Source organism: Type-A symbiont of Plautia stali (genome assembly GCF_059731155.1).
In genome coordinates this window covers 172688-403373 of sequence record NZ_AP035891.1, presented here as the reverse complement: position 1 = coordinate 403373, position 230686 = coordinate 172688, and the positions used below count along the sequence as shown (strand labels likewise).

Sequence of the window (230686 nt, the reverse complement as noted above, 5' to 3'; positions counted from 1 at the left end):
GCAGCAGGCGCTGCATCAGCGTGGTCATCACATCCTGCTGATCGGTCAGGCGATCGATGCTCTGCGCCGGGGTATTCGGCCAGTGCACCACCAGTGGCACCTGCAGCGTCGCGCGGTTGCCCGGATTATCGCTGTTGTCGAAGGTGATGGCGCGCTGCGCCGTGATCACCACCACGGTATTCTTCAGCGCATCATTCTGCTGCAGCGTATGCAGCACCGCCGCGATTTGCTCATCTACGCTTGCCGCCTGGCGCATATAGCTGCGCTGGCGCGCTTTGGTGCTGTCGCCGGTTACCGTCACGCCGTTGAGCGCAATCCATGAGAACCAGGGCGCACCGCCTTTCTGACCATTGAGCCAGTTCTGCCACTGCGTCACCGTGGTGCTGTTGGGCTGTGTGTCGGCCTGCGGCAGGCTGTAATCCACCAGCAGCGCCTGACGGTACAGCGGCTGGCTAAAGCCATCGGAAGAGAACAGGCCGAACTGATAACCCTGGCTGTTCAGCGCGCCGAGCAGGGCAGAGGGCATGCGCGCCGCCAGTACGCCGTCCATGTAGCTGGAGGAGATACCGTAGAACAGGCCGAACAAGCCTTTTTCCGGCTGCAGTCCGGCGCTGTAATGCTGGGTAAAGCGCACGTTTTCACTGGCGAACTGATTAAGCGACGGCAGCGCTTTATCCACTGTGGCATTGTTCAGGCCGTCCACCGTCAGAATCAGCAGGTTGTGGCGCGTTCCGCCATCGCGGAAAGTAATATCGCTGAGCGGATACTGCACCGACAGCGCTTCCGAATCGCCCTGTTGCACCAGAAGGTGCTGATACTCCTGCGCATCCAGCAGGCCGTGTCGCTCCAGAAAACGCCGTGCGGTCATCGGATAGGAGAGCGGCAGGTTGGCACGCTGCATGGTAATCGGCCGGTAGAAGTTGGCATCGGCCCAGATATACAGCAGATGACTGGCAAAGAAGGCGCTGATAAACAGCGCGGCCAGCGGCTTGCCAAACGAACGCCGGTTCAGGCTGCGCAGCTTTTGCCAGCTCCAAGTGGCAAACGGCATCTCAACGAGGAAAATCAGCGGTACGCTGATAAACATCAGCTGCCAGTCGCGCGCCATCTCGCTTTGATCGGGGTTGACCACCAGTTCCCAGACCACCGGATTGAGGTGCAGATGGAATCGGTTGAACACCGCGCTGTCGACCATAATCAGCGTCAGCCCGGCCGTGGCGACCACGGCGGAGAGCACGCGCAGCAACCGCTGCGACATGGCGACAAACGTCAGCGGGAAGATGATCAGCAGATAAGCGGCAAACACGATAAAGCTGAAATGGCCAATCCAGCTGGTAAACGCATAAATACGGCCGGCGAGGAAAGAGGGCCAGTCGGCGACCAACAGGTAGCGGCTGCCTAGAATAAGCGCAAACAGAATATTAAACAGGGCAAACCAGTGCCCCCAGCTGATCATCTGGGAGACTTTTTCACGATAGCGCTGCCGGTTGGTTACCATATTTATGAGGTCAAATCTGCAATTTAGTGGGCGTTGTCATCGCGCACGGAAGACTGCATCGCTTCCGCAAACGAGCGGGCGAGGCTGCGGCGCTGGGCCGGTGCGATGTCGGTGTTGATCAAATTGGTCACCATGTTCCCCAACACCATCAGGGAAAGATCGGTTGGCGCTTTGTCTTTTTCAAGAACCTGCGCCAGCTGCGCGAGAAGCTGTTCGACGCGCGCGTCGCTGTAACGGGATGATTGTGGCATATCGTCGACTAATCAAGTGTGAAAACGCGGTATATTACCGTAACAACGCACTTTTTTCCGCAATTTTATCGCAAGCAGAACGATCAGTTTGTGCGCGCAGTTGAAAGCGGCTGCGGGCGGTGTTTGAATACGCGCCTGAGCCAAAAGGAGAGTCTACCATGAGTCTGGATATCGACCAGATTGCCCTGCATCAGTTAGTCAAACGTGATGAAAACCAGCTGGAACTGGTCCTGCGCGATACGCTGTTACCTGCCACGCAGGCGGTGGAAGAGATGGCGGAAGAGTTACACTGCGTCTATAGCGCCAAAAGCAAGGCTTACGGCCTGTTTAATGAAGACAGCGAGCTGGCGGAAGCGCTGCGCAACTGCCGCAAAGGGCAGGATGACTTCCTAGCGTTCAGCCGTGCGGCTACCGGACGCCTGCGCGACGAGCTGAGTAAATACCCGTTCGCTGAAGGCGGCGTGGTGCTGTTTCTGCACTATCGCTATCTGGCGGTGGAGTATCTGCTGGTGGCGGTGCTGAACAGCCAGTCGAGCATGCGTGTCAATGAGCAGCTCGACATCAGCAGCACGCACTATCTGGATATCAACCATGCCGATATCGTGGCGCGTATCGATCTCACCGAGTGGGAAACCAACCCGGAATCCACGCGCTACCTGACCTTCCTGCGCGGACGCGTGGGGCGCAAAGTGGCCGATTTCTTCATGGATTTCCTCGGGGCCAGCGTCGGTCTGGATACCAAAGCACAGAACCGCGGGCTGCTGCAAGCGGTAGATGATTACTGTGCCGAGTCCAGCCTGGATAAAAATGAGCGCCAGAACTATCGGCAACAGGTCTACAGCTACTGCAATAAACAGCTGCAGGCGGGCGAGGAGATTGCGCTGGAAGATCTCTCAAGCGAACTGCCGCCGCTGGGCGAAAAAACCTTTCAGGCGTTTACCCAGGAGCAGGGTTATGAGCTGGAAGAGCATTTCCCGGCCGACCGCAGCACCCTGCGTCAGCTGACGAAATTTGCCGGTAGCGGCGGGGGATTAACGCTTAACTTTGATGCCATGCTGCTGGGCGAGCGCATTTTCTGGGATCCGGCCACCGATACGCTGACCATCAAAGGCACGCCGCCGAATCTGCGCGATCAGCTGCAGCGTCGCACCGGCGGTCAGTAATAGCCCGATTTGCGCCATAAAAAAACGCCGCAGATGCGGCGTTTTTTCGTCAACCCGTTAGCGATTAAGCGCGAACGAAGTCGATGTGGTGCAGTTTTGGCTTGAACGGGTGACGCTGAACAGCCTGAACTTTAACTTTGGTTTCTTTACCGTCAACAACCAGAGTCAACACGTCGCTGTAGAACTCAGGCTTAGCCTGCATGTTCATCACAGCGTCGTGGTCCAGTTCGATAGAAACCGCAGCGTCTTTACCGCCATAGATGATGGCCGGGAATTTGTTCGCTGCGCGCAGGCGGCGGCTCGCACCCTTACCCTGCTCTTTACGTACTTCTGCATTAATAGTGAACATCTTAAGATCTCTTCTATAGTTCCTGCTACAGGCGACCCAGCAACAGGACGGTTATTCAATACGCTTTTACGGATGCAAAAGCGGGCGGCATTATAGCCGGATTGCCACAGCGGGGCAAATGATTCCGCCGCTTAGCGCCGCTCGTTGGCGCGGCGATAGCGTCCCTGATAATCGAACATTTTTTCCCGCACCGGCCAGAAGTGGCCTTTGGCGCGCGCCACCACATCGGCAGCGGTCTGCCAGCCGAGCTCCACGCCAGGCGCACGCTGATGCGGCCGCATAAACAGCTGCTCAAAGGCGGTGCGCTGCGCCGGGGTGCGCAGGCGAAAGCGCTCGCTGACGCTGGTGCCATCCTCATCAAAATAGGTGGCTTGCAGCCACTCGCCTTTATCATCGCGTCCGTGCGCCAGCGTCATACCACTGCAGCACAGTACGCGCGCGTCTTTCAGCTTCAGCGCCGCTTTCAGCATATCATCGGGGTCGACCAGCACCTTGTCGCACTGCTGGCAGCGGCGCGCGGCGATATCATTTTCTGCACCGCAGTCCGGGCAGCTTTTAAAGCGGAAACGGTAGTCGCACTGCGCGCGATTGCCCTCGTCATCGTCGAGCACGCCCTGACAGCGGCGGCCAAAGTGCTCAATGACGTGGCCATCTTCGGTCGCCTTGCCCCAGAAGGTGTTAGCAAAGCCGCAGGCCGGACAAAACACCTGCACCGGCTGGCTATCGCTGGCGCCTTTCGGTGCGCCGACTTCGGGCGTAAAGAGATCGTGCGGGTTTCCGGCGTAATCGAGGATCAGGCAGTCGGTTTTGCCCGGCGCCAGCCGCAACCCGCGACCGACAATTTGCTGATACAGGCTGACCGATTCGGTCGGGCGCAGAATAGCGATCAAATCGACGTGCGGCGCGTCGAAGCCGGTGGTCAGCACTGCCATGTTAACCAGAAACTTAAGCTGCTGCGCTTTGAACTGCTGAATCAGCCGGTCACGCTCCTTCACCGGGGTTTCCGCCGACACCAGCGCACTGTTTTCCGGCAGCAGACTGAGAATTTCCCGCGCGTGTTCAACTGTCGCGGCAAACACCATCACGCCGCGTCGCGTCTCAGCGAACTCGATGATCTGTCCCATGATCTGCGGCGTGACGCGCTGCTGCTGTTTCAGTTCGCGGTTAAGATCGGCCTCACTGAACAGGCCATTATTCTGCGGGATCAGCCGACTGAAATCGTACTGCACCACCGGCATATCCAGCCGCTCGGGCGGCACCAGAAAGCCATGTTTGATCATATAGCGCAGCGGCAATTCGTAGATGCAGTCGCGGAACAGCGCGTTATCATCGCCGCGCACCATGCCGTGATAGTGGTACGGTAAATCCAGCCTTTGCCCAGGCGGAATGGCGTGGCGGTCAGCCCCAGCAGACGCAGCTGCGGATTGTGCTGGCGCAGATGGGCGAACAGCTGCTGATACTGGCTCTCCTCCTTGTCGCTGATGCGATGGCACTCATCGACGATCACCAGCGAAAAGGCACTGTCAAAACTGGCCAGATTGCGTGCCACCGATTGCACGCTGCCGAATACCACTTTACCTTCGCTCTGCTTGCGCTGCAGGCCCGCGGCGAAGATGTCCGCCTGCAGGCCATACGCCTGATATTTACTGTGGTTCTGCTCCACCAGTTCTTTGACGTGAGCCAGCACCAGCACGCGACCGCGCGCCAGCCGCGCCAGTTCGGCGATCACCAGGCTTTTGCCGGCGCCGATTGGCAGCACAATCACCGCTGGCGTGGCGGCGAAAATGGGCAACGGTGGCATCAACGGCTTCTTGCTGATAGGGGCGCAGGGTAAACGACATGGGAGCCGGCTTTTTCTGGAAGGGACGCGCATTATGCCATGAAAGTGGCTGAAACGCAGGATCGGCACTATTAGCAGGCGAAGGTTCAGGCTATACGGCCCACACTTTTTCAACGGTTAACCCTGCTCTCTATTATGCCGTGGCCGCCGCGCTGCGCTGTAAATGATTTACCGGGCAAACGCCGTTTCAGTTCCCCTCCGCAGTAACGGGCAAAAAAGCGAATTCATGCGACTCGACAAATTCATATCTCAGCAACTGGAAGTTAGCCGTGCCATCGCCGGCCGTGAAATACGTGGCAGAAAGATCACCATCAATGGCGAAGTGGTGCGCGACACCGCTTATAAAGTCCTGCCGGACGATGCCGTAGAGTACGACGGCAATCCGCTGACGGTGCAGCAGGGTCCGCGCTATTTCATGCTGAATAAACCGCAGGGCTATGTCTGCTCCACCGACGATCCGGATCATCCCACCATTCTCTATTTCATTGAGGAGCCGGCGGCGTTCAAACTGCACGCGGCAGGGCGGCTGGATATTGATACCACCGGGCTGGTACTGCTGACCGATGATGGTCAGTGGTCGCATCGCATTACCTCTCCGCGCCATCACCTGGAGAAAACCTACCTGGTGGAACTGGAGCAGCCGCTTGACGCGGGTTTGATCGAAAAATTTGCTGCCGGCATTCAGCTGCACAACGAGAAAGATCTGACCAAACTGGCGCAGCTGGAAATCCTCGATGAGAAAGCCGCACGTCTCACCCTCAGTGAAGGGCGTTATCACTAGGTGAAACGCATGTTTGCGGCGATGGGCAACCACGTCACGGCGCTGCATCGCGAAAGCATCGGTGAGATTGTACTAGATGACGAGCTCGGTGAAGGCGAATACCGTGAACTGACCGAGGCGGAAATCAACAGCATCGGCCTGCCGGACGAACTGAAACAGTGCAAATAGCGGGAGACAGCGGTGCGTAAGGAAAAAAATTCACCGGTGGGATTAGTGGTGATTCTGGGATTGCTGGCCATGCTGATGCCGCTCTCCATTGATATGTCTCTGCCGGCAATGCCGCAAATTGCCCGTGAATTCGCGGTGTCGGCCGGCAGCGTACAGCTACGGACGTAAACCGGTGATCGTGCTCGGCACGCTGATTTTTGCCTGCGCGGCGGCAGCCTGTGCGCTGTCGCAATCCATAGACCAGCTGATTCTGATGCGTTTCCTGCACGGGCTCTCCGCCGCTGCTGGCACCGATCATCGGCGGCTGGCTGCTGCTGCTGTGGAACTGGCACGCCATCTTCTGGACGCTGGCATTGGCCGCACTGATTACCACCGTGCTGGTGGTAACGCAGATCCGCGAAACGCTTAAGCCCGAGCAGCGGCAGCGTTTTCACCTGCGTACCACGCTGAGCAATTTTGTCGCGCTGGTGCGGCACAAACGCGCCTTCAGCTATATGCTGGCAAGCGGCTTCTCGTTTGCCGGGCTGTTTACCTTCCTTAACGCCGGGCCGTTTGTTTACATTGAGGTGAACCATGTGTCGCCGCAGAATTTCGGCTACTACTTTGGCCTCAACGTGGTGTTCCTGTTTGTCATGACGCTGATTAACAGCCGCGCGGTGCGCCGTTTCGGGCCGCTGGCGATGTTCCGCCTCGGTCTGCTGATTCAGTTTGCCATGGGTATCTGGCTGCTGATCGTCAGCGCGCTCAACCTCGGTTTCCTGCCGCTGGTGTTTGGCGTGGCAATGTTTATTGGCTGCGTATCGACCATCTCCTCCAATGCGATGGCGGTGATCCTCGACGAATTTCCCCACATGGCCGGCACCGCATCCTCACTGGCCGGTACGCTGCGCTTTGGCGTCGGTGCGCTGGTTGGCGCGCTGCTGTCGCTGGTCAGCGTCAACAGCGCCTGGCCAATGGTCGCCACCATCGCGCTGTGCGCTACCGTCTCAATCGTGCTGTTCAGCTACGCCGCCCGTCCGCGCCACACCGCGTGATGGCGGCGGATCGATGCTTCGCCCGCTGTTATTTCACATCCTGATTTGCCCCTCTCCGCACTCTCGCTATGCTTAATGTTTCCATATTGTGAAAATTAATTGATAAAAAAGTAACGACATTGCGTCTAAAATGATTGTTAAGCGCCGCGTAACGCGGTAAACATAGGCATAAATGCGAGAAAGCTCGCAAATAATAAAGTTGCATCACGCTTTGTGCCTAAAACGAGAAGGCTATCCTTGACGTCCGTATGCTGAGCTTGCCAAGTGGGGATTCACCGCGATGAAGCCGTCCGTTGTGAATAACGTTACTGTCTCTGGGAATCGAAACACTATGCTGCAACTCTCGGTTGTGCATCGTTTACCACAACTTTACCGCTGGTCGCTGGAACATGCCGGTGCCATTGAACGCCAGGAAGCAGCGAACGGCGCGCATGACGGGGATCTGGTCGCGCTGCGCCTGCTGAGCCATGACGGCCATCCTGCGATGGAGATCCTGCAGCAGCTACAGGAAACGCTGGCGCAGATTCAGGTCGAGTGCAAAATTGCTGAATGTGAAGGGCAGCCGTGTTTGCTGATTCAGCGTGGCGACGAGAGCGCCACTAACTGCTGTCTGAAAAATCAGGGCGTGGCGATTGCCGAAACCTTTGACGGTCACTGAAGCCCGGTCTCTCCCTGCGCGGAGACCAGCAGCTGACGCGTATACTCTGCTGCGGGAGCGTTGAACAGCGCGCGCACCACCTGCAAATCGTGACTGATAAACAGATACGCCAGCTGATGCTGCTGCTGTAAACGGCGCAGCAGGGTGAGGATCTGCTTTTGCACCGAGCGGTCCAGCGACGAGGTGGGTTCATCCAGCACGATCAGCTGCGGCTGCAGGATCAGGGCGCGAGCAATGGCGATACGCTGGCGCTGACCGCCAGAGAATTCCGCCGGGTAGCGGCTGCGGCTCGCTGCGTCCAGGCCAACCTCTTCCATCACCGCAATGACTCTGGCTTCCTGTTCGGCAGCGCTGAGCTGCGGCTGGTGCACCGCCAGCCCTTCGGCAATCACCTGCTGTACCGTCATGCGCGGATTGAGTGAAGAGTTGGGATCCTGAAACACTACCTGAATGCGCTGGCGCAGCGGCAGTAGCTGCTTCGCGCTCAGCTGATGCCAGCGGCTGGCCGTCGAACCAGATCTCGCCGCGCGCAGCAATCAGGCGCAGCAGCGCTAGGCCAGTGGTGCTTTTGCCTGATCCGGATTCGCCGACTAACCCGAGGCTTTCGCCGCGCCGCAGGGTAAAACTGAGATTGTGTTGCGCGGTTTTTTCTGCCACGGTGCGCTTCAGCAGCCCGCGGCGAAGGGGGAAACCCACCTGCAAATTATTCACCTGCAACAGCGGTGGCGCGTCGATCAGCGGCACCGGCGCGCCGTCCGGCTCGGCGGCCAGCAGTTCGCGGGTGTAAGGCTGCTGTGGCTGGCGAAATAGCGCGTCACAGCGGTTGTGTTCCACCTCGCGCCCGTTGCGCATCACCGTCACGCTGTGGGCCAGCTGACGCACAATGTTCAGGTTATGGGTAATGAACAGCATGCCCATGTTCAGTTCGCGCTGCAGTTCGCGCAGCAGCTATAAAATCTGTGCCTGTACCGTGACATCCAGCGCCGTGGTGGGCTCATCGGCAATCAGCAGTTTGGGCTGCGTCAGCAATGCCATGGCGATCATCACGCGCTGGCGCTCGCCGCCGGACAACTGGTGCGGAAAATCCTGCAGGCGCGTCGCGGCCTGGCGAATGCCCACGCGATCGAGGCAGCTGAGAATCTCAGCGCGCGCCGCTTCACGCCGCATGCCACGGTGCAGCGACAGCACTTCATACAGCTGCTTTTCCACGCAGTGCAGCGGATTGAGTGACACCATCGGCTCCTGAAAAATCATCGCCATCTGGTTGCCGCGCAGCCCGCGCATCTCACGTTCGCTAGCCTGTAACACATCGCGCCCGTCAAACAGGATCTCGCCCTGCGGATAACTCACCGGTGGCTGCGGCAGCAGACGCATAATCGACAGCGCCGTCACGCTCTTGCCAGATCCCGACTCGCCCACCAGCGCCAGCGTTTCGCCGGCGTCGATGCGCAGCGAGATATCTTCTACCACGCGGCGCTGCCCGAACGCCACCGCCAGATGATTCACCGTTAACAAACTCATTTAGCGCCCCCGGCTCGGATCAAAGGCATCGCGCACCGCTTCGCCGATAAAAATCAGCAGCGACAGCAGCAGGGCGAGGGCGAAGAAGCCAGAAAGGCCAAGCCACGGTGCCTGTAAATTGTTTTTTCCCTGCAGCAGCAGTTCGCCCAGCGACGGCGAGCCCACCGGCAGGCCGAAGCCGAGAAAATCCAGCGAGGTTAACGTGGTGATCAAACCGCACAGGATAAACGGCAGAAAAGTTAGCGTGGCGACCATGGCGGTGGGCAACATGTGGCGCAGCATGATGCGGCTATCGCTCACGCCCAGCGCGCGCGCGGCGCGGATATAGTCAAAGTTACGCGTGCGCAGGAACTCGGCGCGCACTACGCTCACTAGGCTCATCCAGCCGAAGATCACCTTCAGCAGCAACAGCCACCAGAAATTGGGCTGAATCACGCTGGAGAGCAGAATCAGCATGAACAGCGTCGGCATGCCGGACCACACCTCAATCAATCGCTGGCCGATGAGGTCAACGCGGCCGCCAAAGTAGCCCTGCAGGGCACCAACCACAATACCAATCACGCTGGAGAACAGCGTTAACAGCAAACCGAACAGCAGCGAGATGCGCGTGCCGTACAGCAGACGCGCCAGTACATCGCCACCGTTAGCATCGGTACCCAGCCAGTTTTGCGCGGACGGCGGTGACGGGAAGGGCACGTCGGTGGCGAAATGAATGGTGCTGTCGCTGAAGCGGATGGGGGCCCACAGCGCCCAGCCCTGCTGGTCAATGCGTTGCTTCAGCCACGGATCCTGATAATCCGCCGGCGTGGCAAACTGGCCGCCAAAATCGCTCTCGCTGTAGTTGAACAGCAGCGGTGCCGTACCAGCGCTGCTGATAGTGCACCAGCAGCGGTTTGTCATTGGCTAATAATTCCGCGCCCAGCGACAGCACAAAGATGAGCAGAAACAGCCACAGCGACCAGTCGCCGCGACGGTTGTGACGAAAGCGCTGCCAGCGCTGCTGGTTAACGGGAGATAAACGCATCAGCGGCCCTCAAAATCAATGCGTGGATCGACCAGCGTATAGGTTAGATCGCTGATAATATTCATCAGCAGGCCAATCAGCGTAAAGATATACAGCGTGCCGAACATCACCGGATAGTCGCACTGAATAGTGGCATCATAGCCGAGCAGCCCCATGCCGTTGAGTGAGAACATCACCTCAATCAGCACCGAGCTGGTGAAAAACATACTGATAAAGGTGGCGGGAAACCCGGCGATCACCAGCAGCATGGCGTTGCGAAACACGTGGCCGTACAGGATACGCTTCTCATCCAGACCCTTAGCGCGCGCTGTGACGACGTACTGTTTGCGCACCTCATCAAGGAACGAATTTTTCGTCAGCATGGTCAGGGTGGCAAAACCGCCAATCACCGTAGCCAGCACCGGCAGCGTGATATGCCACAGATAATCGCTGATTTTGCTGTACCACGGCAGCGTGTCAAACTGCGGCGAAGTGAGGCCGCGTAGCGGGAACCAGTCGAGATAGCTGCCGCCGGCAAACAGCACAATCAGCATGATGGCAAACAAAAACGCCGGAATAGAGTAGCCGATGAATGATAAAGATGCTACTCCAGATATCAAACGCGCTGCCGTTGCGCACTGCTTTTTTGATGCCCAGCGGAATCGACACCAGATAGATGATCAGCGTGCTCCACAACCCGAGGCTGATCGACACCGGCAGGCTCTCTTTGATCAGCTGCAGCACCGAGGCGTTACGAAACAGGCTGTCGCCAAAGTCAAAACGCAGGTAATTCCACAGCATTTCGCCATAGCGCTGCAGCAGTGGCTTATCGAAGCCGTAGCGATGGGTTATTTCTGCCACCACTTCCGGATCCAGCCCGCGCGCGCCGCTGTCACTGCCGCCGCTAGGCAGACCGGTGCTATGGACCAAACTGGATGTTGGCCAGCGCCTGATCGGCCGGTAAACGACCGGCTTTGTTCACATCGTACCACCAGTTTTCCAGCCCGGTGGCAAACGCCGGTTTAATCTGCGGATGGGAAAACTTGTCCCACCAGGCCAGCCGCTGCTCGGCGTTGTACCACATCGGAATCATGTAGGCGTTCCACAGCAGCAGGCGATCCAGCGCCTGACCCAGCGGCAGCAGCGCTTTTTCATCGCCCTGATGCGCCACGATCTGCTGCACGAAATGGTCGACCAGCGGATCTTTTACCCGCGCGGTGTTCCACGATGAGCTGATGTAATCCGACTGCCACACATACTGCAGGCTGGTGGAGGGCCACGGCATCGCCTGATAAAGCGACGGAATCATGTCGTAATCGCCTTCGCGCAGCCGGCGCAGATATTGGGAACTGTCCACCTGACGCAGCGTCATCGTAATGCCAAGCCGTGCCAGGCTGTGCTGGAACGGTAGCGCCCAGTCGTTCAGAGAACCGCTGCGCAGCAGCAGTTCAAACTGAAACGGCTGGCCGGTTTTCACGTTCACCAGCTGCTGATTTTTGATCTGCCAGCCGGCCTGCTTCAGCAATGCCATCGCCCGCAGCAAATTGTTGCGGTCAAAGCCGCTACCGTCAGAGTGCGGCGGCGCGTAGGCGTTGTTAAATACCTCGGCAGGCAGCTGCGCCTTGTAGGGCGCGAGCAGGACCAGCTGATCGGCGTCAGATAGCCTTTGGCGGCATAAGCGGTGTTCTGGAAGTAGCTGTCGGTCCGCTTGTAAGCGCCGTAGAACAGCGCTTTGTTCATCCACTCAAAATCAAACGCCAGCGTCAGCGCCTCGCGCACGCGGCGGTCGGCAAACAGCGCTTTCTCGTTATTGAACGCCAGCCAGCGCGTGTCGGTGGCGACGTCATTCGGCGTGGTGGCTTTTTTCACAATTGCGTGGCTGGTAAAGTTGCGCCCGCGATATTGTGTGGCCCATTTCTTCGCCGAATTATCCTCGCGCAGGTCATAGGCACCGGCCTTAAAAGCTTCAAAAGCCACGTTGTCATCGAGATAGTAGTCGTAGCGCAGGGTATCAATATTAAAGCGACCGCGGTTCACCGGCAGATCGGCCGCCCAGTAGTTCTTCACCCGGCTATATTGAATGAACTGGCCGGATTTGTACGAGGTGACGCGATAAGGCCCGCTGGCGAGCGGCGGATAGCCAATCGGCTCATTAAATTTTTTGTTCTGCCAGAATTTTTCTGGCAGCACCGGCAGCGTGATCCAGCTCAGCACCAGGTCTTTATCCGGTTTGGGCATCTCAATGCGCACCGTCAGCCGGTTCAGCGCTTTCACCTGCACGCCGCGAAACGCCACGCGAAACTGCGGCACGCCTTCGGTCATGAATTTCCCGAAGGTGAAGGCGACATCCTGCGCGGTGATCGGCGTACCGTCCTGAAACTGCGCGTGCGGATTGATCGACACCTCCATCCAGTGATAATCGCTGGGATAGCGTGCTGATTCGGCGATCAGCTGATAGTAGCTGCCGGGCTCATCGTCTGAGGTGGTAAACAGGCCGTCGTACAGCGTGTCAGTGCCGATACCGGGATTGCCGCGCGACGCATAGCGGTTGAAGTTGTCGTAAGTGCCCACCACGGCGAGGGTGATCTTGCCACCTTTTGGCGCCGCCGGATTGACGTAATCATAATGGCTGAAGTTGACCGCGTATTTCGGTTCGCCCAGCTTCGCAAAGGCATAGCTTTCATAGATAGTGACCGCGTGCACCGGCGCAATGGCGCTGCACATCAGTAGTGCTGTGGCAAGACGAAGCAGCATAAGTGGGGCGCTCTCCTGTGGTAATCCGCACTGTATGGTAGCAGTTTCATGCGCGGTACGTGACGTTAACCCAAACTGGCCTAGCTCTGATCGTAGCTGATCAGCTTTTCCGGGCGCAGCGGGCGGCTAAACAGATCCCCCTGCAGATGCGTGACGCCCCGGTTAACCAGCCTGGCCGCCTAGTCGCCGGTTTCCCCCTCTTCCGCCACGGTTTTCAGGTTGAGTTTCTTTGCCAGCAGTAACACGGTGTCAAGCACCGGCGAGGTTACGGTTTCGGTGCCGATACTCTGCACAAAGCCGCGATCGATTTTCAGGTAGTCGAACGGATATTTTTCCAGATAGATCAGCGCGCTATGGCCGGTGCCGAAATCATCAATGGCAATCTTGAAATTGTGTTCATGCAGCTAGGCGAAGATTTCGCCGGCGTTCTTCTCCCGCACCATGGTGCGCTCGGTGATTTCAAATACATAGTTAAAATGATCGGCGGGCATACTGGCGATCCACGCCTGCACGTCGCGGCGAAAACTGAGCGATGCCAGATGCTGCGGTGACATATTCAGACTGAGACGGGTGCCGCGCGGCAGTTGCTGACAGAGAAAACGCGCGTCGCGCGCTACCAGGCTGAATAGATGTTGGGTCAGAGGAATAATCAGGTTTTGCGCTTCGGCGTGGCTGATAAATACATCGGGCGGGATCATACCTTCAACCGGGTGAGTCCAGCGCAGCAGCGCTTCAACGCCATAGGGTTTGCCGTTGTGTGCCGTTACCAGCGGCTGATACTCAACGTGAAACTGACCGCGCCGGATGCCGAGCAGGATTTCACACCCCGGTCGCTGATGCAGCGACAGCAGCAACCAGCAGCGCCAGCAGCAGGCCGGTCAGCAATGCCAGCGTGTAATCGCATGAGGCCAGCGTGCTGCCGTAAAGCACAAAGCGCATGCTGCGGTCATCAAGCGTCAGGTCGGTGAGGGCGGGCGGCAGATCGCGGCTGCGCACCACTTGGCTGGTGCCGCTGAGCAGCGCGCTGTCGCCTGCCACCAGCGCCATCCGCGTGATTTCAGGATGGTAAGAGGCCAGCAGCTGGTAAGGCGTCATGCTGAGGTTCATGGTGGCGAGGATGCCGGTTTCGTTCGCTCCCGGACTTTTCAGCCACAGCGCCAGCGCCGGTTTGGCGGGTTGCAGCGGTGTGCCGGGCAGCAGGCGGACGTCACGGTCGCGCTCCAGCTCTGAATCGGGTGAAATGGCGCTGGCGGCCAGCAGAAATGCGCCGGTGGCCGAAGAGCAGTAAGCGTTGCCGTCGCGTACCAGTAATATCGCGCGAATGTTGCCGGCAAAGGCGGCGCGAGAGGTCAGCTCACGGTTGACGCTGTTGCAGCTGAGTTGAGTGTATTGCTGCAGCGGATAAAGGCTCTCGACCAGGGTCGACATCACCTGTTGCAGATCGTCACGGCTGTGTGCCAGCAGCTGCTGGTGTTGCTGGACGCGTTTTTGCTAGGTCAGCGTGAGCAGGACGGTGACAAACAAGATAAAAAACGCGACCCCAATAATTACGCTACTCTAGGCGATGCGCCGCGAGTAGCTGGCATGACGATTTAACGTCCCCGACAGTGGCATGGAGTTTGTTCCCCTGATCTTGCCCTTTTTATTATAAAAACGCATACAACTGTGCTGGTTCAAGGCAACGAGAATATAACGAGGCTGCGCGAAAAGTCTCGTTATGTTTTTGATTCAAAATTACTTTTTCCGCCATGGATTTGGCTTAAGCAACCGCAGACGAAAAAAAAACGCTGCCGGGGCAGCGTTTTCAGATTCTCTGGCTGAGAACATCAGGAAGGATGGGGGTTAACTGGGGTTTTTTGCCAGCACCCGACGCGCTTCGCGGTAGCGGTTTTTCCAGTAACTGTCGTTAAGGCTGGAAATTATCACGCCGCTGCTGGTAGACGCGTGTACAAAATTGTCGTTGCCGAGATAGATGCCGACATGGCGACCGGTGGAACCGGCGCGGAACAGCACTAAATCACCCGGACGCAGTTTACTGCGTAAAATCTCTTTACCGCTGTCCTGCTGTTCTGAAGTGGAACGCGGCAACTCTAAACCAAACTGTTCGCGAAAGGTGCGCTGAACAAAAGCAGAACAGTCAATGCCGCGTTTGGTGTCGCCGCCTAAGCGATAACGCACACCTTTCCAGTCACTGTACTGCTCCATGATGCGGGACTTAACGTCCACGTTCTGCACCATTTGTTCAAATTCGTCCTGAGACGCCTGAAGTAAAAAACCATTCTGGTTGTTAACTTCATGATTCTCGTTATTCGCGTTCTGACCGTTATGGGTACTGCTACATGCCGATAAGAGGGTTGCTAATGCTACTGCGGGAATAATCCGCCTGAGGTATCTCAGAATTGGTTGAGACTTGACCATTGTACGTGTTTTCCTTCGATGTCCTTACGACAGAATGTCGCCAGCCAGATGACAAAACGGGTTGAGATTAATAAGTGCGACCCTCTAAGACAATTCCTTAATTACTAAAATGTGTTAATGCACTCATTTTTGTTGCTTAAGGTACCGAATTTTATTCTGCACGGTAGTAATCGGAGTTGAGGTTAACCGATTACAGACCGCGTGGCGAGTGCTTTTATATAAATTTTTATAGGTTTTTTTGATGTGAAATCAATCTGTAACACAACGGTTACTTTATCAACAACTGGTAGCGATTTAAGCGTCAATTAGCGGCATGAACAGCGGCTAATTCTGGCGCTAAGGGAGATTTTAAGAGGGTTCGACTGGACAGGCTAGGAATAACGCCATTGTCAGACGATTTGACGCATAGGTTTTTCTTTTATCAGAAAAAAAATTAGCCCGCTAATAATTTATTTCAGGATTAAATAAGCGCGGGCGATCTTAAAAACAGTGAATAATCGCCCGCGCTAAACAATTACGCCTGGGGTTTATATTTCCCCGGCAGCGAACGATAGAGCCAGTTCACCAGTTTGTCGCTGGCCGGTGTTAACAACCACCAGCTCAGGCCCACCAGCACCACCGACAGCGAACCGACTGCGATATCGGTAAACCAGTGTGCGCCTGCCATTACGCGCGGCAGGGAAAAGACCACCATAATCAGAAGGCCCATCAGGAAGGCCCGGAAGCCGAAATAGCGCCACATAAAGCAGGCAAAGATAATCAGCATCATGCCGTGGTCGCCGGGGAAGCTGTCTCTGGACGCATCTTTTGCCGGAATGCCGGTCAGTTCGCTGACGCGATGCACGTTATCAAAGAACAGCGTCGGGCTGGCATGCTTAACCGGCAGCAGGTGGCCCAGCTGGTTAAGAATCACCGCCGTCAGCAGCATGGTGATACCAATCGCCAGCATACGACGTCGGCCCTGCGGCGTTTCGCGGCGCCAGAACCACAGATAGAGCAGGCCCATCGCCAGCAGTGACACCGCATCAAAACCGCGGAAATTGGTGATCGCCACCAGCAGCGCAAAGCCGTGATGGTCGACCATCTGGTCGTTAAAGCCAAAAAAGATGCCTTTGTCGAGAGCGAACCAGAACCTGTGCTCCGGCGGCAGATACCACGACATAAATAGCATCACACCCAGCGCATTCAGCAGCAGGATGGTGATCAAACGAGTAGTGCGCATAAAAGTAACTCAAAAAGAAAAAAATAACGGGCAAACCTACCGCAGCTAATTTAAACGAATCTTCAACAGGGCAGTCTGCAAGGCGTTCCAGTCGGCGGCCTGATGGTGGATCAATTCGATACGGCTATCCGGCGGCGTGACCGGGCGCGTTTCAATGAACAGGTCTTGGCCCTGACGGTTAATGCTGACCAGACCCTCAGCCGTACGCAGCACGCCTTTCACGCGATCCACCGGCGCAAGCCGCGCCCACTCTAAAGCCGGAATGGTATCGAACACCGTGTCACCATCGAAAATCCAGCCACAGGAAGCATAGCCCTGACCTTCATTTAACGCACGACGCCAGCGCGCTTCGCCTTCCAGTTTCAGCGCCGCCAGCCCCTGCGGGCATGACGAATGATGATGATGCGCGGCATCGGGTACCGCACGATCCGCCAAAGCCGGCTGACTCAGCAACGCCGGATCAATGTTGCCCCAGCTGGCTTCCACCAGTTGACGGTCGCCCAAATGCTGCTGCTGCCAGCTCGCCAGCCGCTGGCGATCTTCCGCATCCCACTTGTCGCTCTTGTTGGCGATGATAATGTCTGCGGCGATCAGCTGGTCGCAAAAGTTTTCATTCTCCGTGACGCGCGTATCGGCTAACTGACGCGGATCGAGCAGCGTCAGCGTGGCGTCCACGCGGATCCACGGCTGATAGACCGCAGCGCGCAGCATATTCAGTAACTGTTTGGGATGGCCAAGGCCGGTGGGTTCGATGATCAGGCGGTCCGGCTGGGTCTGCTTCAGCAGCATATTCAGCCCGACCTGCAGCGGCAGGCCGTTAACACAGCACATGCAGCCGCTGGGGATCTCTTTCAGCGTGGCGCCGCGGTCGGCGAGCAGGGCGCCGTCAATGCCGATCTCGCCAAACTCGTTGACCAGAATGGCCCACTTTTCATTGGCCGGTTTGTGCGCCAGCAGATGTAACAGGGTGGTGGTTTTACCGCTACCGAGAAAACCGGTAATCAGGTTCACGCGCGTCATGATTTACTCCGTTAAAATAGCCGCGCCGGACAACCGCATCCGGCGCGCAGGCTGTTGTTATACTATAATAATCAACCGCCGCCGGAGAAAATCGTGCGCTTAGTCGGCGCGTCCCATATAACGACGCTCGGCAATATGGATACGAATGCGATCGCCATTGCTCAGGTACTCCGGCACCTGAATCGACAGGCCGGTACTCATGCCCGCCGGTTTGGTGCGCGCACTGGCGGATGCCCCTTTGATGCCGGGTGAGGTATCAACGATCTCCATGTCTACCGTCTGCGGCAGTTCCTGCGCCAGCACCTGGCCATCCAGGGTGAGCACCTGGATACCGGGAATGCCGCCTTCCGGAATAAACAGCAGCTCTTCTTCGATCTGATCTTTTTTAAAGTTGTACGGCGTGTAATCTTCGTCATCCATAAACACGTATTCGTCGCCGTCGATATACGAGAAAGTTACCGCGCGGCGGCTGAGCTGGATGGCATCAATGATGTCGTCACCCTTGAAGCGCTTTTCAACTTTCAGGCTGGTGCGCACATCGGTGAAACGCATCTTGTACAGCGTGGCGGCACCGCGCGCGCTTGGGCTCTGTACATCGATATCCTTCACCAGCAACAGTTTACCATTCCAGGTGACGGCCATTCCTTTTTTGATTTCGTTTGCCTTTGGCATAATGCTTGACTCGCTATAACCAGGTAGATGCGCGCCAACTTACTCGCGCGGTGAAAAACAGGCAAGTGAGGCCGGTGAAAATTGTTGGTCGCGCATAGAATTCCGCCGTGCAGACTGCTATTGTCGGCCGCTAATCTTTGCAGGAGCGCATGATGTTGTGTCGAGACCAGTGCGGTGCCTGTTGCACAGCCCCCTCTATCTCATCTCCCATTCCGGGTATGCCTGACGGCAAACCGGCCAATACCCGCTGCGTTCAGCTCGACGAACAGCAGCGCTGCAAAATCTTTGGTTCGCCGCTGCGTCCGGCGGTGTGTGCCGGTTTACAGCCAAAGGCGGAGATGTGCGGCAACAGCCGCGCCGACGCCATGATCTACCTGCTGCAGCTGGAAGCCGATACCGCGCCCTGAGTTTAAGCTGACGCGAGCTGAACAGAACGATCGTCGCAGGCGCCGCGTTACAGCAACGCGTCAGCGCGCCCGCGGTGAAAAATCCTAAATCCGCCGCGAAGTGTGCGGAGCATCAAAAATCTGCTACGCCGATTGCGCATTTTCTTGCCTGTAATCGGGTGCTGTACCATATTCCTTGAAACGTTTCAGCGTTGTCCTCCCGGCTAAGTCCGTGTCGCACAGCGTATTTTTTCGCCATCAGGCTGAAACGATTCACTTTCAGCAAGCGAGGAGAAATATGTTCCAGCTCGAAGTTCAGGCCATTCACACCGGCGCCAGCGCGTCCGATAAAGAACAGGCCATTCGTCAGGTTGCCGCTGCGCTTACCGCGACCGGAAATGTGGCCGAAGGCTACGTCGACGGCATGCTGGCGCGCGAACAGCAAACCACCACCTTTCTCGGCAACGGCATCGCCATTCCGCACGGCACCACCGATACCCGCGATCTGGTGCTGAAAACCGGCGTGCAGGTTTATCAGTTCCCGCAGGGCGTGGACTGGGGTGATGGCCAGACAGCGTACGTCGCCATCGGCATTGCCGCTAAATCTGACGAGCACCTCACGCTGCTGCGCCAGCTGACCCACGTATTAAGCGATGACAACATCGCGGAGCAGCTGAAATCTGCCTCTGCTGAAGAGCTGCGCGCGCTGCTGATGGGTGAAAAGCAGGCCGCTGAATTCCAGTTCGATACGTCGCTGATCGCCACCGACGTGGCCGCCAGCGATCTGATGACGCTGCAGGCGCTGAACGCCGGTCGTCTGCAGGCGGCCTGTGCCGTTGACGCCAGCTTTGTCGCGGACGTTGTCTCGCACGCGCCGCTCAGCCTCGGTCAGGGCATCTGGCTGAGCGACAGCACGCACGGCAATCTCAACAGCGCGGTGGCAGTGAGCCGCAGCGCGACGCCGCTGGCGCATCAGGGCGAACCGGTAGCGCTGCTACTGACGGTAGCCGCAACCGATCAGCGCCCGCTTGAGGTGCTGGGCTACCTCAGCAATCTGCTGCTGAACAATCAGGCTGAACGCCTGCTGAAGGCGGACGCGGCAGGCATTCTCGCGCTGCTGACCAGCGAAGTTGATGAAGCTGCGGACGTATTAACCGCGGAATTCACCATCCGCAATGAGCACGGTCTGCATGCGCGTCCGGGCACCGCGCTGGTGAGCGTGATCAAGCAGTTCAACAGCGATATCACCGTGACCAATCTCGACGGCAGCGGTAAGTCGGCTAACGGGCGCAGCCTGATGAAGGTGGTCGCGCTGGGCGTGAAAAAAGGCCATCGTCTGCGTTTCACCGCCAGCGGTGACGATGCGCAGCAGGCACTGCACGCTATCGAAGAAGCCATTAATAGCGGTCTGGGCGAGGGGGCAGCATGAGTCGTCGCGTTGCCACTATCACCCTGAACCCTGCTTACGATCTGGTGGGCTACACGCCGGAAATCGAGCGCGGCGAAATTAACCTGGTCAAAACCACCGGGCTGCACGCTGCGGGTAAAGGCATCAATGTCGCCAAAGTGCTGAAAGATCTCTGCATCGACGTCACCGTCGGCGGCTTCCTCGGCAAAGAGAATCAGGACGGCTTTCAACAGCTGTTCAGCGAACTCGGCATCGCTAACCGTTTTCAGGTGGTGCAGGGCCGTACCCGCATTAACGTCAAGCTGACGGAAAAAGACGGCGACGTCACCGACCTCAACTTCTCGGGCTTTGACGTCACGCCACAGGACTGGGACCGCTTCACCGCCGACTCGCTGACCTGGCTGGGCCAGTTCGATATGGTGTGCGTCAGCGGCAGCCTGCCAGCGGGCGTTGCGCCGGACGCCTTCACCAAATGGATTAGCGATCTGCGCACCCACTGCCCATGCATCATTTTTGACAGCAGCCGTGAAGCGCTGGTGGCCGGTCTGAAAGCGGCACCGTGGCTGGTAAAACCCAATCGCCGCGAGCTGGAGATTTGGGCCGGCCGCAAGCTGCCGACGCTGCAGGATGTGATTGACGCCGCGCACCAGCTGCGCGAGCAGGGCATTGCCCACGTAGTGATCTCTCTCGGTGCGGAAGGCGCGCTGTGGGTCAATGCCTCTGGCGAATGGATCGCCAAACCGCCTGCGTGTGAAGTGGTCAGCACCGTAGGCGCCGGAGATTCGATGGTTGGCGGTCTGATATACGGCCTGCTGATGCGGGAATCCAGTGAACACACGCTGCGTCTGGCGACGGCGGTGGCGGCCATGGCCGTCAGCCAGAGCAACGTCGGCGTGACCGATCGTACCCAGTTGGCCGCGATGATGGCGCGCGTCGACTTACAACCCGTTAACTAACAGCAGGAGAGCGATAATGAAAACGCTGCTGATAAAAGATTCTTCACTCTGCCTGGCATCAGGCCATTTAGCCTCGGAACGTCTGCAAGCGGCGGCAGGGCAGGCGGGACTGACGCTGGTCGACAGCGCCGCGGACGCCGAACTGGTGCTGGTGATTGGCCAGCAGGTTACCGACAACGCGCAGCTCGCCGGCAAGTCCGTTGCCCTGGTGGATGTGCAGCAGGCGCTGCGCGATCCGCAGGCCGCGCTGGCACTGGCCAGAAATGCGGCGCAACCTTGGCAGCCCGCTGCGGCGACACCGGCGGCAAGTGCACCGGCGCAGAGCACCGGGCAGAAACGTATTGTGGCCGTCACCGCCTGTCCGACCGGCGTGGCGCACACCTTCATGGCAGCCGAGGCGATTGAGGCGGAAGCCAGCAAGCGCGGCTGGTGGGTGAAAGTGGAAACCCGCGGCTCAGTCGGCGCCGGCAACCCGATCACCCCGGAAGAAGTGGCTGCGGCCGATCTGGTGATCGTTGCGGCGGATATCGACGTTGATCTGGCGAAATTTGCCGGCAAGCCGATGTACCGCACCTCCACCAGTCTGGCGCTGAAGAAAACCGCACAGGAGCTGGATAAAGCGCAGGCGGAAGCCAAAGTCTGGCAGCCTTCCGGCAACCAGGCGGCAGCCAGCCAGAGCGACAGCAAAGAGAAAGCCGGTGCCTATCGGCATCTGCTGACCGGCGTATCTTATATGCTGCCGATGGTGGTCGCGGGCGGTCTGAGCATTGCGCTGTCATTCGCCTTTGGGATTACCGCGTTTAAAGAGCAGGGCACCTTAGCCGCGGCGCTGATGCAGATCGGTGGCGGCAGCGCCTTTGCGCTGATGGTGCCGGTGCTGGCGGGCTTTATCGCCTTCTCGATTGCTGACCGTCCGGGCCTGACGCCGGGTCTGATTGGCGGCATGATCGCCACCAGCATCAACGCCGGTTTCCTTGGCGGCATCATCGCCGGTTTCATCGCCGGTTACGCCGCAAAACTGCTGAGCAGCAAAGTGAAGCTGCCGCAAAGTATGGAAGCGCTGGAGCCGATTCTGATCATTCCGCTGGTGGCCAGTCTGATTACCGGCCTGCTGATGATTTACGTGGTAGGCAAACCGGTTGCCGGCATCATGAGCGGCCTGACCAGCTGGCTGGCGAACATGGGCACCGCTAACGCGGTCCTGCTGGGCGCGATTCTGGGCGGCATGATGTGTACCGACATGGGCGGTCCGGTGAACAAAGTGGCTTACGCGTTTGGTGTCGGTCTGCTGAGTTCGCAAACTTACGCGCCGATGGCCGCGATCATGGCGGCCGGTATGGTGCCACCGCTGGCGATGGGGCTGGCAACGCTGGTGGCGCGTCGTAAGTTCAATAAAGGTCAGCAGGAGGGCGGTAAAGCAGCGCTGGTACTCGGCCTGTGCTTTATCTCCGAAGGTGCCATTCCGTTTGCGGCGCGTGATCCGATGCGCGTGCTGCCATGCTGTATCGTGGGTGGCGCAGTGACTGGTGCTATCTCCATGGCGATGGGTGCCAAACTGATGGCGCCGCACGGCGGGCTGTTCGTACTGCTGATTCCAGGCGCCATTACGCCGGTACTGGGTTACCTGCTGGCGATTGTGATTGGTACGCTGATTGCAGGTCTGGGCTATGCGATTCTGAAACGTCCGGAAGAGGAACTGGCCAAAGCCGCGTAACGGCAGCCAGGGACAACAAAGGGAGCTGCGGCTCCCTTTTTTATTGGCGACAGGCTCGCTAAAACCTGCTGGATCCTCACTGAGTCGCCCTTCACAGCGACAGGCCCCGGTTAAACCCGTTACGCCTGCTGCTCTGCCTTCAGCCAGGCAATTTCATCCTTCCAGATATCCGGATTAATGGTTTCAAGAATCATTGGGATACCGTCAAAACGCGGATCCTTCATCAGCCAGCTAAACGCGGTCTTGCCAATGTTGCCCTCGCCGAGGCTGTGATGGCGATCCACGCGGCTGCCGAGCGTGCTTTTGGCATCGTTGAGGTGCATACCGCGCAGATACTGAAAGCCCACCACGCGCTCAAACTCGGCAAAGGTGGCTTCACAGGCGGCTTCGCTACGTAAATCATATCCGCCAGCGAAGGCGTGGCAGGTGTCGATGCATACGCCGACGCGCGATTTATCCTCGACGTGGTCAATAATCGCCGCGAGGTGTTCAAAGCGGAAACCGAGGTTACTGCCCTGGCCGGCGGTATTCTCAATCACCGCCACCACGTTATGGGTTTTATCCAGCGCAATGTTGATCGACTCGGCGATGCGCTTCAGGCAGGCATCCTCATCAATCTGCTGCAGGTGGCTGCCGGGATGGAAGTTGAGCAGCGTCAGGCCAAGCTGTTCGGCGCGCTGCATCTCATCGATAAACGCCTCGCGCGATTTCTCCAGCGCGTCCATCACCGGATGGCCGAGGTTAATCAGATAGCTGTCGTGCGGCAGGATTTGCGCGGCGCTAAAGTTGTATTGATCGCAGGCGGTTTTAAAAGCGTCGATCACCTGCGCAGAGAGCGGCGCGGCTTTCCACTGGCGCTGATTTTTAGTGAACAGCGCAAAGGCTGTGGCTTCGATTTCATGGGCCCGGATTACTGCCTGGTCTACGCCGCCGGATGCGCTAACGTGTGCGCCGATATATTTCATGCCGCTCTCCTGAATGGGCGATTGCTAATGCAAACGCCCATGATAGCGGATGCGCTTACGCCATGAAATGTTGCACCAGCACATTCAGTGCGCCGCCGCCGAGAATCAGCCAGATAAACATCAGCAGACCGAGCAGCAGCGGTTTGACGCCCGCCTGCTTCAGCGCGCCAAAACGGGTGGTTAATCCCAGCGCTGCCATCGCCAGCAGCAGATTCGCCAGCTCATTCAGTCCCGCCACCACCGGCTGTGGCAGCAGATGCAGTGAGTTAACCAGCGCCACTGCAATAAACAGCAGCGCAAACCACGGAAAGCTGATCGGCTGCTGTGCCTGACGCTGGTGGCTGCGCTGGCGCTGCAGCCAGCTGCCGAGGATCAGCAGAAACGGTGCCAGCATCATCACCCGCAGCATCTTGGCGATCACCGCCGTGTTCTCCGTTTCCGCGCCCATTGCATGGCCGGCCGCCACCACCTGCGCCACTTCGTGCAGCGTCGAGCCGGTAAAGACGCCAAAGTGCTGCGCGCTGACCTGCGGCAGCAGCGTCCAGAGAAACGGGTACAGCACAATGCCGACGGTGCCAAACAGCACCACGGTGGCCACCGCTACCGCCACTTTCGACGGTGCGGCTTTTATCACCGGTTCACTCGCCAGCACCGCTGCCGCACCGCAAATGCTGCTGCCGGCACCAATCAGCCACACGGTTTCGCGATCCATTTTCAGTAAACGGATGCCGATCAGGCAGGTGATCAGAAAGGTTGAGCTCAGCACCAGCACATCAATCAGCACGCCGCTGACGCCGACATCGGCGATCTGCTGCACGGTGATGCGGAAGCCGTAAAGAATGATGCCCAGGCGCAGCAGACGCTGTTTGGCCAGCAACACCCCACTGTCGCACGGGTTAGCAACGCGGGGATACAGGCTATTACCCAGCACGATGCCGATAATGATGACCAGCGTCAGCGCGCCGAATCCCGCGCCAGCCAGCCACGGCTGATTGGCCAGCCACGCGGCGCCTGTGGCGATTGAAGGCGGTCAGCAGCAGTCCCGGCAGCCAGCGATGAATATGAAAAGGGGTTTTGTTGACGCTTAGTTCAGCCATAATACGCTTCTCCTCAGTGAGGCTTTAGCGTGCGCCTGGCTGGCTTAAAAGTGAAACTTATAATATATTTATAATCAACCGGAATAAGTGATAAGGAAGGGTATCAATGTTCATGCGCTTACGCCGCTGGACGAAGCTCATCAAACGGGACGTGCTGACGCTGTGGTTTGCCTGTCGCGATCCGCGTACGCCGTGGTGGTTTAAGCTGCTGGCGTTCGGCATCGTCGCTTATGCGCTCAGCCCCATCGATCTGATTCCGGACTTCATCCCGATTATTGGCCTGCTGGATGACGCGATTATCATCCCGCTTGGCGTGATGATCCTGCTTCGTCTGCTGCCGCGCGACGTGCGCATCAGCAGCGCCGAACGCGCCGAGGTCCAGCGAGCGCGCGGCAAAAAGATCGTCAGCTGGAGCGGCTTGATTCTGATGCTGCTGATCTGGCTGGCGGTGATGATCTATCTGGTGAAGCGGTACGCCATGTAAGGAGCACGCATGCACATTACGCTGCGTCAGATTGAAGTGTTTACCGAGGTGCTGAAAAGCGGCTCCACGACTCAGGCCTCGCAGGTGCTGGCGCTGTCGCAGTCGGCGGTCAGCGCAGCCTTGGCCGATCTGGAAAGTCAGCTCGGCGTGCAGTTGTTTGACCGCGTCGGCAAACGGCTGGTGCTCAACGAGCACGGCCGGCTGCTCTATCCGCGTGCGGTCGGGCTGCTGGAGCAGGCGATTGAGATCGAACAGCTGTTTAAAGAGGACAACGGAGCGATTCGCCTGTTTGCCAGCAGCACCATCGGCAACTATCTGCTGCCGGGGATGATCGCCGCGTATCGCCGCGATTTTCCCACGCTGCCGCTGGAGCTGAGCGTCGGCAACAGCCAGGACGCCATCAATGCGGTGGCCGATTTTCGCGTCGACATCGGCCTGATTGAAGGGCCGTGCCATGAGCCGGATATCATCAGCGAACCGTGGCTGGAAGATGAACTGGTGGTGTTCGCCGCGCCGGATGCGCCGCTGTTACAGCAGCCGGTGACGCTGGAGACGCTGGCCGCTGCGCCGTGGATTCTGCGCGAGCGCGGTTCCGGTACGCGTGAGATTGTCGATTACCTGCTGCTGTCGCACCTGCCGCAGTTTCAGCTGGGGATGGAGTTAGGCAATTCGGAGGCGATTAAACACGCGGTGCGCCACGGCATGGGCATCAGCTGCTTATCGCGCCGGGTGATTGCCGATCTGCTGGAGGCGGGCACGCTGACGGAAGTACCGGTGCCCCTGCCGCGCCTGACGCGCACCCTGTATCGCATCCATCACCGGCAGAAACATCTGTCGAAAGCGCTGAGCCGCTTCCTCGCCTATTGCCGGGAATAGACGCGGTCTGCCCTGTGCTGTGGCTAATAATTCCCGGCCGATTATGAAGGTAACTAATAACCCGAGCCGAATGCTATACAGTGCAGGATTTGCTGCTACAATCGCGCCTTATTTTTATCCAGCATAGCGTTTACACATGCATAATGACTCAAAAACAACACAACAACCTAGGCTGCGCCGTGAATTAAAAGCGCGCCATCTCACCATGATCGCCATTGGCGGTTCCATCGGCACCGGCCTGTTTGTCGCCTCGGGTGCAACTATCTCTCAGGCGGGTCCTGGCGGTGCGTTACTCTCCTACGCGCTGATCGGCCTGATGGTCTACTTCCTGATGACCAGCCTCGGCGAACTGGCGGCGTTTATGCCGGTCTCCGGTTCCTTTGCCACCTACGGCGCCAAATATGTCGAAGAGGGCTTTGGCTTCGCGCTGGGCTGGAACTACTGGTACAACTGGGCGTTGACCATCGCCGTTGACCTCGTCGCCTTGCAGCTGTTGATGAACTACTGGTTCCCGGACACGCCAGGCTGGATCTGGAGCGCGCTGTTCCTCGGTCTGATGTTCCTGCTCAACTACATTTCGGTCAAAGGCTTCGGCGAGGCGGAATACTGGTTCTCGCTGATCAAAATCGCCACCGTTATCATCTTTATTGTGGTCGGTGTGCTGATGATTACCGGCATCCTGCGCGGCGCGGAAAATGCTGGCTGGCACAACTGGACGGTGGGAGATGCGCCGTTTGCCGGTGGGTTTGCGGCGATGATTGGCGTGGCGATGATTGTCGGCTTCTCCTTTCAGGGCACCGAACTGATCGGGATTGCCGCCGGTGAATCAGAAGACCCGGCGAAGAATATCCCGCGCGCGGTGCGCCAAGTGTTCTGGCGAATTCTGCTGTTCTATGTGTTCGCGATCCTGATCATCAGCCTGATTCTGCCGTATACCGATCCGCAGCTGTTGCATAACGATGTCACCGATATCAGCGTCAGCCCGTTCACGCTGGTATTCCAGAATGCCGGTCTGCTGTCAGCGGCGGCGGTGATGAACGCGGTGATCCTGACGGCGGTGCTGTCGGCGGGTAACTCCGGCATGTACGCCTCAACGCGTATGCTGTTTAACCTGGCGCAGGAAGGCAAGGCACCGCGCATTTTTGCGAAGCTGTCGAAAGGCGGCGTACCGCGCAATGCCCTGCTGGCGACCACGGTGGTCGCAGCGCTATGCTTCCTGACCTCGAAATTTGGCAATCAGGAAGTGTACCTGTGGCTGCTGAATACTTCAGGGATGACCGGCTTTATCGCCTGGCTCGGCATTGCTATCAGCCATTATCGCTTCCGCCGCGGCTATGTGGCGCAGGGGCTTAATCTGGCCGATCTGCCTTACCGCTCCGGCTTCTTCCCGCTGGGTCCGATGTTTGCGTTCGCGCTGTGTCTGATCATTACGCTGGGGCAGAATTATCAGGCATTCCTCGCCGATCGCATCGACTGGTACGGCGTAGCCGCAACCTATATCGGCATTCCGCTGTTCCTGATGATCTGGCTGGGCTATAAGCTGACGCGCGGCACCCGCTTCGTGAAATACAGCGAGATGGAATTCCCTTCCTTTAAGCAGTAATGCCTAACAACGCTACCTAGACGAGTTTTTGCGCGATGAATCGCGCCGCTACAAATCGGTGCAACCCTCTGTAGCGGCGCAATTTATTGCGCTAGCAAACAAGCAGCAATGCATGACAAAGCGGCCCCGGCCGCGTTTTTTTTGCGATTTATTACGCTATGCAAACCTGGCGCAAACCATTCGGGCTTTGTTACAGAAACAGCATTGATAATTATTATCACCTGCTCTATTGTGGCAGCCGTTATAAGGCGACAGGAAACAGGTAGAACAATGCGTAGTACGGACTCCGCGCTGGTGGCGGAACATGGCACCGAAGCCGATACCCTGACCCGTTATCGTCAGGTTCTGCGTCAGCGACTGCTGCTGATTGGTGTGCTGGTGCTGGCGATCCTCGCTTCAGTTATCCTCGATTTCACCCTTGGCCCGGCCGGCCTGACGCTCAATACGCTGTGGCAAACGCTGCTCCATCCCGCAGCGGTGGACGCCGGTACGCGCGTGATCGTCTGGGACATCCGTCTGCCGTATGCGCTGATGGCGGTGGTGGTCGGCTTTTCACTCGGCCTGGCCGGTGCTGAAATGCAGACCATCCTTAATAACCCGCTGGCCAGCCCGTTTACGCTGGGCGTCTCGTCGGCAGCGGCGTTTGGTGCCGCGCTGGCAATCATTCTCGGCATCGGTATTCCCGGCGTGCCGGATCAGTGGCTGATCTCCGCCAATGCCTTTGTCTTCGCCTTGTTTGCCGCGCTGATGCTGGATGGCATCACGCGCTGGAGCAAAGTCTCAACCTCCGGCGTGGTGCTGTTTGGCATCGCGCTGGTGTTCACCTTTAACGCCTTGGTTTCGATGATGCAGTTCATCGCCAGCGAAGATACGCTGCAGGGCTTGGTGTTCTGGACCATGGGCAGTCTGGCGCGCGCCTCATGGGAAAAACTGGGCGTGCTGAGCGCCGCCTTTGCCATCCTGCTGCCGTTCTCCATGCTCAGCAGCTGGAAACTCACGGCGCTGCGCCTTGGTGAAGATCGCGCGGTGAGCTTCGGCATTGATGTCCGGCGTCTGCGGCTGGCGACGCTGTTGCGCATCAGCATTCTCTCGGCGCTGGCAGTGGCATTCGTCGGCCCGATCGGCTTTATCGGCCTAGTCGCGCCGCACATTGCGCGCATGATGTTTGGTGAAGATCACTGCTACTATCTGCCGGCCAGTGCGCTGACCGGCGCGCTGGTGCTGTCGCTGGCGTCGGTGGCCTCGAAAAACCTCATTCCCGGCGTCATCATTCCGGTCGGCATCGTCACCTCGCTGGTGGGCGTGCCGTTCTTTCTCAGCATTATTCTGCGTCATCGGGGGACAGTGTGATGGAGCAGGGCTTACGCATCAGCCACTTTTATGCCGGTTACCCGAAGCGTAATGTCATTGACGATCTCAATGTCACGCAGCTGCCGCGCGGCAAAATCACCGTGCTGCTGGGGCCCAACGGCTGCGGCAAATCGACGCTGCTACGCGCGCTGGCCGGTCTGAGCAAAGGGCAGGGCGAGCTGTGGCTCAACGGTGAAGAGCTGATGAGCCAGCCGTTTGCCCGGCGCGCGCAGCGCGTGGTCTATCTGCCGCAGACGCTGCCAGCCGGTGTACATCTGCACGTGCTGGAGTCGATCATCGTGGCGCAGCGTGCCTCCGGCGGATTACACAGTGCGGCCAGTGAAGCGGAGATCATGCACCTGCTGGAGCAGCTTGGCATTGCCCATCTGGCGATGCGTTATCTTGATCAGCTGTCCAGCGGCCAGAAGCAGCTGGTCGGTCTGGCGCAGTCGCTGATTCGCCGTCCGGAACTGCTGCTGCTGGATGAACCGCTCAGCGCGCTGGATTTGAATTATCAGTTCCACGTGATGGATTTGGTGCGGCGCGAAACCCGGCTGCGCAATATGGTGACGGTGGTGGTGGTGCATGATATCAACATCGCGCTGCGTCATGCCTATCACGCGCTGATGCTGAAGCAGGGACAACTGCTGGCCGACGGTGTGCCGTCGCAGGTGATTACGCCGGAGACGCTGGCGCAGGTGTATGGCGTGCGCGGCCGCATTGAGCACTGCTCACAGGGCATGCCGCAGGTAATGATCGATGGGCTGGTGGCGGAATCGCTAGCCTGACGCCAGACACCTCCTGCCCCTCAGCATCAGCGGGGCAGAGAAGTGCACTACGCCAGTAAATGCTGCGCGTGGAAGCGCAGATGGTCCTCCACGAAGCTGGCGATAAAGAAGTAGCTGTGGTCATAACCCGGCTGGATACGTAGCTCCAGCGGGAAGTTCTGCTCGCGCGCCACCGCTTCCAGCCGCTCCGGGCGTAGCTGATCGGCGAGGAACTGATCGCTATCGCCCTGATCGATCAGCACAGGCAGGCGATGTTCGGCGTTCTGCATCAGCAGGTAGCTATCCCACTCGCGCCACGTCTGGCGATCGTCGCCGAGATAGGCGGCAAAGGCTTTCTGCCCCCACGGCACTTCGGTCGGGTTGACGATTGGCGCAAAGCGCCCGCCGAGGCGCAGCGCCAGCGCGCCGTGGCCGCCCATCGAATGCCCCATTACCGACTGGCGATCGCTCAGCTTGAAGTTATCCGCCACCAGCGCCGGCAGCTCCTCGCTGAGATAATCGAACATGCGATAATGTGCTGCCCACGGTTGCTGCGTGGCGTTGAGATAAAACCCGGCGCCCTGGCCCAGATCGTACCCGCTGTCATTTGCCACTGCATCGCCGCGCGGGCTGGTGTCCGGCATAATCAGCACCAGACCGAGTTCGGCCGCCACGCGCTGCGCACCGGCTTTCGTGGTGAAGTTCTCATCGTTGCAGGTCAGCCCGGCGAGAAACCACACCACCGGCGGTGGCGCGTCGTCGCGCGGAGGCGGCAGAAAAATGCTGAACGTCATCGGGCAGTTGAGCACGGCGGACTGATGACGCCAGCGCTGCTGCCAGCCGCCAAAAATACGGTGTTCTTCCAGCAGCTCCAGAGTGGATGCCATATCGCCTCCTGCTTACTTATTAAAATGCACCACGGAACGGATCGATTAGCCTTCATGCATCAGCTCAAATGCTTCATTGATCTCTTCCAGCGGCATGGTGTGGGTGATGAAATCATTCAGCGCAAACTTACCGTCGAGGTAATCCTGCACGATGCCCGGCAGCTGAGTACGTCCCTTCACGCCGCCAAACGCCGACCCGCGCCATACGCGTCCGGTGACCAGCTGGAACGGCCGGGTAGAAATCTCTTCGCCGGCACCGGCGACGCCGATAATTACCGACTCGCCCCAGCCCTTATGGCAGCACTCCAGCGCTGAACGCATCACGTTGACGTTACCGATACACTCAAACGAGAAGTCCACGCCGCCGTCGGTCATCTCGACGATCACGTCCTGAATCGGTTTGGCAAAATCTTTCGGATTGACCAGATCGGTCGCGCCCAGTTTGCGTGCCAGGTCAAACTTGCTGGTGTTGATATCAATACCGATGATGCGACCGGCCTTCGCCATTTTCGCCCCAATGATCGCCGACAGGCCAATACCGCCGAGGCCGAAAATCGCCACGGTGTCGCCTTCTTTCACTTTGGCGGTATTCATCACCGCGCCCATGCCGGTGGTCACGCCACTGCCGAGCAGGCACACTTCTTCCAGCGGCGCTTCTTTGCTGATTTTCGCTAGGGAGATTTCCGGTACGACGGTGTACTCAGAGAAGGTCGAGGTGCCCATGTAATGGAAGATCGGCTTGCCGTCTTTAAAGAAGCGGGTGGTGCCGTCGGGCATCAGCCCTTTACCCTGCGTGGTGCGGATTGCCTGACACAGGTTGTGTTTTGCCGGAGAGACAGAATTTACATTTGCCGCACTCTGGCGTGTACAGCGGGATCACGTGATCGCCGACCGCCACGCTGGTAACACCTTCGCCCACCGCTTCAACCACGCCGCCACCTTCGTGACCGAGGATCGCCGGGAATACGCCTTCCGGATCTTTACCTGACAGGGTGTAAGCATCGGTATGGCAGACGCCGGTGGCAACGATGCGCACCAGCACTTCCCCTTTCTGTGGCGGCATCAGATCCACTTCTTCAATCTTCAGCGGTTCGCCAGCAGCCCAAGCCACGGCCGCGCGGGTTTTAATCATGTTCATGCAATCCCTCTTCCTGTGATGTCGTGATTGGATAAAAAATAACGCTTACTCAGCGGCCTGCAGCGGATGCAGCAGTTCATCGTTGAGCGGGCGGTCATCAAACATTTCAATAATCAGATACTTCAGCGCCTCAACGTTGGGCGTAAAGGCGTCGCGGCGCCACATCAGCCAGGTGGCCGTATCGCGCCATGTCGGCGGCAGGCTGTGCTGCTGCACGCACGCGCGGGCCGGCATCTGCGCCAGCACCGAGGCCGGAATCATCGCCACGCCGCCGCCAGCGTGCCGGCGCGTACTTTATCGATAATATCGCCTGAGGTGCCGGTCACCAGCGACAGCGCGACGTTGGGGAAGCGCTGATGATAGGCGGCCAGCAATCCCGGCAGGCGGGTGGCGGCGGTGCCGCGGTGATCGGCATCGTGCTGGGGATCGTGACGCGCCACTGGGGCAGTAGCCATCGGCGGCTGGCGCTGGTGCTGTGGGCGCAGGCGCTGCGCGTGATCGCTGCCATCGTACTGCCCGGCATTAACTGTCTGCTGCTGGCGGCGCTGCTGATTGGCGGCGGCTTTCTCTGCGTGGTGCAGCTGTCGCTGCAGTACAGCCGGGAGCTGGCGCCGCACCATGCGCGCTATCTCGCAGGCCTGCTCACTACCGGTTATGCCATCGGACAGCTCGGTGGGCCGCTGCTGTCATGGATTTCCAGCCTGCTGTGGCACCGGCTCGATCCGGCGCTGTGGGTGGCCGGAGGCGGTTTGCTGCTGGCGGGGGCGCTGGTGATGCGGCGATCGCCCACCTGAAACGCTTTCATCTCCAATCGGATTGATTGCTGGATTAAGCGCGCGTTGTGTTTCACAATACGCGCTCAGAATTTCCCCCGCAGGCGCAGACCTGCGGGCGCATCACCTGCCGGAGAAGAGTACGATGAGCACCTTAAGTCAGAAAGCCGCCTTGGTTCACGAAGCACTGCTGGCGCGTGGCCTGGAAACGCCATTACGCGCCCCGGTGCGCGACATGGACGACGCGTCGCGCAAGCGCGAGATCGCCGGCCACATGACCCAGATTATGCAGCTGCTGAATCTGGACCTGGAAGACGACAGCCTGATGGAGACGCCGCACCGCATCGCGAAGATGTTCGTCGACGAAATCTTTTCAGGTCTGGATTACGCCAACTTCCCGAAAATCACCGTCATTGAAAACAAGATGAAGGTGGACGAAATGGTCACCGTGCGTGATATCACCCTGACCAGCACCTGTGAACACCACTTCGTGATCATCGACGGCAAAGTCACCGTGGCCTATATCCCCAAAGACAAGGTGATTGGCCTGTCGAAGATCAACCGTATCGTACAGTTCTTCGCCCAGCGTCCGCAGGTGCAGGAGCGTTTAACCCAGCAGGTGCTGGTGGCGCTGCAAACCCTGCTGGGCACAAATAACGTGGCGGTGTCGATTGATGCGGTGCACTACTGCGTGAAAGCGCGCGGCGTCAAAGATGCGACCAGCGCGACCACCACCACTTCACTCGGCGGATTGTTCAAATCGAGCCAGAACACGCGTCAGGAGTTTCTGCGCGCGGTACGCCACAGCTAAGCAGCGCGGGCGGCGTCGTTGTCGCCCGTGTTCCTCTCACCGTCAGGGCACTCTATGCAACGCTATCTCGCGCTGGATTTCATTCGTGGTTGCGCCATTCTCGGCATATTGCTGCTGAATATCGTCGGCTTTGGTCTGCCCTCGGCGGCCTATCTCAATCCGGCCTGGCAGGGTGAAGCCTCCGTTTCTGATGCCTGGACCTGGGCAATCATGGATGGCCTGGCGCAGCTAAAATTCCTGACGCTGTTTGCGCTGCTGTTTGGTGCCGGGCTGGCACTGCAGGTGCCGCGCGGCAGTCGCTGGATCTCCTCGCGCTTAACGCTGCTGGTCTTCATCGGGTTCATCCACTCGGTGTTCCTGTAGGAAGGCGACATCCTGCTGGATTATGGCCTGATTGGGTTGATTGTCTGGCGCATGTTGCGTGACGTGCCGTCAGAGCGGGCGCTATTACATACCGGCGTGCTGCTCTATCTGGTGGGCTGTGCCGTGCTGCTGGTGTTTGGCGTCATCTCCAGTCCGCAGCCGACGCGTTCGTGGCTGCCGGGCGCGGCAGATCTGGAGTATGAGAGCTACTGGAAACTGGTCGGCGGCTGGAAAGCGGTGCAGAATCGCCTCGAACACCTGTCATCCGGCCTGATGGCGCTGGCTTCGCAGTATGGCTGGCAAGCTGGCCGGGCTGATGCTGATCGGTGCCGCGCTGATGCACAGCGGCTGGCTGAGCGGCCAGTTTAGTCTGCAACACTACCGACGCGCGGCGGCGCTGTTACTGACCATCGGCTGGCGATTGCCATACCCGCGTGCTGGCGCAGTGGCTGCTACAGTGGGAATTTCGCTGGAGCGGCTTTTTCCTGCAGGTGCCACGCGATCTCGCCAGTCCGTTTATCAGCCTTGGCTACGCCGCACTCTGTCTCGGTTACTGGCCGGCCATCGCCGCCACGCGTATCAGTTACGCCATTCAGTGCGTCGGGCGCATGGCGCTGAGCAATTATCTGCTGCAGACGCTGATCTGCACCACGCTGTTCTACCGATTCGATCTGTTCCTCAAATTTGACCACCTGCAGCTACTGGCCTTTGTGCCGGCTATCTGGCTGGTCAATATTCTGTTCTCCGTGCTGTGGCTGCGTGTCTTCCCGCAGGGACCGATGGAGTGGATCTGGCGCCGGCTGACGCAGCTCGCCGCCGGAAAAGCGGACAACGCGTCCGCCGGCAGATAATGATGTTCATCACAAAGGTTGCATAATTGTATGTAACCGTTTTTATCCGTGTGACGTAATTCACGCAGCTGTTTCCGATGCCCTTACAGAATAGCGCCGTTACGCGCCAGTCGCGCATTTTCTCCTCTGTGGAACAACTGCATGATAACGATTCGTGATGTCGCCCGTCAGGCCGGGGTTTCCGTTGCCACCGTGTCGCGGGTGCTCAATAACAGCAGTGCAGTCACCTCTGATACCCGCGAAGCCGTGCTGCAGGCGATTGAATCGCTCGGCTACCGGCCCAATGCCAACGCGCAGGCGCTGGCTACCCAAGTGAGCGATACCATCGGCGTGGTGGTCATGGACGTTTCCGATCCCTTCTTTGGTGCGCTGGTTAAAGCCGTGGATACCGTGGCGCAGCGCATGCACAAGCACGTGCTCATCAGTAACTCTTGGCACCAGGAAGAGAAAGAGCGCCATGCCATTGAGGTGCTGATCCGCCAGCGCTGCAACGCGCTGGTGGTGCACGCGAAAACGCTTACAGACGCGGAGCTGGCCCGGTTTATGGACCAGGTTCCCGGTATGGTCATGATTAATCGTACTATTCCGGGACACGAGCACCGCTGCGTCTGCCTCGATAATGTCACCGGGGCGCAGGTTGCGACGCGCCTGCTGTTACAGCAGGGCCACCAGCGCATCGGTTACCTCAGCTCCAGCCATCCGATTAAGGACGTGGCGCAGCGCCGCGACGGATGGCTACAGGCGCTGGCGGAGCAGGGCATCCGCCCCCCGGAGGGCTGGATTGCGCATGCCGAACCGGACATGCAGGGCGGTGAAGCCGCGATGGTGGAGCTGCTGGGGCGCAATCTGCACCTCACTGCCGTGTTCTCCTATAACGATGGCATGGCAGCCGGTGCGCTCACTGCGCTGAAAGATAACGGTATTCAGGTGCCGCAGCATTTTTCTGTCATCGGCTTCGATGACATCCCCATTTCCCGTTACACCGACCCGCAACTGACCACGGTGCGCTATCCCATTGTTTCTATGGCGAAACTGGCGACCAAGCTGGCCCTGCCGGGCGCAGCAGGCACGCTCGATCCGCATGCCGCGCACTGCTTCATGCCTACGCTGGTGCGGCGCCATTCGGTGGCGCAGCGGCAAATTGTGGAGTCGGTCACTAATTCAGGCGATAGCGCCGTGTAACCGTTTCCAATCTGTGATTGTATTCACAGTTAATTAACATGGCGCTCACTATGATGGCAGCGTCTTACCGGACTGAAACATTATGTAACGCCGGGCTTTCCTTCTCCGGTCTGGTTTCAGTAGCCGATTGAAATGGTTCACAACACACTTCAGGAAGCGTTTACCTACAGGGAAGTCAGGATAGCGATGGTGGTCCGGCTTGGTAGCAGCGCCTGCCCCATAAAAAATAGCGTTTCAACCGACTGCGCTGTCTGCCCGCAGGCAATACGGCGCGATGAAATACCCTGCATAAAAAAACCGGAGATACCATGAATAAGAAGGTTTTCACGCTCACAGCACTGGTTGCCAGCATGATGTTCGGTGCAACTGCGCACGCCGCCGATACCCGCATTGGCGTGACAATTTATAAATATGACGACAACTTCATGTCGATGGTGCGCAAGGACATCGAAAAAGAGGCGAAAAGCGTAGGCGGCATTCAGCTGCTGATGAACGACTCACAGAACGACCAATCCAAACAGAATGACCAGATTGACGTGCTGATGGCGAAAGGCGTGAAAGCGCTGGCCATCAACTTGGTGGATCCGGCTGCTGCGGCAGTGGTGATCGACAAAGCGCGCGCGAACGACGTGCCGGTGGTGTTCTTCAACAAAGAGCCTAACGCGAAAGTGCTGGCCAGCTACGACAAAGCTTACTATGTCGGTACCGACTCCAAAGAGTCCGGCATCAAGCAGGGTGAGCTGATCGAGAAACACTGGAAAGCCACGCCAGCCTGGGATCTGAACAAAGACGGTCAGATTCAGTTCGTGCTGCTGAAAGGTGAACCGGGCCATCCGGACGCCGAAGCGCGTACCAAATACGTCATCGAAACCCTGAACAAAGACGGCATCAAAACCCAGCAGCTGGCGATGGATACTGCGATGTGGGATACCGCGCAGGCGAAAGACAAAGTGGACGCCTGGCTGTCTGGCCCGAACGCCAACAAAATTGAAGTAATCATTGCTAACAACGATGCGATGGCGATGGGTGCGGTTGAAGCGCTGAAGGCGCACAACAAAACCAGCATTCCGGTATTTGGTGTTGACGCCCTGCCAGAAGCGCTGGCGCTGGTGAAATCCGGTGCGATGGCCGGTACCGTGCTGAACGATGCGGAAAACCAGGCGAAAGCCACGCTGGACATTGCTAACAACCTGGCCAATGGCAAAGAGCCAACCGCGGGTACCAACTTCAAGATGGATGGCAAAGTAGTACGCGTACCATACGTACCGGTTGATAAATAAAACCTGTCGCAGTTTGTGAAGTAATTCGTCCCGGGCGCGGCTTTCCTGCCGCGCCTTATTGCATCTGACCAACGCTTTTTTTAGCCAGGTAAATTATGGCCAGTGAGAATCCGACCACACAGCGAGAATATCTGCTGGAGATGACGAATGTCTCGAAATCATTTCCAGGGGTGAAAGCCTTAGATAATGTGAATTTAAAAGTGCGGCCGCACTCCGTCCATGCCTTAATGGGTGAAAACGGCGCCGGTAAATCCACTTTATTAAAATGCCTGTTTGGGATTTATAAAAAGGATACGGGGAGCATCCTGTTTCAGGGTGAGGAAATAGATTACAAATCATCTAAAGAGGCGCTGGAGAATGGCGTTTCAATGGTGCATCAGGAATTAAACCTGGTGCTGCAGCGCAACGTGATGGACAACATGTGGCTGGGGCGCTATCCGCGCAAAGGGCCGTTTGTCGATCAGGATAAAATGTATCGTGATACCAAAGCGATCTTTGATGAATTAGATATTGATATCGATCCGCGCGATAAAGTCGCGACGCTTTCGGTATCGCAAATGCAGATGATTGAAATCGCCAAGGCGTTTTCCTATGACGCGAAAATCGTCATTATGGATGAGCCCACGTCATCGCTGACCGAAAAAGAAGTTAACCACCTGTTTACCATTATCCGTAAGCTGAAAGATCGCGGCTGCGGTATTGTTTATATTTCGCATAAAATGGAAGAGATTTTCCAGCTGTGCGATGAGATCACCATTTTGCGTGATGGCCAGTGGATTGCCACTCAGCCGCTGGAAGGGCTGGACATGGACAAGATCATCGCCATGATGGTCGGTCGTTCGCTCAACCAGCGCTTCCCGGACAAAACTAACGTGCCGGGTGAAGTGATTCTGGAGGTGCGTAATCTGACCTCGCTGCGCCAGCCATCGATCCGTGATATCTCGTTTGACCTGCACAAAGGCGAAATTCTGGGGATTGCCGGCCTGGTGGGAGCCAAGCGTACTGACATTGTGGAAACCTTATTTGGTATCCGTGAGAAGTCGGGCGGCACCATTAAACTGCACGGTAAAGCGATTAATAATCACAGCGCCAACGAAGCCATCAACCATGGTTTTGCGCTGGTTACGGAAGAGCGGCGTTCCACCGGGATTTATGCCTACCTGGATATTGGTTTTAACTCGCTCATTTCTAATATCAAGAAATATAAATCCAGTATGGGTCTGCTGGATAATAAACGCATGAAAAGCGATACCCAGTTGCTCATTGATGCCATGCGGGTGAAAACGCCCGGCCATCATACACAAATTGGATCGCTCTCCGGCGGTAACCAGCAAAAAGTAATTATTGGTCGCTGGTTATTGACGCAGCCGGAAATATTGATGCTTGATGAACCGACGCGCGGTATTGACGTCGGCGCTAAATTCGAGATTTATCAGCTAATCTCTGAGCTGGCGAAAAAAGAAAAGGGCATCATTATTATCTCTTCTGAAATGCCAGAGCTGCTGGGCATTACCGACCGTATTTTGGTAATGAGTAATGGTCAGGTAGCGGGCATTGTCGATACTAAAACGACCTCGCAGAATGAAATCCTGCGTTTAGCGTCATTACACCTTTAATGAAGCAAGGGCTTTAACATGAAAGCGACTACTAAAAAGAATGCGCTAACCTGGTTAAAAGAGGGCGGCATTTATGTTGTCCTGTTGGTACTGCTGGCGATTATTATTTTCCAGGATCCGACCTTTTTAAGCCTGATGAACCTGAGTAACATTCTGACTCAGTCATCGGTCCGTATTATTATCGCACTCGGCGTAGCCGGTCTGATCGTGACCCAGGGCACCGACCTGTCGGCAGGGCGCCAGGTGGGTCTGGCGGCGGTGGTGGCAGCAACGCTGCTGCAGTCGATGGATAACGCCAACAAGGTGTTCCCGCATCTGGAAACCGTGCCGATTCCGCTGGTGATTCTGACCATGTGCATCATCGGTGGCGTGATTGGTCTGGTTAACGGTGTGATCATCGCTTACCTGAAGGTGACGCCGTTTATCACCACGCTGGGTACCATGATCATCGTTTACGGCATCAACTCGCTGTATTACGACTTCGTTGGCGCTTCACCGATTGCCGGTTTTGACGCTGGCTTCTCGAAGTTTGCCCAGGGCTTCCTGCGCTTCGGCGACTTTAAGCTGTCGTTTATCACCTTCTACGCGATTATCGCCATTGTGTTCGTCTGGATCCTGTGGAATAAAACCCGCTTCGGCAAAAACATTTTTGCTATCGGCGGTAACCCGGAAGCAGCGAAAGTCTCTGGCGTTAACGTTCCGCTTAACCTGATCCTGGTGTATGCGCTGTCCGGCGTGTTCTATGCCTTCGGCGGGATGCTGGAAGCGGGCCGTATCGGCAGCGCCACCAACAACCTCGGCTTTATGTATGAGCTGGATGCGATTGCGGCCTGCGTGGTGGGCGGCGTGTCGTTCGCCGGCGGGGTAGGTACCGTCGCGGGTGTGGTGACCGGAGTGATCATCTTCACCGTCATCAACTACGGTCTGACCTACATCGGCGTGAACCCGTACTGGCAGTACATCATCAAGGGCGGCATCATTATCTTCGCCGTGGCGCTTGATTCGCTGAAATACGCACGCAAGAAATAGCAGAGAATAAGGTTAACCATCAGGGCTGCGGCAACGCGGCCCTTTTTGTTTTTGTTGCACAATAAGGATAGCGGTGAGATTTGCAAGATAATGGCCGGTGTTAGGGGGCGCATTGATGCGCATCGCCAGCATCAGCTCGATCCTGCTTAACTCTGCGCCGTCAGATCCGGCTGCTGGCCTCTCGCCGATTATTTCCGCAGCTTCTCTTCCAGCTCGAGCAACTGTTCCGGTGTGACCGCCGGGTAGCTCTGCGCATCTTCCGGCACTTCATGTACCGCCGGAATCGGCACCAGCGGGCCGAGGAAACGCGGCTCGCGCTTCATCAGATAGAGATCCGCCAGCGCATCGAGGCGCGCACCCACCTCGCGGAACCGCACCGACAGCATATTCTTTGGCGACGGCACGGCGTAGCACTGCGCCTGAATGCCAAGATGCTGGGCGATATACAGCGCGCGTTCGCAGTGGAAGCGCTGGGTAATGATGATGAAGTCGTTGGTATCGAAGACTTTGCGCGTGCGCACAATCGAATCCAGCGTACGGAAACCGGCATAATCCAGCACGATGTCCGAGGGATCGACGCCGGCTTTAATCAAAGCGCGTCGCATGGTCATCGGCTCGTTGTAGCTCTGCAGCGCATTATCGCCGCTCAGCAGCAGATAATTCACCTTGCCGCTGTTGTAAGCGTTGAGCGCGCCCTGAATGCGATACAGGTAATACTGATTGATGACGCCGGTGCGGTAATACTTGGCGGTGCCCAACACCACGCCGACCTGGCGATGCGGCAGCGAAGCAACATCTTCATAAATAAACGGCGCGGTTCGCCAGCTAATCCAGCGATCGAGGCCGAGCGCGGTCGCCATCACTAGTAAGATGATGATAAACAGACCAAAGAAAACGCGTTTAAGTATGCGCACGGGCACTCGGTTGACGAAAATTCAGATGGGTCAAGGCTACTTGAGGCGGCACGGCTAAGCAAGTTTGTGCCGGTCGGCTGGCGTTTTTTTAAGCGCTGCCGCACCTGAAGCGTGCGGCAGCGTCGGTCTGCAATTAAATCGAGGTACGGCGGTAGTGACGATACTGCGGCAGCCAGAAGTTGCTGTTGATGGCTTTCGACAGCACGTCCTCGGAGGTGACCACCGCCACGCCCGCCAGCTGCGCCGCTTTGCCCATTTCCATCGCGATCACTTTGGAGACGCCCTGGATGTCCTTAATCTCTGGCAGCACCGGACCTTCACCGTCGTTAACCAGCGGTGAGCAGTCAGCCAGCGCGCGGCTGGCGGTCATCAGCATCGAATCCGTTACGCGAGTCGCACCGGCAGCGATCACACCGAGACCGATGCCCGGGAAGATATAGGAGTTGTTGCACTGGGCAATCGGGTAGGTTTTGCCTTTCCAGGTAACCGGTGCAAACGGGCTGCCGGTGGCAACCAGCGCGTCGCCGTCGGTCCAGGCGATGATATCTGCCGGGGTCGCTTCCACACGTGAGGTCGGATTCGAGAGCGGCATCACGATTGGACGTTTGCAGTGCTTGTGCATCTCGCGAATGATCTCTTCGGTGAACAGTCCCGGCTGGCCGGAAACGCCGATCAGGATATCCGGCTGGGCATTACGCACCACGTCGAGCAGTGAAATCGAATCGCTGGTGACGTCCCGGTCTTTCAGATTGTCGCTCTTCTGCACCAGCTTGCTCTGGAAATCGAGCAGGTTAGGCAATTTGTCAGTGAGCAGGCCAAAACGGTCCACCATCATCACGCGCGCGCGCGCTTCATCATCACTCAGGCCTTCGGATTTCATCTGTGCGACGATCTGCTCGGCAATACCGCAGCCGGCGGAACCGGCACCGAGGAACACCACTTTCTGCTCGCACAGACGGCTGCCTGCGGCGCGGCTGGCGGCGATCAGCGTGCCCACCGTGACTGCGGCCGTGCCCTGAATATCGTCATTGAAGCAGCAGATCTCATCGCGGTAACGCTCCAGCAGCGGCATGGCGTTTTTCTGCGCGAAATCTTCAAACTGCAGCAGCACGTTTGGCCAGCGGCGCTTCACCGCCTGAATGAATTCATCAACGAAGGCTTCGTACTCTTCGCCGGTGATGCGCGGATGGCGCCAGCCCATGTAGAGCGGATCGTTCAGCAGTTGCTGATTATTAGTGCCGACATCCAGCACCACCGGCAGGGTGTAGGCCGGGCTGATGCCACCACACGCGGTGTACAGCGACAGCTTGCCGATAGGAATGCCCATGCCGCCAATGCCCAGGTCGCCGAGGCCGAGAATACGCTCGCCGTCGGTGACCACGATGACTTTGACATTCTGCTTGGTGGCGTTTTGCAGCATGTCTTCAATGCGGTCGCGGTTGTTGTAGGAGATAAACACACCGCGCGCGCGACGGTAAATTTCTGAGAAGTGCTCGCAGGCCGCGCCAACCGTTGGGGTGTAGATGATCGGCATCATCTCTTCCAGGTGGTTGTCCAGCAGGCGATAGAATAGCGTTTCGTTGGTGTCCTGGATGTTGCGCAGGTAGACGTGCTTGTCGTTATTGTTTTTGAAGTCCAGGAACTGACGCCAGGCGCGCTCGGCCTGCTCTTCGATGGTTTCTACGGCGTCTGGCAGCAGGCCATTGAGGTTAAATTCGTTACGTTCTTCCAGCGAGAAGGCGCTGCCTTTGTTCAACAGCGGAAATTCCAGCAGGATCGGACCCGCGTAAGGAATATACAGCGGACGTTTACTTTCGTACTCGAGTTCCATGCAGTGTTTGCTCCGGTTTTAGTGTTTTCTGACGTGTCGCCAGCAAGAAGGTAACGCCAGACCCGTTTATTGTGAAGTTCTGGCGCCCGATCCTATGAAAATTCCTGCAGATGTACAGCTTTTGTTAATAGAAGGTCACAAAAGCGGTAAAAGGATCACTAAACTGTTGGTTTCGAAACTAAAGTAACTAAGAAATCGCTGCAGCCGAGCGCGGCGAGGGTGGTGCGCGTGGCATCAAACTGGCTCAGCGTGGCGTCGGCGCTTTCTGCCAGCACCGCCTGCTGAATCTCCTCCAGCGCTTCGTTGTGCATATTCATCAGAATTAGCGCGGCCTGTAATGGCGGCAGGCTCGGGTTGAAGGCGGCATTTTCGGCATAGCGCCCGGTGTAAATCTGGCCGCTGCGGCTCTGCAACGCCACGCCGCTATAACTCTGGCTGTAAGGTGCATGGCTGCGGCTGGCGGCATCAATCGCGGCCTGCTGCAGCGCATCGCCCCGCGGCAGGAAACCGTGGTCGACCGGCGTCAGCAGCCGTTCGCTGATATTGAGATCGACCGGGCCAAAGGCGTCCGGTAAATAGTCGGCCAGCGTGCTAACCGCGCGGCCCGGCAGGCTGATGCGAATCGTCGTACCGCTATTCAGTTCATTCATAAACTGGCGGCAGTGCCCGCACGGCGTGTAGTTGACGGTAATGGTCGCCAGCTGCGCTTCGCCCCGTAGCCAGGCATGCGTGACTACGCTCTGCTCGGCGTGGACCGTTTGCTGCAGCGGCGCCTGTAAAAACTCCATGTTGGCACCGAAGTACCAGTGGCCACTGATGCCGCGCGCAATAGCGCCCACGTAAAAGTGCGAAACCGGTGCCACGGCACAACAGGCGGCAATCGGCAGCAGTGCAAGTGCCAGCGCATCATCATCCAGACCGGTTGCCTGCTGCAGCTGAGCCACCTCCTGCGGTCGCAGCATGCCGTGAAAATCAGCGGCGTCCAGCAGCGGCTGGAGCGCGCTCTGCAACGCAGCGGGCAGGGCAGAGAAAGCGGAAGTGAATCGTGCATGCATAATGTTATGGCCTCATTAACTCGTCAGCGGCGAAGCGCTGCCTCAAGGTTTATATGTGATCCATGTCGCTATGACAATGCAAGCTGATTGGCTTGTTTCAACTTTGCGAGATCTCTCGCAAGTTTTATCCCAGCCAGCGCATCAGCAAAGGAAAAATGAAAGGCGCCAGTAACGAGGTGATGATGCCGCAGATTACCAGCGCCAGTGAACTGTGAAGGCGCCTTCCTGATAGTCAATCTCCGCGGCGCGTGCGGTGCCGAGCGCATGTGACGCGTTGCCAATCGCCAGCCCGCGTGAGGACTTGCTGCGCACTTTAAACAGATTGAGCAGCATGTGACCAAACACCGCGCCCAGTACGCCAGCAATCAACACGCAAATGGCGCTGATGGCCGGAATACCGTGTAGCGAGCCCGACACTGCCATGGCGATGGGCGTGGTCACCGACTTCGGCAGGATGGTAGCCGCGATTTCCGGCGTCGCCCCCATCCAAAGCGCGATCGCCGTGCCTGACACCATGGCGGTAATGCTGCCGATAAAACAGACGCTAATGATGGTTTTCCAGCGCGCGCGAATCTGGTGCATCTGCTCATACAGCGCCAGCGCCACCACGGCGGGCTGCAGCAGCTGATTGAGCAGCGCGCTGCCGGCAAAATAGCGCGCGTAGGGTAGGTGCGTCAGCAACAGCAGTGGAATAATGATCGCCATGGCCACCAACAGCGGATTGACGATGGATAGGTTGATTTTGGCTGCCAGACGGCGTGCCAGCAGATACGCCACCACGGTAAGTGGCAGTGACCACCAGGCGTCACTCATGGCCGGACTCCTTCGGACGCTGCAGGCGCTCGGCGCTCAGGCCGACAATTAGCAACACCAGCAGGGTGCTGACCATGCAGGAGACGACAATCGGACCAAACTGTGCGCTGAGAATATCGGTGTAGCCCATCACGCCAACGCTGATCGGCACAAACAGCAGCACCATGTAGCGGATCAACAGCTGACAGCCGGGTTTCACCCACGTCACCGGGATAATCTGCAGCGCCAGCAGGGCAAACAGCAACAGCATGCCAAGGATGCTGCCGGGAATGGTAAATGGCAGCAGGGCTGCAAGGCCGTTGCCGGCATACAGCGCGGCATAGACGATGGCAAAGGCGCGCAGATAGCGCCAGCAGGCAGATAGCACGGTGGGCATGTCAGGCTCCTGTTTTCGTGGCGCTTCATCATACGCATTAAGCGCTTAGCGTGCTAGCGATCACACTGGAATGCAGATTCAGGATTTCAACACCGGTGCTTTGAAGCTGAGCAAAGCGGCGTAAGCTGGTGCGTAGAGCGAAGGAGCAGCGATGAACCACACCGTGCAACCGCAGCGCGCGCTGCGAAAGGCGATGCCGCAAGCCGAGCAAAAACTATGGAGTTATTTACGCAACACGAAATGTGTGTAGCGCGAAGTTTCGCCGCCAGCATCCAGTTGGAGGGTATATCGTTGATTTTGCCTGTGTTGAGCGATCGCTGATCGTGGAACTGGATGGTGGACAGCACAATACGCCGGAAGCTCAGGCTTACGATGCCCGGCGCACGGCGTATTTACAGCGCTGCGGCTGGCGCGTGATTCGCTTCTGGAATCATCAGGTGATTAATGAGTTTGAGGCGGTTATGGCGGAGATTTATCGCTGTGTGATGTTAGTGCGATAAGCGCGGTGCGGTTTTCCCCTCACCCCAGCCCTCTCCCGCAGGCGGGAGAGGGGGTATCCTTGTGCGGTGTTTCATTATGTGCAGGCCTGCTCTGAACCCAAACCTCGCACTCAGCGGTTCCCTCTCCCGTAAGCGGGAGAGGGTTAGGGTGAGGGGCAGAGCGCACTAACCCTTACTTCACCGGCATACCCGGCTGCGCGCTGCTATCCACTGACAGCACAAACAGATCTTTGCCGCCAGGTCCGGCAGACAGCACCATGCCCTCGGACACGCCGAAACGCATTTTGCGCGGCGCCAGGTTGGCGACGATGATGATCATCTTACCCACCAGCACCGACGGATCCGGATAAGCGGCGCGAATGCCGGAGAAAATCTGGCGCTTCTCGCCACCCAGATCCAGCTGCAGACGCAGCAGCTTATCGGAGCCTTCCACCAGCTCAGCCTGCTCGATCAGCGCCACGCGCATGTCGACTTTGGCGAAGTCATCAATGGTAATGGTCTCGCCAATCGGTGCATCGGCCAGCGGACCGCTTGCCGCCGGCTTGTTCGCCGCTGCTGCGTCCTCTTTCGAAGCCGCAATCAGCGCCTCCAATTTTGCCATCTCAATACGACCATACAGCGCTTTAAACGGCGCCACGCTGTGGTTGAGCAGCGGCTGCGCAATGCCATCCCAGCTCAGTGCGCTTTGCATGAAGGCTTCTGCGCGCTCGCTCAGCGACGGCAGCACCGGCTTCAGCCAGGTCATCAGCACGCGGAACAGGTTGATACCCATGGAGCAAATCGCCTGCAGGTCGGCATCGCGGCCTTCCTGTTTCGCCACCACCCACGGTGCCTGCTCGTCAACGTAGCGGTTGGCTAGGTCGGCCAGCGCCATGATCTCGCGGATCGCACGGTTGTATTCGCGGCTGGCCCAGGCTTCACCGATCTTCTCTGACGCATCAACAAAGGTCTGATACAGCGCCTGATCCGCCAGTTCGCTTGCCAGCTGGCCGTTAAAGCGTTTGGTGATAAAGCCGGCGTTGCGCGAGGCGAGGTTCACCACTTTATTGACGATGTCAGCATTCACGCGCTGGACGAAATCTTCCAGATTGAGGTCAATATCGTCGATGCGCGAAGAGAGCTTGGCCGCGTAGTAGTAGCGCAGGCTGTCGGCATCGAGATGCTGCAGCCAGGTGCTGGCTTTGATGAAGGTGCCGCGCGATTTCGACATTTTCGCGCCGTTCACCGTGACATAACCATGCACAAACAGGTTGGTCGGCTTGCGGAAATTGCTGCCTTCCAGCATCGCTGGCCAGAACAGGCTGTGGAAATAGACGATGTCTTTGCCGATGAAGTGATACAGCTCGGTGCTGGAATTTTTCTTCCAGAACTCGTCGAAATCGATGTCGCCGCGTTTGTCGCACAGGTTCTTAAACGACCCCATGTAGCCGATTGGCGCATCCAGCCAGACGTATAAGTATTTGCCCGGCGCGCCAAGGATTTCGAAGCCGAAGTACGGCGCATCGCGGGAGATATCCCACTGTTGCAGACCGGCTTCAAACCACTCCTGCATCTTATTCGCCACCTGCTCCTGCAGCGCGCCGGAGCGCGTCCACGCCTGCAGCATCGCGCTGAAGGACGGCAGATCGAAGAAGAAGTGTTCAGAATCGCGCATTACCGGCGTCGCACCTGACACCACCGATTTCGGCTCAATTAGCTCAGTCGGGCTGTAGGTCGCGCCGCACACTTCGCAGTTATCGCCGTACTGATCGGGAGATTTACATTTCGGACAGGTGCCTTTGACGAAGCGATCAGGCAGGAACATGCCTTTTTCCGGATCGTACAGCTGCGAAATAGTGCGGTTTTTAATGAAACCGTTCTCCTTCAGGCGCGTGTAAATCAGCTCAGACAGCTGGCGGTTTTCGTCGCCGTGCGTGGAATGGTAATTGTCGTAACTGATGTTGAAACCCGCGAAATCGGTCTCATGCTCCTGCTTCATTTCCGCAATCATCTGCTCCGGCGCGATACCCAGCTGCTGGGCTTTCAGCATGATCGGCGTGCCGTGGGCGTCGTCCGCACAAATGAAGAACACCTGATTGCCACGCATTCGCTGGTAACGGACCCACACGTCAGCCTGAATGTGTTCAAGCATGTGACCTAAGTGGATAGAGCCGTTTGCGTACGGCAGGGCGCACGTTACCAGTAGTTTTTTAGCGACTTGAGTCATAATTTGCGTAGCATTCCGTGAATAAAAAATCGGGCTTAAATGTTAACCGAAGCACCCTCTGGCGTAAACACAGCAGCTCGGCCACGTCACTTTTAACGCCTATCTGATATGATTGATGGCACACCGCCATCGTCTGGCGTCATGACTAAATAAGGAGTTGGGATGACCGCACAATCCCGGGACCATCATTCACCTGAAGCGTTGCGCGCCGTGGTTATCGGCGTGCTGAGCGAGTTTGAGCATCCGACGCTGCAACACAATCTGACTACCCTCAAAGCGCTTCGCCACGTGGCGCTGCTCGACGACAAGCTGCACATTGAACTAGTGATGCCATTTGCCTGGGCCAGCGCGTTTGAGGCGCTGAAAGCCCAGACCAGCGCGGAACTGCTGCGCCTGACCAATACGCGCGCCATCGACTGGCGGCTGCGGCATGACATTGCCACCCTGAAACGCGTGAAAAATCAGCCGAGCGTCAACGGCGTGAAAAACATCGTCGCCGTCAGCTCCGGTAAAGGTGGCGTGGGCAAATCCAGCACCGCTGTGAATATGGCGCTGGCGCTGGCGGCCGAAGGGGCGCGCGTCGGTATTCTCGATGCGGATATTTACGGCCCGTCGATCCCGGACATGCTCGGCACCGAAAAGCAGCGACCCACCTCGCCGGATGGCACGCACATGGCACCGATCATGGCGCACGGCCTGGCAACCAACTCTATCGGCTATCTGGTGACCGACGATAACGCCATGGTGTGGCGCGGACCGATGGCCAGCAAGGCGCTGATGCAACTGCTGAACGAAACGCTGTGGCCGGATCTCGATTACCTGATTCTGGACATGCCGCCGGGCACCGGTGACATTCAGCTGACGCTGGCGCAGAACGTGCCGGTGACCGGCGCGCTGGTGGTGACCACGCCGCAGGACATTGCGCTGATTGATGCGCGTAAAGGCATGGTGATGTTCGAAAAAGTTAGCGTGCCGGTGCTGGGCGTGGTGGAAAACATGAGCATCCACATCTGCAGCGAATGCGGCCATCACGAGCCAATCTTTGGCACCAGCGGTGCGCAAAAGCTGGCAGAGGATTATCACACCCGTCTGCTGGCTCAGCTGCCGCTGCACATTAATCTGCGGGAAGATCTCGACGACGGTGAACCGACCGTGATTCGCCGTCCGGAGAGTGAATTCACTGCGCTGTATCGCCAGCTGGCGGGCCGGGTTGCCGCCCAGCTTTACTGGCAGGGCGAAGTGATTCCGGGCGACATCGCCTTCCGCGCGGTTTAAGCCTTAGCTGCCGCTGGTGCGTGACGCCAGCGCAGATGCATCAACACGTACTGGCCCTGTTCGCTCTCTCCCAGCGCTTCGCGCTGCCAGCCGTGCTGCTGATAAAACTGCAGCGCCGCTTCGTTCTGTAGTAGACATTTCAGCGCGCCGGTGGAGGTAAAACGCTGCTGCACCGCGTTCAGCAGCGCACTGCCGACGCCCTGGCCCTGAAAGGCCGGATCGACATACAAACTGTGCAAAAAATTATCGTTGTCCATCACGCCGGCAAAGCCTGCGCGGTGGCCGGCGATCTCCGCCACCAGTACCGTTTCACCGAGAATAATCGCGTCGAAATCTTCCAGCTGCCAGTCGTCGCCGGCCAGCCATGTCCAGTTATGACGGCGCGCCGCGAGAAACAGCGTGCGTAAAAAAGGGCGGTCAGCTTCCTCAAATAAACGAATTTTCAAACGTGGGCTCCATCTGAACACGTGCAACGTTACGCAAGGTCACCCTGAATGGCGACCCTGCAGCGCCAGAAATCTTATCCGGAGGGGGCGCGTTTATGCGCACCAAGCATCAACAAAAGTAGCAGTTGCCGCGCGTAAAGATAAAGCCTGTTAACTCTGCGGCTTTTCTGTGTAGAATGCCGCGGCAAGCCGCATCAAATCTGGCGTCGGCACTTTGATAGCTTTTGATTATCTGATTGATAACGTCTGCATATTAGAAGTTGGCCCGAAAATTATGTAGCCTGCATCACATCTTTTTAACGGAGGTCACCCATGTCTATCATCAATACCAAAATCAAACCGTTCAAAAACGCTGCATTCAAAAACGGCGAATTCATCGACGTAACCGAGAAAGACGTTGAAGGTAAATGGAGTGTTTTCTTCTTCTACCCGGCTGACTTCACCTTTGTATGCCCGACTGAACTGGGTGACGTGGCAGACCACTACGAAGAGTTCCAGAAACTGGGTGTAGACATCTACTCCGTTTCAACTGACACGCACTTTACCCACAAAGCCTGGCACGGTTCTTCAGACACCATCGCGAAAATCCAGTACGCGATGATCGGCGACCCGACCGGTGCTCTGACCCGTAACTTCGAAATCATGCGTGAAGCAGAAGGTCTGGCTGACCGCGGTACCTTCATCGTTGACCCAGAAGGCATCATCCAGGCCATCGAAATCACTGCAGAAGGCATCGGCCGTGACGCGTCTGATCTGCTGCGTAAAGTGAAAGCGGCTCAGTATGTGGCTTCTCACCCAGGTGAAGTTTGCCCGGCTAAATGGAAAGAAGGCGACGCAACGCTGGCTCCATCACTGGACCTGGTTGGCAAAATCTAAGTCACCTACGCCCTTTGATCTTTCTTCCATCGGGTGCTGCGGCACCCGATTTTCTTCACAGGAACTCACTATGCTCGACACCAATTTAAAAACCCAGCTCAAGGCCTACCTTGAGAAACTAACGAAACCGGTTGAGTTGATTGCCACACTGGACGATGGCGCAAAATCCGCAGAGATCCGTACTCTGCTGACCGATATCGCGAGTCTGTCTGATAAAGTCAGCTTCCGTGAAGAGAACGATCAACCGGTACGTAAGCCATCATTCCTGATTACTAGGCTGTGTCCTTTAATTACATAACCTTTTGTAAAACAGCCGGATGCATCCCAGTTTCACCATCGCCAGATAATTCCTCGCCGTTTTGTCATAACGTGTGGCAATGCGGCGGTATTCTTTTGTCCGGAGTAGGCTTTGTCAGCCAGCACTGCATGGCCACGACGCTTCATGCTGCCGTTCCGGCGCTGAACACCAATACCGTCCAGAAGACGTTGTGCAAACTGGCTTTCGTGAGCCTGACCGGGACTCAGTACGATATTTAACGGCAGACCGCTTCCGTCTGTCGCCAGATGGATTTTGGTGCCAAAACCACCGCGAGAGCGACCCAGCCCATTATCTCCGGCGATATCGGAATGTTTTTTTGCGCCCCGGCGGCGCACCTGAGTGCCCGGATATTGCTGCCATCCAGCGCAGTTGCGGACCAGTCAGCGAGACCATGAGCATCAAGAGAAGAAAGTAACCTGTTGAAAATAATGTTAATCACTCCCGATTTAGACCATCGATTAAAACGGTTATAAACGGTCTTCCATGGGCCATATCGCTCAGGCAAATAGCGCCATGGTGCGCCTGAACACAGCACCCAGAACATGCCGTTGATGATCATACGATGTTCAGCCCATGGACGTCCGGCCCGTGGTGTTGCTGGTTCAGCAGGTAATAAGGGCTGGATGATAGTCCATGCTTCATCGGGATGGTCGTAGCGAGCCATAGTTCAATGTGTTGTGGAAACAGGTAGTTACTATATCTCAGGTGATTAAGGGACACAGCCTAGCGTGGTGCTGCTGGTTAACCTGCTGATTGCCGCCCTAGCGCTGCGCCATCTGCCCGCCACCAGCGACAGCGAACGCAGTGAACAGCCGCATCATGGCGGCTTTCTGGCCTAGGTTGGACGTGAACTGCGTGACCGCCAGTTGCTGGTGCTCGGCGTGGTGATTCTGGCGCTGGCGGAAGGCTCGGCTAACGACTGGCTGCCGTTACTGATGATCGACGGCCATAATCTCAATCATACACAAAGCACGCTGGTCTACGCGGGCTTCACCGCCGGCATGACGCTGGGGCGCTTCCTCGGTGGGCTTGGTGGTTGATCGTCTTGGCCGTGTCTGGGTACTGCGCGCCGGCGCATTCTCGGCGGCACAGGGGCTGACGCTGGTGATTTTCTCCGATAACGCATGGCTGGCTGCGGCGGCCGTGCTGTTCTGGGGCGTCGGCGCGTAACTCGGCTTCCCGCTAACGGTCTCGGCTGCGGGCGATGGCCATAACAGCGCGGTGCGCGTCACGATTGCGGCTACGCTGGGTTATCTGGCGTTTCTGGTCGGCCCGCCCGGACTTGGCTTTATCGGCGAACATGCCGGATTGCGCATGGCGATGCTGCCGGTACTGATCATGGTGCTGCTGGCGCTGGTGTGCGCCGGTGCGGCTGGCCGCCCGCGTCAGGCAAAAACACCGGCGGAACAATAAACCTCAGGGCACGCGCCAGCTGCCCTGCCAGCCATCCGCAGTGGCCTCGAATCGCGCGCGCTGATGGGGCTCGCGGCTGACATCCAGCCACTCCACGCTGTGCAAGGTGATCTGTACCAGCGCGAAGTGCTCGTCGGGCCCGTTGCCCACCTTTTGCGCGCTGGCAGGCAGTGCTTCATCAGGATGGGCAATCACGCTGCCCGGCCTGACGGGTGACTGAAACAACGCGTGTGAATGCGGGCGCAATGTATGCCAAGCTGCGGCACGCTGTTGTACATCGTCAACGCGCTGAGCCGTGCCCGCCAGCCTGAGCTGAACGCTATTGGCGGCGTCATAAGCCAGTAACGCCACGTGCAGCTGGGCTGCAATATCCTGCATTTTGGAGCTGCGCCGATCGGCGGTAAAACGCAGGGCCGGCAGCGCGGGCAAAAACTGCCGTATCACCACGGAGCGCAGGCTGGGCTGGCCGTCAGCTGCATCAGGGTGAAAGCCGAACGCGAAGTGGTGGCAGTGCTAAGCAGCTGCCAGATGGCTTGCAGGCGGTCGTCGAGCGAGATCATGATTCCCTTCCTTAGCGGGCGTGAAGCGGGTTGCTGCCCGCACGTTTCAGCGCCGACAGCGCCAGCGCGCTGAGCAGTAACCCAATGACGATCAGCAGCGCGTAGCTTAGCCACTGCAGCAGCAGAATGCCCAGCACGCCGCCAGCGAGAAACGCCAGCACGGTGTAGCAATGCAGTTTTAGCCGTTCAATGTACAGCGGCGCGTCTTTCGGTGACTCTTTGCGACGCAGCACGTCGAACAGCATCGCCAGCTCAATGCCGATATCGGTTGACGTGCCGGAGACGTGCGTCGTGCGCACGCGAGCATTGGAGATGCGCGTTACCACCGCATTTTGCAGGCCCATCAGAAAGCTCAGGCTGAGAATCAGTAACACGCCGCCCTCGCTGAAATGAAAGCCGCTTTCGACAATCCCCAGCACCAGCAACGCAATGCCCTCCAGCAGAATATTGATGGCGTAGATCCCGCGTATCTGCCGCCTGCGGCCGGAATTGATGATCAGCGTGGAGACCGATGAACCGGCGATGAACAACAGCACAATCAGCAGGAAAAACAGTCCGATATGCAGATTGGCTTTCGCCAGATGATCGGACAGTGACGAGACGTTACCGGTCATGTTGGCGGAGAAGAAACCAACCGTTTCGAACGCCGCAGTATTCAGTGCGCCCGCCACGGCGGCCAGCGTCGCCGCCAGGCGAATGTCGGTGTTGAAAGTGCGCGTATCCTCAGTGGAGATCAGCATGAAAAGGTCCCGGCCCGGCAAAAGGTTTATCATCCTTCGGCGGTCAAAAATTCTCAACTATCAGGGCTGAACATTAACGCGGTTCGCTGTCGATTATCATCTACCGCGCTATGCGTTTGTGCAGGATTTGACCCTGTCATCGATAAGCCGGATAATTTGGAAACGATTCATTCTAAATAGCCCGCTTTATGACCAGTAAACCCAATCCGGCGCCGGCTGCCAGAGAGCGCGGCAGACCGCGCAATTTTAATATCGACGAAGCGCTCGACAGCGCCATGATCGTGTTCCGCCAGAAGGGTTTTCATGCGGCCTCGATTGCCGATTTAGGTGAAGCGATGAACCTGACGGCGGGCAGTATCTATAAAGCGTTTCAGGATAAACGTTCCCTGTTTCTGCGGGTGTTTGAGCGCTACATCCTGCTGCGCAATGTGGACCTGCGCGCCCGTTTGCAACAGTACCCGACCGGCCGGGCGCGCATTGCTGAGCTGCTGCAGTTTTATCTCGACTCAGCCAGCGAGATCGAGGGCAGACGCGGCTGCCTGGTGGTTGGCAGTACAGTGGAGCTGCAAACGCTGGACGAAGAGTTATCCCAGCTGGTACGTGAAGCGGTATTGCGCAACCGCAACTTCCTGACTTCGCTGGTTGAGCAGGGACAAGAGGACGGCTCGATTTCGCCACGACTGGATGCCGACACCGCTGCCGGACTGCTGCTTTGCGTCGCATTTGGCATGCGCGTGGTAGGCAAAATTCAGGATGTGACTAATGGCAAAGAAACCATTAATATGGTGCTCAGCATTCTGGACTGATTCGGCTGGCCTATTAGGAAGTAGGCGTTTCCTAATTAATATTCGCCGCGATAACTTTTTGAACCCTGGAATAGCGCGCTTAATAATATTTATCAGTCAGTAACATATTACTTAGATTTATGTTTATTTGTTCCGGGGGTTGAGTGAAGCACGATGAATTAGAAGATGCCGATGAGATCTATCTTTTATTGGGCAAAGTCGTCACACAGATTGTAAAACCGGGTGAAACCTTATCTGTTCAGCAAATAATTGGCGCGCTGTATCGCACGGGCTTGCGCTCGGAGAATCCGGCCATCCAGCAGGCCTGCGATAATGCGATCAGGCTGCTGGCCAAAAAGCTGAATTAACGCACTGCTATCAGGGTAATGATGATGCGATACGATCCTTTTCATAATAATTCTGAAGATGCATTACCATGGACTGGTGGATCGCTGCAGGTAAAGCAGCATGAGTTACTTGGCACGCTGATGCAGGAAATTTTGTGTAGCGGCAAGTTGCTGAACCGAAAAAACCTGTTTGTCACGCTAATAGCACGTATCGACCAGTGCGACGATATGATATTGAAAACGCATTACAAGGCTATTTTTTCTCTGCTGCTTGGCCGGCCTGGCCGCTGAGTAATATCGCAATGCTATCTTGCATCCCAATATACGCGGCGAAACACATTAGCCGCGCCTGGTAATTTCCTCCTCATCAATTGCACGCTAAACCGCATTAATTGTGCAAAGAAAGCGAGTCAGGTCAGACCAGAATCCGGATTTTGTTCTACGCTTATAGCTGGACTTCAGACCAATCAGGGAAATTACTATGAAGAAACTGACTGTAGCGGCTGTGTTATTGACGTCGATTTTTGCCATCGCCGGCTGATTCATCGAATCAGGCGATTAAAACCACCGACGGACGCACTATCGTCACCGATGGTAAGCCACAGGTGGATAGTGATACTGGCCTGGTCTCTTATAAAGATGCGCAAACCGGTAAAACAGAACAGATTAACCGTGACCAGATCACCAATATGAGTGAACTGAACAACTGATCTACTCGATAGGGAGAGCGACATGAAAAAAGTGATTTTGTTACCACTGGCAGCCATTGTGGCACTGAGCGCCCTAACCGGCTGTACCCGTACCAGCTACGCCATTCATACCAATGATGGCCGTACCATTGTCAGCGATGGTAAACCGCAGGAAGTGGAAAGCGGACTGCTGGGCTACGTTGATGCCAATGGTGTCAAACAGCAGATCAACAAAGCGGATGTCAAAGAGGTCTCTGAGATTCCGCATTAATCAGTTCTTATCAAGCCCGCGCAGCGGGCTTTTTTATTGCCTGCCATTGCCCTCCGCGCATGAGCCCTTTGCAAAATTCCACCCCACCGCTTAACCTATATATGTATCATATACGTTTCATATAAAGGCCAGCCATGGGTATCGTCAAAATTTCGGATTTAATGCATGAGAACCTGCGCATCGCCAGCACGGCGCTCAGTCGTTCGATCAATGCGCAGGCGGAGCACTGGATGAAAATCGGCATGCTGGCCGAACTTTATCCGCAGCTGAGCCATCAGGAACTGACGCGCCTGCTGATGCGGGTCGAACGTGATGGCGGCGCTGAACTGGCGCAGCTGCTTGACCAACCTTCCTTTATTCCGCAGGGAATCGCGCAATGAGTATTAAACTGCATACCGCTGAAGAGATTGAACGGGCGCGCGCCGCCGGTCACGACGCCGCCAAAGTATTGGAGATGATCGCGCCCTGGGTGAAACCCGGCGTTACCACCGATGAACTGGATCGCCGCTGTCACGACTATATTGTCAATGAGCTAAAGGTCATTCCGGCTAACATTGGCTATCAGGGTTATACCCGTACCGTATGCACCTCGGTCAATCACGTGGTGTGCCACGGTATTCCGGGCGAGAAAAAGCTCAAAGACGGTGACATCGTAAATATCGATGTGGCGATCATCAAAGATGGCTGGTACGGCGACACCAGCCGCATGTATTTCGTCGGTCAGCCTTCGGTACGCGCTAAGCGCCTGGTTGACGTGACGTATGAATCAATGGTGGCAGGCATTCGGGTGGTGAAACCCGGTGCAACGCTGGGCGATATCGGTGCGGCTATTCAGCAGGTCGCCGAAAAGGCCGGTTTTTCCGTGGTACGCGAGTATTGCGGTCACGGCGTTGGCGAGATCTACCACGGCGATCCACAAATCCTGCATTACGGCACGCCGGGCCAGGGGCTGGCGCTGCAGGCTGGCATGATTTTTACCATTGAGCCCATGATTAACGCCGGCAAAGCGGGCACTAGCGTGCTGTCTGATGGCTGGACGGTGGTGACCAAAGATCGCTCCCTGTCCGCGCAGTGGGAGCACACTGTCGCCGTCACGGATACCGGCTTCGACCTGCTCACGCCATGGCCGGAGGGCACCGGTGATTACGCCGCGATCGTTTAACGCCAGCCAATCTGTGACCTCTATTGTAGCACAACCAAAATAGATTGTACTACAATGCTAGCTCATGACGATTTACATCGCTCATGTGCAATATCACTATCGGCATAGTTAATGCTGCTGCATGGCCGAAATAAAATAATTTTTATTTTCGGCTGCACTTCATTTATTGCTTAGCAAGCGAAACAGATCATTCATGACATCGCTGCCCTTGCGCCCGTCTGCCGGCGCGGAGTGGCGTAATGCTGCGTGACGAGGTGGATATGATAAGTTCCGATGTTTCTGGTTCTACGTTGAGTCAATTAAATAAGCGCATCATCCCGTTTATCGTGATCTGTTATTTTGTCGCTAATCTCGATAAAACCAATATCTCTATCGCTGCGCTGCAGATGAATGCCGATCTCGGGCTTACCACCAGCATGTACGGCCTCGGTGTCGGCATGTTCTATATTTCCTACATTCTGTTTGAAATTCCCAGCAATGTCATTATGACCAAAGTCGGCGCCCGGCGCTGGATAGCACGTATTATGATTACCTGGGGCATTGTCAGTACCGGCATGGCGCTGGTTCATAGCGCCAATCAGTTATATGTGATGCGTTTTTTACTCGGTATGGCCGAAGTCGGTTTTGCGCCGGGTATTATCTATTATATTTCCTGCTGGTTCCCCAAAAGTAACCGCGCACGCGCGATGTCTTTCTTTTATATGGGATCGGTGGGCGCGTCGATTATTGGTCTGCCCATTTCCGGTGCCATTCTCAATATGCATGGCATTGCGGATATCGCAGGCTGGCGCTAGCTTTTCGCGCTGGAAGGCATTCCCGCAGTGCTGCTCGGTTGTCTGGTGCTGTGGCGCTTACCCGATAAGCCCGACGATGCTGTCTGGTTAACTACACAGCAAAAACACTGGCTGCGTCAGCGCCTCGAACAGGACAATTCAGGCGTTACCCTGAATAAGAACCACTCCTGGCTGCAGGCATTAAAAGATCGCACGGTGTTATTGCTCAGTCTGGTGTGGTTTTTACAGGCGTTCGGCTCCATCGGCATTACGTTGTTCATGCCATTGATTATTAAAACATGGCCTCAGAGCAGAGTAATTTTATTATCAGCCTGTTATCCGCCCTGCCTTTTGTGATGGCCTGCGTATTTATGTATTTAAACGGACGCCATTCCGATCGCAGCGGTGAACGCGCCTGGCATATGGGTTTGCCATTAATTTTATCGTGCCTCGCATTAACCGGCGCAATTTATTCGGGCAGCCTGCTGCTCGCCTATATTCTGCTGGTCTTCACCGTCGGGCTTAAATTTGCCCTGACGCCAATATTCTGGGTCGTGACCACAGAAAAATTAGCTGGCGTAGCCGCTGCGGCATCGATTGCCTTTATCAATACGGTGGCAAACTTTGTCGGACTGAGTTTACCGCCGCTGCTGGGAAAAATGAAAGATGCGACGCAGAGTTATCACTCGGGATTGCTGATTGTGGCGATGGCGCTGATTGCCGGCGGTATTCTCGGTATTATTATCGCCCGTCCTTCGGGCGGTGCCGGTGCCACAAAAACCCGTGCGCCGCATGCCGAAACTGGGCACTGAGCGTGATTACGGCCCGCCTGCGGGCCTTACGATGGCCATCGCCTTAATCACCTCGGTCATGCGCTGAATCACCATCTGCGCCGCCCGCGACAGCTGGCGCGACGGCGCAGTACACAGCGCCAGGGTCAGCGGTCGCATCACGCTGTGCCTGAGCGGTACAAAGCAGAGCTGGTTCTCCTGCACCTCGGTCATCACGTCCAGCAGGCTCAGCACGCTGATGCCGGTGCCCTGAGCGATCAGGCTGCGAATCAGGCGGATGTCGTTACAGGCGATAATGTTTTCCGGCGCCAGCCCCTGCTTGCGGTACAGCGCATCGACACGTTCATGGACCATCAGCGCGGCGCCAAGCACAATATGTCGCTCATGACTGAGTTCGCTGAGCGACAGCACCGGCCTCATGCTGAGCGGATGGTCGGCGGCTATCACCACGCCCATCTCCAGTTCGGCAAACGCCAGCACTTCCAGTCCGCTCTGCCCGGCGGGATCGAGAATCAGGCCAAAATCGATTCCCGACTGGCGAATCATCTGGCTGATGCGGTGGCTGTTGTCCACCGTCAGCTCCAGCCGCAGCCACTGATGCTGGCGTGCGATATCGGCGATGGCGTCTGCCACGCTGCCTTTGGTCAGCGGCTGCACCAGCCCGGCCGTTACGTTACCGCGTTTCAGTCCCTGAATATCATCAAAGCACTGCCGCGTGACGCGAAACTCACGCTGCCAGCGCATCACATCGTCATACAGTAATTCTCCGGCGGTGGTCATGCGCAGCCCTTCCGGCAAACGTTCGAACAGCGGCGTACCAAAAACTCTCTTCCGCCTGCAGAATCTTCCGGTTAATAGCGGAAGCGGAAACGTGCAGTTGCTCAGCGGCTTTGCGCAAACTGCCGCTGCGCGCCACTTCGGCAAAATAGACGGCAAAGCGGGCTCATTTCTCACCTGTACGGTTTTTTGCAACACCTAGCTGCATTCTTGCTGATGGATTTGCACAGGCAAGCATATTAACAATGTCCTGACAAAAATGAAGCCTTCTATTTCGCCTTGTGTGAGCACCTGACAGGACAACAACATGAATAACATTACGCCTCCCGCACACTGCACGTTTGAACCTGATGACTGGCTGCGTCTGGCGCGACAGTGGCACCCGGTTGCCCGTTCCTGCGATATCGCTGGCGCACCGACCAAAGCGGTGCTGCTTGACGAGCAACTGGTGCTGTATCGTCTGCAGGGTAAGGTGGTAGCGGCACGCGACGTTTGCCCACATCGTGGCGTCCCGCTGACGCTGGGTTTTCATGATGAAGAGGGTATCGTCTGCCCTTATCACGGCTTGCGCTTCGGTGCCGATGGCCGCTGCAATCGCATCCCGTCCAGCCCCGATCAGCCGATTCCGGCCAAGCTTAATCTGATCAGTTATGCGGTTGAAGAGCGCTTTGGTCTGATTTGGGTGTGCCTCGCGCCGGATGCTGACCAGCCCGCGCTGCTGCCCACCATGCCGCACTGGGATGATGCAGGTTTTCAACAGATCAACTGCCCCGGTTTTGACGTCAACGGCTTTGCCGGACGCCAGGTGGAAGGTTTTCTGGATGTGGCGCACTTCGCCTGGGTGCACACGGAAACCTTCGCCGATCCCAACAACCAGGTGGTGCCTGCTATAATCCGGTCGAGACCGAGACCGGTTTTGCCGTGGATTACTGGAGCTCAGTGAGTAACTTTGCCGCTGACAGTCCGCAGCAGGCGCCTGAAGGATTTAGCTGGCTGCGTCATTTCGAAATGCATCTGCCGTTTACCGCCACGCTGACCATTCATTTCCCCGGCGAATCGCACCTGGTGATCATGAATGCCGCGTTGCCGGTGTCGGCGCGCAAAACGCGCATGTTTGCGCCCATCGCGCGTAATTTTGACCTGCACATCCCGGTGCGAAGAGGTGCACGCCTTCAATCAGCGCGTGTTCGAGGAGGATCGCCTGATGGTGGAAACCCAGCAGCCGGAGCGTTTGCCGCTCGACCTGGCTCTGGAAGCGCATATTCCGGCCGATCGCAGCTCAATTACTTATCGTCGCGGCCTAAAGCGCATGGGCTTCGGCGAATTTTTCCTGGTGTGAGGAGGCAACGATGAGTGATCTGCTGAATGTGGTGGTGGATGACCTTTATCGTCAGGGACGTCACAATCTCAGTGTCACGCTGGTGGCGGAAAACGGCCAGCCGCTGCCGGACTGGCAACCGGGTGCGCACATTGATGTCCACCTGCGTGATGGCCTGATACGTCAGTACTCACTGACCGGACGCTGCGATGACGCGCGCGGCTACCAAATCTTGTATTGCCCGCGACGGGCAATCGCGCGGTGGATCGCGCTACGTGCACGACACGCTGCGCCCCGGCCAGACGATTGCGATTTCGCCACCGCGCAACCTGTTTCCTCTGCAACCGGCCGCTAAAGTCATTTTGCTGGCGGCCGGAATTGGCATTACGCCGCTGTACGCCATGGCGCTGGCGCTGGAGGCCGCCGCCGTGCCTTTTGTGCTGCATTACTTTGTCCGCCAGCGCGGTGATGAAGCTTTTGCCGACGAACTGGCGCAGCGTTTTCAGCATGGATTTTGTGAAATCTGGTACAGCAGCGAAGGCCGCAGCGCACGTGATTATCCACCGGCTGAACTGCTTGGTGCTGCCGCCGACACACATCTGTACCTGTGCGGGCCGGAAGGGTTTATGACGCACATGCAGCAGCAGGCGCTGGCGCGCGGCTGGGACAGCGCCAACATTCACGCTGAAGCGTTCAAACCCGTCGCCCGCACGGCTGGCGCGGAAGAAGGCTTTACCGTGACGCTGGCACGCAGTGGGCAGCAATGTACCATTCCGCCTGACAAAACCATTGCCACGGTGCTGCTGGAGAATGGCGTCGACGTTCCGCTCTCCTGCGAGATGGGCATGTGCGGCGCCTGCCTGACGCGGGTCACCGCCGGAGAGGTCGATCACCGCGATACCGTGCAGTCTGACAGCGAAAAAAGCGCCCCGGAGCAGTACATCGCCTTGTGCTGCTCGCGCAGCAAATCGGCGGAACTGGTGATTAATCTCTAGGGCGCGCCGCAGGATGACTTAATCTGTACCGGAAAGCTCAGGTTCCGTGCGCAGCACAATGGCTTCCTCTGCCGCCTGTGGCAACAGTTGCAGCAGCCTGCTGGCCATCTGGCTTTCCTGCTGCAGGATGCGCCGCACGATCCTGACATCCTCCCCCTCTTCCGCCTGCTCTGCAGCCACCAGCAACGTCGAGTAGGTGGCTATTTTATAGTTACAGAACACGTAGCTGCTGACGGCCACACGGATGCCCTCTTCATCCTGCAGCATATCGCTGGCGGCCTGACCGACCGCCGACATCCGGCCTAACGACTCCTTCAGCACCGACCAGCTGCTGTCATACTGGCGCAGCAGCGTTTTCACCTGCTGCTGCTGTTCACGACTTTGCTCAAGATACTGCTCAAGGCGCGTCTGCAACGCGGGATGCTCCGTCAGGCGCAACACCGCCGCTTTCAACAAGCTTTCCGCGTGTTTTTCCATAGCATGCGCATCGCGCAGCCAGTCCAGATACACAGATTCCTTCGTCATGTTTTGCTCCAAAGTAAAGTGACACCGGCCAGGCACATCAGCCGCGTTGGATGCTCGTCACTGAGCCGGCAGCACGCTCTTACCTCATCGCTTTCAGGCTGTTTATCTGAAAATAAGCGAAGCGCTAATTAAGTCCAAGCGAACAACTTAATTAAACGTAGCAAGTAAGCGCAGCTGTGCAAGAAAGGTTTTTAAGAATTGCGACAGCGGTTAATTGTCAGAACGTCATCGATTCACATTAGCGATGCTAAAAGAATGCTTCCCTTTATGAAAGTAAAATATTAACAATTTCCCCCCAGATGATTTGCTGGAATAAATCAGCCGGAATTGACTCATCGTTAAAAAACCAACTTGCTGTAAATTAAAAGTTAAGATTATTCCTGGCTTAATTATGGTAAAAACATCGCTACATTTATTTTTGCTTCATGCGGGTATGAACAGAGAGGAAAAAAATGAAGGATCCAAAGAAGAAACCTGAAGAGGAAGAAAAAGTGACGCAACGTCGTGGGGGTTCAGGCAACTTCGCAGCCGATAAGGAGCGCGCGGCTGAAGCAGGCCGCAAGGGTGGTCAGGTCAGTGGCGGTAACTTTAAGAACGATCCACAGCGTGCCATCGAAGCCGGCAGAAAGGGGGGAAAGATCAGTCGTCGTAAATAAGACTTTCCCCTCTTAATACTGATTTAATCTCGATAACCTTTGGCACCACACTCTCCTGACATTGTGTTTACGCTTCGCTTAAATGCGTGATAAACCTTGTCAGGAGAGTAATTTTCTTGCCGGAAAACAATTAATCGATCAAATCTTCAGCGATCCGGCAGCATTTACCGCTTCGCTTATAATGCCTTAATTGCATCGTTTATTTACCACGAATTTAAACTATTGCTTATTTAACTAACAAATCCGCAGCGGCTATATTTGTACAAGCCACACAGAGTCGTACACTTTTATTTAGGCGGTTTTTATTACCCGCGCTGATATATACAAAAGCTTACAATTAGCTAACTCCGCATTATTAAAGGGATAATTGCATCTGCGATGCACCTTACAGGTGTTAATCCCCCGCTATCCACTTGATATCACCTCTGTTTTAGCTAAATTCTCCCTTCAGGCTCACACATGCGTCGTTTTACCCTGACGCTAAGGAAACCCATGAACGCTGAATTCAATGACTGTATCGCGCTGTGCTATCGCTGCGCGACCGCCTGCGACCACTGTGCGGCGGCTTGTCTGCTGGACGCTGACGCCAGTGAGATGAGCGTCTGCATTAGCCTGAATCAGCAGTGCGCGGCGCTGTGTCGCGTAACCGCCCAACTGCTGGCTGCCCAGAGTGAACTGAGCGAGCAGCTCTGTACCATCACGTCGATGGCCTGTCAGCTGGCCGATTGGGAGTGCCAGAAGCACCAGCATCCGCACTGTCAGACCTGTGCTGAAATCTGCCTGCAATGCGCAGATAGCTGCATGACGGTGGGCATGGCGGAATAACGGATAGAGGTACCGGGATGGCGGTGGCAGGTCGCCAGTGCGGCGACTGGCGACCTAGCTTAATGGTCCTGCATCACCAACCCGCCATCGACATACAGCGTCTGGCCGGTGACAAATTCGCTCCACGCTGATGCCAGAAACAGCACCGGCCCGGCGATATACGCGGCGCGCGGCCAGTCGTCCGAGCGGCGTTTGCGCCGTCAGCGCGTGGCGTACCGCTTCTGGCGTATGCTGACTGGCATCGGTGGGATACACCAGTCCCGGCGCCACGCAGTTCACCCGAATGCCCAGCGCCCCCAGTTCGGCCGCCAGCGTCCGGCTAAAGCCCGTCAGCGCGGCTTTTGCGGTGATATAGTCGTGATAAGCCACCGCCGGCCGGGCGATCAAATCACTTACCAGATTGATGATACTGCCGCGCGCCCGGCGGCGCATCAGCGGCAAGGCCGCCTGACACACGTTGTAGCAGGCGTTCACTGCGCCATCAAACTGCGTATGGTAAGCGGACCAGGACGTTTCCCAGAAGCGCTGGCGCTGGTCCGGATCGAAGCGATAAGGCGCGAAGACATTGTTCACCACCACATCCAGTCGCCCGGTAGCGGCGTCGATCTGCTGCATCATATCGGCTACCTGTCCGGCGCAGGTCACATCGGCGGCAATCGCCAGTGCACCCCCGCCCTGTGCTTCACAGGCCGCCACCACCTGCGCAGCGGCGTCGCGATTACGTAAATAGTTGACAACGACAAACGCGCCTTCGGCGGCAAAGGCCTAGGCAATGGCAGCGCCAATACCGCGGCTGGCGCCGGTCACCAGCACGGTGTGATTGCTGAATTTCATTACGTTTCTCCACGCCCGCTCAGTCAAGATAGGGCGCATAGTGTTCAGCGGCGGTTTCCGCCGCCTGTTCGATTTCGCACAGGGTAACCAGATCCAGCAGGCTAAAGCGGCCATCGTGATGCCAGCCCGCCTCCGGCGAAGTCATGTTACCCAGCGCCGTGATGCGCGTGACGCCCGCCGCACCGAGCTGCGCCGCCAGTCGAAACAGCGTCTGGGGCGCGGCCGCGAGGCCAACGCCTTGCAAATACGCGCGCTGCGCTGCCACCCAGCTAACCGTCTCCTCCAGCGTATCCACAGCAATTACCTTCAGCGTGCGCCCCAGCGCGCCCGGTTGTAACGGCTCCGGCTTATCGACGTACACCACCGCCTAGGCATCGTTCTCATCGCCGTACAGCGTGCGGTCACCGCTCAGCGCACGCATTTCCTCCGCGTTGCGCCACGCTGCCACAGCTTGACTTTCACCCAGCGTCAGGGTCGCGCGCGGATAGCGCTGTGCCAGCGCGGCAAGTTCATGGGCGAGGTAAGCAGCAAACTCCTGCGGCGACACCCGGCCGCCGCGCTCAACAAACAGCGCCTGCGGCGAGTAACAGCCGGCCTGGTCGTAGCGCATCACATCGTAGGCCACCTGACGCGCCAGCGCCGTTCGGCGCCGGACGTCCAGCGCCGAACGCGCCACCATGCCAAAACTGATTTTATGGCCGTGCGGCAGAAAGCGCGTGTCTGGCGGCAGACGCCGCTGCATCGCCGTCAGCGCGGCCTCTCCGCCATAAGCCATCACCACATCTGCCTAGCGGAACCATTGCTGCTCAGTGCTTTCATCACCGCCCTGCCACCATACGACGGCCAGACAGTCGCCCAGCTGCGGATCGATCTCCGCCAGCAGCTGGGCGAACCAGCCCGCCATCAGCGGCTCAGCACTCGCCACTTTGCCCACGCTTCCCGCCTTCACCAGCAGGCCGGCAATCAGGCTCCACAGCGGCAAACCCGGCACATTGCCGGCCCAGACCTGCAGCAACAGCTGCGGACCAAACGCGCGGGCAAAGCCGCCTTTTAGCCGCGGCTGAAAATCGTCCAGCATCTGCACGTTGCCGAAATCCTCCGCCAGAAAACGCCGCAGCTGCGGTTCACGGAAGGTTTTGAGATAGCCGGTTAAACCGAGCCGCAGCATATCGGCGTCATAGCCGGTAACCAGCGGCAGCACCCGCTCCGCCTGCAGGCGCACCGGGTGCGAACGGTCAAGCAGGCGCGCGATGGCTTCATCAATCAACGCGGTGATGCGCGCTACACTCAGGGTGTGCAGGTAGCGGCGCGCGTTATCGCGTACGCTGGCCGCCAGCGTGGCAATCTGCGCCTCTGACAGCACCGGCACACACACTTCCAGCGCGCTGCCCTGCCGGCTGAAGTGCAGGCTGTGCCATGCCACCTCGCTGTGGCGGATGCCCGGCATACACTTTCATGCCCGCGCCTGCACGGCAGCAAGAAACGATTCCATCGCCAGCGAGCAGCCTTTGGCATCCGCGCCCGCGACGCGGCCCAGCAGCTGAAACCCGCCGGGCACCATCACGCCGGCATCTTCGGTCAGAATGGCGGAAACAGAATTGAAATGGGCGAGATCGTGATACACCAGTACGCCCGTCTCTCCTTCCGGCACGTCCGCACCGATCAGCGGATTGACCACGCGCGTGCGGATACAGTGCGGTCCGGATTTCACCGGCGGGCAGATTTCATTGCCAGAATCGTAAAACTGGGTGCTGAGTTCAGTCATGCCGTACATATTGATGCAGTGCGAACGCGGCACGCCGAGCGTCTGCTGCAGCGCGCTATAAAACACCTCCGCCGCGACTTCACGCGACTGGCCCTTAAAACCACCGGTGTCGAGGATGCGGCTGCCCGGTGGCAGTCTGAAACGCCGCTGCTGGCGCGCCAGTTCGTCCAGCAGATGGAAAAAACTGTAGCTGGCACCCAGCAGGGCATAGGGTTGGCCGCTGGCCTGCGTCCGCTCCAGCACGGCAATCAGACGCGGCAGTTTCAGGCCCTGCGCATCCACCATCACTTCGCTGTCTGGCGTGCCGCATTCGTGCATCGCCAACGTCAGATAGTGGGCCAGCGAAGAGTGCGGCAGCGCGCTGCTGGGCGGAAACAGGATCGCCATCGGCAGGCGCGGATGTCCGGCCATAAAGCGCTGGCGGAAATTGATCAGCATCGAGCGATCGTAAACCGTCAGCGTCGGGTGATAGCTGCGCCCCCGGCCGGTACCCGTGGTGCCGCTGGTCATAAAGATGTGGGGAATATCCGCCACCGGACGGCAGCTCAGCGTCAGATCTTTAAACGCGGTGATCGGCACCGCCGGGATCTGCCGCCACTGTTTGACCGTCAGCGGCGTGCGGCCGCGCTGGCGGGCGAAACGGGCGTAAGGGAGATTGTGTTCGAATTGCCACGCGAACAGCTGCAGCGCCAGCTGGTTGAAATCCGCTTCCGTGGTTTCTTCGCGCTGCATAAACGCCAGCAGCGCGGCGATGATTGACGCTTCGGTCATGAAAGTGCCCTCTTTGGACTGCGGCATAACGGCCAGCCAGGGCCTGAGTTACGCGCAGGATTCGCAGAAAGGCGCAAAGAGGGAATGAGGGCGTGCAGTGACCCCGGTTCCACATCCCTACGCCGGTATTAGCCGGATCAGGTTCAGAGGGTCACTACGTTGCTGGCCTTGACAGTCGCGCGGGTAGAATCTCAGCCCTCTAACAGGGCACCCCTTGGAACAAGCTGCATTCTGGGGTCGGAACGAAGGGCGTGTCAAGGCAGGAAGGCGGAGAACCACCCGCTTCAATAACGCGATTATTAACGCACAATATCACTCACAGGAGCGCGATCAGGACGGCTGACGCAGGAAAAGCGATCGCTGAGCAGCGGATAGTTTTGCGCATCCGGCAATTCAAAGTGCCACCATTCGGTGGGCATTCCGACAAAACCGCCGCCGAGCATGATCGCGTTCAGCAACAGACGATGGCGCTGCGCTTGGTGCGGCACGTTGGGATGGAACGGGTGCGACTCAGCAGACATGTCGTCAAACCCGGTACCCATCTCCAGAATGTTGCCCGCCTCATCCACCAGCGTCACATCGATCGCCACGCCGCGGCTGTGATTCGAGCCCAGCGCCGGTGGCACCACATAATCCGCGTCCGGACAGGCATCCCACAAGTGCCACTGCGCCTGCGCGTCGCGATAAATGGCATACCCGGCGATGTTATCGGCAGTGGCGTATTTCAGATCAAACATCAGGCCCAGCAAGGTGGCAGCCAAATCGATTAATTCAACGTCCTGCACTGTACATCATCCTGTTAATTGTTAGCCGGCAGCGTAAAGGGCTGGCGCGGCAGCGTGGTGAGTCGCTCTGCGCCCTGTGCCGTGACGCGCACGGTTTCACTGAAGGCGAGGCCCTGCGCTGAAATATACATGTGAAACACCATGTTTTCCTCCAGTAACCACGGCGCCTGGGGATGAAAACAGCAGCTGAAATCGCTCGGGCGCGGGGTGCGCGTATACAGACCCAGCGCATAACCGGTGATGTTGCTGTAATCCTCACGCAGCCCGGCGCTGAGCACCGCCTCGCGCGCGACGGCATCCACCGTGCAGGCCGCAACGCCCGGCTTCATCGCCCGCAGCTGGCGATCCTGAATGGCGATCAGCTGTTGTGCCAGCGCTGCGCGCGCCGCAGAGATTTCACCAACAATCAGCGGACGCATCAGGCGCGCGCTGTAGTGCCGCACTTTTGGGATCAGCTCAACGTGCAGCACATCGCCCGGTTGCAGACACTGCTCATGGCCGCTGGCATGCAAAAATCCGCTGTCGCCGCTGGCGATGACAATCGGTCCGGTTTCACCGCTGTCAGCACCGAGCCGCAGAAATTGTGCCGCCGCCAGCGCGGCGACATCACGCACGCGCCAGTCGCCCTGCACCTGCGCACTCAGCTGAGCCAGCGTGGCATCGGCAATGCCGGCGGCCTGGCGTAAGCTGGCGATTTCAGCCTGAAATTTGACGCTGCGCAGCCGGTCACTGAGACCGCTGACATCACACCAGCGCACCTCGGGCAGATGGTGCGCCAGCTGCTGCCAGCTATGTACCGTCATGCCGTAGGATGCATAATCCGCGCCCAGCCGCTCCCGCTGATAGCCGCACCGTGTCAGGCTTTGCGCCACCGCCAGCTAGGGATCGTCTTCATCACGGTAAGCGTCAATCGCCAGCTGCGGTGACTGCGCGCGGCACGGCGCGGCATCCAGCTGGCGCAGCACCATCCACGGTTCCTCCTGCAGCGGCACCAGACAGGCGCGATAGCGCGTTTCCGATACGGTATATCCGGTTAACCATGCCAGCAGTTCGCCATGATCGATCAGCATCACCTCGATGTCGGCGGCGCGCATGGCGCTGCGCAGCCGTGACAGCGCGTCGGCGATCATGACGCCTGTTCAACCGGCTGGCAGATGTCGAGGATCGCCAGCAAATAAATGCGTACCATATCGAGAAATTCACTGATCTCGACGCGCTCGTCCGGCATGGTGTTGTACTTGCCGCCGGGCCCGCACACGATGCCCTCCATGCCCGCATGTTGATACCAGTGGACCGCATCGGTACCGTAGAAGGCGGGCGGCGTGATCACCCCAGTGGGCTGCGGCGTGCCGCGCACGGTCTGCCAGCCGCGATTGACCGCTTTAACGATCGGCGATTCCGACGACACCTCAAACGGCAGCATGGTGGGTTTATCGCGCAGGCCGTCATCGAACAGCTGCGCCTGCAGGCCCGGATAGCGCTGGCACAGCGCATCCAGCAGGGCCTGCAGGTCGGTCAGCACGCCGTCCACCGTTTGCCCCGGCGCAAAGCGGGCGGAGCCTTTCAGGCGGACAAAATCCGCGACCTGCGGCGGCCGCCACTCCTGCAAATCATGCCCCAGCGCACCGTGTACGATGCCAATATGGTCACGGTTAATTTTGCGGTGTTCTGCGCTTTTCGCTCCGCTGAAGGTGATGTTATTGATCTGCGGAATCAGTTCAACCGCCGCCGCAATCGCGTCGACCGCCTCCTCACGCTTAGACAAATGGCGCGTATCGCCGGTCAGTTCAATGGTGAACATCAGCGAGCTGGCATGCATGGTCAGCGCCTGTAAATCCGTTGGTTCGGCATTGATGAAATAGTCGGCGCGTACGCCCTGCTCAATGGCGGCCAGCGTGCCGATGCCGCCCTGCAGTTCGCCGACCACATAAGTCAGGATCACGTCACCTTTTAGCTTCACGCCGGCATCAATCAACGTTTTCAGGGCGCAGAAATAGGCAGCATCGCCCGCTTTCATGTAGAAACGCCGATACCGTAAATAAACTGCTCATCGATTTTTCCCGCCCAGGGATCGACGGTCCAGCCTTCGGTGACCGGGTTAGTATCAAGATGACCGTTGAACAGCAGGCTGTGGCCGCCCCCGCTGCCGGCCAGCCGGCCAATGGCGTTCAGCCGATCGCCGCCACCGGCTGCAGCTAGGTATCCAGCCCCAGCTGCGTCATCTGCGCGGCCATGTAGCACGCTAACTCGCGTTCACCCTCGGTGACCTGTAGCTTTTGTGATGCACCATTTTTGCCAGAAAAGTGAGGCAATATTCACTCGATGTGATGAATTAACTCTTCAGGGTTCATGCGCTTCTCGTTATGCCACGGATTGGGTCAGATCAGGGATGTTGCACAGCATCAAGCAGTGCACGGGTGTAAGGATGCTGTGCCTGCGCCCGCATATTCTCGCCGGGCAGCACTTCCAACACATCGCCGCGATACATCACCGCCACGCGATGGGCGATCTGGCGGATGAGATTGAGATCGTGGGTGATGAACAGATACGCCGTGCCGTAGCGACGGCGCAGCTCCAGCAGCAGCTCGATAATGGTGGCCTGCACCGAAACATCCAGCGCCGCCGTGATTTCATCGCAAATCACCAGGTCCGGCGGGTTAGCGAAGGCGCGCGCAATCGCCACGCGCTGTTTTTGCCCACCCGACAGCGCGTGCGGATAGCGGCTGGCAAACTCCGCGGGCAGCCGCACTTCCTGCAGCAGACGCGCCACCGCCTGCGCCTCGCTTTCTCCCGGTGGCAGTCCATACAGCCGTAGCGGACGCGCGATGATTTCGCCGACGGTCATGCGCGGATTGAGTGACGCGTCCGGATGCTGAAAAATCATCTGCACGCGACGGCGATACGGCGGGTCCATCTGCGCGCGGCCATATAACGTCGCACCGCAGAAGTCGATGCTGCCACTGAACGGCACTAGGCCGGTTATCGCCTTACCGAGTGAAGATTTATCCGAACCGGACTCGCCCACCACGCCGAGAATTTAGCCCTGATGCACCGTCAGCGAAACCGCATTGGCGGCACGCGTCGTATTCGCCTCTCGTTTCAGCAGCCGATCGAGCAATCCGTGCTGGCCATAATCAATCGTCATCGCCTGCAGGCTAAGCAGCGGCTGACTGCCCGCCACATCCGCGACCAGCCGATGCTGCGGATCCGGCACCGCGGCAATCAGTTTGCGCGTATACGGATGCGCGGGTGCGCTGAACAGCGTGCGCGTCGCGGCCTGCTCGACGATGCGGCCCTGCTCCAGCACGCACACGCGGTCGGCCACTTTCGCCACCAGCGCCAGATCGTGAGAGATATACAGCGACGCGACGCCGGTCTCTGCGCGCAGTCGCTCGTAGAGATCGAGGATTTGCGCCGAGCTGATGACGTCCAGCGCCGTGGTCGACTCATCAAAAATCAGGCAGTCCGGCTGGCAGGCGAAGGCGGTAGCGATCAGGATGCGCTGCTTCTCACCGCCGGAAACCTGATGCGGATAGCGCTGCATCATGCGCGCCGGGTGCTTCAGCTCGACATCGCGCAGCAGCGATTCCCCCAAGCTGCTGCGCCTCGCGCGCTGACAGCCCACGATGACGGCGCAGCACTTCGGTGACCTGTTCACCCAGCGTCAGCGTCGGGTTCAGCGACGCGCTGGGATCCTGAAAAATCATGCCAAGCTTTTTACCGCGCAGCGCCATCAGTTTGTTCGCTGGCAGCTGCAGCAGGCTTTCGCCGTTCAGCCGGATATCACCCGCCTGCTCTCGTGCGTTATTGGCCAGCCAGCGCATGATCGCCCAGCCGAGGGTGGTCTTGCCGGAGCCGGACTCCCCTACCAGCCCCAGCACTTCGCCCGGCATCACCTGCAGGTTGATATCGCGCAGTGCCGGCAGCGAATGGCCGCGCGCTAACGCATAATCGAGGCTGTAATTGTCCACCGACAGCACCGGGTTGTGCGGACTCTTCATTTGTGGCTCCCTGGATTTAACACATCACGCAGGCCATCGCCCAGCAGGTTGAAGCCAATCGCCACCAGCGCGATGGCAAGACCGGGGATCATCATCATCCACGGTGCTTTAAAGAAGTAGCTGCGCGCCTCGGACACCATCAGCCCCCACTCCGGCTCGGGCGGCTGCGCGCCGAGGCCGAGAAAGCTCAGCGTGGCAAACAGCATGATGGCGAATGCCACGCGAATGGTGGCTTCCACGATGATCGGCGCGAGAATGTTCGGCAGCATTTCGCGCAGAATGATGTAGTAACCCGCTTCGCCGCGCGCGATGGCGGCGCTGATGTAGTCCTGCTGACGCGCTGCCAGCGCCACGCTGCGCGCAATGCGCACCATGCCCGGCACGAAGGCGATGGTGATAGCCAGCACGGCGTTCATGCTGCTCTGCCCCAGGGTGCTGACAATCAGCAGCGCAAACAGCAGGCTGGGAATCGCCATCACCGCATCCATGGTGCGCATCAGGAATTCATCCACTTTGCCGCCAAGGTAGGCGCTGGCGGTGCCCAGCAACGAGCCAATAACCATCGCCAGCGCGGTAGCCAGCAGCGACAGCAAAATGGTGGATCGCGCGCCGACCAGCACCCGGCTGAAAATGTCGCGCCCCAGTTGATCGGTGCCGAACCAGTGCTCTGCGCTGGGCGGGCGGTAACGCGTCAGGATCGAGATCGCTTCCGGATCAAACGGTGCTACGTGCGCGCTGCCCGCCACCATCAGCAGCGCCAGCAGCAGAATCAGCATACCCGCCGCACCCTGCGGCGAGCGCAGTAATCGTTTCAGTATTTCAGGCATAGGAAATCCGCTTATCGAGCATGACGTAGGCCAAATCCGTGAGGAAATTCACGACGGCATAGGTTGCTGCGAGGATCATCACGCCGGCCTAAATGGTGGGCAAATCGCGCGCCTGCACCGCGACGATCGGCTCCCGGCCAATACCGGGAATGGCAAAAATCTCCTCCACCACCACAATACCGCCCAGCAGATAGCCGACGTCGAGCGCCACAATGGTGATGGTGGGCAGCAGGCCATTGCGCAGCGCATGGCGCCACAGGATGCGCCGGCGCGACAGGCCTTTCAGCCACGCGGCGCGAACGTAGTCGGTGTGGAGCACGTCAACCATTTCCGAGCGCACCATGCGTGAAACGTGTGCCACCAGAATCAGCGCAACGGTGATCGACGGCAGAATCAGATGCTGAATACCGCTGATAAAATTTTCGCTGAGCGGCACGTAACCGGTAGCGGGCAGAATCTGCCAGACATCGGCAAACAGCAGCAGCACCAGCGTGGCGGTGACGAATTCCGGAAACGAGATGCTCATGTACGAGATCATGCTGACCAGCACATCGGCGGTCTTACCGCGCCGCACGGCCGCCCAGATGCCGAGCGGAATGGCGATCACCAGCATCAGCAACAGGGCGCACAGCGCCAGCAGCAGCGAGCGCGACAGCGCGGTCAGCAGCGTTGGCCCGACGGCCAGGCCATTGCGCATCGACACGCCAAAGTTGCCTTGCAGGGCCTGCGTCAGCCAGTGCCAGTATTGCAGCCAGGCGGGCGCATCCAGTCCAAGCCGCGCCCGCACCGCCGCCAGTGCGTCCGGCGTGGCGTTTTGCCCCAGCAGTGTGACCGCGGCATCGGCGGGCAGCAACTGAGTGATGCCGAACACCAGCAGCGACACTACCAGCAGCGTGTAAATCATCAGCAGCAGGCGTTTAAGCAGGTAACTTGCTGTCACGGTCGCTCCTTACAGGCTGCGCTTTGGCGCGTTAGCGGTCAGCCAGACATGATCGAGGCGGAAAACCGCACCACGCAGATGCAGATGATAGCCCGCCACGTGCTCACGACTCTGGCGGCCAGCAAATCAAAGAAGGTCGGGATTAACGAGGGCACCTCGTCATGCATCAGCTGCTGGGCTTTGCCGTACAGCTGGGTGCGCAGCGTTTCGCCATTGGTTTCACGCGCCGCCATCACCGCACCGTCGAAGGCCGCATTGTTCCAGCGCGTTTCGTTCCACGCCGCTGTTAAGGTATAGAGCAGAGAAAACACCGCATCTGGCGTCGGCTGCATATTGTAAAAGCCGACGTAGAAATTGCCCTTCTTCCACACCTGATCGAGATAGGTGCTGTGCGCCATGGTTTGCACATTGATACGGAAACCGCCCGGTTTCGCCATCTCCCGCAGGGCAATCCCCAGCTGGGTGCGGGTTGACGGCTTGTCTGAGGCGATGAGCGTTAAATCCAGACCGTTGGGATAACCGGCCTCCGCCAGCAGCGCTTTGGCTTTGCTGTAGTCCAGCGCTTTTTGCGTCAGCTGCGCGTAATACGGATAAGCGGCGTTGATCGGCGTGTCGTTACCCGGCGATCCCAGCCCGTCTGCGACAAAATCCACCTATGCCTGGCGATCCACGCATAATGCCAGCGCCTGGCGGACGCGCACATCATTAAACGGCTTTTGATCGCAGCTCATGTTGACGTTAAGAAACTGGCCGGACGCTACACGCAGCGGCAACACGCCCGCCGATTTGGCTAAGCGGGCAAACTCGCTCGACTGCGCACTCAGCATCAGATCGGTATCGCCGGCGATCAGCGCGGAGCTTTCAGCGATAGCGTCGGGATACACCACCACTTCCACGCCATCCAGATACGGCCGCGTGGCGTCGTAATAGTGCGGGTTGCGTTTCACCACGATTTTGCGTTCCGGATCGGAAGACACCAGCTGGAACGGTCCGGCCCCCAGCGAGGCGCTACTCAGCTTGTCGTACTGCCCCTGCGCGATATGCGCCGGGATGATTTTGGCATCCGGATAGGCCAGCATCACCGGCAGATCGGCATAAGGCGCCTCGGTCTCAATCAGGATGGTGTTGTTGTCTTTGGCGCTTACCGTTTTAATCGGGCCGATGTTGTGCAGCGCCGGTGAGGCGTTTTTCGGGTCCAGCAGCGCCTGCAGGCTGGCGACCACATCCGCTGCGGTGAGCGGCGAACCGTCGCTGAAGCGCAGATCGGGCCGCAGGGTGAAGGTCCACTGGGTTAAGTCGTCGCTCGGCTGCCAGGACTGCGCCAGATCGGCTTCCGCTTTCATCGCGTGCGTCAGGCGGGTTAAGCCGCTATACAGCAGCTCTGCCACCAGATATTCCGGATTAACCCGCACCTGATGGGGATTGAGCAAGCTGACCGCCTGGTCAACGCTGATGCGCAATACGCCACCTTATACGCGGCGTGCCGCCCGGGGTCGCGCTGGCAACGGCGGCAGCCGAGCCACTGAATGACCAAGGCAGCAGCGCCACTCCGGTCAGGGCGGTTGAACTGGCGATAAACTGTCTGCGGTTTAACCCTTTCATGGCGCACATCTTCTGTTCCTCGTTGGTTTATTAATTACCCTGGGTTGGCTGAAAATCATCGGCGAGATACGCCAGAATCGACTGCGAAAGTGCAATAACATCTGCCATCGTGGTGTATTCATCGGCGGCATGAATGCGGTTATCGGGACGGGCAAGTCCGCCCAGCAGAATTTCCTGAATGCCGGCCTGCTGTACCCAGCCCATATCCGAGCTGGTGGCGGATCCCCAGGCTTTGAATTCTGCTGGCGGGAAGCCGAAGCCCTGGCTGAGCGCCGCCTGCCAGCGCGGCCAGTGCGGACCGGTGGGATCGGCGACCGGCGCCAGATGGCCAATGAGTTGCAGCGTGACGTCACTGGCGGCGCTGTCCTGCATCGCCTTATCCACGCACTGCGTCAGCTCCTGCCACACCGCAGAAAATGGCTCTTCCGGCGCATAACGGCGATTAACCAGCAGCTCGAAGCGTTCCGGAATGGTGGAGCCTTTACTGCCACCGTGCGCGGCGGCCAGCGTCAGTAAGGCGGTGAGCGGTTGGCCCTGATAGTGCGGCGGCGCGGGCATAGCCGAAACCCGCTGTTCCACCTCGCCTTTCAGCTGATACAGCGCATTCATCAGCGGAAGCGCGGCCTCAATGGCGTTAATACCCTGCAGCGGATCGCCGGAGTGCGCCGAGCGGCCGCTGACGGTAATTTTGATATCGATACTGCCAAAACAGCCGGCCCAGATACGCGGCACCGCGCCGCCGTTGAAGCTGAGCAGGTGACCGTGGAATAACTGCTGCTCCGCCAGATAACGAATACCGGGATAGAGGTCGCCCTCTTCATCGGTACAGAGTAGAAACACCGGGTTATAGCGCAGGCTGAGCTGATAGCGCTGCGCGGCCCGCACCGCAGCCAGCGCGGCCACGATGGTGCCTTTCATGTCCGCGGCGCCGCGTCCAAACAGCTTGTTTTCCGCCACGCTGAGCGCCAGCGGCGGAAAGCGCCAGCCATCGCCGGCCGGAACCGTATCGGTGTGAAAGTAGAGGTTACAGTTTTCAGCCGCGCCGGCATCCAGCGCGGCGAGCAGATTCACCCGCTCGCCCTGCGCGCTGCCGTCCGGCGTCTGCCACAGCGCGTCGGGCACCGAAACGCGCTGCAGGCTAAAATGCAGCGGCTGCAGCATCGTGCTCAGCAGGTCGGCGAATTCTGCGTAACCCTGTCCGGGCGGGAAGCAGGTATCCACCGCCAGCATGCGTTGCAGATCGTCAAGAATCTGCGCCTGATCGTCGGCGATATGGGTCAGAGCGCGTTGTAGTGATGAATTTTCCTGCGTAAACTTTTCACTTATTTTATTTCTATATAGTTTATATATAATGCAAATGAACAGCTGGGGTCAATCGGTAATCGGAAACATGCAAAAAAACTATGACGCGCACGACGTTCCTCAATTCAGGCGCCTGAACGAAGGCGAAGGAGCTCCGCTGTACGAAGTAGTGAAGCGCCACATCAGTGAATCAATCCTGCAGGGCGAACTGCCGGCGGGCACCATTTTGCCAAGTGAAAACAGCCTAGCGGCGAAGTTCGGTGTCTCGGTCGGTACGGTGCGCAAAGCGCTGGCGGCGCTCACGACGGAAGGTATGCTGATGCGCCGGCGCAAAACCGGCACGGTGGTTACCGGCTGGGCGCCGCTGCATAACCTCAGCCATTTCTTTCACTATTTTCGTCTGCATGACAAATCGGGCGGTTTGCTGCAGTCGGAAACGCGACTGCTGGATTATCAGCACAGCCGCGCCAGCGCCGACGAGGCCGATAAGCTGCAGATCGCGGCGGGTAAAGCAGTGATTCGCCTGAAACGCCTGCGCCGGGTGAAGGGCATTGCGGCCATGCATGAAACGCTGGTGCTGCCCGCCGCGCGTCTGCCTGACTTTCCGCCGGCGGAACAGCTACCGCAGTTGCTGTATCGTTACCTGTTTGAGCATTACGATGTGCGTGTTGCGGCGGTACGCGAGCAAATCAGCGCCACACTGGCCACGGAAGAAGATGCCGCCCTGCTGGAACTCGCACTACCGCACGCGGTGATGGTGATCGATGAGGTCTCATTTGATCAAAGCGCCACGCCGGTGATTCTTGCGCATCACCGTTTCAGCACTGAACATTTCATGTATGTCAATGAGATACGCTGATTACGTTAACATTTTACTGTAAGGTGTTTCAGATGGCATCTACGCGCATCTGATTAATTAGAACGAAAACGCAGCGAACGTTGTGAATAACAGCTGCTGAGGTGACCTCACTAAACAGGACATTTCCCATGGCAGCACGGCAGCACCATTACCAGATTCACCTTCGCTGGAGCGGCAATCGCGGCGACGGCACAGCTTCTTATACTGCTTACGATCGTGACGGCGAATTACAGGCACCCGGTAAACCGCCCATTTTGCTGAGTGCCAATCCGGCATTTCGTGGGGATAAAACGCGCTGGAATCCTGAGGAATTGCTGCTGGCGTCTGCGGCGGCCTGCCATAAGCTGTGGTATTTACACCTGTGCGCCGATGCCGGCATTGTGGTGGAGGAGTATGAAGATGCTGCCGAAGGGAACATGGTCGAGGGGGCGCGTGGACGCTTTACCGATATCACGCTCAAGCCGCGCATCAAACTGCGCGACCCAGCGGATGCCGATCGCGCGCGGGCATTGCATCATCAGGCACACGAAGCCTGCTTCATCGCCAATTCGCTGAATTTTCCGGTAAACTGCGATCCTGAATTTTTCTGATTATGATGCGCGGGCCAGCGGCGTTTGCCACAGCTGCACGCCGTTGCGCCCGGCGCGCTTCACTTCATACAGCGCTTCATCAGCATGGCTCAGCCAGTCGCTTAACGATTCGGCGCTGACCGCAGGCGCAATACCGATACTGACCGAGCAGCGAAACTCTGCCGAGGCCGGTAAGCGCAGCTGGGAAATCTTCTCTTTTAGCCTTTCGGCCAGTTCCACCACCGATTCATCGCTGGCCTGATGCACGATGACGCCCAGCTCATCGCCGCCAAAGCGCGCCGGAATGTCCTGCAGCCCGACATAGTTGCGCAGCAGCGCCGAGATCTCGGCCAGCAGAAAATCGCCCGCCTCATGGCCCCAGCTATCATTGACCACTTTGAAGTGATCGACATCCAGCAACAGCAGATAGCCGCTGCTATCGCCGCGCCGCGTGCTGAGAAACTCACTCTCCAGTCGCCGCGCAAACAGGCGCCGGTTAGGTATTTTCAGGCCGGGATCCATCAGCGCAATGCGCTCCAGTTCACGGTTGCGGGTGCGTAAATGCCAGGTTAGATTGTAGGAAGCCACGCTGAGTACCAGCATGTAACAGGTGGCCAGCGGCAGCGTCAGCCAGACGGTTTGCGTGCTGAACGCAAGATGTACGCTGGTGCCATCCAGCAGCCACACCATAATAAACCCGCACAAAAATGCCTGTATGGCGGCAATCAGCTGCGCGCCGCCGCCGGCGGCATAGCGATCCGATGCCAGCACCGCCATGATGACAAAAGAGGGCATCGGGCTTAGCGCCATCAGCGCCACCCAAATTCCGCCAAAGGCGGCATCCAGCGTCAGATTCTGGCGTTCGGTACCGGTTGAGTCTTCGGCACGAAGCGCACGCTGATACGCCAGCCATGGCCAGAAGAAGGCGTTAACAAACAGCAGCGCGCTGAATGCCAGTCCGCGCTGCATTTCCAGCAACACCGAGAGAATCGGAAAGAAACAGAGGATCGTGCCGAGCTGACGCATGATGAACATACGACGGACGAAGCGTTTTGACCGTCGCTTCAAATGGTTTTCATCAGGCGAGTAGTAATTCATTCACGGGAAAATTCAGGTCGACAAAAATGGCAGTGTATCGGGAAAAATTCGCCCTGCGGCGACTTTTTTTAAGAATTTTCGCCTTGCACATTGGCGGTCACGTAAATAACAGCGCTTTGCCGCTATCAGCAGCAGCGGCCAGCGGGTGAAGTTCGCTGCCGCTGCGCGTGTTTTTAGCTTACAGCCCCTTGCAAGCAGAACTGGCTGACCAGCCGCTGCAGCATGAATGCCTGCTCTTCCAGCGCATGTGCTGAATGGGATGACGCGCTGACCAGCGACGCATTTTGCTGGGTGGTGCCGTCCAGCTCACCTACCGCGCGCGCGATTTGCTCGATGCCGCGGCTCTGCTCATCAGAAGCAGCCGAGATCTCCGCAATGATTTCATTCACGCGTGCGATGCTACTGACAATCTGCTCCATAGTTTCACCCGCCCGCGCCACCTGCTGATGCCCGTTGCTGATACGCCCCACCGATTCGTCAATCAGTCGTTCAATATCTTTCGCGGCTCCGGCACTGCGCTGTGCCAGATTACGCACTTCGCTGGCGACCACGGCAAAGCCTCGCCCCTGCTCGCCGGCGCGGGCGGCGTCAACCGCCGCGTTGAGTGCCAGGATGTTGGTCTGGAAGGCGATGCTGTTGATCACCGCAGTAATCTCGGCAATTTTCTTAAAACTATCAGAAATCTCGCCCATGGTGCTGACGACATTGTGCACCGCGATACCGCACTGACTGGCGTTATGCGTCGCTTCCGCAGCGATCTGGCTGGCGAGACGCGCATTGCTGGCATTATTTTTCACCGTGGCGGTCAGCTGCTCCATGCTGGTGGCGGTTTCCACCACCGCAGCCGATTGCTGGGCGGTGCGCGACGACAACTCCAGGTTGCCCTGATGTATCGTGCTGGCAGCCTGCGACACATTGCTAACGCTGTGCAGCACCTCGCCAATCATGCCGCGCATTCATGCGTCCCATGGCAGAGGTGAGCTGGCCCAGCTCGTCCTGGCGATTGGTGACAAATTGCGAACTGAGGTCGCCGCTAGCAATACGTTCCGCCAGCGCGAGGTTGTGGAACACCGGGCGCGTAATCTGCCGGATGATGAACCAGGCCACCAGCACGCCCAGCAATATCGCCAAGTTGCCAATCAGCAGCGATAGCGCCGCTGACCCGTTAGCCAGTTCATCGTTACGCGCCTTAACAAGAGCGATGATCTGTTTAATTGCCGCGCTGCTGTTATCGCCCGCCACTTTGACGGTGTTTTCCGCGACGCGCAGCTGGCCGTAAATCGATGCCGCCTGTAAGCTCAGATCTTTAAAACGTTCGGTATCCTGCCATAGCGCGTTAAATCCGCCCTGCTGCTTCCGCCGGCAGCTGGGTCAGTAACGCGTTCATGTCCTGCCCGGCGCGCTGAAAATCATGTTCCAGTTTATTGCGCAGTGCCTCGCTGACGTTGAAGCGCAGCGCCCAGGCCTCTTCGCGCACATTACTGATGGCAAACAGCAGCTGATAAATCTGGTTCGTGAGTTCGGGTGTGCTGACGGGTATCCGGATTAGCCCGGTATAGCGCGACGTCATGTCCTGCTGGCTCAGCGCATCCAGCTGGCTGCGCAGATCGTTGAACTGTCGGGTTGCCTGTGTCATGGCGGTGATGCTGTGCTGAAAACGGGCAAGATGGGTAGCGACATCGTTGAGCAAACCTTTGGCGTCCGCCGTCCACGGCAGCTGCTGGGCCTGCTGCGTTAGCTGTTGAGCGTGTAAGACGTAATCGCTCATGGTGCCGCCCGCCTTGTCCTCGCCGTACAGGTATTTAAGACGATTGATTTTGGCCTGAAAGACTTCAATGTTGATGTCATAAATCAGATTAGTTTTCTGATAGATGTCGTGAATCTGATTGAAACGTTGCACGCTGAGCGCCGTGGCCAGCGCCAGCAGCAGCAGGAGGATGCCGAAGCCCGCCGCCAGCTTGCGCGTAATGCGTACATTCCGTAATCGGGAGACCAGTCCCATGTCTCGCTCCTGTCATTGTTGTTTTTGTTGAGTCTGCAGAAGGGGTTATCGGACCGTAACGGGAATTGTTTACTGTTGCGGGGAGAAAATGTGCTGTGTCATAAAATCGGTACTGCCAGAGTAGCCTATTCATAGAAAAGCCGGCGATTTCAGGCTAAAATCGCCGGCCATCGCTGGGCAATTACCAGCGAGTCGCCAGCATATCAATGAAGAAACGGTACTTCACCTCGCCCTTCAGCATACGCGCGAAGGCCGTTTCGATCTCTTCACCGGCAATCAACTCGATATCTGCGGTAATGTTGTGCTCGCCGCAAAAATCCAGCATCTCCTGGGTCTCTTTGATGCTACCGATGGATGAACCGCTGATGCTCAGACGGCGAAACACCAGCGGCGTGACGTTCGGCGACTGATGCGGTTGGTCAGGAATGCCGACCAGCACGAGACGGCCAGTGGTCTTCAGCGTCGCGAGGTAAGGAGCAAGATCGTGCGGTGCCACCACGCAGTCAATGATGAAATCAAGCGAGGTCTGGCATGCCGCCATCTGCGCGGCATCACGCGACACCACCACGCGCGTAGCACCAAGACGACGTGCGTCAGCGCCTTTTTCCGGCGAGGTAGTAAACAGGGTAACCTTAGCGCCCAGCGCGCTGGCCAGTTTTACTGCCATGTGGCCCAAACCACCAAGACCCACCACCCCGACGTTATCGCCAGCTTTGACGCCGAAATGGCGCAGCGGTGACCACACCGTCACGCCCGCACACAGCAGCGGTGCCACGCCCGCCAGTGCCAGATTTTGCGGGATCGACACGACAAAATGCTGATCGACCACCACATTCTGCGCGTAGCCGCCCCAGGTACTGTCGCCGGTGTATTTATCGATGCCGTTGTAAGTAGCGGTGAAGCCCGCTTCGCAGTACTGCTCTTCCTGCTACTGGCAGAAGTGGCAGGCACGGCAGGAATCCACCATCACGCCCACACCGACCACATCACCGGCTTTGAAGCGCGTAACCTGAGTTCCGGTCTCCAGCACGCGTCCAACGATCTCGTGGCCCGGCACCAGCGGATAACGACTGACCGCCCACTCATTGCGCGCCATGTGCAAATCGGAGTGGCATACACCTCAGTAAAGAATTTCAATTTTTACGTCCTGCTGCTGCAGCGGACGCAATGTAATCTGGCCGGCAGCGAGCGGTTGCGCTGCATCCTGCGCCACCAGTGCGTTAATTTTCATGATGCCTTCCTTAAGTCTGATGTGGGCTGAATGAAGGCGGCAGACTATAATCAACGCGGTGCAGAATTGATAGTAGTCACCATTTGGTCACCATAAAGGAGAGTGCGATGCCAGCCTGGGTTGATGGCAAACTGTTTTTCTATGCGGATTCGCCACCGCGCCGTCTGATTGAAGTGGAGCACGATGGTGCTGCACGCGTTGTATCACTGGCCGGGACAGCGCGCCCGTACCGGTGAACTGCAGCGTAACCTGCAGGGGATTTCGAAAAAAATGCTGTTTCAGACACTGAAAGAGCTGGAGCAGCGCGGCTTAATTGCGCGTCAGGTTTACGAAGTCATTCCACCGAAAGTGGATTACCGGCTGACCGCGCTGGAAATGACCTTAGCCCGGCCGATTGAGCAAATGTATCAGTGGAGATTAGAAAACCAAGCGGCACTGGATGAGATGGAAGCTAATCTTCGCGCGGCAAGCGGCACGCCAGCGGAAAACGCCCGCCCTGCAGCGTCATCAGCCAGCGAATAAACACGCGCGGTTTGCACACTGTTCGTCGCGGCGCGATTTATCCCACACTAAATGGCGCCGCGGTTCGAGGATCGATCCGGTGCCCGTTAACCAAACGGCGTTTCGCGTGCCAGCAGGCGGGCGATGACGTTGAGAGCGCCTTCGTCGTTATTACTTTCCGTACGATAACGCGCGACGGCTGCCACCGGTGCAGCGGCGTTGGCCATGGCAAAGCTGTAACAGGCCTGGCGCAGCATTTCGATGTCGTTGGCGCTGTCGCCAATCGCTAATACTTCACAATCGTCAATGCCCCACATCTCCTGTAACAGCGCAATGCCGTGCGCCTTATGGCAGCCGGGAATGATCAAATCGACAAAGCCAAATCCGCTGGAGACCGGATGCATGATGTTTTCAATCGCGTTCAGTTCGCTGTGCAGACGCGCCAGCAGCGCCTCGACACCTTCGTGTGCCAGATTCAGCGAAAACTTGAAAATGGTATCGTCAATATCGTACAGGCTGTCGCGTTTCTCCAACCGGCGATAGTGATTGGCCAGCATGGCGACCACCTCATCCGGCATTGAATTGTGCACATAAGCCCCGTTGCGACCGCACACCACGGTGCTGAGCTCCGGCTCTTTGGCGAGGATATCCAGCACCTGATGAACACGTTCCGGCGCCAGTTCGCCGCAGAAAATTTCTTCGTTGCTGTCGGACACCCAGGCACCGTTTTCAGCCACGAACGCGATCTCATCTTTGATAGAGGGAAAATAGTGCTGCAACTGATAATACTGATTGCCGCTGGCGACCACGAAACGGATGCCTTTCTCCTTCAGCAGCGCGTACTGGCGCGCAAAACGCTGTGCGTTGTACTGCTTATTGTCATCGAGAAATGTCCCATCCATATCCACCGCAATCATTTTTACTGCCATCATGCTCTCCCGTCTCTGTGTGCCGTCAATCCATCCGGCTTTACCAAGGTTTTATCAAGCTTACTCGCGGTGTGGATTAATGAGAATGTGAATAATGAGTTTGTTAACCGCTTTCAGAGATTTCCAGCCCATTTTTTACTGCAATTTGGCCCCTTTTTCTCTGATCTAGGCACAAAACATGTCTGCCATATCACGTGCGTAAGCCTGAATTTCTGCTGCGCTGCGCGGCGATTCGGAAAAATGCTTGCCGACGTTACCCAGCGTACTGTTGATTAAATCCGCCGCCCGCGCCACCTGCACTTCCGGCGCATCCCGGTAAAGCGGCGCGGCATCATTCAGTGCGGTGCGCATCGCCGCCTCCTCACACTCTGAGTGCAGGAACGCCCAGGTCAGCTGATGCAAGCGCTGACGCGGCGTGGATTCGCTGTCGCGCAGAATCGAACCCAGCAGATCGCCGGTTCGCTGCCACTCTTCGCTCTGCAGACGGAAAAGGATAGCGGCCTTGTTGGGAAAATACTGGTACAGCGATCCAATACTGACGCCCGCCCGTTCGGCCACGCGGGCAGTGGTAAAGCGCGTGGCACCTTCCTGCTCCAAAACCTGAGTCACCGCCTGCAAAATGGCTGCCACCAGCTCACTGGATCGCGCCTGCTGCGGCTTTTTTCTTTCAGAAATCTTAGCGTTACGTTGTGCGGCCATGGTCTGCTCCTGAACGCGAATAGTGAAATGCGAGTAATTCATCGTATTCTGTTACTACCGCAAAATCCACTCTCTGATGCAGGAACCCCGATGATGAACACCCTGACTTCCGCGCCGCTGGCACCACTGCTTAACTATCTGTTTGAGCTGGCCGATAACATGGTGCATCCCACCAATGAAGCGTTTCGCGTAATGTCCGATGAGGAGCAAACGCGTCTGCTGCAGAGCAAAACTGATTACCGCGAACTCTACGGTCATTTAAAAGATGTGCCGCTGGCGGTCTCGCGGGAAACCGGCAAACTGCTGTACATGCTGGCGCGCAGCAGCCGGGCGCAGCATATCGTTGAGTTTGGTACCTCGTTTGGTCTTTCCACCCTGCACCTGGCTGCGGCGGTGCGCGATAACGGCGGCGGCCGCATCATCACCAGCGAGTTTGATCCGGGCAAAGTGGCGCTGGCGTGCAATCATTTTGCCGATGCTGGCGTCAGTGATCTGATTGAAATTCGCGTGGGCGATGCGCTGGACACGCTGAGTCAGGACCTGCCAGCCAGCATTGATATGCTGGTGCTGGATGGCGCGAAGGCGATCTATCCGGAGATTTTGCAGCTGGTGCAGCCCTGGTTGCGTCCGGGTGCCCTGATTGTGGCCGATGATGCCGATTTCAGCCCGGAGTATCTGGAAATGGTCCACGGCAGCCGCCTCTATACATCGCTGCCGTTTGCTGATGGCGTCGAAGTTTCAATGTGACTGGGATCGCAACATAAAGGCGCTTAACAGCGCCACATTTATGTTATATCGTTACAATCCCGTGCTCTGATTGAGATTGCTGCGATGAAGGTTACCGTTCCACTGTTAGTGATTGCTTTTGCTTCGGCGAAAGCGGGAGCATTTCAGGCGAAAATCGATCCGTTAAAGCTGGCGCTGAAACCCGCTAACGCGCTCGCCAGCACCGATCAGGCGCAACCGCTGGCGATTGCCGAAGCGCATGCGCGCCTGCCGGCGGCGGTGAGCGGCTGTCAGTGCCCGTTCTGCACCCAGATGCGGCTGGTGAATACCCGGTTATGATTATGGGTTCGTCGCCGCACAGCCCGCTGCGCGGCGACGGATTAGTCAAACCATGGCTGGAACGGATCCGGCAACTGTGCCCAGCTGTCTGGCCCCAGCGCCATCTTCTCTTCGGTCAGTAAGGCATGGTGCAGCTGCTGACGCAGCGCGGTCTCATCCATGTCGATACCGATGATCACCATCTCCTACCGCGCATCCCCCGTGCCTTCATGCCAGTTTTCGCGGATGTAATGCAGCGTGTCTGCGTCCTGCGGCCAGCGATCTTCAGGCACGCACGCCCACCACATCCCGGCCAGCCCCTGCCGCGTGACGCCGCCGGCCTGCGACCAAGATCCGGCGTGACGCGGGCGGGTTGCCAGCCAGAAATACCCTTTCGAACGCACCACACCCTGCATGTGCTGCGTAATCACCTGATAAAAACGCTGCGGATGGAAGGGACGACGCGCGCGGAAAACAAAGCTGCGGATGCCGTACTCTTCAGTTTCAGGCGTGTGCTCGCCGCGCAACTCTTTTAGCCAGCCGGGGGCCTGTGCCGCAGCATCGAAGTCAAACAGGCCGGTATTCAGCACCTGATCAAGCGCCACCTGACCAAACTGCGCGCAAATAATCCGCGCACGGGGATTGAGCGAGTGCAGAATCGCGGTTAGCCGTGCCTGCTCCGCCGCATCAATCAGGTCAGTTTTGTTAAGAATCAGCACATCGCAGAATTCAATCTGATCGATCAGCAAATCGACCACCGTGCGCTCATCCTCCTCGCCGAGCGATTCGCCGCGCGAGCGTACGCTTTCGCTGGAATCATAGTCACGCAGGAAATTGTAGCCATCCACCACTGTCACCATGGTATCCAGCGCCGCCACGGCGGACAGGCTTTGCCCTTCTTCATCGGCAAACGTAAAGGTTTCCGCCACCGGCAGCGGCTCAGAGATGCCGGTAGATTCAATCACCAGATGATCAAAACGCCCCTCTTTTGCCAGCCGGTTGACCTCTAGCAGCAAATCTTCGCGTAGCGTGCAGCAGATGCAGCCGTTGCTCATTTCCACCAGCTTCTCGTCGGTACGTGACAACGCCGCGCCGCCTTCGCGCACCAGCGCGGCATCAATATTCACTTCCGACATATCGTTAACGATCACCGCCACGCGGCGGCCTTCGCGGTTGTTGAGAATATGGTTAAGCAAGGTGGTTTTTCCGGCGCCAAGAAAGCCAGAGAGTACGGTGACCGGCAGCCGCCTAAAGCCGCCGTTTGAGGATAAAGCTGACATAATCACTCCTGAATAATGACATCACGCGCACCTGAAGGGGTGCTGATGTTAATATGCTATAACATAACAATATGCAGTGTCATGATCGTAGTGGACTTTTCGTGTGGTTTTTGTTTTGGGAAGGATGAGAACAGCGGGCCGGGCGCCCGCTGGGGCAATTACTGGTTGTCCGGATAGCTCAGTTCGATGGCATCGTCCGGCAGTTGAGTGAAGGTTTTCACGAGGGTATGGAAATCCGCCACCGGTTTGAGATCGGCAAACTGCTGCGGATAGAGATCCTTCGCGAGGATTTCCATGCCGATAATGTTGTACGGATGATTGTAGAAGTGATGATACACCCCATACACGCGCCCCTGCTTCACCGGCGCGATTTGTGCCAGCCCGGTGCGCTGCAATAACGTCTGGAACGTGGCACGCACTTCCTGCGGCTGCACGCCGTAACCAAACGGCAGCACGTTGCTGTTTGGCCGCTTTGAACCGGTCATGATGTAAACGTCCGGTTTCATCGCGATGATTTTTTCCAGCGCGACAAAGCCGGCATTCCCTGGCAGCAGTGCCGAACCAATATTTTTGCCGCCGACCGCTTCTACCAGACCACCCCAGCCATTATGGCTGTGGGTAAAGCAGCAGTTATCGCTGTTACCGGCAATGGGTTCGATAAATACCGTGGGTTTGTTTTTGACCTTCGCAACGGCTTGCGTGATGCGGTCGAAGCGCTGCTGGTAAAAATCGGTGTAGGCTTTGGCTTCGCTTTCGCGGTTCAGCACTTTGCCCAGCAGCGTGACGCTCGGGGCGGTATTTTGTGCCGGATGCAGTTCATAATCGACGAACAGCACCGGGATATGCAGGTTGTTCAGCGTGCTTAACACACCGGATTGTTCCAGCGCCGGCTTAGCGCGCAGCTGCGCAATCATCAGATCCGGTTTCTGCGCCAGCACGCTTTCCAGATTAACCTGGCCCTGATCGCTAAAGCCCATATCGACAATTTTTGTCGCTTCAGGCCAGCGGCGCTTCAGCATATCCCAGGTTTGCGTATCCTGCTTTTTCGGCAGGTTGTTCCAGGTCACGACGCGTTTAAACGGATTGTCGCGATCGAGCAGCGCCAGAGTCAACACATCGCGGCCATCCTGCAGAATGATGTGCTGCGGTTCTTTGCTGATTGTTTGTGTGTGACCATCCATGTCGGTGACGGTGAGCGGATAGTCAGTCGCGCAGGCTGCGGTTGAGACCAGAATCCCCATTGCCAGTAACAGGCGCGTTTTCATGCCAAAACTCCGTGGTAAAAGAAATAGTTATTATTATCAATTACCTTAACACAACCTTAATCACGGCAAAATAAACCCAACGGTACGCGATTGTAAGCGAATAATACGGCGCCGGGAGCCCGCCGCATTACGCTGTAGCGAAGCAACGATTCAGGTGAAATCAGACAATTTCTGCCCTGACGCGATCAGTTCCTGCAGCAGCATCTGTCGGCGTTCCGCAGGGGTATCACGGCTGACCATAAAGCAGATCGCTGCGACCGCCTGGCCGCTGCGCGAGCGAATCGGTGCAGCCATACAGCAGGTAAAGCTTTCGGACAGACCTTCGGTCATGCAATAGCCCAGCTGCCCGGCACGGTGAATCTCTTCGAGGAAGGTCTGCTTATCGAGAATCTGGCCGCTGGCCAGCCGATAATCCTCCTCCGGAATCAGGTCGAGAATGGCGCTGTCCGACCAGTTACTCAGCAGCAAACGACCGGTCGCCGTCCAGGTGATCGGCACGCGTACGCCGATATCAGAGGTGATCTTAAACGGATGGGCGTTGCTCTCCGACAGTACCACGGTGTATTTGTTACCTTCCAGCATACACAGCTGAACGGTTTCGCCATGACGCGCCACGATCTCAACCATAAGCTGATGTGCACGACGGATCAGATCGTTGTGGGCCATGTAATCCGCACCGTAATAGTGCATTTCACGACCGAAAAACACGGCACCTTCCGCATCAAGCTCAACCAGACCCGCTTCACTCAGCAAACTGACCAGCTCATAAATACTGGAGCGCGGTGCACCGGTCGCTTCGATTAAATCCCGCATCGCCATAGGCTGACGCGCGATATGCAGCTGGCGAAAAATATCAATAACCCGGTCAACACCGCGTGCCCGGGACGTTTTTTCATCCGGCATACGCTCACTCCCCTGTCGTTATGGTGCTACTCATCTGCGTTTAAAAAGAGCTGCATGATACACCCGGCAAACGAAATTACCCATCCCCGCAATAATAAAAATCTTTCAGGCGACTTTATTTATCATGCGCTATTTTCGCGCCCCATTGTGGCGCATAAAAAGGATGAGCTTCGCTGTTAAATTCGATAGCGGTCACATTTCCATTCAAAACACTCAAGCATTGGATTTTATTTTGCGATCGCACCAGCACGGCCAAAAATTAATTGCCGATTGCCATATTGCAAAAAAGCAACAGCTGTGCAAATCTCGCCACGTCCAGTATTGCAGATATAAGTCTGACATATCAGACAGAAACAGTAGTGTGCAAAGGAGCAGAAAGACATGACGATCAAACGTTATGGCATTGAGGGCGGTACCGGTACCGGCGGGCAAAAATTGCCGTTCACCCGCGCCGTTGAGGCCGATGGCTGGCTGTATATCTCAAGCCAGACGCCGATGCGCGACGGCGAAGTGGTAGAGGGCAGCATCATCGAACAGACACAATTAGCGTTCGACAACTGTCTCACCATCATGCGCGAAGCGGGTTATCGCGTGGAGGATGTGGTCCATGTGACGGCGGTGTTGACCGACGCGCGTTATTTCAGTTCTTTCAACAAAGTATTCAGTGAGATATTCAGTGGTCATCCACCGGCGCGTATTTGTAGCGTGCAGGATTCAATGGTCGACTGCAAAGTCGAAGTGGACATGAAATGTTTCCGCGCCGACCGTAAATAATTAATACCGTTCAACCAAGCTGCGACGTTCATTTTCTTCGCCAACACCAGGCCAGCCTGATATTAATCAATGCATTTGCTTTTTCAATAAAATAACCCGAAATACGCGGTGCGGCCGCTGCGCTGGCGATCGTCTATTAAACGGGTGATGCGGAATAACGCCGTCTCGTCAAACATTTAAAGAGAGCATAAAGATGAATGCAACATCGCTGAAATTAAGTGCCAAAACCGTGGCCGGTGCGCTGGTCTTGCTGGCAATAGCAGGCTGTACGCCCACCGAAGAGAAAAAAGAGGCCGGCGCAGCGCCACAGTCGGCGCTGCAAACCGTGCTGCAGCGCGGCACATTGCGCGTCGGTGACTGCTTGGGCTTCGCACCGTTCGGTTTTTATGACAAAGACGGCAACCCGGATGGTTACGACGTTGACCTAGCGAAAGCGCTGGCCAAAGAGATGGGCGTGAAGCTGGAAATGGTGAACACCACCAGCGCTAACCGCATCCCTAACCTGCAAACCAACAAAGTCGATGTAGTGTTTTGTAACTTTACCCGCAATCTGGAACGCGCCAAAGAGATTGGCTTCACCAATCCGTACGTAGTGGCCAGTGAGGCAATGCTGGTACGCAAAAACAGCGGCATTCAGTCTGCGCATGACATGGCCGGCAAAACCATTGTCACGGTGAAAGGCTCGACCAATGGCGACGAAGTGCGCAATCTCGGCATCGACGTGAAAATTCAGGAGTACGACTAATCCCAGGCCGCGATTCTGGCCGTCAAACAGGGCTAGGCCGATGCGATGATCGAGGATAACAACTTCCTCGCTTACCAGGCGAAGCTCGATCCATCACTGGCCGTGACCAACGAAGCGCTGGTACCGCTGGAGTACAACGCCTTTGGGGTGAAACAGGGCGACCAGGTATGGACCAATTACCTCAACAAATTCCTGTTTGAAATCAACGCATCCGGTGAGAACGCCCAGCGGTATGAGAAATGGTTCGGCAGCAAACCGCGTTATCCGCTGAATCCGCAATACTGATTGTCCGCCCACGGCGCAGTCGCACAGGCTGCGCCGCCTGAAGGAGTCATACCATGAGTTATCAATGGCTAACCCTGTGGCGTTACGCCGACACCTTTCTGGAGGCCGCGTGGCTCACGCTGCAGGTTACCCTGCTGGCGTTCGCGCTGGCGGTGGCGCTCGGTCTGCTGGCCGCGCTGGCGAAATCTTCACCGCTGGCGCCGCTGCGCTGGATCAGCCACTGTTATGTTGAATTCATCCGCAATACGCCGGTGCTGCTGCAAATTTTTATCATCTTTTTTGGCCTGCCGTCGCTCGGTATCACCATGAGCGCCTTTACCGCCGGGGTGCTGGCACTGGGGATTAACGTTGGTGCCTATTTGTCGGAAACCTTCCGCGCCGGTATTCAGTCCGTGGCGAAGGGCCAGCTGGAAGCGGCGTATATTCTGGGCATTCCGCGCCACCAGATTTTCCTCAGCGTGGTGCTGCCCCAGGCTGCTCGCGCCGTCTGGCCGGCGATCATCAATAACCTAATTCAGCTGCTGCTCGGTACGTCGCTGCTCTCGGCGATCGCACTGCCGGAGCTGACCGGCACCGCCACGGTGATTAACGCGCGCACCCTGCTTTATATCCAGACCTTCAGCGTCGTTGCCCTGGTGTATCTGGTGCTGAGCAACCTGTTTTCATGGCTTGGCACCGTGGCCGGACGCAGGCTGTTCCACCCGCCGCTAGTGACGCCGGTAAAAAAGTCCGGCTGGCGGTGGGCAAAAAAATGGCTGATTAATCCAGTGAAACGGGAGAATGCGCTACGAGCGAACTCATCATCAGCTCGCTGCCAATCCTGCTGAAAGGGCTGTGGTCATCACGTTACTGCTGTCCATCGCCGCTATCGCCGGCAGCACACTGCTCGGTTTACTGGCCGCGGTGCTTCGCACCAGCCGTCTGCCGATCGCCAGAGAAATTGCCGTGCTTTACACCTAGCTGTTTCGCGGCACGCCGGTGCTGATCACCCTGATGTTCATTTACTTCGGCGTGGCCTATTTTGGTTATGAAATCAATTTGTTCGCCGCTGGCATTCTGGGCCTGAGCATTTATCAGGGCGCTTACATTGCTGAAGTGTTCCGGGCCGGCATTGAAGCCGTGCCGAAAGGGCAGTGGGAAGTGTCGTGGATCCTGGGATTATCAAAACGCCAGACGTTTCTCAGCGTAGTGCTGCCACAAACGCGCGGCATCGTGCTGCCGCCGCTGGTGGGCCAGTATCTTTCGCTGATCAAAGATACGTCGATTGTCAGCATGATCGGCATGTCGGAGCTGATGCACCAGGGGCAGGCGATTGTCGATCGCATCGGCCAGCCGGTGGTGGTTTACGGCCTGGTCGCCCTGCTCTACTTCGCTGTCTGCTTTCCGCTTTCCCGTTGGGTTCAACATCATCAAACCAGGAGCCAGTTATCATGAGCAAATCCGCCATTACGCTGAGCCGTATTACCAAATCCTTTGGCGCAACCCAGGTACTGAAAGAGATCAGCCTGGACGTGTCGCCGGGCGAAGTGCTGGTGCTGATTGGCGCCTCCGGCTCGGGAAAAAGTACCGCGCTGCGCATTATGAGTGGTCTGGAAACCGCCGACGGCGGCGAAATCTGGGTCAATGAAGTACCGCTGCACGACCGTAAACGCAGCAGTGAAATTTGCGGCCACGTCGGCATGTTGTTTCAGCAGTTCAACCTGTTCCCGCATAAAACCGCACTCGGCAACGTGACGCTGGCGCTGATCAAAGCGCAGAAGCTGTTCGAAGCGGAAGCGAACAAACGCGGCATGGCGGCGCTGACGCGCGTTGGCCTGGCTGAGCGCGCGCATCACTATCCGGCTCAGCTGTCCGGCGGGCAGCAACAGCGTGTGGCGATTGCCCGCGCGCTGGCCGTCGAGCCGAAAATCATGTTCTTCGATGAAGCCACCTCCGCGCTCGATCCCGAACTGGTTGGTGAAGTGATGGAAGTGATGCGCAGTCTGGCACGAGAAGGCATGACCATGGTGGTGGTGACGCATGAGATGGGCTTTGCGCGTAAAACGGCCGATTGCGTGGTGTTTATGGACCAGGGGGTGATCGCCGAACAGGGTTCGCCGGAGCAGATTTTTGTTAATCCGCAGAATCCGCGTACCCAGCAGTTTTTGTCGCGCGTGCTTGAACACTAACAGGAGGCAGGATGTCGATTCACTTCCCTTTGCAGGCCGACGGCGCGCTGGATGCGCTGCAACCCGCACTGCGTTTTAAATCGGTGGCCGGAACGGGCAATCAGCCGCTGGCTAACGGCACGCCGGTGTTTAATAGTCCTGAAGTTTTTTCACCGCTGATGCTGATGAAACAATCGGCGCTGGAGAATAACCTGCGGCAACTGGCGGCGTTCTGCCAGGAGAACGGCGTGATGCTGGCTGCACACTGCAAAACCTCGATGTCGCCGGCGATTCTGCGCCGTGCCGTCAGTGAAGGCGGCGCATGGGGCCTGAGCGCAGCGACGCCGGCCCAGGTGTGCGCGCTGCGCCAGTTTGGCATCCGCAACGTGTTTCTCGCCAATGAATTGGTGGATCCCGCCGGGATTCGCTGGATTGACCAGTGGCAACAGCAGCATCCCGATCACGGCTTTCTCTGTTATGTGGATTCGCTGCAGGGCGTAAAACTGCTTGAGCAGCATCTCGGCGGCGCGCAGATTGCCGTGCTGCTGGAGATGTCGGTCAGCGGCGGCCGCACCGGCTGTCGCTCGCCGCAGGCCGCGCTGGAAATCGCCTAGGCAATCCATGACAGCCGCTCACTGCAGCTGGTGGGGGTGGCCGGTTATGAAGGCGCACTGGGGGCCGGTCGCGATGCCGCAGGCGTGCAGCGCGTGAAGGATTACTGCGAGATGATGATCGCGACCGCCGCGCTGCTGGCTGAACACCAGCTGTTTGCCAGCGAGGCGATTATTCTCAGCGCCGGTGGTGGCGCGTGGTTCGATGTGATCTCGGCCTGTTTCAGCGCGGCACAGTTGCCGCTGCCGGTCACGCCGCTGATTCGATCCGGTGCGTACATGGCACACGACAGCGGCTTGTATGCACGCATTGACCCCTTTGCGCAGCCGGGTGCAACGCACCATTTCAGCGCCGCACTGGAGATTTGGGGGCGGGTATTGTCGCGTCCGGAGCCGGGGCTGGCCTTTGTCGATTTTGGCCGGCGCGATGTGCCGTTCGATCAGGATCTGCCCAATCCGCTGTGGATTCGTCAGGCGGACGGCAGCGCACCGCGCGCGGCCACGCATTTGCGCATCACTGACGTCAACGATCAGCACGCTTATTTGCAGTTACCGGCGGACGATCCGCTGCAACCGGGCGACTGGATTGGCTGCGGCATTTCCCATCCCTGTACCCCATTTGATAAGTGGCGCTATTTACCGTTAGTGGATGATGAATATTACGTCACCGATTCACTGGAAACAGCGTTCTGACGCTTTTTCAGCCACAAAAAAGGCTGCCAATACTGGAAGCCAGTTCTGGCACATCCCTGTGCGACCATGCGGGTCGGCGTTGTGCCTTCAATGAACACATAATAACACAGCTTATAATTAAGCATGCTAGTTATTTCTTACCAGCGCCAGCTTCGCCGCGTCCTGCGCATGGATTAATGTAGTATCGAACAGCGGCACTGCCGCATCCTCCGCTTTTACCAGCAGCGTGATTTCGGTACAGCCAAGGATAATGGCTTCAGCCCCTTGTGCCACCAGCTGAGCGATGATGTCACGGTACTGCGCGCGTGATTCTTCACGGATCACGCCGAGGCAAAGCTCCTGATAAATAATGTCGTGCACCGTTTTACGTCCGGTGGCGTCCGGTACCAGCACCTCGATGTCATATTGCTGCTCAAGGCGGCCTTTATAGAATTCCTGCTCCATGGTGAACGCGGTGGCCAGCAGGCCAACGCGTTTCACGCCGGCCTGACGAATACGTTGTGCCGTGGCGTCGGCGATATGCAGCAGCGGAATGCGGGTAGCCGCGGTGATGTGATCGGCGACTTTGTGCATGGTGTTGGTGCACAGCACAATGAAATCCGCCCCGCCCTTCTCCAGGCTACGGCCAAGATTTCACCAGCCTGCTGCCATTCACCGGCGACCTGCAATTTCTCAATCTGCTGAAAATCGACGCTGTACATCAGGCTGCGCGCCGAGTGCAATCCGCCCAGCTGCTGCTTTACCTGTTCATTGATGATGCGGTAATAGAGCGCGGTGGATTCCCAGCTCATGCCGCCAATCAGGCCAATCATTTTCATCAGTTACCGTTCCCCGGGGAAATTAGCTCGTCTGGCACTGTACGTTATTCGACACCGGCTTGAAAGCGTGGCGGCGCTGAACCGCATCGCAGGCACAAAAAAGCCCGGGATAACCCGGGCTAAGCACGTTAACGGAGAAAGGGATTGTTATTATTTGTACAGCTCAGCAGTCATGTCCACGCCGTTGTCTGCGCGGGCGCTGGTGATTTTGTAGCTGTCTGCACCACTCGCTTTAGCCTGAGCGGCAACCTGGGCTTCAGCGCTATCTAGGGTGCTGCCGTGAACGGAGATGCTTTCAGCGGCGAAGCTACCGAAAGAGATCATAGAAAGAGCAGCAACAGCAGCGATGGTCAGAGTTTTTACGTTTTTCATGGTCATATTCCTTCAATGTTTGGGTCAGAGCTGAATGCTCAGCACGGGAGTTATAGTAACCATTGTTATTATTACCGACATAACAAAAATTGCGATCTTAATCACACTATGTGCGGTTTTGCGGTGCCAGCGGCTGGGGCCAGCGCGCGCCAAGATAGAGCGACAGACGGATATTAAACAAATGAAACAGCGGCGCAAACAGCGCATTTTCCTGCTGCGCCGCCGCCTCCAGCCGCAGCAGCAACACATCAAGCTCATGCAGCAGCGCAGGCGACGGCGTGCTGTCCAGCGTTTTCAGCCGCTGCTTAAGAAACTGGCTCAGCTCGTGAAACATGGCCGCGCTTTCTATCTGGTTCGCCAGCAGCAGGTGCCGATGACGGGTGTAATAGTCATAGCAGTTAGCACCGAGCCAGGCCTCCGCAATCAGGTTACCGCCCGCCACCAGCTCCGGTGCCGGATCGACGCGTTTACGCGGCAGAATCACGTTTACTCTGTCCAGCGTGCGTGCGACAAATTGCTGCCGCGCCGTCAGCGTGGCGGTGTTCATGCGCAGCGCGGTAATTAACTGCAGCAGATCGCGAATGCCTTTGCGCAGCGCACGCGTGGCCGTCCACGCCGGGCGTTTGTTGCGAATCAGCAGCGTCAGCACCAGCGCAACGGCAATTCCCACCAGCGTGGAGATCATGGCATTCACTATAAGCTGCAAATCGGGTTTGAAATGGTGGCTCATGCCAATCAAACCGGGGATCTGCGTAGCGACGATGAGACCGATCAGGTTGGTGGATGGATTGGCAATCACCAGCCCTAAATCAAACAATCCCGGCGCGAGGCAAATCACCAGCGCTTCAAACGTCACCGCCTGCGGAATCAGCAGCGTGACGTAAATCAGGCTGATCGCCATGGAGATCAGTACGCCCTTCAGAAACAGCTTCATCGGCGCGGTTGAACCATCACGCCAGCCGCTGCCAATCCAGAACAGGCAGGTGGCAAAGGTGGCAATAAAGGCAGTAAAGCAAGACAGCAGCAGCAGGCCTTTATCGACATGTTTATGCGCGCGTGACGCTTTGCCCGGTTTCACTGCTGGCGTCCAGTCACTGACGCGCTCGCTGACACTATGGTAAGCATCGGCAATACGGACAAAGTTGAGTAACCGTTCCAGCAGGCCGATGAGCAAAATGCTCTCTTCACTGTTAAGTCGCCCTTTGCGCCAGGCCTGCTGCAGTTGCTCCTGAGCGCCGGTGAGGCGATCGCGCACCGGCTGCTGCGCATCGCCGTTCAGCCATTGTAAAAATTGCTGAAAGGCCGTCGCGACATAATCGGGAAAACGGATCTGCTGCTGCGCCAGCAGATTCAGGCGCGATTCAATGGCGGTGAGCGTCGGGATCAGGTACGACAGATGCTGATACTGCACGCTGACCAGCCGCACCAGCCGCCGCGCAGCATCCCCTTCATAGACGCAGTGGGTAATCAGCGTTTCGACGTTAAGCGGATAGTTGGCCATCTGCACCAGAATATCCTCGCGCTCCAGCGATTTTGCTGCTGGCATCGCCGTCATCAGCTCGCTATGTAGCGGCGCAATTTATTGCGCAAACAATATGGCGCATTTCATTGCGCGCGCTCTGCGCCGGCAATTCATCAATGCGCGTCATACCCTAAATTCGGTGCCAGCCAGCGCTCCACGTCGCTGACGCTCATGCCTTTACGCGCCGCGTAATCTTCCACCTAGTCGCGCTGAATCTGCGCCACGGCGAAATATTTACTCTCCGGATGACTAAAATACCAGCCGGACACCGCGGCACCGGGCCACATGGCAAAGGATTCGGTCAGCTTCATGCCAGTGTGATGCTCCACATCCAGCAGCTGCCAGATTTGTGCCTTCTCGGTGTGTTCAGGACAGGCCGGATAGCCCGGAGCCGGACGAATGCCCTGATAATTTTCGCGAATCAGCTCATCGTTGCTGAGATTTTCATGGGCGGCATAGCCCCAGATCACCTTACGCACGCGCTCATGCAGATATTCGGCAAACGCCTCCGCTAGGCGATCCGCCACCGCTTTCACCATGATTTTGTTGTAATCATCGTGCTGCTGGTCGAACGCCGCCGCCAGCGCATCCTTCTCCAGCCCGCCGGTGACGGCAAACGCGCCGAGATAATCCGCTTTACCACTGGATTTCGGCGCCACGAAGTCCGCCAGACAGTAATTGGCAAAGTCGTTTTTTTTCCGTTTGCTGACGCAAATGATGGCTGACGCACAGCACGTCGCGCCGGGTCTCGTCACGGTAGATTTCAATGTCGTCGCCAACCCGGTTAGCCGGGAAAATACCGACCACGCCGCGCGGCCTGAGCGAACCCTGCGCGCTGAGGTTGTCCAGCATCGCATTGGCATCGGCAAACAGCCGTGTGGCTTCTTCGCCCACCACCTCATCTTCCAGGATGCGCGGATATTTGCCGGCCAGCGACTAGGTCATAAAAAACGGCGTCCAGTCGATGTAGTTGCGCAGCGTATCGATACTGGCCTCCACTGCGCTGACGCCGGTACGATGCGCCACCGGTGGCGTGTAACGTTGCCAGTCAATGACGTAATGATTATCGCGCGCGGCCTGCAGCGTGACCGGCGGCGTGCGCGGCTTTTTACGCGCGTGCTGAATCCGCACGGTTTCGTACTCCTTACGCGTGCGCGTCACGAACGCCTCTTTTAGCGTGGGCGACAGCAGCGAAGAGACCACGCCGACGGTGCGCGAGGCGTTCTGCACATAAACCGTCGGGCCGCTGTAATTCTGCTCAATCTTCACCGCCGTGTGCGCTTTCGAGGTGGTGGCCCCGCCAATCAGCAGCGGCAGCGTAAAGCCCTGGCGCTCCATCTCTTTCGCCACGTTCACCATCTCGTCGAGCGACGGGGTAATCAGGCCGGAAAGCCCGATAATGTCGGCGTTTTCCTCACGCGCGGTTTTCAGGATTTTGTCGCCCGGCACCATCACGCCCAGGTCGATGATTTCGTAGTTGTTACACTGCAGCACCACGCCAACAATATTTTTGCCGATGTCGTGCACGTCGCCTTTTACCGTCGCCAGCACGATTTTACCGTTGCTGCGGCCGGCCTCTTTGCTCGCCTGGATAAAGGGTTCGAGGTAAGCCACCGCCTGCTTCATCACGCGCGCCGATTTCACCACCTGCGGCAGGAACATTTTGCCCTCGCCAAACAGATCGCCGACCACATTCATGCCGGACATCAGCGGCCCTTCAATGACTTCAATCGGCCGTGCCGCAGCCTGGCGCGCCTCTTCGGTGTCCTGCTCGATAAACTCCGTGATGCCTTTCACCAGCGAATATTCCAGCCGCTTCACCACGACCCAGCTGCGTCATTCGGCCTGCTGCTTGTCCTGCTCACCCTCGCCTTTGTTGCCGCGATACTTCTCCGCCAGCGCCAGCAGTCACTCGGTGCCATCGTCGCGCCGGTTAAGGATCACGTCCTCGACCGCATCGCGCAGCTCCGCCGGCAGATCGTCATAAATCGCCAGCTGACCGGCGTTGACGATGCCCATGTCCATGCCGTTGCGGATGGCGTAGTAGAGGAACACCGCGTGAATTGCCTCACGCACCGGTTCGTTACCGCGGAACGAGAACGACACGTTGGAGACGCCGCCGGAGATCATCGCATGCGGCAATTCGCGTTTGATGTCTTCACAGGCACCGATGAAATCCATCGCGTAGTTGTTGTTCTCTTCGATGCCGGTGGCGACGGCAAAGATATTGGGGTCGAAAATGATGTCTTCCGGCGTGAAACCGACCTCTTCGGTGAGGATGCAGTAGGCGCGGCGGCAGATATCAATTTTGCGCGCGCGGGTGTCCGCCTAGCCCACTTCGTCAAATGCCATCACCACCACCGCCGCGCCGTAGCGCCGCACTTCGCGCGCGTGCGCAATAAACGGCTCGACGCCCTCTTTCATCGAGATGGAGTTGACGATGCCTTTGCCCTGAATGCACTGCAGGCCTTTTTCAATTACCTCCCATTTCGAGGAGTCGATCATGATCGGCACGCGCGCAATATCCGGCTCACCGGCAATCAGGTTGAGAAAGCGCACCATGGCCGCTTCCGCGTCCAGCATGCCTTCATCCATATTGATATCGATAATCTGCGCGCCGTTTTCCACCTGCTGGCGCGCCACGTCCAGCGCTTCGTTGTACTTCTCTTCTTTAATCAGGCGCTTAAATTTGCGCCGAGCCGGTCACGTTAGTGCGCTCACCAACGTTGACGAACAGTGAATCGGCCTGAATATTGAGCGGTTCGAGGCCAGACAAACGGCAGGCGACGGCTATTTCCGGTAGCGGCCGCGGTGCGACGCCCTCGACCGCTGCCGCCATCGCCGCAATGTGCTGCGGCGTGGTGCCACAGCAGCCACCGATAATGTTGAGGAAGCCGGCGCGCGCCCACTCGCCAATCTGCGCCGCCATCGTCGCCGCATCAAGGTCATATTCGCCGAAGGCATTTGGCAGACCGGCGTTGGGGTGTGCGCTGACATAGCCTTCCGCAATGCGCGACAGCTCCTGCACATACTGGCGCAGTTCGTCCGGGCCAAGCGCGCAGTTGAGGCCGAACGACAGCGGCTGCGCGTGGCGCAGTGAGTTGTAGAATCCTTCCGTGGTCTGGCCGGAGAGCGTACGGCCTGACGCATCGGTAATGATGCCGGAGATCATCAGCGGCAGCGTCACGCCCATCGCTTCCATCTAACTCTGTACCGCATAGATCGCCGCTTTGGCATTCAGGGTATCGAACACCGTTTCGATCATGATGATATCGGCACCGCCGCTAATCAGCGCATGGGTCGATTCGCGGTACGCGTCCACCAGCTGATTGAAGGTGATGTTACGGAACGCGGGATCGTTGACGTCTGGCGAGATTGAGCAGGTGCGGTTGGTCGGGCCGAGCACGCCAGTCACTTTGCCCAATGGAAGCGGTTTCCGAATTGAAATCTGGCAACGCCCCCTGATCGTAGCGCTGCTGACGCGCTTTCAGCAGACGCTCGCGCTCGGGTGCAAAGCGCACGACCAGCGAGTGCAGGAAATCAATGGCTTCGGGCGTGAGCAGCTGCTTCTCCGCGTGGGTAAAGGGCTGGCTAAAGGTCAGTGTCGGGCTGATAACCGTGTCTGTCATGCGGGCTGCCTCTTGGTTTGATCCTTTCTCTAACGACAGGATCGGGCTTTAGGGTGTTTTTTAACCGGCAAGATCAGAGCATAATCATTTTTATTTAAAAAACTATTTCCATTTTTATATTTAATTTATCTGATTTAACTGTAATTTAATCTCGCGAAATAAAGGCAATACGTTCCATCATAAAAAGACAAAAAAAGCCGCGACAACACGCGGCTGTCACGGCAGGTTTAAACGCGCTTTTAGCAGGCGTTTTACTCGAGCGTTGGATTCATGTGGCGCAGATCGAATGGCGTAATCTGGTAGACGTAGTAGTTTAGCCAGTTGGAGAACAGCAGGTTGCCGTGGCTACGCCAGGTGGCGCGCGGAGGCAATTCCGGGTTGTCCTGCGGGAAGTAGTTGAACGGCACCTCAGGGTGCAGGCCAGCCTCGTCGTCCCGACGGTACTCACCCGACAGCGTGAGTGCGTCATATTCCGGATGGCCAGTGACAAAGGCCAGTCGTTTGTCTTTACTCGCCATCAGATAGGCGCCGGTGCTTTCCGATTCGGCAAACAGCTCGAGATCGGTGTAGTCACGAATCAGCTGGCTGGGAAAATCAGCATAGCGTGAATGCGGCGCCAAGAAGTTATCATCAAAACCGCGCGTCAGCAGCGCGTGCGGATGAAGGATCTGATGCTCATAGACGCCAGACAGCTTGTTCTGTCGCGTCTGTTTGGGAATGCCATACAGAATGTTAAGCGCAGCCTGCACCGCCCAGCAAACAAACAGGGTAGAAGTGACGTGCTCTTTCGCCCAGTGCAGCACCCGCTGAATCTGTGGCCAGTAGGCAACATCATTGAAATCAACCAGCCCCAGCGGCGCACCGGTGACAATCAGGCCGTCAAAGTTATCGTTAGCGATATCGTCGAAGTTGCAGTAAAAGTTGTTCAGATGCTCGCTTGGCGTGTTGCGCGACTCACGGCTGTCGATGCGTAACAGCTGAACATCGATCTGCAGCGGCGAGTTAGAGAGCAGGCGCAGAAACTGGTTTTCAGTTTCAATTTTTTTTGGCATCAGGTTAAGAATCAAGACTTTAAGCGGACGAATCTCCTGAACACTGGCGCGCGATGAGGTCATGACAAAGACATTCTCATTACGCAAAAAATTAACTGCCGGTAATTCGTCGGGGATCCTGATTGGCATAACCTGCTGACCTCTTGTGCTGATAACCATATAAACGTTTAGACATCCAGATGCCCGAGATTAGCCTGGCTGCCGCTGGATGTCGAGTCTTCATGCTGTTTATGAAAATGTTTCAGCATTGAACGGCAATAGCCGTGAGCGCCGCGCGGTGATCAGCAGCAATAAGGTCGAGAAAAAAGCGCGTTAGAATTTTTTCAGGGTTAAATAAGTCGTTATGGAGAGGTTTTTGGCGATCGCCAGACGTAAAAAAGCCCCGAACGAAGGTTCGGGGCTTCTTTACTTGTTTGATGCCTGGCAGTTCCCTACTCTCGCATGGGGAGGCCCCACACTACCATCGGCGCTACGGCGTTTCACTTCTGAGTTCGGCATGGGGTCAGGTGGGACCACCGCGCTGTTGCCGCCAGGCAAATTCTGGTGCTCGAAACGAATATTTTTCACTGATGCTGCGTTGCCTCAGCGCAAAATCTTTCGTTTCCGCTAATTTTATCCGTCACAAACTGAAAATTCTTTCTGTCTCTCAGCTTAAAACGCCTCTGGCGTTGTAAGGTTAAGCCTCACGGGTCATTAGTACCGGTTAGCTCAACGCATCGCTGCGCTTACACACCCGGCCTATCAACGTCGTCGTCTTCAACGTCCCTTCAGGACCCTCAAGGGGTCAGGGAGAACTCATCTCGGGGCAAGTTTCGTGCTTAGATGCTTTCAGCACTTATCTCTTCCGCACTTAGCTACCGGGCAGTGCCATTGGCATGACAACCCGAACACCAGCGGTGCGTTCACTCCGGTCCTCTCGTACTAGGAGCAACCCCCCTCAATTCTCCAGCGCCCACGGCAGATAGGGACCGAACTGTCTCACGACGTTCTAAACCCAGCTCGCGTACCACTTTAAACGGCGAACAGCTGTACCCTTGGGACCTACTTCAGCCCCAGGATGTGATGAGCCGACATCGAGGTGCCAAACACCGCCGTCGATATGAACTCTTGGGCGGTATCAGCCTGTTATCCCCGGAGTACCTTTTATCCGTTGAGCGATGGCCCTTCCATTCAGAACCACCGGATCACTATGACCTGCTTTCGCACCTGCTCGAGCCGTCACTCTCGCAGTCAAGCTGGCTTATGCCATTGCACTAACCTCCTGATGTCCGACCAGGATTAGCCAACCTTCGTGCTCCTCCGTTACGCTTTGGGAGGAGACCGCCCCAGTCAAACTACCCACCAGACACTGTCCGCAGCCCGGATTACGGGCCTACGTTAGAACATCAAACATTAAAGGGTGGTATTTCAAGGTTGGCTCCACGCAGACTGGCGTCCGCGCTTCAAAGCCTCCCACCTATCCTACACATCAAGGCTCAATGTTCAGTGTCAAGCTATAGTAAAGGTTCACGGGGTCTTTCCGTCTTGCCGCGGGTACACTGCATCTTCACAGCGATTTCAATTTCACTGAGTCTCGGGTGGAGACAGCCTGGCCATCATTACGCCATTCGTGCAGGTCGGAACTTACCCGACAAGGAATTTCGCTACCTTAGGACCGTTATAGTTACGGCCGCCGTTTACCGGGGCTTCGATCAAGAGCTTCTCCTTGCGGATAACCCCATCAATTAACCTTCCGGCACCGGGCAGGCGTCACACCGTATACGTCCACTTTCGTGTTTGCACAGTGCTGTGTTTTTAATAAACAGTTGCAGCCAGCTGGTATCTTCGACTGGCCTCGGCTCCGGGAGCAAGTCCCTTCACCTACGCGCCAGCGTGCCTTCTCCCGAAGTTACGGCACCATTTTGCCTAGTTCCTTCACCCGAGTTCTCTCAAGCGCCTTGGTATTCTCTACCTGACCACCTGTGTCGGTTTGGGGTACGATTTCGTGTTACCTGGAGCTTAGAGGCTTTTCCTGGAAGCAGGGCATCAGTTACTTCACCGCCGTAGCGGCTTGTCGTCACGCCTCAGTGTTAAAGAAGACCGGATTTGCCTGGTCTTCACACCTGCCCGCTTAAACCGGGACAACCGTCGCCCGGATAACCTAGCCTTCTCCGTCCCCCCTTCGCAGTAACACCAAGTACAGGAATATTAACCTGTTTCCCATCAACTACGCTTTTCAGCCTCGCCTTAGGGGTCGACTCACCCTGCCCCGATTAACGTTGGACAGGAACCCTTGGTCTTCCGGCGAGCGGGCTTTTCACCCGCTTTATCGTTACTTATGTCAGCATTCGCACTTCTGATACCTCCAGCGTGCCTCACAGCACACCTTCAGCGGCTTACAGAACGCTCCCCTACCCAACAACGCATAAGCGTCGCTGCCGCAGCTTCGGTGCATGGTTTAGCCCCGTTACATCTTCCGCGCAGGCCGACTCGACCAGTGAGCTATTACGCTTTCTTTAAATGATGGCTGCTTCTAAGCCAACATCCTGGCTGTCTTTGCCTTCCCACATCGTTTCCCACTTAACCATGACTTTGGGACCTTAGCTGGCGGTCTGGGTTGTTTCCCTCTTCACGACGGACGTTAGCACCCGCCGTGTGTCTCCCGTGATAACATTCTCCGGTATTCGCAGTTTGCATCGGCTTGGTAAGCCGGGATGGCCCCCTAGCCGAAACAGTGCTCTACCCCCGGAGATGAGTTCACGAGGCGCTACCTAAATAGCTTTCGGGGAGAACCAGCTATCTCCCGGTTTGATTGGCCTTTCACCCCCAGCCACAAGTCATCCGCTAATTTTTCAACATTAGTCGGTTCGGTCCTCCAGTTAGTGTTACCCAACCTTCAACCTGCCCATGGCTAGATCACCGGGTTTCGGGTCTATACCCTGCAACTTAACGCCCAATTAAGACTCGGTTTCCCTTCGGCTCCCCTATGCGGTTAACCTTGCTACAGAATATAAGTCGCTGACCCATTATACAAAAGGTACGCAGTCACCTAACAAGTAGGCTTCCACTGCTTGTACGTACACGGTTTCAGGTTCTGTTTCACTCCCCTCGCCGGGGTTCTTTTCGCCTTTCCCTCACGGTACTTGTTCACTATCGGTCAGTCAGGAGTATTTAGCCTTGGAGGATGGTCCCCCCATGTTCAGACAGGATACCACGTGTCCCGCCCTACTCGTCGGACTCACAACTTATGCATCTTCGTGTACGGGGCTGTCACCCGGTATCGCGCGACTTTCCAGACGCTTCCACTGATGCACAAGCTGATTCAGGTCCTGGGCTGCTCCCCGTTCGCTCGCCGCTACTGGGGGAATCTCGGTTGATTTTTTTTCCTCGGGGTACTTAGATGTTTCAGTTCCCCCGGTTCGCCTCGTTAACCTATGTATTCAGTTAACGATAATGCACAAGTGCATTGGGTTTCCCCATTCGGACATCGACGGCTGTAGCGGTTCATAATCACCTTACCGTCGCTTTTCGCAGATTAGCACGTCCTTCATCGCCTCTGACTGCCAGGGCATCCACCGTGTACGCTTAGTCGCTTAACCTCACAACCCACAGGCGTTTATCTGTCTGCCATAACGGCATCACAGTTGCTTGTAAGCTGTAAGCTTTTGAGAGACTCGAACGCATCGCCACTTCATTCTTATTACGGAGAATGAACGCGACGCGTCGTTTCAAATTTTCAGCTTGTTCCTGATTGTTAAAGAGCAAATACTTCGCAGCACACCGTCGCCGGTATACTCTGAATTAAGTTTCAGTACTGTAATAGTGGAGCTAAGCGGGATCGAACCGCTGACCTCCTGCGTGCAAGGCAGGCGCTCTCCCAGCTGAGCTATAGCCCCATACAGTCACTGCAGAGACCATCTACATCCACTCACCAGGAGTCACGTTTCTAGCACGGGAAATGTGATTTCATCTCAGGCAAGGCATGTTTTCGCGAAGCATAGTGAACTATGCGAGCCGGAAACATAACGCAGAATGAGAAGAAATCTGGTAGGCCTGAGTGGACTTGAACCACCGACCTCACCCTTATCAGGGGTGCGCTCTAACCACCTGAGCTACAAGCCTGTAGAGGTTTTTTCTGCTCGTTACTTTTCTATCAGACAATCTGTGTGAGCACTTCGCGGGAGGGTATCTTCAGGTAAGGAGGTGATCCAACCGCAGGTTCCCCTACGGTTACCTTGTTACGACTTCACCCCAGTCATGAATCACAAAGTGGTAAGCGCCCTCCCAAGGTTAAGCTACCTACTTCTTTTGCAACCCACTCCCATGGTGTGACGGGCGGTGTGTACAAGGCCCGGGAACGTATTCACCGTAGCATTCTGATCTACGATTACTAGCGATTCCGACTTCATGGAGTCGAGTTGCAGACTCCAATCCGGACTACGACGCACTTTATGAGGTCCGCTTGCTCTCGCGAGGTCGCTTCTCTTTGTATGCACCATTGTAGCACGTGTGTAGCCCTGGCCGTAAGGGCCATGATGACTTGACGTCATCCCCACCTTCCTCCGGTTTATCACCGGCAGTCTCCTTTGAGTTCCCGGCCGAGCCGCTGGCAACAAAGGATAAGGGTTGCGCTCGTTGCGGGACTTAACCCAACATTTCACAACACGAGCTGACGACAGCCATGCAGCACCTGTCTCAGAGTTCCCGAAGGCACCAAAGCATCTCTGCTAAGTTCTCTGGATGTCAAGGCCAGGTAAGGTTCTTCGCGTTGCATCGAATTAAACCACATGCTCCACCGCTTGTGCGGGCCCCCGTCAATTCATTTGAGTTTTAACCTTGCGGCCGTACTCCCCAGGCGGTCGACTTAACGCGTTAGCTCCGGAAGTTACGCCTCAAGGGCACAACCTCCAAGTCGACATCGTTTACGGCGTGGACTACCAGGGTATCTAATCCTGTTTGCTCCCCACGCTTTCGCACCTGAGCGTCAGTCTTCGTCCAGGGGGCCGCCTTCGCCACCGGTATTCCTCCAGATCTCTACGCATTTCACCGCTACACCTGGAATTCTACCCCCCTCTACGAGACTCAAGCCTGCCAGTTTCAAATGCAGTTCCCAGGTTAAGCCCGGGGATTTCACATCTGACTTAACAGACCGCCTGCGTGCGCTTTACGCCCAGTAATTCCGATTAACGCTTGCACCCTCCGTATTACCGCGGCTGCTGGCACGGAGTTAGCCGGTGCTTCTTCTGCGGGTAACGTCAATCGGCGAGGTTATTAACCTCACCGCCTTCCTCCCCGCTGAAAGTACTTTACAACCCGAAAGCCTTCTTCATACACGCGGCATGGCTGCATCAGGCTTGCGCCCATTGTGCAATATTCCTCACTGCTGCCTCCCGTAGGAGTCTGGACCGTGTCTCAGTTCCAGTGTGGCTGGTCATCCTCTCAGACCAGCTAGGGATCGTCGCCTAGGTGAGCCATTACCCCACCTACTAGCTAATCCCATCTGGGCACATCCGATGGTGTGAGGCCCGAAGGTCCCCCACTTTGGTCTCGCGACGTTATGCGGTATTAGCTACCGTTTCCAGTAGTTATCCCCCTCCATCGGGCAGTTTCCCAGACATTACTCACCCGTCCGCCACTCGCCACCTAAAGAGCAAGCTCTTCTGTGCTGCCGTTCGACTTGCATGTGTTAGGCCTGCCGCCAGCGTTCAATCTGAGCCATGATCAAACTCTTCAATTTAAAGTTTGATTTGCTGCAACCAGTGCAGCGATGCTCTGTGAATTAAACTTCGTAATGAATTACGTGTTCACTCAGCAAAGACTTGATATTTTTTAAAGCCCGCAGGCTTGCGATATCAATCCTGCGAGTGCCCACACAGATTGTCTGATAAATTGTTAAAGAGCGGTGCGACGCGGCGTTCGGCCTGTTGTCGCAAGGTCGCGTATATTACGCTTTCCTCCTTCAGAGTCAAACACTTTTTTCAGCGTTTTTCTCCGGCGGGGTGAATCGCTTCACGCCCTGCTGAGCCGCCTGCGTTGCCGCTTTGCCGTCTCAGTGGTGGCGCATTATAGGGACTTCGTTTCGCCTGACAAGCGCTAATTTGCAGTTTTTGCGCGACCGCTCACTTTCTAGGCAACACGTTGCAAAAACCAGCTGATTCTTGCGAAACAGCATAAAAAAACGGGCCCTGAGGCCCGTTTTTGTCACGTTGCGTTATTGATGCGCGACGATGGCATCGTCCTGAACATCCATTTCGATGGTTTTTCCCGGAACCAGCGCGCCAGACAAAATCTTCTGCGCCAGCGGGTTTTCAATCTGCTGCTGGATGGCCCGTTTCAATGGCCGCGCACCATAAACCGGATCGTAACCATTTTCGCCCAGCAGTTTCAGCGCCGCGTCGCAGATGTGCAGCTGGTAACCGCGCTCTTCCAGACGCTGATATAGCCGCTGCAGCTGAATCTGCGCAATCGAGGCAATATGTTTTTCACCCAGCGGATGGAATACCACCACCTCATCAATACGGTTGATAAACTCCGGACGGAAATGGTGTCCGACAACCGTAATCACCACATCTTTCATTTCCGCGTAATCAAGCGCGCCGAAACGTTCCTGAATCAGATCCGAACCGAGGTTAGATGTCATGATCACCACGGTATTGCGGAAGTCCACGGTGCGCCCCTGACCATCGGTCAGACGCCCGTCGTCCAGCACCTGCAGCAGAATGTTGAACACATCCGCATGCGCTTTTTCCACCTCATCCAGCAAAATCACCGAATAAGGGCGACGACGCACCGCCTCTGTCAGGTAACCGCCCTCTTCATAACCGATGTAGCCTGGAGGTGCACCGACCAGACGCGACACCGAATGTTTCTCCATGAATTCCGACATATCGATACGCACCATCGCATCGTCACTGTCGAACAGGAAATTAGCCAGCGCCTTGCACAGTTCGGTTTTACCGACACCGGTCGGTCCAAGGAACAGGAACGATCCGATTGGCCGGTTCGGGTCAGACAAACCAGCGCGGCTACGGCGAATGGCGTTCGATACCGCTTCAACCGCTTCGTCCTGGCCGATGACCCGGGCATGCAGCTCCTGCTCCATCCGCAACAGTTTATCGCGCTCACCTTCCATCATGCGGGCCACCGGAATACCGGTCCAGCGCGCCAGCACATCGGCGATCTCGACATCCGTTACGCGGTTGCGTAACAGCTTCATGGTTTTACCTTCAGCCTGCGTGGCGCTTGCCAGCTGTTTTTCCAGCTCCGGAATCTTGCCGTACTGCAGTTCCGACATCTGGCCAAGGTCACCCACCCGCCGTGCCTGCTCCATGGCCAGACGCGCCTGCTCCAGCTCAGCTTTAATGTTTTGCGTGCCGGTCAGCGAGGCTTTTTCCGCTTTCCACTCTTCTTCGAGCTCAGCATATTCGCGCTCTTTCTGAGCCAGCTCGCTTTCCAGCATCTCCAGACGCTTAACGCTGGCGTCATCCGATTCTTTCTTCAGCGCCTGCTGCTCCAGTTTGAGCTGGATGATGCGCCGTTCGAGACGATCGAGCGGTTCCGGCTTGGAGTCAATCTGCAAACGAATACTCGACGCCGCCTCATCAATCAGATCGATGGCTTTGTCCGGCAACTGGCGATCGGCAATATAGCGGTGCGACAACGTTGCCGCAGCTACAATCGCCGGATCGGTAATTTGCACATGGTGATGCAGCTCATAACGCTCTTTCAGGCCACGCAGAATGGCGATGGTGTCTTCCACGCTCGGTTCGGCGACGAACACTTTCTGGAAACGGCGCTCCAGCGCGGCATCTTTCTCAATGTACTGGCGATATTCATCCAGCGTGGTGGCACCCACACAGTGCAGTTCACCGCGCGCCAGCGCTGGCTTCAGCATGTTGCCGGCATCCATCGCGCCGTCGGCTTTACCGGCGCCAACCATAGTATGCAGCTCATCGATAAACAGAATGACGTTGCCTTCCTGTTTGGCGAGGTCGTTCAGTACGCCTTTCAGGCGCTCTTCAAACTCGCCGCGATATTTCGCGCCAGCCACCAGCGCGCCCATATCCAGCGCCAGTACGCGCCGGCCTTTCAGCCCTTCCGGCACTTCGCCGTTAATGATGCGCTGCGCCAGCCCTTCAACGATGGCGGTTTTACCGACGCCCGGTTCACCGATGAGCACCGGGTTGTTTTTGGTACGACGCTGCAATACCTGAATGGTACGGCGAATCTCTTCGTCACGCCCGATAACCGGATCTAACTTGCCGAGCTCAGCGCGCTCCGTCAGATCGATGGTGTATTTTTTCAAAGCTTGGCGCTGATCTTCAGCCCCCTGATCGTTCACGTTTTCCCCTCCCCGCAGTTGCTCGATGGCCTTAGCGAGTTTGTCCGCCGTGGCACCGGCAGACTTCAGTAAGTCCGCCAGCGAGCCGCGCGATTCGAGGGCCGCTAGAACAAATAATTCAGATGAAATAAAGTTGTCGCCGTGCTTTTGCGCCAGCTTGTCGCACAGATTCAGTACCCGGACCAAATCCGCTGATGGCTGAACGTCGCCGTCGGTCCCTTCGACCTGCGGCAAACGATTGATGGCTTGTTCGATGCTGGTACGCAGGTTAGCGACATCCGCTCCCCCCGCGCTAAGCAGCGGACGTACCGATCCACCCTCTTGGTTGAGCAGCGCGCTCATCAGGTGCAGGGGTTCGATGAATTGATTATCGTGTCCCAGAGCAAGGGACTGTGCATCGGCCAGGGCCAACTGGAATTTGTTGGTAAGACGATCCAGACGCATGATTCCTCCCATTACAGGTCAAAATGCTACTGGAGATTAAAATGAGGTCATCCCTCAAATTTTCAAGGTTAATGACCTGAGTTGTGAGCAAAAAATACGCTTACTGGATCGTCTTGCGGCGTAAGGTTATCTCAGCCAAATCAAAGTTGCCATACGCCCGGTGATTCCGTCGCGTCGGAAGGAGAAAAAATCGGCGCTTTCCTGATAGGTACAGCGCGCGTCAGCCGTGACAGATCGCACGCCAGCGGCCTGCAGGCGTTGGGTTGCCAGCAGCCAGATATCGGCAAAATATTTCTCACCGACCGGGCGAAAAGCCGCATCGGCAGCGGCATCCTGCGCCAGGAACGCACTGCGCACCTCGGCCCCCACTTCAAATGCCTGCGGACCAATCGCCGGACCGAGCCAAGCATGAATCTCGCTCGCCGGGCAGTAAAACTGTGCCAGCGTTTGCTCCAGCACCCCATGACACAACCCGCGCCAGCCGGCATGTGCCGCGGCAAATTCGCTGCCATCGTCGCTGCAAAACAGCACCGGCAGGCAGTCGGCGGTCATCACTGCACAGACTACGCCGCTTTCCCGCGTTATCGCCGCATCGGCACGCGGCAGGGACGCTGCCGCCGGCAGACGCGCCACCGTCTGGCCGTGCACCTGCTCCAGCCACTGCGGCATCGCCGGTAGCGCCAGCTGCTCGACCACGCGCTGACGATTGTGAATCACGCGATCCGCCTCGTCTCCGACGTGCGCGCCGAGGTTGAGGGAATCCCATGGCGCAGCGCTAACGCCGCCGTGCCGCGTGGTCGAATAAGCCTGCACGCGCGCCGGCGCCGGCCACTGCGGCACGATCCAGTCACTCATAGCCAGTCCAGCTGATCACGGAACTCGTCGGTATCGGCTTTCAGTGCATCAATCAGATCAACCATGTCCTGCGGCAATGGCGCGTGCCACTCCATCTCAATCCCGGTGATCGGATGATAGAGACGCAGCATAGTGGCATGTAGCGCCTGACGGTCAAAACCGCGCAGCGTACTGATGAAAGCCTCAGAAGCGCCCTTTGGCGGACGCGGACGACCACCGTACAGCGGATCGCACACCAGCGGATGTTTAATGTGCGCCATGTGCACGCGAATCTGGTGAGTACGGCCGGTTTCCAGGCGCAAGCGTAAGCGCGTATGGGCGCGGAAATGCTCCATGATGCGATAGTGGGTTGTCGCCGGTTTACCCATCGGATGCACCGCCATATGGGTACGCTTGGTAGAGTGACGCGCCATTGGCTCGTTCACCGTCCCGCCGGCGGTCATGGTGCCAATCGCCACCGCTTCATATTCGCGGGTGATTTCACGCAGCTGCAGCGTTTCAACCAGATGCGTCTGCGCCGGTACCGTTTTGGCCACCACCATCAGTCCGGTGGTGTCTTTATCCAGACGGTGCACGATGCCGGCGCGCGGCACGTCGGCAATCGCCGGATAGTGATAAAGCAGCACATTCAGTACCGTGCCGTCCGGATTACCGGCGCCAGGGTGGACCACTAAGTCGCGCGGTTTATTGATCACCAGAATGTGGTCATCTTCATAAACGATATCCAGCGGAATATTTTGCGCTTCCCAGCGCTGCTCCTCTTCGATCTCGGCATCAATCGCCACCCGCTCACCGCCGAGTACTTTCTCTTTCGGTTTATCGATGATGGTGCCGTTGACGCTGACCCGACGCTCAAGGATCCACTCTTTTATGCGGGAACGTGAATAATCAGGGAACAATTCCGCCAAAGTCTGATCTAAGCGTTGTCCAAGCTGTGCTTTGGACACCGTTGCGGTGGGTTGAACTTGTTGTGCCATATACAGCTTCTTCGTTAACGTTGGGTTTTCACGGCGATGCCGTTTAATATAATGTGCTATCGTACTGGTCATTACCGGGAGCTATACGGACAGCTTCCGCCATAACACTTTGAGGATAATCATTTCGTCATGACGCGTATGAAACATCTGGTGGCTGCTGCCACACTGAGCCTGAGCCTAGCACTGGTGGGCTGTTCCGGCTCATCGGACCCGGTCCCGGACAGCCCGCCGTCTGAAATTTACGCCACAGCGCAGCAAAAGCTGCAGGACGGTAACTTTAAAGCGGCGATTAAGCAACTGGAAGCGCTGGATAACCGTTATCCGTTTGGTCCTTACTCGCAGCAAGTGCAGCTGGATTTGATCTACGCGTACTACAAAAATACCGATCTGCCACTGGCGCAAGCCGCCATTTCCCGCTTTATGCGCCTGAACCCGACGCACCCTAACATTGATTACGTGATCTATATGAAGGGCCTGACGGACATGGCACTGGATGATTCCGCGCTGCAGGACTTCTTCGGGATCGATCGTTCCGACCGCGATCCTACCCATGCGCGTGATGCATTCCGTGACTTCTCTCAGCTACTGCGCGGCTATCCGAACTGCCAGTACGCGGCAGATGCGCAGAAACGTCTGACGTTCCTGAAAGATAGCCTGGCGAAGTATGAGCTCTCCGTGGCGCAATTCTATACCAAGCGCGGTGCCTATGTCGCCGTTGTTAATCGGGTTGAAGGTATGATGCGCGATTATCCGGACACCCAGGCCACGCGTGACGCGCTGCCGCTGATGGAAAATGCCTATCGCCAGCTGCAGCTGACGACGGAAGCCGACAAAGTCGCGAAAATCATTGCGGCGAATACAGCGTCCTGATTTTCGTGCTATTAAAAAAAGCAGCCGCTGTGGCTGCTTTTTTTGGTCAGAAAACCGTCTGATACGGGTTTTTCCGCTACGGTTAACTCATCAATCTTGCCCCTATCCCCGCTGTGCATCAAGCTTTTTTCTCCCTTTTCCCGGCCTTTCTCACAATTCGCTGGCATTGACAAAAAGTGACATTCCAATGTGATACAGATGACACATTTTCCTGATTTGCGCGGTATGCTGGTCCTACCCAGACGGAAATGACAGAGAGGTTTACTATGATTCTGAACATTACCAGCAAACAAATGGAAATCACTGCGGCTATCCGCAACCATGTCGAAGACCGTCTCGCCAAGCTGGAAAAATGGCAAACCCACCTGATAAATCCGCACATTGTGTTATCGAAAGAGCCGAAAGAATTTGTGGCCGATGCCACCATTAACACGCCAAACGGCACGCTGGTCGCCAGCGCGAAACACGATGATATGTATACGGCCATCAATGACTGGAGCGCCAGCTAAATAAAGCACAGCACAAGCCTGAAGCACGGCGCGCCACCAGCAGTGTTAAAGATTTCACCCCTGCCGGGTAATTTATCGCTTTTCAGCAACGCGCCTGCGGGCGCGTTTTTTATTGACAGCTTTTAAGCTGTGCGGTTACTCTCAGTTCACTTTATTGCCGGAATTGATCATGAAACTGCTGCCGTTCTTCTTCGCATTCTTTTTTACCTTCCCCTGATTGGGAGGCAATTCGTCGTGTGAAAATGAATGCGAAGACGAACAACAAAGCCTCCCAACCGGGAGGCTTTTTTATTGGACATTTTACAGGTGAGCCCTATGAATCCCGAGAATCCGCTGCTGGCGTTACGCGATAAGATCAGCGCCGTCGATGCCAAGCTGTTAACGCTGCTGGCTGAACGGCGCGCGCTGGCCGTTGAGGTAGCGCAGGCCAAGCTGGCCACCCATCGCCCGATTCGTGACGTCGAGCGCGAACGCGCCCTGCTGGAAAATCTCATCGCGCTGGGTAAAAAACATCAGCTGGATGCGCACTACATTACGCGCCTGTTCCAGTTAGTGATTGAGGATTCGGTGCTGACCCAGCAGGCGCTGCTGCAGAAAAACCTGAATCATCCACACGCGCACGCGCCGCGCATCGCCTTCCTCGGCCCAAAAGGCTCCTATTCGCACCTTGCCGCCCGTAAATACGCCACGCGCCACTTCGATTCGATGGTGGAGATGGGGTGTCTGAAATTCCACGACATCATTCAGCAGGTTGAAAGCGGCCAAGCGGATTACGCGGTGATGCCGATTGAGAACACCAGTTCCGGCTCGATCAATGACGTATACGATCTGCTGCAGCAAACGTCGCTGTCGATCGTCGGCGAGCTGACGATTCCTATCGAACACTGCGTGCTGGTTAGCGGTAATACCGATTTGCAGCAGATTGAAACCGTGTATAGCCATCCGCAGCCGTTCCAGCAGTGCAGCCAGTTCATCAACCGCTTCCCGCAGTGGAAAATCGAATACACCGAAAGCACGGCGGCGGCGATGGAGAAAGTAGCCGCGATGAACTCGCCGCGCGTGGCCGCGCTGGGCAGCGAAGCCGGCGGTGAGCTGTATGGTCTGCAGGTGCTGGAGCGCAACCTGGCGAATCAGCAGCAGAACCATACCCGCTTCATTGTGCTCGCGCGTAAACCGATTGAAGTCTCCAGCCAGGTGCCGGCCAAAACCACGCTGATTATGGCGACTGGCCAACAGGCCGGCGCGCTGGTTGAAGCACTGCTGGTGTTGCGTAATCACAATCTGATCATGAGCAAGCTGGAAAACCGACCAATCAACGGTAACCCATGGGAAGAGATGTTTTACATTGATGTACAGGGCAATCTGCAGTCGGAGAACATGCAGCAGGCGCTGGAAGAACTGTGCGCGCTCACGCGTTCACTGAAGGTGCTGGGCTGTTATCCCGGTGAGAACGTGGTAACGGTAGAACCGCGTCTGTAAAATAAAAAGGCATCCTCGCGGATGCCTTAATGATTACTGGCGACTGTCGTTGGCGGAGCGCAGCATGCTGCGGCTCTCAACGAGGAAGCGTTTCGCGTAGTCGCCAAACCAGTGTTCCACGCGCTCAAAGCTGTTGATGAACGCCTGTTTATCGCCCTGCTCCAGCAGCGTGATGGCTTCACCAAAACGCTGATAGTAGCGTTTAATCAGCGCCAGATTACTTTCCGACGACATGATGATGTCGGCGTACAGCTGCGGGTCCTGCGCAAACAGCCGCCCCACCATCGCCAGTTCGAGACGATAGATAGGCGAGGACAGCGCCAGCAGTTGATCCAGATTGACGTTCTCTTCCGCAAGATGCAAACCGTAAGCAAACGTGGCGAAGTGGCGCAGCGCCTGAATGAACGCCATGTTCTGATCGTGCTCAACAGCACTGATGCGGTGTAAGCGCGCGCCCCACACCTGAATCTGCTCCAGGAACCACTGATAGGCTTCCGGCTGACGGCCATCGCACCATACCACCACCTGCTTCGCCAGGCTGCCGCCATCCGGACCGAACATCGGATGCAGTCCCAGTACCGGACCACTGTGCGCCGCCAGCATCGCCTGCAGCGGACGGTTCTTCACCGACGCCAGATCCACCAGAATGCAGTCATCAGGCAGCGTTGGCAGATCGGCAATGATCTGTTCGGTCAGATGGATTGGCACGCTGATGATCACCATGCCCGCATCGTGCAGCAGTTCATCCGCGCGCGGCCAATCATCTTTATCCAGAATACGCACCTGATAGCCGGAGAGCGTCAGCATCTTCTCGAACAGACGTCCCATCTGACCGCCGCCGCCCACAATCACCACCGGACGCAGTTCAGGACACAGCGTTTTGAAGCCTTTGTCATTTTCATGCGCATAGGATTCACGCATCAGACGGCGCAGCACATCTTCGATCAGGTCCGGCGACACGCCGAGCGCTTCCGCTTCCTGACGACGTGAAGCCAGCATACTGGCCTCGCGCTCAGGTACGTAAATCGGTAAACCGTAGCGGCTTTTGACTTCGCCGACTTCGGCCACCAGCGCCAGTCGTTTCGCCAGTAGCCCCAGCAGAGCTTTATCTACTTTATCAATTTGATCGCGCAGCGCGGTCAGTTCAGCCACCATGACTCATTACACCTCGTGTGACAGACGCGCCGACAGCACTCCCCGCAGATCCCGATGGATTTCACGCAGCAAGGTTTCGGTGGTTTCCCAGTTGATGCAGGCATCAGTGACGGAAACCCCGTACTTCATCTCGCTACGCGGTTGCTCAGAGGACTGGTTGCCTTCGTGAATATTACTTTCCAGCATCAGGCCAATGATGGAGCGGTTTCCATCTTTAATCTGCGCGATAGCCGATTCGGCTACGCCAAGCTGACGGTGATAGTCTTTGTTAGAATTGCCATGGCTGCAATCTATCATTAAGGCCGGACGCAGTCCCGCTTTCAGCATCTCTTTTTCGCACTGAGCGACATCATCCGGACCGTAGTTTGGCGCTTTGCCACCGCGCAGAATCACGTGACCATCGGGGTTGCCCTGGGTTTGCAGCAGGCACACCTGACCGGCCTGGTTAATGCCGACAAAGCGGTGCGGCATCGCGGCGGCTCGCATGGCGTTGATTGCGGTGCCGAGGCTGCCATCGGTGCCGTTTTTGAAACCCACCGGCATCGAGAGGCCAGACGCCATTTCACGGTGCGTCTGCGACTCCGTGGTACGCGCCCCAATCGCCGACCAGCTAAACAGATCGCCGAGGTATTGCGGGCTATTTGGATCGAGCGCTTCGGTGGCCAGCGGCAGGCCCATCTCCACAAGATTGACCAGCAGCTGACGCGCAATGTGCAGTCCGGCTTCCATATCAAACGAGTTGTTCATGTAAGGATCGTTGATTAACCCTTTCCAGCCGACGGTGGTACGGGGTTTCTCAAAATAGACGCGCATAACGATATACAGCTGATCCTTCAACTGTGCAGAGAGTGTTTGTAACTGACGAGCGTAATCCAGTGCGGCTTCGGTATCGTGGATCGAGCAGGGACCGCACACCACCAGCAGACGCGGATCGCGACCCGCGATGATATCCGCGATGGTCTGGCGGGAAGCGGCAATTTGCGTTTCCTGCGCCGTAGTCAGCGGAAACTTCGCTTTCAGTTCCTGTGGCGTAATTAAAATCTGTTCGTCGACGATATGCACATTGTTCAGCGCGTCTTTTTGCATGATGGCGATCCTTTTTCACTCGTTATGCGGTTTTACGATCCTCACTGAGGATGTCGCTTACTTTACCACAGTGTGTAAATCATGCAATCTATGCATGTACACTTTTATTACCACCACCTTTTTTACTACACAATAAAAATCAATTTAAATATATAAATCATACATTTAATAAAATTAAACCTTGTAAACCTTACTCATCATTACTGTAAAGTTATTATTACATCCGTCTGACCAGACCAGATGTTTTTTCCTTACAATACCGCTAACATGCTGTTATCCATTTAATTAATTCAGGATCGCTTTATGTCCATCCCTGAAGTCGCGCTGCGTCCATTTATTCTGCAGGATGCCGAAGCGTTTACGCATGCCGTTAATCAGTCTCTGGGCAGCCTGCTACCGTGGATGGTATGGGCACACAAAGATTACAGCGTCGATGAAGCCGTGAACTGGATCAATTTCACCCATCTGAGCGTCAAAAAGGTGAAGCTGAAGAGTTCGCGATTGTCGATGGCAACGATCGGTTGCTGGGCGGTGCCGGCTTACGTTATGCGCGCCAGCCCGGCGAGTTCAGCGCGCTGGGCTACTGGGTTCGCAGCGAGGCGCAGCAACAGGGTGTTGCCCGCCGGGCGGTGACACAGCTGGTGAATCTGGCGTTCGCCCAGCCACACATTACTGTGCTGGAGATTCTTGCAGCAGAAGAGAATCACGCCAGCCGCGCCGTGGCCCTGCGCAGCGGCTTCTCGTTTGTGGATTACCGCTACGGGTTGATTGTGCTGGAGAGCGGTCCGGTCAACACGGCGATCTATCACCTCAGACGCCCATAAAAAAAGGGGCTGGCCTTATGGCCAACCCCTTGTTTGCTATTAACTTTGGGATGTCGCTTACGCGCCAAGACGCTCTTTAATACGAGCTGACTTACCGGTACGCTCACGCAGGTAGTACAGTTTGGCTTTACGCACAGCACCACGACGTTTGACAGTAATGCTGTCAATTACCGGAGAATAAGTCTGGAAGACACGCTCAACGCCTTCGCCGTTAGAAATCTTGCGAACAGTGAATGCAGAGTGCAGACCGCGGTTACGAATAGCGATAACCACGCCCTCGAATGCCTGCAGACGTTTCTTAGAACCTTCAACGACCCATACTTTCACTTCCACGGAATCACCCGGACGGAAGGAAGGTACGTCCTGTTTCATCTGCTCTTGTTCAAGTTGCTTGATAATGTTGCTCATAATTAAATCTCTTATCCTGGGTAAACTGATAGTCAGGGAAGATTACTCTTCCACCTCATCGTTTTGTTGCTGCTGATGTTCCCGCTGGAACTCACTTAGCAACCTTGCTTGCTCTCCAGTCAGAGCCAGGTTTTCCAGAAGTTCAGGTCTTCTTAGCCAAGTACGGCCCAGCGACTGTTTCAGGCGCCAGCGGCGAATATCGGCATGGTTGCCCGACAGCAGAACTGGCGGAACCGCCATCCCTTCGAACACTTCAGGTCGGGTATAGTGCGGGCAATCCAGCAAACCTTCCGAGAACGAATCCTCATCGGCTGACGCCTGTTTCCCCAGCACGCCAGGAATAAACCGGGCGACCGAGTCAATTAACGTCATCGCTGGCAGCTCACCGCCACTGAGCACGTAATCACCGATTGACCATTCTTCATCAATCTCAGTGTGAATCACACGCTCATCTATCCCTTCATAACGACCGCAAACCAGAATTAACTTCTGACTGGTCGCCAGTTCGCAAACGCCTTGCTGGTCAAGTTCGCGACCCTGAGGTGAAAGATAAATCACCTTAGCGCCTTCTCCCGCCGCCGCTTTCGCTGCGTGGATAGCATCCCGTAAGGGTTGCACCATCATCAACATCCCCGGTCCGCCGCCGTAAGGACGATCGTCCACGGTACGGTGCCAGTCGTGCGTGAAGTCACGTGGACTCCAGCTCTCTATGTTGAGCAGGCCATTTTTTACTGCCCGGCCAGTTACCCCGTACTCGGTAATAGCGCGAAACATCTCTGGAAACAGGCTAATAACACCAATCCACATCGCGTTCGCCGTTACGTTACCGGATCGTCCGGAGATCAAAAACCAAGATCCCAGTCTACTTCAATGGTGCCAGTAGCGAGATCGACTTTCTTGATAACCTGTTCATCAAGAAACGGTATTAACCGCTCCTGTACACCGAATGCATCTTTCAGGTTTGCCTTTACGACGAGAACGTCGTTTGAGCCGGTCTCCATCAAATCAATGACTTTACCCATCTCGTAGCCGTCGAGGTTTACCACTTTGCAACCCATCAGGTCTTTCCAGTAGTAATCACCCTCTTCCAGCGCCGGCAGCTGCGTGGAGTCAACCGTAATTTCGCAATTGGTCAACTGTGCTGCAGCGTCCCGATCGTCAATGCCTTTGACTTTGATGATCAGGTCCTGATTGTGGTGCTTCCAACCCTCAAGCTCTACCTGCTGCCATTGACCGGCGCGCTGGATAAACCAGGGTTGATAGTCGAAGATGCTTTCAGCGTGTTCAGTGGAGGAAAACACTTTGAGCCAACCCCGAATTCCGTAAGCGGCACCCATTTTGCCCAGAATGATTGGGTTAACGGGAGGCTGTGCGGCAGGTTTACTGCTCATGCTCACCACCGTGACAGATTAAGCTGCTTTTTTTGCTTCTTTGATCAGCGCGTTAACGCGATCAGAAAGCGTTGCGCCCTGGCCAACCCAGTGCTCAATACGGCCCAGATCCAGACGCAGACCTTTAGCCTGACCAGAAGCGATCGGGTTGAAGAAACCTACGCGCTCGATGAAACGACCGTTGCGAGCATTGCGGCTGTCAGTGACGACGACCTGATAGAACGGACGCTTTTTAGCGCCGTGACGTGCCAAACGAATGGTTACCATAACATCCTCTTTTCTTTAGTTAATAAAACAACCGGGCCCCATCGAGGAACGGGGCCCGGGTGCAATATAAAAAGCCCGAAAGTTTTACTCATTTTGGCGCAAAAAGCAACCTGAGTGTCTCACTTTTCTGGTTCGGGCTGTGTCGCCTTAGCGGCCGGGGAATCCTGGCGGCATCATGCCTTTCATGCCACGCATCATTTTGGCCATGCCGCCCTTCTTCATTTTCTTCATCATGCGCTGCATATCATCAAACTGCTTCAGCAGCCGGTTGACGTCCTGCACCTGCATACCGGAACCGGTGGCGATACGGCGCTTGCGCGAACCTTTGATGATCTCTGGCTTCTCACGCTCTTTACACGTCATCGAATTGATGATAGCTTCCATGCGCACCAGCACTTTGTCATCCATCTGCGATTTAACGTTATCCGGCAGCTGGCCCATGCCCGTCAGTTTGCCCATCAGGCTGGCCATGCCGCCCATGTTGCGCATCTGCTTAAGCTGCTCCAGGAAGTCGTTGAGATCAAAGCCGTCGCCGGTTTTCAGCTTCTTCGCCAGCTTTTCCGCCTGCTCGCGGTCAACTTTGCTCTCGATATATTCAATCAGCGACAGCACGTCGCCCATGCCGAGAATGCGCGATGCGATACGGTCCGGATAGAACGCTTCCAGCGCATCGGTCTTCTCGCTCATCCCCATAAATTTGATCGGTTTGCCGGTGATGTGACGAATCGACAGCGCCGCACCGCCGCGCGCATCGCCGTCGACCTTGGTCAGGATCACACCGGTGAGCGGCAGCGCTTCGTTGAATGCTTTCGCGGTATTGGCGGCATCCTGACCGGTCATGGCATCGACGACAAACAGCGTTTCAACCGGATTGATCGCGGCATGCACCTGCTTGATCTCATCCATCATCGCTTCGTCAACGTGCAGACGGCCGGCGGTATCCACAAGCAGCACATCGTAGAACTGCAGTCGGGCTTCTTTCAGCGCATGGTTAACGATATCAACCGGTTTCTGGCTGGGATCGGATGGACAGAAATCCACGCCGACCTGCTGCGCCAGGGTTTCCAGCTGTTTGATCGCTGCCGGGCGATAGACGTCCGCAGACACGACCAGCACCTTTTTCTTGTGCTTTTCGCGCAGGAATTTACCGAGCTTACCTACGCTGGTGGTTTTACCTGCACCCTGCAGGCCCGCCATCAGCACCACGGCCGGCGGCTGAGCATTAAGGTTCAGCGCGTTATTTTCGGCCCCCATCGCCGCAACAAGTTCGTTGCGCACGATTTTGATGAACTCCTGACCCGGCGTCAAGCTTCTGTTTACATCCTGACCCACCGCGGCTTCTTTCACGCGGTTGATGAAATCGCGCACTACCGGCAGCGCAACGTCGGCCTCCAGCAGCGCCATACGCACTTCGCGCAGCGTATCTTTGATGTTGTCTTCGGTCAGCCTTCCGCGGCCACTGATATTGCGCAGGGTTTGCGACAAACGATCGGTTAAATTATCAAACATGCTCTCTCACTTATATAGTGTAGCGAGGTCGCCAGGGCGACACAATGCGGCGGATTATAACACGAAGCCAGGCCGATCTCTGCAATTGACCGTGAGATCGTTTGGAGCCTGCTGCCGCTGGCGCTATACTGCTTTTTTCCTTATCTGACCGACACCTGAAAGGATCTATGTTCGTTTTCGCGATCGTGGCGCTGTTCGCCTACTCTCTCAGTCTTGCATTGATCATTCCCAGCCTGCTGAAACGCAACAGCGGCTGGCGGCGTTTTGCCGTGTTATCAGCCTGCGTGGCGCTGATTGCCCATGCGGTAGCGCTGCAGCAACGCATATTTGCCGTCGATAATGGACAAAACCTTAGCCTGCTGAATATTGGTTCGCTGGTCAGTTTGCTCATCTGCGCCATCATGACTATCGTCGCGTCGCGCAATCGCGGCTGGCTGCTGCTGCCGATTGTTTACAGTTTTGCGCTGATCAATCTGGCTTTTGCCACCTTTGTGCCAAACGCCTTTATCACCCATCTTGAGACCACGCCTGGCATGATGGTGCACATCGGTCTGTCGCTGTTTGCCTATGCCACACTGATCATCGCGGCGCTGTATGCGCTGCAGCTGGCGTGGATCGACTATCAGTTAAAGAACAAAAAGCTGACGTTCACCCAGGATATGCCGCCGCTGCTCAGCATCGAGCGTAAGATGTTCCACATCACGCAGATCGGCGTGGTACTGCTGACGCTGGTGTTGTGCACCGGCCTGTTCTTTATGAATAACCTGTTTAGCCCGGAAAACATTGATAAGGCGGTGCTGTCGATTATCGCCTGGTTTGTCTATATCGTGCTGCTGTGGGGCCACTATCATGAAGGCTGGCGCGGTCGCCGTGTGGTGTGGTTCAACTGCGGCGGTGCGCTGCTGCTGACCATGGCCTATTTCGGCAGCCGCGTTCTGCAGCACCTGCTCACCTCTCACTAAAGTAATTTTTGCGTTGGAACATGTTTCAACCACCACGCTCATTGTCACGCTGATCATTATGGTGCTGGTCTCAGCCTACTTCTCTGGTTCAGAGACCGGCATGATGACGCTCAACCGCTACAAACTGCGCCACAAAGCCAAAAGCGGCAACCGCAGCGCGCGCCGCGTTGAGAAACTGCTGCGCCGCCCCGACCGGCTAATCAGCCTGGTGCTGATTGGCAACAACCTCGTGAATATCCTCGCCTCAGCGCTCGGCACCATTGTGGGTATGCGCCTGTACGGCGATGCCGGCGTGGCCATCGCCACTGGCGTGCTGACCTTCGTGGTGCTGGTGTTTGCCGAAGTGCTGCCTAAAACCATCGCGGCGCTTTATCCGGAAAAAGTCGCGTATCCCAGCAGCTTTCTGCTGACGCCGCTGCAGTACGTGATGCTGCCGCTGGTGTGGCTGCTCAATACCATTACCCGCATTCTGATGCGCATGGTGGGCATCAAGACCGAAGGATCGATTAACTCCGCACTCAGCAAAGAAGAGCTGCGCACCATCGTGTATGAGTCCCGCTCTCTGATGTCGCGCCGCAACCAGGACATGCTGCTGTCGGTGCTGGACCTTGAGAAGGTCAACGTTGACGACATCATGGTGCCGCGCAATGAGATCGTCGGCATCAATATCAACGATGAGTGGAAGTCGATCGAGCGTCAGCTCAGCAACTCACCGCATAGCCGTATTGTGCTGTTCCGCGACTCACTGGACGATAGCGTCGGGATGCTGCGCGTGCGTGAAGCGTGGCGCATGATGACCGAGAAAAAAGAGTTCAATAAAGAGCGACTGCTGCGCGCTGCCGATGAAATCTACTACGTGTCGGAAGGTACGCCTCTTAACGTGCAACTGGTAAAATTCCAGCGCAATAAGAAGAAAGTGGGGCTGGTGATCGATAAGTACGGCGATATCAAAGGACTGGTTACCATCGAAGATATTCTGGAAGAGATCGTTGGCGACTTTACCACCTCAATGTCACCGTCACTGGCCGAAGAAGTGATGCCGCAAAACGACGGTTCGGTGCTGATTGAAGGCAGCGCCAACGTGCGGGAAATCAATAAGGCGTTCAACTGGACGCTGCCGGAAGAGGAAGCGCGCACCATCAACGGTATGCTGCTGGAAGCGCTGGAAGAGATCCCCCTGATGGACACGCAAGTACAGGTTGGCCATTACGACATTGATATTCTTGATGTGCAGGACAACATGGTGAAGCAGGTGCGCATTACGCCGCATCAGCCGCTGAAAGCGGCCATCGGTTCCTGAGACGATAAAAACAAAACGCCGCGATAATCGCGGCGTTTTTTATGGCTGAAGCGGCAACTAGAGTTGCAGCTCTTTCAGCTTTTCAGCCGGCAGCTTCAGATCTTCGTTACGGTTGACGCCAATGTCGTGCGCCAGCACGTTACGCGCAATCTGCTGCGCTTCGTCCAGCGAGTGCAGCTTGTAGCTGCCGCACTGGTATTCGTTCAGTTCCGGAATCTGGTTCTGATCTTTTACCTTCAGCACATCTTCCATCGCGCCTTTCCACGCTTTTGCCACGCGCTGCTCGTCTGGCGTACCAATCAGGCTCATATAGAAGCCGGTGCGGCAGCCCATCGGTGAGATATCGACGATTTCAACGCCGTCGCCGTTGAGGTGGTTACGCATGAAGCCCGCGAACAGGTGCTCCAGCGTGTGGATGCCGCGCTCGGTCAGGATGTCGATATTCGGACGGCAGAAACGCAGATCGAAAACGGTGATGGTATCGCCATGCGGAGTGTTCATGGTCTTCGCCACGCGTACCGCTGGCGCGCCCATGATGGTGTGATCAACAGTAAAACTATCCAGTAGTGGCATACGTCACCTCCTGTTTTGAGATTTTTTTTAAAACGATGAAACTTTTCTGTTCGCCCAACGTCTGAATATATGAAAGACACGCATTTGTTATCATCATCCCTGACAACAAAGATGTTAATTTAGGCCACAGTGATGTGGCCATTTTCTTTTCTAGCCTTCGCGACCTGCCAGATAGCTGGCAAAATCCAGTGTATCACTCTGCTCCAACTGCTGCTGTTTCAGCACCGATTCCTGCGCCTGACGGCTAAAATCGGCTTCGGTGAGAATTTCCAGCGGCTCTTCGCACAGCAGATGACGATACTGCTCGGCCAGCGCCACGCCGGCTCCGGTCAAACCCTGCTCTTTAATGGCTTGCAGAATGCGCGCCGAATAGGTTAGCTCAGGATCGTCAAACGACGCTACCAGTTGATCGCAAACCTGTTGATATTGCGTGCTGCCGTCGTTGCTATTCAGCACTTCAGCCACCCGGCGCAGGTCGGCAAACAGCGCTTTACCGACATCAACCAGCAGATGTTCCGTATCACTGCAGCCCACGCCGATCACCTGACCAAGCTTGCGCCCTTCCAGCACCACGCGGTTCCAGTTTTTCCGGCTGCACAGCAGCTCATGCGCGCTCATCTCCGGCGCATCGGCCAGCGTACACCAAATCAGGAACAGATCGAGGAAACGCGCCTGATCGGCATCCACACCGATGGCAGAGAACGGGTTGATGTCCAGTGAACGCACTTCAATGTACTCAATGCCGCCGCGCAGCAGCGCATCAGACGGCGCCTCACCAGAACGGGTAACGCGTTTCGGACGAATCGGCGCGTACAGTTCGTTTTCAATCTGCAGCACGTTGGTATTGAGCTGCAGCCAGTTACCTTCGGCATCTTTGGTGCCCATCGCCGCATATTCGGCAGACGGCGTTTTGATAGCCGCTTTCAGCGCAGCGACATACCCTTCCAGCGAGTTGAAGGTAATGCCCAGCCCGCTTTGGGATTTATTGGTGTAACCCAGATCGCTCAGGCGCAGCGAAGTGGCGTACGGCAGCCACAGGGTGCCATCACCGTTGGTTTCGAACGGCAGCTTGCTTTCCCGCCCCTGCAGGAACGAGGAGCAGATGGCCGGCGAGGCGCCAAACAGGTAAGGAATCACCCAGCCGTAGCGATAGTAGTTGCGAATCAGGCGCAGATAGCCCGCCGAAATGGTCTCTTTGCCGCTTTCAGCATCTTTGACATCAGCCCACTCCTGCCAGAACGACAGCGGCAGCGAGAAGTTGTAGTGCACGCCAGAAATAATCTGCATCAGCGCGCTATAGCGGTTTTTCAGCCCCTGACGATACAGAGTTTTCATTTTGCCGATATTGGAGCTGCCGTACTGCGCCAGCTCAATGTTGGCCACATCCTCAACATAGCCCGGCATACTGAACGGCCACATGCGCTCTTCGCCCAGCTCGCGCGCCACGTGACGGTGGATGTCGCGCAGAAACGCCAGGGAGCGATCGATGTTTTGATCCACCGGGGTGATGAACTCCAGCAGCGTTTCAGCAAAATCGGTGGTAATCCAATCGTGCTTCAGCGCTGAACCCAGCGATTCAGGGTGGCCAGTGGTAGCCAGATGACCGTTCGGCTGGACGCGTAGTGTTTCACGTTCAATGCCACGGCCGATACCCTTTAACGCGTCGGGATGCGCTTCCAGCCAAGAGAGCGCTTTTGATACGTCCGGGATCACATTAACCTCCCGCTGTGTGAATAATTTATTTTTGTTCAGCATAATGTTAACCGTAGCCTCGAATCTGTGCGAATCAATGCCACCATTGCATACCTTGTAAAGTGGCGGTCGCGATAACGATATAACGCAGCGTTTTACCCAGGGCGAGAAACAGCACGTAGGGCAGCCAAGAGAAGCGAAACCACCCTGCGAGCACGCAGAGTAAATCGCCCACCACTGGCAGCCAGCTAAACAGCAGCGCTGCGGGTCCCCATCGTTGTAGCCACGTCATTGCTGTATCATGCCATCGCCCCTGCCCTGTTGCTGGCATCAGGCGACCAAGAAGAATGTTGGTCAGGCCGCCCAGCGTGTTTCCCACTCTTTCTGGGCGATCAATAACGCAATCAGCACCGCTTCTGAGCTGCCCGGAAGCAGCGTTGCACTCAGAAAGCTACTGCCGAATAACGATCCATACGTCAGAAATTCATTCACAGTAAACGGACATCAACCACATCCATGCCCGCCGCTTTAGCCGCCTGCACGCCAAAGTCAGCATCCTCGAATACCACGCAGCGCGCAGGCGCAACGCCCATCAGCTCTGCACAGCGTAAGAAGGTATCAGGCTGCGGCTTATGACGCTGGACATCGTCCGCGCCGACTACCGCATCAAACAGATGATAAACGTTGAGCGCTTCCAGCAGCGCTTTGGCTAAGCTGTGTTCGCTGCCGGTGCCAACCGCCATCGGACGGCGACCGTGATAGGCTTTGACCACCTGCATCAGCGGCAGCGGACGTACGTCTTCCAGCAGCATCGCTTTCAGCGCCGCTGTTTTCTCTGCCGCCAGCTGATGCGGATCGTGCTGCGCCTGATTCTGTTCCAGAATGTAGCGGGCCAGTTGCCAGGTGGGTGCCCCGTTGAATGCCAACATCTTTGCTTCGTCCATGGTGAAACCATAGCGGCTCAGCACCTGCTGCCAGGCTTTTCGATGTGTCGGCTCGGTATCAAGAATGGTGCCGTCCATATCGAAAATCAGGGCGTCATAGTGGTCGTACATTGTGTACTCCATTAACACCACAAAATGAGACATTTGAGTGTTCAACTAAAACTGGCCACCGCTTTAGAGTTTTTCCAGTATCGGTTTTCCGATTCGTTTGGGGGTAACCCACCGTTATAGTCATGCGGCCTTAGCGAGCTGTAATATCCGACGATATAGTCTGTGATCGCATGTGCAGCTTCGCTAAAGTTTATATAACCTGTCACTGGCACCCACTCGTTTTTCAGACTTCTGAAGAAGCGTTCCATCGGGCTGTTGTCCCAACAGTTTCCACGTCGGATCATACTCTGCCTGATCCGGCAACGCCACAGTAACTGCCTGCTTGTATAGTGGCTACCCTGGTCACTGTGGAACATCGCTCCGGCTGGTTTACCGCGAGTTTCCCACGCCATTTCCTGCGCTTTGATGGTCAGCCTGCTGTCCGGTGAGAATGACATTGCCCAGCCTACCGGTTTCCTTGCCAACAGATCGAGAACAACAGCGAGGTAAGCCCAACGCCTGCCTGTCCAGATGTACGTCACATCGCCGCACCACACCTGATTAGGCTCTGTCACTGCGAACTGTCGCTCAAGGCGATTCGGGATAACGATGTGTTCATGACCACCACGTTTATACCGGTGGGTAGCCTTTTTTAATATGTCGTTTTCCATTTCAATACGTTGTAGCTTTTTCTTCAGCTCGCGTATTTCAATCTGTTCCGGGGTTATAGGGGAGGCTTTAGGTATTTTGCCCTGTCGTTCATCCCGCAACTGTTTTCCCCATCGCGTCATGGTAGAAAGACCCACATCCATAGCATTGGCCGCAGCTGCAACGGTGTAGTTCTGATCAAGGACCAGTTGAGCGGCTTCGCGTTTAAACTCTGCGCTGAAATTTCTTTTTTTCATTATGGCACCTGTGTTGTTCTGAGGTAAGCATATCACCTCTGTTCAGGTGGCCAAATTTAGTGTGCCACTTCAGTGGATCAATGTCTTTCTGAGTTTACGCGCATCAGAAAGTGAGACGGCAGGGTAAGCACCGAAGCTTTGTTTGGTTCGCTGCCTAGTCAAAGGCCGATAGTAACGGAATTGCCAGAGTTTACTACCGCTGGACTTGATTAGCAGAGTCAGCCCGTCTCCGTCATACAACTGATAATCGGCATCCTTAGGTTTAGCGGCTTTGATTTCCGTATCGGTTAACGGCTTGGTTTTTCTTGCCATGGGGAGTCTCCATGCGTTTAGGCCCAACGAAAACAATAGAGCTTTTCGTTGGGCCTATCAATGGGCCGAAAAGGTTCGGATTTAATTAGTTGGCATCAGACTTCGCGGGACAAATTGAGGGCCCAAAAAAGCCTGCAGGGCTTGTGCCATACGGGCTCTTAGGACTTCATCGGATGACTCTGGTAATCACCGATGGGGGCTGGCGGAAGCGGATTCCAACCTGCCGCAGGCGCTGCGCGCGCACTTTGCTTTTGTCGAGGACCGGCTCAACCAGCCGGACAATGCGGAGCGCGATACCTGGTTTCGCCGCTTTGTTGATGGCGAGCTGGTGGGCAGCGGCTGGACGGAGATCGGCAACGTCAGGCTGGGCGACGTGATCACCCGCGTTACGCCTGCCGCCAATGGCTGGACGCTGAATGGTGAGAAGTTTTACAGCACCGGTGCGCTGTTCGCCGACTGGATAGATGCTTACGCGCGCCGCGATGACAATCAGGGTGACGTGATCGCGCTGGTGAATACGCATCAGCCGGGCGTCACGCGCGAAGATGACTGGGACGGATTTGGCCAGCGCCTGACCGGCAGCGGCACGACGCGCTTCGAGCACGCGCATGTGGAGACGCAGCACGTGTATGATTTTGCCACGCGCTTCCGCTATCAAACCGCGTATTACCAGCATGTGTTGCTGGCGACGCTGGCGGGCATTGCGCGCGCGGTCGCGCGAGACGGCGCGGCAGCCGTTGCCGCACGCAACCGCGTTTACAGTCACGGCAACGGGGCTGCCTCGCGGCAGGATGCGCAGGTGCTGCAGGTGGTGGGCGAGATCACCAGTCTGGCATTTGCCGTCGAAGCCACGGTGATTCGCGCTACCCATTCACTGCAATCAGCGTATGAAGCGCACGTCAGTGCCGATGAAGCGGCCATTGCAGCCATCAACAACCTGGCAGAAGCCGAGGCCGGACAGGCGCAGGTGATCGCCAGCGAGCTGGTGCCGCGTGCCACCACCGAATTGTTCAATGCGCTTGGCGCGTCGGATAGGCGCGTCAGCAAAGCGCTGGATCGTCACTGGCGCAATGCGCGCACCGTCTCGTCGCATAATCCGGTGATCTACAAAGCGCGTGACATTGGTGACTGGAAAGTCAACGGCACGCCGCCAACCGGCATCTGGCAAATCGGCAGGGGAGAGGGGTAACCAGCCTTGATGAGCAAACGGCGCCGTTATCGGGCGCCGTTTAATGGCGGAGAATCCGGCTGCGTCATGGAATTGGCACGTCATAAGCCGCAACCCGGCGGCTTAATATCTGTATTCGATAATATCGAAACCTTCATCAGCCGCCGGCGCTGAGAAATAACGGCTTATGATTTCAAACTGTTCATCTGAAGCGGCAAAATCGTGAGTGCATGCTGCATTGCGGGCACGTAATCGGCTTTTACACACCTCATCAGGGACTCTAAGAAAATGCAGGTGGTTAGCAGCACCTGATTCTTTAATGATACTCATCATCCATTCACGACTGGCGGGTGTACTAGCCGGAAAATCCAGTACTACCGACATCCCCGCATTAAGTAATGACACCAGATGCGGTTTCATGGCATTTCTGAGCTTAGAGGAATACTGCACGTAATCCGCGACCGAGTGCATTTCATCGGCATAGAGTGCCGCAAGCCAGCGATCCTCACTGATAATGATAGTGTGCGGCGCAGCGCCTGATTTTGCGGATAACGTGGATTTACCTGACGCAATTTTTCCACATAACAGGTGAAGCGTGGGATTTTCAGATGATGCGGCATCGGTGGTGTTCATGGCTGACCTCACAGGTTGATTACCGGTAAGGCCCGCCTTACCGGCGGGAAAATGGCAAACGTTATCCCACCTGAGCGTGCAAGGTGATAATAATGATTGCGGAAGGCAGGGCTGAGCAAGTTTTCATCGTTTTAAACTAACAGGTTAAGTCTCAATAATCACCTAGTGTTTTGCTTTAGCTATGATGTCAGCGTGTTGCAAATAGCGGACATCGCAGGGGGTAAGTCCGCTTTGTGCCAGGATCGGAAATTGTTAACATCAATATGCATCAATCTGTGGGGAGCAGGTCATAACTGTGAAGTGGCACACTAAATTTGGCCACCTGAACAGAGGTGATATGCTCACCTCAGAACAACACAGGTGCCATAATGAAAAAAAGAAATTTCAGCGCAGAGTTTAAACGCGAAGCCGCTCAACTGGTCCTTGATCAGAACTACACCGTTGCAGCTGCGGCCAATGCTATGGATGTGGGTCTTTCTACCATGACGCGATGGGGAAAACAGTTGCGGGATGAACGACAGGGCAAAATACCTAAAGCCTCCCCTATAACCCCGGAACAGATTGAAATACGCGAGCTGAAGAAAAAGCTACAACGTATTGAAATGGAAAACGACATATTAAAAAAGGCTACCCACCGGTATAAACGTGGTGGTCATGAACACATCGTTATCCCGAATCGCCTTGAGCGACAGTTCGCAGTGACAGAGCCTAATCAGGTGTGGTGCGGCGATGTGACGTACATCTGGACAGGCAGGCGTTGGGCTTACCTCGCTGTTGTTCTCGATCTGTTGGCAAGGAAACCGGTAGGCTGGGCAATGTCATTCTCACCGGACAGCAGGCTGACCATCAAAGCGCAGGAAATGGCGTGGGAAACTCGCGGTAAACCAGCCGGAGCGATGTTCCACAGTGACCAGGGTAGCCACTATACAAGCAGGCAGTTACTGTGGCGTTGCCGGATCAGGCAGAGTATGATCCGACGTGGAAACTGTTGGGACAACAGCCCGATGGAACGCTTCTTCAGAAGTCTGAAAAACGAGTGGGTGCCAGTGACAGGTTATATAAACTTTAGCGAAGCTGCACATGCGATCACAGACTATATCGTCGGATATTACAGCTCGCTAAGGCCGCATGACTATAACGGTGGGTTACCCCCAAACGAATCGGAAAACCGATACTGGAAAAACTCTAAAGCGGTGGCCAGTTTTAGTTGAACACTTTACTTCCAGCTCTTTAATGCTGTGACTGACAGCCGACTGGCTCAGCCCAATCGCCTGCCCTGCCTGGCTGAAACTGCCGTGCTGCGCCACAGCGCACAAAGGTGCGCAGCTGTCGTAAGTTGTAATTCATCGATTGCTCTCATAGATTAATGCAATAAATCAATTTTATTTCTAAACGCGACTGACGCACAATCAGCAGCATCATTTATTACATTTAACCGGATTGTAACAATGGGCTTTTTACGACTTGACCCCATGATAGTTAAACTCATCATCACCGTGCTGCTGGCCAGCTTCTTCCCGGCCAAAGGCGGGTTTGTCGATTTCTTCGAATTCCTGACCACCGCGGCCATCGCCCTGCTGTTCTTCATGCACGGTGCCAAACTGTCGCGCGAGAAGATCATCGCTGGCAGCAGCCACTGGCGGCTGCATCTATGGATTATGTGCAGTACCTTCGTTATTTTCCCGCTTCTTGGCCTGCTGCTGGTGTGGTGGCATCCGGTCAACGTCGGCGCGGAGATTTACACCGGTTTCCTGTACCTGTGTATCCTGCCGGCGACGGTGCAGTCCGCGATTGCTTTCACCTCCATGACGGGCGGTAACGTTGCCGCGGCGGTGTGTGCTGCCTCCGCCTCCAGTCTGCTGGGCGTATTTATTTCGCCGCTGCTGGTTAACCTAGTGATGAATGTGCACAGCGATGCGCCGGGTAACGGCCTCGAGCAGATTGGTAAAATCATGCTGCAGCTGCTGGTGCCCTTTATGCTGGGCCACCTGTCACGCCGCTGGATTGGTGGCTGGGTGGAGAAGCATCGCAGCCTGATTGGCAAAACCGATCAAACCTCGATTCTGCTGGTGGTCTATTCGGCGTTCAGTGAAGCGGTGGTTAACGGCATCTGGCATCGCGTCGGCGTTGATACCCTGCTGTGGATTCTGGCTGGCAGCCTGCTGATTCTGTTCGTCGCACTGGCGATCAACCTTGGCGCTTCCCGGCTGTTTGGCTTTAGCCGTGCGGATGAGATTGTGGTGCTGTTTTGCGGCTCGAAAAAAAGCCTGGCAAACGGCGTGCCGATGGCCAACATTCTGTTCCCGGCCAGCGCAGTGGGGATTATTGTCCTGCCGCTGATGATCTTCCATCAGGTCCAGCTCATGGTGTGCTCGTTCATTGCCCAGCGCTATAAAGCCGACAATGAGAAGAAGCTGGCTAAGCAACAGATTGAAGCGCAGAAGTCATAAAAACATCAGGCCCGCAATCGCGGGCCTGTCACTTATTCACTACGCTTTAGCGGTTTAACTAAGCCCTGTAAGCCTTCGATTTTGATCGCCAGCGTCAGCTGCATCAGCTCACCCAGTTTGCCGGCGGGAAACTCATTCTTACGCGCAAACCACAGCAGATACTCTTCCTGCACATCGATCAGCATCCGTCCTTTATATTTGCCAAACGGCATTGCGGTATTGGCAATTTCAACCAGCTGCTGCTTATCCATCTCAGGCGCCCAGTAACCGAATCATCTCGGCTTCATCGATCACCTCAATCCCCAGCTCCTGCGCTTTTGCCAGCTTGGAACCGGCGGCCTCACCGGCGATCAGCAAATCGGTTTTTTTCGATACGCTACCGCTGACTTTGGCCCCCAGCGCCGTCAGCCGCGCTTTGGCATCGTCACGGTTCATCTGCGACAGCGAGCCCGTCAGTACCACAGTTTTACCGGCGAACGGGCTGTCAATCTCTTCGGCTTTGACCACCACCACCGCCGGCCAGTGCACGCCCACCTCATCCGTCAGCTGGCGGATCACTTCGCGGTTGCTCTCCTCTTCCATGAAGTTGCGCACGTGCGCTGCCACTACTTTGCCGACGTCCTGTACCGCGATCAGCGCATCGAGATCGGCGTTCATGACCTTTTCCAGCTCGCCAAAATGGTTCGCCAGGTTGGCCGCCGTTGCCTCGCCCACTTCGCGGATGCCGAGCGCATACAGGAAGCGCGGCAGCGTGGTGAGTTTGGCTTTTTCCAGCGCGTCCACCACGTTTTGCGCCGATTTGGGCCCCATGCGATCCAGTCCGGTCAGCTTGCCAGCGGTGAGACGGAACAGGTCGGCCGGGGTTTTGACGTACTCTTTTTCCACCAGCTGATCGATAATTTTATCGCCCATGCCGTCCACGTCCATCGCACGGTGTGAGACAAAGTGCTTTAGCGCCTCTTTACGCTGCGCTCCGCAAATCAGCCCGCCGGTACAGCGCGTTACGGCTTCGCCTTCCACACTCTCTACGTCAGAACCGCAAACCGGACAGTGGCTGGGGAACACAATCTCGCGCGCATCCGCCGGACGCTCGGATTCCACCACGTTGACCACCTGCGGAATCACGTCACCGGCGCGACGAATCACCACTTTGTCGCCGATACGCAGCCCCAGCCGGGCGATTTCATCGGCGTTATGCAGCGTCGCATTACTGACTATTACGCCCGCGACCTGCACTGGTTCGAGGCGCGCCACCGGCGTAATCGCCCCGGTACGTCCGACCTGAAACTCAACGTCGCGCACCACCGTCATCTGCTCCTGCGCCGGGAACTTGAATGCCACCGCCCAGCGCGGTGCGCGGGCTACAAAGCCCAGCTGCTCCTGCAGCGCCTGCGAGTCGACTTTGATCACCACGCCGTCAATATCAAAGCCGAGTGACGGACGGTCCTGCTCAACCTGACGATAAAATGCCAGTACTTCATCCGCGGTGTGCACCAAGCGAATCCGGTCGCTGACCGGTAATCCCCAGGCCTTAAACTGTTGCAGACGCTGCCAGTGGCTGGCAGGCATTTCGCCGCCCTCTAGCAGGCCAAAGCCGTAGCAGAAGAAGGTCAGCGGACGTTTCGCGGTGATACGCGGATCGAGCTGGCGCAGCGAGCCGGCCGCCGCATTACGCGGGTTGGCAAACACTTTGCCGCCGGTACGTCGCGCTTCCTCATTCAGCTTCTCAAAGCCACTTTCGGTCATAAATACTTCGCCGCGCACTTCTACCCGCGCCGGAATATTGTCGCCGTGCAGGCGCAGCGGAATGGCGTGAATGGTGCGCACGTTTGCCGTGATGTTTTCGCCGGTGGTGCCATCGCCGCGCGTGGCGGCACGCACCAGCAGGCCGTTTTCATACAGTAAACTTACCGCCAGACCATCCAGCTTCAGCTCGCAGCAATAGGTGAGATTGTCAGTGCTTTTTAGGCGATCCTGCATGCGCTTATTGAAGGCAAGAAATCCGGCTTCATCAAAGGTGTTATCGAGCGACAGCATCGGCACTTCATGGCGCACCTGTTCAAAGGTGGCAAGCGGTGCCGCGCCCACGCGCTGAGTGGGAGAATCCGGGGTGATTAAATCGGGATGCGCGCTCTCCAGCTCACGCAGTTCGCGCATCAATCGGTCATATTCTGCATCCGGGATTTCCGGCGTATCCATCACGTGATAGAGGTATTCGTGGTGGCGTAACGTGGTGCGCAGCGCGGTGATCTGCTCCTGAACCGATGTCATATTCTCTCGTCCGATAAAAAACCCCCGGCAAGCGGGGGTTATTTAGTTAAAGGGTGATACTGCTGGCGGCGCTTAGCCAATAACCTCGCGGATGCGTGCTTTGTAGGTTTCCAGCTTTTGTGGTGTCATCATGCGATGCTCATCATCCAGCACCACTCCACCGACATCATCGGCGATGCGCTGTGCCGATTGCAGCATCAGCTTAAAGTTCTGATTGGCGTCACCGTACGACGGCACCATCATAAAGATCGAGACGCCCGGCGTGGTGAAATCGCCCATTTCATCCGGATTGAACGAACCCGGTTTGACCATGTTCGCTAGGCTGAACAGCACCGGACCGCTGCCGGCCGGGCTGAGATGGCGATGGAAAATGTTCATTTCACCAAACTGGAAGCCGGCCTGCAGAATGCCCTGCAGCAGCGCTTCACCGTTCAGTGCGCCACCGGCATGCGCGGCAACGTGCAACACCAGCACCGCTTCTTTTTTACTGCCCGGCGCAGCGGGCTGCGGTGCAGCTTCCTGCACAGGCGCAGGATCAGGTTGTTTAACCTCAGGTTTGGCGGCGCTGAACTCCGGTGCCGGCTGGGTGGCGGACAGCGGTTCATTATCCAGCAACGGATCGGCCTGAATCGGTTGTGGCTGTGGCTGCGCCACCGGCGCCTGCGGTTGTGGCGCAGGTGCAGGCTGACGTACCGGCTCATCGTCCAGCAGCGGATCGCCGCTTAACGGCGTTTCCTGGCGTGGGAACGACTGGCGCACCGGTTCCGGCGCACGCGGAGCAGCAGGTTTGGTGACCGGCGCATCGAACTGCGGCTCGTCTTCGGCATCACGCTGACGACGCACGCGTACTTCGCCGACGCCATCGTCTTCGCTGTTCAGCAGATCATCGTCATCCTCTTCTTCACGCTGTTTCAGACGTTTGTGCGGGCGATCGCGAAACACGGAAGAGCGCTCTTTACGGCTGGTCCACAGTCCGTGAAGAAGCAACGCTATTATGGCGATCGCGCCAACAACGATTAATATCAGACGCAAATCCTGCATCATTGTATTCTCTGTTGTTCCAATACCTTGCCACCACGGCAAACTTTATCCTCTAACTGTATTTGCCCAGCTACACAAGTGCAAGTCTGTGCAGTATTTTCTGACAAATGAGATAGCTGCCCCACGCTTTTTTGGTGTTTTTTCGCGCAAAGTGCGCCTGTCACCGATAAAAAGCTAGGTTATGATGTTGGCGCCGCTACATAAAGGAGAAAGGCTCGCTATGCCCGCTGAGAATTCGGTCTCATCCATGAATGGTATTCATTATTTTGCCCAAGGCTGGAAACTGGTGCGTCTGCCCGGTATCCGCCGCTACGTCATCATCCCGCTGCTGGTGAACATTGTGCTGCTGGGCGGTGCGTTTATCTGGCTGTTTCAGCGCCTCGGCCAGTGGATTCCCCAGCTGATGTCACACGTGCCGGACTGGCTGCAGTGGCTGAGCTATCTGCTGTGGCCACTGTCGGTGATTTCGATTGTGCTGGTATTCAGCTATTTCTTCTCCACCATCGCCAACTGGATTGCCGCGCCGTTTTGCGGCCTGCTGGCGGAGCAGCTGGAAGGGCGTCTGACCGGAAAACCCCTGCCGGACAGTGGCTGGCTCGGAATGATGAAAGACATCCCGCGCATCATGAAGCGCGAGTTACAGAAGCTCGGCTACTATTTGCCGCGCGCGCTGGGCCTGCTGCTGCTCTATTTTATCCCCGGCTTTGGCCAGACCGTGGCGCCGGTGTTGTGGTTTCTGTTTAGCGCCTGGATGCTATCGATACAGTATTGCGACTATCCGTTCGACAACCACAAAGTTAGTTTTCCTCAGATGCGTAACGCGCTGCGTCAGCATAAAACCGCCAATATGCAGTTTAGCGCGCTGGTCAGTCTGTTCACTATGATCCCGATCCTCAATCTCGCCATCATGCCGGTCGCGGTATGCGGCGCGACCTCTATGTGGGTCGATCGCTACCGCAGCCAGCATGCGCGTCATCTATAATGCATCAAAAAGCCTTATGCATTTTTGCATCAGGCTTATGGTCGCAGGCTATATAGATATACGATTTCTTTCCTTCCGCCGGGGGTCAGAACAGGTATGCTCTGAGGGTTCCCAATATTTCATACAGTTAAGGACGGGCTATGAGTAAGATCTATGAAGACAACTCTCTGACAATTGGTCATACGCCGCTGGTTCGACTGAACCGCATCGGTAATAGACGCATTCTGGCGAAGGTCGAGTCGCGTAACCCGAGCTTCAGCGTTAAATGCCGTATCGGTGCCAATATGATTTGGGACGCAGAAAAACGCGGTATTCTGAAACCGGGCGTTGAGCTGGTAGAGCCAACCAGCGGCAACACCGGTATTGCGCTGGCCTGTGTCGCCGCTGCGCGCGGCTACAAGCTGACGCTGACCATGCCTGAGACCATGTCGATTGAACGTCGCAAGCTGCTGAAAGCGCTGGGCGCCAATCTGGTGCTGACCAAAGGGCCAAAAGGCATGAAGGGCGCCATCGCCAAAGCGGAAGAGATTGTTGCCAGCGATCCGGACAAATATGTGCTGCTGCAGCAGTTCAGCAACCCGGCCAACCCGGAAATTCACGAAAAGACTACCGGCCCGGAAATCTGGGAAGACACTGACGGCGCCGTAGACGTCTTCATTGCCGGCGTGGGCACCGGCGGTACGCTGACCGGCGTGAGCCGCTACATCAAAAACACCAAAGGCAAGCAGGATTTGATCACCGTGGCCGTTGAGCCTACGGATTCCCCGGTCATCGCACAGGCGCTGGCGGGCGAAGAGATCAAACCGGGTCCACACAAGATTCAGGGCATCGGTGCCGGTTTTATTCCGGGCAACCTTGACCTGAAACTGATTGACCGCGTGGTAGCCATCACCAATGAAGAAGCGATCAGCACCGCGCGTCAGCTGATGGAAGAGGAAGGCATTCTGGCCGGTATCTCTTCCGGTGCAGCGGTGGCGGCTGCCCTTAAGCTGCAGGAAGATGAAGCCTTCGCCAATAAAAATATCGTGGTGATTCTGCCCTCTTCCGGCGAACGCTATCTCAGTACCGCACTGTTTGCCGATCTGTTCACCGAAAAAGAGCTGCAACAGTAAACGCCAGAGTCTGAAAATGATGAAAAAAGCACCCAAATGGGTGCTTTTTTGTGGCGCAGATCTCACTTTTACCACCGGGCAGATTGATTTTAGTGATGCGGCTCTGGTATTTAAGCAGCCAATTATTTCGGTGCCTGAAATTAATCTGCCTTTGAAGTGGATCAAGCTGAATCGATTTACTGATTTGGTGAAACGGCGAATCACGGAATAATCAGCAGAGTGACGTATTCCAGCAGTTTTGATCCGTCATCGAAAAAATGACTTTTTCATTCAAGCGCATTTTTTGGTCAGCGTGATGCCGTACCAGCGCACCTACACAGGCTAAAGTTACGGCTCCAGGCTAGACTTTAGATCCATAACACCAAACCTGATAAAGTTGGGGAAATAGAATGTTCCAGCAAGAAGTTACCATTACCGCACCTAACGGCCTCCATACCCGTCCTGCAGCTCAGTTCGTGAAAGAAGCGAAGGCTTTCCAGTCTGAAATCACCGTTACCTCTAACGGCAAATCTGCCAGCGCGAAAAGCCTGTTCAAACTGCAGACTCTGGGTCTGACTCAGGGTACGGTTGTTACGCTTTCTGCAGAAGGTGAAGACGAACAGCAGGCGGTTGAGCATCTGGTCAAACTGATGGCTGAACTGGAGTAATTCCGCTCCGGCAAGCCATTAAACCGACTCCTTTGCCCCATTGAGTGCAATTATGTTGATCGCGGACAATCTGTCCGCGTTATTGCTTCCTTAGAGTACTGCTCCGCGACAGTGGCAACGCATTGGGTCAATGAGCCATCGTGATTAAAAGGTAGGGTTATGATTTCAGGCATTTTAGCATCACCGGGTATCGCTTTCGGCAAAGCACTGCTGCTGAAGGAAGACGAGATCGTCATCAGCCGTAAAAAGATTACTGACGACCAGGTTGAGCAGGAAGTTCAGCGCTTCCTCGACGGTCGCAGCAAAGCAGCCGGGCAGCTTGAAGCCATCCGTGTGAAAGCCGGTGAAATCTTCGGTGAAGAGAAAGCGGCGATCTTTGAAGGTCACATCATGCTGCTCGAAGACGAAGAGCTTGAGCAGGAAATCATCGACCTGATTAAAAAAGATCACGTAACCGCTGACGCCGCCGCCCACTCTGTGGTTGAAGGCCAGGCGAAAGCGCTGGAAGAGCTCGACGACGAATATCTGAAAGAGCGCGCGGCTGACGTACGTGACATCGGCAAGCGTCTGCTGCAGAACATTCTGGGTCTGCATATCGTTGACCTGAGCGCCATTGCTGACGGATCCATTCTGGTGGCGAAAGATCTGACGCCATCCGAAACCGCACAGCTGAACCTGAAAAAGGTGCTGGGCTTTATTACCGATCTGGGTGGCCGTACTTCACACACCTTGATCATGGCGCGTTCGCTGGAGCTGCCTGCGATTGTCGGCACCGGCAACGTGACCGCTACCGTGAAAAACGGTGATTTCCTGATTATCGATGGCGTGAACAACAAGATTTACGTCAATCCGACCGACGACGTGCAGGAAGAGCTGAAAGCGATTCAGGCGCAGTATCTGTCTGAGAAGCACGAGCTGGCGAAACTGAAAGATCTGCCAGCGATTACGCTGGACGGCCACCAGGTTGAAGTGTGCGCCAACATCGGTACCCTGCGTGATGTCGCCGGTGCTGAGCGCAACGGCGCAGAAGGTGTGGGTCTGTACCGTACTGAATTCCTGTTCATGGACCGCGATTCGCTGCCAAGCGAAGAAGAGCAGTTCCAGGCTTACAAAGCCGTGGCGGAAGCGATGGGTTCCCAGGCCGTGATCGTGCGCACCATGGACATCGGCGGCGACAAAGATCTGCCGTACATGAACCTGCCAAAAGAAGAGAACCCGTTCCTCGGCTGGCGTGCAATTCGTATCGCCATGGACCGTAAAGAGATTCTGCATGCCCAGCTGCGCGCCATTCTGCGTGCGTCTTCCTTCGGCAAACTGCGCATCATGTTCCCGATGATCATCTCGGTTGAAGAAGTGCGCTTCCTGAAGGCTGAGCTGGAGATGCTGAAGGCACAGCTGCGTGAAGAAGGTAAAGCCTTTGATGAGTCCATTGAAGTGGGCATCATGGTAGAAACCCCGGCTTCAGCAGTGATTGCCCGCCATCTGGCGAAAGAAGTCGACTTCTTTAGTATTGGGACAAATGACCTGACGCAGTATACTCTGGCGGTCGATCGTGGTAATGATTTGATTTCACACCTCTATAACCCAATGACGCCATCTGTACTGGGCCTCATTAAGCAAGTGATCGACGCATCACATGCCGAAGGGAAATGGACAGGCATGTGTGGTGAGCTGGCTGGTGATGAACGTGCTACACTACTGTTACTGGGAATGGGGCTGGACGAATTCAGCATGAATGCCATTTCAATCCCAAGCATCAAGAAGATCATTCGCAATACCAATTTCGAAGATGCGAAGGCACTGGCAGAGCAGGCTCTGGCTCAACCCACAGCGGAAGATTTGATGAACTTGGTGAACAAGTTCATCAAAGAAAAAACGCTCTGCTGATCCACGAGACGCTGGCCCCAAATTACTGCTTAGGAGAAGATCATGGGTTTGTTTTCTAAACTTTTTGGCGATAAATCAGAGAGCGCGTCAGGGACTATCGATATCGTTGCGCCTCTGTCAGGCGAAATCGTGAATATCGAAGACGTACCTGATGTGGTATTCGCAGAGAAAATCGTCGGTGATGGTATCGCCATCAAACCTACTGGCAACAAAATGGTTGCACCAGTGGATGGTACTATCGGCAAGATTTTCGAAACCAACCACGCGTTTTCTATCGAGTCTGATAACGGCATCGAACTGTTCGTGCACTTCGGTATCGACACGGTAGAACTGAAAGGTGAAGGCTTCAAACGCATCGCTGAAGAAGGCCAGAAAGTGAAAAAAGGCGATGTGGTGATCGAGTTCGATCTGCCGCTGCTGGAAGAGAAAGCCAAATCCACGCTGACCCCGGTCGTGATCTCGAATATGGATGAGATCAAAGACTTGGTGAAACTCTCCGGTCAGGTTACCGTGGGCGAAACGCCGGTTATCCGCATCAGGAAGTAAACCGTGCTGATTGCCGTGAAAACGGCACCCAATGGGTGCCGTTTTTGTTTGTTTCATACGTTGATGAATGATTTGCAGGCGAGCGCTTCTGGCAAAGCGCACCGTGCCTGTTTGAGGGCAGGACGACCGGGCAGAGGAGCAAAGCGTCCCGCGTCATGGATGGCGCGGGCCGTGGCCTAGGGACGGTTTATGCCGTCTTTGCGATCTGTCCGGTCGTCCTGACCGCCTGCGCCTGGCGTGATTATTTACGCCTGCTTCCAGCGCGGCAGCCGCAGCGTCACTTCCAGCCCGCCTTCCGGACGGTTCACCGCCTGAACTTCGCCGTGATGTGCCAGAACCACTTTGCGCACGATCGACAGCCCCAGCCCGTAGCCTTTGCCCATCAGCGGTGAATTCACCTGAACGAAAGGATCGAAGATACTCGACAGCTTCTCATCATCCACGCCTGGCCCCTGATCGCGCACGCGTATCGCCTGCAACTGCACGCTGATATGCTGCCCCTGATGAGAGAAACGCAGCGCGTTGCGCAGCACATTCTCCACGCCGCGGCGGATCAGCTCAGCATTACCGCGCACGGTGTAATCCGCGTTCTCATCCACCAGAAAATCCACCTTTACACCGGGGATCTGTGCTTCGTAGCGCACATCGGTTACCACCGCATGCAGCAGGCCGGTCAGGTCAAAATACTGCTCGCCAGGCATGCTCTCATGCTCAGCGCGCGATAGCGTCAGCAGTTCACCGATCATCTTATCCAGACGGCGCGCCTCCTCGTCGATGCGATTTAGTGAGGACGCTACCGACTCCGGCGTCTGGCGCGCCAGACCGGTGGCTAACTGCAGGCGCGCCAGCGGGGAGCGCAACTCGTGGGAGATATCATGCAGCAACTCCTCACGCGCTTTCACCAGCGTATCCAGCCGCTCCACCATCGCATCAAAATCCTGGGCCACAATCGACAGCTCATCATGGCGGCGGCGCATCACCGGATAAAGTCGCACCGACAAATCACTGCGCGATACGCGGGCAAACCCCTCCCGCAGCTGACGCATTGGCCGTGTCAGGTTCCACGCCAGCAGCAGACTGAACAGCAGCCCCAGCGCGCCGGCAAAGGTAAACATCGACTCGGGGATATTCAGAATACGACGTGGGCCTCCGCCGCCCATTGAACTGTCTTCACGCAGCCCTTTTACGTTATAGCGCAGTTCGTACTCTTTACCGTCAGCGCCCTTCACCCAGCGCACAATAACCTGCGGAAACGGCCCGTGAAACGGCTGATTAAAGGTCTCCGGAGGCGCATTGTCCGGCGTAGTGGCCGGTCTGGCGTGCTGAATCACCGAGAAAAACTGGCGATCGTTTGGCTCCCAGTAGGCCATCATATCGTCGAGCGAGCTGGGGCCACCGCGCTCCAGTACCGATACCGCCGAAGCCATTTGCAGATTGACGATACGGCGCACCGCCACAATCTCCGGCGGCTCATGATGGTTTCCTGACAAGGTAAAGCCCAGCCACAGCAGCTGGCTGATAATCACAAACACAATCCAGAAGCCCGGCAGGATCTTCCAGAACATGCGGTCACGATAGCTGTGTTTCATCGAATGCGATAACCAATGCTGCGCACGGTTTCAATATTCACGCTGTCTGCGGTCAGCGCAGCCAGCTTCTGGCGGATATTGCTGATGTGCACATCCACGCTGCGATCGTAAGCTTCACGCGGGCGGCCCAGCCCCTTCTCCGACAGTTCATCTTTGGACACCACGCGGTCCGGTGCGCGCAGCAGCAGATCCAGCAGATTTAACTCAGAGGCGGTGAGATCAAAAGCTTTGCCCTGCCACTCCGTAATACGCGTGGCCGGGTTCAGGCTGAGATCGCCCCAGCGCAGGACCTCCTTCTTGTCCGGCACCGGTGCCTGATCTTCGAAGCGACGCAGCACCGCGCGCAGACGCGCCACCAGTTCGCGCGGATAGCAGGGTTTGGGAACATAGTCGTCCGCCCCCATTTCAAGACCGATAACGCGATCGATATTGTCGCCCTTCGCCGTCAGCATAATCACCGGCAGGCGGCTGTTCTGCCGCACCTGACGCAGCACATCAATACCGCTCATATCCGGCAGCATGATGTCGAGAATCATCGCTGGTGTAGTGTCCGGATAACGCCCCTTCAATCCCGGCGCTGCCGGTCAGCACCAGCTGGGTTTCAAAACCTTCGGCAATCAGGTACTGGCTCAGCATGGTGCCAAGTTCAACATCGTCATCAACAAGCAGGATTTTCATCTTTTTCTCTCGTACAAAATTGCCGCTATTTTGTCCTGAGTGCCGAGGGAAAGCAGCCGGTTTTACGCGGTCCTTACAGTGACCGCGTCAGAACATGCTTAGGGAGACTATAGCCAAAAATGGCCCGTACGCCGCGTCACAGGGCGCACGAAGCCAGAAACAGGCGGGGGGAACTAGCGGTGAAAAACGCCGGTGGAGAGATAGCGATCGCCGCGATCGCAGACAATGGCGACAACCACACTGCCCGGCTGCGCTGTCGCGATGCGCAATACGCCAGCCACTGCCCCACCTGAACTGACGCCGCAGAAAATGCCTTCGCGCTGCGCCTGCGCGCGCATGGTCTCCTCCGCCTCCTGCTGCGCCATATCTATCACTTCATCCACCAGCTCCGGGCGAAAAATCCCCGGCAGGTAGGCAGCCGGCCAGCGACGAATACCAAGAATACTGCTGCCCTCCTGCGGCTGCAAACCAATCACTTTCACCGCCGAGGCAAACTCTTTCAGATAGCGCCCGACGCCGCTGATGGTGCCGGTGGTGCCCATACTGGAGAAAAAATGCGTCATACGACCGTGGCTTTGCTGCCAGATCTCCGGACCGGTGGTGAGATAATGACCGAGTGGGTTGTCGGGATTATTAAACTGATCCAGTACCTTACCTTCGCCGCGCTGTGCCATGGCCTGCGCCAGATCGCGCGCGCCCTCCATGCCCTGCTCGCGTGTCACCAAAACCAGCTCAGCCCCGTAGGCGCGCATCGCATCCTGACGCTCCTGACTCATGTTCTCCGGCATCAGCAGGCGTAACCGGTAGCCTTTCAGCGCGGCAATCATCGCCAGCGCAATGCCGGTATTGCCGCTGGTGGCCTCAATCAGTGTGTCGCCGGGCTGGATTTCACCCCGCAACTCAGCCTAGTGGATCATCGACCAGGCCGCGCGATCTTTCACCGAACCTGCCGGATTGTTGCCTTCCAGCTTGAGCCAGATTTCGCTGCCGTTATCCGGCGTCAGGCGCTGCAACTTAATCAGCGGCGTATTGCTGATGGTGTTTTCCAGAGTGGTCACGGTGTCATTCCAGCCGAAAGGAGCACAAATAAATCGGGCGGGAAAATCCCGCCGAAGGAGTGACAAAAATATCAGGCGCTTTCGGCAAAGGCAACCGGGCGCAGCGGCGTGGTGCCTTGGTAGATACGTGCCTGTTGCAGACCAACAAACAGCCGTTCGCCGTGGATCGGCGCCGTCTGTTCACCGGCAAACACCACCGAGATTGGCTCGCTTTGCCAGCCGACGGGCTGAACCACCAGCTGCCAGAAGTGGCCACGCGGACTGATCTCCAGCACCTGCACCGGCAACGGCGTCTCTAGGCTACTCTGGCGTGACACGTCCACTTCCCACGGACGCAGGAACAACTCCACGTCGCCCTGATGCGCTGGCGTATAGCCCAGCGGCCAGCGATGCGCGCCCACATGGAACTGCGAGCCGTGCACTTCGCCGCCAAAGCGGTTCACTTCGCCGAGGAACTCCAGCACGAAGCGGGTCGCGGGTTCGCGCCACACGTCATCCGGTGCGCCCACCTGCTCAATATTGCCCTGACTCATTACCACCACGCTGTCCGCCACTTCCATCGCTTCTTCCTGGTCGTGGGTCACAAACACGCTGGTAAATTTCAGCTCTTCATGCAGTTGACGCAGCCAGCGGCGCAGCTCTTTACGCACCTGGGCATCCAGCGCGCCAAACGGTTCATCCAGCAGCAGAATCTGCGGCTCAACGGCCAGCGCACGCGCCAGCGCCACGCGCTGTTTCTGCCCACCGGAGAGCTGTGCCGGGTAGCGGTTGGCCAGATGTGCCAGCTGCACCATCTCCAGCAGACGGGTAACGCGCTGCTTAATTTCGGCGCTGTTCGGACGCTCGCGGCGCGGCAGCACCGTCAGACCAAAGGCAATGTTGTCGAGCACCGTCATATGGCGGAACAGCGCATAGTGCTGAAACACAAAGCCGACCTGACGATCGCGTGCGTGCGTGCGGCTGACGTCTTTGCCATGAAAATGGATCTGACCGCTGTTCTGATGCTCCAGCCCGGCGATAATGCGCAGCAGCGTGGTTTTACCTGAACCGGACGGTCCGAGCAGCGCCACCATCTTGCCGGAAGGAATATCCAGAGAGATATCGTTCAGCACCGGCGTACGGCCAAATGCTTTATTAATGTGTTTAATCTCAATGCTCATGATTTTCCTCCTGTTGGCGCTTCTGCTGATGCTCTAATCGCCACTGCACCACGCTTTTCAGAAACAGCGTTACAATTGCCATCAGGGTCAGCAGCGCGGCGGCGGTAAAAGCGCCCACGGTGTTGTAATCCTGATGCAGTAATTCAACCTGTAAAGGTAAGGTATAGGTTTCGCCGCGAATGGAGCCGGACACTACCGATACCGCACCAAATTCGCCGATGGCGCGCGCGTTGGTCAGCACCACGCCGTACAGCAGCGCCCAGCGGATGTTTGGCAGCGTTACGCGGCGGAACATCTGCCAGCCAGACGCGCCCAGCAGCACGGCGACTTCATCTTCGTGGCTGCCCTGGCTCAGCATCACCGGCACCAGCTCGCGCACCACAAACGGACAGGTGACGAAAATCGTCGCCAGCACCATACCCGGCCAGGCAAACATCACCTGGATGTTGTGCGCATCAAGCCAGCCGCCAGCCGGGCCGTTCACACCCCAGAACAACAGATACATCAGACCGGCCACCACCGGCGACACGGCAAACGGAATATCGAACAGCGTTAGCAGCAGCTGGCGACCGTGGAAAGTGAAGCGCGTCACCAGCCAAGCCAGCAGCGTGCCGAACACCAGGTTAACCGGCACGGTAATCAGCGCCACCAGCACCGTCAGCCAGATAGCATGCAGCATGTCACCATCCTGCAAGTTGCTAAAGGCCTTGCCGATGCCCTGCCCCAGCGCCTCCCAGAAGATGGAGACCATCGGCACCACCAGCAGCCCAATCGATACCAGCACGCCAATGCCGATCAGCAGCCATTTGCCCCAGTTCACCGGCTGACGCTCGGCATGATTGATCTGTGAAATCTCAGCCATCAGTGACCTCCCAGACGGCGCCCAAAGCGGCTCTGCAGGGTGTTAATCGCAAACAGCAGCAGCAACGACGCCGCGAGGATCACCGAAGCGATGGCGCTGGCGGCCGGATAATCAAACTCCTGCAGGCGAACAAAAATCATCAGCGAGGTCACTTCGGTTTTCCAGGCGATGTTGCCAGCGATAAAGATCACCGCGCCAAATTCACCGAGGCTGCGGGTAAACGACAGCGCGGTCCCGGCCAGCAGCGCCGGCGCGACTTCCGGCAGCACCACGCGCCGGAAACTTTGCCACGGCGTGGCGCCGAGGGTTTCTGCCGCTTCCTCATACTCCGGGCCTAACTCTTCCAGCACTGGCTGCACGGTACGCACCACAAACGGAATGCTGGTGAAAGCCATCGCCACGGCGATACCGAGCCAGGTGTAAGACACTTTGATATCAAAATGTGCCAGCCACTGACCGTACCAGCCGTTGACCGAAAACAGCCCGGCCAGCGTCAGGCCGGCGACCGCCGTCGGCAGCGCAAACGGCAGGTCCATCAGGCCATCCAGCAGTGTATGGCCGGGAAAGCGATAGCGGGTCAGGATCCACGCCATCAGCATGCCAAACACTGCGTTAAACAACGAGGCCACGCCCGCTGACAGCAGCGTGACTTTATACGCCGCCACCAGCTGCGGATTGCTGATCACCTGCCAGTACTGCGCCAGCGTCATCTGCGACAGCTGCATGAGCAGCGCGCTGATCGGCAGCAGCAGAATCAGGCAGGTAAACAGCAGGCTGGTGCCGAGAATGAGACCAAATCCGGGCAGAACGCGTTTCTGTGCAGAAGCCAACATCAGCCGCGCCCCGCTGCCAGTAATTTATCCAGCTCACCGCCGCTGGCGAAGTGGGTTTTCATCACCTGCGGCCAGCCGCCAAACGCATCATTGACGTTAAACAGCGCAGTCTGTGGGAAGCGATCTTTCTGCTCCGCCATCAGCTGCGGGTTATTAACGCGATAGTAAAAGCTGGTGATGATTTTCTGTGCCTGCGGCGTATAGAGGTAGTTAAGATAGGCTTTCGCCGCTTCCGCCGTCCCGTTATGTTCGACGTTCTTATCGACCCACGCGACCGGGAATTCAGCGAGAATGTTGGTTTTCGGCACAATCACTTCGTATTGGTCTTTACCGTACTGGTTACGGATATTGTTCACTTCCGATTCAAAGCTGATCAGCACATCCCCCAAGCCGCGCTCGGCAAAGGTGGTGGTGGCGCCACGGCCGCCAGTATCAAACACTTCAACGTTTTTCAGGAACTTCGTCATAAACGCTTCGGTTTTGGCTTTATCTTTGCCGTCCGCCTGATCGGCGGCGCCCCACGCGGCCAGATAGGTGTAACGGCCGTTACCGGAGGTTTTCGGATTCGGGAAAATCAGCTTCACGTTATCGCTCGCCAGATCGGCCCAATCGTGAATCTGCTTTGGATTCCCCTTGCGCACCAGGAACGCCATGGTGGAGTAGAACGGTGAGCTGCTGTTGGGCAGACGACTCTGCCAGTCGGCCGGGATCAGGTTACCTTTGTCGTGCAGCATCTGTACATCGGTCACCTGATTATAGGTCACGACATCGGCACGCAGCCCCTGCAGAATGGCCAGCGCCTGTTTTGAGGATCCGGCATGTGACTGTTTAATGGTCAGCTTGTCGTCAGGGTGCGCCGCGTCCCACTGCTGTTCAAACGGCGCATTCAGGGCAACAAACAGTTCACGCGACACATCGTAAGAGCTGTTAAGCAGCTCTGTTGCCTGTGCCGCGCCCGCTAAACTCAGCGACAGCGCTATACCGCCAAGCCATTTTTTCGAAACCGAACGTGTCATGCTGCACCCTGAGAAATGGAGTTCGAGCCTATGCCATTAGATGCTGTCAGTGTATTTATAACTCTGGCGAAAGCTGTAACGGTTTTATATATCTTTTAGGGATTTTAAAGTCTAAAAAGACATAAGCCAGCGGCAGAGTTTATGTGCAGGGCAGGATTAAAAATTTTGCGTTAACCGGGGATGAGGTGCGCACGGCGGCGCACCGGTAAAACGCTGTGGATTAACGTGACAGCGCCTGCAGTGCCGTCAGCGAAGGGGCAAAGAAATAGCTACCGCTCACCGGTTTGGTGAACCGTAACATGGCATCCATCTTGCCGTCGCGCTCGCCAAACATGCTCAGCAGCTGCTGCTCGATGTTATACAGGCGATGACAGTACGCGATAAAATAGAGACCGTAGCGACCGCTGGCGGTGCCGTACGGCAGGCTCTGGCGCAGAATCTTCAGGCCTTTGCCCTCTTCTTTCAAATCCACGCGGCTCAGGTGTGACGTTGCCGGCCGCTGATCGCCCGGCAGCTCTTCATTGTCCTGTTTGGTGCGGCCAATAATCGCTTCCTGCTTATCAATCGCCAGCCGGTTGAACTGCGGCAGGTTGTGCTCCCAGCGCTGGGTTAACGCATAGCTGCCGCCGGCATCCGGGCCGTCAGCAATGATCGCCACCTGCTGGCGCGCCTCGCCCTGCGGGTTTTCGGTGCCATCAACAAAACCGGAAAGATCGCGATCCTCGACCCAGCGGAAACCGTGCGTCTCTTCTTCAATGGCGACCGCGCCGGCAAACGCCGTGAGCGCCGCCTGCGCCAGCGAAAAGTTCACGTCGTGACGCAGCGACTGAATATGGATCAACAGATCGCGCTGGGTCGCCGGTGCCGCACCTTTGCCAAGCGGCGTGAAAGCTTTGAGTTCGGGAGCTGAGTCGGTGCCCTGCAGATCGCGCCACAGCGCATCGCCAAAGGCGATGACCGCGCCGAGACCGGCGTCCGGGAATTGCTGCTGTAGCGCAGCCAGCTGCTGCAGAAAGGCGTGGCAACCCTGACGCAGCGCAGCGAGGTCGCCTGTGGCGCGGGCTTCCAGCCAAATGGCGAAACGGCGGTGCTCCAGCAGGATCCCGCTCTGAAACTGAGACATGACAATGCTCTCCGGCATAAAAGTTAACGGCGTTTTTTCGCCGGTATCATACCGGAAAGCCCTGCGCAGAAGATGCGTTAACGCAAATTTTTTGCCAGTTAACGCTGCCAGACGATCTTACTGATTTTCCAGCTTTTTAACGTATCATCTGACGGCATTAACCCGGCCGGACCGTGCCACTCGCCGCTGTAGATATAGGCGATATGCTGACTACCCGGCGCGCGGCACTCAACATCGCGCACATCCAGCCCGGCAACCATTTTGCAGTTATCAAAGGCTTTGCTGAATTTGTCACTGAATGCATCACCGATTTTACTGCCGTCGGCGCTGCGCGCCTCGCTATCGAGCACTTCAATGCGCTCGACGCTGCGCTGGCCATTTATCACCAGCTTGACCTTACCGTCATCCAGCGCCTGCCAGAAATCCACTACCTGCCCGTTCTGCGTGCGCATGCCCTGACGCAGCCGGTAATCATTGTTCAGCGCGGCGCTAATGGCGGACTCCGACATTGCCGTGTTGCTGTTCAGCCCGGCGACGCCCTGCTCGGTGACAGTGAGCGAACTGCCAAACCAGCTGAACGGATTGAGCGCCGACCAGTGATAGCTGAGCGGATTGTACCAGTGACTTTCGCTGGTGCTGGCAGGGGAAGAGGAACCGGAACTGGCGCAACCGGCCAGCACCAGGGCGCTGACCAGCAGGGCGGGACGAACAACTTTCATGCAAACTCCTTTCTTTTGTGCCGACTGGCGTGCCTGTTGGAGTCGCAAACCGGCAAAAAGTTTATTCGCTGTGCTGCATGGCGGGCAGAAACCCGGCCGCGCGACGCGTGGAATCAGTATTCGCGGTCTTCAATCAGGCGTTTGCCCAGCAGCAGCGAGTCGACCGGCTCGTAATCCAGCTTCTCGTAAAAAGCCACCACCTGATCGTTCTCTTCGCGCACCATCAGATGGATTTTCGGGCAGCCGCGCGCAATCAGCTTTTTCTCCAGCCGGTTCATCAGCGCATTGGCAAATCCCCGGCCCTGATAATCAGGATGCACCGCCAGGATAGTAGGCGGAGCCGCGATGGCCGTCGTAGCCGCCCATCAGCGTGCCCACGACCTCGCCGCCCACCTCAGCCACCAGAAACAGCTCCGGGTCATGGTTCATTTTGCGTTCGATGTCGAGTTCCGGATCGTTCCACGGCCGTAACAGATCGCAACGCTCCCAGAGCGTAATGACTTCTTCAAAATCTTCCTGGCGGAAGGAACGGATTTCCATCGGCGTTACCCTGCAATGAGGCACCATTCGCTGATTATCACGCATTCTTTGCCAGGCGCAACCCTCGCAGGGCGCAACGGCTGAAAAAAACGGCTAAATAGCGATTCGCGGCCTGAAATACAAAGTAATGTCCTGAAATGGTTCGGCAGTCGCCGCCGGACGGCGCTTAGGCTATAACACGGGGCAGGTTTACTCTCAGGGACATGTTAATGAACAAGATTTCACTGCTGCGGCGCCTGACCAATCGCCGCCAGCTGATCCTTTCCGGCCTGGCGCTGGCGGTGCTGTCGCCGCGCGCGGTCCAGGCGCAGGAAACGCGCGCGGCAGTGCCCGTCAGCGCACGCCATACACCGCCCAAACCGGCCACCAGCGGCAAGCGCATTGTGATGATCGATCCCGGTCACGGCGGCATAGATTCTGGCGCGGTGGGTCAGGAAGGCTCAGAAGAGAAGCACATCGTACTGGAGATCGCCAATACCGTGCGTACGCTGCTGCAGAACCACCCGAAGGTGGAAGTGCGGTTGACGCGCGACAGCGACCACTTTATTCCGCTCTACCAGCGCGTGGAGATTGCGCATTAGCACGGGGCCAACCTGTTTATGTCGATTCACGCCGACGGCTACACCAGCCCGGAAGCTAACGGTGCATCGGTGTTTGCCCTCTCCAATCGTGGCGCCAGCAGCGCCATGGCGCGCTATATGTCGCAGCGCGAAAACGACGTCGATAACGTGGGCGGCGCGGCGGTGCAGGAAAAAGATAATTACCTTAACCAGATCCTGTTCGACCTGGTGCAGACCGATACCATTCGCAACAGCCTGACGCTGGGTAAACACGTGCTGGACCAGATTCGCCCGGTGCACCACCTGCACAGCCAGCACACCGAGCAGGCGGCGTTCGCGGTGCTAAAATCCCCGTCCATTCCGTCGGTGCTGGTGGAAACCTCGTTTATCACCAACCCGCGTGAAGAACAGCTGTTGGGCACCACGGCGTTTCGCCAGAAAATTGCCCGGGCGATTGCTGACGGTATCGTCAATTACTTTGATAAGTACGATCGTCGCAAAGCCTGATAGCGTTTTGTGCTAGAATCGCGGCAAATTTTTGCAATGAGTGAGCCATGAGCAATCCCGATATTTCGCGTGTCAAAGCCTATCTGCTGGCGCTGCAGGATGACATTTGCGCCGGTCTGGCGGCGGAAGACGGCAGCGCCAGCTTTGCCGGAGACACTTGGCAACGCCCCGGCGGCGGCGGCGGACGCAGCCGCGTGCTGCGGAATGGCAAGGTGTTCGAGCAGGCTGGAGTTAATTTCTCCCATGTGTATGGCGAGCAGATGCCCGCGTCAGCCACCGCGCAACGCCCGGAGCTGGCGGGCCGCAGCTTCAAAGCGATGGGCGTGTCGCTGGTGGTACACCCGGAAAATCCGTATGTGCCAACCAGCCACGCCAACGTGCGCTTTTTCATTGCCGAAAAGCCGGGCGCCGATCCGGTCTGGTGGTTTGGTGGCGGTTTCGATCTCACCCCTTACTACGGTTTCACAGAGGATGCCCGGCACTGGCATCAGACCGCGTTCGATCTGTGCCAGCCGTTTGGCGACGACGTCTATGCGCGCTACAAAAAGTGGTGTGACGACTACTTCTACCTGAAACACCGCAACGAGCAGCGCGGCATTGGCGGACTGTTTTTTGATGATTTGAATACGCCGGATTTTGACCACTGCTTTGATTTCATGCAGGCGGTCGGCAACGGCTTCATGCAGGCCTATCAGCCAATTGTGGCAAAGCGTAAACCGGTGGCTTGGAGCGAACGCGAGCGTCAGTTCCAGCTATATCGCCGTGGCCGCTACGTTGAGTTTAATCTGGTGTGGGATCGCGGCACGCTGTTCGGTCTGCAGACCGGCGGTCGCACCGAATCCATTCTGATGTCGATGCCGCCGCTGGTGCGCTGGGAATATGATTATCAACCCGCCGACGATTCCCCGGAAGCCGCGCTGACCCGCGATTACCTGCCGGTGCAGGATTGGCTGGGGCTGGAAAAATAAGCCAGGTGCGCATTCATGCGCACCCTGCAGAATAACCCGATAAAACGCGCCCCCGTAGGGTCGCCCTTCAGGGCGACCGGGTAAAATGCGCTCAACCATTGGGCCGACCTGCCGGTCACAACGGCTCGGTCTGCGCTTCCACCACCGCCAGCGCCACCATGTTAACAATGCGCCGCACCGAGGCGATACGCGTCAGCACATGCACCGGCTTGCGGATGCCCATCAGCACCGGCCCCACCGTCACCCCTTCCGAACAGGATACGCGCAGCAGGTTGTAGCTGATGCGTGCGGCCTCAACGTTCGGCATGATCAGCAGATTGGCTGTGCCTTTCAACGGGCTGTCCGGCATCAGCTCGCGACGAATACTCTCCACCAGCGCTGCATCGCCGTGCATCTCGCCGTCAATCTCCAATTCCGGCGCACGCTGCTGAATCAGCGCCAGCGCCTCGCGCATCTTCCGCGCGCCGGGTGCGTTCGAAGTGCCGAAACTGGAGTGCGACAGCAGCGCCACGCGCGGCTCGATGCCGAAACGCCGCACGGTTTCTGCCGCCAGCAGCGTGATATCCGCCAGCTGCTCAGCGCTGGGATCCTCATTAACATCGGTATCGGCAATAAACGTGTTGCCGCTCGGCAGCAGCAGCGCGTTCATCGCCCCGGCGACCTTGACGTCATCGCGGAAGCCAAACACCTTCTCCACCACGTCGTAATGTTCACGGTAGTCGCCGATGGTACCGCAAATCATCGCGTCCGCTTCGCCGCGATGCACCATGATGGCGCCGATCAGCGTGGGATTGCCAATCACCGCGCGCTGGGCGGTTTCCGGCGTAACGCCGCGCCGCTTCATCAGCTGATAATATTCATTCCAGTACTCCTTAAAGCGCGGGTCGGACTCGTTGTTCACGATCTCAAAATCATGCCCGGCCTCGATTTTCAGCCCCTGCTTCTGCAAACGCATGGCAATCACGTTGGGACGACCAATCAGGATCGGCTTCGCCAGCCCGAGCGACACCAGCTCCTGAGTGGCGTGCAGCACCCGCACCTCTTCGCCTTCCGCCAGTACCACGCGCTGCGGCGCTTTGCGCGCCTGCGAGAAGATCGGCTTCATGAACAGATTGGTTTTATATACGAACTCGGTGAGCTGCTCGCGGTAGGCGTCAAAGTCAGCAATCGGCCGCGTCGCCACGCCGGAATCCATCGCCGCTCTGGCGACGGCCGGGGCTATCTGCACAATCAAACGCGGATCGAACGGTTTGGGAATCAGGTATTCCGGGCCAAAGCTCAGATCCTGATCGTCGTAAGCAGACGCCACCACGTCGCTCTGTTCCGCCTGTGCCAAGGCGGCAATCGCATGCACCGCCGCCAGCTTCATCTCTTCGTTGATGGCGGTGGCACCGACGTCCAGCGCGCCGCGGAAGATGAACGGGAAGCACAGCACGTTATTCACCTGATTAGGGAAATCCGAGCGCCCGGTACAGATAATCGCATCCGGTCGTACCTGCTTCGCCAGCGGCGGCATGATCTCCGGCTCCGGATTGGCCAGCGCCAGAATCAGCGGATTCGGCGCCATCTTCTGCACCATCTCTGGCGTCAGCGCTTTCGGACCGGAGCAGCCGAGGAAAATATCCGCGCCGCCAATCACCTGATCCAGCGTACGTGCACCGTTGTCTTCCACGGCATAGGCGGCTTTGGTCGGCGTCATGTCCGCTTCGCGATCGCGGTAAATCACCCCTTTTGAATCACACACCACGATATTTTTCTGCTGCATGCCAAGCGCCACCAGCAGGTTGAGGCAGGCAATTGCTGACGCGCCGGCGCCCGACACCACCAGCCGCACGTCGGCAATCGCCTTATTCACGATGGTTAGGCCGTTAAGCACTGCCGCGGTACAGATGATGGCGGTGCCGTGCTGATCGTCATGAAACACCGGAATCTGCATGCGCTGCCGCAGCTGCTGCTCAATGTAAAAACACTCCGGCGCTTTGATGTCCTCCAGGTTGATGCCGCCGAACGTCGGCTCCAGCGCGGCGATCACCTCAATCAGCTTGTCCGGGTCGTGCTCATCAATTTCGATGTCGAACACATCAATGCCGGCAAACTTTTTGAACAGCACGCCCTTGCCTTCCATCACTGGCTTGCCGGCCAGCGCGCCGATATTGCCGAGCCCCAGCACCGCCGTGCCGTTGGAGATCACCGCCACCAGATTGCCGCGCGCGGTGTATTTGTGCGCTGCCAGCGGGTCGGCCGCAATTTCCAGACAGGGTGCCGCCACACCGGGTGAATAGGTCAGTGCCAGATCGCGCTGCGTCGCCAGCGGCTTAGTGGGTGACACCTGAATTTTTCCGGGGGTGGGATATTGGTGAAAATCGAGCGCGCTTTGCTTGAGTTGATCGTCCATCAGACATCCTTTTGCACGGCTGAAAGCCCTCAGTATAAGAACGCACGGCGCAAAAGAGGGTGAAGGCGGTCAAAGAACGCACAGTCGCCAAGGCACGGATTGCCACGGCTTCGCCTGCGGCTTTGGGACAGCCTGCTATGCTTAAGGGTGGCAAAACGCTGAGCTGAACCGATCAGGCAGGCCTGACAATCAGAAACGCGCCCCGACGTCACAATCAGAGAAAACGCATTTTCTTCATCCGGCGTCTGTTGCACTGTGTGGAACCTCCCTTCCCCGATAAGGGCGCACCTAAGACGATGACTGCCCGGGTGCCTGTTTTACCCACATTATTGCTAATCAAGGAGTTAAGCGATGAACCAGCTAGATGCATTAAAACAGTTCACCACCGTGGTGGCGGACAGCGGCGATATCGAATCCATTCGCCATTACCATCCGGAAGACGCCACCACCAACCCATCCCTGATCCTCAAAGCTGCCGGCCTCGACGCTTACAAACACCTGATTGATGACGCCATTGAGTACGCGAAAAAACAGGGCGGCAGCAAAGAGACGCAAATCATCAACGCCAGCGATAAAGTGGCGATCAACCTCGGTATGGAAATCCTGAAAAGCGTACCGGGCCGTGTTTCGACCGAAGTGGATGCGCGCCTCTCTTTCGATCGTGGCATGTGTGTGACCAAAGCGGAGAAACTGGTCCGCCTGTATGAAGAGAACGGCATCGACCGCTCACGTATTCTGATCAAACTGGCGTCCACCTGGGAAGGCATCAAAGCCGCGGAAGAGCTGGAGAAGAACGGCATCAATTGTAACCTGACGCTGCTGTTCTCCTTCGCCCAAGCGCGCGCCTGTGCCGAAGCCGGCGTGTTCCTGATTTCGCCGTTTGTCGGCCGAATCTACGACTGGTACAACACGCGCAAACCGCTCGACCCGTATGTGGTCGACGAAGATCCGGGCGTTAAATCGGTGCGTCGTATTTACTACTACTACAAAAAGCACCGTTACAACACCGTCATCATGGGTGCCAGCTTCCGTAAAGTGGAGCAGATTGTGGCGCTGGCTGGCTGCGATCGCCTGACCATCTCCCCGAACCTGCTGGAAGAGCTGGCCAACAGCGAAGCGCCGGTAGAGCGCAAACTGGAACCCTCAACCGAGGGCTTCCACCAGCCGGCACCGCTCTCCGAAGCGGAGTTCCGCTGGGAGCATAACCAGGATGCGATGGCCGTGGAGAAACTGTCCGACGGTATCCGCCAGTTTGCCGTCGACCAGCAGAAGCTGGAAGACGTGCTGGCCGCCTGCCTGTAATCCTGAACTCACCTTCTGCCGGACGGGTCGCGGCCCGTCCGCTTTTGCCCAATCACAAGGGAGAACCCTATGTCTTCACGCAGAGAGTTGGCTAACGCGATCCGCGCCCTGAGCATGGATGCGGTACAGAAAGCAAATTCCGGCCACCCAGGTATGCCGATGGGCATGGCTGACATCGCCGAAGTGCTGTGGCGCGACTTCCTGAAGCACAACCCGACCAACCCGGCTTGGGCGGATCGCGATCGCTTCATTCTGTCTAACGGGCACGGCTCGATGCTGCTGTATAGCCTGCTGCATCTCACCGGCTATGATCTGCCGCTGGAAGAGCTGAAAAACTTCCGCCAGCTACACTCAAAAACGCCGGGCCATCCGGAAATTGGCTACACGCCGGGCGTCGAAACCACCACCGGCCCGCTCGGCCAGGGGTTGGCCAACGCCGTCGGCCTGGCGATTGCCGAGCGCACGCTGGCGGCACAGTTCAACCAGCCTGGCCACGATATCGTCGATCACTTTACCTATGTGTTTATGGGCGACGGCTGTCTGATGGAAGGCATCTCGCACGAAGTCTGTTCGCTGGCCGGCACGCTGGGCCTCGGCAAACTGATTGGCTTCTACGATCACAACGGTATCTCCATCGACGGCGAAACCGAAGGCTGGTTTACCGACGACACCCATAAGCGTTTTGAAGCCTATAACTGGCACGTGGTGGGCAGCGCTGAAGGCATCGACGGCCACGATCTGGACGCCATCGCGGCAGCCATCAAAGAAGCGCAAAGCGTCACCGACAAGCCTTCGCTGATCATCTGCCGCACGGTAATCGGCTTTGGCTCGCCAAACAAAGCCGGCAAAGAGGAGTCGCATGGTGCCGCGCTGGGCGAAGAGGAAGTGGCGCTGACGCGTAAACAGCTTGGCTGGAACTACGGTCCGTTCGAAATCCCGCAGGATATTTATCAGCAGTGGGATGCCAAAGAAGCCGGAGCCGCGCAGGAGAAATCCTGGGAAGAGAAGTTCACGGTTTATCAGCAGGCGCATCCGCAGCTGGCGGACGAATTCAGCCGCCGCCTGAAGGGCGAAATGCCCGCTGACTGGGAGAGCAAAACCAGCCAGTTCATTCGCGATCTGCAGGCTAACCCGCAGAAGATCGCCAGCCGTAAAGCTTCGCAGAACACGCTGGAAGCCTTCGGTAAACTGCTGCCGGAGTTCCTCGGCGGTTCCGCCGACCTCGCGCCCAGCAACCTCACCATCTGGTCTGGTTCGAAGCCGATCAAAGAGGATCACGCCGGTAACTACATTCATTACGGCGTACGCGAATTTGGCATGACGGCAATTGCCAACGGTATCGCGCATCACGGTGGCTTTGTGCCTTATACCGCCACCTTCCTGATGTTCGTCGAATACGCGCGTAACGCAGCGCGCATGGCCGCCCTGATGAAGGCGCGCCAGATTATGGTCTACACCCACGACTCAATTGGTCTGGGCGAAGATGGCCCGACGCACCAGCCGGTTGAACAGCTGGCCAGCCTGCGCGTGACGCCAAACTTCAGCACTTGGCGACCGTGCGATCAGGTCGAGACCGCCGTGGCGTGGAAAGCGGCGATTGAGCGCCATCACGGTCCGACCGCGCTGATTCTGTCGCGTCAGAACCTGCTGCAGCCGGAGCGCAGCGCGCAACAGGTAGAGAACATCGCGCGCGGTGGCTACATCCTCAAGGATTGTGACGGCACGCCGGACGTCATCCTGATTGCCACCGGTTCCGAAGTGGAGATCACGCTGGGCGCAGAAGCGAAACTCAGCGCCGACGGCCACAAGGTGCGCGTGGTGTCGCTGCCGAGCACTGACGTGTTTGATAAACAGGACGTGGCCTATCGTGAATCGGTGCTGCCTTCGACCGTGCGCGCGCGCGTGGCGGTTGAAGCCGGTATTGCCGACTACTGGTACAAATACGTCGGCATCGACGGCAAAATTGTCGGCATGACCACCTTCGGCGAATCGGCGCCAGCCGGCAAGCTGTTCCCGGCCTTTGGCTTTACCGTTGAGAATGTGGTGAGCCACGCCGAATCCCTGCTCAAGCCTGCCTGAGTGTCTGGCCCTTTCCCGCTCCCGGGAAAGAGCCGTTTTATTTCACAGCCTGATACAGAAAAAAATCCGCCCCGCCCCCTTCCCGCTTTGCGCAAACTGATTACTATAGGTTTTCCTCCGATTCCTATAGTGGACGCTTTCCCGTTGAAAAAACGTACTCCTTTTTTACTGGCCTTAATGGTTGCCGTGCTGCCCTTTACCAGCACGGCGCAGGTATTGCCCGATCCGCTGCTGGCCTCGCAGATTGTTGATCGCTATGCCGAGCATATTTTCTATGGCAGCGGTGCAACCGGCATGGCGCTGGTGGCAATTGACGGTAACCAGCGCGTGTTCGCCAGCTTTGGCGAAACCCGTCCCGGCAATAATGTGCGCCCACAGCAGGACTCACTGATCCGTATCGCCTCGCTGAGCAAACTGATGACCAGCGAAGTGATGGTGAAGATGGCCGAGCGCGGCCAGATTCGCCTTGACGATCCACTGAGCAAATACGCGCCGCCGGGTGCCCGCGTACCGACTTACAACGGCCAGCCGATTCGGCTGATCAATCTCGCCACCCACACCAGTAGCCTGCCGCGCGAGCAGCCGGGCGGCAAACCGCATCGTCCGGTGTTTGTCTGGCCAACCAAAGCGGATCGCTGGCAGTGGCTGCGTGGCGCGCAACTAAAAGCCGCGCCGGGCACTCAGGCGGCTTACTCCAACCTCGCCTTCGATCTGCTGGGCGACGCGCTGGCTAAAGCCGCCGGTATGCCTTATCCGGCACTGCTGCAGCAGCTGGTGACGCGTCCGCTCGGCATGAAAGACACCACCTTCACGCCATCACCGGACCAGTGTCAGCGCCTGATGATTGCCGAAAAAGGGGCCAGCCCGTGCAATAACACGCTGGCAGCCATCGGCAGCGGCGGCGTGTATTCCACACCGGACGATATGGGACGCTGGATGCAGCAGTTCCTCAACTCGGCGGTGAATCACCGCACGCCGCAGATCGATCGGCTGCAAACGCTGATTTATCGCCGCGACCAGCTGACTAAAGTGGAAGGCATGGACGTGCCAGGACGCGCCGACGCGCTGGGTATGGGCTGGGTTTACATGGCACCGAAAGCGAGCCATCCGGGCATCATTCAGAAAACCGGCGGCGGCGGCGGCTTTATTACCTACATGGCGATGGTGCCACAGCACAACGTCGGCGTATTTGTCGTGGTCGCACGCTCGCCGCTGACCCGCTTCACACCGATGAGCGATGGCGTTAACAACATGCTGGCTGAGCTGGTGGGCAACCAGACGGGCTCACCGATGATGATCGGCAATATCCGCTAAGTATTTGATAATTAATTTAATTAATTGTAGCAAGAGAGTGAGATATAGCGAGCAGTCACTGCGAACCCTCCCCTAAATCTTTCGTGCTGCAGGAAGGCGGCAAGGATGGGCATCCCCGGGATGCTTACTCAGGTAAGTGACCGGGGATGAACAGCCGCAGCCAACGCCCCTGCAGTGCGAAGGATGACGGGGACGACTGAGTGACCCAGAGGGTGGGCCAGTCATCACTACTATGCCAGGCGTCACAGGTCTTCTCCTCCGCATACTCCGCCAGCACGAAGGCATTACCATCAAACTGCCAGCGCGTGGCCACACCGCAATCGCCTAAACCGCGCCCTTTACTGAAGGTATACAGCAGGCCGTTACTGGCATCGAACTCGGCGTTTACCAGCTCCAGCTGATTATCAGTGCGCGACGGCGGGGTAAACGGCAGGTTGAGCGTGATGCCGCGCGACACATACGGCTGGCTGCGCGTGACTTCAAACGCCAGATCGATCACGTTGTAGGCACCGGTTTCGCAGCTTATCAGCAGCAGCGCTTTGCTGTCGGTGAGTGGCGCGACGCTGACTTCCCGCCGCAGCGGATCGAGCGAGCAGTTATCGGTATTGACGCGCCAGGTTCCGTAATCGATTAGGCCGGTGGTTTCCTGCTGCGTCAGCGGCGCGGGTGCGGGCAGCGCTGCCGGCAGCTGCGGGATCGAGGGCGGCGGTGGCACATCCCTCTGGACGCGGTCACCGCGCTTTACCCAGGCGCTGGCACCGTTAACCCGCCCCTGCACGTCATCCATCAGCAGCAGCGCCGCTTTCATACCGCGCAACGGAATACTGGCGCTGGCTTTATAGGTGAAGCTGTAAATTGCTGGCATCCAGCGTCTGGACGAGGAATTCGTCGATGGCGATGGTGTTGCTGGTGGCCAGATGATGCGGCTCTACCGTCCAGTGTTTGAGGTCCGGATTGAGGCGGCGCTGGTCGAGCAGCATGTTGTCTTTTAGCGCCGCGCCCGGCAATGCACCGCTGTAGGCGCTGCCGTAATCAATGCGCAGCAGCGGCCGATCATTGACCCCAGCGTGACGCGAAATCGTCATCACCAGGCCATTATCGCTAGGAAAACTGCGTGCCACGCAGAACGCCGCGTTGTTGCAGGTGATCTGCCAGTCGGAAAACGACTTTTGCAGCGGCTCGGCCTGTACGCTGGCGATCAGCAGAAAGGGCAATAAAAGCAGCGACTTCATCCAATACGACATGAAAAAAACGATCCCCGATTCCTGGAAAGAAAATGATAGCGCAATGCATGCGCGGTCATCAGGCCGAAACTGTGAAGTGGCCTGAAAAGCGAAGTTAACTGCTGAAAAAGCCGTCGCCTTACGGGCGATCTGTAGGGAATAGCGCAACAGGCCCATCATCCGGTGCGGCTGATTTCTGCTCAATCGGATTCGTCGGACAATTTTTACCCCCTTCACAAAACGGTCAAATACACACAAACGGTCATAACCGGTCATGCTATGGTGCTGGCAGAGCGTCAACGCTGTGCACGGTCTCTCTCATTCCCTCGCGTAATAACGTGCATTTATGTGAATGCGATCACTTAAATTTGAAATAAAGAGATCTTATTTACATAAAAAATCCAATGAAAATCACTTTAATGTCGCCGGGCCAGTTGGTCGCTGCGGACTCGTGCCCAGCCCACATTTTCACATTCCGGCATCCAGTAATATATAGCCATCGGAGGGAAGTCATGTTGCCGATTGAAAGACAGCAGCGAATTATTGACGAGCTTAATTTAAATTGTCGGGTCATTGTCGCTGAATTAGTCACGCTGTGTCAGCGTTTCTCAGGAAACCATTCGCCGTGATTTAACGCAGCTGGAGAAACGTAGCGTATTACAGCGCAGCCACGGTGGTGCAGTACCAGCCAAACGACAGGCCGCCAACATTCAGGGAAATACACGCGGTATTAACGAGTATGAATTATCTTTTCGCCAGCGCATGAATGAAAACGTCGAGGCCAAGATGGCGATAGCCAAACGAGCACTCGATTTTATCAGCCCCGGTGATTGTTTATTACTCGACAGTAGTACCACCTGCTGGTATCTGGCACGATAGCTACCGGATATTGAATTAACGGTGTTAACCAATTCTATCAGAATCGTCCAGACCCTTGCAGCGCAAGGCAGTATCCGCACCATCTACCTTGGTGGAGAATATTCTGACCGTTGTGAAGATTTCCACGGCGTCGTCGCAGAGCAGCCGCTACGGGAATTTCAGATCAATAAGATCTTTTTTTTCTGCAGCAGTTTGGGCAATGACGGTTATTTACGCGAAGGTAACGAAAACAACGCACATTTAAAACAGCAAATGTTGTTAGCGGCAGAAAGAAAACATCTGCTGCTGGACGGCAGTAAATTTCTGTACCCCTCATTCGCGCGTATTTGTCATTACCGCGATGTGGATTTTCTCATCACTGACCAATTAAAAGACAAAGAGCTGGAACAAGAACTGGCGTGGAACGGCGTCAATATTATTGATTGCTCGAAACGCAGCCATTCGATGCAGCTAATAAAAAATTAATCGGAGTCTTTATGAAAAAAAATCTTATCGCCTGTTCTCTGCTTGCCCTGTTTGCCGCCGCTGGCGCGCAGGCCGCTGACAAAATACGCATGGGCATCGTGGTAAAAATTGGCGGTATTCCGTGGTTCAACGCCATGGAAGCGGGCATCAAAAGTGAAGCGGCAAAACGCGGCATCGACGCGTGGATGGTCGGGCCAACCGCCGCTGACCCGGCGCTGCAGGTGCGCGCGATTGAAGATTTGATTGCGCAGAAGGTCGATATCATCGGCGTGGTGCCAAACGACCCGAAAGTGCTTGAGCCGGTGCTGAAGCGCGCGCGTGAAGCCGGGATCATGGTGATTACCCACGAATCGCCCGGCCAGAAAGACGCCAACTGGGATTTCGAGCTGGTCGATGCGCCGACCCACGGCATCAACCATATGAAAGCGCTGGCGAAATGCATGCATGAAGAAGGCAAATACGCCATGTATGTCGGCAGCCTGACGGTGCCACTGCATCAGGAGTGGACCGACGCCGCGCTCAACTACCAGAAACAGCACTATCCGAAGATGCAGTTGGTGACCGACAAGTTCGGCGTCGGCGAATCGCTGGATGACTCCATCCGCACCACCAACGAGCTGATGTCTAAATACCCGGATCTGAAGGGCATTATGGCCTTTGGTTCACAGGGACCGATCGGTGCCGGCCGCGCGGTAATGAACCGCAACAAGATCGATCCGGTGTGCGTCATCGGGGCCTTCAGCCCGGGCCAAGGCGCGTCGCTGGTGCAGCGCGGTGCTATCAAGGGCGGCTATATCTGGAATCCGCAGACCGCCGGTGAAGTGTTTGTGCGTATCGCCGACATGATGGAGAAGAAAGAGCCGATCACCGACGGCATGACCATCGAAGGGCTGGGCAAAGTGAAGGTGGATGAGGCGACGCACACCATCCTCGGTAACAACACCGAAAGTCTTGATAAAGAGAACCTGCCAAAACTGGTGAAAATGGGGCTGTAACATGCAAGAGGTCACTCCACAGACGCTGATTGCGCTCGACAACCTGTCGAAAACATTTGGTGGCAACCGCGCACTGAGCGATATCTCGCTGACCCTGCTGGCCGGCGAAGTGCACTGTATCGCTGGCACCAACGGCTGTGGCAAGAGCACCTTAATTAAAGTCATTTCCGGGGTGCACGCCCCGGACAGTGGCAGCCGCATCACCCTCGGCGACGGCCAGAGTTTCCCGCGTCTGACGACCCGTCAGGCGCGCGACTTCGGTATCCAAGTGATTTACCAGGATCTGTCGCTGTTCCCCAATTTGAGCGTGGCGGAAAACATCGCCTTTGAGCATAACCTCAACGGGTTGCTCGGCTGGCACCGTCAGGCCCGGCTGCGCGACACCGCGCGCGGCATTATTGATGAGCTGAAATTCGATCTCGATCTGAATGAGAAAGTCGCCGCGCTGTCGATTGCCCAGCGCCAGCAGGTGGCGATTTGCCGCGCGCTGGTGGCCGATGCACGACTGGTGATCATGGACGAACCCACCGCGTCGCTGACGCGTACCGAGGTGAATCAGCTGCTGCGCACCGTGCGCTATCTGAAAGACAAAAACATCTGCGTGGTGTTTGTCAGTCACCGGCTGGATGAAGTGCTGGAGATTTCGGATCGCGTGACGGTGATCCGCGACGGCCGCAAGATGGGCTGCTGGCCAGCCAGAGAGATGACGCCGCATCACCTGACCGAACTGATGACCGGCCTGAAGCTCGACTACCAGTTAAAAGCGCCAACGCGCAACGCCGATCGGGCGATTCTCGAAGTGGAGAAGCTGACGCGCGCCGGTCAGTATCACGACGTTAACTTCAAACTCTACGCCGGTGAAGTGCTGGGCCTGTGCGGCCTGCTCGGCTCCGGCCGCACCGAACTGGCGCTGTCGTTGTTTGGCATGACCAAACCGGACAGCGGCAAAATCTGGCTCGACAGCAAGCCGGTGCGTTTTCGCGGGCACGAAGACGCCATCAAAGCCGGTATCGGCTACGTTTCGGAAGATCGCCTGACGCTCGGCCTGGTGCAGCAGCAGTCGGTGGCCGACAACATGGTGCTGCCGATCCTCGATAAGCTGCAAAACCGTTTTCACCTGATCGACGAGTACCGCAAGAACAAGCTGATCCTGCAGTGGATTCAGCAGCTCGGCGTGCGCGTGGCCGATCCCAGTCTGGCGATCTCCACCCTGTCCGGCGGCAACCAGCAAAAATCGTGCTGGCGAAATGGGTGCTGACCCAGCCGCGCATTCTGATCCTCGACTCGCCGACCGTCGGCGTGGATGTCGGCGCCAAGGCCAGCATCTATCAGCTGATCCACTAGTTGGCGAAAGAGGGACTATCGATCATCCTGATTTCCGACGAAGTGCCTGAGGTCTGGTACAACTGCGACCGCATCCTGCACTTCCGCGACGGCACCGTCCATGCCGAATACCAACCCGATAGTGTGGCGCAGGAACAGCTGGCGGAGGTGATTAATGCCTGATTTCTCTCGTTTACGTCCGCACTCCAGCTAGGGCTGGCTCGCCTGGGTGCTGCTGGCTTTCATGGTGTTCTTCTCGCTGGCCAGCGATCAGTTCCTGACGGTGCAGAACCTGCTGGATCTGGCGGAAAGCTATGCCGTTACCGGCATTTTCGCCCTCGGCCTGTTTGTGGTGCTGGTGACCGGCGGTATCGATATCTCCTTCGCCGCCGTGGCGTCGGTGGTGCAATACCTGATCGCCTCGCTGTTTGTGCAGTTCCAGTTTGATAACGCGCTGCTCAGCATTCTGCTGGCCATCGTCTGCGGCACGCTGATGGGCGTATTCCTGATCGCCATCCTGAAAAACGGCCTCAATCTGATCGGCGTCTCCAACTACTTCATGAACATTGTGGTCGGCGGCACGATTATGGTGGCGATTGCCGTCACCCACTACAAAAAACGTAAAGAAACCGACGTCAGTTTCGTCTGACGGGAGGAGCAATCACCATGAAATCTCTCTCTGCGCTGCGGCCGGACGGCACCAACATCGGCCTGATGCTGTTGATTGCGCTGGCGCTGGCCACCTTCAGCGTAATGCTGCCAAGCCGCTTTCTCACCGACTCGACCTTTATGAGCATGGCGTTTCAGCTGCCGGAGATCGGCCTGTTAACGCTGGCGATGTTTATCGCCATCCTCAGCGGCGGCCTGAACCTCGCCATCATCGCCACCGCTAACCTGACGGCGCTGTTCATCGCCTGGACCCTGATGAGCGCCCTGCCCGCCGATGCCGCTGTGGGTATTTCTGGTTGCCGCCGCGCTGCTGGCGCTGTTCCTCGGCAAAACCCGCGCCGGCAAATGCATCTACATGGGCGGTAGCAACATCAACGCCACGTGGTTCAGCGGCATCAATACCCACCGTATGGTGATGCTGGTGTACGTCATCTCCAGCCTGCTGTGCGTGCTGGCCGGCCTGATCATGATGGCGCGCTTTAACTCAACGCGCATGGGTTACGGCGATACCTACTTGCTGCTGACCGTACTGGCCATCATTCTCGGCGGCACCGATCCCAACGGCGGTTTTGGCCGCGTGACCGGCGTGGTGCTAGCGCTGATTGCGCTGCAGGTGCTCTCCACCGGCTTCAACCTGATGAACATCAGCCAGCACGTCAGTCTGGCGATGTGGGGTGCCGTGCTGGTGGTGGTGCTGGCCTTCAAACAACTCAAAGCGCGCTTTAACGATCACCGTGCCGTCAGGCTCAGCAAGCTGGCCGCGGCGCTTAATCCTCTGACTGAAAAAAAGGAAGTATGAATACGTATTCAAGTCTCCCCGTCGTTGATGTGTATGAATCTGATGGAGATCAAGCACCAGCTGGCCGTGCTGGACTCCCGCGCTGACTTCCTGCACATCGACATCATGGATGGTCACTACGTTAAAAACATCACCCTGTCGCCGTTCTTTATTGAGCAGATCCGCCCGCATACCAAAGTGGCGATCGATATGCATCTGATGGTGGAAGAGCCGACCGACTTTATTGAAGCGATGGCCAACGCCGGCGCCGATTACATTTGTCCGCACGCTGAAACCATCAACCGTGATGCGTTCCGCGTTATCAACCTGATTCGAAGCTACGGTAAAAAAGTGGGCGTGGTGCTCAACCCGGCCACGCCGGTCTCCTTTATCCATCATTACATTCATCTGCTGGATAAAATCACCGTGATGACGGTGGACCCGGGCTATACCGGTCAGCCGTTTATTCCGGAGATGGTGCAGAAGGTGCAGGAGCTAAAGGCGCTGAAGCAGGCGCACGGCCACCGCTACCTGATTGAGATCGACGGTTCCTGTAATACGCGCACCTACAACACGCTGGTCGGTGCCGGTGCCGAAGTGATGATTGTCGGCACATCCGGCCTGTTTAACATTCACGAAGACCTCGCCACCGCGTGGAACATGATGCGTGAGAGCATTGATGAAGCACAGGGCTTGGCGCAGGTGTCGGCATGACAACACGCTGGCTCGGTATCGACATTGGCGGCACCGACCCCCGTCTGCAGTTGATGGAGGCGGGCCGCGTCTGGAGCGGCTTTCGTAAAGTGCCCACGGCCAGCTGGGCGCAGCAGCACGATGCCTTGGCCACACTCGGGCAGCTGATTGCGGAAACGCTGGAGCAGCTGCCGGAAAATGCGGTAGGTCTGTATCCTGGCACCGGCATGGGCAACAGCCTGTGGCTCAACGGCCGCTTCTACCATGGTCAGCATGGCGGAGCCGGTGAACTCGGCCACGTGCCGGTGGCCGGTAACGCGCTGCCCTGCCCGTGCGGCAACCACGGCTGCGCGGAAACCGTGACCTCCGGCCACTGGTTAAGCCACAGGGCGCAGGCCAATGCGGCGCAAACGCCGATGTCGGCGCTGTTTACCCATCACGGTTCTGATCCGGCGCTACAGGCGTTTGTGCACCGGCTGGCGCAGCTGATCGCCACCGAAATGAATATTCTCGATCCGGAGTACCTGATTCTGGGCGGTGGCGTGCTGGCGATGGCTGATTTCCCGCTGGCGCAACTGCGCAGCCAGATCCAGCAGCATTTACGGCCGCCGGCCACGCGGGATGGTTTGAAAATCATCTTCAGTCAATCCACCGATCACACCGGCTGTCGCAGCGCCTGCCTGGCCGCAGAACGGCTGTTCAGGAGCGCGCAATGAAAGGAAAAGTGTGTGTGTTTGGCTCGTTCAACCTCGACGTGGTCGCGGTGATGAACCGTTTCCCTCTGCCGGGCGAATCGCTCACGGCGCACAACAGCATGATGGGGCCCGGCGGCAAAAGGGCCAACCAAGCCACCGCCGCGCTGCGCGCCGGGGTGCGCGTGCACTATATCGGTAAGGTGGGTAATGACTATTTTGGCACGTTTGCCCGCCGCCATCTGGAGAAGACCGGTTTCGACGCCATTACGCTGTTCACCTGTAAAGAGAAACCCACCGGCAACGCGCTGATTTATGTGGCGGGCGATGATGCCGAGAACATGATTTCGGTCTATCCCGGCGCGAATACCACCGTGACCGCGGCCGAAGTGGCGCGCTGTCAGCCCACCGTGGCTGCCGCCGATATTCTGCTGGTGCAGCTGGAGAATAACCTCAGCGCCATTCAGCGCATGATCGACAACGCGCGTGCCGGCGGCACGTTTGTCATTCTGAATCCGGCACCGTGGCAGAAAGTCAGCGATGCGCTGCTGGCTAAGGTTGATCTGTTCACGCCCAACAGCACCGAAGCGATGCAGCTGAGCGGCGTAAAAGTGACCGATTTCGCCAGCGCGCAGCGCGGAGCAGCAGCTGCGTATTCCGCCGTTTCCTGCCCAGCCGCTCGACACCACCGGCGCCGGCGATGCGTTGCCGCAGGCGGCACTGTTTGCGGCGGCGTTTGCCTCGCTGTGCGTAGAGCGTTCCGGCGCGGCCAATTCCATGCCCTCCTACGCCGAAGCGCTGGCGCGCATGCAGGCCCATCCGGAGTGTGAAGTAACGCCGTTAAATACCCCGGAAATGACGCACATGGCGTAGTGGCGCAATGCATTGCGCCCCAACATCTGCAGAGTCGGCATTCATGCCGACCCTGCGAATTACCGCAGCGGTTATGCCTGCAACCAGCCCATCAGCTGCGCATAGTGCAGTAGCATAATCGTCTTGCCGTCGCGAATGCGGCCCTCTTTCACCATCGCCAGCGCCTGGGGAAACGGCAGTTCGAGTACGGTGATCTCTTCATCTTCCACGCCGCCGCCGTCGTTAGCGCGCTGCGCATCGCTGTATTCAGCGGCGAAAAAGTGCAGCAATTCCGTTACGCCGCCTGGCGACATGTAGGCCTCAAACAGTTTTTCGACCTTACCGACCTGATAGCCGGTCTCTTCTACCGCTTCTTTACGGATGCAATCTTCCGGCGTGTCGTTATCCTGCAGCCCGGCGCAGGTTTCAATCAGCTCACCGCTGGCGTTGTCGTTAACATAGGTCGCGATGCGGAACTGACGAATCAGCACCACGCTGTTTTTTTCACGGTTGTAGAGCAGGATGGTGGCGCCGTTGCCGCGATCGTAGACTTCACGTTTGTGACGTACCACGTCGCCGTTGCTGCGGGTGAGTTCGTAGGTGTAGTTGCGCAGAATGAAATAATTATCAGACAGCAACTTATCTTTGATGATGTTGATCTTTAACGACATAGCCGCTCCACTGCGTAGCTGAGGGAGCCTGAGATAATAGGCTGAAGCCGCAGAGAAAACTATCTGAATTGTGGAACAGGTTGCCTGCGATGGCGGTGTTATGTCGCTTATAACTGGAGAATTTAGCAGTTGATGCAGGTGCGCATTAATGCGCACCCTACAAAACTGGTGCAATTACGTCGCCGCTATTGCAGGTGCCGCACCCTGCGGAAAACCGTTGCGAGAGACGTTGTCGGGTCGTCATTCATGGCGACCGAAAACGCGCCCCCTACAATCCTGGAACCCTAATACTGAACCGGCAGGCGCGGCCATCCGCGCTGCCAAGGCCGCTATCAAAAACCGTTTGGCTGGTCTTTCATATCCGGCAGATGGTGGGCAATGCCTTTGTGGCAGTCGATACAGGTTTGTCCGTCCTGCACCGCTTTGCTGTGCATTTTGGCGGCTACCGTTTTCTGCGCGGTGAAGTCCATATAATCGAAGTTGTGGCCGTTACGACACTCCTGCGAATTGTTGTTCTTCATCCGGCGCCACTCGTTCTGCGCCAGCTCGATACGCGTCTCTTCAAACTTCTGCGGCGTATCAATCAGGCCAAAGCTCTTGGCGTACACCTCTTTACTCGCCTGGATCTTACGGATCATCTTCGGCCCCCACTCGTGCGGCACGTGACAATCCGGGCAGGTGGCGCGCACGCCGCTGCGGTTGTTGTAATGCACCGTCTGCATATATTCCTGATAGACGTTGTTGCGCATCTCGTGACAGCCAATACAGAACTGCTCGCGGTTGGTCATCTCCATCGCGGTGTTAAAACCGCCCCAGAAGATGATGCCGCCAGCAAAGCCAAGAATCAGCAGCGTGCCGAGCGCCAGACGGCTGGGGCGTGGCCACCAGCGCCAGATACGTAAAAGTTTCTGTTTCATCGCCACCTCACTGCCCAAAGCCGTCAGCCGGCTTGAAGGTGTTTTCCACCACCGGTTTGGCATCGGTCTGCGGCACGTGACACTGCAGGCAGAAGTAGCGACGCGGCGATACCGTGCTGCTCATCACGCCGCCCAGCATCAGGGCGGCGGCGGTTACAAGAGTGATAAAAGGTTTCATTGCATCCTGCCTCAGATTTTCACCAGCTTAACGGCGCATTTTTTGTAATCGGTCTGCTTCGACAGCGGATCGGTGGCGTCCAGCGTGATGTTGTTGGCCAGCACGCCGGCATCGAAGAACGGCATAAACACCAGCCCCTTCGGCGGCTGATTACGCCCGCGCGTTTCCACGGTGGCGAGGGTTTCGCCGCGACGCAATACCACGCGCACCTTCTCACCGCGACGGAAGCCGCAATCTTTGGCGTCCAGCGGATGGATATAAAGCAGCGCTTGCGGCACCGCGCGGTGCAGTTCCGGCACGCGGCGCGTCATGGTGCCGGTGTGCCAGTGCTCCAGCACGCGGCCGGTGCAGAACCACAGGTCATATTCGGCATCCGGCGCTTCCGCTGGCGGCTCGTACGGCAGGGCAAAAATGGTGGCTTTGCCGTCCGGCTTACCGTAAAAACGTACCCCCTCACCGGCTTTCACGTAGCTGTCGAAACCTTCACGATAGCGCCAGCGCGTCTCTTTGCCGTCCACTACCGGCCAGCGCAGACCGCGCGCCTCGTGATTAGTATCGAACGGTGCGAGATCGTGACCGTGGCCGCGCCCAAAGCTGGCATACTCCTCGAACAGGCCTTTCTGAATATAGAAGCCGAACTCACGCGCTTCATCGTTAAGGCGGTCGTCGGCCACTTCGCTCAGCGGGAACTGATTCACCTGGCCGTTGGCATACAGCACGTCGTAGAGGGTTTTCCCTTTCAGCTCAGGCTGCTGAGCAATCAGCGCCTCTGGCCACACGTCCTCAATGCGGAAGCGTTTCGCAAAGGTCACCAGCTGCCACAGATCCGATTTTGCCTCGCCCGGCGCTTTCACCTGCTGATGCCAGAACTGGGTACGGCGCTCGGCGTTGCCGTAGGCGCCCTCTTTCTCTACCCACATCGCCGTCGGCAGAATCAGATCGGCAGACAGGGCGCTGACGGTCGGATACGGGTCGGATACCACTACAAAGTTGCGCGCATCGCGCCAGCCCGGCATGCGTTCCTGCGTCAGGTTCGGCCCGGCCTGCATGTTGTTGTTACACATAACCCAGTAGGCATTCAGCTTGCCATCTTTCAGCGCGCGATCCTGCGCCACGGCGTGCAGACCGACTTTGGCTGGCACCGTGCCCTGCGGCAGCTTCCACAGTTTTTCAGCTAAAGCGCGGTGTTTGTCATTATTCACCACCATGTCGGCTGGCAGACGGTGCGCAAACGTGCCCACTTCACGCGCGGTGCCACAGGCCGATGGCTGGCCAGTGAGCGAGAACGGTCCGGTGCCCGGACGGGAAATTTTGCCGGTCAGCAGGTGGATGTTATAGCACAGGTTGTTCGCCCACACGCCGCGCGTGTGCTGGTTTGAAGCCCATGGTCCAGTAAGAGACCACCTTCACGTTCGGATCGGCGTACAGCTCCGCCAGCGCGATCAGCTGATTCTGCTCTACGCCGCTCATGGCGCTGGCTTTTTCCACCGTGTATTCCGAGACAAATTTCGCATACTCATCGAAGCTGATCGGCGCCGACTCGCCGTTGTCCGGATTTTTCGCCGCCGCCTGCAGCGGATTTGTCGGGCGCAAACCGTAGCCAATGTCGGTCATGCCTTTACGCAGCGTGACGTGATTCTGCAGGAAGCTTTTATCGACTTTGTTGTTCTGAATAATGTAGTTAGCGATGAAGTTGAGGATCGCCAGATCGCTCTGCGGCGTGAAGACGATGGCGTTATCGGCCAGCTCGAAGCTGCGGTGGCGATAGGTCGACAGCACCGCCACTTTGACGTTGTCATTGCTGAGACGCCGCGCGGTAAGGCGTGACCAGAGAATCGGGTGCATCTCGGCCATGTTCGATCCCCACAGCACAAACGCATCAGCCTGCTCGATGTCATCGTAGCAGCCCATCGGTTCGTCCATGCCGAAGGTGCGCATAAAGCCCACCACCGCAGACGCCATGCAGTGGCGCGCGTTAGGATCAGGTTGTTGGTCCGGAAGCCGGCTTTCATCAGCTTCGATGCGGCGTAACCTTCCCATACGGTCCACTGGCCGGAGCCAAACATGCCGACCGATTCCGGGCCGTTGGCTTTCAGCGCCGCCTTAAACTTCGCTTCCATGATGTTGAACGCCTGATCCCAGCTTACCGGGGTGAACTCGCCGTTCTTATCAAATTTGCCGTCGGTCATGCGCAGCAGCGGCTGGGTCAGACGATCTTTGCCGTACATGATCTTTGGCAGGAAGTAGCCTTTGATGCAGTTCAGACCACGGTTAACCTCCGCCTGCGGATCGCCCTGCGAGGCGACAACGCGGCCATTCTGCGTGCCGACCAGCACGCCACAGCCGGTGCCGCAAAACCGGCACGGCGCTTTTTCCCAGCGAATCGGCTCAGCCAGGCTGGTGGCCGCTTTGGTCACGGTCGGAATGGTGAGACCGGCAGCCGTTGCAGCAGCCGCCGCCGCATTGGCCTTCATAAAATCACGACGACTCAGGTTCATGATGCTTCCTTACAGGGTTCTTCAATTTCGTCTTGCTGGTGATAAACCAGCGATACCGCCAGCACATTCGGGATGTTGCGGGTGGCTTCAATGTTGCTCAGCAGCGTGGCGCTGTCGGCCGTGCCCAGCGTGCCGCGTGCTGCATCTTCCGCCGCGATGTCGCTATCGGCAAAGTTCAGTAGCGCCTGCCGCACCGCCGCGATCGCGGTCGGACGTGCCTGAATCACCAGGCCACATACGTGCCAGCTGTCGTTATTCGTCATGATGCAGTCCTGTGGCTGAGACCGGACACGGCGCGATACAGGTGCCACAGCCGGTGCAGTGTTGCGGAAGGATTTCCGGCTGGCCGATGCCGTTGGGCATCAGGCGAAAACGGATCGCCTGCTGCTCACAACTCTCCTGGCAGCTGCGGCAGTTAACGCCGAGAAAAGCGATACAGCGGCTGTCGATGCGGATGCGCCGGCTAAAAGGTTGAGCGTCGCGCGGCAGAAACAGCGGCTGCGGGCAGACGTCGGCACAGGCGGCGCAAAAGGTGCATTCCCCCTGCAGAAAGTCGAGCTGCGGCGCTTCGCCAGCGGCGATACGGATAATGCCGCTCTCGCAGGCCTGCACGCAGCGGGCGCAGCCGTCACAGCCGCTCTCTCACCGCCACCACGGCAACGCAATACCGCCGGCAGGCATGACGCGCTGCCCGGTAAAGAGTTCACGTCGCGACAGCGCCATCGGCTCACCTCAATGCGGGGATGTAGAGGTGGTGCGTAAAATAACCTGACGTTATGAAGGGCTATATCACCCGAAAGGTGTAATTCCCGATGCGGGAGCAAGAGAAGGAGAATTGAAATAAAAACGGGGGCCGACTGGCCCCCGCAGGTGAGCATCGCTGCGATTAACGCGCGTTGTCTTCCGCCAGCTTACTTAGGCGCCGCATCATCCTGATCGTCATGATGATGCTCGTGCTCTTTCATCGCTTCCGCCTGCACGCGCTTACGCACGCCAAACCAGCCGAGCACCAGCAGCACGGCAATCAGCGGAATTGAAGCAATGGTGTAAGTGCCGTTCGGGTAGTCAAACGCCATCAGCACCAGCACGCTCACTAGGAACATCAGCGTCAGCCACGAGGTAACCGGCGCCCACGGCAGCTTAAAGCTGACATCTTCCGCTTTGCCCTCTTTGATGGCTTTGCGCAGACGCATCTGGCACACCACGATGAACGCCCACGAGGAAATAATCCCCAGTGACGCCACGTTCAGGACAATCTCAAACACCTGCGACGGTACGTAGTAGTTGAGCACCACGCCGATCACGTACACGCCGATGGTCACCAAGATACCGGAGTACGGCACCTGCTGCTTACTCATCTTCGACATGAACTGCGGCGCCGAGCCGCCCATCGACATTGAACGCAGGATACGTCCGGTGGAGTAAAGACCCGAGTTCAGGCTCGACAGCGCCGCGCTCAGCACCACGATGTTCATCACGCTGCCAATGTAAGGCACGCCCAGTTTGGAGAAGAAGGTGACGAACGGGCTTTGTCCGGCCTGATAGGCGTTCCACGGCAGCAGCAGTACCAGCAGAACCACGGAACCCATATAGAACAGGCCGATACGCCAGATCACACTGTTGATGGCTTTCGGCAGCATGGTTTTCGGGTCTTTACACTCGCCCGCCGCCGTGCCCACCAACTCAATCGAGGCGAAGGCAAACACCACGCCCTGTACCAGCACCAATGCTGGCAGCAGACCGTGCGGGAACAGCCCGCCGTTGTCGGTGATCAGGTGGAAGCCGGTGGTGTTGCCGTCCAGCGGTTTACCGCTGCCGAGGAACACCACGCCGACAATCAGGAACACCACGATAGCCAGCACTTTTACCAGCGCAAACCAGAACTCCATCTCGGCGAACCACTTCACGCCGATCATGTTCATGGTGCCGACAATCGCCAGCGCGCCAAGCGCAAATACCCACTGCGGCACATCACCAAACGCGCCCCAGTAATGCATGTAAAGCGCCACCGCGGTGATATCGACGATACCGGTCATCGCCCAGTTAACGAAATACATCCAGCCCGCGACGTAGGACGCTTTTTCCCCGAGGAATTCACGCGCGTACGAAACAAAGCTGCCGCAGGAAGGGCGATGCAACACCAGCTCGCCCAACGCACGGAGAATAAAGAAGGAGAAGATACCGCACACCAGATACACCAGTGCCAGTGCCGGACCGGCCATCTGCAGACGCGCGCCGGCACCGAGGAACAGACCGGTACCGATAGCGCCGCCAATGGCGATCATTTGTACCTGACGGTTACCCATTGCTTTGTGGTAACCCGTGTCGTGAGAGTTAAGCCAGCGCCTTCTCGCAGCACGCTGTTCGGCTGGCGTTTTTTTAGTCGATTTCATAGTTTTCCTGTTTGTCCTGTCCATCAATCACCGCGTAACCAATCGATTGCGCCGGGCAGTGCGAAATGGGGTAAAACCGGCCCCTGAGCGGCGGAACGATGCCGCGCGGCGAGCCGGGAAATTACGGCGATGAATCCTACCCGTTCTGCATGAACGAAGCAAAATATACTGGCTGACTGCACGGGTTGATTTGTAATAATCCGTCGCGACGCACAAAAAAACCGGCCAACGGGATGGCCGATAATCGGTGGCTACAGGAAAAACTACCAGAGGGGAATAAAGACGGGCATTAACGGTAAATCTCGGCGCTGCCACTCCACATGCTGGAATCGCTAGGATTCTGCATGCCAATGACGCGATAGTGGCTGGCGCCCATCTATTCAGCTTTCTGCGACAGCTGACGGGTGGCGTCATCCAGCGAACCGCGCACGCCGCTCACTGAAACGGTGCCGCTGCTTTGCAGGTCCTGCGTTTGCGCCTCGCTCAACGGCGAAGCAGCAAAGGTGGTAGATGATACGCTGGCAAGCAGTGCAGCGGTCATCACGGCATAACGTGTTTTCATGAGGTGCTCCTGTTGTCGTGCGGGAAAAGGGTTACGCGTCAAAGTATCGGCGAGCCAGTGCAAACCAGGCTGCACGGGGGCAGTAAAGGCGTTCAATATTTCGCCAGCTAAACGCTGTTAATCCAGGGAAACGTAAACCGCGGTGAGTTTGTCTGATAAAAGTAACCAGATGTGTCAATTTCGCGCTCGCACCCGCGCTGCGGCTGACTTATAACCCCCCGCTCTTGTAAGGGTTATTATTGTGATAGTGAAACGTCCCGTTACCCGCACCATTGCCCGCGCGCTTAGCGCGATTGTGCTGCTGTCGCTGTTAACCACCGGCCTGGCGCTGATTACGCTCTCCAGCAGTTTGCGCGATGCCGAAGCGGTGAATGTCGCCGGCTCGCTGCGGATGCAAATCTACCGGCTGGCGTGGGACAGCACGCGCGATCCGCAGCAGCTGGCGCACCATATATGCAGCTGTATCAGCAAACGCTGGAGTCACCGGCGCTGCAGCATCTGGAGCGTCCGTGGGTGCCGATTGAGGTCAGCAGCCGCTATCGCTATCTGCGCGACAGCTGGCCGGTACTGCAGGAGACGCTGCAGCCGGCGCGGGCGCAGGCGTACCAGCAGCGCGTCGCGGGCTACGTCAGTGAGATTGACCGCTTTGTGCTGGCGGTGCAGCACTACGCCGAGCTGAAAATGCATCTGGTGGCCGCCAGCAGCCTGTTCGGCTTTCTGGCGATTGTCGCGCTGGCGCTGTGGAGCATTGGCTTTACTCGCCGCAACGTGGTGCGCCAGCTCGATTCGCTGGTCACCGCCAGTCAACACGCCGAGCAGGCCAACTTCAGCTTTCCGCCGCTTTCCGTGCATCAGCCCAACGAACTGGGCGTGCTGGCGCAGGCGTTTACTACCATGACGGAGCGGCTGCATTCACACTATCGTCTGCTGGAGTGCGCGGTACGGAATAAAACCGAAGATTTAACCCAAGCCAACCGTACGCTGTCGCTGCTGTATGAAAGCTCGCAGATTCTCACCGGCAGCCCGCTCAATCCCGAGCTGTTCCAAGGCCTGCTGCGGCTGGTGCAGCGGCGGGAAGCGCTGGAGGTGCTGAAAATCGCCAGCGAGGATATCGCCTTCCAAGTCGGCGTGCCCGCCGACGATCTCAGCTGGCAGCGGCTGCCGCTGCAGCAGGAGGAGCAGCGCCTCGGCGAACTGTGCTGGCAAACCCGCCGCGCGCCGCCGGCCGATGAGCTGATGCACAAGCCTAGCCAACATGCTGGCGCGTGCACTGTGGATCTGGCAGACGCAGAAACAGTATCAGCAGATGCTGCTGATTGAAGAGCGCGCCACCATTGCGCGCGAGCTGCACGATTCGCTGGCGCAGCCGCTCTCTTTTCTGCGTATCCAGCTGACGCTACTGCGGCGTAATGTCGATAGCAGCCAGCCGCAGGCACAGGCGATCATCGCCGATTTTGATCGCGCGCTGGCCGAGGCGTATCAGCAGCTGCGCGAGCTGCTCACCACCTTCCGCCTGAGCATTGAACAGGCCGATTTAGTGCAGGCGATGCAGGCGATGATCGCCCCGCTGCAGGAGCAGTCGCAGGCGGCGATTACCTTTGACTATCAGCCTAGCCTGCAAACGCTGGATGCCCAGCAGCAGGTGCACGTGCTGCAGATTGCGCGCGAGGCGCTGCTCAATGCAATTCGTCACGCGCAGGCGCAGCAGATTCAGATTCGCTATCAGCGTGTCGCTGATGATGAGCACCTGCTGACCATCGAAGATGACGGCTGCGGTATCAACAGCGTGGAAGAGCCGCCGGGCCACTATGGGCTGACTATCATGGCCGAGCGCGCGGCGCGTCTCGCCGGCAGCTTACTGATAACCCCGCAGGCGCAGGGCATCTGCGTCACGCTGCGTTTTCCCGCCCGCCCTGCGCACCGGCTGGCTTAACGCATTACACTTAGCAAATGGATTGAAACTCTGGAGAACCTATGGCTCACCCTTCCCTGTCTATTATGATCGTTGACGATCATCCGCTGATGCGTCGCGGTATCCGCCAGCTGCTGGCGCTGGAACCGCGTCTGGAAGTGGTGGCTGAGGCGAATAACGGTACCGAAGCGCGCCGTCTGGCACCCGATGTGATTCTGCTCGACCTGAATATGAAAGGCATGTCCGGGCTGGATACGCTGAAGGCGCTGCGTCACGAGGGCGTCGCGGCATGCATTCTGGTGCTGACAGTGTCCGACGCGCGCAGCGATATTTACGCCATGATGGATGCCGGTGCCGATGGCTATCAGCTAAAAGACAGCGAACCGGAACTGCTGCTGGCGCAGGTGATGCGCGGCGCACAGGGCGAGAACGTGTTCCGCGAGGTGGTGGCAGAATATCTGGCGACCCGCCAGCCCAGCGCCAATCCGTTCAGACAGCTGACCGAGCGCGAGCTGGATGTGTTGCAGGAAGTGGCGCGCGGCTTATCCAACAAAGAGATTGCCGCCACGCTGCACATTTCCGAAGAAACGGTAAAGGTGCACATCCGCAACCTGCTGCGTAAGCTCGACGTCCGTTCCCGCGTTGCGGCAACGGTGCTGTGGCTGGAGAGCCGCAATGTGTGATTGCGCACATAAAGCTGCTGCGACTTTTACACTTTCTCCATAATTTATCCACGATTCCCTAATTTGCCCCGCGTACAGTAAGCAGCAGCCGGAGTTTTCAGGATCGCCCTTGCACTCCGCCAGCGTGAAGCGCAGCGTGCGGCACGCTTTTACTAATAACAAGTACAAAGTACGCAGCTGAGGAGTGTCGGTTTCATGTCGAACTTTTTTATCGACCGCCCCATTTTTGCCTGGGTGCTGGCTATTTTGCTGTGCCTGTGTGGCACGCTGGCCATTATCTCGCTGCCGGTGGAACAGTATCCGGATCTCGCGCCGCCTAACGTGCGCATCACCGCCAACTATCCCGGTGCATCCGCGCAGACGCTGGAAAACACCGTCACCCAGGTTATCGAGCAGAATATGACGGGGATCGATAACCTGATGTACATGTCCTCGAACAGCAGCAACACCGGCTAGGCGCAGATCACCCTCACCTTTACCGCCGGCACTAACCCGGATGAAGCGCGGCAACAGGTACAGAATCAGCTGCAGAGCGAGCTGCGCAAGCTGCCAGCGGCGGTGCAGTCGCAGGGCGTCACGGTAAACAAAACCGGCGACAGCAACATTCTGATGATTGCCTTTGTCTCCACCGACGGCAGTATAGATAAACAGGATATTGCCGATTACGTCGCCAGTAACATTCAGGATCCGCTCAGCCGCATCGACGGCGTCGGCTAGGTCGATGCCTACGGATCGCAATACGCCATGCGCATCTGGCTCGATCCCAACAAGCTGATTAACTACGCGCTGACCACCGACGATGTGGTCAGCGCCATCGAATCGCAGAACACCCAAGTGGCGGTCGGCCAAGTCGGCGGGTTGCCCTCGGTGGATAAACAGGCGCTGAACGCCACGGTTAACGCCCAGTCGATGCTGCAGACGCCAGCGCAGTTTCGCGCCATTACGCTGAAAACCAACACCGACGGTTCAGTGGTGACGCTTGGCGACGTGGCCACCATCGCCATGGGCGCCGAAAAGTATGACTTTCTGAGCCGCTATAACGGCCAGCCGGCCTCTGGTCTCGGCATCAAGCTGGCCTCCGGCGCTAACGAGATGAATACCGACAAGCTGGTGCGCGCCCGTGTTGCTGAACTGGTGCAATACTTCCCGCACGGACTGGAAGCCAAAGTGGCGTTTGAAACCACGCCGTTCGTCAAAGCCTCAATTAAGGACGTGGTGAAAACCCTGCTGGAAGCGATCCTGCTGGTGTTTCTGGTGATGTACCTGTTCCTGCAAAACTTCCGCGCCACACTCATCCCCACCATTGCCGTGCCGGTGGTGCTGCTCGGCACCTTTGCGGTGCTGTACGCCTGCGGCTTCAGTATTAACACCCTGACCATGTTCGCAATGGTGCTGGCCATCGGGCTGCTGGTGGATGATGCCATCGTGGTGGTGGAAAACGTTGAGCGCATCATGAGCGAAGAGGGATTATCGCCACGGGCCGCCACGCGTAAATCGATGGGGCAGATTCAGGGCGCGCTGGTGGGCATCGCGCTGGTGCTGTCCGCGGTGTTTGTGCCGATGGCGTTTTTTGGCGGCACCGTGGGCGCTATCTATCGCCAGTTCTCCATCACCATTGTCTCGGCGATGGTGCTGTCGGTGCTGGTGGCGATGATTCTGACGCCCGCGTTGTGCTCCACGCTGCTCAAACCGCTGGCGCAGGGCCAGCACCATGGCCGGCGCGGCTTTTTCGGCTGGTTTAACCGTCACTTCAATGCCAGCGCGGAACGCTACGAGCGCGGCGTGGCGCGCATTCTTCTGAAGAGCAGCCGCTGGCTGCTGCTCTACCTAGCTATTATCGGCGTGATGGCATTCCTGTTTATTCGGCTGCCTACCTCCTTCCTGCCGCTGGAAGATCGCGGCGTATTTCTTACCCAGGTGCAGCTGCCACTAGGCTCGACGCTGCAGCAGACCTCGCAGGTGGTGGCAAAGGTTGAGGATTATTACCTGATTGCCGAAAAGGACAAAGGACAATGTGCTGTCAGTGTTCTCCACCATCGGTGCCGGTCCGGGCGGCAACGGACAAAACGTGGCGCGCCTGTTTGTGCGCCTGAAGGACTGGGAGCAGCGGCCAGGTCGCGATCGCACCTCGTTTGCCATTATCAATCGCGCCACCGCAGCCTTCAAAAAGATCAAAGAGGCACGCGTCATCGCCAGCAGTCCACCGGCGATCACCGGCATGGGCAGCTCCTCCGGCTTTGATATGGAGTTGCAGGATTACGGCGGCATCGGGCACACCCAGCTGATGGCAATGCGCGATCGGCTGCTGGCGCTGGCCGACAACAATCCGGCGCTGTCGCGCGTGCGCCACAACGGACTTGACGACAGCCCGCAGCTGCAGATTGATGTCGACCAGCGCAAAGCGCAGGCGCTCGGCGTGTCGCTGGATACCATCAACGACACCCTGACCACAGCCTGGGACTCGACCTATGTGAATGATTTTCTCGATCGCGGCCGCGTGAAGAAAGTCTACGTCCAGGCAGCACCGGAATTCCGCATGCTGCCGGGCGACATCAACAAATGGTATGTGCGCAACAACAGCGGCGGCATGGTGCCGTTCTCCGCCTTCGCCACCAGCCACTGGGAGACCGGTTCACCGCGCCTTGAACGCTACAACGGCTATTCGTCGCTGGAGATTGTCGGCGAGGCGGCTAACGGCGTCAGCAGAGGCAGGGCGATGGATGAGATGGAGAAACTGGTGGCGCAGCTGCCGCTCGGCGTTGGCTTCCAGTGGACCGGTGCCTCCTATCAGGAGCGTCTCTCCGTCTCACAGGCGCCGGCGCTGTATGCAATTTCGCTGCTGGTGGTGTTCCTGTGCCTCGCGGCGCTGTACGAGAGCTGGTCGATTCTGTTCTCGGTCATGCTGGTGGTGCCACTGGGCGTGGTGGGCGCGCTGGTCGCCACCTGGCTGCGCGGACTGGAGAATGACGTCTACTTTCAGGTCGGCCTGCTGACGGTGATTGGCCTGTCGGCGAAGAATGCGATCCTGATCGTCGAGTTCGCCAATGAGATCAACAGCAAAGGGCGTGAACTGCTGGAGTCGACGCTGGAAGCATCGCGGCAGCGCCTGCGGCCGATTCTGATGACGTCGCTGGCCTTTATTTTCGGCGTGCTGCCGATGGCGATCAGCAGCGGTGCCGGTTCCGGCAGCCAGCATGCGGTCGGTACTGGCGTGATGGGCGGCATGATCTCCGCCACGGTGCTGGCGATCTTCTTTGTGCCGCTGTTCTTCGTGCTGGTGCGCCGCCGCTTCCCGCTGCGGGCAAAGCCGCACGACTGAGGCTAAATCCGGGCAAATAAAAAGCCGCCATGATTAACGGCGGCTTTATTGATGTGTGCGGTAAGAATAACAGCAAGTTGGGAAGTGCCCTGCTTTTCTCTTCACGAATTACTTACGTAACATCGCTTCGATAAATTCTTTCCAGTTCCCCAGTTCGTGTTCAACCATAAAATCCTCTCTTCTTGTAGTGGCGATTTTACGCCGTTTTTTTCTAGAGGTGAATACGTTTCCACCTCTCATCACTATCGGCAACAACCGCAGAAAGCTTGAATTTGCCGAAACTGCGTACTGACGCAAATTTCAGCAACCTGTTAATGCGACTAATAAAAGCGGGGACTTAATCCGCCAGGCCCCTTTTTGCCGTCTAAGATAATTCTTAGATCACTAATGATGCCGCAGGCGACAATTTCGCAGGTGAGTGAAAGCGTTTACTGGCCCTGATTAGCGTCGTTTATTCGCGTCGCGGCGAGACGAAAAACAGCGCTGCCGCGCGTCTGACCTCACAGCCCACGGCGCGCTATGGTAAACTCGCGCTTTATTTAACACAGGACGGGAATACGCGATGACAGCGCAGTGGGTGATGTACGGAATTAAGAATTGCGACACCATAAAAAAGCACGCAACTATTTGAGCACTTCCGGCATCGACTTTCATTTTCATGATTATCGCGCTGACGGGCTGGATGCGGCGCTGCTGCAATCCTTTATCGACCAGCTGGGGTATGAAGTGCTGCTGAACACGCGCGGCACCACCTGGCGTCAGTTGCCGGAAGCGGAACGCAATGCCATCAGCGATGCGGCCAGCGCCAAAGCGCTGATGCTGGCGCACCCGGCGCTGATCAAACGTCCGGTGCTGGTGGCGCCAGACGGTACATTGCTGGTGGGTTTCAAAGAACCCGTTTATCACGCCTTTATCCAGGAGAAGTCATAACATGTTCTGTCCGGTTATTGAGCTGGCTCAGCAGCTTATTCGTCGCCCCTCGCTTAGTCCGGATGACGCCGGTTGCCAGGCCATGTTAATTGCGCGCTTGGAGGCGATTGGTTTCCACGTCGAGCCGATGCACATTGGCGATACACTTAACTTCTGGGCCACGCGCGGCCAGGGCGAAACGCTGGCTTTTGCCGGGCACACCGATGTGGTGCCGCCGGGCGATGCCAATCGCTGGATCAGCCCACCGTTTGAACCTTCGATTCGCGACGGCATGCTGTTTGGCCGTGGCGCCGCGGACATGAAAGGCTCGCTGGCGGCGATGGTGGTGGCGGCCGAACGCTTCGTTGCTGCCCATCCCAATCATGCTGGCCGGCTGGCGTTTCTCATCACTTCCGATGAAGAAGCCAGCGCCGTCAACGGTACGGTAAAAGTGGTTGAGCGCCTGATGGCGCGCAACGAACGCATGGATTACTGCCTCGTTGGTGAACCGTCGAGCACCGAAGTGGTCGGCGACGTGGTGAAGAATGGCCGCCGCGGCTCCATGACCGCCAATCTGACCATTCACGGCGTGCAGGGACACGTGGCTTATCCACATCTGGCTGATAACCCGGTGCATCGCGCGATGCCCGCGCTCAACGAGCTGGTGGCGACCGAGTGGGATCAGGGCAATGAGTTCTTCCCGCCGACCAGCATGCAGATCGCCAACGTGCAGGCGGGGACCGGCAGTAACAATGTGATTCCCGGCGAGTTTTTCGTGCAGTTTAACTTCCGCTTCAGCACCGAACTGACCGATCAGATGATCAAAGATCGCGTGGCGGCGCTGCTCGATCGCCACCAGCTGCGCTATACGCTGGAGTGGAATGTGTCCGGTCAGCCATTCCTGACCTCGCGCGGAAAGCTGGTGGATGCCGTCGTCAACGCCGTGGCGCACTATAATGAGATCAAGCCGCAGCTGTTAACCACCGGTGGCACCTCTGACGGGCGCTTTATTGCCCGCATGGGCGCACAGGTGGTGGAGCTCGGCCCGGTGAATGCCACTATTCATAAGATCAATGAGTGCGTGAAAGCCTCGGATTTGCAGCTGCTGAGCCGGATGTATCAGCGCATTATGGAACAGCTGATCGCCTGATGGCACCTTGAAGGAGAAACCTCATGGAATGGTTAAAAGAGTACTGGTGGGTAATTGTGATTCTGCTGATGGTGGGCGTGCTGATGAACGTCTATAAAGACCTGAAGCGCATCGATCATAAAAAATATATGGATAACAAACCGGATCTGCCACCGCATCGCGATTTCAACGGTAAGTGGGACGATGACGACGACTGGCCGAAGAAGAAGTAGTCGCCGCTGATCGTTTAGAGTACAAGGTCGCCCAGCACGGCGACCTTTGTTTTATGGCGCGCAGTGTCTCACACCATCATCACCACATCGTCGTCGCCCGGCTTCGCGCCACTCAGCGCCTCATCGAAATAGCGGCGCGGCACGGTATAGCGCAGGTGATTCAGCGCCAGCTGCATGCTGCGTTCATCAATCGCGTGCGGCAGGTCGTCAACGATATCCAGCGTCACATCGCCGCCCAGCGCGGTTAAGAGCTGCATCGCCGTTTCCGCATGCTGCATCGGCACCTGCTCGTCATAATCGCCGTGAATCAGGTGGATAGTGTTGCGCGTGCTGGCCTGCTCTGGCAGCGTGACGTAGCGCCCGCTAAAGGCCACCACGCGTCCCGCCAGATCCGGCTGGGCTTTTACGCCTTTCAGCACCATGGTGCCGCCCTGCGAAAAACCGACCAGCGCGGTGGCTTCCGGCCGCACGCCGCTCTGCTGCTGCCAGTGACGCACCGACTCGACAAAGGACGGCATCACCGCATCCACGCCCTGCTACTGCGAGCGATCGTGTTCCGGTATCTCGGCATACCACTGGCGGCCCTGCGGCGCGCTGGCCGGATAAGGTGCGCCCACCGACACCACCTGCGCCTGCGGAAACGCCTGCGCGAACCAGCTGCCAATCTGCGCCATCGAATCGGGGTTGTCGTTTACGCCGTGATACAGCAAAAACAGCTGCGCGGCGTTATCCGGTTGCTGAACAATTACATATCGTAGTGCCATAACGTCCTCCTCAAATCACTATACGCCGCTGACGGCAAAGTGATATTGGGAAAATTTGAACGAGATAATGGATTTATTGCAATGTGCCGAGGCGCTGCTGCCAGTGCTGCGCGGCGGCGGCATCCAGCGTGATGAGTGCGTCAGCCGCCTCCGCCCGCAGCCTGAGCAACTGTGGCGATGCGACACCAGCCAGCCGCTGCAGCGCCGGATAGCTGGCTTCATAAGGTCGCTGCGCCCAGGCAAACGCGGCCAGCAGCGGCCAGTCATCGGCGTTGAGGGATTGATGGTCGGCGGACGACAGGGTCAGTGGCACCGCGATCAGCTTTTGCAGCCACGGCCAGTCGCGCGCCAGACGCTGCGCGGCGTGCTGCTGCAGGGCTTCACCGGCTGGCGTCAGCGCACAAATCGCCATCGCCGCATAGCAACCGCTGCTGGCTTCGCGCTGTGAACCGATACGCACCAGCGTAAAGCCGCAGGCGCGCCAGAACTGCCACAACTCTGCGGTGTAGCCAAAGCTCACCGACAGATAATCCGTGCCCTGCGCCTGCTGCCGCGCCGTCGCCACCAGCGCGCGACCAATACCGCGCTGGCGCTGTGCGGCCTGCACGGCGATGCGGCTGATGCGCAGCGAACGTAACGTCGCCGCTTCAGTAAAACCGGCATGTGCCGCTAATGACTGCGCCACCAGATTGCCGCGCGGACGACGTAAGCCGGCCCACACCGCCTGCGCCAGCGCGGCATCCAGTCCACCCTCTTCCACCAGCCACAGCGCGCCGGTGACCTGCTGCGGCTGCCCGGCCAGCCAGAAATGCATGCCGGGCGCATCCAGCATATGTCGCAGATCGAGCGGCGAGGTGCGATAGTGGGCGCTCGCCAGCAGACGATAGCCGGCCTGCAAGGCGTTGGCGTGCTGCACGGGTGTGGCGGCAAAAATCGCTGTCTGCGCTGGTGCGCCGCAGGGTTCGGTCTCTGCAAACAGCAGCGCCGCACTCAGCCACTGCTCCAGCGGATCCTGCGCCGACCAGCGCAGCGGCTCATCCAGCTGGAAATAGCGCACCTGCGGCAGCGTGGCGCAAAAGCGCAGCATGAAACCGCGCCCGGTACCTTCGTAGCCCTGCACCGTGGTGGTCAGCAGAACGCGCGGAAAACGCTGCACCAGCTGCTGTAACAGCGGCGCGGGGATGGCCGCTGCCTCATCCACAATCAGCCATTCCGCCAGCGGCTGAGCCTCCTGCGGCTGAGCGAGAATCGCATCCGGGGCCATAAAGCTAAACTGCTCAGCGGCGAACAGCGCCAGCACGTCCGTCGAGACCTTCGCTGGCGCCGTCACCAGCGCGCTTTGCGTCTGGCGCGCCAGCATCCCCGCCAGCGCCGATTTGCCGCGACCGCGCGGGGCGATGATCACCGCTACGCCGGACGGCATGGCGCACAGCTGGCTGACAATCTGCGCCTGCTGCTCGGGGGCGCGACACTGCCACGGCGCGAAGGGCTGCGGCGCCGGCAGGCGCGGCGTCTGATGCTGACGCAGCAGCATCACCTGCGCATCCTGCAGGATATGCTGTTGCAGATGGTGGATGAAATGCGGCGTGGCGATGGGCTGGTCGACATCGGCCCAGCGCAGGCTGTCGCGATCGGGCTGCGCCGGCCAGGCGTTCCAGTCAGGCGTCAGTAACAGCAGCCAGCTGCCGGCCCGCAACGTCCCGGCCAGCGCGGCGAACGCTTCAGCGTGAAAGCCGTGGCGCGCATCGAAAATGGCATGTTGGAATTCTCTGCCCAGCAGGGTACGCAGCGCCGCAGGCGCGACGCGCTGCGGGAAGTCATCGCTGTCGCTGACCGTTAACCAGTCACCGGGCAGCGCGGCCTGCCATGTGGCCGCCTCATGGCGCGCCCAGCCGGCTTCACCGGCTATCACGCACAGACGACGGATACCGGCTTGCTGCATCGCCGCCGTCAGTTCAGCGTGCAACATCAATTACTGGCGAAAGTGTTGCACTGGCCCGGATTGCCGCTGTCAAAACCGCGTTTGAACCAAGTGTAGCGCTGCTGTGAGGTGCCGTGAGTGAAGCTGTCCGGCACTACGCGCCTCTGACTTTGCTGCTGCAGACGATCGTCGCCAATCGCCTCGGCGGCGTTCAGCGCTTCCTGTAAATCGTCCACCTCAAGAATGTTCTCCTGCTGCATATAGTGACCCCAGACGCCAGCAAAGCAGTCCGCCTGCATCTCCATCTTCACCGACAGCTGGTTCACCTGCGCCTGCGTGGCGCCCTGGTGCATCTGGCGCACTTTCGGTTCGATACCCAGCAGTTTCTGCACGTGATGCCCCACTTCGTGGGCGATGACGTAGCCCTGGGCAAAATCACCCCCGGCACCAAGTTTGGTTTTCATGTCGTCATAGAAAGAGAGATCGATATACACCGTCTGATCGGCCGGGCAGTAGAACGGCCCCATAGCCGACTGGCCGGTGCCGCAGTTAGTGCGCGTCGCACCGCGATACATCACCAGCTTCGGCGGCGCGTATTGTTTGCCCATCTGCTGGAACAGTTTGCCCTAGGTATCTTCGGTGGTGGCGAGGATCACCGAGGTTAATTTGGCCGCCTCGTTATCCTGCGCCGAATTGACCTGACGCTGCTGCTGTTGCGACACCGGCGCGCCGCCTTCCAGCAGCGCGGTGAGGTCGTAGCCGTAATAGCCAGCGACCGCGACCACAATCAGCAGAATAATGCCGCCCTTGCCGCGCGGCAGACGAATCTGGCGTCCGCCAGAACTAAAACCCGGCGAATCGCCGCGACGATCTTCCACATTGTCGCTTTCACGACGCCCTTGCCAGCGCATGGCCTGCTCCTGTTATGAATGACTTTTGCATGATTTTAGTTGGCGGCAGAGGTTAGTACCAGCGATGCGATGCCAGCGGAGCGAGATTGCGCGCAGGGCGCAGTGTGAAGGCAGTAAACAGACGATAAAAAAGGCCGCCAGTAAGGGCGACCTTCATGCGCTGAAAGGCTTGCGTCTGTTATACCGTGACGCACACCGGCAGAAGCTTAGTCCAGTTTGACACCCAAGCGGTGTGCCACTTCTTCGTACGCTTCGATCAGGCCGCCGAGGCTCTGACGGAAACGGTCTTTGTCCATCTTGTCCATGGTCTCTTTGTCCCACAGACGCGCGCCGTCTGGCGAGAATTCGTCGCCCAGCGTCACTTCACCTTTAAACAGACCAAACTCCAGCTTGAAGTCCACCAGAATCAGATCGGCATCATCAAACAGTTTGCTCAGCATTTCGTTGGCTTTGAAGGTCAGCTCCTGCATACGCGCCAGGTTGGCCTTGCTCACCCAGCCAAAGGTTTCGCAGTACGATTCGTTGACCATCGGGTCGTGTTTGGCGTCATCTTTCAGGAAGAGATCAAACAGCGGTGGATTGAGCAGCATGCCCTCTTCCACGCCCAGACGTTTCACCAGCGATCCGGCCGCCCGGTTGCGCACCACGCACTCAACCGGCACCATCTCGAGCTTTTTCACCAGCGCTTCGTTATCAGACAGCAGCGCTTCCATCTGGGTCGGAATGCCCGCTTCCTGCAGTTTGGTCATGATGAAATGGTTGAACTTGTTGTTCACCATGCCTTTACGATCAAACTGCTCGATTCGTGCACCGTCTCCTGCTGACGTATCGTTGCGGAATTCAAGTACCAGCAGATCCGGATTGTCGGTGCTGTATACGGTTTTCGCTTTACCGCGATACAACTCAGCTCGCTTTTGCATCTTGTTAACTCCAAACATGAAAGAATCCGTGTTCAGCGGTGTTTCACCGCGCGATGACTGCCTGACGCAATCGTTTACCTCGCCGGGCGCTATTATGCCAAAACCAAAAGGCCGGAGAATCTCCGGCCTTTATTGCATTTATTTGTTCAGCGCGCCCTGCAGGACCGCCACCAGCGCATCATTCTGCGCCTGGGTGAGTACGTGTCCTTTCGGATCGATGAACTGCAGGCTGCTGCGGTTATCGAGATCGCCAACCTGCAACTTGTAGTCGCCGTTTGGCAGTTCCGGATCTTTCGCGCCGATGGCGTCAAACGCGCTGCTGTCCGGCTGCTTGTAGGTCACTTTCAGACTACCCTGCGAGCGGTTGTCATCGGTGACCTCCATGCCCATGCGCTTCAGCGCCGCCGGCAGACGCTGCCAGGTGACGTTAAACGGTGAGCGCAGCACCAGCAGTGGCAGACCGGTGTCGTCCGCGCCGCTCTGGACATCAATCTGTCCGCTGGCACGTCCGGCAGCCGCATCCTGGCTGGCGGTATCGATCTTATCCAGACCGGTGCTGATGTCATTCAGCATCTGACCGGTATAGCGCTGAACCTGTACTGGCGTGGTGACCGTCTGGCCCTGCTGCTGCAGTTCCAGCAGACGTACGGTCAGTACCTGCTGATAGCCCTGGTTCTGCACGCTGATCTGGTAACGGCCGCGATACTGGTTATCTTCATCAGCACGGTTCCACTGCACCCAATCGGTGGTGAGCTGCTGCGCCGCATCATCACGCTGGGCAACCGGGAATTTGTACGACTGCACCACGTTCACCACCTGCGACCAGATGGAACCACGGTTGCTGTCAACCGCCAGCACGCCGGTGTTACCGGTGAACTGCGCGCGGGTGCCGTTCATCAGCGCCAGCGGCTGCGCCGGTGGACGGATGTCGAGCTCTTCACCCAGCGCGCCTTTCGCCACGCTGTGCGGCACATCGTAATCACCATTCTGCAGCGGCAGAATCATGCCCGCCGGGGCTTTTAAATCATGCAGTTCAGGCGCCTGCAGGTAAGATTCATCACCGCTGACCTGGCGCTTATAACGCTGATCGCTGGAACAAGCTGTTAGAAGCATCAGGGTGGACAGGCCCACCACGGTTGCCAGCGTCGAGCGCTTAACTGAATAACTCATTGATTCTCCCTAAATTATCGCAGATCCGCTTGGATTAGCGCCTGCGCGGTTTTCGCCTGACCGGCTTCGGTCAGCGGCGTCATCGGCAAGCGCAGCGTGTCATCAGCGATTAATCCTAGCTGTTTCGCGGCCCATTTCACCGGGATAGGATTCGGTTCACAGAAAAGCGTCTGGTGCAGGTGCATCAGACGCTGATTCAGGCGACGCGCTTCAGCAAATTTGCCCTCTTGTGCCAGCGCACAGAGTTCAACCATTTCACGTGCTGCAATGTTAGCCGTGACCGAAATAACGCCTTTGCCGCCCAGTTGCATGGAGTCCAGCGCTGTCGCGTCATCACCGCTGACAATAATGAACTCATCTCCAACCAGCTGTTGGATCTGCGAAATACGCGATAAGTTCCCGGTGGCCTCTTTGATTCCGATAATATTTTTGATTTCAGCCAGGCGGGCAACGGTTTCCGGCAGCATGTCACAGCCGGTACGTGACGGGACGTTATACAGCATCTGTGACAGATCGGTGCTTTCCGCGATCGCTTTGAAATGCTGATACAGACCTTCCTGCGTCGGACGGTTGTAGTAAGGGGTCACGGTGAGGCAGCCGACTACGCCGGTGCCGGTGAAGCGTTTTGTCAGAGAGATCCCTTCGGCGGTGGCATTCGCGCCGGTACCGGCAATCACGGGAATGCGGCCATCGGCCAGCTCCAGGGTTTGCATCACCACATCGCCATGCTCTTCATGGCTGAGGGTCGCGGATTCGCCGGTGGTGCCAACAGAAACAATCGCCGCCGTACCGCTGGCGACATGATAATCAATCAGTTTTTTCAGACTTGCGCGGCAGATATCACCTTTTTCATTCAAAGGCGTAATGAGCGCAACAATACTTCCGGTGAACATGGCTATCCCCTCGACAAACAAGTGCCTCATGTTACGTTTTCCGCCGAAAGAAAAGCAAGCGAGCCACGCCATTACCGCGCTTGTCAGCAGTTTTTTTTATGTTTACCTTATGGTTATTAGCGAACGTACAGGAAACGCCATTTTGCCGCAGTCACAGCCGCACCATCTGGTGATCACCGCTCTGGGCGTTGATCGTCCGGGTATCGTCAATACCATTACCCGCCACGTCAGCAGCTGCGGTTGCAATATCGAAGACAGCCGCCTGGCGATGCTGGGCGACGAGTTCACCTTTATTATGCTGCTCTCCGGCAGCTGGAACGCCATTACCCTGATTGAATCGACCCTGCCGATGAAAGGTGCCGAGCTGGAGCTGCTGATCGTGATGAAGCGCACCAACGCGCGCGTTACGCCGCCGATGCCCGCTACCGTCTGGGTACAGGTGAAAGTGCCGGACTCACCGCATATCATCGAACGCTTCACCGATCTGTTCGATAAACATCAGATGAACATCGCCGAGCTGGTGTCGCGCATCACGCCCGCCCAGGACGACGAGCCGCCGGTGCTCTATATTCAGATGACCGCGCACAGCCCGGCGAATCATGCCAGCGCGCCGTTTGAGCAGGCTTTCCATCAGCTGTGCGAAGAACTGCATGCACAAGGTTCAATTCGCCTCTATAGTGTCACCGATGACGCGCACAGCGCCGTCTGAATCAGGCTCCGGGTTATTCCGCCACACACTCTGCCGCGCTGGCATACCGTGTAGTGAAATAACCCTGAGGTAAACTCCACCTGGTGCTTTTGCCGCTGATGGTGTATTACCCACAGCATGAAGAAAAAAATGGAGAGTTGTGATGAATCCACTGAAAGCCGGTGACACCGCACCGAAATTTAGCTTGCCCGATCAGGATGGCGAACAAGTAAATTTGGCCGACTTCCAAGGACAGCGCGTTCTGGTCTATTTCTACCCGAAAGCCATGACGCCGGGCTGCACCACGCAGGCCTGTGGTCTGCGCGATAACATGGATGATTTAAAGAAGGCGGGCGTGGAAGTGCTGGGCATCAGCACCGACAAGCCGGAAAAACTGTCTCGCTTTGTCGAGAAAGAGTTGCTCAACTTCACCCTGCTGTCGGATGAAGATCATCAGGTTTGCGAGCCGTTTGGCGTCTGGGGTGAGAAAACCTTTATGGGGAAAACCTACGACGGCATTCACCGCATCAGCTTCCTGATTGGCGGCGATGGCAAAGTGGAGAAAGTGTTCGACGACTTTAAAACCTCGAACCACCACGATATCGTGCTCGATTACCTGAAATCAGCCTGATTGCCAACGGGTGTCAGCCAGGCACCCGTTTTTTATCCTGCTCTGACGCTTCCCGATTAATAGCGCGAAACCGTGCTGGCCACCGCCTCCTGCCCGGCGATCACCACGCAGTTACGTCCGGCGTTTTTCGCCTGATACAGCGCATCATCGGCCTGCTTCAGAATTTGCTCCTGACTCCCGTGCGTCGGCTGCCAGCTGGCGATACCAATCGAAATAGTGATCTGCCCGACCGGATCAATCCAGCCGCCGGCAATGCTGGTGCGCACGCGTTCCGCAATCACCCGCGCTTCATCAGGGGCGGTGGCGGGTAGCAGCATCAGAAACTCTTCGCCGCCGTTACGGCACACCACGTCGGTCTGTCGCGCGCTCTGGCGCAGCGTGCGCGCCACCTGTTTGATCACCTCGTCGCCAACATCATGACCGAAGTTGTCATTCACCCGTTTGAAGTGGTCAATGTCCAGTGCCAGCACGGCAAACGGCTGCTGCATGGTATCGAAATTGTCGAGCACCGCGCTCAGGCCGCGGCGATTGAGCAGGCTGGTCATGGGATCGCTCTGCACCTCTGACTTGAGCCGGCCGATTTTATCCTGCACCAGACCAATGCCGGTGAGCAGCGCGCGCTTCACCTGCGCCGCTTCAAAGTACCAGGCGCGAATCACGCTAATTTCACCGGAAACGCCCTGGGTATCCATCTGGCTGGCTTTGCGCGCCAGCTGCCACAGCGGCAAGGCAATCAGCCGGGCCAGAATCACTGCCACCAGCAGCGTCAGCAGCGCAAACGGCACCGAATTCTTCAGCACCTGTAGCAGCAGCCCGGAGAGCGGCGCCAGCGTGACGTTTGTCGGTTTGAGCGCCACCACCATCCAGCCGGTGGTGGGCACAACAGCGTAGCCCGCCAGCTTCGCCGTACCCTCTTCCGTCAGACGATCGCTGACGATACCCGGCACGTTTTTGCCAATCAGCTGGTTGTTCTGGTGATACAGCACGCGGTTTTCGCGATCCAGCACGTAAACATGGGTGCCGTCACGATAGTACTGCTCGCCGAGCAGCACGTTGAGAATGCTCTTTTTCTTCAGATATATAGTGCCGCCGACGTAGCCAAGATAGCGCCCATCGGGGCTCCACACCGGCTAGGAAACAAACACCAGCAGGTTATTGGTGGCAGAAATGGTGGGCCGGCTGACCATCGGCTGGCGCTGCGCCAGCGCTTCGCGCGAAGACTGGCTGGTGAGCTGCATGCCTTTCAGCATCAGCGATTCCGGCGAAATGGCTTTAATCACGCCGTTGCTGTCGACAATCGCCACCGAGTTGAAGCTGCTGGTCTGTTCGCGCAGTCGTGCTCAGTAGCACTCTTTAATGCCTTCGCCTTATCGTTGTTATGGACTTGGGGATCAACACCATTTGCCAGAAAGGAGAGATATTCATCACGTAAGGCTCTGGCTTTTGCAAGGGTAAGGTGAGGATATGTCCCAAGGCTCATTTTGGTTCTTTTCTTGCTGACTGGTACTGCATACCTAAAATACCAATTTTTCTTGCCTCCTTTCGCCAAAGGAGCGATACGTAAAATCAAACCATCGCCGTCAAACAAGTTGATTTCTTTATCGGCTGGCTTGGTGCTTTTGATTTCAGTGTCAGTAAGCTTCTTAGCGATTTTTGCCATTTGGGACCCTCGATTTTTGGACCCTTCTTAGTGGGTCCCATTCAGGGTGCCATAACTCGTAGTTCTCAGCAATTCTCACTGGACGACAATAGACGTAAAAAAGCCCGCAGAGCTTGTGCTGTGCGGGCTTAGTAGACTTCATTGTACTTCAAACAACTAAAAAGTGGTGGAGCTGGCGGGAGTTGAACCCGCGTCCGAAATTCCTACATCCTCGGTACTACATGCTTAGTCTGGTCTTTACATTCGCTTGCCAGCTGCGGACAGACACGCCACTAACAAACTAGCCTGATTAGTTTTAACGCTTCAACCCCAGGCAGGGCATCCACGCGATCTCTTTTAGGTTTGACCTATCTTGATCCCCGTCCTAAGAGCGGAGGCTAGGGAGAGAGGGCTCTAAGCAGGTTATTAAGCTGCTAAAGCGTAGTTTTTGTCGTTTGCGACTATTTTTTTGCGGTTTTTTAGCGAGGCCTACCGCACCTCGGCATGCACCTTGGGTTTCGCGAATCCCGTCGAATCCAGAATCAGCCCCAAGACTTCTTACTCTAGCAAAAATTTATAAAAGATTCCAGTGGTTAACGGCTGGCATTCTTCATAATTCGCGCTTTGTCCATCTTCCACTCACGATCTTTAATGTCCGCGCGCTTGTCGTGTTCTTTCTTACCGCGTGCCACACCAATCTTCAGCTTGGCCCAGGCGTTTTTCCAGTACAGCGACAGCGCGACCACGGTGTAACCTTCGCGGTTAACGCGGCCGAACAGGGAGTCCAGTTCGCGCTGATTTAACAGCAGTTTGCGGTTGCGCGTGGGATCGCATACCACGTGGCTTGATGCCACCGCCAGCGGCTGAAAAGTGGAACCGAACAGATAGGCTTCACCATCGCTCAGCAAAATATAGCTGTCGCTGATGTTGGCTTTACCGGCGCGGAGTGATTTGACTTCCCATCCTTGCAACGCCATGCCGGCCTCGAACTCCTCTTCAATGAAGTATTCATGGCGAGCGCGTTTGTTGAGGGCAATAGTGGCTGAACCGGGTTTGTGAGCTTTTTTCTTTGTCATAGTGCGGCGTAGTCTACATCACTCAGTCTGTGGGCGCATCCCCTGTCCTGCGGGGCGGTAAAAAACACACTATTTTAGCACAGCTGGCAAAGGCGTGAATTTTTGTTTAGTAGCTTAAAATGGTATAATTCAACGGTTTTGTGACCAACAGGAACCATTATGGCCCAGATTAGCCGTTCAGCGCTAGTCCCGTATAGCGCTAAGCAGATGTACCGGCTCGTGAATGATGTGGATGCTTATCCTGAATTTCTTCCGGGCTGTACCGGCAGCCGCGTGCTGGATAACAGCGGTAACCAGATGACCGCCGCGGTGGATGTCTCAAAAGCCGGCATCAGTAAAACCTTTACCACGCGTAATATCTTGACCGATAACCAAAGCATTCATATGCAGCTGGTCGATGGGCCGTTCCGCAAGCTGACCGGTGGCTGGAAATTTATCTCGCTCGGCGACGATGCCTGCAAGGTTGAGCTCAGCCTCGACTTTGAGTTCACCAATATGCTGGTCGAGATGGCGTTTGGACGCATCTTCAAAGAGCTGGCCAACAGCATGGTGCAGACGTTTACCCAGCGCGCCAAAGAGGTTTACCGTGGCTGACATCATCGTTGAAGTGGTGTACGCGCTACCGGATAAACAGTATCTGCGTGAGGTAAGCATCGAAGAGGGCGCGACGGTTGAACAGGCGATTCAGGCATCCGGACTGCTGGCGCTGCGCAAAGATATCGACCTGAGCAGCAACAAGGTCGGCATTTTCAGCCGTCCGGTCAAGCTGGGCGATACGCTGCAGGATGGCGATCGGGTAGAGATTTATCGCCCGCTGATTGCCGATCCGAAAGAGATGCGCCGGCAGCGGGCAGAGCGCACGGCAACGAAAAAGTAAGTTTACAGGCATTAAAAAAGGCGCTCAGGCGCCTTTTTTGTTGCGGCTCATTCAGTCTTCAGTGCCGGTGAGGCGCGGTTTGTTATCGATGTTAGTCAGCGTACCGTTGCTGTCGAAGGTCAGCGTCAGCGTCTGCTGCTTCACGCTCTCATGGCCTAGTTCCTGACGGAACACGTAATACCAGACGTTGCTGCCAAACGGGTCGTGCATCATCGGCGTACCGAGCGTGTAGGCAACCTGCTGCTGCGTCATGCCGGTGTGAATCTTCGAAACGTCGTTGGCGACCAGGTAATTCCCCTGATTGATATCCGGACGATACACAACGCGCTCAAGGGTGGAACATCCGGCGGTCATCATCAACATTACCACTGCCGCGACAGTCAGCGTTTTACAGCGCATCTATACATTCCTTTTCTGGGGCCAAACGCCTTTCATCAGGCAGTTTTGTTGCCATCAAATTCTGAACTCTGCATACGGCAGGCTTTATTATGGCGATATAACTGCCGATGATAATAAACCTTTGAGCTATTGGAAACCTCTACAGAGCAAGCATATGACCACCAGGCCGCAAAAAAGTGCGATGTCACGCTGCTAAAAGTTCTTTTGCGTTCGCCAGCGTGTTGCGTGTTACTTCGCTGCCGCCGAGCAGGCGCGCCAGTTCCTGCAGACGCGCACGCTTATCCAGCGGCTGCATGTGGGTTTCGGTCATCGCACCGTCGGTCTCTTTGCTGACGAAGAAGTGCTGATGGCCGCAACCCGCGACCTGCGGCAGGTGAGTTACGCACATCACCTGAGTCGATTCGCCCAGCTGGCGCAGCATCTGGCCAACGACAGAGGCCATCGGACCACTGATACCGACGTCAACCTCATCGAAAATCATCGCCGGAGTTTCCATTTTCTGTGCAGTGATCACCTGAATCGCCAGCGCAATACGTGACAGTTCACCCCCTGAGGCCACTTTACCCAGCGGCTGCAGCGGCTGGCCCGGGTTGGTGGTGACGCGGAAATCGATACGGCTGGCACCTTCGGCCGTCAGCTGATCGGCATTGAATTCCAGCATGATGGCAAACTCACCGTGCGGCATGGCGAGGGTGCGCATACTTTGCGTAATCAGCTGACTCAGCTCCTGCGCCGAGGTGACGCGTTGCTGATGCAGGGCTTCGGCACAGGCCAGCGCGGCCTGATGATGAGCCACGACGTCGCTCTGCAGGCTTTCCTGATCGCTCCCCTGCTGCGACAGCTGTTCCGCTTCATCCAGCAGCTGCTGATACAGCACCGGCAGCGCTTCCGGTGAAACATGGTGCTTACGCGCCAGCGCAATCTGCCGCGACAGACGCTGCTCCAGCTCATACAGGCGATTAGGATCGAGGTCGAGCCGTTCACAGTAGTGGCGTAGCTCATCGCTGGCTTCACTCAGCTGAATCGCGGCTTCTTCCAGCAGGTTAAATACGCCGCTGACTTTATCGTCCAGCGAGACCAGCTCACTCAGCATATTACGCGCGCTGTAGAGCAGGCTTTGCAGGTTGGTGTCATCGCTGTCGGCAAGAATTTGCAGCGCCTGCTGGCTGGTGGACAGCAGCTGACCGCTGTTCGCCAGGCGCTTGTACTCTTCATCAATCTGCTCAAACTCGCCTGGCTGCGGCGCAAACTCGTTGAGTTCTTTCAGCTGATACTGCAGCAGTTCGCGGCGGGCTTCACGCTCCTGCGACAGCTGCTGATGCTGTGCCAGCGCGCGGCAGCTGTGGTGCCAGCGCTGATAGTGCTGACGCATCTCCGCCAGCCGATCATCGTGCGCGGCGTAGGCATCCAGCAGATGTTTCTGGTGATCGGTTTTAAGCAGCAGCTGATGCGCATGCTGACCGTGGATTTGAATCAGTAACTGACCGAGTTCGCGCAGCTGCGACAGCGGTACGGACGTGCCGTTGATAAAGCCACGTGAGCGGCCATCGGCACTGATCACGCGGCGCAACAGACATTCGTTGCCGTCGTCGAGCTGGTTCTCCGCCAGCCAGCGTTGGGCAGACGGTGACGCTTTCAGCTGGAAGCGCGCGCAGATATCCGCGCGGCTGGCCCCCTGACGCACCATGCCTGCTTCAGCGCGGCCGCCAAGGCACAGGCCCAGCGCATCAATCGCGATGGATTTCCCTGCACCGGTTTCGCCGGTGATCGCTGTCATGCCACGATGAAAGTCGATCTCCAGTTCACGAACGATTGCAAAATTACTGATGGTCAGTTGTGCCAACATACAATCACCTGTCTGTAAAAACAGATATGGTTTTTCATACAGTATAAACTGGTTTTTTATCCAGTAAAGTAGCCGGCAGGCCTTTTCAGAATAATTTTTTTGACCATCCGAGTTTTGAGCTTAACGTATTAAAATAATTATAATTTTTGGGATGAATTAAATTGAGGTGATTGGCGCTGCGGCGAATCAGCACGTTTTCTCCTTCCTGAATCGGCAGGGCGATCTGGCTGTCGCAGCTGATCTCCAGGTCGCTGCGCAGCGAGGAAAAACGCAGGCGAATGGTGCTGCTACTGTTGATCACCAGCGGACGCGGCGACAGCGTGTGCGGGAACATTGGCACCAGTGCAATCGCATCAAGTGACGGCGTTAAAATCGGCCCGCCAGCAGAAAGCGAATAGGCGGTTGAACCGGTTGGCGTGGAGATAATCAGTCCGTCCGAACGCTGAGAAAAGGCGAACACTTCGTCGATATAGACTTCAAATTCAATCATGTGCGCCACTTTTCCCGGATGCAGCACCACTTCATTGATGGCGCTGCCGATGCGCGGCGAACACTCTTCTTTGCATACCTGCGCTTCCAGCAAAAAGCGGCTTTCCACGAAATAATCGCCCTGCAGCACGTCATCCAGCTGCTGCTGCGCGTTATCCGGATCGAGGTCCGTGAGGAAGCCGAGATTGCCGCGGTTGATGCCAATCACCTTGATGTCGTAACGAGCCAGCACGCGCGCGGCGCCCAGCATGTTACCATCGCCGCCGACCACCACCGCCAGATCGGCGTACTGGCCGATGTCCGCCAGGCTGCCGGTACGCACATCCTGCAGGTTAAGCTCGCGGGCGATTTGCTGTTCCACGATCACGTCATAGCCTTTGTCAGTCAGCCAGCGCCAGAGCATTTCATGGGTGGTTAACGCAGTGGGATGGCGCGGATGGCCGACGATCCCAATGCAGTTAAAGTGTTTGTTCATTTAGCGGGTGTTCCTCATAGGCCAAAACGGCCAGGCAATGTGATGGGTTCACTTGAAACCGTCAAACTGATCCCCATAATAAGCCAACCAGCGAGATGGAATGTGCAAAACGCGGAGAAATTCATGAGTAGTAAAGAACAGAACACCCCAAACGAGCAAGTCTCAGACGAAATTCAACAGGAACAACAGCAGCCGGAAGCGGAGACAGCAACTGAGGTGGATCCGAGTGATGAGCGTATCGCCCAGCTGGAAGCGGAATTAGCGCAGGCGCAGGGTGGCGTGCGTGACGCCCAGCTGCGCGCGCAGGCTGAGATTGAAAACATCCGTCGCCGCGCCGAAATGGACGTGGAAAAAGCGCACAAGTTTGCGCTGGAAAAGTTTGCCAACGAACTGCTGCCGGTGATTGATAGCCTAGAGCGCGCGCTGGAAGTGGCGGATAAAGAGAATACCGAGCTGGCTTCGATGATTGAAGGCATCGAGCTGACGCTGAAATCACTGCTGGGTGCGGTGCGCAAGTTCGGCGTGGAAGTGGTGGGCGAAACTAACGTGCCGTTCAACCCGGACGTGCATCAGGCGATGTCGATGATGGAGTCTGAAGAAGTGGCGCCAAACCATGTGCTGATGGTGATGCAGCGCGGTTACACCCTCAACGGTCGCCTGCTGCGCCCGGCGATGGTTGCGGTATCGAAAGCCAAAGGCTAAGCCGCTCCCGTGCAACAACGGCCGCTGATGCGGCCGTTTGTGTTTTCAGGGCAGCACCGGCGTCCAGTCAATGGGCGTCTGGCCAGCCTGGCTCAGCAGCGCATTGGCTTTGGAAAAATGCTGACAGCCAAAAAAGCCGCGATGCGCCGAAAGCGGCGAAGGATGCGGTGCTTTCAATACGTGATGACGCTGCGCATCAATGATGCTGCCTTTCTTCTGCGCGTGCGATCCCCACAGCAGGAAAATCACCCCTTCGCGATGGGTGTTGATGGCGCTGATCACGTTGTCGGTGAAGGTTTCCCAGCCGAAACGCGCGTGCGAATGCGCTTTGCCGGCTTCCACGGTTAACACCGTATTCAGCAGCAGCACACCCTGTTTCGCCCAGCTTTCGAGAAAGCCGTGCTGCGGCCGCTGAAAGCCAAAAATGTCCTGTTCCAGCTCTTTGTACATATTCAGCAGCGACGGCGGAATGGCGACGCCCGGCAATACCGAGAACGCCAGGCCATGCGCCTGTTTCGGGCCGTGGTACGGATCCTGGCCGAGGATCACCACTTTGATATCGCCCAGTTCGGTGAGACGGAACGCGTTGAAGACGTCCTTTTGCGGCGGATAGACCGTCACGCCCGCTGCTCGCTCTTCGGCTACCGCTTTCAGCGTTTCCACGAAGTAAGGTTTTTCTTTCTCTTCAGCCAGCACATCGTGCCAGGTCAGCTTCTCAGCCATCATTGACTCCCTGCAAATTGATGCCCTTAGCTTAGCGTGTCCGGCGGGGCAGCTGAAGGGTAAAAATAAGTTGAACAATTGCAGAAAAAGTTAATGATAAATGTTGTTGTAAATCAATCTATTAGGGTGGAAGCAAAAATTCTGGCCGGACGAAATTGATACAGGTCAAAACGAGCCGGTCAGCGCGGTATATACCAGAGCATCACATAACCCGAAGAACCGCGCTGTGCTCCTGCCGCAGCGCTAAGCCCTGGAGGCCTGTATGATTACCGGTATTCAAATTACTCAGGCACAAAATCCGCAGCTGCTGAACTCGTTCTGGCTGCTGGACAATGAGAAAGCCGAAGCCCGCTGCCTATGCGCAAAAGGCGATTTCACGGAAGATCAGGTTGTTGCAGTCAGCGACCTTGGCGAGATTGCTTACCGTGAAATTCCACTGGAGCAGAAACCGCAGGTGCGCGTTGAAGGCGGTCAGCACTTCAACGTTAACGTGCTGCGCCGTGAAACGCTGGAAGATGCGGTGAAGCATCCGGAAAAATATCCGCAGCTGACCATTCGCGTGTCGGGCTATGCGGTGTGCTTTAACGCGCTGACGCCAGAACAGCAGCGTGACGTTATCACCCGTACCTTTACCGAAAGCCTGTAATTGATCGGCTGACGAAAACGCACACAGCAATACAGGCCGCGCCGGTGCTCACTGGCGCGGCTTTTTTATTTTCTGAAGAGAGAAGAGGGCAGGTTGAGGGATTTTACGCCGCGAAAACACGATTTCAGCAGGCTAGAAAGCAAAAAATCTCCTCAGTGAGGCGATTTAATTGCAGCGATGCTGTTTTATTCCGCACCGCTCTCCGGTGTGCTGCTGCCGCTTGGCTTGCGGCGTTTACCGATATTTTTGGTATCGCGGTGACGTTTCTTCACGCGCGGTTTCTCTTCTTCTTTCGCTTTCTTCTCTTTGCGCTTCTCAAGCGCCTTTTTCGACGGTTTACCGGTGACTTTAGCACTCGGCGCACGCGTTTCCGGACGCAGCTCATCGATTACGCGCGATTTCAGCGGCTCGTTGACGTAGCGACTGATTTTACCCAGCAGCGGATGGTCATGTGCCTCAACCAAGGAGATCGCGGTACCTTTACGTCCGGCGCGGCCGGTACGGCCAATGCGGTGCAGATAGACATCGGCGGTGCGCGGTAAGTCATAGTTGATGACGTGGGTGACGTTATCAATGTCGATACCGCGCGCGGCGACGTCCGTCGCGACCAGCACGTTAACGCGACCGTCATTCAGACGTTTGATCGCTTCGTTACGGTTGGCCTGCACCATTTCGCCTTCGAGGTAGCTGCTGCGCAGGCCGGCTTCGTGCATCCAGGTCACCAGCTCATGCAGGCGCTCACGTTTGCGCACGAACACGATGGCGCGCTTCACTTCCGGCTGCTTCAGCAGATGCACCAGCAGTTTGATCTTGTGCTCAAGGTTGTCGGCGCGGTAATACCACTGCTGAATCTTTTTGCGCTCGCTTTTGCTCGGATCGGCTTCAATCGCTACCGGATCGTTCAGCAGGCGCTCGGCGAAATCTTTGATGTTGTCGCCTTCCAGCGTGGCTGAGAACAGCAGCGTCTGTTTGCGCCAGCGCGTTTCACCGGCAATCGTCTCGATATCCTGCGCAAAGCCCATGTCCAGCATGCGGTCGGCTTCGTCCAGAATCAGCGTTTCTACCGCGCGGCAGTCAAAGTTCTCTTCTTTGATGTACTGCAGCAGACGGCCGGTGGTCGCGACCACGATGTCCTGATTTTCACTGAACACTTCCGCGTGGTTCATATAGGCCACGCCGCCGGTGATAGTGGCGATATCGAGATGGGTATGTTTGGCCAGCTCGCGCGCCTGGTCGGCAACCTGCATCGCCAGTTCACGCGTCGGCGTGAGGATCAGAATGCGCGGCGGCCCTGATTTTTTACGCGGGAAATCGAGCAGGTGCTGTAAAGCGGGCAGCAGGTAGGCTGCGGTTTTCCCCGTTCCGGTTGGTGCCGAACCCAGAACGTCACGGCCTTCCAGCGCGGCAGGAATGGCCTCAGCCTGAATGGCAGTCGGGCGCGTGAAGCCTTTATCCTGCAGGGCTTCCAGCAGGCTTTCGTCGAGTTCGAGTTCGGAGAATGTGGTTACGGTCATGGTCTACCTCAGTTTGGGGCGCTGATTATAGACAGTTCAGCCACAATCTTCATCTGTTTGTGTTGCACAGGTGAAGGTGAATTCACTTCGCGACCACGTTACACTTCCGGCAGGAAGCAAATTCAATGGTCGTTAAGCATGTCTCAGCCGCAACCGCCAGCGCGGGCGATGTTAAGAAAAGATGGGTTCACTTTTAAGCAATTTTTTGTCGCGCACGATCGCTGTGCCATGAAGGTCGGCACCGATGGGGTGCTGCTCGGTGCCTGGGCGCCGGTGGCGGGCGTACGGCGCATACTGGATATCGGCTGCGGCAGCGGCCTGATTGCGCTGATGCTGGCGCAACGCACGCCGGATGACGTCAGTATCGATGCAGTCGAACTGGAGCGCAGCGCCGCCGCGCAGGCGCAGGAGAACGTCGCCGCGTCCCCGTGGGCGCATCGCATCGCGGTGCATGCGCAGGACATCGTCAGCTGGAGAGAGCAGGCAGAAAAACGCTATTCGCTGATTGTCAGCAATCCGCCGTTTTTTACCCCGGGTATGGCCTCGGCCAGCGTCGAACGCGATACCGCGCGCAGCACGGCAACGCTTGATCATCCCACCTTGCTGCGCTGTGCGGCACAGCTTCTTGAAGAAGAGGGGCTGTTTTGCGTAGTGCTGCCCGCTGATGCCGGCGAAAACCTGATTGCACTGGCGCGCGCCGAAGGCTGGCATCTGCGTTATCGCTACGATGTGGCGCCCTACGCGCAGCGACCGCCGAACCGGCTGGTGCTAGGCTTTTCGCCCGCCGCAGGCGAACGGGTGCAGGAGCGCCTTGCCATTCGTGATGAAGATAAAAGCTATTCGGCGGACTGGCTGAGCCTGGTAACCGATTTCTATCTGTTCCGCTAGGCTACCGGCTGCAGCACCGTAGGCTGTGCCTTGGGTAGCGTATGCGGATAGTCGCGGGTGAAGTGCAGCCCGCGGCTCTCTTTGCGTGCCAGCGCACAGCGCACCATCAGCTCTGCCACCTGTACCAGATTGCGCAGCTCCAGCAGATTGTTGGACAGGCGAAAATGCGCATAGTATTCATCAATCTCCTGCTGTAGCAGCGTAATGCGGCGCAGCGCGCGCTCCAGCCGCTTGGTGGTGCGCACGATGCCCATATAATCCCACATGAACAGCCGCAGCTCATGCCAGTTGTGCTGGATCACCACCCGTTCATCGGCATCGTCGACGCGGGTTTCATCCCACGCCGGCAGGTGATCGACGGTGCTCATCTGCGGCAGACGGCGCACAATATCTTCGGCCGCCGACCAGCCATACACCAGACACTCAAGCAGCGAGTTAGATGCCATGCGGTTAGCGCCATGCAGGCCGGTGTAGCTGACCTCACCAATCGCATACAGCCCGTCGACATCGGTGCGACCATGCTGATCCACCATCACGCCGCCGCAGGTGTAATGCGCGGCGGGCACAATCGGAATCGGCTGCTGCGTCAGATCAAGGCCAAACGTTAGCAGCTTGTCATAGATCATCGGAAAGTGGGCGCGCACAAAGCTGGCCGGCTGATGACTGATGTCGAGATACATGCAGTCGACGCCCAGGCGCTTCATTTCGTGATCGATAGCGCGCGCCACGATATCGCGCGGAGCCAGTTCGGCGCGCGCATCGAAATCCGGCATAAAGCGCGAACCGTCCGGGCGCAGTAGCCAGGCGCCTTCGCCGCGCAGCGCTTCGGTCAGCAAAAAGTTTTGCGCCTGCGGATGAAACAGGCAGGTAGGGTGAAACTGATTAAACTCCAGATTGGCCACCCGACAGCCGGCGCGCCACGCCATCGCGATGCCGTCGCCGGAAGCGACATCCGGATTAGTGGTGTACTGATACACCTTCGCCGCACCGCCGGTAGCCAGCACCACGCTGCGGGCGCGGCAGGTTTCAACCTGTTCGCGATTGCGATTCCAGATCCACGCGCCTACCACGCGCCGCGTTCCGGGCAGGCCAATTTTATCGGAGAGGATTAAATCCACCGCGTTGGCGCGCTCAATGACGCGGATATTGGGATGGCTGAGCGCCTGGCTGACCAGCGTGGTTTCGACCGCGCGCCCGGTGGCGTCGGCGCTGTGTAAAATACGACGATGGCTGTGACCGCCTTCGCGCGTCAGGTGATAGCGCGCATTGCCGTTATCCTGTGGCTCACGATCAAACGCCACGCCGTTATCGATCAGCCACTGCACGCACGGGCGCGCATTGCTGGCGATAAAATTCACCGTCTCGCGATCGCACAAGCCTGCGCCGGCAATCAGCGTATCTTCGACGTGCGATTCAATGCTGTCGTTTTCATCAAACACCGCCGCAATCCCGCCCTGCGCATACAGCGTGGAGCCTTCGCTAATCTGCGCTTTACTCAGCACCGTTACCTGATAGTGCGGTGCCAGCCGCAGCGCCAGAGATAAACCGGCCGCGCCGCTGCCGACAATCAGTACATCACAGCTATGATCGGGAATGGGGTTCATGATGTTTAATTTACTAAACAAAAGCTCCCCCGAGCATAAGCCCGGACGTCGCTAGTGTAAAGTATTTTGAACAAAAAACGTAGGATAATTCTACGCAATAATCAGATTGTAATGCGATTTCAGTAAGTTATGTCTGAAAATAAGCGATTAGTGTTTTTATACCAAACACGCTGAAAATTCAGGGAATAAAGGTGAAAAATGCGGCGTCATAGGGTACTCTGCCAACGATTATGGGTGCCGCCAACGACACCACCAGTGCGGTAAGTCGCTACACTGAAAGACCATCAACAACAACGATGTCAGGGCACCGGTACAGAAAATATCAGGTCGTGGTGAACTTCAGGCCAGAACGGGACTCTAAGCGCATGCTTGCTCTCAATAAATGAGATGTGCTGGCAGTTCACTTACGCATAAAAGAGATTTGGGGAGACATTACCTCGGATGAGCGAGCAGTTAACGGATCAGGTTCTCGTTGAGCGGGTTCAGAAAGGAGATCAAAAGTCATTTAATTTATTGGTGATCCGATACCAGCATAAAGTGGCGAGCCTGGTTTCACGTTATGTCCCGTCAGGCGATGTGCCTGATGTGGTTCAGGAATCTTTCATTAAAGCGTATCGCGCACTGGAGTCGTTCCGGGGTGATAGCGCCTTTTACACGTGGCTGTACCGCATTGCGGTCAACACCGCGAAGAATTATCTGGTGGCTCAGGGGCGCCGGCCGCCGTCCAGCGACGTGGACGCGATCGACGCAGAAAATTTCGAAAGTGCGGGTGCGCTAAAAGAAATTTCGAACCCTGAGAACTTAATGTTGTCAGATGAACTGAAACAAATTGTTTTTCGGACGATTGAGGCGTTGCCTGAAGATCTGCGTATGGCCATCACCCTGCGGGAACTGGATGGTCTAAGTTACGAAGAGATCGCCGCCATCATGGATTGTCCGGTAGGTACCGTACGTTCACGTATCTTCCGGGCCCGGGAAGCCATTGATAATAAAGTTCAACCGCTTATCCAACGTCAGTGATAACGGCTACTGGAAGGGTACCAAAACATGCAGAAAGAAAAACTTTCCGCTTTAATGGATGGTGAAACTTTAGATAACGAGCTGCTGGCGTCGTTATCCAAGGATGCAGATCTACAAAAAAGCTGGGAGAGCTACCATCTGATCCGCGACACCCTGCGGGGCGAAGTGCTGCATTTTGATATCTCCGCACGCGTTGCTGCCGCGCTCGAAAACGAGCCGGTACGCAAAGTGACTTCGTTGATCCCGGAAGCACAGCCGGAGCCGTCGCGCTGGCAGAAAATGCCGTTCTGGCGTCGCGGTGGCGACTGGGTTGCTCAGGTCACGCAGATCGGTGTGGCGGCCTGTGTGTCGCTGGCGGTGATCGTCGGTGTGCAGCACTACAACAGCTCACCGGCGGACAGCGCGACGGAAACGTCGGATGCGCCAGCCTTTAATACCTTACCGATGATGGGTAAAGCGTCACCGGTCAGCTTGGGCGTGCCGTCTGATGCTTTTGACACCAACAGCTCAAATCAGCAGGTGCAGGAGCAGCGTCGCCGCGTGAATGCCATGCTGCAGGATTACGAACTGCAACGCCGTCTGCATGCCGATCAGGTGCAGTTTGAAAGCAATGCTCCGCAACAGGCGCAGGCTAACGTTCCCGGAACTCAGTCGTTAGGAACTCAACAGCAGTAATGAAGCAGCTTTGGTGTGCCGTTAGCCTGCTGGCAGGCAGCCTGCTTTGGTCATCGACCGCCCCGGCGCAGACATCTGCGTCCGGGGCGTTGTTACAGCAGATGGAGCAGGCCAGCCAGAACCTCAACTACGAATTCGCCTATATCAATGTCTCGCGTCTGGGCATTGAATCCCTGCGTTACCGCCATGCGGTCATCGACAATCGCGTGTTCGCTCAGCTATTACAGATGGACGGACCGCGCCGTGAGGTGATCCAGCGTGGCAACGACATCAGCTATTTCGAACCGGGTCTCGATCCGTTCTCGCTGCCGGGCAACCACATTATTGATGCGCTGCCGGCGCTGATGTTCGCTGACTTCTCGCGCCTCGGCGATGCCTACGATTTTATTCCGGTAGGGCGTTCTCGCATGGCCGATCAGATGTGCGAAATGGTGCGCATCGTGTCGCGTGACGGCACGCGTTACAGCTACGTGGTGTGGCTGGACGTCGATACCAAATTGCCGCTGCGGATTGATTTGCTGGATCGCGACGGTGAGACGCTGGAGCAATTCTGCGTCATCAGTTTTGCCGTTGATGAAGGCGTGCGTAATCTGATGCAGGGGCTGGAAAAAGCCAATCTGCCGCCGTCGCTGTCGTTACCAGCGGGCGATAAAGTGCAGCTCAGCTGGCAGCCGGGCTGGCTGCCGGCCGGCATGAAGCTGATTTCGCAAAGCCGGCGCGACATTCCGGCGATGAACAAAACCGTAGAATCCCGTCTGTACAGCGATGGCTTGTTCAGTTTCGCTATTAACATCACGCCCGCCGATAAAAGCAGTTCGCCACAGTCATTGCGCACTGGGCGTCGTACGGTGCAGACCGAAGTGCGCGATAATCGTGAAATTACCGTGGTGGGCGAATTGCCGCCGACCATCGCCAAACGTATCGCGGACAGCATAGATTCAGGTGCTACAAAATGATGAGAGAATGGGCCACCGTGGTGGCATGGAAAGAGGGCGTCGCTACTCTGCATTCGGAAGCGAAAACCTCCTGCAACAGTTGTTCCGCGCGCAAAGGCTGCGGCAGCCATGCGCTCAACCAGCTGGGACCGAAAAACGCCCATGTGATGACCATCGCCAGTCCGGAGCCGCTGCAGCCGGGCCAGCGCATTGAGCTGGGCATTCGCGAAAGCAGCCTGCTCGGTTCTTCGCTGCTGGTGTATATGACGCCGCTGTTTGGTCTGTTCCTGGTCGCGGGCCTGTTCCAGATGCTGTTCCACAGCGACCTAGCGGCGGCCTGCGGTGCGCTGCTTGGTGGCGTTGGCGGCTTTATTGTTGCCAAAGGGGTTTCTAGCCGGTTTGGCGATCGCGAAGCGTTCCAGCCAGTGATTCTCAGCGTAGCGCACCCGCCCGATGCGCTACGGGTGGAAAACCACCGTTGATCTCCGTTCGGGCCGCGTATTGCGCGGCCTTTTCATTTCGTCTTAATCGCTGAATTCTGTTGCGATTCCCCGCAGTTCTATTCTTTAACGCGCGGCGTTAACAGTGTAATATGCGTCGTCATTAATGAGGCTGACAGGGTTCCGGGTAAAGCTCACTTGCCTGAATGTGTCTGTGCTCACGTTTTCAACTAATTTTATACGTGAAGATATTCATATAAATGAAGCACATACGAAACTTCTCCATTATCGCTCACATTGACCACGGCAAATCAACGCTCTCTGACCGTTTGATTCAGATTTGCGGTGGCCTGAGCGATCGTGAGATGGCGGCGCAGGTTCTGGATTCGATGGATCTGGAGCGCGAGCGCGGCATCACCATTAAAGCGCAGAGCGTTACGCTCGATTACCACGCGCCAAACGGTGAAACTTACCAGCTCAATTTTATCGACACCCCAGGCCACGTTGACTTCTCTTATGAAGTTTCCCGCTCGCTGGCGGCCTGTGAAGGGGCATTGCTGGTGGTTGATGCAGGTCAGGGCGTTGAAGCGCAGACCCTGGCGAACTGCTACACCGCCATGGAAATGGATCTGGAAGTGGTACCGGTACTGAACAAGATCGACCTGCCTGCGGCCGACCCGGAGCGCGTGGCGGAAGAGATTGAGGATATCGTCGGCATTGACGCCGCGGATGCGGTGCGTTGCTCGGCGAAAACCGGCGTCGGCGTACCGAATGTGCTGGAGCGTCTGGTGCGTGATATCCCGCCGCCGGAAGGTGATGCGGAAGGCCCGCTGCAGGCGCTGATCATCGACTCATGGTTTGATAACTACCTCGGTGTGGTGTCGCTGATCCGTATCAAAAACGGCACGCTGCGCAAAGGCGATAAAGTCAAGGTAATGAGTACCGGCCAGGTGTACAACGCTGACCGCCTCGGCATTTTCACGCCAAAACAAATTGACCGTACCGAGCTGCAGTGTGGCGAGGTCGGCTGGCTGGTGTGCGCCATCAAAGACATCCTCGGCGCGCCGGTGGGCGATACCCTGACGCTGCAGCGCAACCCTGCGGATAAAGCGCTGCCGGGCTTCAAAAAAGTGAAGCCGCAGGTCTATGCCGGTCTGTTCCCGGTAAGCTCCGACGACTACGAAGCTTTCCGTGATGCATTAGGCAAGCTGAGCCTGAACGACGCCTCGTTGTTCTATGAGCCAGAGAGCTCCACCGCGCTGGGCTTTGGCTTCCGCTGTGGCTTCCTCGGCCTGCTGCACATGGAGATCATCCAGGAGCGTCTGGAGCGTGAATACGATCTCGACCTGATCACCACCGCGCCAACGGTCGTGTACGAAGTAGAAACCACTGACGGAGAAGTGGTGTACGTCGACAGCCCATCGAAGCTGCCGCCGCTGAATAATATTGCTGAACTGCGCGAACCGATCGCTGAGTGTCATATGCTGCTGCCGCAGGAGTTTCTGGGCAACGTCATTACGCTGTGTATCGAAAAACGCGGTGTGCAGACCAACATGGTTTACCACGGCAAACAGGTTGCGCTGACCTATGAGATTCCGATGGCGGAAGTGGTACTCGACTTCTTTGACCGTCTGAAATCAACGTCGCGCGGCTATGCGTCGCTGGACTATAACTTCAAACGTTTCCAGACCTCTGACATGGTGCGCGTCGACGTCCTGATTAACTCAGAACGCGTTGATGCGCTGGCGCTGATTACGCACCGTGATAACTCACAGTATCGTGGCCGCGAGCTGGTGGAGAAGATGAAAGATCTGATCCCTCGCCAGCAGTTCGATATTGCGATTCAGGCAGCAATCGGCAACCACATTATTGCTCGCTCAACAGTGAAGCAGCTGCGTAAAAACGTCCTAGCGAAATGCTATGGCGGTGACGTCAGCCGTAAGAAAAAGCTGTTGCAGAAGCAGAAAGAAGGTAAGAAGCGAATGAAGCAGGTCGGCAACGTTGAGCTGCCGCAGGAAGCATTCCTTGCCATTCTGCATGTCGGTAAAGACAGCAAATAAGGAACTTTAATGGCTAACATGTTTGCCCTGATTCTGGTGATTGCCACTCTGTTAACCGGCATCATCTGGTGTATCGATCGCTTTAAGTGGGCCCCGGCACGCCGGGCAAAGCAGGCGGCGGCACAGGCTCAGGCAGGTAATTCGCTCGACAGCAAAACGCTGGCCAAAGTGGCCGCGCAGCCGGGCTGGGTTGAAACCGCAGCGTCGGTGTTCCCGGTGCTGGCAGTGGTACTGATCGTGCGCTCGTTTATCTTCGAACCGTTTCAGATTCCTTCTGGCTCGATGATGCCGACGCTGCTGATTGGCGACTTCATCTTGGTGGAGAAATTTGCTTACGGCATCAAAGATCCGATTACGCAAACCACGCTGATCCCTACCGGCCATCCGCAGCGCGGAGATGTCGCGGTGTTCAAATACCCGAAAGATCCGAGCGTGGATTACATCAAGCGCGTGATCGGTTTGCCGGGCGACAAAGTGGTGTTTGATCCTTACAGCAAAACCCTGACCATCAACCCAGGCTGCGGCACGGGCAAGTGTGACACGGCGCTGCCGGTGACCTATACCAACATTGAGCCGAGCGATTTCATCCAGACCTTCAGCGGCTTTGATGGTAACGAAACCGGCAACGGTTTCTACCAGGTGCCGCAGGGCGAAACGCTGCGTGGCGGCCTGCGTCTTGGCACGCGCAAAGAGACGCTGGGCAACGTCACGCACGATATCCTGCTGGTGAACGAAGCGCAGAGCCAGGCGAGCATGTATTATCAACAGCCGGGTCAGCCGCAGGCCACGTGGATTGTGCCGCAGGGGCAATATTTCATGATGGGCGATAACCGTGATAACAGCGCCGACAGCCGCTACTGGGGCTTTGTGCCCGAGAAGAATCTGGTCGGCAAAGCGGTCGCCGTCTGGATGAGCTTTGAGAAACAGGAAGGACAGTGGCCGACCGGCGTGCGACTGAGTCGCATTGGCGGTATTCACTGATTTAAAAACGGTTGGCTTCCTGCGAGTCAGGGAGCCACTGCACACCAAACAGAACGTGCTGGACCTTCAGCCCTGTTTGGTATGCAGAGTCACAGACGCACAGAACAACTGGAATCGCATGAACCCCATCCTCATTAACAAGCTGCAGCGCAAACTGGGCTACACTTTTACTCATCCGGAATTACTGCAGCAGGCTCTGACTCACCGCAGCGCCAGCAGCAAACATAACGAGCGTCTTGAATTTCTTGGCGATTCTATTCTCAGCTATGTGATTGCCAACGCGCTGTATCACCGCTTTCCGCGCGTGGACGAAGGCGACATGAGCCGCATGCGTGCCACGCTGGTACGCGGCAACACGCTGGCCGAAATGGCGCGCGAGTTTGAGCTGGGCGAATGTCTGCGTCTGGGGTCAGGCGAGCTGAAAAGCGGCGGGTTCCGCCGGGAATCAATCCTCGCGGATACCGTAGAGGCGCTGATCGGTGGCATCTTCCTCGACAGCAATATTCAGACGGTCGAGAAGCTGATTCTCGACTGGTACCAGAATCGCCTTGAGCAGATCAGCCCGGGCGATAAGCAAAAAGATCCGAAAACGCGCCTGCAGGAGTATCTGCAGGGCCGTCATCTGCCGCTGCCGTCTTATCTGGTGGTGCAGGTGCGTGGCGAAGCGCACGATCAGGAATTTACCATTCACTGTCAGGTGAGTGGGATGGCTGAACCGGTGGTAGGCGTGGGCTCCAGCCGCCGTAAAGCAGAGCAGGCCGCCGCCGAACAGGCGTTAATCAAGCTCGGCCTCGAATAAATTGTCATTTCGCAGCCTCAGCAGTGAGGCTGCCCAATCAGGACCCGAATGAGCGAACTCGAAACATACAGCGGCTTTATCGCGATTGTCGGCCGACCTAACGTCGGCAAATCCACCTTACTGAACCAGCTGCTGGGGCAGAAGGTGTCGATCACCTCGCGCAAGCCGCAAACCACGCGCCACCGCATAATGGGTATTCATACCGAAGGCGCTTATCAGGCGATCTACGTGGATACACCCGGGCTGCGCATGGAAGAGAAGCGGGCGATCAACCGCCTGATGAACCGTGCTGCCAGCAGCTCCATCGGTGACGTTGAGCTGGTAATTTTTGTGGTGGAAGGCACGCGCTGGACGCCCGACGATGAGATGGTGCTGAACAAGCTACGTGACGGCAAAGTGCCGGTGGTGCTGGCGGTAAACAAAGTCGATAACATCCAGGATAAAAGCATCCTGCTGCCGCACCTGCAGTTCCTCAGCCAGCAGATGAACTTCCTCGAGATCGTGCCGATCTCCGCCGAAACCGGTAAAAACATGGATGCGATTGCGGAGATTACCCGCAAGCGCCTGCCGCTGTCGGATCATCTCTTCCCGGAAGACTACATCACCGATCGCTCGCAGCGTTTCATGGCTTCAGAAATCATCCGTGAAAAACTGATGCGCTTCCTCGGCGCTGAGTTACCGTATTCGGTTACCGTGGAGATCAAGCAGTTCGTCTCTAACGAGCGCGGCGGCTATGACATCAACGGTTTGATTCTGGTCGAGCGCGAAGGGCAGAAGAAGATGGTGATTGGCAACAAAGGTGCCAAGATCAAAACCATCGGTATCGAAGCGCGCAAAGACATGGAAGAGATGTTCGAGGCGAAAGTTCATCTCGAGCTGTGGGTCAAAGTGAAATCGGGCTGGGCGGACGACGAACGTGCGCTGCGCAGCCTAGGCTATACAGACGACTAATTGATGGAAGGCTGGCAACGCGCCTTTGTGCTGCATAGTCGCCCTTACAGCGAAACCAGCCTGCTGCTCGACCTGTTCAGCGAAAGTCAGGGACGCGTCCGCGTCCTTGCCAAAGGCGCACGCTCGCGCCGTTCCCAGCGTAAAGGCGCACTGCAACCCTTCACACCGCTACTGGTGCGCTGGGGCGGCCGTGGCGAAGTTAAAACCCTGCGTAACGCCGAAGCGGTGTCGCTGGCGCTGCCGCTCAGCGGCATCACGCTCTACTGCGGCCTGTATGTTAACGAGCTGCTGTCGCGGGTGCTGGAGCAGGAAATTCCCTTCTCCGAACTGTTCTTCGATTATCTCTCCTGTATCCAGACGCTGGCGGTGGCCAACGGTTCGCCCGAGCCAGCGCTGCGCCGTTTTGAGCTGGCACTGCTTGGCCACCTAGGCTACGGCGTCAACTTTCTGCACTGCGCCGGCAGCGGCGAGGCGGTCGACGACGGCATGACCTACAGCTATCGCGAAGAGAAAGGCTTTATCGCCAGTCTGGTGGTCAATCAGCGCAGTTTCACTGGCCGCCAGCTGCGCGCGCTGTGGGAGCGCGAATTTCCCGATGCCGACACGCTGCGTGCCGCCAAACGCTTCACGCGCATGGCGCTGAAACCTTATCTGGGAGGTAAGCCGCTGAATAGCCAAGAGCTGTTCCGTCAGTTTGTGCCGAAAAAACGACCGAACGTGGCAAACGACGAGCGCGGGTGATGCACCTGACAGGCTCCGCGCGTTACACTGCAAACATACTGAACACATTTAAGGATTGTCATGGCTGAGTTGCTGTTAGGGGTCAACATCGATCACATCGCCACCGTACGTAACGCACGTGGCACAAACTATCCCGATCCGGTACAGGCCGCGTTTGTAGCTGAGCAGGCGGGCGCAGACGGCATTACCGTGCACCTGCGTGAAGATCGCCGTCACATTACCGACCGCGATGTGCGGATTCTGCGCGACACCATTCATACCCGCATGAATCTTGAGATGGCGGTCACCGACGAAATGGTGGGCATCGCCTGCGACATCAAACCGCATTTTGTTTGTCTGGTGCCGGAAAAGCGTCAGGAAGTGACGACGGAAGGCGGTCTTGATGTGGCCGGTCAGCAGGATAAAGTCAAGGCGGCAGTCAAACAGCTGAGCGAGGCGGGCATTCTGGTGTCGCTGTTTATCGATGCCGATCAGCGCCAGATTGAAGCGGCGGTAGCCAGCGGTGCGCCTTACATTGAAATCCACACTGGCGCCTATGCTGAAGCACCGGAAGGGCTGGCGCGCGATGCCGAACTGGCGCGTATCGCCAGCGCTGCGACCTTTGCCGCCAGCCGCGGCCTGAAGGTCAATGCTGGTCACGGTCTGACTTATCACAACGTACAGCCGATTGCTGCCCTGCCGGAAATGCATGAGCTGAACATTGGTCACACGATTATCGGTCGTGCGCTATTCAGCGGTCTCGCAGCGGCGGTCAGCGACATGAAAGCGCTGATGCGGGAAGCGCGTCGCTAATGGCCATTCTGGGGCTGGGCAGCGATATCGTCGAGATCGAGCGCATCGCCGGCGTGATTGAACGCTCCGGCGATCGTCTGGCGCGCCGCGTGCTGAGCGAAGCTGAGTGGCAGCAGTATCAGGCGCATCAGCAGCCGGTGCGCTTCCTGGCCAAACGTTTTGCGGTGAAAGAGGCGGCGGCAAAAGCCTTTGGCACCGGCATTCGCGGCGGCTTAGCGTTCAATCAGTTTGAAGTGTACAACGATGCGCTGGGGAAGCCTGGCCTGCGCTTCTTCGAACAGGCCAAAGTGATTGCCAGCCAGCTGGGCGTGCAGCATGTGCACGTCACGCTGGCCGACGAGCACCACTATGCCTGCGCCACGGTGATTATCGAAGATTAAGCGTGCAGCAGCACAAATTTCTCCCACAGCGCGTCGCGACTTTCCACGTGCTGCGGGTCTGAAAGGATAGTGTTATCAATCGGGCAGACGCTCTGACAGGTCGGCTCATCATAATGACCCACGCACTCAGTACAGCGGTCAGCGTCAATCTGATAGATTGATTCACCCATGCTGATCGCCTGATTCGGGCATTCAGGCTCGCACATGTCGCAATTAATGCAACGCTCAGTAATTATCAGTGCCATTGCATAAGCTCATCAGTTGCTTGTTTTCATTACATTTTCCATGGTTAATTCTGCTCTCCGGCGCAAAACGCCTGCTGAAATATCGCTTTGCAGTGTGATTTTTCAATCGATGCAGGCGTAAACCAGCGAGGCGATCCCCTGAGCGGCACGCATATTATCACGACGTGTGGCGTTCAAAAAATGACTTAGCGTAGTATTCAGCTGCCAGCAGAACGTGGCGACGTGGCTGATACCAACCGATCTGATGATGTCGCCATAGTCAGAAAACCACGCAACGGTAAGCAGAGCCGTTGCGTGGTTAGCGAAATAATGGCGGCGCTGGCCTTTATTTTCCCGGTGCCAGCACGTGGGTGGCATCCAGCGTCAGACAGTCACCTAGACATTGATCGCTGCCGTAGATAACGGGCGCCTTTGGCAACGAAAACTTCATCGCGTGCTCTTTTTTAATCGCGTCTGCCATACCGGCAAAGGACCATGGCATACCCAGCGAAAGAGAACCAAACTCATCGTATTTTTTGGATTTTGCGACAGCAGGTAAGTTGTCGCTATCGATACGATAATAAAGCTGGCCAGAACATTCTGCAGGCACGTTCTCTGTGATTGCGCTGCTTAACAACTGATACTCCCGCTGCTGAGGCGAAGAAAAGCCTTTCTGAATATTCAGCATGCATGAGAGCACCGCAATAACGAGGCAAACGATACTGGCAGATGTGGTTATCTTCAGCTTATTAAAGATAACGAATAAGCCAGCAATGAAGGCTGAGGTGGTGATTAAAGACAGCGCGATAACCGTGCGATAGGCTGCCCAGTCTTCACTAACCAAAAGATTAGGAATGCCCGCCGCCAGCAGGAAAAACAGGAACAGAAAAGCTTTACGCGGTTTAAAATCGGGTGCCTTCACAATGCCCACGATGATCAGTGAGCAGGAGATGATAATGCTGACAATCGAGCGCCCGGTATCAAAGTTGCACAGCGCATTTCTGAGCGGTTCAGCGATAAACCATGTGATTTTTTTCAGCGGCGCTAAGATGATATTGGTTCTGGCCAGTACTTCATTGAACAGCACGAGCGGCAGAACTTTCGCCAGCACCATGCCAAATCCCAGCATCAACATCAGCTTGATCACCGCGCTGCGCTGATAATTATTCCGGGTCATCCCCAGATCGAGCAGGGCAAAGAATAAAAAGCTCATGGCTGCGGGTTGGTAAATCGCAAAGGAAAGCGTCAGGCAAATAGCCGACAGTAGCACCCGGCCCAGGCCTTTGTTTTCCGCCAGCGTTGAATAACTGATGCCCGCCAGCAGCACGGACAGGACATAAGGAAAGCAGACTGTCCAGCCGACAAAAACCTGAAATGAAGGCAGCAAACAAATCAACGTGGCAAACGTCAGACGCTGGACCGCGCTGGCGAAAATGCTGCGACGCTCAAGGAAACGGATGATGTACCCGCCCAGTAAAATCAGACTGAATAAAGAAAGCACCCTGAGATATGTCAAATCCTGCACGTCATCGATCAGGAAAGCGAAGAAGTAGCGGATAGCACCATAGAAAGGTCGGCCCGATAAGATATCCCATTTGAAAATACTGGATGCATCGGTAGTGGATGCGTATAAATAGAACCAGTCGTCGGAAAATCCGTATGTTGATAAATAAACCGGGCTATAACCAATGAGTAAAGCGACGGCCAGTATCAGGTACATGGCGAAGGGATGACGCTCAAAAACTGTTTTTTTCATTTCCTGCTCTTAATCACGTATCGTGGTCTTTGTTTGGACTCAATGTAGATTCCGCCAATATATTCGCCCAGAACACCGATGCCGATAAGTTGCACTCCACCCAAAAACAGAATGGAAACCAGCAACGAAGGGTAACCCGCCACCGGATTGCCCCAGAGCAGTTTATCGATGATCATCCAGAATCAATAAAGAAAGGAGAGTAAAGCGACGCTACCGCCGATGTAACTCCAGATGCGTAAGGGGAAAGGTTGAAAACCTGGTTAATCCTTCTAATGCCAGATTCCACAATTTCCAGCCATTAAATTTCGACACCCCCGTGATGCGTTCAGCCCGATCATATTCTACAATCGCTGTTTTACCGCCAACCCAAGATAAAATGCCCTTCATGAACAAATTTCTTTCCGGCAGGCTTTTTATATGTTCTACCGTCTCGCGCGATAGCAGACGAAAATCGCCAACGTTTTCCTCTATTTTCGGCGAGCTGATTTGGTTGTGAAAGTGATAAAACCACTCGGCTGTTTTACGTTTGACATGCCCATCGGCGCTGCGATCTTTCCGTTTAGCCAGAACCACATCGGCACCCGCTTGCCAGCGTTCAACCAGTTGATGGATAACGGCGATGGGATCCTGCAGATCAACATCAATCGGGATAACCGCGTCGCCGGTGGCATGCTCAAGTCCGGCAAACAACGCGGGCTCTTTACCGAAATTGCGGGTGAATGACAGCGCAATGACCAGCGGATCCGAGATGGCTAGGGCATTGATGATGTTTTCGCTGCCATCGCTACTGCCGTCATTGATAAAAACAATTTCCACCTGATAGCCGGCTAATTCATGACGAACCGCCTGATAAAAGAGTGGAATGGTCTCCTCTTCATTGAAGACGGGCACGACGAGAGACAATTTCATTTTACTTCCCTGAAAACGATGTAATTAGAGTAGATGAAGCCGCAACCCAAGCTAATAAAGGAAAAGAGTATCAGCGTAACCACCGGGGAAAGCGTGCAGGCGTCTGCCATCCAGCCAACCAGCGCCGCCATGCCTCCCATAAAGCTGACATAAAGCAGGTAACGCAAGGGCGTGGCTGCAGAAGAGAAGGTCCAGCGGGCATTAGGCTGTGTCCCTTAATCACCTGAGATATAGTAACTACCTGTTTCCACAACACACTGAACTATGGCTCGCTACGACCTTCCCGATGAAGCATGGACATCATCCAGCCCTTATTACCTGCTGAACCAGCAACACCACGGGCCGGACGTCCATGGGCTGAACATCGTATGATCATCAACGGCATGTTCTGGGTGCTGTGTTCAGGCGCACCATGGCGCTATTTGCCTGAGCGATATGGCCCATGGAAGACCGTTTATAACCGTTTTAATCGATGGTCTAAATCGGGAGTGATTAACATTATTTTCAACAGGTTACTTTCTTCTCTTGATGCTCATGGTCTCGCTGACTGGTCCGCAACTGCGCTGGATGGCAGCAATATCCGGGCACTCAGGTGCGCCGCCGGGGCGCAAAAAAACATTCCGATACCGCCGGAGATAATGGGCTGGGTCGCTCTCGCGGTGGTTTTGGCACCAAAATCCATCTGGCGACAGACGGAAGCGGTCTGCCGTTAAATATCGTACTGAGTCCCGGTCAGGCTCACGAAAGCCAGTTTGCACAACGTCTTCTGGACGGTATTGGTGTTCAGCGCCGGAACGGCAGCATGAAGCGTCGTGGCCATGCAGTGCTGGCTGACAAAGCCTACTCCGGACAAAAGAATACCGCCGCATTGCCACACGTTATGACAAAACGGCGAGGAATTATCTGGCGATGGTGAAACTGGGATGCATCCGGCTGTTTTACAAAAGGTTATGTAATTAAGGGACACAGCCTAGCAAAAAAGGAAAACGTCACCGCAACGCAGAATGCACCAAAGTTTGCCATAGCCTGACCTGACTCGAACAGCTTGAGAATAAGCGCAAACACCGTCCAGTGAATCGCGGTGTTGATAACGCCAATTCCTGCATAACGGGAAATAAGTTTCAGCATGACGAGAGAGATGAGTAAATTTGCCCTGATCATATACATCGGAAATTATCCTGCAAGCCCGATGCTGAAAATGCGTTTAATCGGGCCGAAACAAGGATAGCGACAGGCAACAAAACCATTGCCCCGCCCGATGATCAATTTCGGGCTAAGGCAGGGTGGGGAATATCCTGAGCATGGGGCAATCAGACCAGCTTTTTCACCAGCTCCTCGCTGTGACGAATATGGCTGGAGGCGCGTTCCGGATCGTTCTGCACCAGCGCCATAAACAGCAGATCGGTCAGCGCCAGCTGAGCGCTGGTGGAGGAGATGGCCGCACTGCGCGTGCTCTGCTCCTCGGCGACGGTATACAGGCAGACCGTGGCGCACTGCTGCAGCGAATTCGGGGTAAAGCCGGTAAACGCCAGCACATCGGCGCCAATGGCCGCCGCTTCCTGCGCCGCGAGGTTGATCTCGCGACGTTCGCCGGTGTAGGAGATTGCCAGCAGCACATCGCCGGGTGCCATCGCCTGAACGCTGGCCAGCAGCGCGTGCATGTCCTGCTCGGCGACGGCGTTGATGCCAATCTTCATCAGCTTCCACGAAAAATCTTTCGCCACCAGCCCGGAGGCGCCAATACCGACCAGCAGAATACGGTTAGCGTTTTTCAGCAGCTGCAGCGTTTCCGTGAGTTTTTCTTCGCTGTTGATATCCAGCGTGGCGCGAATCGCCGAAATTTTTTCCGTCAGCAGCTTTTCGCCGACGACTTTAAGCGGATCGTCACTCAGAATGTGGTTGTGCACGGTGATGGCATCGCGGTCGGCCAGCGACTCACTCAGCGCCAGCTTCAGCGCCGGAAAGCCTTTGTAACCCAGTTTCTGGGCGAACTTCACCACGCTCGACTGGCTAACGCCTGACTCTTCCGCCAGTTTTTGTGAACTCAGATGTCGTGCCCGATCAGGCTGCAACAGCAAAAAATCCGCCAGCCGACGCTCGTTCAGCGCCAGGCGTGGGTAGAGCTGGCGAATTCGCAGCAATGAACTCATGTCCGATCCTTAATCCATAGTCCCGCACACAGCTTAGCTGCTTGCGGAAGGAAATGTCTGGCCATGAATGTCAGATGACATCGCGCCGACGCAGAGAATAAACTATTCAAATGGCATTGTAGCCACTGGAATTAAAAATGACAGCTTTCGCCCCGGCGCGCGATGCTGGCTACACTGTAGAGCAGGTATCGCCGCGTTTAGAAAAAGGAGTCGGGTTTGACAAAGGGTTCGCATCGCCGCGTGGTATTTTTTGACCTGGACGGCACGCTGCATCAGCAGGACATGTTTGGTACGTTTATGCGTTATCTGCTGCGCCGCCAGCCGCTCAATCTGGTGCTGGTGGTGCCGCTGCTGCCGGTCATCGGCATGGGTATGCTGATAAAGGGCCGCGCCGCGCGCTGGCCGATGAGCCTGCTGCTGTGGGCTATAACCTTTGGCCATCGTGAGGCCACGCTGCGCCAGCGTGAGGCCGAATTTGCCCGCTGGTTTCGCGAGCGCGTCACCGCGTTTCCGGTGGTGCAGCAGCGGCTGACTGACTACCTCAGCAGTGAAGACGCTGATGTCTGGCTGATTACCGGCTCGCCGCAGTCGCTGGTGGAGCAGGTCTATTTTGATTCCGCGTTTCTGCCGCGGGTGAAGCTGATCGCCAGCCAGATGAAGCCGGGCCGTGGTGGCCGGGTGTTAGCCATGCGCTGTCTCGGCCATGAAAAAGTGGCGCAGCTCGAGGAAAAAATCGGTACGCCGCTGCAGCTTTACAGCGGCTACAGCGACAGCAAGCAGGATAACCCGCTGCTGTTTTTCTGTCAGCATCGCTGGCGCGTGACGCCGCGCGGTGAACTGCAACAGCTGGAGTGAATCGCAGCTGGATTCCGTCTATAATGCGCCGCCTTGTTAATCCGCAGGAGCTGCCCGTTGAACCCACAAACTGATGAATACTGGATGCGCCACGCGCTTGAACTGGCGCGGCGTGCGTGGGAGCAGGGCGAAGTGCCGGTCGGTGCGGTACTGGTGCAGGGTGACCGAGTGATTGGCGAGGGCTGGAACCGGCCGATTAGCCAGTGCGATCCCACCGCGCATGCCGAGATTATGGCGCTGCGTCAGGGCGGAAAAGTGATTGATAACTACCGGCTGCTCGACACCACCTTATACGTGACGCTGGAGCCGTGCGTGATGTGTGCGGGTGCCATGGTGCACAGCCGTATTACCCGCCTGGTCTATGGCGCGAAGGATGAGAAAACCGGTGCCGCCGGTTCGCTGCTGGATGTGATCGGCCATCCGGGCATGAATCATCAGATTGAAATTGCGCATGGCGTGCTGGCCGGGGAGTGCGCCACGCTGCTGAGCGATTTTTTCCGCATGCGACGCGAACAGAAACGTGCGCAGCGGCAGGCGCTGCGCGCCGATTAGTTCATCGCAATCTTCGGTTCGACGGCCGGAGAACCGGCACCGAGTTCCGCTTCCAGCGCCGACTGCTGCGCCAGTCGTTTCTCCTGCTCCTGCAGATAGCCCACCAAGCTGATCTGATACTTACGGATGTTCTCAACGTAGTTATAAGCTTCGTGGCCGCGCGCATAGCCGTAAGTGGTCTGCGCGTAATAGCGCTTCTGGCTCAGCATCGGCAGGCGCAGCTTAACGTCGGCCCAGCTGTCCGGATTGCCACCCTGTTTAAGGGTCAGCCGGCGTGCATCCAGCATATGCGCGTAACCCATGTTGTAGGCCGCCAGCGCAAACCAGATGCGTTCATCTTCCGGAATGGTCTCCGACACTTTTTCCATCATGCGCCGCAGGTATTCGCTGCCGTCGCGAATGCTCTGTTCCGGATCGAGACGATCGTTCACGTCGAGGCTGTCAGCGGTATTGCGCGTCAGCATCATCATGCCGCGCACGCCGGTGGGCGAGGTCGCCTGCGGATTCCAGTGCGACTCCTGATACGAGATCGCCGCCAGCAGGCACCAGTCGATACTGGACGCGTACTTCTCAAACAGCGGCTTGATATCCGGCAGCGTGTTATCAATCGCCCGCAGGAAGGTGCGGGTATCGACATAATCAAAGGTGCCGACGTGGCCGAGATACTTCTCTTCCAGCCGCGCCATGGTGCCTTCTTCCCCCATCTGACTGTAGAAGTCGAGCATGGCGGCGTTCAGGCTATCGTCATCGTTACGCGGCAGATACCAGGTCACCGGCTCTTCATCGGTAATATCAAACGCCACCGCCAGCTGTGGATGGATGCGCTGCAGCAGGCCGATGGTCACCGAATCCCCCATGGTATAGTCGAGCTTGCCGTCGGCAACCGCTTCCAGCAGCGCTTTCTGGCCCATATCGGTGGAAATGGCCCAGTCGATATCGGGATAGCTGTCCGCTTTGGCGGAACGTAACGTTGACAGATAGGCCGAACCGGATTGTACAATCAGCCGGCCTTTCAGATCACCAAGGTTTTTGGGCCGCGGCTTGTCGATGCGATACACCAGCTGCTGCGACACGGAATAGTAGCTCGGGCCACTCTGATAACGGCTGAGGCGCTCGCTGTTGTAGATCAGCCCGGCGGCCAGCAGGTCGGCTTTGCCGTCGTCGAGATCGTCAAACAGGTCGCCGAGGTTGGGCCGCACCGTGACTTCCAGCTTTACGCCAAGATAATCGGCGAAGCGCTTCGCCAGCTCGTAGTCCATACCGGCTGGTGCATTATTGATGGTGTAGTAAGTCAGCGGCGAGTTGACGGTACTGATGCGCAACACTCCCCGCGATTTGATCTGTGATAACGCGTCTTTTCCGCCCCCGTACCAAGGGATGGGCGGCCACAGCGCCAGCGCAAGCAGCACTGTGATCAGACCGATAAACAGATAATTTAATTTCAGGCGTTTCAAATAATTGTCTCGTAATGGCTCACAGGCCTCTGTCTTTTAAAGGCAGTATTTATGTTGTTTTGCACTCCCAGAGCGAGGGGCATTTTGCGCAACAAAGCGCAACAGGGCAACTTTTATATAGCAAGATTTGCGCAAAATTCAGGCAAATCCTGAGGCTCAGTTTTTCTGCGCAAACGGTTTCGTAACCCGTGCCATTTCTCTATAATACCGCCCGTTTTCCCTGTTGCGCCCCATGAAGCGTCGCCCGGCGCTTCGAAGACGAGAGATCTTTAATGATGGAAATTCTGCGTGGTTCGCCCGCTCTGTCGGCATTTCGTGTAAACAAACTGTTGACCCGCTTTCAGGACGCTCATCTGCCGGTGAGTGATATTTACGCCGAGTACGTCCATTTCGCCGATGTCAGCGCACCGCTCAGCGCGGAACAGCAAGCCCGCCTGCAGCGTCTGCTGAAATACGGTCCTTCTCTCGCCGAACATGCGCCACAAGGGCGTCTGTTGCTGGTGACGCCGCGTCCCGGCACCATTTCTCCTTGGTCATCGAAAGCCACCGATATCGCCCACAACTGCGACCTGCCGCAAGTGCTGCGCTTGGAGCGCGGTCTGGCCTTCTATGTACAGGCACCGCAGCTGACTGACGCGCAGTGGCAGCAGCTGGCCAGCCTGCTGCACGACCGCATGATGGAAACCGTGTTCACGGAGCTCAGCGCGGCAGAACAGCTGTTCGCGCATCATGAGCCGCAGCCGCTGAAAAGCGTAGACGTGCTGGGCGGAGGGCGCGAGGCGCTGGAGCAGGCTAACCGCACGCTCGGCCTGGCGCTGGCCGATGACGAAATTGATTACCTGCTCGATGCCTTCACCAAACTGGGCCGCAATCCGAACGACATCGAGCTCTATATGTTCGCCCAGACGAACTCCGAGCACTGTCGTCACAAGATTTTTAACGCCGACTGGATCATCGATGGCGAAAAACAGCCTAAATCGCTGTTTAAAATGATTAAAAACACCTTTGAGCAGCATCCAGAACACGTCCTGTCGGCGTATAAAGACAATGCCGCGGTAATGGAAGGCTCCGAGGTAGGGCGTTTCTACGCGGATGCGCAGCAGGGCGAATACGATTTCCATCAGGAAGCCACGCATATCCTGATGAAGGTGGAAACCCATAACCACCCGACGGCCATTTCGCCATGGCCGGGCGCCGCCACCGGTTCCGGCGGGGAAATCCGTGACGAAGGCGCCACCGGACGCGGCGCGAAGCCGAAAGCGGGTCTGGTCGGCTTCTCGGTTTCCAACCTGCGTATTCCCGGCTTTGAACAGCCGTGGGAAGAGGATTTCGGCAAGCCGGAGCGCATTGTTACCGCGCTGGATATCATGACCGAAGGCCCGTTAGGCGGCGCCGCGTTTAACAACGAATTTGGTCGCCCGGCGCTGAACGGCTATTTCCGTACTTATGAAGAGCAGGTGAACAGCCATAACGGCGTTGAGCTGCGCGGCTATCACAAGCCGATCATGCTGGCCGGCGGCATTGGTAACATCCGCGCCGATCACGTGCAGAAGGGGGAGATCGTGGTTGGCGCGAAGCTGATTGTGCTGGGTGGTCCGGCAATGAATATCGGCCTTGGCGGCGGTGCGGCGTCCTCGATGGCGTCCGGCCAGTCGGATGCCGATCTCGACTTCGCCTCGGTGCAGCGCGACAACCCGGAGATGGAGCGTCGCTGTCAAGAAGTTATTGACCGCTGCTGGCAGCTGGGCGAAGCCAACCCAATTCTGTTTATTCACGACGTTGGTGCCGGTGGCCTCTCCAACGCCATGCCGGAGCTGGTGAGCGACGGTGGCCGCGGCGGCAACTTCAATCTGCCCGACATCCTCAGCGATGAATCAGGCATGAGCCCGCTGGAAGTGTGGTGTAACGAGTCGCAGGAGCGTTATGTGCTGGCGGTTGCGCCGGACAAACTGGCGCTGTTCGATGAACTGTGCCAGCGCGAACGTGCGCCTTACGCGGTGATTGGTGAAGCGACTGAAGAGCAGCACCTGAACCTTGCCGACAGCCATTTCGATAACAAACCGATCGACATGCCGCTCGACGTGCTGCTGGGTAAAACGCCAAAAATGACGCGCGACGTGGCCAGCCAGCAGGCTAAAGGTGATGCGCTGGTGCGGGATGGCATTACCGTTGCCGATGCGGTAAACCGCGTGCTGCACCTGCCAACCGTGGCGGAGAAAACCTTCCTGGTGACCATCTGTGACCGCAGCGTAACCGGCATGGTGGCGCGCGATCAGATGGTCGGGCCGTGGCAGATCCCGGTGGCGAACTGCGCCGTGACCACCGCCAGCCTCGACAGCTACCACGGTGAAGCGTTTGCCATGGGCGAACGTGCACCGGTAGCGCTGCTTGATTTCGCCGCGTCCGGCCGTCTGGCAGTAGGCGAAGCGCTGACCAATCTGGCCGCGACCGCGATCGGTTCACTGAAGCGCGTGAAGCTGTCGGCAAACTGGATAGCTGCAGCCGGTCACCCGGGCGAAGACGCAGGCCTGTACGCCGCGGTGAAAGCAGTGGGCGAAGAGCTGTGCCCGGCGCTGGGGATCGCCATTCCAGTAGGTAAAGACTCCATGTCGATGAAAACCCGCTGGCAGCAGGGCACTGAACAGCGCGAAATGACCTCGCCGCTGTCGCTGGTCATTACGGCTTTTGCACGCGTTGAAGATGTGCGTCGCACCGTAACGCCACAGCTGCAGCCGGAAGGCGACAACCTGCTGCTGCTGGTGGACCTCGGCAACGGCGCCAACATCCTCGGTGCCACGGCGCTGTCGCAGGTGTATCGCCAGCTGGGCGACAAACCGGCCGACGTGTGCGATGCCGCGCAGCTGGCCGGCTTCTTCAATGCGATTCAGACGCTGGTCAGCGAGCAGAAACTGCTGGCTTACCACGACCGCTCGGATGGCGGTCTGCTGGTCACGCTGGCTGAAATGGCCTTCACCGGCCACTGCGGTATTGAGGCGGATATCGCCGCGCTGAGCAGCGATGCGCTGGCGGCACTGTTTACGGAAGAGCTGGGCGCAGTATTGCAGATTAACACTGCCGACCGCGCGGCCGTGGAAAAAGTGTTTGCCGATCATGGTCTGAGCAGCAATGTTCATGTCATCGGTAAAGCGCTGCCGGGCGACCGTTTTGTTATCCGCTCCGGCGACAGCGCGGTGTACAGCGAAAGCCGTACCACGCTGCGTACCTGGTGGGCTGAAACCACCTGGCAGATGCAGCGCCTGCGTGATAACCCGGCCTGTGCCGATCAGGAACATGAAGCGAAGAAAGACGATAACGATCCTGGCCTGAACGTGCAGCTGACCTTCCGTCCGGAAGAGGATGTGGCGGCACCGATGATCGCCACCGGCACGCGTCCGCGCGTTGCCGTGCTGCGCGAGCAGGGCGTGAACTCACACGTTGAGATGGCTGCTGCCTTCCACCGCGCAGGTTTTACCGCGGTTGACGTGCACATGAGCGATCTGCTGGCGGGCCGTCGTGGTCTGGAGGAGTTCCACGCGCTGGTCGCCTGTGGCGGCTTCTCCTACGGCGACGTGCTGGGTGCGGGCGAAGGCTGGGCGAAATCGATTCTGTTCAACCGCCGCGTGCGTGACGAGTTTGAAAACTTCTTCCATCGTCCGCAGACGCTGGCGCTGGGCGTGTGTAACGGCTGCCAGATGATGTCGAATCTGCGTGAGCTGATTCCGGGCAGCGAGCTGTGGCCGCGCTTTGTGCGTAACCAGTCCGAGCGCTTTGAAGCACGCTTCAGCCTGGTGGAAGTGGCCGCCAGCCCGTCACTGCTGCTGGACGGCATGGTCGGTTCACGCATGCCGATTACCGTCTCGCACGGTGAAGGTTTTGTTGAAGTGCGTGACGGTGCGCATCTGGCTGAGCTGGAAGCGAAAGGGCTGGTGGCGCTGCGCTTCGTCGATAACTTCGGTAAAGTCACCGAGACCTATCCGGCTAACCCGAACGGCTCACCGAACGGCATCACCGCCGTGACTAACGAAAGCGGGCGCGTCACGATTATGATGCCGCATCCGGAGCGTGTGTTCCGCACCGTCAGCAATTCGTGGCATCCGGCTGAGTGGGACGAAGACAGCCCGTGGATGCGCATTTTCCGCAACGCGCGTAAACAGCTGGGTTAAACCTGAATCCTGCATCTTACCAGTGCCCATTAACGGGCACCGCGCAAAGGCCGCTCAACGCGGCCTTTTTTATTTTTTGTCGCGTGGGCACCGCTGTCGATCGGGTATGATTCCCTAACATCTGTGGCATGTCGGAAAATGACGACAATCCCACGACTGAACTGTCGCCAAAAGGTGATACTTAAATCCTTTTTTTTTATAGACACGAAGTTCGCGCGCTAAAGCCGTTGCTAATCGGCGACACCTCTTCCAGACCAGCCAGTCAGAAAGCGTCGTTAATTCCCTCTCTGAGCTGGCAGTATGCTGATTAACAAGGCTATTTATCTTCTGGCACGATAGTTGCTATACTAATTACGTTGCTCATTCTCCTGTCTATGATTGCCCCGCACTGCGGTTGAGCTCATAAAATATCGAATGACGCACCAAACGGAGCCTGCCGTCCACCCAACCGATAATCGCTTGCTTTGCAACGTTATCAAGCACCGGACGCAACGTTGAGTTAGGCTCCACCTATTTTGCAGGCGATGCTGCGGCGTCGCTCTCACGGCAGGCCAAAAGGCCTGCCGTTTTCGTTTTCAGCCTTTCTAACCTTGCCGGACTTCGCTAGCATGCCTGCAACTCACCTCAAAGGAAGCGCGGTTGTGAAGAGATGGCGTCTGTTTCCCCGATCCCTGCGGCAACTGGTATTAATGGCCTTTCTGCTGGTGCCGCTGCTGGTGCTGGCATGGCAGGCATGGGAAAGCCTGTCAGCGCTGAGTAATCAGGCGGCGGACACTAACCGCAACACCTTCACCGACGTGCGTCGCAGCGAGGCGATGGCGCGCACGGCGCTGGAGCTGGAGCGTAGCTATCGCCAGTATTGCGTGCTGGGCGATGCCAGTCTGGCGCGCCTGTATAAAACGCAGTGGAGCCGCTATGGCCAGATGCTCAGCAGCCATGCCGCCAGCCTGCCCGATTTGCCAACGTTCAAAATATTGCAGAGCGCGCTGCCGCAGCTGGAAAAGCTGCAGTGTGATAACGGCAATCTGCTGGCACCGGCGGCGAGCGCGCTGGAGGCATTCTCCGCCGCCAACACCCGCATGGTGCAGGCCACGCGTGAAGTAGTGTTTTCACGCGGCCTGCAGCTGCAGCGCGAAATTGCCGATCGCGGCCAGTTTTTTGGCTGGCAGGCGTTTTTAATCAGTCTGGTGCTGGTGCTGCTGTTCACCGGCATGATGCTGGGACAGCGCATTGTCTGGCTCAGCGAGCATCTTAGCTGGCTGGAAGCACAGCGGCATAAGTTTCTGCGCCACCTGTCGCACGAGCTCAAAACGCCGCTTGCCAGCCTGCGCGAAGGCACCGAACTGCTGGCCGACCAGGTTGCCGGCCCGCTCAATGCGGAACAGCAGGAGGTTGTCGCCATTCTCGACACCAGCAGCCGTCATCTGCAGCGGCTGATTGAACAGCTGCTCGACTACAATCGCCGGCTGGCAGAGAGTCCGCTGCGGCTGGAACCGGTCGCTATCGACGCTATCATTGATAGCGTCGTCAGGGTGCACTTACTGCCCGCCAGCGCGCGCCAGATGCATACGCATATCGATCTGCAGGCCCGCTATTGTCTGGCGGAACCGACGCTGTTGCAGCGGGTGATTGATAACCTCTACTCGAACGCCGTGAACTACGGTAGCGAATCCGGTAACATCTGGCTGCAGAGCCAGCAGAAGGGCAACCAGGTGTGGATTGAGGTGGCCAACACCGGCACGCCGATTCCGGCTGAAGAGCAGACGATGATTTTTGAGCCCTTTTATCAGGGGAGCCAGCAGCGCAAAGGGCCGGTGAAAGGCAGCGGGCTGGGATTAAGCATCGCCAAAGATTGCCTGCGCAGGATGCAGGGTGATTTGCAGTTGGTCACGCGCACGGACGCGGACGTCTGTTTTCGTATCATTTTGACTACCAGCGCCGGGAATGCCTGATTAATGAAACGAACATCCAGCCGATTTCTCATCGGCGCACTGATCGCCATCGGCCTGAGCGCCTGTCAGGCGCCACCCCAGAGCAGTACGCCGCGCGGTGCGGTGAACCTGCCGGAGCCGGACGTGCGCCTGGCGGATTATCTGGCCACCGATTGCCAGAATGTCTGGCAGATTGAAGCACCTGCGGCCATAAGCAATCCACTTTACTGGCAGCGCGCTATCGACTGCGGTGAGCGGCTGTCGGCGACCGAAGCGCGAGCGGAGGCGCGGCGCTGGCCGGTACAGGGCTGGGCGCGCGCCTTTAAGCAGGGCATCCTGCTGGCGAACGGCAACGTGACGCCGGTGGCGCGCCGTCAGTACGTTAATACACTCGACAGCTACAGTGCGGATTATCCGGCGGCGGTGCGTCCGCTGCTGCAGCTGTGGCGCAGTAACCAGGCCGCGCAGCTGGAGCTGAGCGAGGCGCGCGGCCGCTACGCCGCGCTGCAGCAAAGCAATGACGCCGAACTGGATCGCCTGCGTCAGCAGCAAACGCAACTGCGGCAAACGCTGGACGATACCCAGCGTAAATTGCAGCGACTGACTGACATCGAGCGTAAGCTGTCATCGCGCAAAGCGCCAGACAGCGGCGACAGCACACACGGTGCCAGCGATGCCCAAAGCGAGGAGCAGTAACGATGAAACAGGCCGCACGCTTACTGCTGGTGGATGACGATCCGGGCTTACTCAAGCTGCTCGGTATGCGTCTCAGCAGTGAAGGCTATCAGGTCGCGACCGCGGCCAGCGGGCCGGAAGCCCTGCGTCATCTGCAGAAAGAGAAAGTCGATTTGGTGATCAGCGATCTGCGCATGGATGAAATGGATGGCCTGGCGCTGTTTGCTGAAATCCAGAAGCGCCACACCGGGCTGCCGGTCATCATCCTGACCGCGCACGGCTCGATTCCGGACGCGGTAGCTGCCACGCAGCAGGGCGTGTTCAGCTTTCTGACTAAACCGGTTGATCGCGATGCGCTATACAAAGCGATTGACGAAGCACTGGCGCAGCGCGCGCCGGTTAGCGATGACGGCTGGCGCGAAGCGATCGTCACGTGTAATCCGCTGATGCTGCGGCTGCTGGAGCAGGCGCACATGGTGGCGCAATCTGACGTCAGTATATTGATCAACGGCCAGAGTGGCACCGGCAAAGAGGTGCTGGCGCAGGCGATTCATGCTGCCAGTCCGCGCGCCGGCAAACCTTTCATTGCCATCAACTGCGGCGCGCTGCCGGAACAGCTGCTGGAGTCTGAGCTGTTTGGCCACGCCAAAGGCGCCTTCACTGGTGCCGTAAGTGCGCGCGAAGGGCTGTTTCAGGCGGCGGAAGGCGGCACGCTGTTTCTCGATGAGATTGGCGACATGCCGCAGGCGCTGCAGGTGACGCTTCTCCGCGTGCTGCAGGAGCGCAAAGTGCGCCCGCTGGGCAGCAACCGCGATCTCGACATCAACGTGCGCATCATCTCTGCCACGCATCGCGATCTGCCGAAGGCGATGGAGAAGAAAAGCTTCCGCGAAGATCTCTACTATCGTCTCAACGTCGTGAATCTCAGGATTCCGGCACTGCACGAACGCGCCGAAGACATTCCGCTGCTGGCCAACCATCTGCTGCGCCAGTCGGCCGATCGCCACAAACCGTTTGTGCGCAGCTTCTCGGTCGATGCGATGAAACGGCTGGTGAGTGCCAGCTGGCCGGGAAATGTGCGCCAGCTGGTTAACGTGATTGAGCAGTGCGTGGCGCTTACTACGTCGCCGGTGATTGGTGACGCGCTGGTAGAGCAGGCGCTGGCCGGCGAGAACACGGCGCTACCGACCTTTGTCGAAGCACGCAACCAGTTTGAGCTTAACTATCTGCGCAAACTGCTGCAGATAACCAAAGGTAATGTTACGCATGCGGCGCGTCTGGCTGGACGCAACCGTACCGAGTTTTATAAGCTGTTATCGCGCCACGAACTGAACGCCAGCGAATTTAAAGAGTAGCTTGCTGCGGCAGCGTCAGGAACACTTATACTCATAGTTACCCGTCCATCATGGAGGGAGCGAAAAAAGGATCTGTGATGAAAAAGCTCGATGCAATTATCAAACCATTCAAACTCGATGATGTGCGTGAAGCCTTGGCGGAAGTGGGCATCACCGGGATGACGGTCAGCGAAGTGAAAGGCTTCGGACGTCAGAAAGGCCACACCGAGGTGTATCGCGGTGCCGAATACATGGTCGATTTTCTGCCAAAAGTGAAAATCGAGATGGTGGTGGACGATGATATCGTCGATACCTGCGTAGAAACCATCATGAAAACCGCGCAGACCGGTAAAATCGGCGACGGCAAAATCTTTGTCTTTGACGTGGCGCGCGTCGTGCGTATTCGTACCGGCGAGGAAGACGAAGAGGCCATCTGAGCCCTTCGCTCCCACCAGACACAAAGCCTGCCGCGTGCAGGCTTTTTCATTTACAGCACTTTGTGCGGACCGAACACCTCGTAGTGAATGCAGTCGGCACTGATGCCGGCGTCGGTCAGCTGGCGCGCAACAAACTGCATGAATGCCAGCGGGCCGCAAATCCAGAACTCACCATCGGGCTGGGTCAGTGCGGTTGAGATGGTGGCTAAATCCATCAGCCCCTGCGCGTCGTAACGTCCCGCGTCGTCAGCTTGCGGCTGGCGATACCAGACGTGGCGGCTAAAGCGCGGCAGCCGCGCACCCAGCGCCGCGACCCCATCAGCAAACGCATGCTGCGCGCCGTTTTCGGCGGCGTGCAGCCAGCATACCGCGGCCGGATGCTGCTGCTCCGCCAGGCTGGCCAGCATGGCTAACAGAGGCGTTTGCCCGA

The 230686-nt window shown here is 57.1% G+C and carries 165 protein-coding genes, 2 tRNA genes, 3 rRNA genes, 1 other RNA gene, 67 pseudogenes, 1 riboswitch and 1 other annotated feature (2 of these 240 cut by a window edge); of the genes and pseudogenes, 110 read left to right on the top strand and 128 right to left on the bottom strand.

Annotated features, from left to right (window positions below; genetic code table 11):
- Both yejM and AC6I8M_RS02125 read right to left on the bottom strand, forming a co-directional pair.
- A protein-coding gene (gene yejM, locus AC6I8M_RS02130; protein WP_010618080.1) for an LPS biosynthesis-modulating metalloenzyme YejM crosses the window boundary here: on the bottom strand, positions 1 to 1498 show its 5' portion. The gene continues 251 nt to the left of window position 1, outside the view; 1498 of the gene's 1749 nt are visible here — the first part of the coding sequence; the start codon lies at positions 1496 to 1498; the stop codon falls past the left edge of the window.
- Between the two features lie 23 nt (positions 1499 to 1521).
- Positions 1522 to 1749 (bottom strand): YejL family protein, encoded by a 228-nt coding sequence (locus AC6I8M_RS02125; protein ID WP_010618081.1) that lies wholly within the window; start codon positions 1747 to 1749, stop codon positions 1522 to 1524.
- A gap of 158 nt (positions 1750 to 1907) precedes the next feature.
- On the opposite strand from AC6I8M_RS02125, the gene yejK reads away from it, so the two are divergent.
- A complete protein-coding gene (gene yejK / locus AC6I8M_RS02120) occupies positions 1908 to 2912 on the top strand; it encodes a nucleoid-associated protein YejK (RefSeq protein ID WP_010618082.1) in 1005 nt (334 codons plus the stop codon).
- A gap of 64 nt (positions 2913 to 2976) precedes the next feature.
- Here the strand turns inward: yejK and rplY are convergent, their stop codons facing one another.
- Both rplY and radD read right to left on the bottom strand, forming a co-directional pair.
- A complete protein-coding gene (rplY, locus tag AC6I8M_RS02115) occupies positions 2977 to 3261 on the bottom strand; it encodes a 50S ribosomal protein L25 (RefSeq protein WP_010618083.1) in 285 nt (94 codons plus the stop codon).
- Positions 3262 to 3392: 131 nt separating this feature from the next.
- A pseudogene (radD, locus tag AC6I8M_RS02110) lies at positions 3393 to 5102 on the bottom strand (DNA repair helicase RadD).
- Positions 5103 to 5327: 225 nt separating this feature from the next.
- Between radD and rsuA the strand changes: the two are divergent.
- From rsuA to AC6I8M_RS02095, 3 genes and pseudogenes are all read left to right on the top strand, one after another.
- Positions 5328 to 6050 (top strand): annotated as a pseudogene (gene rsuA, locus AC6I8M_RS02105) (16S rRNA pseudouridine(516) synthase RsuA).
- Positions 6051 to 6062: 12 nt separating this feature from the next.
- A pseudogene (locus tag AC6I8M_RS02100) lies at positions 6063 to 7084 on the top strand (Bcr/CflA family multidrug efflux MFS transporter).
- A gap of 331 nt (positions 7085 to 7415) precedes the next feature.
- The gene (locus tag AC6I8M_RS02095; RefSeq protein WP_010618085.1) at positions 7416 to 7742 is read left to right on the top strand and encodes a YejG family protein; all 327 of its coding nucleotides are present in this window, start codon (positions 7416 to 7418) and stop codon (positions 7740 to 7742) included.
- Here the strand turns inward: AC6I8M_RS02095 and yejF are convergent.
- The 6 genes and pseudogenes from yejF to AC6I8M_RS02065 form a co-directional block, all read right to left on the bottom strand.
- A pseudogene (gene yejF / locus AC6I8M_RS02090) lies at positions 7736 to 9263 on the bottom strand (microcin C ABC transporter ATP-binding protein YejF). The gene AC6I8M_RS02095 and the pseudogene yejF sit on opposite strands and share 7 nt — an antisense overlap.
- Positions 9264 to 10287 (bottom strand): annotated as a pseudogene (locus tag AC6I8M_RS02085) (ABC transporter permease).
- Positions 10287 to 11227, bottom strand: a pseudogene (gene yejB, locus AC6I8M_RS02080) (microcin C ABC transporter permease YejB); the annotation flags it as partial. The pseudogenes AC6I8M_RS02085 and yejB, both read right to left, overlap by 1 nt.
- A pseudogene (locus tag AC6I8M_RS02075) lies at positions 11216 to 13020 on the bottom strand (extracellular solute-binding protein); the annotation flags it as partial. The pseudogenes yejB and AC6I8M_RS02075, both read right to left, overlap by 12 nt.
- A 179-nt stretch (positions 13021 to 13199) precedes the next feature.
- A pseudogene (locus tag AC6I8M_RS02070) lies at positions 13200 to 13874 on the bottom strand (EAL domain-containing protein).
- Positions 13840 to 14448 carry a CSS-motif domain-containing protein gene (locus AC6I8M_RS02065; protein WP_010617976.1) on the bottom strand — a complete coding sequence of 203 codons (609 nt, stop codon included), beginning with the start codon at positions 14446 to 14448 and terminating at the stop codon, positions 13840 to 13842. Before AC6I8M_RS02065 ends, AC6I8M_RS02070 begins: the two are co-directional and overlap by 35 nt.
- 42 nt (positions 14449 to 14490) lie before the next feature.
- Here AC6I8M_RS02065 and AC6I8M_RS02060 point away from each other — a divergent pair, with 42 nt between their 5' ends.
- Complete coding sequence (locus tag AC6I8M_RS02060) at positions 14491 to 14616, top strand: hypothetical protein (protein WP_318285013.1); 126 nt, start codon at positions 14491 to 14493, stop codon at positions 14614 to 14616.
- 246 nt (positions 14617 to 14862) lie between these two features.
- Here AC6I8M_RS02060 and mepS read toward each other — a convergent pair whose 3' ends face one another.
- From mepS to yeiP, 4 genes are all read right to left on the bottom strand, one after another.
- Positions 14863 to 15438, bottom strand: coding sequence for a bifunctional murein DD-endopeptidase/murein LD-carboxypeptidase (gene mepS / locus AC6I8M_RS02055; protein WP_498013648.1), 576 nt, complete (start codon positions 15436 to 15438; stop codon positions 14863 to 14865).
- A gap of 514 nt (positions 15439 to 15952) precedes the next feature.
- Positions 15953 to 16660: a phosphatase PAP2 family protein gene (locus tag AC6I8M_RS02050; protein ID WP_022548181.1), complete on the bottom strand. Its 708-nt coding sequence runs from the start codon at positions 16658 to 16660 to the stop codon at positions 15953 to 15955.
- 45 nt (positions 16661 to 16705) lie between these two features.
- Entirely contained in the window at positions 16706 to 17680 is a 975-nt protein-coding gene (locus tag AC6I8M_RS02045; RefSeq protein WP_010617972.1) for a CobW family GTP-binding protein, read from the bottom strand.
- A 99-nt stretch (positions 17681 to 17779) separates the two neighbouring features.
- A complete protein-coding gene (gene yeiP / locus AC6I8M_RS02040) occupies positions 17780 to 18352 on the bottom strand; it encodes an elongation factor P-like protein YeiP (RefSeq protein WP_010617971.1) in 573 nt (190 codons plus the stop codon).
- Between the two features lie 152 nt (positions 18353 to 18504).
- Here yeiP and AC6I8M_RS02035 point away from each other — a divergent pair, with 152 nt between their 5' ends.
- The 4 genes from AC6I8M_RS02035 (at position 18505) to fruA (ending at position 22816) form a co-directional block, all read left to right on the top strand.
- Positions 18505 to 18759 (top strand): YkgJ family cysteine cluster protein, encoded by a 255-nt coding sequence (locus AC6I8M_RS02035; RefSeq protein WP_010617970.1) that lies wholly within the window; start codon positions 18505 to 18507, stop codon positions 18757 to 18759.
- A 277-nt stretch (positions 18760 to 19036) separates the two neighbouring features.
- Positions 19037 to 20167, top strand: coding sequence for a fused PTS fructose transporter subunit IIA/HPr protein (gene fruB, locus AC6I8M_RS02030; RefSeq protein WP_010617969.1), 1131 nt, complete (start codon positions 19037 to 19039; stop codon positions 20165 to 20167).
- Positions 20164 to 21102: a 1-phosphofructokinase gene (gene fruK, locus AC6I8M_RS02025; protein ID WP_010617968.1), complete on the top strand. Its 939-nt coding sequence runs from the start codon at positions 20164 to 20166 to the stop codon at positions 21100 to 21102. The genes fruB and fruK overlap by 4 nt, the downstream gene beginning before the upstream one ends.
- A gap of 16 nt (positions 21103 to 21118) precedes the next feature.
- The gene (gene fruA / locus AC6I8M_RS02020) at positions 21119 to 22816 is read left to right on the top strand and encodes a PTS fructose transporter subunit IIBC (protein ID WP_010617967.1); all 1698 of its coding nucleotides are present in this window, start codon (positions 21119 to 21121) and stop codon (positions 22814 to 22816) included.
- 119 nt (positions 22817 to 22935) lie between these two features.
- On the opposite strand, the gene nfo is transcribed toward fruA, so the two are convergent.
- Both nfo and AC6I8M_RS02010 read right to left on the bottom strand, forming a co-directional pair.
- The gene (gene nfo, locus AC6I8M_RS02015) at positions 22936 to 23781 is read right to left on the bottom strand and encodes a deoxyribonuclease IV (RefSeq protein ID WP_010617966.1); all 846 of its coding nucleotides are present in this window, start codon (positions 23779 to 23781) and stop codon (positions 22936 to 22938) included.
- Between the two features lie 55 nt (positions 23782 to 23836).
- A pseudogene (locus AC6I8M_RS02010) lies at positions 23837 to 24878 on the bottom strand (YeiH family putative sulfate export transporter).
- A 106-nt stretch (positions 24879 to 24984) separates the two neighbouring features.
- On the opposite strand from AC6I8M_RS02010, the gene AC6I8M_RS02005 reads away from it, so the two are divergent.
- From AC6I8M_RS02005 to AC6I8M_RS01985, 5 genes are all read left to right on the top strand, one after another.
- Positions 24985 to 25362: a YkvA family protein gene (locus AC6I8M_RS02005; protein ID WP_010617963.1), complete on the top strand. Its 378-nt coding sequence runs from the start codon at positions 24985 to 24987 to the stop codon at positions 25360 to 25362.
- A gap of 9 nt (positions 25363 to 25371) precedes the next feature.
- Entirely contained in the window at positions 25372 to 26238 is an 867-nt protein-coding gene (gene yieE / locus AC6I8M_RS02000) for a DNA-binding transcriptional regulator YeiE (protein ID WP_010617962.1), read from the top strand.
- Between the two features lie 136 nt (positions 26239 to 26374).
- A complete protein-coding gene (locus AC6I8M_RS01995; protein ID WP_498013647.1) occupies positions 26375 to 27841 on the top strand; it encodes an amino acid permease in 1467 nt (488 codons plus the stop codon).
- Positions 27842 to 28111: 270 nt separating this feature from the next.
- Positions 28112 to 29191, top strand: coding sequence for a FecCD family ABC transporter permease (locus AC6I8M_RS01990; RefSeq protein WP_010617960.1), 1080 nt, complete (start codon positions 28112 to 28114; stop codon positions 29189 to 29191).
- Positions 29191 to 29979: an ABC transporter ATP-binding protein gene (locus tag AC6I8M_RS01985; protein ID WP_010617959.1), complete on the top strand. Its 789-nt coding sequence runs from the start codon at positions 29191 to 29193 to the stop codon at positions 29977 to 29979. The genes AC6I8M_RS01990 and AC6I8M_RS01985 overlap by 1 nt, the downstream gene beginning before the upstream one ends.
- A 47-nt stretch (positions 29980 to 30026) precedes the next feature.
- Here the strand turns inward: AC6I8M_RS01985 and fghA are convergent, their stop codons facing one another.
- The 3 genes and pseudogenes from fghA to AC6I8M_RS01970 all read right to left on the bottom strand — a co-directional run.
- Complete coding sequence (gene fghA / locus AC6I8M_RS01980) at positions 30027 to 30845, bottom strand: S-formylglutathione hydrolase (protein ID WP_010617958.1); 819 nt, start codon at positions 30843 to 30845, stop codon at positions 30027 to 30029.
- A 45-nt stretch (positions 30846 to 30890) separates the two neighbouring features.
- Positions 30891 to 31983: pseudogene (locus AC6I8M_RS01975) on the bottom strand (S-(hydroxymethyl)glutathione dehydrogenase/class III alcohol dehydrogenase).
- A gap of 45 nt (positions 31984 to 32028) precedes the next feature.
- Positions 32029 to 32381 (bottom strand): annotated as a pseudogene (locus AC6I8M_RS01970) (LysR substrate-binding domain-containing protein); the annotation flags it as partial.
- On the opposite strand from AC6I8M_RS01970, the pseudogene AC6I8M_RS01965 reads away from it, so the two are divergent.
- The 7 genes and pseudogenes from AC6I8M_RS01965 to mglC form a co-directional block, all read left to right on the top strand.
- Positions 32376 to 32777 (top strand): annotated as a pseudogene (locus AC6I8M_RS01965) (YbfB/YjiJ family MFS transporter); the annotation flags it as partial. The pseudogenes AC6I8M_RS01970 and AC6I8M_RS01965 overlap by 6 nt on opposite strands.
- A 124-nt stretch (positions 32778 to 32901) precedes the next feature.
- Positions 32902 to 33567: a GTP cyclohydrolase I FolE gene (folE, locus tag AC6I8M_RS01960; protein WP_010617956.1), complete on the top strand. Its 666-nt coding sequence runs from the start codon at positions 32902 to 32904 to the stop codon at positions 33565 to 33567.
- 54 nt (positions 33568 to 33621) lie between these two features.
- Positions 33622 to 34781, top strand: a pseudogene (yeiB, locus tag AC6I8M_RS01955) (DUF418 domain-containing protein YeiB).
- Positions 34782 to 34922: 141 nt separating this feature from the next.
- Positions 34923 to 35963: an HTH-type transcriptional regulator GalS gene (gene galS, locus AC6I8M_RS01950; RefSeq protein ID WP_010617955.1), complete on the top strand. Its 1041-nt coding sequence runs from the start codon at positions 34923 to 34925 to the stop codon at positions 35961 to 35963.
- A 308-nt stretch (positions 35964 to 36271) separates the two neighbouring features.
- Complete coding sequence (mglB, locus tag AC6I8M_RS01945; RefSeq protein WP_010617954.1) at positions 36272 to 37243, top strand: galactose/glucose ABC transporter substrate-binding protein MglB; 972 nt, start codon at positions 36272 to 36274, stop codon at positions 37241 to 37243.
- A 95-nt stretch (positions 37244 to 37338) separates the two neighbouring features.
- Positions 37339 to 38859 carry a galactose/methyl galactoside ABC transporter ATP-binding protein MglA gene (mglA, locus tag AC6I8M_RS01940; protein ID WP_010617953.1) on the top strand — a complete coding sequence of 507 codons (1521 nt, stop codon included), beginning with the start codon at positions 37339 to 37341 and terminating at the stop codon, positions 38857 to 38859.
- An 18-nt stretch (positions 38860 to 38877) separates the two neighbouring features.
- A complete protein-coding gene (mglC, locus tag AC6I8M_RS01935; protein ID WP_010617952.1) occupies positions 38878 to 39888 on the top strand; it encodes a galactose/methyl galactoside ABC transporter permease MglC in 1011 nt (336 codons plus the stop codon).
- A 188-nt stretch (positions 39889 to 40076) separates the two neighbouring features.
- Here mglC and sanA read toward each other — a convergent pair whose 3' ends face one another.
- The 5 genes and pseudogenes from sanA to AC6I8M_RS01910 all read right to left on the bottom strand — a co-directional run bounded on the left by sanA (position 40077) and on the right by AC6I8M_RS01910 (position 44877).
- Positions 40077 to 40796, bottom strand: a complete 720-nt coding sequence (gene sanA, locus AC6I8M_RS01930; protein ID WP_041387572.1) for an outer membrane permeability protein SanA — start codon at positions 40794 to 40796, stop codon at positions 40077 to 40079.
- 139 nt (positions 40797 to 40935) lie between these two features.
- On the bottom strand, positions 40936 to 42633 hold the full coding sequence (locus AC6I8M_RS01925; protein ID WP_010617950.1) for an NAD-dependent malic enzyme: 1698 nt from the start codon (positions 42631 to 42633) through the stop codon (positions 40936 to 40938).
- Between the two features lie 158 nt (positions 42634 to 42791).
- Entirely contained in the window at positions 42792 to 43688 is an 897-nt protein-coding gene (gene cdd, locus AC6I8M_RS01920) for a cytidine deaminase (protein WP_010617949.1), read from the bottom strand.
- Positions 43689 to 43812: 124 nt separating this feature from the next.
- A pseudogene (locus AC6I8M_RS01915) lies at positions 43813 to 44501 on the bottom strand (CidB/LrgB family autolysis modulator).
- The gene (locus AC6I8M_RS01910) at positions 44494 to 44877 is read right to left on the bottom strand and encodes a CidA/LrgA family protein (protein ID WP_010617947.1); all 384 of its coding nucleotides are present in this window, start codon (positions 44875 to 44877) and stop codon (positions 44494 to 44496) included. The pseudogene AC6I8M_RS01915 and the gene AC6I8M_RS01910 overlap by 8 nt, the downstream one beginning before the upstream one ends.
- Positions 44878 to 45119: 242 nt before the next feature.
- Between AC6I8M_RS01910 and AC6I8M_RS01905 the strand changes: the two genes are divergently transcribed.
- Complete coding sequence (locus tag AC6I8M_RS01905) at positions 45120 to 45377, top strand: endonuclease domain-containing protein (RefSeq protein ID WP_010617946.1); 258 nt, start codon at positions 45120 to 45122, stop codon at positions 45375 to 45377.
- 172 nt (positions 45378 to 45549) lie between these two features.
- Here the strand turns inward: AC6I8M_RS01905 and metG are convergent, their stop codons facing one another.
- Positions 45550 to 47583, bottom strand: coding sequence for a methionine--tRNA ligase (gene metG, locus AC6I8M_RS01900; protein ID WP_010617945.1), 2034 nt, complete (start codon positions 47581 to 47583; stop codon positions 45550 to 45552).
- Between the two features lie 162 nt (positions 47584 to 47745).
- On the opposite strand from metG, the gene apbC reads away from it, so the two are divergent.
- On the top strand, positions 47746 to 48858 hold the full coding sequence (gene apbC, locus AC6I8M_RS01895; protein ID WP_010617944.1) for an iron-sulfur cluster carrier protein ApbC: 1113 nt from the start codon (positions 47746 to 47748) through the stop codon (positions 48856 to 48858).
- Here apbC and AC6I8M_RS01890 read toward each other — a convergent pair.
- Entirely contained in the window at positions 48855 to 49304 is a 450-nt protein-coding gene (locus AC6I8M_RS01890) for a GNAT family N-acetyltransferase (protein ID WP_010617943.1), read from the bottom strand. The two genes, apbC and AC6I8M_RS01890, sit on opposite strands and share 4 nt — an antisense overlap.
- A 312-nt stretch (positions 49305 to 49616) precedes the next feature.
- Here AC6I8M_RS01890 and ahpC point away from each other — a divergent pair, with 312 nt between their 5' ends.
- A complete protein-coding gene (gene ahpC, locus AC6I8M_RS01885) occupies positions 49617 to 50180 on the top strand; it encodes an alkyl hydroperoxide reductase subunit C (protein ID WP_010617942.1) in 564 nt (187 codons plus the stop codon).
- A gap of 70 nt (positions 50181 to 50250) precedes the next feature.
- Positions 50251 to 50454: pseudogene (locus tag AC6I8M_RS01880) on the top strand (alkyl hydroperoxide reductase subunit F); the annotation flags it as partial.
- A gap of 12 nt (positions 50455 to 50466) precedes the next feature.
- Here the strand turns inward: AC6I8M_RS01880 and AC6I8M_RS01875 are convergent.
- Positions 50467 to 51163, bottom strand: a pseudogene (locus AC6I8M_RS01875) (IS5 family transposase).
- Positions 51164 to 51353: 190 nt separating this feature from the next.
- Here AC6I8M_RS01875 and AC6I8M_RS01870 point away from each other — a divergent pair.
- Positions 51354 to 51912, top strand: a pseudogene (locus tag AC6I8M_RS01870) (MFS transporter); the annotation flags it as partial.
- A 3-nt stretch (positions 51913 to 51915) separates the two neighbouring features.
- Here the strand turns inward: AC6I8M_RS01870 and AC6I8M_RS01865 are convergent.
- Together AC6I8M_RS01865 and AC6I8M_RS01860 are read right to left on the bottom strand one after the other, a co-directional pair.
- Positions 51916 to 52356, bottom strand: coding sequence for a pyridoxamine 5'-phosphate oxidase family protein (locus AC6I8M_RS01865; RefSeq protein WP_498013789.1), 441 nt, complete (start codon positions 52354 to 52356; stop codon positions 51916 to 51918).
- A 127-nt stretch (positions 52357 to 52483) separates the two neighbouring features.
- Positions 52484 to 53212, bottom strand: a complete 729-nt coding sequence (locus AC6I8M_RS01860; RefSeq protein ID WP_010615793.1) for a YoaK family protein — start codon at positions 53210 to 53212, stop codon at positions 52484 to 52486.
- A 188-nt stretch (positions 53213 to 53400) separates the two neighbouring features.
- On the opposite strand from AC6I8M_RS01860, the gene AC6I8M_RS01855 reads away from it, so the two are divergent.
- From AC6I8M_RS01855 to AC6I8M_RS01820, 8 genes and pseudogenes are all read left to right on the top strand, one after another.
- Positions 53401 to 54018, top strand: a complete 618-nt coding sequence (locus AC6I8M_RS01855; protein WP_010615792.1) for a TetR/AcrR family transcriptional regulator — start codon at positions 53401 to 53403, stop codon at positions 54016 to 54018.
- Between the two features lie 143 nt (positions 54019 to 54161).
- Entirely contained in the window at positions 54162 to 54365 is a 204-nt protein-coding gene (locus AC6I8M_RS01850) for a hypothetical protein (RefSeq protein WP_010615791.1), read from the top strand.
- An 18-nt stretch (positions 54366 to 54383) separates the two neighbouring features.
- Positions 54384 to 54635, top strand: a complete 252-nt coding sequence (locus AC6I8M_RS01845; protein ID WP_498013646.1) for a biofilm development regulator YmgB/AriR family protein — start codon at positions 54384 to 54386, stop codon at positions 54633 to 54635.
- Positions 54636 to 54868: 233 nt separating this feature from the next.
- Positions 54869 to 55054, top strand: coding sequence for a YgdI/YgdR family lipoprotein (locus tag AC6I8M_RS01840; RefSeq protein WP_010615789.1), 186 nt, complete (start codon positions 54869 to 54871; stop codon positions 55052 to 55054).
- A gap of 22 nt (positions 55055 to 55076) precedes the next feature.
- Positions 55077 to 55304 carry a YgdI/YgdR family lipoprotein gene (locus tag AC6I8M_RS01835; RefSeq protein WP_010615788.1) on the top strand — a complete coding sequence of 76 codons (228 nt, stop codon included), beginning with the start codon at positions 55077 to 55079 and terminating at the stop codon, positions 55302 to 55304.
- A 134-nt stretch (positions 55305 to 55438) separates the two neighbouring features.
- Positions 55439 to 55684 carry a ParD-like family protein gene (locus tag AC6I8M_RS01830; RefSeq protein WP_010615787.1) on the top strand — a complete coding sequence of 82 codons (246 nt, stop codon included), beginning with the start codon at positions 55439 to 55441 and terminating at the stop codon, positions 55682 to 55684.
- Positions 55681 to 56466, top strand: a complete 786-nt coding sequence (gene map, locus AC6I8M_RS01825; protein WP_010615786.1) for a type I methionyl aminopeptidase — start codon at positions 55681 to 55683, stop codon at positions 56464 to 56466. Before AC6I8M_RS01830 ends, map begins: the two co-directional genes overlap by 4 nt.
- A 260-nt stretch (positions 56467 to 56726) precedes the next feature.
- Positions 56727 to 58051, top strand: a pseudogene (locus AC6I8M_RS01820) (MFS transporter).
- A gap of 6 nt (positions 58052 to 58057) precedes the next feature.
- On the opposite strand, the pseudogene AC6I8M_RS01815 reads toward AC6I8M_RS01820, so the two are convergent.
- Positions 58058 to 58946: pseudogene (locus tag AC6I8M_RS01815) on the bottom strand (LysR family transcriptional regulator).
- 168 nt (positions 58947 to 59114) lie between these two features.
- Here AC6I8M_RS01815 and hpxD point away from each other — a divergent pair.
- Positions 59115 to 60146 (top strand): annotated as a pseudogene (hpxD, locus tag AC6I8M_RS01810) (molybdenum cofactor-independent xanthine hydroxylase subunit HpxD).
- Between the two features lie 10 nt (positions 60147 to 60156).
- Positions 60157 to 61120, top strand: a pseudogene (locus AC6I8M_RS01805) (PDR/VanB family oxidoreductase).
- A gap of 18 nt (positions 61121 to 61138) precedes the next feature.
- Here the strand turns inward: AC6I8M_RS01805 and AC6I8M_RS01800 are convergent.
- Positions 61139 to 61645 (bottom strand): YciE/YciF ferroxidase family protein, encoded by a 507-nt coding sequence (locus tag AC6I8M_RS01800; protein ID WP_041387188.1) that lies wholly within the window; start codon positions 61643 to 61645, stop codon positions 61139 to 61141.
- 491 nt (positions 61646 to 62136) lie between these two features.
- On the opposite strand from AC6I8M_RS01800, the gene AC6I8M_RS01795 reads away from it, so the two are divergent.
- Positions 62137 to 62301, top strand: a complete 165-nt coding sequence (locus AC6I8M_RS01795) for a con-10 family general stress protein (RefSeq protein ID WP_010615780.1) — start codon at positions 62137 to 62139, stop codon at positions 62299 to 62301.
- A gap of 459 nt (positions 62302 to 62760) precedes the next feature.
- The gene (locus tag AC6I8M_RS01790) at positions 62761 to 63126 is read left to right on the top strand and encodes a four-helix bundle copper-binding protein (protein WP_498013645.1); all 366 of its coding nucleotides are present in this window, start codon (positions 62761 to 62763) and stop codon (positions 63124 to 63126) included.
- 59 nt (positions 63127 to 63185) lie between these two features.
- Here AC6I8M_RS01790 and AC6I8M_RS01785 read toward each other — a convergent pair.
- From AC6I8M_RS01785 to AC6I8M_RS01730, 12 genes and pseudogenes are all read right to left on the bottom strand, one after another.
- Positions 63186 to 63960, bottom strand: a pseudogene (locus tag AC6I8M_RS01785) (SDR family oxidoreductase).
- 19 nt (positions 63961 to 63979) lie between these two features.
- Positions 63980 to 65407, bottom strand: a pseudogene (locus tag AC6I8M_RS01780) (acyl-CoA reductase).
- A gap of 6 nt (positions 65408 to 65413) precedes the next feature.
- The gene (locus tag AC6I8M_RS01775; protein ID WP_041387573.1) at positions 65414 to 66496 is read right to left on the bottom strand and encodes a LuxE/PaaK family acyltransferase; all 1083 of its coding nucleotides are present in this window, start codon (positions 66494 to 66496) and stop codon (positions 65414 to 65416) included.
- A 95-nt stretch (positions 66497 to 66591) separates the two neighbouring features.
- Positions 66592 to 66721: riboswitch (TPP riboswitch) on the bottom strand.
- 74 nt (positions 66722 to 66795) lie between these two features.
- Positions 66796 to 67233 carry a D-alanyl-D-alanine dipeptidase gene (gene ddpX / locus AC6I8M_RS01770; protein ID WP_051588511.1) on the bottom strand — a complete coding sequence of 146 codons (438 nt, stop codon included), beginning with the start codon at positions 67231 to 67233 and terminating at the stop codon, positions 66796 to 66798.
- Between the two features lie 62 nt (positions 67234 to 67295).
- A complete protein-coding gene (locus tag AC6I8M_RS01765) occupies positions 67296 to 68153 on the bottom strand; it encodes a M24 family metallopeptidase (RefSeq protein ID WP_022548208.1) in 858 nt (285 codons plus the stop codon).
- A 6-nt stretch (positions 68154 to 68159) separates the two neighbouring features.
- Positions 68160 to 68411 (bottom strand): aminopeptidase P family N-terminal domain-containing protein, encoded by a 252-nt coding sequence (locus AC6I8M_RS01760; protein WP_022548209.1) that lies wholly within the window; start codon positions 68409 to 68411, stop codon positions 68160 to 68162.
- Positions 68408 to 69632, bottom strand: a pseudogene (locus AC6I8M_RS01755) (M20 family metallopeptidase). The gene AC6I8M_RS01760 and the pseudogene AC6I8M_RS01755 overlap by 4 nt, the downstream one beginning before the upstream one ends.
- A gap of 32 nt (positions 69633 to 69664) precedes the next feature.
- Positions 69665 to 71282, bottom strand: a pseudogene (gene nikE, locus AC6I8M_RS01750) (nickel ABC transporter ATP-binding protein NikE).
- On the bottom strand, positions 71279 to 72109 hold the full coding sequence (locus tag AC6I8M_RS01745) for an ABC transporter permease (RefSeq protein ID WP_010615774.1): 831 nt from the start codon (positions 72107 to 72109) through the stop codon (positions 71279 to 71281). The pseudogene nikE and the gene AC6I8M_RS01745 overlap by 4 nt, the downstream one beginning before the upstream one ends.
- Positions 72102 to 73049: pseudogene (locus AC6I8M_RS01740) on the bottom strand (ABC transporter permease). The gene AC6I8M_RS01745 and the pseudogene AC6I8M_RS01740 overlap by 8 nt, the downstream one beginning before the upstream one ends.
- Before the next feature lie 9 nt (positions 73050 to 73058).
- Positions 73059 to 74660 (bottom strand): annotated as a pseudogene (locus tag AC6I8M_RS01735) (ABC transporter substrate-binding protein).
- A 21-nt stretch (positions 74661 to 74681) separates the two neighbouring features.
- Positions 74682 to 75881 (bottom strand): M20 family metallopeptidase, encoded by a 1200-nt coding sequence (locus tag AC6I8M_RS01730; RefSeq protein WP_010615772.1) that lies wholly within the window; start codon positions 75879 to 75881, stop codon positions 74682 to 74684.
- A 160-nt stretch (positions 75882 to 76041) separates the two neighbouring features.
- Between AC6I8M_RS01730 and AC6I8M_RS01725 the strand changes: the two genes are divergently transcribed.
- Together AC6I8M_RS01725 and AC6I8M_RS01720 are read left to right on the top strand one after the other, a co-directional pair.
- Positions 76042 to 76812, top strand: a complete 771-nt coding sequence (locus AC6I8M_RS01725) for a GntR family transcriptional regulator (protein ID WP_058948845.1) — start codon at positions 76042 to 76044, stop codon at positions 76810 to 76812.
- A 128-nt stretch (positions 76813 to 76940) separates the two neighbouring features.
- On the top strand, positions 76941 to 77402 hold the full coding sequence (locus AC6I8M_RS01720; RefSeq protein ID WP_010615770.1) for an OsmC family protein: 462 nt from the start codon (positions 76941 to 76943) through the stop codon (positions 77400 to 77402).
- Here AC6I8M_RS01720 and AC6I8M_RS01715 read toward each other — a convergent pair whose 3' ends face one another.
- The 3 genes and pseudogenes from AC6I8M_RS01715 to AC6I8M_RS01705 form a co-directional block, all read right to left on the bottom strand.
- Entirely contained in the window at positions 77403 to 78479 is a 1077-nt protein-coding gene (locus tag AC6I8M_RS01715; protein WP_498013644.1) for a diguanylate cyclase, read from the bottom strand.
- Positions 78480 to 78652: 173 nt separating this feature from the next.
- Positions 78653 to 80481 (bottom strand): annotated as a pseudogene (locus AC6I8M_RS01710) (methyl-accepting chemotaxis protein).
- 181 nt (positions 80482 to 80662) lie between these two features.
- Positions 80663 to 81712: pseudogene (locus AC6I8M_RS01705) on the bottom strand (NAD(P)-dependent alcohol dehydrogenase).
- A 107-nt stretch (positions 81713 to 81819) separates the two neighbouring features.
- On the opposite strand from AC6I8M_RS01705, the pseudogene AC6I8M_RS01700 reads away from it, so the two are divergent.
- A pseudogene (locus AC6I8M_RS01700) lies at positions 81820 to 82234 on the top strand (winged helix-turn-helix transcriptional regulator).
- Positions 82235 to 82320: 86 nt separating this feature from the next.
- Here the strand turns inward: AC6I8M_RS01700 and AC6I8M_RS01695 are convergent.
- Positions 82321 to 83142 carry a Cof-type HAD-IIB family hydrolase gene (locus AC6I8M_RS01695; RefSeq protein ID WP_010615766.1) on the bottom strand — a complete coding sequence of 274 codons (822 nt, stop codon included), beginning with the start codon at positions 83140 to 83142 and terminating at the stop codon, positions 82321 to 82323.
- Positions 83143 to 83307: 165 nt separating this feature from the next.
- Positions 83308 to 83841 (bottom strand): TetR/AcrR family transcriptional regulator, encoded by a 534-nt coding sequence (locus AC6I8M_RS01690; protein WP_010615765.1) that lies wholly within the window; start codon positions 83839 to 83841, stop codon positions 83308 to 83310.
- A 93-nt stretch (positions 83842 to 83934) separates the two neighbouring features.
- On the opposite strand from AC6I8M_RS01690, the gene AC6I8M_RS01685 reads away from it, so the two are divergent.
- Both AC6I8M_RS01685 and AC6I8M_RS01680 read left to right on the top strand, forming a co-directional pair.
- The gene (locus AC6I8M_RS01685; RefSeq protein WP_010615764.1) at positions 83935 to 84588 is read left to right on the top strand and encodes an O-methyltransferase; all 654 of its coding nucleotides are present in this window, start codon (positions 83935 to 83937) and stop codon (positions 84586 to 84588) included.
- 84 nt (positions 84589 to 84672) lie between these two features.
- Positions 84673 to 84906, top strand: a complete 234-nt coding sequence (locus AC6I8M_RS01680) for a hypothetical protein (protein ID WP_010615763.1) — start codon at positions 84673 to 84675, stop codon at positions 84904 to 84906.
- 41 nt (positions 84907 to 84947) lie between these two features.
- Here the strand turns inward: AC6I8M_RS01680 and zigA are convergent.
- The 3 genes and pseudogenes from zigA to AC6I8M_RS01665 form a co-directional block, all read right to left on the bottom strand.
- Positions 84948 to 86165, bottom strand: a pseudogene (zigA, locus tag AC6I8M_RS01675) (zinc metallochaperone GTPase ZigA).
- 158 nt (positions 86166 to 86323) lie between these two features.
- Positions 86324 to 87430 (bottom strand): ABC transporter substrate-binding protein, encoded by a 1107-nt coding sequence (locus tag AC6I8M_RS01670; RefSeq protein ID WP_010615762.1) that lies wholly within the window; start codon positions 87428 to 87430, stop codon positions 86324 to 86326.
- Between the two features lie 150 nt (positions 87431 to 87580).
- Positions 87581 to 88333, bottom strand: a complete 753-nt coding sequence (locus AC6I8M_RS01665) for an IclR family transcriptional regulator (protein WP_010615761.1) — start codon at positions 88331 to 88333, stop codon at positions 87581 to 87583.
- A gap of 381 nt (positions 88334 to 88714) precedes the next feature.
- Between AC6I8M_RS01665 and AC6I8M_RS01660 the strand changes: the two genes are divergently transcribed.
- From AC6I8M_RS01660 to AC6I8M_RS01635, 6 genes and pseudogenes are all read left to right on the top strand, one after another.
- On the top strand, positions 88715 to 89107 hold the full coding sequence (locus AC6I8M_RS01660) for a RidA family protein (protein ID WP_498013643.1): 393 nt from the start codon (positions 88715 to 88717) through the stop codon (positions 89105 to 89107).
- Between the two features lie 193 nt (positions 89108 to 89300).
- A pseudogene (locus tag AC6I8M_RS01655) lies at positions 89301 to 90137 on the top strand (ABC transporter substrate-binding protein).
- 53 nt (positions 90138 to 90190) lie between these two features.
- A complete protein-coding gene (locus tag AC6I8M_RS01650) occupies positions 90191 to 90964 on the top strand; it encodes an amino acid ABC transporter permease (protein ID WP_498013642.1) in 774 nt (257 codons plus the stop codon).
- Positions 90937 to 91571 (top strand): annotated as a pseudogene (locus AC6I8M_RS01645) (amino acid ABC transporter permease). Before AC6I8M_RS01650 ends, AC6I8M_RS01645 begins: the two are co-directional and overlap by 28 nt.
- Entirely contained in the window at positions 91568 to 92305 is a 738-nt protein-coding gene (locus tag AC6I8M_RS01640) for an amino acid ABC transporter ATP-binding protein (RefSeq protein ID WP_498013641.1), read from the top strand. Before AC6I8M_RS01645 ends, AC6I8M_RS01640 begins: the two are co-directional and overlap by 4 nt.
- An 11-nt stretch (positions 92306 to 92316) precedes the next feature.
- Positions 92317 to 93588: pseudogene (locus AC6I8M_RS01635) on the top strand (alanine racemase).
- A gap of 126 nt (positions 93589 to 93714) precedes the next feature.
- On the opposite strand, the pseudogene AC6I8M_RS01630 reads toward AC6I8M_RS01635, so the two are convergent.
- From AC6I8M_RS01630 to rluD, 14 genes and pseudogenes are all read right to left on the bottom strand, one after another.
- Positions 93715 to 94406: pseudogene (locus AC6I8M_RS01630) on the bottom strand (aspartate/glutamate racemase family protein).
- A gap of 150 nt (positions 94407 to 94556) precedes the next feature.
- Positions 94557 to 94778 (bottom strand): YdgH/BhsA/McbA-like domain containing protein, encoded by a 222-nt coding sequence (locus AC6I8M_RS01625; protein WP_010615756.1) that lies wholly within the window; start codon positions 94776 to 94778, stop codon positions 94557 to 94559.
- A 106-nt stretch (positions 94779 to 94884) separates the two neighbouring features.
- Complete coding sequence (locus AC6I8M_RS01620) at positions 94885 to 96333, bottom strand: FUSC family protein (protein ID WP_022548231.1); 1449 nt, start codon at positions 96331 to 96333, stop codon at positions 94885 to 94887.
- A gap of 80 nt (positions 96334 to 96413) precedes the next feature.
- Positions 96414 to 99715, bottom strand: a pseudogene (metH, locus tag AC6I8M_RS01615) (methionine synthase); the annotation flags it as partial.
- Positions 99699 to 99929 (bottom strand): annotated as a pseudogene (locus AC6I8M_RS01610) (malate synthase A); the annotation flags it as partial. The pseudogenes AC6I8M_RS01610 and metH, both read right to left, overlap by 17 nt.
- 251 nt (positions 99930 to 100180) lie before the next feature.
- A complete protein-coding gene (metA, locus tag AC6I8M_RS01605) occupies positions 100181 to 101110 on the bottom strand; it encodes a homoserine O-succinyltransferase MetA (protein ID WP_498013640.1) in 930 nt (309 codons plus the stop codon).
- A gap of 289 nt (positions 101111 to 101399) precedes the next feature.
- Positions 101400 to 101515 (bottom strand): 5S ribosomal RNA (gene rrf, locus AC6I8M_RS01600).
- Between the two features lie 138 nt (positions 101516 to 101653).
- Positions 101654 to 104559 (bottom strand): 23S ribosomal RNA (locus tag AC6I8M_RS01595).
- A gap of 224 nt (positions 104560 to 104783) precedes the next feature.
- A tRNA-Ala gene (locus tag AC6I8M_RS01590) sits at positions 104784 to 104856 on the bottom strand.
- 149 nt (positions 104857 to 105005) lie between these two features.
- A tRNA-Ile gene (locus tag AC6I8M_RS01585) sits at positions 105006 to 105082 on the bottom strand.
- Positions 105083 to 105156: 74 nt separating this feature from the next.
- Positions 105157 to 106697: ribosomal RNA gene (locus AC6I8M_RS01580) — 16S ribosomal RNA — on the bottom strand.
- The 16S, 23S and 5S rRNA genes sit together here with 2 tRNA genes alongside, the layout of an rRNA operon.
- 474 nt (positions 106698 to 107171) lie before the next feature.
- On the bottom strand, positions 107172 to 109745 hold the full coding sequence (clpB, locus tag AC6I8M_RS01575; RefSeq protein ID WP_010617142.1) for an ATP-dependent chaperone ClpB: 2574 nt from the start codon (positions 109743 to 109745) through the stop codon (positions 107172 to 107174).
- A gap of 126 nt (positions 109746 to 109871) precedes the next feature.
- Positions 109872 to 110600 (bottom strand): purine nucleoside phosphorylase YfiH, encoded by a 729-nt coding sequence (yfiH, locus tag AC6I8M_RS01570; RefSeq protein WP_498013639.1) that lies wholly within the window; start codon positions 110598 to 110600, stop codon positions 109872 to 109874.
- Complete coding sequence (gene rluD, locus AC6I8M_RS01565) at positions 110597 to 111577, bottom strand: 23S rRNA pseudouridine(1911/1915/1917) synthase RluD (protein ID WP_498013638.1); 981 nt, start codon at positions 111575 to 111577, stop codon at positions 110597 to 110599. Before rluD ends, yfiH begins: the two co-directional genes overlap by 4 nt.
- Before the next feature lie 129 nt (positions 111578 to 111706).
- On the opposite strand from rluD, the gene bamD reads away from it, so the two are divergent.
- From bamD to pheA, 4 genes and pseudogenes are all read left to right on the top strand, one after another.
- Positions 111707 to 112447 (top strand): outer membrane protein assembly factor BamD, encoded by a 741-nt coding sequence (gene bamD, locus AC6I8M_RS01560; RefSeq protein ID WP_010617139.1) that lies wholly within the window; start codon positions 111707 to 111709, stop codon positions 112445 to 112447.
- A 266-nt stretch (positions 112448 to 112713) separates the two neighbouring features.
- A pseudogene (gene raiA / locus AC6I8M_RS01555) lies at positions 112714 to 113027 on the top strand (ribosome-associated translation inhibitor RaiA).
- Positions 113028 to 113124: 97 nt separating this feature from the next.
- Positions 113125 to 113249, top strand: a sequence feature (Phe leader region).
- The gene (gene pheL, locus AC6I8M_RS01550; protein ID WP_121497579.1) at positions 113126 to 113173 is read left to right on the top strand and encodes a pheA operon leader peptide PheL; all 48 of its coding nucleotides are present in this window, start codon (positions 113126 to 113128) and stop codon (positions 113171 to 113173) included. (Overlaps the previous feature by 48 nt.)
- A 22-nt stretch (positions 113250 to 113271) precedes the next feature.
- Complete coding sequence (pheA, locus tag AC6I8M_RS01545; RefSeq protein ID WP_498013637.1) at positions 113272 to 114435, top strand: bifunctional chorismate mutase/prephenate dehydratase; 1164 nt, start codon at positions 113272 to 113274, stop codon at positions 114433 to 114435.
- A 33-nt stretch (positions 114436 to 114468) separates the two neighbouring features.
- Here the strand turns inward: pheA and tyrA are convergent, their stop codons facing one another.
- Both tyrA and AC6I8M_RS01535 read right to left on the bottom strand, forming a co-directional pair.
- Complete coding sequence (gene tyrA / locus AC6I8M_RS01540) at positions 114469 to 115590, bottom strand: bifunctional chorismate mutase/prephenate dehydrogenase (RefSeq protein WP_010617136.1); 1122 nt, start codon at positions 115588 to 115590, stop codon at positions 114469 to 114471.
- 6 nt (positions 115591 to 115596) lie between these two features.
- A complete protein-coding gene (locus tag AC6I8M_RS01535) occupies positions 115597 to 116676 on the bottom strand; it encodes a 3-deoxy-7-phosphoheptulonate synthase (protein ID WP_010617135.1) in 1080 nt (359 codons plus the stop codon).
- A gap of 303 nt (positions 116677 to 116979) precedes the next feature.
- On the opposite strand from AC6I8M_RS01535, the pseudogene AC6I8M_RS01530 reads away from it, so the two are divergent.
- A pseudogene (locus AC6I8M_RS01530) lies at positions 116980 to 117500 on the top strand (GNAT family N-acetyltransferase).
- A 57-nt stretch (positions 117501 to 117557) separates the two neighbouring features.
- Here the strand turns inward: AC6I8M_RS01530 and rplS are convergent.
- From rplS to ffh, 5 genes are all read right to left on the bottom strand, one after another.
- Positions 117558 to 117908 carry a 50S ribosomal protein L19 gene (rplS, locus tag AC6I8M_RS01525; RefSeq protein ID WP_010617133.1) on the bottom strand — a complete coding sequence of 117 codons (351 nt, stop codon included), beginning with the start codon at positions 117906 to 117908 and terminating at the stop codon, positions 117558 to 117560.
- Positions 117909 to 117950: 42 nt separating this feature from the next.
- Complete coding sequence (trmD, locus tag AC6I8M_RS01520) at positions 117951 to 118715, bottom strand: tRNA (guanosine(37)-N1)-methyltransferase TrmD (protein ID WP_010617132.1); 765 nt, start codon at positions 118713 to 118715, stop codon at positions 117951 to 117953.
- Between the two features lie 35 nt (positions 118716 to 118750).
- Positions 118751 to 119299, bottom strand: coding sequence for a ribosome maturation factor RimM (rimM, locus tag AC6I8M_RS01515; protein ID WP_010617131.1), 549 nt, complete (start codon positions 119297 to 119299; stop codon positions 118751 to 118753).
- Positions 119300 to 119317: 18 nt separating this feature from the next.
- The gene (rpsP, locus tag AC6I8M_RS01510; RefSeq protein WP_058948919.1) at positions 119318 to 119566 is read right to left on the bottom strand and encodes a 30S ribosomal protein S16; all 249 of its coding nucleotides are present in this window, start codon (positions 119564 to 119566) and stop codon (positions 119318 to 119320) included.
- 147 nt (positions 119567 to 119713) lie between these two features.
- Complete coding sequence (gene ffh / locus AC6I8M_RS01505) at positions 119714 to 121075, bottom strand: signal recognition particle protein (protein WP_010617129.1); 1362 nt, start codon at positions 121073 to 121075, stop codon at positions 119714 to 119716.
- 167 nt (positions 121076 to 121242) lie between these two features.
- On the opposite strand from ffh, the gene AC6I8M_RS01500 reads away from it, so the two are divergent.
- Together AC6I8M_RS01500 and AC6I8M_RS01495 are read left to right on the top strand one after the other, a co-directional pair.
- Complete coding sequence (locus tag AC6I8M_RS01500; protein WP_010617128.1) at positions 121243 to 122037, top strand: cytochrome C assembly family protein; 795 nt, start codon at positions 121243 to 121245, stop codon at positions 122035 to 122037.
- 13 nt (positions 122038 to 122050) lie between these two features.
- Entirely contained in the window at positions 122051 to 123337 is a 1287-nt protein-coding gene (locus AC6I8M_RS01495; RefSeq protein WP_498013636.1) for an HlyC/CorC family transporter, read from the top strand.
- Positions 123338 to 123394: 57 nt separating this feature from the next.
- Here the strand turns inward: AC6I8M_RS01495 and luxS are convergent, their stop codons facing one another.
- From luxS to AC6I8M_RS01465, 6 genes and pseudogenes are all read right to left on the bottom strand, one after another.
- Entirely contained in the window at positions 123395 to 123910 is a 516-nt protein-coding gene (gene luxS, locus AC6I8M_RS01490) for an S-ribosylhomocysteine lyase (RefSeq protein ID WP_010617126.1), read from the bottom strand.
- A 150-nt stretch (positions 123911 to 124060) separates the two neighbouring features.
- Complete coding sequence (gene gshA / locus AC6I8M_RS01485; protein ID WP_041387197.1) at positions 124061 to 125665, bottom strand: glutamate--cysteine ligase; 1605 nt, start codon at positions 125663 to 125665, stop codon at positions 124061 to 124063.
- Between the two features lie 31 nt (positions 125666 to 125696).
- A pseudogene (locus AC6I8M_RS01480) lies at positions 125697 to 126094 on the bottom strand (YqaA family protein).
- Positions 126091 to 126657 carry a fructose-1-phosphate/6-phosphogluconate phosphatase gene (gene yqaB / locus AC6I8M_RS01475; RefSeq protein WP_010617122.1) on the bottom strand — a complete coding sequence of 189 codons (567 nt, stop codon included), beginning with the start codon at positions 126655 to 126657 and terminating at the stop codon, positions 126091 to 126093. Before yqaB ends, AC6I8M_RS01480 begins: the two are co-directional and overlap by 4 nt.
- 41 nt (positions 126658 to 126698) lie before the next feature.
- Entirely contained in the window at positions 126699 to 127541 is an 843-nt protein-coding gene (locus tag AC6I8M_RS01470) for an IS3 family transposase (RefSeq protein WP_022537112.1), read from the bottom strand.
- Positions 127542 to 127628: 87 nt separating this feature from the next.
- Positions 127629 to 127853, bottom strand: a pseudogene (locus AC6I8M_RS01465) (integrase arm-type DNA-binding domain-containing protein); the annotation flags it as partial.
- A gap of 199 nt (positions 127854 to 128052) precedes the next feature.
- On the opposite strand from AC6I8M_RS01465, the pseudogene AC6I8M_RS01460 reads away from it, so the two are divergent.
- Positions 128053 to 129042 (top strand): annotated as a pseudogene (locus AC6I8M_RS01460) (acyl-CoA dehydrogenase family protein); the annotation flags it as partial.
- Positions 129043 to 129144: 102 nt separating this feature from the next.
- On the opposite strand, the gene AC6I8M_RS01455 reads toward AC6I8M_RS01460, so the two are convergent.
- A complete protein-coding gene (locus tag AC6I8M_RS01455; protein ID WP_022548239.1) occupies positions 129145 to 129654 on the bottom strand; it encodes a P-loop nucleotide/nucleoside kinase family protein in 510 nt (169 codons plus the stop codon).
- 368 nt (positions 129655 to 130022) lie between these two features.
- On the opposite strand from AC6I8M_RS01455, the gene AC6I8M_RS01450 reads away from it, so the two are divergent.
- Entirely contained in the window at positions 130023 to 130865 is an 843-nt protein-coding gene (locus AC6I8M_RS01450; protein ID WP_022537112.1) for an IS3 family transposase, read from the top strand.
- On the opposite strand, the pseudogene AC6I8M_RS01445 reads toward AC6I8M_RS01450, so the two are convergent.
- Positions 130857 to 131001: pseudogene (locus AC6I8M_RS01445) on the bottom strand (LysR family transcriptional regulator); the annotation flags it as partial. The gene AC6I8M_RS01450 and the pseudogene AC6I8M_RS01445 overlap by 9 nt on opposite strands.
- 101 nt (positions 131002 to 131102) lie before the next feature.
- Here AC6I8M_RS01445 and AC6I8M_RS01440 point away from each other — a divergent pair.
- Positions 131103 to 132104, top strand: a complete 1002-nt coding sequence (locus AC6I8M_RS01440) for a bile acid:sodium symporter family protein (protein WP_022548243.1) — start codon at positions 131103 to 131105, stop codon at positions 132102 to 132104.
- A 32-nt stretch (positions 132105 to 132136) separates the two neighbouring features.
- Here AC6I8M_RS01440 and AC6I8M_RS01435 read toward each other — a convergent pair whose 3' ends face one another.
- The 3 genes from AC6I8M_RS01435 to zipA all read right to left on the bottom strand — a co-directional run bounded on the left by AC6I8M_RS01435 (position 132137) and on the right by zipA (position 135419).
- Positions 132137 to 132355: a DUF3820 family protein gene (locus tag AC6I8M_RS01435; RefSeq protein ID WP_010617540.1), complete on the bottom strand. Its 219-nt coding sequence runs from the start codon at positions 132353 to 132355 to the stop codon at positions 132137 to 132139.
- A 1-nt stretch (position 132356) separates the two neighbouring features.
- Positions 132357 to 134375, bottom strand: coding sequence for an NAD-dependent DNA ligase LigA (gene ligA / locus AC6I8M_RS01430; protein WP_010617541.1), 2019 nt, complete (start codon positions 134373 to 134375; stop codon positions 132357 to 132359).
- A gap of 72 nt (positions 134376 to 134447) precedes the next feature.
- On the bottom strand, positions 134448 to 135419 hold the full coding sequence (gene zipA / locus AC6I8M_RS01425; protein WP_022548244.1) for a cell division protein ZipA: 972 nt from the start codon (positions 135417 to 135419) through the stop codon (positions 134448 to 134450).
- A 217-nt stretch (positions 135420 to 135636) separates the two neighbouring features.
- Between zipA and cysZ the strand changes: the two genes are divergently transcribed.
- From cysZ to crr, 6 genes are all read left to right on the top strand, one after another.
- Complete coding sequence (cysZ, locus tag AC6I8M_RS01420; protein WP_010617543.1) at positions 135637 to 136398, top strand: sulfate transporter CysZ; 762 nt, start codon at positions 135637 to 135639, stop codon at positions 136396 to 136398.
- Positions 136399 to 136538: 140 nt separating this feature from the next.
- Positions 136539 to 137510 (top strand): cysteine synthase A, encoded by a 972-nt coding sequence (gene cysK, locus AC6I8M_RS01415; RefSeq protein WP_010617544.1) that lies wholly within the window; start codon positions 136539 to 136541, stop codon positions 137508 to 137510.
- A 16-nt stretch (positions 137511 to 137526) separates the two neighbouring features.
- The gene (locus AC6I8M_RS01410) at positions 137527 to 137721 is read left to right on the top strand and encodes a hypothetical protein (RefSeq protein ID WP_010617545.1); all 195 of its coding nucleotides are present in this window, start codon (positions 137527 to 137529) and stop codon (positions 137719 to 137721) included.
- A gap of 178 nt (positions 137722 to 137899) precedes the next feature.
- On the top strand, positions 137900 to 138157 hold the full coding sequence (gene ptsH, locus AC6I8M_RS01405; protein ID WP_007889063.1) for a phosphocarrier protein Hpr: 258 nt from the start codon (positions 137900 to 137902) through the stop codon (positions 138155 to 138157).
- Between the two features lie 159 nt (positions 138158 to 138316).
- Positions 138317 to 140044: a phosphoenolpyruvate-protein phosphotransferase PtsI gene (gene ptsI, locus AC6I8M_RS01400; protein ID WP_010617546.1), complete on the top strand. Its 1728-nt coding sequence runs from the start codon at positions 138317 to 138319 to the stop codon at positions 140042 to 140044.
- A gap of 42 nt (positions 140045 to 140086) precedes the next feature.
- Positions 140087 to 140590, top strand: a complete 504-nt coding sequence (gene crr, locus AC6I8M_RS01395; RefSeq protein ID WP_010617547.1) for a PTS glucose transporter subunit IIA — start codon at positions 140087 to 140089, stop codon at positions 140588 to 140590.
- A 245-nt stretch (positions 140591 to 140835) separates the two neighbouring features.
- On the opposite strand, the gene AC6I8M_RS01390 is transcribed toward crr, so the two are convergent.
- The 10 genes and pseudogenes from AC6I8M_RS01390 to AC6I8M_RS01345 all read right to left on the bottom strand — a co-directional run bounded on the left by AC6I8M_RS01390 (position 140836) and on the right by AC6I8M_RS01345 (position 150168).
- Positions 140836 to 142179 carry an ATP-binding protein gene (locus AC6I8M_RS01390; RefSeq protein WP_010617548.1) on the bottom strand — a complete coding sequence of 448 codons (1344 nt, stop codon included), beginning with the start codon at positions 142177 to 142179 and terminating at the stop codon, positions 140836 to 140838.
- Positions 142176 to 142857 (bottom strand): annotated as a pseudogene (locus tag AC6I8M_RS01385) (response regulator transcription factor). The gene AC6I8M_RS01390 and the pseudogene AC6I8M_RS01385 overlap by 4 nt, the downstream one beginning before the upstream one ends.
- A 173-nt stretch (positions 142858 to 143030) precedes the next feature.
- A pseudogene (gene cysM / locus AC6I8M_RS01380) lies at positions 143031 to 143915 on the bottom strand (cysteine synthase CysM).
- A 71-nt stretch (positions 143916 to 143986) separates the two neighbouring features.
- Positions 143987 to 145075 carry a sulfate/thiosulfate ABC transporter ATP-binding protein CysA gene (gene cysA / locus AC6I8M_RS01375; RefSeq protein ID WP_010617549.1) on the bottom strand — a complete coding sequence of 363 codons (1089 nt, stop codon included), beginning with the start codon at positions 145073 to 145075 and terminating at the stop codon, positions 143987 to 143989.
- Positions 145065 to 145937 carry a sulfate/thiosulfate ABC transporter permease CysW gene (gene cysW, locus AC6I8M_RS01370; protein WP_010617550.1) on the bottom strand — a complete coding sequence of 291 codons (873 nt, stop codon included), beginning with the start codon at positions 145935 to 145937 and terminating at the stop codon, positions 145065 to 145067. The genes cysA and cysW overlap by 11 nt, the downstream gene beginning before the upstream one ends.
- The gene (gene cysT, locus AC6I8M_RS01365; RefSeq protein WP_010617551.1) at positions 145937 to 146770 is read right to left on the bottom strand and encodes a sulfate/thiosulfate ABC transporter permease CysT; all 834 of its coding nucleotides are present in this window, start codon (positions 146768 to 146770) and stop codon (positions 145937 to 145939) included. Before cysT ends, cysW begins: the two co-directional genes overlap by 1 nt.
- Complete coding sequence (locus AC6I8M_RS01360) at positions 146770 to 147786, bottom strand: sulfate ABC transporter substrate-binding protein (protein ID WP_010617552.1); 1017 nt, start codon at positions 147784 to 147786, stop codon at positions 146770 to 146772. Before AC6I8M_RS01360 ends, cysT begins: the two co-directional genes overlap by 1 nt.
- A gap of 220 nt (positions 147787 to 148006) precedes the next feature.
- Positions 148007 to 148909, bottom strand: coding sequence for a Dyp-type peroxidase (locus AC6I8M_RS01355; RefSeq protein ID WP_010617553.1), 903 nt, complete (start codon positions 148907 to 148909; stop codon positions 148007 to 148009).
- Positions 148910 to 149007: 98 nt separating this feature from the next.
- A complete protein-coding gene (locus AC6I8M_RS01350) occupies positions 149008 to 149628 on the bottom strand; it encodes an RpoE-regulated lipoprotein (RefSeq protein ID WP_010617554.1) in 621 nt (206 codons plus the stop codon).
- Positions 149629 to 149741: 113 nt separating this feature from the next.
- Positions 149742 to 150168: pseudogene (locus tag AC6I8M_RS01345) on the bottom strand (GNAT family acetyltransferase).
- A gap of 209 nt (positions 150169 to 150377) precedes the next feature.
- On the opposite strand from AC6I8M_RS01345, the pseudogene amiA reads away from it, so the two are divergent.
- Together amiA and hemF are read left to right on the top strand one after the other, a co-directional pair.
- Positions 150378 to 151235 (top strand): annotated as a pseudogene (gene amiA / locus AC6I8M_RS01340) (N-acetylmuramoyl-L-alanine amidase AmiA).
- A gap of 47 nt (positions 151236 to 151282) precedes the next feature.
- Complete coding sequence (gene hemF, locus AC6I8M_RS01335; RefSeq protein ID WP_058948698.1) at positions 151283 to 152203, top strand: oxygen-dependent coproporphyrinogen oxidase; 921 nt, start codon at positions 151283 to 151285, stop codon at positions 152201 to 152203.
- Between the two features lie 115 nt (positions 152204 to 152318).
- Here the strand turns inward: hemF and maeB are convergent, their stop codons facing one another.
- Positions 152319 to 154598 carry an NADP-dependent oxaloacetate-decarboxylating malate dehydrogenase gene (gene maeB / locus AC6I8M_RS01330; protein ID WP_010617558.1) on the bottom strand — a complete coding sequence of 760 codons (2280 nt, stop codon included), beginning with the start codon at positions 154596 to 154598 and terminating at the stop codon, positions 152319 to 152321.
- 351 nt (positions 154599 to 154949) lie between these two features.
- Between maeB and tal the strand changes: the two genes are divergently transcribed.
- The 3 genes from tal to ampH all read left to right on the top strand — a co-directional run bounded on the left by tal (position 154950) and on the right by ampH (position 159293).
- Positions 154950 to 155900, top strand: a complete 951-nt coding sequence (tal, locus tag AC6I8M_RS01325; RefSeq protein WP_010617559.1) for a transaldolase — start codon at positions 154950 to 154952, stop codon at positions 155898 to 155900.
- A gap of 69 nt (positions 155901 to 155969) precedes the next feature.
- Entirely contained in the window at positions 155970 to 157979 is a 2010-nt protein-coding gene (gene tkt, locus AC6I8M_RS01320) for a transketolase (protein WP_010617560.1), read from the top strand.
- Between the two features lie 144 nt (positions 157980 to 158123).
- Positions 158124 to 159293, top strand: a complete 1170-nt coding sequence (gene ampH / locus AC6I8M_RS01315) for a D-alanyl-D-alanine-carboxypeptidase/endopeptidase AmpH (protein WP_010617561.1) — start codon at positions 158124 to 158126, stop codon at positions 159291 to 159293.
- Between the two features lie 124 nt (positions 159294 to 159417).
- Here ampH and AC6I8M_RS01310 read toward each other — a convergent pair.
- A pseudogene (locus AC6I8M_RS01310) lies at positions 159418 to 160537 on the bottom strand (DUF1176 domain-containing protein).
- A 491-nt stretch (positions 160538 to 161028) separates the two neighbouring features.
- Between AC6I8M_RS01310 and AC6I8M_RS01305 the strand changes: the two are divergent.
- From AC6I8M_RS01305 to AC6I8M_RS01270, 8 genes and pseudogenes are all read left to right on the top strand, one after another.
- Positions 161029 to 161860: pseudogene (locus AC6I8M_RS01305) on the top strand (DeoR/GlpR family DNA-binding transcription regulator).
- Between the two features lie 11 nt (positions 161861 to 161871).
- The gene (locus AC6I8M_RS01300) at positions 161872 to 162855 is read left to right on the top strand and encodes a substrate-binding domain-containing protein (protein WP_010617563.1); all 984 of its coding nucleotides are present in this window, start codon (positions 161872 to 161874) and stop codon (positions 162853 to 162855) included.
- A gap of 1 nt (position 162856) precedes the next feature.
- Positions 162857 to 164361 (top strand): annotated as a pseudogene (locus tag AC6I8M_RS01295) (sugar ABC transporter ATP-binding protein).
- 46 nt (positions 164362 to 164407) lie between these two features.
- Positions 164408 to 164827 carry an inner-membrane translocator gene (locus tag AC6I8M_RS01290; RefSeq protein ID WP_010617564.1) on the top strand — a complete coding sequence of 140 codons (420 nt, stop codon included), beginning with the start codon at positions 164408 to 164410 and terminating at the stop codon, positions 164825 to 164827.
- A 17-nt stretch (positions 164828 to 164844) separates the two neighbouring features.
- Positions 164845 to 165646, top strand: a pseudogene (locus tag AC6I8M_RS01285) (ABC transporter permease).
- Positions 165647 to 166339 carry a D-allulose 6-phosphate 3-epimerase gene (alsE, locus tag AC6I8M_RS01280; RefSeq protein ID WP_058948697.1) on the top strand — a complete coding sequence of 231 codons (693 nt, stop codon included), beginning with the start codon at positions 165647 to 165649 and terminating at the stop codon, positions 166337 to 166339. It begins immediately after the preceding pseudogene.
- A complete protein-coding gene (locus AC6I8M_RS01275) occupies positions 166336 to 167034 on the top strand; it encodes an ROK family protein (protein WP_010617566.1) in 699 nt (232 codons plus the stop codon). Before alsE ends, AC6I8M_RS01275 begins: the two co-directional genes overlap by 4 nt.
- Positions 167031 to 167883: pseudogene (locus AC6I8M_RS01270) on the top strand (ribokinase). The gene AC6I8M_RS01275 and the pseudogene AC6I8M_RS01270 overlap by 4 nt, the downstream one beginning before the upstream one ends.
- A 71-nt stretch (positions 167884 to 167954) precedes the next feature.
- Here AC6I8M_RS01270 and nudK read toward each other — a convergent pair.
- The 8 genes and pseudogenes from nudK to AC6I8M_RS01230 form a co-directional block, all read right to left on the bottom strand.
- Complete coding sequence (gene nudK, locus AC6I8M_RS01265; RefSeq protein WP_498013635.1) at positions 167955 to 168533, bottom strand: GDP-mannose pyrophosphatase NudK; 579 nt, start codon at positions 168531 to 168533, stop codon at positions 167955 to 167957.
- A gap of 332 nt (positions 168534 to 168865) precedes the next feature.
- Positions 168866 to 169450 carry a cytochrome c-type protein NapC gene (gene napC / locus AC6I8M_RS01260; RefSeq protein ID WP_022548262.1) on the bottom strand — a complete coding sequence of 195 codons (585 nt, stop codon included), beginning with the start codon at positions 169448 to 169450 and terminating at the stop codon, positions 168866 to 168868.
- A 7-nt stretch (positions 169451 to 169457) separates the two neighbouring features.
- Positions 169458 to 169580, bottom strand: a pseudogene (locus tag AC6I8M_RS01255) (nitrate reductase cytochrome c-type subunit); the annotation flags it as partial.
- 59 nt (positions 169581 to 169639) lie between these two features.
- Positions 169640 to 172126 (bottom strand): annotated as a pseudogene (napA, locus tag AC6I8M_RS01250) (nitrate reductase catalytic subunit NapA).
- Positions 172123 to 172389: a chaperone NapD gene (locus AC6I8M_RS01245; protein WP_010617573.1), complete on the bottom strand. Its 267-nt coding sequence runs from the start codon at positions 172387 to 172389 to the stop codon at positions 172123 to 172125. Before AC6I8M_RS01245 ends, napA begins: the two are co-directional and overlap by 4 nt.
- Positions 172379 to 172759: pseudogene (napF, locus tag AC6I8M_RS01240) on the bottom strand (ferredoxin-type protein NapF); the annotation flags it as partial. The gene AC6I8M_RS01245 and the pseudogene napF, both read right to left, overlap by 11 nt.
- 278 nt (positions 172760 to 173037) lie before the next feature.
- Positions 173038 to 174519: an L-asparagine permease gene (ansP, locus tag AC6I8M_RS01235; RefSeq protein WP_041387202.1), complete on the bottom strand. Its 1482-nt coding sequence runs from the start codon at positions 174517 to 174519 to the stop codon at positions 173038 to 173040.
- A 289-nt stretch (positions 174520 to 174808) separates the two neighbouring features.
- A pseudogene (locus tag AC6I8M_RS01230) lies at positions 174809 to 175081 on the bottom strand (YdgH/BhsA/McbA family protein).
- A 241-nt stretch (positions 175082 to 175322) separates the two neighbouring features.
- Here AC6I8M_RS01230 and narQ point away from each other — a divergent pair.
- The 3 genes and pseudogenes from narQ to acrD all read left to right on the top strand — a co-directional run bounded on the left by narQ (position 175323) and on the right by acrD (position 180995).
- A pseudogene (narQ, locus tag AC6I8M_RS01225) lies at positions 175323 to 177014 on the top strand (nitrate/nitrite two-component system sensor histidine kinase NarQ).
- Between the two features lie 41 nt (positions 177015 to 177055).
- On the top strand, positions 177056 to 177676 hold the full coding sequence (locus AC6I8M_RS01220; RefSeq protein WP_022548269.1) for a response regulator: 621 nt from the start codon (positions 177056 to 177058) through the stop codon (positions 177674 to 177676).
- 195 nt (positions 177677 to 177871) lie between these two features.
- Positions 177872 to 180995 (top strand): annotated as a pseudogene (gene acrD / locus AC6I8M_RS01215) (multidrug efflux RND transporter permease AcrD).
- 108 nt (positions 180996 to 181103) lie between these two features.
- On the opposite strand, the gene ypfM reads toward acrD, so the two are convergent.
- Positions 181104 to 181163 (bottom strand): protein YpfM, encoded by a 60-nt coding sequence (gene ypfM, locus AC6I8M_RS01210; protein ID WP_104085366.1) that lies wholly within the window; start codon positions 181161 to 181163, stop codon positions 181104 to 181106.
- 394 nt (positions 181164 to 181557) lie between these two features.
- Between ypfM and AC6I8M_RS01205 the strand changes: the two are divergent.
- From AC6I8M_RS01205 to AC6I8M_RS01195, 3 genes and pseudogenes are all read left to right on the top strand, one after another.
- A pseudogene (locus AC6I8M_RS01205) lies at positions 181558 to 181925 on the top strand (ArsC family reductase).
- 1 nt (position 181926) lies between these two features.
- Entirely contained in the window at positions 181927 to 183054 is a 1128-nt protein-coding gene (gene dapE / locus AC6I8M_RS01200; RefSeq protein WP_010617581.1) for a succinyl-diaminopimelate desuccinylase, read from the top strand.
- 23 nt (positions 183055 to 183077) lie between these two features.
- Positions 183078 to 183266 (top strand): YpfN family protein, encoded by a 189-nt coding sequence (locus tag AC6I8M_RS01195; protein WP_010617582.1) that lies wholly within the window; start codon positions 183078 to 183080, stop codon positions 183264 to 183266.
- A gap of 68 nt (positions 183267 to 183334) precedes the next feature.
- Here the strand turns inward: AC6I8M_RS01195 and ypfH are convergent.
- The 6 genes and pseudogenes from ypfH to dapA form a co-directional block, all read right to left on the bottom strand.
- Positions 183335 to 184030 (bottom strand): annotated as a pseudogene (gene ypfH, locus AC6I8M_RS01190) (esterase).
- A 73-nt stretch (positions 184031 to 184103) separates the two neighbouring features.
- A complete protein-coding gene (locus AC6I8M_RS01185) occupies positions 184104 to 185999 on the bottom strand; it encodes a tRNA(Met) cytidine acetyltransferase TmcA (protein ID WP_010617583.1) in 1896 nt (631 codons plus the stop codon).
- Positions 185999 to 186862: pseudogene (ypfJ, locus tag AC6I8M_RS01180) on the bottom strand (KPN_02809 family neutral zinc metallopeptidase). The gene AC6I8M_RS01185 and the pseudogene ypfJ overlap by 1 nt, the downstream one beginning before the upstream one ends.
- A gap of 206 nt (positions 186863 to 187068) precedes the next feature.
- Positions 187069 to 187782, bottom strand: a complete 714-nt coding sequence (gene purC, locus AC6I8M_RS01175) for a phosphoribosylaminoimidazolesuccinocarboxamide synthase (RefSeq protein ID WP_010617584.1) — start codon at positions 187780 to 187782, stop codon at positions 187069 to 187071.
- Positions 187783 to 187920: 138 nt separating this feature from the next.
- Positions 187921 to 188952 carry an outer membrane protein assembly factor BamC gene (gene bamC, locus AC6I8M_RS01170; protein ID WP_010617585.1) on the bottom strand — a complete coding sequence of 344 codons (1032 nt, stop codon included), beginning with the start codon at positions 188950 to 188952 and terminating at the stop codon, positions 187921 to 187923.
- A 14-nt stretch (positions 188953 to 188966) separates the two neighbouring features.
- The gene (gene dapA, locus AC6I8M_RS01165) at positions 188967 to 189845 is read right to left on the bottom strand and encodes a 4-hydroxy-tetrahydrodipicolinate synthase (RefSeq protein WP_010617586.1); all 879 of its coding nucleotides are present in this window, start codon (positions 189843 to 189845) and stop codon (positions 188967 to 188969) included.
- Positions 189846 to 189954: 109 nt separating this feature from the next.
- Between dapA and AC6I8M_RS01160 the strand changes: the two genes are divergently transcribed.
- Together AC6I8M_RS01160 and bcp are read left to right on the top strand one after the other, a co-directional pair.
- Entirely contained in the window at positions 189955 to 190554 is a 600-nt protein-coding gene (locus tag AC6I8M_RS01160; protein ID WP_498013634.1) for a glycine cleavage system transcriptional repressor, read from the top strand.
- A 142-nt stretch (positions 190555 to 190696) separates the two neighbouring features.
- Positions 190697 to 191164: a thioredoxin-dependent thiol peroxidase gene (gene bcp, locus AC6I8M_RS01155; RefSeq protein WP_058948696.1), complete on the top strand. Its 468-nt coding sequence runs from the start codon at positions 190697 to 190699 to the stop codon at positions 191162 to 191164.
- Positions 191165 to 191220: 56 nt separating this feature from the next.
- On the opposite strand, the pseudogene AC6I8M_RS01150 reads toward bcp, so the two are convergent.
- The 4 genes and pseudogenes from AC6I8M_RS01150 to smpB form a co-directional block, all read right to left on the bottom strand.
- Positions 191221 to 192501 (bottom strand): annotated as a pseudogene (locus AC6I8M_RS01150) (sensor domain-containing diguanylate cyclase); the annotation flags it as partial.
- Positions 192501 to 192824 (bottom strand): annotated as a pseudogene (locus AC6I8M_RS01145) (integrase arm-type DNA-binding domain-containing protein); the annotation flags it as partial. The pseudogenes AC6I8M_RS01145 and AC6I8M_RS01150, both read right to left, overlap by 1 nt.
- Positions 192825 to 192988: 164 nt before the next feature.
- Positions 192989 to 193353: a transfer-messenger RNA gene (gene ssrA, locus AC6I8M_RS01140) on the bottom strand.
- 43 nt (positions 193354 to 193396) lie between these two features.
- A complete protein-coding gene (smpB, locus tag AC6I8M_RS01135; RefSeq protein WP_010617657.1) occupies positions 193397 to 193879 on the bottom strand; it encodes an SsrA-binding protein SmpB in 483 nt (160 codons plus the stop codon).
- Positions 193880 to 194038: 159 nt separating this feature from the next.
- On the opposite strand from smpB, the gene AC6I8M_RS01130 reads away from it, so the two are divergent.
- Together AC6I8M_RS01130 and AC6I8M_RS01125 are read left to right on the top strand one after the other, a co-directional pair.
- Positions 194039 to 194473 (top strand): type II toxin-antitoxin system RatA family toxin, encoded by a 435-nt coding sequence (locus AC6I8M_RS01130; RefSeq protein ID WP_010617658.1) that lies wholly within the window; start codon positions 194039 to 194041, stop codon positions 194471 to 194473.
- Positions 194466 to 194756, top strand: a complete 291-nt coding sequence (locus tag AC6I8M_RS01125) for an RnfH family protein (RefSeq protein ID WP_010617659.1) — start codon at positions 194466 to 194468, stop codon at positions 194754 to 194756. The genes AC6I8M_RS01130 and AC6I8M_RS01125 overlap by 8 nt, the downstream gene beginning before the upstream one ends.
- A 51-nt stretch (positions 194757 to 194807) precedes the next feature.
- On the opposite strand, the gene bamE is transcribed toward AC6I8M_RS01125, so the two are convergent.
- The 3 genes from bamE to nadK form a co-directional block, all read right to left on the bottom strand.
- Positions 194808 to 195155 (bottom strand): outer membrane protein assembly factor BamE, encoded by a 348-nt coding sequence (gene bamE, locus AC6I8M_RS01120; protein ID WP_010617660.1) that lies wholly within the window; start codon positions 195153 to 195155, stop codon positions 194808 to 194810.
- A 184-nt stretch (positions 195156 to 195339) separates the two neighbouring features.
- Positions 195340 to 197001, bottom strand: coding sequence for a DNA repair protein RecN (recN, locus tag AC6I8M_RS01115; RefSeq protein WP_010617661.1), 1662 nt, complete (start codon positions 196999 to 197001; stop codon positions 195340 to 195342).
- An 85-nt stretch (positions 197002 to 197086) separates the two neighbouring features.
- On the bottom strand, positions 197087 to 197965 hold the full coding sequence (nadK, locus tag AC6I8M_RS01110; protein ID WP_010617662.1) for an NAD(+) kinase: 879 nt from the start codon (positions 197963 to 197965) through the stop codon (positions 197087 to 197089).
- A 123-nt stretch (positions 197966 to 198088) separates the two neighbouring features.
- Between nadK and grpE the strand changes: the two genes are divergently transcribed.
- Positions 198089 to 198667, top strand: a complete 579-nt coding sequence (gene grpE / locus AC6I8M_RS01105; protein WP_010617663.1) for a nucleotide exchange factor GrpE — start codon at positions 198089 to 198091, stop codon at positions 198665 to 198667.
- Between the two features lie 45 nt (positions 198668 to 198712).
- Here grpE and ung read toward each other — a convergent pair whose 3' ends face one another.
- Positions 198713 to 199390: a uracil-DNA glycosylase gene (gene ung, locus AC6I8M_RS01100; RefSeq protein WP_022548333.1), complete on the bottom strand. Its 678-nt coding sequence runs from the start codon at positions 199388 to 199390 to the stop codon at positions 198713 to 198715.
- A 262-nt stretch (positions 199391 to 199652) separates the two neighbouring features.
- On the opposite strand from ung, the gene grcA reads away from it, so the two are divergent.
- Positions 199653 to 200036 carry an autonomous glycyl radical cofactor GrcA gene (grcA, locus tag AC6I8M_RS01095; protein ID WP_010617744.1) on the top strand — a complete coding sequence of 128 codons (384 nt, stop codon included), beginning with the start codon at positions 199653 to 199655 and terminating at the stop codon, positions 200034 to 200036.
- 185 nt (positions 200037 to 200221) lie between these two features.
- Here the strand turns inward: grcA and srmB are convergent, their stop codons facing one another.
- The gene (srmB, locus tag AC6I8M_RS01090; protein WP_010617745.1) at positions 200222 to 201550 is read right to left on the bottom strand and encodes an ATP-dependent RNA helicase SrmB; all 1329 of its coding nucleotides are present in this window, start codon (positions 201548 to 201550) and stop codon (positions 200222 to 200224) included.
- 138 nt (positions 201551 to 201688) lie between these two features.
- On the opposite strand from srmB, the gene trmN reads away from it, so the two are divergent.
- Positions 201689 to 202438 (top strand): tRNA(1)(Val) (adenine(37)-N(6))-methyltransferase TrmN, encoded by a 750-nt coding sequence (trmN, locus tag AC6I8M_RS01085; RefSeq protein ID WP_498013633.1) that lies wholly within the window; start codon positions 201689 to 201691, stop codon positions 202436 to 202438.
- Here the strand turns inward: trmN and nadB are convergent.
- Positions 202435 to 204042: an L-aspartate oxidase gene (nadB, locus tag AC6I8M_RS01080; RefSeq protein WP_010617747.1), complete on the bottom strand. Its 1608-nt coding sequence runs from the start codon at positions 204040 to 204042 to the stop codon at positions 202435 to 202437. The two genes, trmN and nadB, sit on opposite strands and share 4 nt — an antisense overlap.
- 441 nt (positions 204043 to 204483) lie before the next feature.
- Here nadB and rpoE point away from each other — a divergent pair, with 441 nt between their 5' ends.
- The 11 genes from rpoE (at position 204484) to acpS (ending at position 213816) form a co-directional block, all read left to right on the top strand.
- Positions 204484 to 205062: an RNA polymerase sigma factor RpoE gene (gene rpoE, locus AC6I8M_RS01075; RefSeq protein WP_010617748.1), complete on the top strand. Its 579-nt coding sequence runs from the start codon at positions 204484 to 204486 to the stop codon at positions 205060 to 205062.
- Between the two features lie 27 nt (positions 205063 to 205089).
- The gene (gene rseA, locus AC6I8M_RS01070; RefSeq protein ID WP_010617749.1) at positions 205090 to 205737 is read left to right on the top strand and encodes an anti-sigma-E factor RseA; all 648 of its coding nucleotides are present in this window, start codon (positions 205090 to 205092) and stop codon (positions 205735 to 205737) included.
- A complete protein-coding gene (gene rseB, locus AC6I8M_RS01065) occupies positions 205737 to 206693 on the top strand; it encodes a sigma-E factor regulatory protein RseB (RefSeq protein ID WP_010617750.1) in 957 nt (318 codons plus the stop codon). Before rseA ends, rseB begins: the two co-directional genes overlap by 1 nt.
- Entirely contained in the window at positions 206690 to 207154 is a 465-nt protein-coding gene (gene rseC, locus AC6I8M_RS01060) for a SoxR-reducing system protein RseC (protein WP_010617751.1), read from the top strand. The genes rseB and rseC overlap by 4 nt, the downstream gene beginning before the upstream one ends.
- A gap of 218 nt (positions 207155 to 207372) precedes the next feature.
- Positions 207373 to 209172: a translation elongation factor 4 gene (gene lepA, locus AC6I8M_RS01055; protein WP_010617752.1), complete on the top strand. Its 1800-nt coding sequence runs from the start codon at positions 207373 to 207375 to the stop codon at positions 209170 to 209172.
- Positions 209173 to 209181: 9 nt separating this feature from the next.
- Positions 209182 to 210153, top strand: coding sequence for a signal peptidase I (gene lepB / locus AC6I8M_RS01050; RefSeq protein ID WP_498013632.1), 972 nt, complete (start codon positions 209182 to 209184; stop codon positions 210151 to 210153).
- A gap of 118 nt (positions 210154 to 210271) precedes the next feature.
- Positions 210272 to 210952, top strand: a complete 681-nt coding sequence (rnc, locus tag AC6I8M_RS01045) for a ribonuclease III (protein WP_010617754.1) — start codon at positions 210272 to 210274, stop codon at positions 210950 to 210952.
- A 48-nt stretch (positions 210953 to 211000) separates the two neighbouring features.
- Positions 211001 to 211903: a GTPase Era gene (gene era / locus AC6I8M_RS01040; RefSeq protein WP_010617755.1), complete on the top strand. Its 903-nt coding sequence runs from the start codon at positions 211001 to 211003 to the stop codon at positions 211901 to 211903.
- Positions 211904 to 211906: 3 nt separating this feature from the next.
- Entirely contained in the window at positions 211907 to 212644 is a 738-nt protein-coding gene (gene recO / locus AC6I8M_RS01035) for a DNA repair protein RecO (RefSeq protein ID WP_010617756.1), read from the top strand.
- Between the two features lie 60 nt (positions 212645 to 212704).
- The gene (gene pdxJ / locus AC6I8M_RS01030) at positions 212705 to 213436 is read left to right on the top strand and encodes a pyridoxine 5'-phosphate synthase (protein ID WP_010617757.1); all 732 of its coding nucleotides are present in this window, start codon (positions 212705 to 212707) and stop codon (positions 213434 to 213436) included.
- Positions 213436 to 213816: a holo-ACP synthase gene (gene acpS / locus AC6I8M_RS01025; RefSeq protein ID WP_498013631.1), complete on the top strand. Its 381-nt coding sequence runs from the start codon at positions 213436 to 213438 to the stop codon at positions 213814 to 213816. Before pdxJ ends, acpS begins: the two co-directional genes overlap by 1 nt.
- On the opposite strand, the gene AC6I8M_RS01020 is transcribed toward acpS, so the two are convergent.
- The 4 genes and pseudogenes from AC6I8M_RS01020 to AC6I8M_RS01005 all read right to left on the bottom strand — a co-directional run.
- Positions 213813 to 214061 (bottom strand): YfhL family 4Fe-4S dicluster ferredoxin, encoded by a 249-nt coding sequence (locus AC6I8M_RS01020; protein ID WP_010617759.1) that lies wholly within the window; start codon positions 214059 to 214061, stop codon positions 213813 to 213815. The two genes, acpS and AC6I8M_RS01020, sit on opposite strands and share 4 nt — an antisense overlap.
- Before the next feature lie 325 nt (positions 214062 to 214386).
- The gene (locus AC6I8M_RS01015; RefSeq protein WP_498013630.1) at positions 214387 to 215796 is read right to left on the bottom strand and encodes a hypothetical protein; all 1410 of its coding nucleotides are present in this window, start codon (positions 215794 to 215796) and stop codon (positions 214387 to 214389) included.
- Positions 215793 to 216705, bottom strand: a pseudogene (locus AC6I8M_RS01010) (glycosyltransferase family 2 protein). The gene AC6I8M_RS01015 and the pseudogene AC6I8M_RS01010 overlap by 4 nt, the downstream one beginning before the upstream one ends.
- Positions 216702 to 216908, bottom strand: a pseudogene (locus AC6I8M_RS01005) (GtrA family protein); the annotation flags it as partial. The pseudogenes AC6I8M_RS01005 and AC6I8M_RS01010, both read right to left, overlap by 4 nt.
- A gap of 61 nt (positions 216909 to 216969) precedes the next feature.
- Between AC6I8M_RS01005 and AC6I8M_RS01000 the strand changes: the two are divergent.
- Positions 216970 to 217665: pseudogene (locus AC6I8M_RS01000) on the top strand (IS5 family transposase).
- On the opposite strand, the gene AC6I8M_RS00995 reads toward AC6I8M_RS01000, so the two are convergent.
- Positions 217654 to 217872 carry a GtrA family protein gene (locus AC6I8M_RS00995; RefSeq protein ID WP_022548337.1) on the bottom strand — a complete coding sequence of 73 codons (219 nt, stop codon included), beginning with the start codon at positions 217870 to 217872 and terminating at the stop codon, positions 217654 to 217656. The pseudogene AC6I8M_RS01000 and the gene AC6I8M_RS00995 overlap by 12 nt on opposite strands.
- A 143-nt stretch (positions 217873 to 218015) precedes the next feature.
- Entirely contained in the window at positions 218016 to 218855 is an 840-nt protein-coding gene (locus tag AC6I8M_RS00990; RefSeq protein WP_010618502.1) for a MurR/RpiR family transcriptional regulator, read from the bottom strand.
- 216 nt (positions 218856 to 219071) lie between these two features.
- Here AC6I8M_RS00990 and yfhb point away from each other — a divergent pair, with 216 nt between their 5' ends.
- Both yfhb and tadA read left to right on the top strand, forming a co-directional pair.
- Entirely contained in the window at positions 219072 to 219710 is a 639-nt protein-coding gene (gene yfhb, locus AC6I8M_RS00985; protein ID WP_010618503.1) for a phosphatidylglycerophosphatase C, read from the top strand.
- A 57-nt stretch (positions 219711 to 219767) separates the two neighbouring features.
- The gene (tadA, locus tag AC6I8M_RS00980; RefSeq protein ID WP_010618504.1) at positions 219768 to 220262 is read left to right on the top strand and encodes a tRNA adenosine(34) deaminase TadA; all 495 of its coding nucleotides are present in this window, start codon (positions 219768 to 219770) and stop codon (positions 220260 to 220262) included.
- On the opposite strand, the gene mltF is transcribed toward tadA, so the two are convergent.
- Positions 220259 to 221716 carry a membrane-bound lytic murein transglycosylase MltF gene (mltF, locus tag AC6I8M_RS00975; protein WP_498013629.1) on the bottom strand — a complete coding sequence of 486 codons (1458 nt, stop codon included), beginning with the start codon at positions 221714 to 221716 and terminating at the stop codon, positions 220259 to 220261. The two genes, tadA and mltF, sit on opposite strands and share 4 nt — an antisense overlap.
- 272 nt (positions 221717 to 221988) lie before the next feature.
- Between mltF and purL the strand changes: the two genes are divergently transcribed.
- From purL to glnB, 5 genes are all read left to right on the top strand, one after another.
- Positions 221989 to 225879: a phosphoribosylformylglycinamidine synthase gene (purL, locus tag AC6I8M_RS00970; protein WP_498013628.1), complete on the top strand. Its 3891-nt coding sequence runs from the start codon at positions 221989 to 221991 to the stop codon at positions 225877 to 225879.
- A 641-nt stretch (positions 225880 to 226520) separates the two neighbouring features.
- Positions 226521 to 227831, top strand: coding sequence for a sensor histidine kinase (locus AC6I8M_RS00965; protein ID WP_064504728.1), 1311 nt, complete (start codon positions 226521 to 226523; stop codon positions 227829 to 227831).
- A 3-nt stretch (positions 227832 to 227834) separates the two neighbouring features.
- The gene (gene qseG / locus AC6I8M_RS00960; RefSeq protein ID WP_010617648.1) at positions 227835 to 228506 is read left to right on the top strand and encodes a two-component system QseEF-associated lipoprotein QseG; all 672 of its coding nucleotides are present in this window, start codon (positions 227835 to 227837) and stop codon (positions 228504 to 228506) included.
- Positions 228507 to 228508: 2 nt separating this feature from the next.
- Positions 228509 to 229840, top strand: coding sequence for a two-component system response regulator GlrR (glrR, locus tag AC6I8M_RS00955; RefSeq protein ID WP_010617647.1), 1332 nt, complete (start codon positions 228509 to 228511; stop codon positions 229838 to 229840).
- 77 nt (positions 229841 to 229917) lie between these two features.
- Positions 229918 to 230256, top strand: coding sequence for a nitrogen regulatory protein P-II (gene glnB / locus AC6I8M_RS00950; protein WP_010617646.1), 339 nt, complete (start codon positions 229918 to 229920; stop codon positions 230254 to 230256).
- Between the two features lie 50 nt (positions 230257 to 230306).
- Here glnB and hmpA read toward each other — a convergent pair.
- Positions 230307 to 230686: pseudogene (gene hmpA / locus AC6I8M_RS00945) on the bottom strand (NO-inducible flavohemoprotein); it runs 806 nt beyond the window's last position.

Bases quoted from the DNA above. Each gene is read 5' to 3' on its own strand.
- AC6I8M_RS02125 (WP_010618081.1), bottom strand. From the start codon at position 1,749: ATGCCACAATCATCCCGTTACAGCGACGCGCGCGTCGAACAGCTTCTC.
- yejK (WP_010618082.1), top strand. From the start codon at position 1,908: ATGAGTCTGGATATCGACCAGATTGCCCTGCATCAGTTAGTCAAACGT.
- rplY (WP_010618083.1), bottom strand. From the start codon at position 3,261: ATGTTCACTATTAATGCAGAAGTACGTAAAGAGCAGGGTAAGGGTGCG.
- AC6I8M_RS02095 (WP_010618085.1), top strand. From the start codon at position 7,416: ATGCTGCAACTCTCGGTTGTGCATCGTTTACCACAACTTTACCGCTGG.
- AC6I8M_RS02065 (WP_010617976.1), bottom strand. From the start codon at position 14,448: ATGTCGACCCTGGTCGAGAGCCTTTATCCGCTGCAGCAATACACTCAA.
- mepS (WP_498013648.1), bottom strand. From the start codon at position 15,438: ATGGTCAAGTCTCAACCAATTCTGAGATACCTCAGGCGGATTATTCCC.
- AC6I8M_RS02050 (WP_022548181.1), bottom strand. From the start codon at position 16,660: ATGCGCACTACTCGTTTGATCACCATCCTGCTGCTGAATGCGCTGGGT.
- AC6I8M_RS02045 (WP_010617972.1), bottom strand. From the start codon at position 17,680: ATGACGCGCGTGAACCTGATTACCGGTTTTCTCGGTAGCGGTAAAACC.
- yeiP (WP_010617971.1), bottom strand. From the start codon at position 18,352: ATGCCAAAGGCAAACGAAATCAAAAAAGGAATGGCCGTCACCTGGAAT.
- AC6I8M_RS02035 (WP_010617970.1), top strand. From the start codon at position 18,505: ATGTTGTGTCGAGACCAGTGCGGTGCCTGTTGCACAGCCCCCTCTATC.
- fruB (WP_010617969.1), top strand. From the start codon at position 19,037: ATGTTCCAGCTCGAAGTTCAGGCCATTCACACCGGCGCCAGCGCGTCC.
- fruK (WP_010617968.1), top strand. From the start codon at position 20,164: ATGAGTCGTCGCGTTGCCACTATCACCCTGAACCCTGCTTACGATCTG.
- fruA (WP_010617967.1), top strand. From the start codon at position 21,119: ATGAAAACGCTGCTGATAAAAGATTCTTCACTCTGCCTGGCATCAGGC.
- nfo (WP_010617966.1), bottom strand. From the start codon at position 23,781: ATGAAATATATCGGCGCACACGTTAGCGCATCCGGCGGCGTAGACCAG.
- AC6I8M_RS02005 (WP_010617963.1), top strand. From the start codon at position 24,985: ATGTTCATGCGCTTACGCCGCTGGACGAAGCTCATCAAACGGGACGTG.
- yieE (WP_010617962.1), top strand. From the start codon at position 25,372: ATGCACATTACGCTGCGTCAGATTGAAGTGTTTACCGAGGTGCTGAAA.
- AC6I8M_RS01995 (WP_498013647.1), top strand. From the start codon at position 26,375: ATGCATAATGACTCAAAAACAACACAACAACCTAGGCTGCGCCGTGAA.
- AC6I8M_RS01990 (WP_010617960.1), top strand. From the start codon at position 28,112: ATGCGTAGTACGGACTCCGCGCTGGTGGCGGAACATGGCACCGAAGCC.
- AC6I8M_RS01985 (WP_010617959.1), top strand. From the start codon at position 29,191: ATGGAGCAGGGCTTACGCATCAGCCACTTTTATGCCGGTTACCCGAAG.
- fghA (WP_010617958.1), bottom strand. From the start codon at position 30,845: ATGGCATCCACTCTGGAGCTGCTGGAAGAACACCGTATTTTTGGCGGC.
- folE (WP_010617956.1), top strand. From the start codon at position 32,902: ATGAGCACCTTAAGTCAGAAAGCCGCCTTGGTTCACGAAGCACTGCTG.
- galS (WP_010617955.1), top strand. From the start codon at position 34,923: ATGATAACGATTCGTGATGTCGCCCGTCAGGCCGGGGTTTCCGTTGCC.
- mglB (WP_010617954.1), top strand. From the start codon at position 36,272: ATGAATAAGAAGGTTTTCACGCTCACAGCACTGGTTGCCAGCATGATG.
- mglA (WP_010617953.1), top strand. From the start codon at position 37,339: ATGGCCAGTGAGAATCCGACCACACAGCGAGAATATCTGCTGGAGATG.
- mglC (WP_010617952.1), top strand. From the start codon at position 38,878: ATGAAAGCGACTACTAAAAAGAATGCGCTAACCTGGTTAAAAGAGGGC.
- AC6I8M_RS01925 (WP_010617950.1), bottom strand. From the start codon at position 42,633: ATGGAACTCGAGTACGAAAGTAAACGTCCGCTGTATATTCCTTACGCG.
- cdd (WP_010617949.1), bottom strand. From the start codon at position 43,688: ATGCATGCACGATTCACTTCCGCTTTCTCTGCCCTGCCCGCTGCGTTG.
- AC6I8M_RS01910 (WP_010617947.1), bottom strand. From the start codon at position 44,877: ATGCCCACCGTGCTATCTGCCTGCTGGCGCTATCTGCGCGCCTTTGCC.
- metG (WP_010617945.1), bottom strand. From the start codon at position 47,583: ATGACTCAAGTCGCTAAAAAACTACTGGTAACGTGCGCCCTGCCGTAC.
- apbC (WP_010617944.1), top strand. From the start codon at position 47,746: ATGACCGCACAATCCCGGGACCATCATTCACCTGAAGCGTTGCGCGCC.
- ahpC (WP_010617942.1), top strand. From the start codon at position 49,617: ATGTCTATCATCAATACCAAAATCAAACCGTTCAAAAACGCTGCATTC.
- AC6I8M_RS01860 (WP_010615793.1), bottom strand. From the start codon at position 53,212: ATGCTGATCTCCACTGAGGATACGCGCACTTTCAACACCGACATTCGC.
- AC6I8M_RS01855 (WP_010615792.1), top strand. From the start codon at position 53,401: ATGACCAGTAAACCCAATCCGGCGCCGGCTGCCAGAGAGCGCGGCAGA.
- AC6I8M_RS01845 (WP_498013646.1), top strand. From the start codon at position 54,384: ATGATGATGCGATACGATCCTTTTCATAATAATTCTGAAGATGCATTA.
- AC6I8M_RS01835 (WP_010615788.1), top strand. From the start codon at position 55,077: ATGAAAAAAGTGATTTTGTTACCACTGGCAGCCATTGTGGCACTGAGC.
- AC6I8M_RS01830 (WP_010615787.1), top strand. From the start codon at position 55,439: ATGGGTATCGTCAAAATTTCGGATTTAATGCATGAGAACCTGCGCATC.
- map (WP_010615786.1), top strand. From the start codon at position 55,681: ATGAGTATTAAACTGCATACCGCTGAAGAGATTGAACGGGCGCGCGCC.
- AC6I8M_RS01800 (WP_041387188.1), bottom strand. From the start codon at position 61,645: ATGACGAAGGAATCTGTGTATCTGGACTGGCTGCGCGATGCGCATGCT.
- AC6I8M_RS01790 (WP_498013645.1), top strand. From the start codon at position 62,761: ATGCGTCGTTTTACCCTGACGCTAAGGAAACCCATGAACGCTGAATTC.
- AC6I8M_RS01775 (WP_041387573.1), bottom strand. From the start codon at position 66,496: ATGACCGAAGCGTCAATCATCGCCGCGCTGCTGGCGTTTATGCAGCGC.
- ddpX (WP_051588511.1), bottom strand. From the start codon at position 67,233: ATGTTTGATCTGAAATACGCCACTGCCGATAACATCGCCGGGTATGCC.
- AC6I8M_RS01760 (WP_022548209.1), bottom strand. From the start codon at position 68,411: ATGATCGCCGACGCGCTGTCACGGCTGCGCAGCGCCATGCGCGCCGCC.
- AC6I8M_RS01745 (WP_010615774.1), bottom strand. From the start codon at position 72,109: ATGCCTGAAATACTGAAACGATTACTGCGCTCGCCGCAGGGTGCGGCG.
- AC6I8M_RS01730 (WP_010615772.1), bottom strand. From the start codon at position 75,881: ATGCTGGCGGTGGATACCTGCTTCCCGCCCGGACAGGGTTACGCAGAA.
- AC6I8M_RS01725 (WP_058948845.1), top strand. From the start codon at position 76,042: ATGCAAAAAAACTATGACGCGCACGACGTTCCTCAATTCAGGCGCCTG.
- AC6I8M_RS01720 (WP_010615770.1), top strand. From the start codon at position 76,941: ATGGCAGCACGGCAGCACCATTACCAGATTCACCTTCGCTGGAGCGGC.
- AC6I8M_RS01715 (WP_498013644.1), bottom strand. From the start codon at position 78,479: ATGAATTACTACTCGCCTGATGAAAACCATTTGAAGCGACGGTCAAAA.
- AC6I8M_RS01695 (WP_010615766.1), bottom strand. From the start codon at position 83,142: ATGGCAGTAAAAATGATTGCGGTGGATATGGATGGGACATTTCTCGAT.
- AC6I8M_RS01690 (WP_010615765.1), bottom strand. From the start codon at position 83,841: ATGGCCGCACAACGTAACGCTAAGATTTCTGAAAGAAAAAAGCCGCAG.
- AC6I8M_RS01685 (WP_010615764.1), top strand. From the start codon at position 83,935: ATGAACACCCTGACTTCCGCGCCGCTGGCACCACTGCTTAACTATCTG.
- AC6I8M_RS01680 (WP_010615763.1), top strand. From the start codon at position 84,673: ATGAAGGTTACCGTTCCACTGTTAGTGATTGCTTTTGCTTCGGCGAAA.
- AC6I8M_RS01670 (WP_010615762.1), bottom strand. From the start codon at position 87,430: ATGAAAACGCGCCTGTTACTGGCAATGGGGATTCTGGTCTCAACCGCA.
- AC6I8M_RS01665 (WP_010615761.1), bottom strand. From the start codon at position 88,333: ATGCCGGATGAAAAAACGTCCCGGGCACGCGGTGTTGACCGGGTTATT.
- AC6I8M_RS01660 (WP_498013643.1), top strand. From the start codon at position 88,715: ATGACGATCAAACGTTATGGCATTGAGGGCGGTACCGGTACCGGCGGG.
- AC6I8M_RS01650 (WP_498013642.1), top strand. From the start codon at position 90,191: ATGAGTTATCAATGGCTAACCCTGTGGCGTTACGCCGACACCTTTCTG.
- AC6I8M_RS01640 (WP_498013641.1), top strand. From the start codon at position 91,568: ATGAGCAAATCCGCCATTACGCTGAGCCGTATTACCAAATCCTTTGGC.
- AC6I8M_RS01625 (WP_010615756.1), bottom strand. From the start codon at position 94,778: ATGAAAAACGTAAAAACTCTGACCATCGCTGCTGTTGCTGCTCTTTCT.
- AC6I8M_RS01620 (WP_022548231.1), bottom strand. From the start codon at position 96,333: ATGACGGCGATGCCAGCAGCAAAATCGCTGGAGCGCGAGGATATTCTG.
- metA (WP_498013640.1), bottom strand. From the start codon at position 101,110: ATGCCAATCAGGATCCCCGACGAATTACCGGCAGTTAATTTTTTGCGT.
- clpB (WP_010617142.1), bottom strand. From the start codon at position 109,745: ATGCGTCTGGATCGTCTTACCAACAAATTCCAGTTGGCCCTGGCCGAT.
- yfiH (WP_498013639.1), bottom strand. From the start codon at position 110,600: ATGAGTGACTGGATCGTGCCGCAGTGGCCGGCGCCGGCGCGCGTGCAG.
- rluD (WP_498013638.1), bottom strand. From the start codon at position 111,577: ATGGCACAACAAGTTCAACCCACCGCAACGGTGTCCAAAGCACAGCTT.
- bamD (WP_010617139.1), top strand. From the start codon at position 111,707: ATGACGCGTATGAAACATCTGGTGGCTGCTGCCACACTGAGCCTGAGC.
- pheA (WP_498013637.1), top strand. From the start codon at position 113,272: ATGAATCCCGAGAATCCGCTGCTGGCGTTACGCGATAAGATCAGCGCC.
- tyrA (WP_010617136.1), bottom strand. From the start codon at position 115,590: ATGGTGGCTGAACTGACCGCGCTGCGCGATCAAATTGATAAAGTAGAT.
- AC6I8M_RS01535 (WP_010617135.1), bottom strand. From the start codon at position 116,676: ATGCAAAAAGACGCGCTGAACAATGTGCATATCGTCGACGAACAGATT.
- rplS (WP_010617133.1), bottom strand. From the start codon at position 117,908: ATGAGCAACATTATCAAGCAACTTGAACAAGAGCAGATGAAACAGGAC.
- trmD (WP_010617132.1), bottom strand. From the start codon at position 118,715: ATGTGGATTGGTGTTATTAGCCTGTTTCCAGAGATGTTTCGCGCTATT.
- rimM (WP_010617131.1), bottom strand. From the start codon at position 119,299: ATGAGCAGTAAACCTGCCGCACAGCCTCCCGTTAACCCAATCATTCTG.
- rpsP (WP_058948919.1), bottom strand. From the start codon at position 119,566: ATGGTAACCATTCGTTTGGCACGTCACGGCGCTAAAAAGCGTCCGTTC.
- ffh (WP_010617129.1), bottom strand. From the start codon at position 121,075: ATGTTTGATAATTTAACCGATCGTTTGTCGCAAACCCTGCGCAATATC.
- AC6I8M_RS01500 (WP_010617128.1), top strand. From the start codon at position 121,243: ATGTTCGTTTTCGCGATCGTGGCGCTGTTCGCCTACTCTCTCAGTCTT.
- luxS (WP_010617126.1), bottom strand. From the start codon at position 123,910: ATGCCACTACTGGATAGTTTTACTGTTGATCACACCATCATGGGCGCG.
- gshA (WP_041387197.1), bottom strand. From the start codon at position 125,665: ATGCTGAACAAAAATAAATTATTCACACAGCGGGAGGTTAATGTGATC.
- yqaB (WP_010617122.1), bottom strand. From the start codon at position 126,657: ATGTACGACCACTATGACGCCCTGATTTTCGATATGGACGGCACCATT.
- AC6I8M_RS01470 (WP_022537112.1), bottom strand. From the start codon at position 127,541: ATGAAAAAAAGAAATTTCAGCGCAGAGTTTAAACGCGAAGCCGCTCAA.
- AC6I8M_RS01455 (WP_022548239.1), bottom strand. From the start codon at position 129,654: ATGAACACCACCGATGCCGCATCATCTGAAAATCCCACGCTTCACCTG.
- AC6I8M_RS01450 (WP_022537112.1), top strand. From the start codon at position 130,023: ATGAAAAAAAGAAATTTCAGCGCAGAGTTTAAACGCGAAGCCGCTCAA.
- AC6I8M_RS01440 (WP_022548243.1), top strand. From the start codon at position 131,103: ATGGGCTTTTTACGACTTGACCCCATGATAGTTAAACTCATCATCACC.
- AC6I8M_RS01435 (WP_010617540.1), bottom strand. From the start codon at position 132,355: ATGGATAAGCAGCAGCTGGTTGAAATTGCCAATACCGCAATGCCGTTT.
- ligA (WP_010617541.1), bottom strand. From the start codon at position 134,375: ATGACATCGGTTCAGGAGCAGATCACCGCGCTGCGCACCACGTTACGC.
- zipA (WP_022548244.1), bottom strand. From the start codon at position 135,419: ATGATGCAGGATTTGCGTCTGATATTAATCGTTGTTGGCGCGATCGCC.
- cysZ (WP_010617543.1), top strand. From the start codon at position 135,637: ATGCCCGCTGAGAATTCGGTCTCATCCATGAATGGTATTCATTATTTT.
- cysK (WP_010617544.1), top strand. From the start codon at position 136,539: ATGAGTAAGATCTATGAAGACAACTCTCTGACAATTGGTCATACGCCG.
- AC6I8M_RS01410 (WP_010617545.1), top strand. From the start codon at position 137,527: ATGATGAAAAAAGCACCCAAATGGGTGCTTTTTTGTGGCGCAGATCTC.
- ptsH (WP_007889063.1), top strand. From the start codon at position 137,900: ATGTTCCAGCAAGAAGTTACCATTACCGCACCTAACGGCCTCCATACC.
- ptsI (WP_010617546.1), top strand. From the start codon at position 138,317: ATGATTTCAGGCATTTTAGCATCACCGGGTATCGCTTTCGGCAAAGCA.
- crr (WP_010617547.1), top strand. From the start codon at position 140,087: ATGGGTTTGTTTTCTAAACTTTTTGGCGATAAATCAGAGAGCGCGTCA.
- AC6I8M_RS01390 (WP_010617548.1), bottom strand. From the start codon at position 142,179: ATGAAACACAGCTATCGTGACCGCATGTTCTGGAAGATCCTGCCGGGC.
- cysA (WP_010617549.1), bottom strand. From the start codon at position 145,075: ATGAGCATTGAGATTAAACACATTAATAAAGCATTTGGCCGTACGCCG.
- cysW (WP_010617550.1), bottom strand. From the start codon at position 145,937: ATGGCTGAGATTTCACAGATCAATCATGCCGAGCGTCAGCCGGTGAAC.
- cysT (WP_010617551.1), bottom strand. From the start codon at position 146,770: ATGTTGGCTTCTGCACAGAAACGCGTTCTGCCCGGATTTGGTCTCATT.
- AC6I8M_RS01360 (WP_010617552.1), bottom strand. From the start codon at position 147,786: ATGACACGTTCGGTTTCGAAAAAATGGCTTGGCGGTATAGCGCTGTCG.
- AC6I8M_RS01355 (WP_010617553.1), bottom strand. From the start codon at position 148,909: ATGTCTCAGTTTCAGAGCGGGATCCTGCTGGAGCACCGCCGTTTCGCC.
- AC6I8M_RS01350 (WP_010617554.1), bottom strand. From the start codon at position 149,628: ATGAAAGTTGTTCGTCCCGCCCTGCTGGTCAGCGCCCTGGTGCTGGCC.
- hemF (WP_058948698.1), top strand. From the start codon at position 151,283: ATGAGCAATCCCGATATTTCGCGTGTCAAAGCCTATCTGCTGGCGCTG.
- maeB (WP_010617558.1), bottom strand. From the start codon at position 154,598: ATGGACGATCAACTCAAGCAAAGCGCGCTCGATTTTCACCAATATCCC.
- tal (WP_010617559.1), top strand. From the start codon at position 154,950: ATGAACCAGCTAGATGCATTAAAACAGTTCACCACCGTGGTGGCGGAC.
- tkt (WP_010617560.1), top strand. From the start codon at position 155,970: ATGTCTTCACGCAGAGAGTTGGCTAACGCGATCCGCGCCCTGAGCATG.
- AC6I8M_RS01300 (WP_010617563.1), top strand. From the start codon at position 161,872: ATGAAAAAAAATCTTATCGCCTGTTCTCTGCTTGCCCTGTTTGCCGCC.
- AC6I8M_RS01275 (WP_010617566.1), top strand. From the start codon at position 166,336: ATGACAACACGCTGGCTCGGTATCGACATTGGCGGCACCGACCCCCGT.
- nudK (WP_498013635.1), bottom strand. From the start codon at position 168,533: ATGTCGTTAAAGATCAACATCATCAAAGATAAGTTGCTGTCTGATAAT.
- napC (WP_022548262.1), bottom strand. From the start codon at position 169,450: ATGAAACAGAAACTTTTACGTATCTGGCGCTGGTGGCCACGCCCCAGC.
- AC6I8M_RS01245 (WP_010617573.1), bottom strand. From the start codon at position 172,389: ATGACGAATAACGACAGCTGGCACGTATGTGGCCTGGTGATTCAGGCA.
- ansP (WP_041387202.1), bottom strand. From the start codon at position 174,519: ATGAAATCGACTAAAAAAACGCCAGCCGAACAGCGTGCTGCGAGAAGG.
- AC6I8M_RS01220 (WP_022548269.1), top strand. From the start codon at position 177,056: ATGGCTCACCCTTCCCTGTCTATTATGATCGTTGACGATCATCCGCTG.
- dapE (WP_010617581.1), top strand. From the start codon at position 181,927: ATGTTCTGTCCGGTTATTGAGCTGGCTCAGCAGCTTATTCGTCGCCCC.
- AC6I8M_RS01195 (WP_010617582.1), top strand. From the start codon at position 183,078: ATGGAATGGTTAAAAGAGTACTGGTGGGTAATTGTGATTCTGCTGATG.
- AC6I8M_RS01185 (WP_010617583.1), bottom strand. From the start codon at position 185,999: ATGTTGCACGCTGAACTGACGGCGGCGATGCAGCAAGCCGGTATCCGT.
- purC (WP_010617584.1), bottom strand. From the start codon at position 187,782: ATGCAAAAGCGAGCTGAGTTGTATCGCGGTAAAGCGAAAACCGTATAC.
- bamC (WP_010617585.1), bottom strand. From the start codon at position 188,952: ATGAGTTATTCAGTTAAGCGCTCGACGCTGGCAACCGTGGTGGGCCTG.
- dapA (WP_010617586.1), bottom strand. From the start codon at position 189,845: ATGTTCACCGGAAGTATTGTTGCGCTCATTACGCCTTTGAATGAAAAA.
- AC6I8M_RS01160 (WP_498013634.1), top strand. From the start codon at position 189,955: ATGGTTATTAGCGAACGTACAGGAAACGCCATTTTGCCGCAGTCACAG.
- bcp (WP_058948696.1), top strand. From the start codon at position 190,697: ATGAATCCACTGAAAGCCGGTGACACCGCACCGAAATTTAGCTTGCCC.
- smpB (WP_010617657.1), bottom strand. From the start codon at position 193,879: ATGACAAAGAAAAAAGCTCACAAACCCGGTTCAGCCACTATTGCCCTC.
- AC6I8M_RS01130 (WP_010617658.1), top strand. From the start codon at position 194,039: ATGGCCCAGATTAGCCGTTCAGCGCTAGTCCCGTATAGCGCTAAGCAG.
- bamE (WP_010617660.1), bottom strand. From the start codon at position 195,155: ATGCGCTGTAAAACGCTGACTGTCGCGGCAGTGGTAATGTTGATGATG.
- recN (WP_010617661.1), bottom strand. From the start codon at position 197,001: ATGTTGGCACAACTGACCATCAGTAATTTTGCAATCGTTCGTGAACTG.
- nadK (WP_010617662.1), bottom strand. From the start codon at position 197,965: ATGAACAAACACTTTAACTGCATTGGGATCGTCGGCCATCCGCGCCAT.
- grpE (WP_010617663.1), top strand. From the start codon at position 198,089: ATGAGTAGTAAAGAACAGAACACCCCAAACGAGCAAGTCTCAGACGAA.
- ung (WP_022548333.1), bottom strand. From the start codon at position 199,390: ATGGCTGAGAAGCTGACCTGGCACGATGTGCTGGCTGAAGAGAAAGAA.
- grcA (WP_010617744.1), top strand. From the start codon at position 199,653: ATGATTACCGGTATTCAAATTACTCAGGCACAAAATCCGCAGCTGCTG.
- srmB (WP_010617745.1), bottom strand. From the start codon at position 201,550: ATGACCGTAACCACATTCTCCGAACTCGAACTCGACGAAAGCCTGCTG.
- trmN (WP_498013633.1), top strand. From the start codon at position 201,689: ATGTCTCAGCCGCAACCGCCAGCGCGGGCGATGTTAAGAAAAGATGGG.
- nadB (WP_010617747.1), bottom strand. From the start codon at position 204,042: ATGAACCCCATTCCCGATCATAGCTGTGATGTACTGATTGTCGGCAGC.
- rpoE (WP_010617748.1), top strand. From the start codon at position 204,484: ATGAGCGAGCAGTTAACGGATCAGGTTCTCGTTGAGCGGGTTCAGAAA.
- rseA (WP_010617749.1), top strand. From the start codon at position 205,090: ATGCAGAAAGAAAAACTTTCCGCTTTAATGGATGGTGAAACTTTAGAT.
- rseB (WP_010617750.1), top strand. From the start codon at position 205,737: ATGAAGCAGCTTTGGTGTGCCGTTAGCCTGCTGGCAGGCAGCCTGCTT.
- rseC (WP_010617751.1), top strand. From the start codon at position 206,690: ATGATGAGAGAATGGGCCACCGTGGTGGCATGGAAAGAGGGCGTCGCT.
- lepA (WP_010617752.1), top strand. From the start codon at position 207,373: ATGAAGCACATACGAAACTTCTCCATTATCGCTCACATTGACCACGGC.
- lepB (WP_498013632.1), top strand. From the start codon at position 209,182: ATGGCTAACATGTTTGCCCTGATTCTGGTGATTGCCACTCTGTTAACC.
- rnc (WP_010617754.1), top strand. From the start codon at position 210,272: ATGAACCCCATCCTCATTAACAAGCTGCAGCGCAAACTGGGCTACACT.
- era (WP_010617755.1), top strand. From the start codon at position 211,001: ATGAGCGAACTCGAAACATACAGCGGCTTTATCGCGATTGTCGGCCGA.
- recO (WP_010617756.1), top strand. From the start codon at position 211,907: ATGGAAGGCTGGCAACGCGCCTTTGTGCTGCATAGTCGCCCTTACAGC.
- pdxJ (WP_010617757.1), top strand. From the start codon at position 212,705: ATGGCTGAGTTGCTGTTAGGGGTCAACATCGATCACATCGCCACCGTA.
- acpS (WP_498013631.1), top strand. From the start codon at position 213,436: ATGGCCATTCTGGGGCTGGGCAGCGATATCGTCGAGATCGAGCGCATC.
- AC6I8M_RS01020 (WP_010617759.1), bottom strand. From the start codon at position 214,061: ATGGCACTGATAATTACTGAGCGTTGCATTAATTGCGACATGTGCGAG.
- AC6I8M_RS01015 (WP_498013630.1), bottom strand. From the start codon at position 215,796: ATGAAAAAAACAGTTTTTGAGCGTCATCCCTTCGCCATGTACCTGATA.
- AC6I8M_RS00995 (WP_022548337.1), bottom strand. From the start codon at position 217,872: ATGTATATGATCAGGGCAAATTTACTCATCTCTCTCGTCATGCTGAAA.
- AC6I8M_RS00990 (WP_010618502.1), bottom strand. From the start codon at position 218,855: ATGAGTTCATTGCTGCGAATTCGCCAGCTCTACCCACGCCTGGCGCTG.
- purL (WP_498013628.1), top strand. From the start codon at position 221,989: ATGATGGAAATTCTGCGTGGTTCGCCCGCTCTGTCGGCATTTCGTGTA.
- qseG (WP_010617648.1), top strand. From the start codon at position 227,835: ATGAAACGAACATCCAGCCGATTTCTCATCGGCGCACTGATCGCCATC.
- glrR (WP_010617647.1), top strand. From the start codon at position 228,509: ATGAAACAGGCCGCACGCTTACTGCTGGTGGATGACGATCCGGGCTTA.
- glnB (WP_010617646.1), top strand. From the start codon at position 229,918: ATGAAAAAGCTCGATGCAATTATCAAACCATTCAAACTCGATGATGTG.